Genomic DNA, 230,686 nt, shown 5'->3' with positions numbered 1-230,686 from the left:
GCGCCTGGGCGAAGAAGCGGGCGCGCCACGTGGGGGTGCCCGCTTCGATATGGGTTTCGACGGTCGGCAGGATGAGGCAGCGGTAGTGCTCCTCCAGGGACACGGCGTCCTGCCCGCGCAGCGCCTCCACCATGGCGATGCGGTGCTTCTCCACGAGCGCGGTGTGGTTCGACAGAATCGTCTTGATGAGGTTGTCACGGCTGTCGAAGTGGTACTGCACCGCGGAGTTGTTCCGCTGGCCGGCTGCCTCGCTGATCTGCCTGACCGAGACGTTCGCGAAGCCGCGCTCGGCGTAGAGCCGCTCGGCGGTGCGCATCAGTTTGTCCCGCGCGAGCACCGAGCGGGGAGAGGGCGGGGCAGCCGGACGGGGGAGAGTCATTCCGCTGGGAGGGTCATTCCGTCAGCCGGATGGCACCGGTCGGGCACACCGAGGCGGCCTCACGGACGGCGTCGAAGTGCTCCGGAGGCGGAGCGTCGTCCAGCACGACCACGATCCCGTCCTCCTCACGCTGGTCGAAGACCTGGTCGGCCCTGAGCACGCACATCCCGCTGCCGCAGCAGACTCCCTGGTCAGCAGTGATCTTCATGGTACCTTCCTCGCCGGCCCTCACCAGGTGACCCACAGGTCCTCGAAACCGCCCGCCGCGACTCCCTCGCGGGCGCGGAGGTTCTCCGCGGACTCCCGCAGCCGCAGCTCCGGCAGCATCCTGACGAACGTGCCGAGCACCACCTGGAGTTCCACCCGCGCGAGGGTCTGCCCGACGCAGAAGTGCGGTCCCGCGCCGAAGGCGAGGTGCTGGGCGTTGTTCTCGCGGCGCGGATCGAACCGGTCGGGTTCGGGGAACTTGCGCCCGTCCCGGTTGGCGGCGTGCAGATTGACGAACAGCGTGCTCCCGGCGGCGACCGGCACCCCGCCGACCTCCGTGTCCTCGGTGATGAACCGGGGGATGCCCACGCCGCCGTTCGTGTCCATCCGCAGCGCTTCCTCCACCACACCGGGGACCAGCCCGGGGGCGGCGACCACGGCTTCGTAGCGCTCCCGCTCGGACAGCAGCATCGCCGTCATCTTCAGGATCATGTTGGAGGTGGTCTCGTGCCCCGCCAGCAGGAGGCCGACCGCGGTGGAGATCAGCTCGTCGTGGCTGAGCCGCCCGTCCTCGCTGTCGGAGATCTGGGTCAGCTCACTGAGCAGGTCCTCGCCCGGACGCGCCCGCTTGCGCTCGACGAGATCCGACGCGTAGGCGTGGAAATCCCGCTGTGCCTCGTCCACTTCGGCCTGGGTGTAGCGCGTCAGCGTCAGCAGTACCTCCGACCAGTGCGCGAACCTGTCCTGGTCCTCGCTCGGCGCACCGAGCAGCGCGCAGATGACCTGCACCGGAAGGGGGAGCGCCAGCGCCGCGCGGAGATCCGCGGGCGACCCCTTGGCGATCATGTCGTCCACCAGCGCGTCGGCCATCTCCTGGACGCGAGGCCGCCACGCCTCCATCTTCTTCACCGTGAACGCGCGGCTGATCAGCCGCCGCCACCGCCGGTGCCCCGGCCCCTCCTTGTTGTCCACCTCTCCCGGGGACGGCCGGCTGAACATCCCCCCGTCGTCGGTGGTCGCCATGCGCGCGGCGCCCTTGCGGTCGAGGTTGCGGCTGAACCGCGGGTCGGTCAGCAGCCCGCGGATCTCCTCGTACCCGGTCAGCAGACCGACCACATCCCCACTGGGCATCCGCACGTGTGCCACGGGGCACGCGGCCCGCGTCTCGGCCCACTCGCGCGGGGGCTCCAGGAGGTTCGGCTGCTCGAACGGGTAGTCGGGGACGGCTTCCGTCATGGGGGGACTCCTCCGGTGTCGGGGACCTGCGATCACCGTAAGTCGACTGACTTATTAAGGCAATCGCTTTAGAAGGGATGGCCGACATTCGTCCCGGGCGTTCACCTTCACCTCCTCCTGCACCGCGGCCGAGGCCGCCCAGCACCTTCAGGCCGTGCCGCCGGCACAGCCCGAACGGCCCGCCCGGGCAACGCGGCCGACCGGGGACACGGCGGCGGTGCAGGGCAGGGAAGCCCGGGCCGGCAGGGGGAGGGCGAAACCCGGGGCCGCGAGTGCCATCAGGCCGGTCCCACCGCCGCGCCGCGCAGCACCGCCTCCGCGTATTCCGCGCCCGTGTCGCGCAGCCGGTCGTGGAGCGCCGCGAAGACCGTGGCGGCGCGGGCGCCGGGCCAGTCGGCGGGGAGGAGCGATGGGGGGAGGCCGGGGTCGGCGTAGGGGAGGTGGCGCCAGGAGTCGAGGGCCAGGAGGTAGTCGCGGTAGGCGGCTTCGGGGGTGGGGGTGTGGTGCGTCCAGTGGGTGAGCACCGGCTCGTGGGCGGTGCGGAACGCGTGGTGGAGGGCGGCGAGTTCGTCCAGGTCCCACCAGCGGCGGACCGCCTCGGCGGTGGGGGTGAAGCCCGCGTGGTCGCCCCGGAAGAGGTCGACGTAGGAGGCGAGGCCGAGGCGCTGAAGGGTGTGGCGGGTCTCGTCGTAGAGGCGGTCCGGGGCGATCCAGACGCCGGGGGCGGCGGTGCCGAAGCCGAGGCGGGAGAGGCGGGAGCGGAGCAGGTGGCGCTTGTTGCGCTCCTGTTCGGGGACGGAGAAGACGGCGAGGAGCCAGCGGTCGGGCCCGGGGGCGGGGCGGGGGTAGATGCGGTGGTCGCCGTCGTCGAGGAGCTGGCGGGCGTCGGCGGACAGGGCGTACCCGGCGGACCCGGCCGCGGTGCGGTCGGCGACCAGCAGGCCGCGCCGCTTGAGGCGGGAGACGGCGGAGCGCACCGAGGGCGGGTCGACGCCGACGGCGCCCAGCAGCCGGATGAGGGCGGCGACGGGCACCGGCCCGGCGGGGCGGTCGGCGGTGCCGCGCCCGTACGCGCCGTAGTGGGTGACGATCAGGGAGCGGGGGGTGTGCTGGCCGTTCACGGGGTCACTGTAGAGCGCTGTCGCGGAGGCGGTAGCGCTGGAGCTTGCCGGTGGCGGTGCGGGGGAGCGCGTCGAGGAAGACGAAGCGGCGCGGGCATTTGTAGGGGGTGAGTTCGGCGGTGGTGAAGGCTTTGAGTGCGGCCACGGTCTCCTCGGTCCGCGGAACGCCCGCGCGCAGCACCACATGGGCGACGACGATCGTGCCGCGTTCGGTGTCCGGCGCTCCGGTGACCGCGGCTTCGGCCACGTCGGGGTGGCGCTGCAGGGCGTCCTCGACCTCGGGGCCCGCGATGTTGTACCCGGAGGAGATGATCATGTCGTCGGCGCGGGCCACGTAGCGGAAGTAGCCGTCCGGGTCGCGGATGTAGGTGTCGCCGGTGAGGTTCCAGCCGTCGCGTACGTAAGAGCGCTGGCGCTCGTCCGCCAGGTAGCGGCAGCCGGTCGGGCCGCGCACGGCGAGCAGGCCCGGTTCGCCGTCGGGGACGGGGCGCAGGCCTGCGTCTACGACGCAGGCCTCGAAGCCGGGGACCGGGACGCCCGTCGTCCCCGGGCGGATCGCGTCGTCGGCGGCGGACAGGAAGATGTGGAGCAGTTCGGTGGCGCCGATGCCGTTGATGATGCGCAGCCCGGTGGTCCGGTGCCAGTCGTGCCAGATGGCGGCGGGCAGGTTCTCCCCGGCGGAGACGCAGCGGCGCAGCGAGGAGAGGTCGTACGCCGCGGGCTCGGTGCGCAGCCGGTTCAGCATCGCCCGGTAGGCGGTCGGCGCGGTGAACAGCACGGACACCCGGTGCCGGGCGATGTCGGCGAGCAGCCGGTCCGGCCCGCCCCGGTCGGTCAGCAGCGTCGACGCCCCGGCGCGCAGCGGGAAGACGACGAGGCCGCCGAGGCCGAAGGTGAAGCCGAGCGGCGGGCTGCCCGCGAACACGTCGTCGGGGGTGGGCCGCAGTACCTGGGCCGAGAAGGTGTCGGCGATGGCGAGGACATCGCGGTGGAAGTGCATGCAGCCCTTGGGCCGCCCGGTGGTTCCCGAGGTGAAGGCGATGAGGGCGACGTCGTCGGCGGAGGTCGGCACGGCCTCGTACGACGCGGGCGCGCGGGCCGCGAACCGCAGCAGGTCGTCGGGCGCGGTACCGCCGAAGGTGAGGGTGCGCAGCCCCGGCACCCCGGCCCTGACCAGGTCGTCCGCGCACCGCGCGTCGCACAGCGCGTGCCCGACCCGGGCGATGTCGCAGATGGTGGCCAGTTCGCGGGACCGCTGGGCGGCCAGCACGGTCACCGCGACCGCGCCCGCCTTCATGACGGCCAGCCAGCAGGCGGCCAGCCAGGGGGAGGTGGGGCCGCGCAGCAGTACCCGGTTGCCGGGGACGACGCCGAGGGTAGTGGTGAGGGTGTGCGCGATGCGGTCGACGTGTGCGAGGAGGTGCCCGTACGTCCACACCGTGCCGGAGCCGTCGTGCACGGCGGTCCGCTCCGGGCCGTACCGCTCGACGGTGCGATCCAGTAACTCGGCACCGCAGTTGAGCCGGTCGGGGCGGCGTGGCCCCGGCAGGTCGAGGAGGAGCCCGGGCCATTGGTCGGCGGGCGGGAGGTGGTCGCGGGCGAAGGTGTCGAGGTGTGCCGAAGGCCTGAGCTCCATCGAGGATGCGCCCCCTGCCTGCCCGATGTGCCTGCCGGATGGCTGTCTGAAGCCGCTTCGTCAGCGTAACGTGATGGTGACGACAGTCAATATCCCGCGACAGTCGCGAAAAGGGTCGCGCCGAGGGAGGGCCCCGATGCCGTCATTCGCACTGGATCCGGAGCAGCGGCGCTGGTGCGCGCGGCTGCGCGCGCTGGCCCGCGAGCACCTGCGCCCCCTCGCGGACGCCGGTACGCCGGGACGGATCAACCGTCCGTTGACCGCCTGCTTGGGCGAACTGGGCCTGCTGGAGCGGCTGTTCCCGGAGGACGGGCCGGTCCGGGCGCTCGACCTGTGCCTGCTGCGCGAGTCGCTGGCCATGGAGTGCACGGAGGCCGAGACCGCGCTCGCCCTCCAGGGGCTCGGCGCGTACCCGATCGTGCTGTCCGGCGGCGAGAAGACGTACGAGCGCTGGATGCCCGGGATCCGGGCCGGACGCACCGTCACCGCCTTCGCGCTGAGCGAGCCGGACGCCGGATCGGACGCGGCCGCGCTCACCCTGCGGGCCGACCGGGACGGGGCCGGGGGCTGGCGGCTGACCGGTGAGAAGTGCTGGATCTCCAACGCGCCCGAGGCCGACGTCACCACCGTCTTCGCCCGCACCACACCGGGCGCGGGCTCACGCGGCGTCACCGCCTTCCTGGTGCCCGCAGACCGCCCCGGACTCGGCGGCGAGCCCCTGGAGATGCTCAGCCCGCACCCCATCGGCCGCCTCGTCTTCGACGGCGTCCCGGTCACCGGCGAGGACGTGCTGGGCGTGCCGGACGCGGGCTTCCGCGTCGCCATGCGCACCCTCAACCTGCTGCGGCCGAGCGTGGGCGCGTTCGCCGTCGGCATGGCGCAGGCGGCGCTGGACGCCTCGCTGGCGCACGCCGGAAGCCGCACCGCCTTCGGCGGGCCCCTGAAGGACCTGCAGTCCGTCGCGCACCAGCTCGCCGAGATGGCCACCCGCACCGAGGCCGCCCGGCTGCTCGTCTACGCGGCGGCCGCCGCCTACGACGACGGCGAGCCCGGCATCGCCCGGCGCTCGGCCATGGCCAAGCTGCTGGCCACCGAGACCGCGCAGTACGTCGTGGACGCGGCCGTCCAGATCCACGGCGCCCGCGCACTGCGCCGTGGCCATCCGCTGGAACACCTCTACCGTGAGGTGCGCGCGCCCCGGATCTACGAGGGCGCCACCGAGGTTCAGCGCACGATCATCGCGAAGGAGCTGTACCGATGACCGAACCGTTCCTAGTGACTGAGCGGGAGTGAGTCCTGGTGCCAGGACTCGTGCTCAGCCGGGTGCCCCGAACGGTTGTGGGCACCCTGGTCGCCCGCTTTCGCTCCGCGTTCGGCGCCGGCGGATCGTGTCCATGGTCCGGGAATGCGGGGACGGGTTTCCTCACGCCCCGGAGCCACCGATGTGGCCTGGACGGTCCGATGCCCCGCACGATCTCTCTGGTCGTGCGGGGGCGGTGCCGTCCGTCGCCGGATCGGGTGCCCCAGGGCGCGCCTTGCGATCGCCACCGCTGCCGCGTGATGGCGTGTGGTTTTCCTGTTTTTGCTGGTGAGGGGTTTTTGCCAGTGCTGGGCGCCCCAGCGGCTGGTGTAGGCGGGATCCACGGCGACGACAAGGATGCCGAACTCGGCGGCCATCGACACGAGCCGTGCCCGCAGTTTGGCGGTGGGCATGCCGGAGATCAGCTTGCGGAACCGCTTCCTGCGGCCGTGCTTCTCGCGAGTCTTCTCCGATGCGAAATCCAGGTCCTCGATCGCGATCGCCAGCCTGTGGCGTTTGGCCCAGTGCAGGAGGCGGATCAGGGCGTGCCGCACCTGCGCGTCCCGGTGCGATGCACAGCCGGACAGGTCGTAGTCGAACCTGCGAGGCTCGCCGACCGGATTGCCATGGACATCCAGCCGCCAGGCCGCCAGATGGTCGGCGTTCATGTCGACGCCGATCAGCCCGCCGGACCGGACCGCCTCCAACGGCACCGTCGTGACCGCCGGGAGCTGCCAGGATGCGGTCAGGTACCAGCGGTCCCGATCCACGTCGAAGTGGATGCGATAGGCCACGGGGCGGTGGGCTGTGATGCGGTCGGCCCACTGCTCGCCCCGGTGCCGGAAGCCGACCCGGCACGCCAGCACATACCGGCCGTGGGATGCGTTCGCCAGCCCGGCCAGCGGCTCGGGAAGCTTGATGCTCACCTCACCGCCGAGGCTGACCCGGATGGTTTCGTTCCCGTACCGTTTGCCGGACTCGCCGTCGGCCTGGAGGAACCAGCGCTCGGCCTCCCACCGCACCCGCCACTTGGCCTCGGTCAGTTGGGCGGCTTGGAGGTGGTGCCGGTTGCGCAGCAGCTTCTTGCCGCCGCGCACCACGCGTACGCGCCCGGTCTCACGGTCGGCCCGCTCCCGCTCCAGCCGGTCTTGGAGCAGGTGCAGACGCCGGGACTTGGCGAACCACTCCTGCCGGGAGCGGTAACCACCCGGCAAGCCCCGGGACCCCTTCGCCGCGACCGGCAGCGACAGCCGACGAGCGATCGTATGGACACCAGCCTCAAGGGACTGGATAAACGCGAGCTGACCGCGACGGGCCAACGCCCACTGATCATGCGTGGCCTTGGTGATACTGCCCGCCCACCGAGAGGAGGACTGTCCGGTCAAAGCCCGCTTACGCTGCGCCCACTGGTCACTGTCATGGTCCAGCCCGGCCGCACAGCGGGCCTTCCAGTCCCGGGAGACCAGGGAGCCCAGCCAGTCACCGACCAGGCGCAGGACCTTTTCGTCCTGTCCGGTCAGACCCTTGAGGCCGGCGCGGATGGCCACTCCGGCGGGGCCTGGTGCCACGAACGGCGCAGCCATCTCCCGCAGCCCGCCCACTTTCCACCCCCTACGCCCCCCGGAAATTCTCCGTTACTGCACCCAACGAGCACCGCCCCGAAGAGGTCACGCATACGATGCAAGAACTCCCGTTCCCTTCCAGCTCTTCGCACGGTCTTTCAACCGGCGGCAACTCCCAACCCCTGCACCGGATCAACCCCATCGAGCTGTCCCCGCCCGCCGGATTCAGCCACGCCGTCACCGCGACCGGCGGACAACTGGTCTTCCTGGCCGGTCAGACGGCGCTGGACCAGGACGGCAAGGTCGTCGGGGACACCCTCCCCGCCCAGTTCCGCCGGGCGCTCACCAATCTGCTCACCGCGCTGCAGGCCGCCGGCGGCAGCCCCGCCGACCTCGCCCGGCTGACCGTCTACGCCACCGACGTCGCCGCCTACCGTGAGTACGCCGCCGAACTCGGCCGGATCTGGCAGGAGATGGCCGGCCGCGACTATCCGGCGATGGCGGTCATCGGCGTCGTCCGGCTGTGGGACGAGGAGGCGATGGTCGAACTCGACGGGATCGCGGTGCTGCCCTGACAACCCCTGGCTCCGTTATTCCGGAATAACGTAATCTCTCGCGCATGGCCGACGAGTCCCTGCACGAGCGGGTCGCCGCACTCGAAGAACGGGTGTCGCGGCTGGAGTCCGAAGCACCGGACTCCCCCCGGAGCGAGGTGTTCTGGGCGCTGGAGGGGCTGCGCCGGCGGATCACGGGACAGGGGCAGGTGCTGTTCACCGGCGCGGTCGAGCTGCCCACCGGCCGGCGCTACGAATGGCAGCAGGGCGCCACGACGGACGGCCTGCTGGGCGCGGACTGGTCCGAACACGCCGCGTCCTACGCCGCGTTGGGCCACCCGGTGCGGCTCACCCTGCTGCGCGCCGTCCTGGGTGGCACCCGCTCCGCGGCCGAACTGCAGGAGACCGCCGGGCTGAACACCACCGGCCAGCTCTACCACCACCTCAAACAGCTCACGGCGGCCGGCTGGCTCCAGGCCGAGGGGCGCGGCCACTACCAGGTGCCCGCGGGCCGGGTCGTACCGCTGCTCGTGCTGCTGTCCGCGGTGGTGCCACCTGGCAATCCGACAACGGGGGAATGACTCATGAACCGACGCACGCTTCTCACCACGGCGGCCGCCGCGGGCGCCGCACTGCTGCCCGGCACCGCCGCCGCGGCCGACAACACCCTGCCCGCACGGGTGCGGCGCACCCTGGACCAGGTGCTGGCCGCCGGGGCTCCGAGCGCGGTGTGCGGCGTCATCCGGGGCGGACGGACGTACGTGGCGGGCGCGGCCGCAAAGGGCAGGCGGACGCCGGACGGCCGGACCGTCTTCCAGCTCGGCTCGATCGGCAAGACGCTCACCGCGACCGCCCTCGCCCTCGCCGTCACCGCGGGCGAGACGCGCCTCGGCGCACCCCTCACCCTGCCCGCCCGGTTCCCCATACCCCGCGAGGGCTCCCACCGCATCACCCTCGCCGATCTGGCGACCCACACCTCCGGCCTGCCCAAGCTGCCGCCGAACCTCCTCGACGGAGCCAACCCGTACGACCCGTACGCGCACTACACCCTGGACGACCTGGCCGAGGGCCTCGGCAAGACCACCCTCGCCACCGAACCGGGCACCGAGTACGCCTACTCCAACCTCGGCTTCGGACTCCTCGGCCAGGCACTCGCCTTCGACCGCGTGGACGAGATGCTGCGGCACCGGGTGGCCGCTCCGCTGCGGCTGACCGACACCACGACGACACTGCGGCCGGACATGCTGCTCCGCAAGGCGGTCGGCCACCTCGAGGGCACGCCGGTGCCCGACTGGCACGATCGCGTGCTCAGCGGAGCGGGCACCTCGATCTACAGCACGGCCGACGACATGCTGCGCTACCTGGCCGCCCAACTCCGCCCCGGCCGCTCCCCGTTGCGGGACGCCATCGAACTGACCCAGCGGCCCCACTTCACCGCCGGCCGCGACCTGCGGCTCGGGCTCGCCTGGCACCTCAGCCCGCTGCCCAGCGGCCGCACCATGACCTGGCACAACGGCAGCACCGGCGGCTTCGGCAGCTACGCGGCGTTCAGCCGGGAGAGCGGGGTGGCGGTGGTGATGATGACGAACAACGTCAGCCAGGTGCCCCCGGGCGAGGAGCGCCCGATGGACACGTTCACCTACGGGCTGCTCCGGGACCTCGACGCGGGGGCCTGAGCCCGTCGGGCCGGACCATGGCGGGCAGGGGGCGCGCGGTGCCGCGGCGCCCCCCGCGGCTCGCCTCAGATGTCGCGGAAGGAACCAGCCAACGCCGTGACCTGCGATGTCTGGCCGTCGCAGGTCGTTGACCTGCATGAATAACCTTTCGGTTGTTTCACGCTCGTACTGGCTGATGCGGCCGGAAGTCCCAGGAAAGGTCCCAGAGAACTTCCACGGGCAGGAGCCACTCTTTCGGCTCTGTACAGGGCATGCGAGTGCGCTGTGGGCTGGTGATCGTGGATCGACGGTCTGACCCGAATGGACGGCAACGCGCACTGTTCGAACGGCTCGCAGTTGGTGAGGAGTATCCCCCAGCCTGGGTGCCGGGGGATTGGCGGTCGGCTTACGCCTTGCTTGATCGAGGGGTGTCAGGGGGCAGTCGGAGTGGTAGGGAAGCGCCCGTGGAGGTCACCGAGGACGGCCGCTACTACCTTCGACACAGTCATCGTCCTTGAGGGGCTGACGCCGGCTGAAGGGGGCGACGACTTGCCCCAGATTGCGGTCAGGCCGCCTCCGCCTCGCATGCCGCCGGGCGCGTTCGGCGGCGACGAGACGCGATCGACTCCATCCGGACACGGGCACTTGACGGCTCGTAGGGTGAGGAGCCGGGTGAGGCGTGCACCACGGCACGTGGACGATCTTTCCCCGAACCGTTGGCAGTCCGCCAGGGTGTGGCCGTCGCCGCGGCGCCTATTCTTTCTGCGCTGTGGGAGAGAGCCGTCAGGGGCCCGGTCTTATCAAGGTGGAGGAGGGCGGACAGACTTTGAGAGGGGCGCTGCTCACGGCACCGGTGGGCAGCGCGGTGTAGGAGTAGCACTGAACCCAGTCTGACGCGCCGATCTCTACCACCAGGACGGTGCGTGTTTTTTCCCGCCGGAGGGAACGGACGGCCGGTCTGTGGTTCAGGACCATGTCGATTTCGTGCCTGGTGAGTGCGCCGTCGGAGTTGGCGTCGAGGAGCCGCATCCTGAGCTTCTCAGCCGTGGTGACGACGGCGGCGTGTGCGTTGCGTTCACGGTTCCGCGTGACATGGTGCAAGTGGGCGAAAAGCCAGACCACCAGAATCGCGGCGAGGAGGACGCAGACCAGTACGGCGGCGCCGACGCAGCCGACCGCCCGGGCGAGAAGCCCGGTCGGCCGGCCGTTGCGCTGTTGTGCGGTGGGAATCATCCCGTCATGATCCCGTGTAACCGATATCGGTCAGGCGCTTTTCCACCACGCTTGCGTATCCGGTGGTGCCCGCCTGTTTCGGGTGGAAGGCCTCGCGGCTCAAGCACTTCTGGCCGACGCCGGAGACGGAGATGCAAAAGGAGTTTGGGTCGCCTTCGTGGAAGTCGCCGTCCCCGTTGGGACCGAGCACGATCTTGTTCATCCACTCGTCGCTGTCGCATCCTCCGTGGCCGACGAAGGCGTCGACGGGGTTGGCGTACGACACGTGGAGTCCCGTGGCCTTCAGCTCGTCCACCTTAGCTTTCTGCGCGTCATTCATGTAGTTGGCCAGGGTGGCCAGCGCGTCGGCTTCGCCGCCGTCGATGAACCAGGATCCGGTGCACTTGACCGTCCGGCTGAGGATTTCCGGGTATCCCACCAGCAGGATCTTGGCGTTGGGGGCGCGCTCGGCGATGGCCTGCAGAGTGCCGCCCACGTCCTCCTTCGTCTGGTCGATGAGTGCTTCGTACTTGTGGATGAAGCCGTCGTTGGCACAGTCCGTGGGGTACGCACAGTCGGTGACGGCGTTGACGAAGGCGCCGTAGTTGTTGCCACCGATGGTGAGCGTCACCAAGGTGGTGTCCTTGGTGAGGACGCCGGAGTCGACCTGGGGGATCTCCCGGAACTCGCCGTCTCCGGTACCGATGTCCCCGCCCTGCGGGTAACTCGCGGGGACGCTTCCGTCAAGCTGCCTGGTGTGGGCCCCGGAACAAGCGACGAAACCGAGTTCCGCGTTCGGGCTGAAGCCGTCGGACAGCAGCGACAGGCGTGCCGACATTCCCGGCAGCACGAGCTTGCGCGGCCACGCGTTGGCGCTGCGTCGGCAGGCGTTCCAGTCGATGGTGCCGTGCTTCTGGTTGCTGGATTCGTCGTAGTCGTTCGCGCCCTCACCGGAGGAGTAGGAGTCGCCGAGCGCGGCCACGATGTGCTTCGGCTTGGCCGAAAGCCACTGGAAGCCCACCGCGTCCCAGGCGATGTCGTTGTCCGCCTGCCCCTCGGGTGTGTAGTTGGAAAGCGAGACGCCTTGGAAGTCGGAGCCGGCGGCGAAGTGGTAGATGCCCAGGCTCACCCACTGGTTCTTATGGGAGATCGCGTTGATGATCCGGGTGTGCGTGGTCCCGTCACCTAGGTGGATGGTGTAGACGGCCTGCTGGCTCCCCGAGCCCGTGTTCGGCAGGTGCACCAGTACCCGTGTCCACGAGGTGCGCTGGGTGTTCAGTTTCCAGGTGCCGGTGACGGCCATGACACCGGCGGCGGGACCCGGATCCTGCTCCGGATCGTAGACGCTCGCGGACGCGCCGTGATCTTCGTCGCGGGCGTGGGCGTACCAGAAGTGATCACCGAAGCCGCCGCCGATCTGATGGAGATCGCCCTTTGCTTCGTAGTGGTTCTGCGCGTCGGCGTTGAAACGGAAGCTGAGGGTGCCGGAGTTGGTCCAGCCCGTCTTGCCGCATCCGTCGGTGTATACGGGAACGCTGCTGGCCACGTCGTCCACGATGGTGAAGCCGGCGGCGGAGTTGTTGCACATGGTGCCTGCGCCGTTGTTGCCGTTGCCGATTTCGGTCCTGAGGGTCTTGTAGGTCAGGTACTCGTGCCCGCAGCTGTTGGGGCAGGCGACCTTCCAGGTCGTCTGGGGGGTGTGGTACCAGTGCGGCGGGTCGCAGGACTCACCGAGGTGATCGACCTCGCAGCGCGGCGGGTTGGCCGGATTGCAGGCGTTGATCTGTGGGCTGCAGAAGGTGTCCATCTCCGGCTTGACGCTGGAGCGGTGGATGTCGGAGTCCCACCAGGCCGCCGAGTATCCCGCCGTATTGCTGTGGTTGGCGGTGCCGTCGTCCGCGTACGAGCGTCCGGTGTCGATCGGCCAGGCGGCCCAACCCAGCACCTTCTCCGCGTACGACCACTGCTGCGGATGCGCGGCGTCGGCGTAGCTGTTGTGGTCGAGGAAGGCGTGCCGGTCCGGCGGGTAGAGGGGGTTGGACGGATTGTTCAGGTAGCCCAGGCCCCAGTACTCGGTCGGGCTGGCCGGGACGTAGTAGTTGAGGCCGGAGTTGTAGTCCCACAGCGCCGCGAACCAGTTCTCCGGGGCCGAGGGGTCGTCAGTGTTGAGCCTGATACCGCCCGGCGTGATGGCATTGTCGTGCAGCTCGTTCCACTTGGTGGAGAGAGTGCGTGCGGCGACCGCGATGTTGGAGGTGTAGTCGAGCGCGATGGCCTTCTGCTGCGCGGTCGGCAACTCGCCGATCTCACCGCTCTTCATGCCGTCGGTCTGCTGACCGATGCCGTAGCCGCAGTCCGCCTTCGACCAGTCGATCCGCCAGTGGTCCTCGGGCGTCGCCGGGTCGCTGGGATGCCCGTAGAAGCCGTTGGTGCTCGCGAGGGTCGAGCTGGTCTGGCCGGGCAGGGCCCCGCCCTCGGCCTGCCACAGGTTGGACTCCTGGGTCAGCACACCGAGGAGGACCTGAGCGGGGATGCGTCCTCCGCTGGTTCCCTCCAAACTCGGCAGCGGGAACATCCCCTGCGGGTTGACCGTGCCGAGCCCGGCGGCGGTGCGCCATCCGCCCTGGCGTACGTAGGCGCTGGTCAGATTGCCGCGGATGGCCATGTCAACAGCCCACTCGACCTGGTTGGGGGTCGGCTGGTACGCCTGCTGTTTGGGGTCGTTGCGGGGCTGCGAACAGGTGCGGTCGTTGTCGATGGTGGAGGTCGGGTCACCGGCCGTAGTGACCGCCCGTGTCTTCGCGGTGCTCCCCGTCCTGGCTGTGGACGCCGGAGTGGTGGCGGCCGAGTCGGTCAGGGCGGGAGAAGCGGCCTTGCCCGACGCCTTCTGGCCGCTGTCGGCGGTACCGATCGTGAACGAGACCTTCTTGCCGGTCGCCGGGACCTCGGTCTTGAGCTGTATCGGTGCCGCTGTGTTCCACGCGGTCGCGGCCAGCGGACGGCTGACGTGGCTGCGCAGGCTATCGGACACTGCCTGGTCCACCGCGAGCGCGCCGGTGGACGACACCGTCGCGTCCGCCGCCACCTTCAGCCGCCGGACGGCGGATGGCATCGACGAAGTGGACGTCGGTGTGCCGGTGAGGAAGACTCGTCCGGACGTGCCGGCCTGAAGGCTCAGGGAGCCCGAGGTGCCCTGTGCGAACGTGCGGGTCGCGCCGTTGGCGGTGCGGCGGGCCTGGGTCTTGCCGTCCCGCTGATCCAGGAAGTTGACGCCGCCCTGGCCGTCCACGCGGAGGTCGAAGGCGGGGCCCGAGGTCGTGGTGAGCTGGCTGGCGTGATTGTTGTGGTCGAAGCGGATCAGGCGTCCCACCGCCGCTCCGACGATCGTGTTGCCGGTGGGGACCGCTGAGGTGACCTGGACCTTCTCGGTCTGTCGGTGGACGACGGTGGCCGTGGTGGTGTCCACGGTCAGCAGCCGGGTCTGGTTGCTCTTTTCGTCGCCGATCTGCGTGAGCACGGCGGTCTCCCCGGTGCCGCAGCCTGGGTTGAAGTACGCCAGACTCACGGTGTCCGCGAGCTTCGTGACCTTACTGTTGGTCAGGTCCACGATAGCCGCGAAGCCGCCACGCTCCATGAGTTCGGGCTTGTTGGTGAAGCCCCGGGGCGCGTAGACCACGACCGCCCGTTTCCCCGACCCGGTTACGCAGGCGTTACCGATCCACAGGTCGGTTCCGAACCCGGGTTCGGAGAGGGTGGCGACCGTGCGCCACTGGTAGGCGTCCTGGCTGGCGGCCGCGAGGACGTGCAGGCCGGAGCCGTCACCGGCCACGGTCACCGCGCGATCGGCGGACTCCTCCCAGTCGTCGGGCAGCACATCGTTCGGCTTCAGTACTTTGGACGACTCGTCCTGGCGCGGAGCATCCGACTTCGCTTCCGCCCCACTCGCGGGGGCCGGCGAAGAGGACGTAGCCGTGGCCGGCGGCGTCGCCCAGGCGGATCCGGTCTGTGTCAGGCCGGTGACCGCCAGGGCTGCGGCCATAAAGGTGATGGGCATTCGTGCTCTACGTCTCAGCCTCAAGACTTCTCCAGGGTCTGGGAGAGCAGCTGTCTGTACGGACTCCGCGACCGTGCCGACGCAGAACGTCGACTCAGGGGCGGAGGGCTTCGGCGGGCTGGACACCGGCAGCACGCCAGGCCGGATAGAGGCCGGCGAGCAGGCCGGTGGCCAGACCGATCACGGGAGCGAGGACAACGGTGAGAGGCGGGATGACGGGGTCCACTGGCGGGTGACGACAACGCCCAGGACGGTGAGTGTGTCCAATCAGACCGCCCAGAGTGCCGAGGACCGCGGACTCGGTGAGGAACTGGGCGGTGATGGGCTGCCCTGTGAACCGAGCGCCCGGCGCAGGCCGATCTCACCGGTGCGTTGCAGCACCGCGACCAGGGTCGTGTTGGCGATGCCGACGGCGCCGATGACCAGGCAAATCGCAGCCAGCAGCAGGAAAAGCTGGTCAGGTCCGGGATGACGGAGGCGCGCAGCGTCCTGGGGTCGGGCGGCGGCACGGCCTTGAAGTACTCGGGACGGCCGGGGGCAGTGCGAGAGGGGCTTCAGCGGCTACTTGCCCAGTGGGCTCGTCGCACAGCGCGCGCTGGCGCTCTCCTCCCGACAACCGAGAGAGCGTGGCGCCGATCCGGTGTCCCAGACCGACACCTGTCAGGGCTTCGCGAGCCCGCCTGCCGTGTTCGGTGCGTGGGACGCCAGATCAGCTAGCCCGGTACCTCAACAGGCTTTCCAGCTTGCCGGTCACCGCGTCGACCCGCACCAGCCGAGGCGCCGCACTGTCCTCACCGCCGGACTGCGTGAGCACCGCGGTCTCCCCTGTCCCACACCCGGGATCGCAGTAGCAGAGAGACGCCTGCAGGCCGAGCTTGGAGACTTTTCCGCCTCCAGGCCGACGAGCGCGGTGAAGCCGCCGCGGGCCATGAGTTGCGCCTTGTCGGTGAAGGCGCGGGGCGCGCATTCCACGACGACACGCCTGGCCGAGGCGGTCACACACGCGTTTCCGATCCATGCGTCAGCGTCGAACCCCGGCTCGGCCAGGGCCGCGGTCGTCCGCCACGCGTAGCGGTACTTCTTCTCGGCCGTCACGATGTGGAAACCATCAGCGTCACCGCTGGTGGTCCAGGTCCGGTCCGCGGACTTCTGCCAGCCGTTGCCGAGATGCGTGTACGGCCTTCGGGAAAGACAGACGCAGAATCACTCTTCTCTGCTGCGGCTCGCGGCGGGCACGAAGGGTCCTTGGCACTGGATGCCCCTCCTTGTGCCCAGGCCGCCTGAGTCTGTGAGAGCGACGTGCCCATGGCGACGGCCGTCGATCTTAATCGTCTTCGCACATCAACTCCACGGTGATGGCTTTACCGGATGGCATTGATGGACTTCGCTTTGGTTACGGCAGACTTGATGGTCTTCTTTGCTTCATCCAGCTCCGCCTGGTTTTTGGCGATGGCGGTCTGCTGAAGAGCGGCCTCCGCGTCGAACCAGACCTTCTCGACGCTGTATTTACTCCTGCAGGACACGTCCGCCTTCGCTGTGGCGATCTCCTCATCCGTGACGTTGTACGGATCGGAGAAACGCGAGTCGTCGTTGGCGTCCATCGGCTTCGCGTACGAGTAGCCCTGCGCCTTCATGCACGACGACCATTTGGCGAACGCTTCGATCACGCTCGGTGCGTTCATCGACTCAAGGTAGGAGTCATTGCTGATCTGCTGGGCAAGAGCGTCCGGCTGGGCCGAGGGGGCCTTCCCGTCGGTCTGCGTGACGCACTCCTTAAGCGCCGTGTCGTCTGTGCCGGACTCATCGACTGCGCCAGCCTCCTGCGCCTCGTCGTATGCTCGCTGTTCCGCTGCATCTGGGTGGTATCCGCGCTTGGCCGCCAACCCGGCATCGTGAATCCCATACCGCCAGTCGGTGAGCGTCTTTCCGCCTATTTCGGGAAGGTCGGGGGCCGGCGTCCACTGGTCGTAGCCCGCGGCTTTCATGCACTCGTCGATCAGACTGTCCCGGGTGGCCGTGATGAACCGGGTGTCTGCCTTAGCTGGCAGGTATGCCTCGATCGGTAGCCGCCAGGTTGCCGGATTTCCCGGGTCACTCACCTCCGCCTTCGATGCGTGGGCGCTGTCCGCCGCACTGGCCGATGACGTGCTGTCATGCATCGATGGAGTGCTTGCCATGTTTCCTGCATATGCCACAGCTCCCACCGTTACAGCTGCCACGACGGGAACTGCGACCTTCGCGATGGTCCTCTTGGGCCTGCTCATCTTCTTTTGTCCCCCCTCTGCTTCCGCCACCTCAGGAGGTCCAGCGGAATGAAGCGTTGTTATTTTTTACGTGCGGAAACTGATCGATGTGTTGCTGGGGCCCCATAGCATCCTGGGCGCCCTTGTAGCCGCTGTTGAAGTACACCCGGGCCATGTACTTGTAGTGCTCGTTCTCGCCGGATGCAGCATTGTTCTTGAGTCGTTGCCCAGAGCCGGGCCATGGGCTGCTGACGCCGAGCTTGCAGAACTTCATGACGTGGACCGTGGGGTCACTGCCGCCGATCTTTACAGCGCTGAAGTCGTATACGCTGTATCCGATGTTTCTGTAGGACCCGTTCTGTCCCGAATTGTAGAAGAGGTGGAGCTTGAATTTGGAGACATAGGGATCCTTGCAGATCTCCATGCTCATAATGTTTTCCTCGTCTCCGTTCGCCTGGGCGCTCGGCGCGACTGCCAGCGAGACGAGAAGCGTGGCGACCACGCTACTCAGCACTCCAATTGTTTTATGCATGCTCCTCCAATCGTGAGGATCGATTGCATCCCTGCATCGCGTTCGTGATTTCGAACACATGTGTGCTGTGACGGGATGACTATAGATGGATTTCTGGCTTGGCGAGAGGTTGCCTGAATCGGGGTGGCGGGATCTCTATCGCGACCCAGAAGCTTGTTCGGGTGCTCTACTGGATTGATCTGCGTTGATGGCTGCGAGCACCGTGTGGGGCGCTAAGTGAGGCAGGCGTGGAATGGCCGGTTCCCTGTTCAATGGTGGCTCGATGGTCGGGATTTCAACCATTTTGCTGGATGCGGATTTGTGATCTTCTGGCGTTTGTCCGAATGGTGGCAAGGGTGACGGTGACGGTAAACCCCTCGTCTCAGATCGAAGTCCAAGCTCGGGAGTGGCGTCACCGCTACGGTGGTGATGCGCGGCGTAGGGTTTTTGTAACCCTGCTCCATAATCTGCGCGTTTCATCTGCCGTGGCGTCCGGATCTTGATCGGAAAAACGAAAGTGCCTTCTGAGCTGGGAATATGAGGCTTGTCGAAGGTGTTTGTCATCGCACCAGGAAGGCACTTCCTGCGTTGCGCACCACCGGGTCGCGCTCCAAGCTCGTCGTCTCGGCCGACGGCCACGGGGTGGGCAGCCCCCGGGTCCCGCCTGATGGCCGATTTCGCCGACGCCACACCCTGCCCCGGCCTTCACTGACGCGCTGCGCCACCTGCGGCCGCGTGGCACCGGACACGATCCCCGGCGGATCGTTCTGACCCTGCTACGTGACCAGGCCGAGGTCTTCGGCCCGGTAGCTTCCGTGCCCGGTCATGCTCGTGTTACGAGCTCTTCGGTGGGAGCGAATCCCCGGTTGTCAGGGTTGTCAGTGCTCGGCGCCACGTTCTGCCGCGAGATTTGCGAGTTCGATGGCGAGTATTGGTGCGAGACCTGCCAAGAAGCGTTTGGAGAAGCTCGCGCAGTGGTCCGTTGACCACGGCGATCATGCCTACTTCATGAGCTGGGTCTGGCTCGGCGCGGGCGGCGTCTACGTCGGCATCTTCCTGCCCGACGGCTCCGCCGCCCTGACGGGTTTCAAGACAGGATGGATCGACGTGCCAGGAGACGCGAAGCCCTGGCAATTCCGTGTTCCCCGGCCCGATCCCCGCCGCGTGGTGGCCACGGCCCCGGCAGGGGGCCTCATGGCCGACCTTCAGCGCCCGGAGTTCAGCGGTCAGGGGGTTGCCAGCCGGGCGGCGATCAGCCGGGTGGGACCGGAGGCCGAGGAGGCGATGGACCGGGCCTTCTGCCGCGAGGAGTACACCCCCGGCACGCTCGCCGATGTACCGGTCCGGGGGGCGATGGATCCGCGGCGACGTCCTCGGCGAGGCGCGTCATGAGGTACTGCTCGGAGTTCTGGGCGAGCGGGTAGAGGTGAATCGCCGTGATCAGCGCGAGCGGCTGGCCACCCTGACGGGCGATCGGCTCGATGCGTTCCTCGACGGCCGTCGGCTCACAGTCGTACGCTCGGTCGACGGCCCCCGACCGAGCTGGGGCCGGATCAGTGCGGAACTGCTGGAGCGGACCTGAGGCCCGTATCTCGCACGTCGGCGGGCGGGCCAGTCACATGAATTTGATTTCGGCGACTGGTCTGTTGCCCGTAGCGCTTCGCTGGCCTGCAGCGGTTAGTGCACCCTCCCTGTTGGCTGGGGATCCCTACCAGCTGCATGTGCGCAACACCGACGCACTCGACGAAGCCCCGCCAGGTCGACACCTTGGAACGGTGGGACGCCATCCCTCAGTGATGGCGAACGCGCCGATGACGCCGAAGGCGTCGAGAACCTTAAGGTAGAGGACCATGAAGAGGCGGCCTGGCCGCCCAAGGCGACCGCGGAGCGAGGCTTGCCGCCGCGGGGCTTGAGCTCCTCCTGCTCTTCGAGTCTGTTCGCGAAGTGGCGGGACAGCCCGTCGGCGATCATGTAGGTGATTAGGCCGGTGATGCCGGACAGTAGGACCGTCTCGGTCTCGTCGACGTGCGCGCCGTCGTGCCTGTGGGCGTGGGTGGCGAAGGTCAATGCGGTGAGTTCGGCTCTGGCCCGTAGCTGCCGGGACGCCGGGAACGGGCCCGTCGGCGCATCCCGTCGTCAGCACACGCGCCTGCGGGCCGCCCCTGAATGCACTCAACGCCAGCCTGGCCGTCAACCGCTTCAAGCAAGAGCAGGCGGTGGCCGTGCGTTTGCTGGCGAGGCAGCTTCAGGCAGCGGAGGGGTGGTGCGCGATCAGTGCCCGCGCGAGATGGTCGGCGACTTCATCGGCTCCGGCCTGCAGGGCTGCCAGGGTGACGGACTCGTCGGGTTCGGTACGCAGGGCGAATGACCTGCCGAAGCCGGCGAGACTGGCTGTGTGTCGTGACTGACGTAGGTCGAAGGTATCGATGCTGGTCATGGCGGGCTCCGACACGCCAGCAGCTAGCACGATGCGGTCCTGCGTGATGATATTCAACGCGCCGGTGAACTTGAGCAGTTCGGCGATCTGCATGGGCAGGGCGTTGGGATCGAGGATCGGCCCCATACTGTCCTGGGGAAGCATGGCCCGGGTGGAGAGCTGGCCCGTCTTGTACAGGCGGACCTCTACGAGCTGGCCCGGACGGGGCGTGCCCCACGAACGGGGACGTCTGGCCGGGACGGAGACGGCCATATGGCCCTGCGACCGGGAAGAGCTTAGGGGGATATCGTCCTCGACCATACCGGTCACGCGCACACGGCCCGGCAGCGAGTGGCCGAGCGTCTCTAATTCCCTGGCCGAGTAGCCAGCAGAGTCCAGCGGTAGGACGTGCAGCTCCAAAAGGGTGGTCACACCGTCGGTCTGCAGGCCGCCTGTGCCCTCCTCGAGGGTCCAGTGTAGGGCGGGTGGTTGGGCCAGCTTGGCGAAGGCCAGGGGAGACGGGCCTGACTCCAGCTCCCGGATCTTCCCGGCGACCTTAGGCAGCAGGTCCGCGGCCGTGCGGAAGCTGTCGCGGAATACGCCGGTGGCGTAAGCCTCCACTACGCGTGCGAACTCGTGCTGACTGGGCTCGAAGGTTACGCCCAGCTTGCGATAGACGAGGCGGGGCGTACCTGCTTGCTGGGCTGCTACCCACTCGTCATGGGTTGCTGACTGCCCCGTCTCGGGAAACACGTGGCCGTAGTTTGGGCCTAGGAGGAAGAGGCACGCGTCGGCGGTCGACAGAGCTTTCAGGCAGGCTTCCCGGCTCGGCGTGGTCTGAGCGGAGAAGTCCTAGAACCGGACCGGGGTGTGCCCGAGAGCGCGGATCAGCCCGTCAAGGGTGTCACGCTCCTCTTCCAGACCTTTGCGGGCACTGCTGATGAAGATCCTCACGCTACGGTGTCTCCACTGCTGAGGGTTGTGCTGTGAGGCGAACCGTGTGGCTGGTGCAGGCAATCAACTGGGGGTTTGATGGCCGGGATGTCGGAAGAGGCGATACGCGCCTATTGGAAGGAGCACCGCGAGCAACTGCGGCAGTGTGAGACCCAGCGCTCCACATTGACGAACCTCTTGCTCATCGTCACGGCAGCCCTGAGCGGTCTGATCGTCCAGCAGAAGTTCACGCTGAACGTCATGCCCTTGTGCCTCTTCGTCGCGACGACTGGAGTCTACGGAGCTGTGGCGGTGGCCAAGTACTACGAGCGGGCCTCCTACCACCTCACCCAGGCACGGGCGTTGACCCGAGACCTGGCGGACCGGGGCGTGCTGGGGTCCGATGAAGGGCTCGCCCGGGCGCGCGCGGCGCACTACCGCGAGTTTCCCCGGCTGCACCGCATTCGGCTTCACCGCCTGTGGGTAGGGCTACACCTCGCCATTGCCCTGTACGGGCTCTCCCTCCTTCTCGTCTGTGTGATTGTCGCCTGACAACTCAGGGAGAAAGAGCACAACACACGTGCGGCGCTCTGGTGCTCAATTGCCGCTTGAGTAGAGGCTGCCACGCGGCCGTACCCTGCATGCCGGAATCGAGCACGACATGCCGGGGGCCGAGTCCCCCGCCGACTGACTCGCGGTGGATCCACTCCAGAGGACCAGTCTCAGTCCTACTGGGATTCCTCGGAACCGTCTTCGCTCGCTCCAGCGATCTTGCCGCCGACGAATACCACGCCCAGCCCGAGGGCGGCTGCACCGGCGGCTGCCACCACCTTCATCCCTGCCCCCAGAAACTGCTTGCTCTCGCTGTCCTTCTCGCCTACCCGCTGTACGTTTTGGTCGAGGCGGTCGTGGAGGGCCTCCCGTTGCGCCCAGCTGAGGTCGTCCCGACCGAGGTCGGCCTGCAGAGCGTCCCGCTGGTCCTGCGAAGCCTTGTAGAAGTGGTTCTGACTGTTCTCGTTGGCTGCGAGAGTGGACTTGTGGGCCTCTGTGACCGCATCGATGTCGGTCTTGCCCAGGTCCTTGAAGGCGGGGAACTGCTCGATGAGCTTGAGCCGCACCTCGGTGGCCATCTCGGGCATCGTTGCCGCGAACTTGAGCACCTTGGCCTTGGACAGGTTCCGCCAGTTCGGGATACCCAACTTCCGCTTGAGCGCTGCTTCGTTCACGTAGCCCATTCCCTGACTCCGTTCGTCGTCCCGTGAGGCATCCTGGATAGTAGCGGTGCCCACCGACAAGCCTCTCTTCGACGTCCTCGGCCTGTTCGCCATGTCTCTGTGAGCCGTATTCGGGGGCAGGTGCACCCACTGCGTCAGTCAACGGCACGACCTGACTGACGGTCGCATGGTCGGGACGGCACGACCGCAGGAATCAGCTCATCTCCGATGGCCGGTCAAGGTTGAGCACCGGGGGACCTAGGCGGCGCCCGTTGCGCGGCCAGCTCCTCCATGACCGTCCACGGGCGACGCCTTGCGCCCCGTCGCCCGGATGGTCTTGAGCAGGTCGACGCTGGCGTTGTCAGGGGAGACACCCACAGCATGTTCGTGTCCAGGGTGATCAAAATAGGCGGCTCCGTCCCCGGGCGGCGTGCAACAGGCGGGACAAGCCTCCCTGGCCCGGAGCGGCCCCGTCAGCGAATTTCGATCACACTGCCCCCTCGACGGCGGGCCTCTCGTACGCACTGGGCGCGCCGACGCGACTCCAACGGCGTGAGGCTCCGTACCGGTGGAGTCGCTGCGTACTACGGGAAGCCATGATGTGCCAGAGTTCCGGTGCCGAACCGACGTAGGGCCGTGACGCTCATTTGACGCTCCGGGCGCCCGGCGGCTCTCATCCGGGACCGAAAAGCATCTCTGACCTGCTGCTTTCCTGCCTGCGTCCAGGCCGACATCTTTCCGGTGACGCAGCATGTCGAGTGCGCAGCGACCGGAAGCTTTCGGTCCCGGCTAAAAGTCCCAGAGGCGCCGCCACACCCCTCTCGCCCTCGGATTTGTGCAGGTCATAGGGGGTTTGGCGGCGCTGCTTCTGGGAGCTTTCAGATGTCGCGGAAGGTCTCGATCTGCGCGCCGATCGAGTTCAGCCGCTCGGCCAGGTCCTCGTAACCCCGGTTGATCACGTACACGTTGCGCAGCACGGAGGTGCCGGGCGCGGCCATCATCGCCAGCAGGACGACCACGGCGGGGCGCAGGGCGGGCGGGCACATCATCTCGGCGGAGCGCCAGCGGGTGGGGCCCTCGACCAGGACGCGGTGCGGGTCGAGGAGTTTGACGTGGGCGCCGAGCCGGTTCAGCTCCGTCAGATAGATGGCGCGGTTGTCGTAGACCCAGTCGTGGATCAGCGTCGAGCCCTGGGCGGCGGCCGCGATGGCGGCGAAGAAGGGGACGTTGTCGATGTTGACGCCGGGGAACGGCATCGGGTGGATCTTGTCGATGGGCGCCTGGAGCTTCGACGGCCGGACCGTGAGGTCGATCAGCCGGGTACGGCCGTTGTCCGCCGCGTACTCCGCGGTGCGCTCGTGGTCGAGCCCCATCTCCTCCAGGATGGCCAGTTCGATCTCCAGGAACTCCACCGGCACCCGGCGGATCGTCAGCTCCGACTCGGTGACGACGGCGGCGGCGAGCAGGCTCATCGCCTCCACCGGGTCCTCGGACGGCGCGTAGTCGACGTCACGGTCGATGTGGGTGACGCCGTGGACGGTCAGCGTCGTGGTGCCCACGCCCTCGACCTTGACGCCCAGCTCCTCCAGGAAGAAGCACAGGTCCTGGACCATGTAGTTGGAGGAGGCGTTGCGGATCACCGTGACGCCGTCGTGGCGGGCGGCCGCCAGCAGCGCGTTCTCGGTGACCGTGTCGCCCCGCTCGGTCAGTACGATCGCGCGGCCGGGGGAGACCGAGCGGTCGACCCGGGCGTGGTACATCCCGTCGGTGGCGGTCACTTCGAGGCCGAACGGGCGCAGCGCCGTCATATGCGGCTGCACGGTGCGGGTGCCGAGGTCGCAGCCGCCCGCGTAGGGGATCCGGAAGCGGTCCATCCGGTGCAGGAGCGGACCGAGGAACATGATCACGCTGCGGGTGCGGCGCGCGGCCTCGGTGTCCATGGAGTCGAGGTCCAGTTCGGCGGGCGGCACGATCTCCAGGTCGGCCCCGTCGTTGATCCAGCGGGTGCGGACGCCGATGCTGCCCAGCACCTCCAGGATGCGGTACACCTCCTCGATCCTGGCGACTCTCCGCAGCGTCGTGCGCCCCGAGTTGAGGAGCGTGGCGCACAACAGCGCGACGCACGCGTTCTTGCTCGTCTTCACATCGATGGCGCCGGACAGTTGCCGTCCGCCGACCACGCGCAGATGCATCGGACCCGCGTACCCGAGGGAGACGATTTCACTGTCCAGCGCCTCACCGATGCGGGCGATCATCTCAAGGCTGATGTTCTGATTCCCGCGCTCGATGCGGTTGACGGCGCTCTGGCTGGTGCCGAGCGCCTCCGCGAGCTGTGACTGGGTCCAACCCCGGTGCTGCCGGGCGTCACGGATGAGCTTGCCGATGCGGGAGAGGTAGTCGTCAGTCATACAGAAGAGGCTATCTCAGATATGAGATGCGCATGCGGTCAGGGGAAGGGGAGGTATGGCGGCTGTCCAGCCGGGCATTGTTCTCGTAGTACGCGAACAAGGGAGGTTGTGGTGGACCGCTCCTGGCGGCGCGCGGCCATCGTCGCGCTGCCCTTTGTGCTGGCCTGGGCCGCTGTTCTGGCGGCCTTCGCCGTGCTGCGCGACCGGCTGCCGGATCCGCTCGCCAGCCATGTCGGCCCCGGCGGGCAGGCGGACGGATTCACCGGTCTGGGTGCCTTCCTCCCGGTGGTCACCACCCTTCTGCTCCTGTCCGGCCTCCTCGCGGCGGCCGCCGCCCACCGCTCGTGGCGTACGGGACTCGGCGCGTGGCGGATGCTGCTCGCCACGGGGTACGGGACGGCCGCGATGCTCGCGTACGACTTCGTCGCGCTGCTGGGCGCCAACGCCGACGCCGCCCGTGCCGCCGACGTGACCTTCCCCCTGTGGCACCTGGCCGTCTCGCTCGCCGTCGCCGGGGCCGTCGGCTGGGCGGGATGGCTGCTGGCGGGCCGGGGCCCCGCCCCCGCCGGCGAGCCCGACGCGGCGGCCGGTTCCCGGCTGCCGCTCGCCGAGGGCGAGGCCGCCGTCTGGACGCACAGCGTCGGATCGCCCGTGCTGGCCGTCGTGGGGGCGGGCTGCACTCTGCTGGGCGTGGTGCTCGCCGCGGTCACGGCGGCCGCGGCGGTGACGGCGGAAGCCGTGCTGATCGCCGCCGGGGTGATCTCGGTGGCGCTGTGCCGCTGCCGGGTCATCGCCGACCGTCGGGGCCTGTCCGTCGCGCCGTGGTTCGCGCCGCGCCCGCGGCTGCGGATACCGCTGGAGCGGATCGAGAAGGCCACCAGCCGCGAGGCCCATGCCCTCGGCCTCGGCGGCTGGGGCTACCGCATCCAGCCGGGGCGCAGGGCCCTGGTGCTGCGCTCGGGCGACGCGCTGTTCCTGCGGCTGGTCACCGGCAAGGAGTTCGTGGTGACGGTGGACGACGCCGCCACCGCGGCGGCCCTGCTCAACACCCTGATCGAGCGCGGCCGGCCCGCTCCTGGAACGTAAGGCTGATCATGCTCTTCCGTGTCGACCTCGGCTCCCCGGTCCCGCTGGGGGACCAGATCGCCGCCGCCGTCCGCGGCGCCATCGCCGACGGCACCCTCCGCCCCGGCGAACGCCTCCCCGCCGCCCGCACCCTCGCCGACTCCCTCGGCGTCAACGTCCACACGGTGCTCCGCGGCTACCAGCGCCTCCGCGAGGAGGACCTGATCGACCTCCGCCGAGGCCGCGGCGCCGTGGTCACCGGCGAACAGCCCACCGCCCGCGCCCGGCTCCTGGAGGGCGTCCAGAGCCTGGTGGAGCAGGCCCGGTCGCTCGGCCTGTCGGACGAGGAGGTGCTGTCCCTGGTGCGCACCCGGCTGGCGGGCGGCTGAGCCGGGCCGGAACTCTGCCGCGACCGGCTCGGGCATATCCGCCCGAGATCACCCGTACCGGTGACCGTCTCCTGTCAGGACCGCCGCCAGGGTGCGGGCCGGGCCGTCCACGGCGGGGCCGTGGAGGAGTTCGGTGCGGTGGATCAGGCGGGGTGCGGTCAGGGGGATCGCGGCGAGGCCGGGGGCGTGCTTGGCGGCCGCGTGCGGGAGCAGCGCCAGGCCGTGGCCGGCCGCGGCCACGGCGAGGAGGGCGCTGACGTCCGTGCCCTCGTACGTCAGCGAGGGGCGGAAGCCGCCGGTGCCGCTCGCGGCGCGCAGGGCGCCGAGCGGCACCGCGGCCTCCGGGGCGTCCAGCCAGGGGGCGTCGGCGAGGTCGGCCAGTCGCAGGCCGAGTCGACGGGCCAGCGGGTGGCCGAGCGGCAGGGCCACGACCAGCGGTGTCTCCGCGACCGCGACCGTGGTGAGCGGCCCGGCGTCGGGCAGCGGCAGGGGCTCGCCGGGGGCGGCCGGGCCGTCGAGCAGTCCCAGGTCCAGCGCGCCGGAAGCGACGGCCGCCGGCAGCTCCCGGCGGCCGAGGATCCGTACGGAGGTGGCCGCGTCGGGGCAGGCGCGGCGCGTCTCGTCCAGTGCGGTGGCGACCGCGGGCGTCATGGCCAGCGGTGAGGCGCCGAGGGCCAGCCGTGTGGCGGCGGGTCCGGCCAGCCGCTCGACGTCCGCCCGGGCCGCGTCCAGCCGCCGCAGCAGCGGACCCGCGTGCTCCAGCAGCCGCGCCCCGGCGGTGGTGAGCGTCACCGGTCGCCGGGTCAGCAGCGGGGTGCGCAGATCGGCTTCGAGGGTCGCGATCTGCTGGGAGACGGCCGCCTGCGTGGCGCCGAGCTTGTGGGCGGCGTCGGAGAAGGAGCCGCAGCGGGCCACGGAGACGAAGGTGCGGAGCAGACGCGGATCCATGGGGCCAAGTATCGCGGCTCGGCAGGGCCGTTCGCGGGTCCGTCGGATAGCGGGGCCGAGGCCGGGTACCGCGATCCGCACGGCATGACGCCGCCGGGTGGCAGGGCTGAGCTGACCCGCGCGAGGGCCATGTATTAGAGTTATCTCGACATCGAGATATCTGTCGGCGGGCGCTACCGTCGCGCCGCACCGGTAAGGGTTACCTAACTTAGCCTTACCTTAGCGGATCGGCGCGGGCATGTCGCGGCAGCATTGCGGTGGTACGCGCGTAATTCATGCATGAAGGAGACTGTCGTGTCGGCGAACAGCTTCGATGCCCGCAGCACCCTGCAGGTGGGCGACGAGTCGTACGAGATCTTCAGGCTGGACAAGGTGGAGGGGGCCGCCCGCCTCCCCTACAGCCTGAAGGTTCTGCTGGAGAACCTGCTCCGCACGGAGGACGGCGCCAACATCACCGCCGACCACATCCGAGCGCTCGGCGGCTGGGACTCCCAGGCCCAGCCGAGCCAGGAGATTCAGTTCACGCCGGCCCGCGTGATCATGCAGGACTTCACCGGTGTGCCCTGCGTGGTCGACCTCGCCACCATGCGCGAGGCCGTCAAGGAGCTGGGCGGCGACCCGGCGAAGATCAACCCGCTGGCCCCGGCCGAGCTGGTCATCGACCACTCCGTGATCGCCGACAAGTTCGGTACCAAGGAAGCCTTCGGCCAGAACGTCGAGCTGGAGTACGGCCGCAACAAGGAGCGCTACCAGTTCCTGCGCTGGGGCCAGACCGCGTTCGACGAGTTCAAGGTCGTCCCGCCCGGCACCGGCATCGTCCACCAGGTGAACATCGAGCACCTGGCCCGCACCGTCATGGTCCGGGGTGGCCAGGCGTACCCGGACACCCTCGTCGGCACCGACTCGCACACCACCATGGTCAACGGCCTCGGCGTGCTCGGCTGGGGCGTCGGCGGCATCGAGGCCGAGGCCGCGATGCTCGGCCAGCCGGTATCGATGCTCATCCCGCGCGTCGTCGGCTTCAAGCTGACCGGTGAGCTGAAGCCCGGCACCACCGCCACCGACCTCGTGCTGACGATCACCGAGATGCTGCGCAAGCACGGTGTCGTCGGCAAGTTCGTCGAGTTCTACGGCGAGGGCGTGGCGGCCACGAGCCTCGCCAACCGCGCCACCATCGGCAACATGTCGCCGGAGTTCGGCTCCACCGCCGCGATCTTCCCGATCGACGACGAGACCCTGAACTACCTCCGGCTCACCGGCCGTTCCGACCAGCAGGTCGCGCTCGTCGAGGCGTACGCCAAGGAGCAGGGCCTGTGGCTGGACCCGGCCGCCGAGCCGGACTTCTCCGAGAAGCTGGAGCTGGACCTGTCGACGGTCGTCCCGTCGATCGCCGGCCCCAAGCGGCCGCAGGACCGCATCGTGCTCGCCGAGGCGGCGCAGCAGTTCGCCCAGGACGTCCGTAACTACGTCGCCGACGCGGAGGAGGACGAGGCGGGCAAGGAGTCCTTCCCGGCCTCCGACGCCCCGGCCGTCTCCAACGGCGTACCGAGCAAGCCGACTCAGGTCACCGCCCCCGACGGTTCGACGTACGAGATCGACCACGGCGCCGTCACCGTCGCCGCGATCACCTCCTGCACCAACACCTCGAACCCGTACGTCATGGTCGCCGCCGCCCTGGTGGCCAAGAAGGCGGTCGAGAAGGGCCTGACCCGCAAGCCGTGGGTCAAGACCACCCTGGCCCCGGGCTCGAAGGTCGTCACCGACTACTTCGACAAGGCGGGCCTGACCCCCTACCTCGACAAGGTCGGCTTCAACCTCGTCGGCTACGGCTGCACCACCTGCATCGGCAACTCCGGCCCGCTGCCGGACGAGGTCTCCAAGGCCGTCAACGAGGCCGACCTCGCCGTCACCTCGGTGCTCTCCGGCAACCGGAACTTCGAGGGCCGGATCAACCCCGACGTCAAGATGAACTACCTGGCGTCCCCGCCGCTGGTCGTCGCGTACGCCCTCGCCGGTTCGATGAAGGTGAACATCACCACGGAAGCGCTGGGCACCGACCAGGACGGCAACCCGGTCTTCCTCAAGGACATCTGGCCGACCGAGGCCGAGGTCAACGACGTGGTGGCCAACGCCATCGGCGAGGACATGTTCAACAAGTCCTACCAGGACGTCTTCGCCGGTGACGCCCAGTGGCAGGCGCTGTCGATCCCGACCGGCAACACCTTCGAGTGGGACGCGGAGTCCACCTACGTCCGCAAGCCCCCGTACTTCGAGGGCCTGACCATGGACCCGGCCCCGGTCGAGGACGTCACCGGCGCCCGCGTCCTGGCCAAGCTGGGCGACTCGGTCACCACCGACCACATCTCCCCGGCCGGTGCGATCAAGGCCGACACCCCGGCGGGCAAGTACCTCACCGAGCACGGTGTCGAGCGTCGTGACTTCAACTCCTACGGCTCCCGCCGAGGCAACCACGAGGTCATGATCCGCGGCACCTTCGCCAACATCCGGCTGCGCAACCAGATCGCGCCCGGCACCGAGGGCGGCTACACCCGCGACTTCACCCAGGACGGCGGGCCGGTCTCCTTCATCTACGACGCCTCGCAGAACTACCAGGCGGCCGGCACCCCGCTGGTCATCCTGGCGGGCAAGGAGTACGGCTCCGGCTCGTCCCGCGACTGGGCCGCCAAGGGCACCGCGCTGCTCGGCGTCAAGGCCGTCATCGCCGAGTCGTACGAGCGCATCCACCGCTCGAACCTCATCGGCATGGGCGTCCTCCCGCTCCAGTTCCCCGAGGGCGCCTCGGCGCAGTCGCTGGGCCTGACCGGCGAGGAGACTTATCACATCACCGGCGTCACCGCGCTCAACGACGGCGGCATCCCGGAGACGGTGAAGGTCAAGGCCGCCCGCGGCGGAGCCGCTGATGGGGAGAGTGTGGAGTTCGACGCCAAGGTGCGCATCGACACCCCCGGCGAGGCGGACTACTACCGCAACGGCGGCATCATGCAGTACGTGCTGCGCTCGCTGATCCGCAAGTAAGGCGCTGTCACGCCACGGACGGGCCGCACCCCCGCACACGGGGTGCGGCCCGTCCGCGCGTCATCACAGGAACGCGCCGGAGGGGATGTACGGCGACGGGGGCCGCATGCCGCGCAGGCACACATAGCCCGCGTTGGACAGCTCAAGCCCCGCCGCGATGCCGATGTCCACCGCCCACTCCTGCTCGGCCGTCAGGTTCTCCACCGCCACCTCCGTGCCCTCCGGGAGGCTGAGCAGGGCGGCGGTCAGCAGTCGGCCCGCCAGCCGGCGGGAGGTCGCGGCGAGCAGTTCGACGTCTCCGTCGGCGCCGACGTAGCAGTAGCCGCTCCCGGCCAGGTCGTCGACGACCAGCAGCCGCGAGTGCCGCAGCATCTCCTCGTGGTCGGGGCCGTGGGCCCCGCCGCGGGTGCGGCGGTCGACGGAGTCCATCAGGTCCCGGTGCCGCTCCGTGCCCTCGTGGACCGCCCCGTCCAGCGGGGGCAGCCGCGTCTTCAGCTCCTTGTCGACCGTGCCGCGCAGCCGCATCGCCGGGTGCAGGGTGAACCCCGCCCGACGGTAGGTGGCCGCCGCGCGCGGATCCCGCGATCCGCAGATGATCCCGCGCAGACAGGCCCGCCCGTACAGCAGCGCCGCGGCCAGCAGCTCCCGGCCGATCCCGCGCCGCTGGGCCCGGGGCAGTACGGCGAACAGCGCGAGCCCCCAGGTGCCTTCGCGGCGCGTGGACAGCACCGTGCCGACCGGCATCCCCACATCGTCCACGGCGAGCCAGCAGCCGCCCGGATCGGTCCGCGCCAGATGGCGGTTGCGGCTGTCGATACGGGCGAGCCGGTCGGGCGGCCAGTCGGCCGCCGGTTCGCCCCGCAGGGCCCGCGAGGTGTCGAAGGCGGCAGAGGCCACGGTCCTCACGGCCTCGGCGTCCGCCTCGGTGTCACGTAGCTGGCGGAGGATCATGCGGACCATCATGGCGATCTGCTGAGGGCTAATCCACCGGGCGCGCGTCGCGCCGAGCGGGCAGAGTCCCGTCATGAGACTTCTGATGCTGGGCGGAACGGAATTCGTGGGACGCGCCGTCGTCCAGGCGGCCCTGGCACGCGGCTGGCAGGTCACGGTGTTCCATCGCGGACGCCACGCCCCGCCGCCGGGCGTCACGGTGCTGCGCGGCGACCGCACCGCGCGCGGTGGGCTCACCGCGCTCGAAACCGGCGTATGGGACGCCGTCGTCGACACCTGGTCCGGTGCCCCCTCGGCCGTACGCGACACGGCCCGTCTCCTCGCCGGCCGCGTCCGCCACTACGCCTACGTCTCCACCCGCTCCGTCTACACCCACCCGGCCCGCGCCGGACTCGCCGAGGACGGCCCGGTGGTGGAGGCGTCCCCCGACGACGGCGACGACACGGACTACGCCCGCGCCAAGCGGGGCGGTGAACTCGCCGCGCTCTCCGCCTTCGGCGACCGCGCGCTGCTGGCCCGGCCCGGGCTGATCCTCGGCCCGTACGAGAACATCGGCCGACTGCCCTGGTGGCTGACCCGCATCGCCCGCGGCGGCCCGGTCCTCGCCCCCGGCCCGCGCGACCTCCCGTTGCAGTACATCGACGCCCGCGACCTGGCCACCTGGCTCCTGGACGCCGCCGAGCGCGGCCTCGGCGGCCCGTACAACACGGTCAGCCCGCCCGGCCACACCACGATGGGCGAACTCCTGGAGACCTGCGTACGCGTCACCGGCTCGCCCGCCGACCTTCGCTGGACCGACCCGGACAGCGTCCTCGCCGCCGACATCGCCCCCTGGACCGACCTCCCGATCTGGCTCCCCCCGGGCGAGCTGCACGACACGCTGCACGCCGCCGACGTCTCAAAGGCGGTGGAGGCAGGCCTGCGGTGCCGTCCGGTCGGGGAGACGGTGACCGATACGTGGGCCTGGCTGCGCAGCTTGGGCGGCCAGGCGCCGCAGCGTGCGGACCGGCCCACGGTGGGCCTTGCACCGGAGAAGGAGGCGGAGGTGCTGGCCGCCCAGCGTCAACGTGAATAGATACTGCATTCGTTCGAGTGACGTGAGGGCAAATGCCGTTGGCACTTGCCCTCACGTCTTTAGCGTTCAACGCATGGTCAGTTCCTCACACGAAGCCCTCCACCGGATTTTCCAGGAGGACACCGGGGCCATCGTCCGAGCACTCCGAAAACTGCTCGGCGTTCCGTTTCCGGATACGAGCAAGACGTTCGTCGTCAGCCCCGACCTCACCGAGATCGCACCCGTCGAGAGACGCGTGAACACCCTGCTCCAGGTCGAGACCGAGAAGCACGGCACGTACCTGTTCGCGATCGAGTCGCAGAGCAGACGGGACAAGGACAAACCGGCGGCCTGGGCGTACTACCTCTCCTACATGTACGCGAAGTTCGGGCACCAACCGGTGCTGATCGTGCTCTGCCCCGACGACGCCACAGCTCGTTGGGCCGCCCGGCCCATCACGCTGGGCTTACCGAGTCACCCTTCCCTGACGGTCCGCCCGCTGGTCCTGGGCCCCGGCAACACTCCCGTCGTCACGGATGCGAAAGAGGTGGCCAGGGATATCCCGATCGCTGCCTTCTCCGCGATTACGCACAGCAGAAGCGAAGGCATCGATGAGATACTGAAGGCACTCGCGACCGCCCTCAGCAAACTTGACCCCGTTCAGGAAAATATCTACGCCGAACTCGTTGAAGCCGGTCTTGGAAACACCCCGGCACGAGAGATCTGGAGAGACCTGATGCCCGTGCTGATGAACTACTTCCGTTCCCAGCATGCCCAGCACGCCTTCGCAGAGGTGCGCGCCGGCGATCTCCTGCGGTTCCTCAAGGCCCGAGGGCTTGAGGTCACCGACGAGACACGTGAGCGCATCGAGGCGTGCAAGGACATGGATGTTCTCGGTACCTGGGTGGACCGGGCCGCCACCGCCTCCCGTGTGGAGGATCTGTTCGACTGATGTCCGCGCTGCTCAACTTCTTCCGCTCCGAGCACTCCCAGGTAGCCTTCGCCAAGGTTCGGGCCGAGAGCCGCGCCGAAACCATTGTGCGGGTCCTCAACCGGCGGGGCTTTGAGATCGTCGGCATGGCTCGTGAGCGCATCCAGTTGTGTACCGACTTGGAACTGCTCGGAGGCTGGCTGGATGGTGCTCTGACGGTGTCTTCCACGACGGATCTGTGCCACATGCTCGACGTAGAGCCCAACATCTTCTTCCGCTCCAACCTTGGCCAGCGGGCCTTCACCGATGTTCGGATCGAGAGCCGCGCCGAGGACATCTTGCGGGTCATTGGCCAACGGGAGCTCAACGTCACCGCCGAGACACGTAAGCGTATTGAGGAGTGCAGGGATCTCGACGTCCTTGGTGTTTGGCTGGACCGGGCCGTGACCGCTTCGCGCACTGAGGAACTGTTCGCTGACGTCTAAGGCTGTGACGGCCTGACGGGGGAGACGTCGATGTACCACTCGCGGCCCAGCAGCAGACCGAAGAGCGGGGCCGGGAGGCGGATCATCTTGCGGAAGATGGCGCTTGAGCGACCCGTGCCGTTGATCTGGGAGCGGTGGGCCGCCAGAGCCGCCTGCTTCTGGCGGGCGTAGCGGCGGACGTCGAGGCTGTGGGTGATGGCCGACCGGGGGCTGAAGCGGGTGCTCAGCTCCTCGGCGGTGAAGCGGAGGGGGATCCGCAGCCGGTGGGCCAGGCGGACCAGGCGTTCGGCGGTGTCGCGGGGGAGCGTGGCCTCCAGCACCCTCGGCGTCTTGGCCAGTTCGGCGGCGCGGCGGCCGACCTGGTGGACCTTGATGTGGTCGCGGTGGCCGTAGCCGCCGTGCGGGTCGTAGTGGAGCAGCATCGACGCGTCCTCGTCGCGGAGGATCGCGGCCAGCCGTTCGGCGGCCTCCTCCGTGTTCGCGCGGACGAAGCGCGCACGGTCCGGCGGGTCGGGGTAGAGGAGCGGGCCGTGGCCGCTGTCCGCGTAGCCGAGGTGGACGACGCGGCTGACGCCCAGCAACGCGGCGCTGGTGCGCAGTTCGTGCAGGCGGGGTGATTCGGCCTGCGTTGGCGCGGCGTCCATCAACCCGTCCGTGGCGACCACGACCACCACCCGGTGTCCCTCGTCCGCGAGCCGGGCGAGCGTGCCGCCGGTCAGCAGGGCTTCGTCATCGGGGTGAGCGTGGAATGCCAGGACGGTAGCCATGCGGTCCATCCTGGCATTCACGGGCGGCGCGGCGCGCCCTACCGGTCGTGGGTGAGCCTGTCGAACGTGCCGGCCTTCGCCGCGCGTATGAAGGTGCCGAGGGTGGCGGGCGTGGTGGTGAGGATGACGTCCGGTTCTTCGCTCTCCCGGAGTGCGATGGTGTGGGGTGCGGGGGCGGCGACGTAGACGCAGTTGGCGCCTTCGTGGCTGTACGAGGACTTTTGCCAGTCGGCGGGCACCCTCGCGACGTAGATGCAGCTGGAGCCTTGGGCGCTGTACGAGGACTTTCGCCAGGCGGACACGTTGGTTTCCTTTCAGATGCTCTGCGCGATGCGATGGATGAGGTCGCGTGACGCGGTCGGTGTGAGGGCGTAGCTCTCCATACGGTCCAGCACGCTCCGGTAGTTGACGAGATGCGCCTCTGCGTCGAGCAACTGATTGCCATGGTCTGAATCGAGCTGGACAGTATCAAGCTGTCGTACTGAGCCACCGAGGTAGTCGACCGACTGGCCGGAGCCGGGTAGCGGCCCAGCGCCGAACGGAATCACCACGATTGTGATGTTCTCCCGCTCTCCCATGTCGATCAGGTGCTGAAGCTGCCCACGGACCACGGTGGAGCTGCCGTACCCCATGTGGAGTGCGGCCTCGTGAATGATCGCCGTCAGCCGAGTCGGGGTGTCCCCGTGGAGGATCGCCTGCCGCTTGATGCGATGCGAGACGCGGTGCTCCACCTCGTAGGGTGCGAGTTGCGGGATGCCTGCGCTGAAGACCACGCGTGCGTGTTCGGCGGTCTGGAGTAACCCTGGGATGGGGACCATGTTGGCGACGCGTACGTAGGTGGCGTGGTGTTCCACCTCGGCCAGGTCGAGCAGCCCGACCGGCAGAAGCTCGCGGTACTCCTCCCACCATCCTCGCGTGCGCGCGCCCGTCATGGCGACGAGCGCGTCGATGTAGTCCTGGTCTCCGCACGAGTACAGGCGAGCCAGGGTCCGGACTCGGTCGGCGCTCACTCCGTGGCGGCCCGCCTCGATGTTGCTGATCTGGGTCTGGTTGCCGCCCAAGCGACCTGCTGCCGTCGCAGCCGACATTCCCGCGCGCCCACGGCGCCTGCTTTCGAGCCGGCCGAAGCGGCCTGAGACCGTCCGTCCGGCGCGGGTATCGTCTCGCGCCTTCGCCGCATGGAGCATGCGGCGGCGTCCGGGAGCGGTGACCGCGCCGTTGCTGTCCGGCGGGCTGTCGTGGCGTTGAGGCGGATGGCGGACACCAGCTCGTGGTGCGTACAGAGTCTCGGTGTCTTCCATCCACCTCAACTGGGCGACGGACCCGACGGACGGCGACGGCGCGGACCGGGCCCCCGGGGCCGCCGCATGCTCCAGGCGCCGTAGGCGCGAGACGGCGGGGGAGGGCCGGGCCGCGCCGTCCGACGGTGCGTCGTCGCCGGCCACCTGCCCGCACCGGGACTGAGCCCGGCCCGGCCCACCCCACAGCTCAGCCGAGCAGTTCGACCTCGGCCAGGGTGGCCTTCCCCTCCGGCACCAGGCGGTAGTGCTCGTACGTACCCGGCGTCCGCACTGAGAAGACGCGGGTCTGTTTGTCCCAGGACCACGACTCATCCGTCCGGCGGTCCAGGGTCTGCCACTTGTCGCCATCCTGGGAGCCTTCGAGGACCCACCCGGCGGGGGCCTTCGTACGCTCGGCGGAGGTCAGGGTGTATTGGATCGCGCGGGACGCTGACCTCACCGGCAGGTCCACCGACTCGAACGTCGTCTCCGTCCCCGACGTGTCGTCCAGCAGTGCCGTACCGCCGCTCGGCACCGTCAGATCGCGGCGCGGGGTGGGCACCTTGTCGTCCTGGGTGATGGAGGACGGGGCGGCATCGGCGCCCGTGCCCCACTTCGACGGCTTGGCGCCCATCGTGAACTCCAGCGTGCCGCCACGCGCGAGCACCGAATGCGGCAGGGCGGTGGAGTTCCACGACTTGCCGTTGACCTTCAGGGCCTGGACGTAGACGTTGGACCGGCTGTTGCGCGGGGCCTTGATGACCAGGTCGCGGCCGTTCTCCAGGTGCACCGTGGCCTTGGTGAACAGCGGCGAGCCGATCGCGTATTCGGAGCCGCCCATCACCAGGGGGTAGAAGCCGAGCGCGCTGAAGAGGTACCAGGCGGACTGCTCGCCGTTGTCCTCGTCGCCGTGGTAGCCCTGCCCTATCTCGCTGCCGGTGTAGAGGCGGGCCAGCACCTCGCGGACCTTCTCCTGGGTCTTCCACGGCTGTCCGGCCGCGTCGTACATGTACGTCACATGGTGCGCGACCTGGTTGCTGTGGCCGTACATGCCCATCCGGACGTCGCGCGCCTCCGTCATCTCGTGGATGACGCCGCTGTACGAGCCCTTGAAGTCGGGGGAGGCGGTCTCCGGGGTGGAGAAGTAGCTGTCGAGCTTCTTGGCCAGCCCGGCGCGCCCGCCGTAGAGGTTGGCCAGGCCCCGGCTGTCCTGCGGGGCGGTGAAGGCGTAGCCCCAGCCGTTGGTCTCGGTGTAGTCGTAGCCCCAGATCCGCGGGTCGTACTTCTCGGACGGCACGCGCCACTTCCCGGCCGCGTCCCGGCCCTGGAAGAAGCCCGCCTTGTCGTCGAAGAGCGTGACGTAGTTCTGGGCGCGGTGCAGGAAGTAGTCGGATTCTTCCTTGTAGCGGGGCTTCTTGGTCTTCTCGTACAGGGCGCGGCCCATCTTCGCGAGGCCGAAGTCGTTGAGGTAGCCCTCCAGCGCCCAGGACAGGCCCTCATGGGTCTCGGTGCTGGTGTAGCCGAGGAAGGGGGAGGTGGACATGCCCTTCCTCCCGACACCCGGCGAGGGCGGCAGGGCGGTGGCGTTCTTCAGTGCCGCCTCGTACGCCGCCTCGGCGTCGAAGCGGACGCCCTTGAGGTACGCGTCCGCGAAGGCCACGTCCGAGCTGGTGCCGGTCATGAGGTCGGCGTAGCCGGGGGAGGACCAGCGGGAGATCCAGCCCCCGTCCTTGTACTGCTGGACGAAGCCGTCGACCATCGTGCCCGCGCGCTTCGGGGTCAGCAGCGAATAGGCGGGCCAGGTGGTGCGGTAGGTGTCCCAGAAGCCGTTGTTGACGTAGACCTTGCCGTCGACGATCTTCGCGCCGGTGCGGGTCGGGGTGTTCTCCCCGGCGGCGGGCGAGAAGGGGCTCGCGTACTGGTAGCGCGGCTTCCGCGTGGTCCCGGTGTTCTCGTAACCGGAATTGGGATAGAGGTACAGCCGGTAGAGGCTGGAGTAGAGCGTGGTGAGCTGGTCGCGGCTCGCTCCCTCGACCTCGATACGGCCCAGGATGTCGTCCCAGGCGCTCTGGGCGCTCCGCTTGACCTGCTCCAACGAGGCGGAGGCGGGGATTTCGCGCGCCAGGTTGGTCTTCGCCTGGTCGACGCCGATGAGGGAGGTGGCGATGCGGAGGGTGACGGTACGGTCCGCACCCGGACGGAAGCGGAAGTAGCCGGTGACGTCCTGCCCGCCCCCTCCGGGCAGCTTGCCGCTCGCGCTGACGGGTGCGTCGAAGACGCCGTAGACGAACATCCGGGTGGCGCCGGCGGACCCTCCGCTCTTGACGTCGGAGTATCCGGTGACGATGCCGTGCTCAGGATCGAGGGTGAGCCCGCCGTCGTTCTTGACGTTGTCGAAGATGACGCTCGCGTCCTCACCCGGATAGGTGAAGCGCATGACCGCCGCGTGGTCGGTGGGCGCGATCTCGGCCTTGAGTCCGTTCTCGAACGTCACGCCGTAGCCGTACGGCCGGGCCGTCTCCTTCTCGTGCCGGAAGGGGAGGGCGCGGGCGGTGCGGGAGGCGTCCGGGGTGCCGGAGGCGGCGGACGGCATCACCTGGAACGTCTGTCGGTCGCCCATCCAGGGGCTCGGCTCATGGCTCGCGCCGAACGCCTGGACGGTGGGGAGGTTGTCGTCGTTGTTGGCGCGGGCGTAATGGTAGATCCAGTCGGTGGAGCCCGCGTTGGTCACCGGCGTCCAGAAGTTGAAGCCGCCCGGGACGGCGGTCGCGGGGAAGTTGTTGCCGCGCGAGAAGCTGCCGCTGGAGTTCGTGCCGCGGGTGGTCACCGCGTAGTCGGAGAGGTGCTTCAGCGGCTTCTCGGGCGCCTCGGGGGCGAGGGAGATGTCGTCCACCCAGCCGCGGAACTTCGCCGGGCCGCCGGGGGAGTCGTACGCGACGAGGATCCGGTCGACCGTCTTGCCCGCCGCGACGGCCCCGATCCGGGACTCCTTGTGGTTCCACTGGTTGACGTACAGCGTCTTGGACGCCCCCTGGCCCTGGGGGTTCATCCGGGCGCCGTGCTGGTCCACCGCGCGGGGCAGCTCACTCAAGTAGGTGCCGTCGGTGAAGGCGAGGTCGACCGACACATGGGTGGCGGGATAGCTCAGATCGGTTTCGGTCATCGACGGGAAGATCCGGTACGAGAGCAGGGTGTCGCGGGTGACGGCCGTGTTCACGTCGAAGACCTTGTTGTACGAGTACCCCCGGCCCTCCGGGGTGTGGGTGCCCGCGTAGCGCAGGGCGTGGGTGCCGGTGAAGCCCGCGTTCCCCTTGGCGGTGGGGGACCCGGCCGGGCCCCGGTCGACCAGGCTGCGCATGTCGGCGGGGACGGGCGGGCTGGTGTCGCCGCCTCCGAACTGCACCTCGGCGAGCTGGGTCGCGTCCGCGCCCTTGTTACGGGTGATCTCCAGGCGGAAGTGGCGGTAGGCGGCGGCGCCCTCGACGGAGAACTCCCGGGTCTGGTGGGGCTTGTCGAACACCTGGCCCGTGCGGGTGTCCAGGGTGGTCCAGCCGGAGCCGTCGGCGGAGCCCTTGAGCGTCCAGTCGGCCGGGTCGCGCTCCGGGGCGTCGTTGGCGGAGGTGAGGGCGTAGCGGACGACGGCGACGGGCTCGGAGAGGTCGAATTCGAGCCAGGGCGTCCGGTCGAACGCGAGCCACTTGGTGGTGACGTCGCCGTCGACCAGGTTCTCCTTGGTCTCGCCGGCGTCGGTGTACTCGCCGCTCGCCCGGACGCCGGTGACCTTGTCGGTCACGTTCCCCGGGATGCCGGTGGTGTAGCCGCCGTCGACGCCGTCGGCCTTCTTCGCGCCGTCCGGGGTGGTCTCGACGGTGTTGCGCCAGTCGGGCTGCGGATCGTCCGCTTCGAAGGACGAGGCGAACGCCGTCCCGGCCCGGTCCGCGGCCGCTCCGGAGCTTCGCGGAACGGCGGTCGCCACGCCCTGGGCGGTGACCGCCAGCAGAGCGGCCGCCACCAGGGCGGCCGCTCGGCGTAACGGGGGTCTGCGTCTGAGCCGTCTCTGTCGCATACTCGGCCTCTCAACGAGTCTGACAACGTTGTCGATCGGGTGGGGCAAGGATAAGTAGGGCGTTGCGGGGAGGGTGGTGTCAAGGTGACAGCGGTGCACAACCCGTGCGGGTGAGCATTCCGCCGAGCACTCCATGCGAGTGATCTTGGGGTGGCGACCGCGCGACGCGGGCCGCACCCGCGCGGCGGATGCGGCCCCTGTCCATGAGGGCCGGTCAATAATCCATCAGCGATCCATCAGCCGGGAGAGTCGGACTTGGTGGCCATCGACAGACGGCACTTCTTCGCCTTCTTGGAGGAGTCCGCCTGGAGGCCGGAGACCTTGATGGTCTTGTCGGAGTTCCCCGCCACCGAGGCGTCGGACTCGGTGCCCGTGGTCACGACCTCGTCGGAGCTGTCCACGAACCCGACGAGGAGGAAGTAGTAGGCCGTGGAGGAACTGGAGTTGCTGATCTTCACATTGGCGTACGGCTTGCCGTCCGGGCTCCAGCCGCACGTGCCCATCTTGGCGTCCGCCGATATCAGCCCCGAGCCGCCGGTGGGCTCGTCCGAGGGGTCATCGGTGGGGTCCTCGGTGGGTTCCTCGGTCGGCTCCTGCGTCGGCTCCACCGGGAGCCGGGCCATGCCCTTGCCGATCGCCGCACCGCCCTTGGCGTCCCCGGCCGGTGAGCCGCCTCTGTCCGAGCCGCAGCCCGCGGAGAACGCGAGTGTCGCGGCCACGACAACACTGGTGGCGAGGGGGAGCTGCTTGCGGGACACGGGGACCGCCTTTCGAGGATCGCGCGCACGGCTGAGTGCCGTACGGGCTGGGCCCCCCACGGTATGTCGGACAGGTCTCAACTCGGGAAAGATGCCCACCCGATGACCATTCGATCTTGCCCTCTCGATGCCCAGTGGACTATACCTGTCGCCCCAGGGGGAGGCCGTGCCGCGGCCATACCGAGCCGGCCTCGGCGGTTCTGAGCTCTCCCGGCGCACACCCAGCAATTCCGCTTCACGCTTCAACTGACCCGCGGTGTCGGGCCCCTCGCCCGGAGGCGAGCATGTACGGGAAACCGTTACACCGCCTGAGTCCTGACGAAGGCGAGGACTTGAGCATGGGATCCATCCCAGATTTCGGACGGCGTGATCTGATCAAGAGGTCGGCGGCCCTCGGGCTGATCACCGTGCCGGCGATGAGCGTGCTCTCCGCCTGTGCCAGTGGTGGCGACGACAGTGAGAAGAAGGTCGACAAGGGCAAGAAGAGCGCCAAGAACCCGCTCGCCGTCAACGAGAGCGCCGCCCTCGACGTCGTCATCTTCGACGGCGGCTTCGGCCAGCAGTACGCCAAGGACGCCGAGGCCGAGTACGCCACGGCGTACCCGAAGACCAAGGGCAAGATCAAGCACTCCGCGACCCAGAAGATCCAGACGGTGCTCCAGCCGCGGTTCAACGGCGGCACCCCGCCGGACCTGGTCGACAACTCCGGTGCCGAGCAGATGGACTTCGGCACCCTGGTCGCCAAGAACCAGCTGACCGACCTCACCCCGCTGCTCGACTCGCCCTCCCTCGACGACCCGAACAAGACGGTGCGCGAGACGCTGCGCCCCGGCGTCGTCGAGATGGGCCAGTTCGACGGCAAGCCGGTGTGGATCCTCTACTACGCCTACACCGTCTACGGCGTCTGGTACTCCAAGAGCAACCTGGCGAAGCTCGACGTGGAATACCCCGAGACCTGGGACGACATGCTGGGGGTCTGCGAGAAGGCGAAGAAGAAGGGCATCGCGGGCTGGACCTACCCGGGCAAGTACCCGTACTACCTGCCGTTCAGCCTCTACCCCTTCATCGCCAAGATCGGCGGCAGGAAGGTCCTGGACTCGATCGACAACCTGGAGCCGAACGCCTGGAAGCACCCGGCCGTGAAGGCCGCCTTCGAGGCGTACTACGAGCTGTACAAGAAGGGCTACATCCTCAAGGGCACCCCGGGTCTCACCCACATCGAGTCGCAGACCGCGTGGAACCAGGGCAAGGCGCTGTTCATCCCCAACGGCTCCTGGGTGGAGAACGAGGCGAAGAAGACCACGCCGAAGGACTTCCAGATGGCGGTGGGCGCGCCCTCCAGCCTCGACAAGAGCGACAAGATGCCGTTCGGCACGCTGTGGGCCTCCGGCGGTGAGCCCTTCATCGTGCCGAAGACGGCCAGGAACCCGCAGGGCGGCATGGAGCTGCTGCGGATCATGCTGGGCGAGAAGTCGACCAAGAACTTCGTCAAGCAGGTCTCCTCGCTCTCCTCGCTCAACGGCGGTACCGACGGGCTCTCCCTGCCGTCGGGCCTGTCGTCCGCGCAGGAGGCGCTGGAGAAGGCGGGCAAGAACGTCGTCAACCCGCGGCTGCAGGACTGGTACGTGACGCTCCAGAAGCAGCAGATCGGCGTGGGCGTGCTGGGCGAGATGATGGCGGGCCGCATGACTCCGGCCGAGGCGGTCAAGAAGTGCCAGAAGTTCGCCGACGCCACGGCGAAGGACGATGCCGTCAAGAAGTACAAGCACGTCTGATCGAGGCGCATCTGATGGAGTTCGACGCGTCACCGGCGGCATTATCCGCGAGAGAAGTCCGAGGTCGGTAGAAATGCAGCATGGTAAATACCGGTTCATCGCGGGGTTCCTGGCCCTGCCAGTGATCCTTTACGCGGTCTTCGTGATCTCGCCGTTCGTCCAGGCCATCTACTATTCGTTCACGGACTGGACGGGCTTGAGCTCCGACTTCAAGATGGTCGGGTTCAGGAACTACAACTGGCTGTTGCATGACGACCTCTTCTGGAAAGCGGTCGGTCACAATGTTCTGCTGCTGCTGGTCGTGCCGCTGGTGACGCTCGGGCTCGGACTCTTCTTCGCCTTCATGCTCAACGTCGGCGGCCGCGGCAGGAAGAACGCGGCCATCACGGGCGTGCGCGGGTCGAGCGTCTACAAGGTGATCTATTTCTTTCCGCAGGTGCTGTCGATCGCGATCGTCGCCCTGCTGTTCCAGTTCACCTACAACCCGCGCAACGGCGCGCTCAACGCCTTCCTCGGCGGAGTCGGCCTGGACTCGCTGCAGCAGGAGTGGCTGGCCGATCCGAAGCTGGCGCTGTGGTGCCTCATGGCCGTGATGGTCTGGAGTAACGTCGGCTTCTACGTCGTCCTCTTCTCCGCCGGGATGAGCTCCATCCCGAAGGACTTCTACGAGGCCGCGCTGCTCGACGGCGCCGACCGTGTGCACACCTTCTTCCGGATCACCCTGCCGCTGCTGTGGGACACCGTCCAGACCGGCTGGATCTACATGGGCATCATCGCCCTCGACGCGTTCGCCGTCGTGCAGATCATGACGGTGGGCCCGGGCGGGCCCGCCGACTCCACCCAGGTCCTGGGCTACTACGTGTACACCAAGACCTTCCACGACGGGCAGGCCGGACGCGCGACCACGATCGGCGTCGCGATGCTGATCGTCACCCTGATCTTCGCGGTCGTCGTGGGCAGGCTCGGCCGGCGCGAACGGCTGGAGTACTGATGCCGGGGCCCGTGACCGCACCCGCGAACCACCGCTCGACCGCCGACCTGGGGGGACCACAGTGACCTCGCAAGCAGAGCCCTCGGAACTCCCCGGCGTCACCAAGGCCGGCGTCACCAAGGACGACGAGCCGCCGCTCGCCGCCCCCGTCGCCGAGCAGCCGCCGCGCTTCACCCCCGAGGGGCGGATCGGCAGCGAGGGCAAGGTCCTCAACGTCTTCTCGCACGGCATCCTGGTGATCTGGGGGCTGCTCGTCACCATGCCGCTGCTGTGGGCGGTGATGAGTTCCCTCAAGACCGACAAGGCGATCTTCACCTCGCCCTGGGGGCTGCCCTCCGCGCTGCACTTCGACAACTGGTCGCGCGCCTGGAGCAAGTCCAACATCGGCGACTTCTTCGTCAACACCGTTCTGGTGGTGGGCTGTTCGCTGATCGGCACGATGCTGCTGGGGGCGATGGCGGCGTATGTGCTGGCCCGGTTCGAATTCCCCGGGAAGCGCGTCATCTACTTCATGTTCGTCGGCGGGATGAGCTTTCCCATCATCCTGGCGCTGGTGCCGCTGTTCTTCGTCATGAAGAACATGAGCCTGCTCAACACCTTCCACGGGCTGATCCTGGTCTACATCGCCTATTCGCTGCCGTTCACCGTCTTCTTCCTCACCTCCTTCTTCAAGACCCTGCCCACCTCGGTGGCGGAGGCGTCACTGATCGACGGCGCGTCCCACACCCGGACGTTCTTCCAGGTCATGCTGCCGATGGCGAAGCCGGGGCTGATCAGCGTGGGCATCTTCAATTTCCTCGGCCAGTGGAACCAGTACATGCTGCCCACGGTGCTCAACACGGACGAGGACAAGCGGGTGCTCACCCAGGGCCTGGTGCAGCTCGCGGCCAGCCAGCAGTACAAGGGCGACTGGTCGGCGCTGTTCGCCGGGCTGGTGCTGGCGATGCTTCCGGTGCTCGCGGCTTACATCGTCTTCCAGCGCCAGGTCCAGACCGGGCTGACCGCCGGGGCGCTGAAGTAGAACCCGCGGAGTATGTGATATGTGAACGAAACGGATGCAATCGCTCCGTCGTACGCTGGCGGAATATCGCGATTGTGCGAGGAAGCGCGGGGAAACCTCCTGCCACACCCTCGCTCGAAGGCCGCCTCACCATGTCAAGGGCTTGACGTGGAACAAGCGGGGCGGCTCAGCTTAGAGTTCACATGTTGGAGACAAAGCCGGGCCTCACTGCTGCGGCCCGGCCGGCGGAGCGGCCGGCGTGCCGCCCGTGAAGGCGGGAGTGGATGGGCGTGGAGACTCCGGGATCGCAGTCGTCGCTGCACCGGGCCAACCTGGAGCGGGTGGTCCGGGCGGTGCGTATGGCGGGCTCGCTGACCCAGGCGGAGATCGCCCGGTCCACCGGGCTGTCCGCGGCCACCGTCTCCAACATCGTGCGCGAGCTGAAGGACGGCGGAACGGTCGAGGTCACGCCCACCTCGGCGGGTGGCCGCCGGGCGCGCAGCGTCTCGCTCAGCGGGGACGCGGGCATCGTCGTGGGCGTGGACTTCGGCCATACGCACCTCAGGGTCGCGGTCGGCAACCTCGCCCACCAGGTGCTGGCCGAGGAGGCGGAGCCGCTGGATGTGGACGCCTCCTCCGCGCAGGGCCTGGACCGGGCGGAGCAGCTGGTGAGCAGGCTGATCGCCGGCACAGGGCTGAGCCAGGACAAGGTCGTCGGCGTCGGCCTGGGCGTCCCGGCCCCGATCGACGTGGAGACCGGCACGCTCGGCTCGACCGCGATCCTGCCGGGCTGGGCGGGCACCAATCCGCGCGACGACCTGGCCCAGCGGCTCGGGGTGCCGGTGCACGTGGACAACGACGCCAACCTGGGCGCGCTCGGCGAGCTGGTGTGGGGCTCCGGGCGCGGGGTCGCCGACCTGGCGTACATCAAGGTCGCCGACGGTGTCGGCGCGGGGCTGGTGATCAGCGGCCAGATCTACCGGGGCCCGGGCGGCACGGCGGGCGAGATCGGCCACATCACCCTCGACGAGTCGGGCCCGGTGTGCCGCTGCGGCAACCGCGGCTGCCTGGAGACGTTCGCCGCGGCCCGCTACATCCTGCCGCTGCTGCGTTCCAGCCATGGCGAGGACCTCACCATCGAGCGCATGGTGCAGCTCGCCCGGGACGGCGACCCCGGCTGCCGCCGGGTGATCGCGGACGTCGGCCGGCACATCGGCAGCGGCGTGGCGAACCTGTGCAACCTGATCAACCCCAGCCGCATGGTGCTCGGCGGCCACCTCGCCGAGGCGGGGGAGCTGGTGCTGGGCCCGATCCGCGAGTCGGTCGCGCGGTACGCCATTCCCAGCGCCGCCCGTCAGCTGGCCGTGATGCCCGGGGCGCTCGGCGGCCGGGCCGAGGTGCTGGGCGCGCTGGCGCTGGTGCTGAGCGAGATGGGCGACTCGACCCTGCTGGAGGGCGCCCTGTCGGCGGGTACCCCGGCACTCGCCTGAGCTGCTGGGCCGCCGCCCGAACGCGGCGCCTGACGCCCTGCCCGCCCCCCGAGGACCTTCCGGCGCCCTCGGGGCATGCGGCATGCCTTCGAGCATGTCCGGCTGCGTTCACTCAGATAACGAATGGCACCGTTGCCATCTCGTTAAGGATTTACTTCTTGACGCCATGACAGGGCCGGAGTTGACTTCACGCCAACCTCGGCCGCAATGACGCGGCCTCGTCAGGGAGGTCACCCCCGTTATGAACGCAACGATGCGCCGCGTCGCCATGGTCACCGCCGCCGTATCGATGGCCGCCTCGCTCGCCGCCTGCGGTTCGGCGAAGGAAGCGGACGACAAGGGCGATAAGAAGAAGAAGTCCGGGCCGTTGACCGTCGGTCTCCTTCTGCCCGAGGACCAGACGGCCAGATACGAGAACTTCGACCGGCCCTTGATCAAGAAGAAGATCCTGGCCGACTGCTCCGGCTGCAAGATTCAGTACGCCAACGCCAAGTCGGACCCGGCGGTACAGCAGCAGCAGGTCGACTCCATGATCACCAAGAAGGTCGATGTGATCATTCTGGATTCGGTGGACTCCAAGTCCATTGCCGGATCGGTCAAGAAGGCCGCCGAGGCGCACATCCCGGTCGTCGCCTACGACCGGCTGGCCGAGGGCCCGGTCTCCGGCTACACGTCCTTCGACAACGAGACGGTCGGCAAGGTCCAGGGCGAGGCGCTGCTGAAGGCGCTGGGGAAGAAGGCCAAGGACGGCAAGGTCATCATGCTCAACGGCTGGGAGGCCGACCCCAACGCCGCCATGTTCAAGAAGGGCGCGATGTCCGTCCTCAAGGGCAAGGTGGACATCGCCAAGTCCTACGACGTCGACCGCTGGCTGGCCGAAGAGGCCAACAAGGCCATGACGGGCGCCATTTCCTCCGTCGGCAAGGACAACATCGTCGGCGTCTACTCGGCCAACGACAGCATGGCGGGCGGCGCGATCACCGCGCTCAAGAGCGGTGGCGTCAAGCCGCTGCCCCCGGTCACCGGCCAGGACGCCGAACTCGCCGGGGTGCAGCGGGTGGTGAGCGGCGAGCAGTACATGAGCGTCTACAAGTCCTACGTGGCGGAGGCGACCGCGGCCGCGAAGATGGCCATCGCCCTCGGCCGTGGTGAGAAGGTCGCCGAGTCCAACACGGTCGACAGCCCGACCACCAAGGACATCCCGACCACCCTCATCCCCCCGATCTCGCTGACCAAGGACAAGATCAAGAGCACCGTCGTCAAGGACGGTCTGTACTCGGTCGGACAGATCTGCACGGCGAAGTTCAAGGCCGCCTGCGCCGCGGCCGGGCTCGAGTAGCCCCCGCCGTACCCGTACAGCCCGTACACCCCCGTACGGCGCACAGCGCGTCAGCGCGCGGCCGGGCCGCCGTGAACACACCGGCGGCCCGGCCGCTGCCCCACGAACAACCCCGTCCGAGGGGAGAGTCCTCTCCCCTCCGTCACACAGCAGGGGCCGCCCCCTGCCCGGAACGGAGATGGCCATCGTGCCGAACGAACCCGTGTTGGCGTTGCGCGGGATCTCCAAGCGGTTCGGCGCCGTCCAGGCGCTCACCGACATCCAACTGGAGGTCCGCGCCGGTGAAGTGGTCGCCCTGGTGGGCGACAACGGCGCCGGAAAGTCGACCCTCGTCAAGGCGATCGCCGGAGTCGGCCCCGCCGACGAGGGCGTCCTCGAATGGCAGGGCAGGCCCGTCGAGATCACCCGGCCGCACGATGCCCAGGACCTGGGCATCGCGACGGTGTACCAGGACCTCGCCCTGTGCGACAACATCGACGTCGTCGGCAACCTCTTCCTCGGCCGCGAGATCCTGCGCGCCGGGGTGCTGGACGAGGTCGAGATGGAGCGCCGTGCCCGTGAACTGCTGAGCACCCTGTCGATCCGCATCCCCAGTGTGCGGATCCCGATCGCCTCGCTCTCCGGCGGCCAGCGGCAGACCGTCGCCATCGCCCGTTCCATGCTGGGCGAGCCCAAGCTGGTCATCCTGGACGAGCCGACCGCCGCCCTCGGCGTGGAGCAGACCGCGCAGGTCCTCGACCTGGTCGAGCGGCTGCGCGAGCGCGGGCTCGCGGTGATCCTCATCAGCCACAACATGGTCGACGTCAAGGCGGTCGCGGACCGGGTCGCGGTGCTGCGGCTGGGCCGGAACAACGGCACGTTCGACGTCCGTACCACCTCTCAAGAAGAGATCATTTCCGCCATCACCGGCGCCACGGACAACGCCGTGACCCGCCGCAAGGCGCGCAGCGGGGAGGCCGCCAAGTGAGCACCCGTCTCGACAAGACCAATGACGCCCATGGCGAGGAGGGGGCCGGCGGGGACGGCGTCGGCAACAAGGCCCCGGCCGGACCGGCCGACGCCAGCCCGGTCGCCAAGGACGCGGTCACCGTGGTCGATCCGCGGCTGCTGGTGCGCCAGGAGGGCTTCAAGGGCTACCTCCACGAGTTCGCCCGCAAGATGCGCAGCGGCGACCTGGGCGCGGTCCCGGTGATCGTCGGCATCGCCGTCATCTGGGCGGTCTTCCAGTGGAAGGACAGCGCCTTCCTCTCACCCAAGAACCTCTCCGACCTGTCGATCCTCATCGGCGGCACCGGCATGATCTCGGTCGGGATCGTCTTCGTGCTGCTGCTCGGCGAGATCGACCTGTCCGTCGGCTCCCTCAGCGGCCTGGCCGCGGCCACCCTCGCGGTGCTCAACGTGCGCCACGGCGTGCCCGAGGGCATCGCGGTGGTCGCGGCGCTGGCCGCCGGAGCGGCGCTGGGCGCGCTGCACGGCTTCTTCTTCGCCAAGATCGGCGTCCCGGCGTTCGTCGTCACCCTCGCCGGTCTGCTGGCCTGGAACGGGCTGATGCTCCAGGTGCTCGGCACCACCGGCACCATCGGCATCGACGACGACAGCTTCGTGCGCATGCTCACCGATCACTACTTCAGCCAGCTGATCGCCGCCTATGGCGCGGCGACGGTCGCGGTGGCCGGATTCTTTCTCGCCCAGTTCCTGGACAGCCGGCGCCGCAAGGCGGTCGGCATACCCGCCCGGCCGCTGAGCGAGATCCTGGTGCGCACCGCCGTGCTCGCGGTGATCGCCTACGCGGCGGCCTGGCGGCTCAACGAGTACATGGGCCTGCCGCTCGCCCTGGTGATCTTCGTGGTGGTGCTGGTCGCGCTCGACTTCGTGGTGCGCCGTACCCCGTACGGACGCAAGGTGATCGCCCTGGGCGGCAGCGTCGAGGCCGCCCGCCGCGCGGGCATCAACGTGGTCGCCGTGCGGATCTCGGTGTTCGCCCTGTCCGGGCTGATGGCCGCGTTCGGCGGTCTCATGATCGCGTCCCGGATCGGGTCGGCGAGCCAGCAGGCCGGGACCGGCAACCTGCTCATGGAGGCCATCGCGGCCGCGGTCATCGGCGGCACCAGCCTCTTCGGCGGGCGCGGCTCGGTGTGGTCGGCGATGCTCGGCATGCTGGTCATCGGGTCGATCTCGTCGGGTATGAACCTGCTGGGCGTCGCGAACTCCGTGCAGTACATGATCACCGGCGCGGTGCTGCTGGCCGCCGTGGTCATCGACTCGGTGTCGCGGAGAACACAGCGCTCGGCCGGTCGCGGTTAGGAACCCCCTCCGCCCCGGGGGCGTCTCCAGGGCCGGGCGCGAACCGACACCGTGCCCCGGAGACCAACCGGGCCTGTCCGTAGGGCAGCATTAGACTCTCGGGGGCTACTGGCTCGATGGAGACGCTCGACAGCAAGGAGGCACGGGTGCTGCTGACCGGCATCAGGGGACCGCGCGATCTGGACCGGCTCTCCACGGAGCAGCTGAATCAGCTGGCCGCGGAGATCCGCACCTTTCTCGTCGACGCAGTGTCCAAGACCGGAGGGCATCTCGGGCCCAATCTGGGTGTGGTCGAGCTGACCATCGCCCTGCACCGGGTCTTCGAGTCGCCGAGGGACAAGGTGCTGCTGGACACCGGCCACCAGTCCTACGTCCACAAGCTGCTCACCGGGCGCCAGGACTTCACGCGGCTCAAGAAGAAGGGCGGGCTGTCGGGTTACCCGTCGCGCGCCGAGTCCGAGCACGACGTCATCGAGAACAGCCACGCCTCCGCCGTCCTCGGCTGGGCCGAGGGCATCGCCAAGGCGAACGAGCTGCGGGGCAAGGACGACCATGTGGTCGCGGTCATCGGGGACGGCGCGCTGACCGGCGGGATGGCCTGGGAGGCGCTGAACAACATCGCCGCCGCGAAGAACCGTCCGCTCGTGATCGTCGTGAACGACAACGAGTGGTCCTACTCGCCGACCATCGGCGGCCTCGCGAACCACCTCGCCACGCTGCGCACCACCGACGGCTACGAGCGTTTCCTGGCCCGCGGCAAGGACCTCCTGGAGCGCACCCCGGTCGTCGGCCGGCCGCTGTACGAGACGCTGCACGGCGCCAAGAAGGGGCTGAAGGACTTCATCGCCCCGCAGGGCATGTTCGAGGACCTGGGGCTGAAGTACGTCGGCCCGATCGACGGCCATGACATCGAGGCGCTGGAGTCCGCGCTGCAGCGGGCGAAGCGTTTCGGCGGCCCGGTCATCGTGCACTGCCTCACGGAGAAGGGCCGCGGCTACACCCCGGCCGAGCAGGACGAGACCGACCGTTTCCACGGCATCGGCCCGATCCACCCCGACACCGGTCTGCCGATCTCGGCGGGCGGCGCCGACTGGACCTCGGTCTTCGGCGAGGAGATGGTCAAGCTCGGCGAGGAGCGGGAGGACATCGTCGCGATCACGGCGGCGATGCTGCACCCGGTGGGCCTCACCGAGTTCGCGAAACGATTCCCCGAGCGGGTCTTCGACGTGGGCATCGCCGAGCAGCACGGCGCCGTGTCGGCGGCGGGCCTGGCCACCGGTGGGCTGCACCCGGTCTTCGCGGTCTACGCCACGTTCCTCAACCGCGCCTTCGACCAGGTGCTGATGGACGTGGCGCTGCACAAGTGCGGCGTCACCTTCGTCCTCGACCGCGCCGGGATCACCGGTTCGGACGGGGCCTCCCACAACGGCATGTGGGACATGTCGCTGCTCCAGGTCGTCCCCGGGCTGCGGATCGCCGCCCCGCGCGACGCGGGCCAGGTCCGCGCGCAGCTGCGGGAGGCCGTCGAGGTGGACGACGCGCCGACGGTGGTGCGGTACTCCAAGGGCGCGGTCGGCCCGGAGGTCGCCGCGGTCGGCCGGATCGGCGGCATGGACGTGCTGCGTGAGCCCGCCGAGGCCGCGGGGGACACCCCGGACGTGCTGCTGGTCTCGGTCGGGGCGCTCGCCCCGATGTGCCTGGAGATCGCCGACCTTCTGGACAAGCAGGGCATTTCGGCCACCGTGGTCGACCCGCGCTGGGTCAAGCCGGTGGACGAGGAGCTTCCCGCGCTCGCCGAGCGCCACCGCGTCGTCGTCACCGTCGAGGACAACAGCCGGGTCGGCGGTGTGGGCTCCGCCATCGCCCAGGCGCTGCGCGACTCCGGCGTCGACATGCCGGTGCGCGACTTCGGCATCCCGCCGCGCTTCCTGGAGCACGCCTCCCGCAAGGAGGTCATGGCCGAGATCGGTCTGACCGCCCCGGACGTCGCCCGCCAGATCACCGGCCTGGTGTCGCGGCTCGGCGGCGGCTACGAGGAGCCGTCCGGTACGGAGGGGCAGGGCGTGGCGACGCGCCCGGCGACCCCCGCCGAGCCGGTGCGCGACTAGTGCCGCGTCAGTCAGGGTTTGCCCGGTAGCGAGGCGTCCTGGCGCGGTCAGCTGCAAGGCGCCGGATCGGCCTCGTAGTGGGCCTACTCGGTCGATTCGGCAACGCCGCAGATGGCCGTGCCAGGGCGGCGAGCGGGGTGAACCTTGGCTGACGCGGCACTAGCTTCGTCACACAAGGGCCCCGGCCCGGACCGCGAAGGTCCGGGCCGGGGCCGTTTCATGCTCCGACCGGCCCAGTGCCTGTCCCGCTCGCCCGCCCCCATCGGGTGAATCGGCGAGGTCGCCGAGTGTGTGCGCTTCGCTCCGGGGCGGTTGGCAGAACCATGACGCGCGGGGGCAGGCGTGGAGGTGTCACCGGTGAGCGATGAGGAACCAGACGGCGACGGGGGCCGCGGCGGCCCCCGGGGCAAGGCCCGGCCGGCCTATCTGCGGACGAAGACGATCGAGCAGTCCATCCGGGACACCGAGGAGCCCGAGCACGCCCTCACCCGGTCGCTGTCCGCCCTGGATCTCACGGTCTTCGGCGTCGGCGTCATCATCGGCACCGGCATCTTCGTGCTCACCGGGTCCGTCGCCAAGCAGCAGGCGGGCCCCGCGACCGCGCTGGCCTTCGTGGTCGCGGGCGTGGTGTGCGCGCTGGCCGCGCTGTGCTACGCCGAGTTCGCCTCGACCGTGCCGGTGGCCGGGTCCGCGTACACCTTCTCGTACGCCTCGCTCGGCGAGCTGCCGGCCTGGATCATCGGCTGGGACCTGGTCCTGGAGTTCGCGCTCGGCACCGCCGTGGTCGCGGTCGGCTGGGCCGGGTACGTGCGCTCGCTCCTGGAGAACGCCGGGTGGCGGCTGCCCGCCGTGCTCTCCGGCCCCGACGAGGCGAGCGGCTTCACCTTCGACATCCTCGCCGCCCTGCTGGTGCTGGTGCTGACCGCGGTCCTGGTCCTCGGTATGAAGCTGTCCGCGCGCGTCACCTCCGTCGTGGTCGCGGTGAAGGTGACCGTCGTACTGCTCGTCATCATCGCGGGCTCCTTCTTCATCGACGGCGACAACTACCACCCCTTCATCCCCGAGCCCCGGAGCACGCCCGCCACCTCCGGGCTGAACGCGCCGCTGATCCAGCTGATGGCCGGTTACCAGCCGACGGCCTACGGCGTCGAGGGAATCTTCACCGCCGCCGCCGTGGTCTTCTTCGCGTTCATCGGCTTCGACGTCGTGGCCACCGCGGCGGAGGAGACCAAGCACCCGCAGCACGACATGCCGCGCGGCATCCTCGGCTCGCTCTTCATCTGCACCGCGCTCTACGTGGCGGTGTCCATCGTGGTCACCGGCATGGAGAAGTACTCCCGGCTGTCGGTCGACGCCCCGCTCGCCGACGCCTTCAAGGCGACCGGGCACCCCTTCTACGCGGGCCTCATCAGCTTCGGCGCGGCGGTCGGGCTCACCACCGTGTGCATGATCCTGCTGCTGGGCCAGAGCCGGGTCTTCTTCGCGATGAGCCGCGACGGACTGCTGCCGCGGGTCTTCTCCAAGGTGCATCCGCGGTACGGCACGCCGTACCGCTCGACGGTCCTGCTGGGCGGCCTCATCGCCGTGGTCGCCGGGTTCACCAGCATCAAGCAGCTGGCGGCCCTGGTGAACATCGGCACCCTCTTCGCGTTCGTCGTCGTGGCGCTCGGCGTCATCGTCCTCCGCCGCACCCGCCCCGACCTGCCCCGCGCCTTCCGGGCGCCATGGGTGCCGGTGCTGCCCGCCGTCTCCGTGGCGGCGTCGGTGTGGCTGATGCTCAATCTGCCCGCGGAGACCTGGCTGCGGTTCGTGGTGTGGATGGTGCTGGGCCTGGTCGTCTACGTCCTGTACGGGCGCGGCCACAGCCGGATGACCGAGTCCGGTACGGGCGGCTGACGCCCCGTCGGCCCCCTGACGGTGCGTCTAACCCCTGACGCTGCGCGGGCCCACGACCTCCGCGCCCAGCGCCGTCACCCGCTCCCGCAGCTCCCGGTCGGCGGTGACCACCAGGCAGGGCCGGTCCGCGTCGCGGCCGGCCACCACCTCCACGATCAGGTCGTCCGCGCTCCCCGGCGCGGCCTCCACCCGTACGCCCTCCACCGGCACCACTCCGCGCGCGGCGCCCTCCACCACCAGGACGATGTCCAGGGGCGGTTGACGGGCCCAGCCGGGGACGCCCGCGCGCTCCGGGACGCCGCTCACCGCGATCGCCCCGAGCCGGTCGCGCAGCCGCTCGGCCGCCCCGTGCCGGTCGCGCCACCAGCCGTCCGGCACCGAGCCGACCACGTTCGCCGCGTCCACGATCACGAGCCCGACAAGACCACTCATAGACCAGGCAAAATACTATGGGCGACGGGGGTCGGACACATCGACGCGGGAAGGTTGGTCGGCGGGCCATGGCGTTGCGGTTGTTCCGCGGCAAGGACGGCAGGCTCACGGCCTACGCACCGGTGGCGGACGGCGTCGCCCGCTGGACCGAGGACCGCCCCGGCGGACCGCACTGGACGGGCCCCTGGCTGATCCAGGCCCCCGGACTGTCCCGGGTGACGGCCGCTCAGGGGCCCGACGGCTACGTCCATCTCGTGGGGCTCCGGCACACGGAGGGCAAGGACGGGCCACAGACCGACATCGTCCACGCCACCCAGTTCCAGACCGGCCGTCCGCTCACCGCGTGGCACTCCCTGGGCACCCCGCACCCCAAGGACCGCGCCAAGGCGCGGCGGATCGGCGCACCGGCCGCGGCGGTGGACTCCACGGGCGCCCTGCGCGTCTTCGTCCGCAACGCCGGGGGCGGGGTGAGCGCGCGGCGGCAGAACCCCAAGGCCGGATGGGACCGCTGGACCGACTGGAAGGGCGCGCACGTGCTGGACGGCCTGTCGGCGGCGGTGACCGCCGACGGCCGCCTCGAACTGCTCGCACCGGCCGGGAAGGGCGCCGCGCTGCGCTGGTACCAGCCCGAGCCCGGCGCCGCCCCGAAGCGGGGCGAGGACGTCCCCGCCGACGCCCGGCCGGATTCGGCGTCCGCGGTGGAGACCAGCCCCGGCACCGTCACCCACTACTGGCGCGACGCCCGCAGCGGTGAGGTCATGGCCTGGCGGCCGGACGCCCCGGCCCCCGCGCCGCTCGGCGGGTCGACGGGCACCGGCCCGGTCGCGGTGCTGCGCGCCCCGGTGGACGGCCACGACTGCACCGTACTGGCGCACCGCGACGCCGCCGGCGGCCGGCTGGCCGTCGCCGCGCATCCGGCGGAGGACGAGGCGGCGGGCGTGTGGTGGACGCCGTCGGGCGACCCCGGCGCCCAGCACCCGGCGCTGGCCCGCGACGGGCGCGGGCTGGTGGTCCTGGCCGCGCTCGCGCCGGACGGCGGGCTGCTGGTGGCGCGTCAGAAGACGGACGAGCGGGGCCTCGCCCTGCGCGCCTGGTCCCGGGTGGGGGGCCCGGGACCGGCGGACAGGGCCTAGTCGAAGACCGCGGCCACTTCGGGGATGCGGTCGATGTAGCCGTCGAGCAGCTTGCGGCCGACCGTCACCGAGTCGACCAGGGGGTGGAGCGAGAACGCCTTCGCCGCGTCGGTGCGGGAGCCGGTGGTGGCGGCGCTGATGGTCAGGCGCTCGACCGCCTTGACCTGTTGCATCAGACCGCTCTGGTGCAGGTCGGGCTGGGTGATGGTGAGCGGGCGCACGCCACCGGCGTCGATGGTCACGGGCACCTCGACGACGGCGTCCTGGGGGAGGGCGGAGACGGTGGTTCCGTTGCGCACGTTGAGGATCATCGTGGCGCGTTCGTTGCGGCTGATCGCGGCCATCACCGCGAGGGCGACCCCGGCGTATCCCTGGTGGGCCGGGTCCGGCTGGAAGCTCTCGTCGGCCTGCGCCTCTCCCTGGACGGCGCCCTTGGCCTCGGCCATGTAGTTGGCGCTGCGGTCGGCGATGGTCTTCCGCCACAGCGAGACGGCCGAGCCGCCGGCCGCCTCGGTCACCCGCTGGTAGAACTCCTGCTGCTGGCGGGCGAGGAACTCGCCGCGGGTCTGCGGGGCGTCGAGGATGGAGCGTACGGCTTCCCGGTTGAAGTAGTAGTAGTACAGGTACTCGTTGGGGATCACGCCGAGGTCGCGCAGCCACTCGCGCCCGAAGACGACGCCTTCCTCCAGGTCGCCGAGGCGGTCGCTCTCGAGCAGGCGGGGCAGGACGTCCTCGCCGTCGTGCAGGACGCGGCGCATCCAGCCGAGGTGGTTGAGGCCGACGTAGTCGAACCGGGCCCGGGACGGGTCCAGGCCGAGGGTCGTGGCGATGCGGCGGCCCAGGCCCGACGGGGTGTCGCAGATGCCGAGGACGCGGTCGCCGAGGACGCTCTGCATCGCTTCGGTGATCATGCCGGCCGGGTTGGTGAAGTTGATGACGTAGGCGCGGGGTGCCAGGCGCCGTACCCGGTGCGCGATGTCGAGCATGACGGGAATGGTGCGCAGCCCGTAGGCCAGGCCGCCCGGGCCGGTGGTCTCCTGGCCGAGCACGTCGAGGTCGAGGGCGACCCGCTCGTCACACGTCCGCCCCGCCAGCCCGCCCACGCGGATGGCGGCGAACACGAAGTCGGCGCCCTCCAGGGCGTCGTCGAGCGACGTGCCGACCGTCACCCGGGGTGCGTCGGCGTGGCCCTCGGCGAACTGGGCGAGCACGGCGGCCATGGCCTTGAGGCGGGCCGGGTCGGTGTCGTGCAGCCACACGTCGTCGATGCGGGGGGAGCCCTCGTCGCGCAGCAGGGCCTGGTAGACGTACGGCACGCGGAATCCGCCGCCGCCGAGGATGGTCAACTTCATGCGAGTATCACCTTTCCGTCCGCTTCGCGGCAGAGCTGGAGCGTGTCGGGGTCGGCGCCACTGGTGGTGATCAGGACGTCGATGTCGGAGAGCGCGCACACGCGCAGTGATCCGGTGCCGGGGAACTTGGTCTCGGCGGCGACCAGGACGACCTTCCCGGCGGTCTCGATCATGGCCTGCTTCAGGGGCGCCTCGACGGCCATGTTGTCCACCACATGGCCGCTCGGCCGCACTCCGGTGCAGCTGAGGAAGAGCAGGTCGGCGCTGACCTGGCGGAGCGCCTGCTCGGTGAGGGATCCCACCAGCGACTGGTAGTTGCGGCGCAGCACGCCGCCGAGCATCACCAGCCGTACGGCGTCGTCGTCGCGGAGTTCGTCGAGCACCGCAAGACTGCTGGTGATCACGGTGACGGGGCGGCCCCGCAGCCGGCGGGCGATGGCCCGGGGCGTGGTGCCGATGTCCAGGACGATCACGCTGTCGTCCTCGACCAGCTTCACGGCTTCCTCGGCCATCGCGACCTTCAGCGCCTCGTCGCGCGAGGCGACCACGTCGAACGGGACCTCGGCCGCCGCCTCCTCACCGGCGGCCTCCGCGGACCCCCGCGGTGACATCGCCGCTCCGCCGTAGGTGCGGACCAGCTCGCCGTCGCGGTCGAGGAGTGTCAGGTCCCGGCGAATCGTCGATTCGCTGACCTGCAGGTTCTCGGCGAGCTCGCGGACCGAGGCCACTCCGGTCGACCGGAGCGATTCGACGATCTTCGCGTGGCGTTTGCGTGAAGTCACGCGTTGAAGATAGCACCGCATGACCGAAGTCAGTCATGTGTGCGTCGAGACATTGTTGTGACTGACCGACTCTTGTCATGCGGCATATGCGGTGCTCATAGTTGAGCACTTCACTGCGGTCGCACCGGAGAGAGGCGGTTCCCGTGCTCGATGTGCTCTTCGCCGGCGAGGTCTTCTGTGACCTCGTCTTCGGCGGCATCCCGCACCTGCCCACCCCGGGGACCGAGGTGTACGCCGACCGATTCGCCGTCTCCGCGGGCGGAACCGCCACCCGCGCCGTCGCCGCGGCCCGCCTGGGACTGCGCACCGGGCTCTTCGGCGTGATCGGCACCGACCCCTTCGGCGAGCACCTCGCCACCCGGCTCGCGACCGAGGAGAACCTGGACCTGACCTGGCTGCGCCGCGACCCCGCCGTGCACACCCCGGTCACGGTCGCGGTGCCCCAGCAGCACGACCGGGCCTTCCTCACCTACGAGGAGGCCGGGGCCCGGCGCCCCGAGGTGTGGGAGGGCGAGCTGCCCGGCGTCCGCTTCCTGCACCTCGGCATCGGACGGCCGCTGCCGGCCTGGGCGGCCGAACTCCGCTCCCGCGGCACCCGTGTGGTGGGCGGCGTCGGCTGGGACCCCACCGGCGACTGGTCACCGCGGCTGCTCACCCGGCTCGCCGAGGTCGACGTGTTCGTGTGCAACGCCGTCGAGGCGACGAGCTACACCCGCGCCGGCACCGTCGAGGAGGCCGTGAAGATCCTCGCCGACCACGTGCCCGACGTCGTGGTGACCGATGGCGGGCGCGGTGCGGTCGCGGTGGACGGCGGCACCGGCGAGCTGGTCCGGGCCTCCGCCCCCCGTGTGGAGGCCGTCGATCCCACCGGCGCCGGTGACGTCTTCACCGCGGGGCTGATCACCGGCCTGAGCCACGGCTGGTCCCTCCCCACCCGGCTCCGCTACGCCGGGCTGTGCGCCGCCCTGTCGGTGCGCGGCCTGGGCGGCGCCAGCAGCGCGCCGTACCGGAGGGAGATCAACGCCTTCCTCGAACACAACCCCCACAGCCCGGACGACGCCGCCCCCTGAGCGACCGCGCCACAGCACCAGAAGGAACCACCCCATGACCGAGAGAACCCCACGGCACCCCCGCCGTCGTCTCATAGCCGCAGCCGCGCTCGCCACCGGTGTCCTGACCGGCGTCGCGGCCTGTTCCCCCGGCCCGAGCGCCGACTCGTCCGCCGGCGGCACGAAGACCTCCGGCCCGGTCTCCAAAGACCCCGCCAAGGCCGGGAAGGTCACTCTCACCGAGTGGGACCAGAACACCGACCCCGGTACGAACGCCTCCACCGACGCGCTCAACAAGGCGTTCATGAAGAAGTACCCGAACGTCACGATCAAGCGCGTCTCCCGGTCCTTCTCCGACCTCAAGACCACCCTGAAGCTCGCGCTGTCCTCCACCAACCCGCCCGACGTCGTCCAGGCGAACCAGGGCTACCCGGACATGGGCGCGTTCGTGAAGGCCCGGCTGCTGCAGCCGGTGGACAGGTACGCCAAGGCCTACGGCTGGAACAGCGCCTACCCGTCCCAGCTGCTCGACCTCAACCGCTTCACCTCCGACGGCAAGACCTGGAAGACGGGCAACCTCTACGGCGTCTCCCAGACCGGTGAGATCGTCGGCGTCTACTACAACAAGGCCAAGCTGAAGTCGCTCGGCCTGTCCGTGCCCACCACCCTCGCCGACTTCGAGAAGGCCTTGGCCAAGGCCAAGGCGTCGGGCCTCCAGCCGCTGTCCTACGGCGACGCCGACAAGAGCCCCGGCATCCACATCTTCGGGGTCGTCCAGGCCGCCACCGCCGGGAAGGCGGCGGTGCGCAAGCTCGTCTTCGACGAGGGCGGCGCCAAGTGGACCGACCCCGGCACGCTCAAGGCCGCGACCACGCTGCGCGGCTGGGCCGACAAGGGCTATTTGGGCTCCGGCTTCAACGGCCAGAGCAAGGACCAGGCCGTCGCCTCCTTCGCCAAGGGCACGTCCCTCTTCCTCGTGGACGGCACCTGGCAGGCGGCCGTCCTCGCCCCCAAGATGCACAAGAACGTCGGCTTCACCGCGCTCAGCCCCGCCGCCGGGCAGCCCCCGCTCACCCAGGGCGGCGAGGGCCTCGCGTGGTCGGTGACCTCCAAGTCCAAGCACCCGGACGTCGCCGCCGCGTACATCAACTTCCTCGTCGACCGGGGCGGTATGAAGGCCGCCGCCGCCCACGGCAACCTGCCGGCGCTGCCACCGGCCGACTACAAGCCCACCCCCGGCACCGTCGACGCGGACGTCCTCACCCAGTGGAAGGGCGTGAGCGAGAAGGACGGGCTGCTTCCCTACCTCGACTACACGACCCCGACCTTCTACGACACCCTCACCGCCGCCGTGCAGGAACTGACCGCCGGGCACCTCAGCCCCAAGGCGTTCACCGACCGGCTCCAGTCCGACTACTCCTCCTTCCAGAGCAGCAAGTAGCCCGCCCCTATGGCCACCACCGCACCCCGCACCACGGCCGCCAAGCGCCCGGCCGGCGCCCCCACCCGGGGGCCGGCCCGGCGCCGCGGCCGCGTCATCCAGTGGAAGGGCTACCTCTACGCCCTTCCCGCCCTGGCCGTCCTCACCGTCTTCCTGCTGGTCCCGCTCGGTCAGCTGGTGCAGATCTCCCTCTACCACTGGGACGGAGTGTCCGCCTCCACCTGGGCGGGGCTCGCCAACTACACCGAGATCGCCCGCGACCCGCAGCTGCGCGTGAGCTTCCTCCACTCGTTCGTCCTGATCCTGTTCTTCTCCGTCATCCCGATCACGCTCGCCCTGATGCTCGCCGCGGTCACCACCCGCGCCGGCCGGCTGCGCGGGGTCTCGGTCTTCCGGGCGATGATCTTCCTGCCGCAGGTGGTCGCCATGGTCGTGACCGCCACCGCCTGGACGGCGATCTACGCCCCCGACGGCGTCCTCAACACCGCGCTGCGCGCCATCGGACTGGAGGCGGTCGCCCGCCCCTGGCTCGGTGACTTCTCCACCGCCCTGCCCGCCGTCGGCCTCATCGGCACCTGGCTGGAGATCGGCCTGTGCCTGGTGCTGTTCATCGCCGGTATCGGGCAGATCCCGGCGGATCTGTACGAGGCGGCGAAGCTGGACGGGGCGGGCCCGGTACGGGAGTTCTTCGCCGTCACCCTGCCCGGACTGCGCGGGCAGATCACCGTCGCGCTGACCCTCACCGTGATCGCCGCCCTGCGCACCTTCGACCTGGTGTACGTCGCCACCCACGGCGGCCCCGGCGACGCCACCAGCCTGCCCGCCTACGAGGTCTACAACCGGGCCTTCGGCACCAGCCAGGTGGGTTCGGCCTGCGCCATCGCCGTCGTGCTGACCGTGGTGATCCTCTTTCTCACCTTCCTGATCACCAAGCTCCAGCCACAGGAGGACGAGACGTGATCTCCGGACGCGAACGCCTGCTGAACTACGCCATCCTCACCGTCTTCGCCGCGCTGGCCCTGGTGCCGCTGATCGGCGTGGTGGCGTCCGCGCTGACCCCGGCCGCGCAGTCCTCGCCCTCCTTCACCTGGCCCCACCACCTGGACTTCGGCAACTTCGCCGCCGCCTGGCGCCAGGGCCACTTCGGCACCTATCTGTCCTCCAGCGTGCTGGTCGCGGTGGCGGTGGTGGTCCTGACGTCCGTCCTGGCGATCCTGGCGGGCTTCTCCTTCGCCCACTTCGACTACCCCGGCCGCTCGCTGCTGTTCTACGTCACCCTCATCGGGCTGATGATCCCGCCCGAGGCCTTCGTCATCCCGCTCTACTTCAACCTGCGCGACACCGGACTGACCAACTCCTACTGGTCGCTGATCCTCCCGCAGACCGCCCAGTCCCTCGCTTTCAGCGTCTTCTGGATGCGCAACTTCTTCCGCTCGGTGCCGACCAGCGTCATCGAGGCGGCACGCCTGGACGGGGCGTCCGACTGGCGGCTGCTGTGGCGGATCCTGGTGCCCACCAGCCGCCCGGCTCTGCTGACGATGGCGATGCTGGTGTTCATGTGGACCTGGAACGAGTTCCTGCTCCCGCTGGTCATGATCACCGACGAGAACAAGCGCACCGCACCGCTCGGCCTGGCCTTCTTCCAGAGCGAGCACACCACCCAGTACTCCCTGCTGGCGGCCGCCTCCATCATCGTGGCCCTGCCGGTCGTCGCCCTGTACGTCTTCCTCCAGCGGCACTTCATCTCCGGCATGCTCTCCGGCGCGGTGAAGGGCTGACGCCGCCCGCGGCCGCGACAACACCCGGGCGCCGGGCGGACCCTCGGCCCGCCCGGCGCCCGGGCACCTCACCCGCTCGCGGCTTTACGCGGGCACGCTCGCGACGCCCGGGGCCAGGAACCGCTTCCCGTTCACCCGCTCCGAGACGCCCTCACGGTCCAGGTACGGCGTGAGGCCGCCCAGGTGGAAGGGCCAGCCCGCGCCGGTGATCAGGCACAGGTCGATGTCCTGCGCCTCGGCGACGACGCCCTCGTCCAGCATCAGGCCGATCTCCTGCGCGACGGCGTCCAGCACCCGGGCGCGCACCTGCTCCTCCGTCAGGACCGTGTCGCCCTGCTGGAGCAGCGCGGCGACCTCCGGGTCCAGCACCGGCTTCGCTGAATTGCCGTCGGCATAAACGTAGAAGCCGCGCTTGCCCGCCTCGACCACGCGCTTGAGGTTGGGCGAGACCGTGAAGCGGTCCGGGAAGGCGCCGTGCAGCGTCTCGGAGACGTGCAGGCCGATGGCCGGGCCGACCAGCTCCAGCAGCACCAGCGGGGACATCGGCAGCCCGAGCGGCTCCACCGCGCGCTCCGCGACGTCGACCGGGGTGCCCTCGTCGATGACGTTCTGGATCTCGCCCATGAAGCGGGTCAGGATCCGGTTGACGACGAACGCCGGGGCGTCCTTGACCAGGACGGCGGTCTTCTTCAGCTTCTTGGCCACACCGAAGGCCGTCGCCAGCGACGCGTCATCGGTCTTCTCACCGCGGACGATCTCCAGCAGCGGCAGGATCGCCACCGGGTTGAAGAAATGGAAGCCCACGACCCGCTCGGGGTGCCGGAGCTTGGACGCCATCTCGCTGACCGACAGCGACGAGGTGTTGGTGGCGAGGATGGCGTGCTCCGGCACGACCGCCTCGACCTCGGCGAACACCTGCTGCTTGACGCCCATCTCCTCGAAGACGGCCTCGATGACGAAGTCGGCGTCCCCGAAGGCGGCGGCCTTGTCCAGCGAACCGGTCACCGCGGCCTTGAGCCGGTTGGCCTTGTCCTGGTTGATACGGCCCTTGAGCAGCAGTTTGTCGATCTCGCCGTGGACGTAGCCGACGCCCTTGTCGACGCGCTCCTGGTCGATGTCGGTCAGCACGACCGGCACCTCCAGACGGCGCGCGAACAGCAGCGCCAGCTGCGAGGCCATCAGCCCCGCGCCCACCACGCCGACCTTGGAGACCGGACGGGCGAGCGACTTGTCCGGGGCGCCGGCCGGGCGCTTGGCGCGCTTCTGCACCAGGTTGAAGGCGTAGATGCCGCTGCGCAGCTCGCCGCCCATGATGAGGTCGGCGAGCGCCTTCTCCTCGGCCTCGTAGCCGCGGGCCAGGTCGCCGTTGCGGGCCGCGTCGATGATCTCCAGCGCCCGGTACGCGGCCGGGGCCGCCCCGTGCACCTTGCCGTCGGCGATGGCGCGGCCGCGCACCACGGCCTCGTGCCAGGCGTCACCGCGGTCGATCTCGGGGCGGGCGATCTCGATCTCGCCCCTGAGGACGGCCGCGGTCCAGATCAGCGACTGCTCCAGGAAGTCCGCGCCCTCGAAGATCGCGTCGGCGATCCCCAGCTCGTAGACCTGCTTCCCCTTCAGTTGCTTGTTCTGGTTGAGCGAGTTCTCGATGATGACCGAGACCGCGCGGTCCGCGCCGATCAGGTTCGGCAGCAGGGTGCAGCCGCCCCAGCCGGGGACCAGGCCGAGGAACACCTCGGGCAGCGAGAACGCGGGCAGCGCGGCCGAGACGGTGCGGTAGGTGCAGTGCAGGCCGACCTCGACACCGCCGCCCATCGCCGCGCCGTTGTAGTAGGCGAAGGTGGGCACGGCGAGCGCGGACAGCCGCTTGAAGACGTCGTGGCCGCCCTTGCCGATGGCGAGCGCGTCCTCGTGGCGCTTCAGCAGCTCCACGCCCTTGAGGTCGGCGCCGACGGCGAAGATGAACGGCTTTCCGGTGATGCCGACGCCGGTGATCGCGCCGTCCGCGGCCTCCTTCTCCACCTGGTCGATCGCCGCGCCCAGGTTCGCCAGCGAGGCCGGGCCGAAGGTGGTGGGCTTGGTGTGGTCGAGCCCGTTGTCCAGGGTGATGAGCGCGAAGCGGCCCGCGTCCTGGGGGAGGTCGAGGTGGCGGACGTGCGCCTGCGTCACGACCTCGTCCGGGAACAGCTCGGCCGCTCCCTTGAGAAGCTCTGCGGTGGTAGTCACTTGTTCCCCTCGAAGTGCGGGTTCTCCCAGATCACGGTGCCCCCCATGCCGAAACCGATGCACATGGTGGTGATGCCGTAGCGGACCTCCGGCTGCTCCTCGAACTGCCGCGCCAGCTGCGTCATCAGGCGGACGCCGGAGGAGGCGAGCGGGTGGCCGAAGGCGATCGCGCCGCCGTACTGGTTGACGCGCGGGTCGTCGTCCGCGATGCCGTAGTGGTCCAGGAACGACAGCACCTGGACGGCGAACGCCTCGTTGATCTCGAACAGGCCGATGTCATCGATCGTCAGCCCGGCCTTGGACAGGGCTTTCTTGGTGGCCGGGACCGGGCCGTAGCCCATCACCTCGGGCTCGACGCCCGCGAAGGCGAACGACACCAGGCGCATCCGGACCGGCAGGTCCAGCTCCCGGGCGAAGTCCTCGGAGGCGATCAGGGAGGCGGTGGCGCCGTCGTTGAGCCCCGCCGAGTTGCCCGCGGTGACCCGGCCGTGCGGCCGGAACGGGGTCTTCAGCGTGGCCAGGTTCTCCAGCGTGGTGCCCGGGCGCATCGGCTCGTCGGCGGTCGCCAGGCCCCAGCCGGTCTCCCCGCCCTCGGGGGTGGTGCGGCGCACCGAGACCGGCACCAGGTCCTGCTGGATCTTGCCGTTGGCGTACGCCTTCGCGGCCTTCTCCTGGCTGCGCACCGCGAACTCGTCGGCGCGCTGCTTGGTGAGGTGCGGCAGCCGGTCGTGCAGGTTCTCCGCCGTCATGCCCATGAAGAGGGCCGACTCGTCGACCAGCTTCTCGGAGACGAACCGCGGGTTCGGGTCGACGCCCTCGCCCATCGGGTGGCGGCCCATGTGCTCCACGCCGCCCGCGACGACGGCGTCGTACGCGCCGAAGGCGATGGAGCCCGCGGTCGTGGTGACGGCGGTCATGGCACCGGCGCACATCCGGTCGATCGAGTAGCCGGGCACCGACTGCGGAAGCCCGGCCAGGATGCCCGCCGTGCGGCCGATGGTCAGGCCCTGGTCCCCGATCTGGGTGGTCGCGGCGACGGCCACCTCGTCGATGCGCTCCGGCGGCAGATCCGGGTTGCGTCGCAGCAGCTCCCGGATGCACTTGACGACCAGGTCGTCGGCGCGGGTCTCGTGGTAGATGCCCTTCGGGCCCGCCTTGCCGAACGGGGTACGGACGCCGTCGACGAAGACGACGTCCCTAGCGGTACGAGGCACGTTGGCTCTCCTCCAGGTGCGGGATGGCACTGCTGCGGGCGCGCCATCGGCGCGCCTCCACACCCTCATGCTACTTATGAGTAACCACGCTGCCCAGTCTTCGCCGCCGTAGCGTCGAAGGTCACAGGTCACAGCATGAAACGGACCGGCGGCCGAGGCCGCCGGTCCACGCGCGTCACATCACGCCGGACGCCGCTTCCGGGCTCACCCGGTCTCCGTCCGCAGGGCGCCGGTCAGGACCGTGGACACCTGGTCGATCTGCCAGGGGCGGGCGCCATGAGAGGCGAGAACGTCCGCCACCGCGTCCGTCGTCGGCTCCGCCGGCGGCTCCCAGCACAGCCGCCGGACCGTATCCGGGGCGATCAGGTTCTCCTGCGGCAGATTCAGCCGTTCGGCGAGCGCCGTCACCGCCGTGCGGGCCGCCGAGAGCCGGGCCGCCGCGGCCGGGTCCTTGTCCGCCCACGCGCGCGGCGGGGGCGGACCGGCCACCGGCTGGCCGGGCTGGGGGAGTTCGGCCTCCGGCAGGGCCCGGGCCCGGTCCACCGCGGCCTGCCACTGCTCCAGCTGGCGACGGCTCATCCGGTGGCCGAAGCCGCTGAGCGCGGACAGCGCCCGGGCGTTCACCGGCAGCGCGAGCGCGGCCTCCACGATCGCCGCGTCCCCCAGCACCTTGCCGGGCGAGACGTCGCGGCGCTGGGCGATCCGGTCCCGGGCCGTCCACAGCTCCCGCACCACGGCCATCTGCCGTCGTCGTCTCACCTTGTGCATCCCCGACGTACGCCGCCAGGGGTCCTTACGGGGCGGGGCGGGCGGGGCCGCGGCGATGGCCGCGAACTCCTGGTGGGCCCACTCCAGCTTCCCCTGCCGGGTCAGCTCCTCCTCCAGCGCGTCCCGCAGGTCGACCAGCAGCTCCACATCGAGCGCGGCGTAGTGCAGCCACGGCTCGGGGAGCGGGCGGGTCGACCAGTCGACGGCCGAATGGCCCTTCTCCAGCGCGTAGCCGAGGATGTTCTCGACCATGGCGCCGAGCCCCACCCGGGCGAACCCGGCCAGCCGGCCCGCGAGTTCGGTGTCGAAGAGCCGGTCCGGGACCATGCCTATGTCACGCAGACACGGCAGGTCCTGGGTCGCGGCATGCAGCACCCACTCGGCGTCGGCGATGGCGGCCCCCAGACCCGACAGGTCGGGGCAGCCGATGGGGTCGATCAGTGCGGTCCCCGCTCCGGCCCGGCGCAGCTGGACCAGATAGGCCCGCTGTCCGTAGCGGTAGCCGGAGGCGCGCTCGGCGTCGACGGCCACGGGGCCGTGGCCCGCGGCGAAGGCCGCGACGACGCCGGCGAGCGCGTCCGGGTCGGCGGTGACGGGCGGAATGCCCTCACGCGGCTCCAGCAAGGGGACCGGCGCCGGGGGGAGGTCGTCCGGAGGAGCGCCCCCGGTGGTTCGCAGTGTCGTCTCTGCTGCGGTCTCTTGGGCGTCGGTCACCTGTCAAGGGTAGCTGTGTACGGGGAGTACACAGGGCGCCCGTCGACGGAACGTTCCGTCGACGGGCGCGGGGATGGTGCGGGACGGGGCGATCCCGGCCGCAGGACTCAGTGGATGATGCCGGTACGCAGCGCGACCGCGACCATGCCGGCCCGGTCGCCGGTGCCGAGCTTGCGGGCGATGCGGGCGAGGTGGCTCTTGACGGTGAGTGCGGACAGGCCCATCGAGACGCCGATGGCCTTGTTGGACTGGCCCTCCGCAACCAGCCTCAGCACCTCGACCTCGCGTCCCGACAGCTCCCGGTAGCCACCCGGGTGACCGGGGGCGCCCGGCGGGCGGCGGTGCATCCGGGCGGCGGCGGCGCCGATGGGGGCGGCGCCGGGGCGCCCGGGGATGCCCAGGTTGGTACGGGTGCCGGTGACGACGTAGCCCTTGACGCCACCGGCCAGCGCGTTGCGCACCGCGCCGATGTCGTCGGCGGCGGAGAGGGCCAGCCCGTTCGGCCAGCCCGCGGCGCGGGTCTCGGACAGCAGGGTGAGGCCGGAGCCGTCGGGGAGGTGGACCTCGGCGACACAGATGTCGCGCGGGTTGCCGATACGGGGGCGGGCCTCCGCGACGGACGACGCCTCGATGACGTCGCGCACCCCGAGGGCCCACAGGTGACGGGTGACGGTGGAACGAACGCGGGGGTCGGCGACGACGACCATGGCCGTCGGCTTGTTCGGGCGGTAGGCGACCAGGCTGGACGGTTGCTCGAGGAGAACAGACACCAGGCCTCCTGGAAAGTGGTGGGACGGGTCACCACTCCTTCGGCACCGATACGGTCCAGCTTTAGGGAATGATCACGATTTGGTGAGTAACAATTCGGGCAATCTCGGTCAGGCGGGGTTGTCTGAGTGTCCGGAAGCGCACAGCGCGACCGGGCGGCGGGCGGATACGGAGGGTCAGCGGGGCTGGGGGCCGCGGCGCTGGGGGAGCGAGACCACACCCGCCTCCGTGGTCCCGGCCGGCGGCAGCCCGGCGATCTGGCACAGCAGATCGCACCAGGCCGCCAGGTGCGCCCCGGTGTCGGGGACGCCCAGCGGCTCCGCGGCCGCCTCGTCCGCCCGCTCCGGGCGGGCCGGCTCGGGGGAGGGGTGGCCCGACGGCGTCCAGGAGGCGCGGATCTCGATCCGGGTCGAGGGCTCCCGCTCCCCGATCCCGCCGAAGTAGTGGGAGCTGGCGCGCGTGACCGTGCCGCTGGGCTCCACGCAGCCGAGGCCGCGCGCGTCCAGCGCGCCGGTGAGCCATGACCAGCACACCTCGGGCAGCAGGGGATCCGCCGCGATCTCCGGCTCCAGGTCGGCGTGGATCAGCGTGACCAGCCGGAAGGTGCCGCGCCAGGCGTCGTGGCCCGCCGGGTCGTGCAACAGGATGAGCCGGCCCTCGGCCAGCTCGTCCTCGTCGCCGGCGGCGGTGGCGTCCGTGACCACCGCTTCGAGTGCGTAGGAGAACGGCGCCAGCCGGCGCGGCGGTGGGGTCGGATCGAGCTCCACCTCCGGCCGCACCCGTACCGCGCGCAGACCGGCGACCGCACGCCGGAAGGCGAGCGGGGTGCCCTCCCCGCCCGCGTCCGGGCCGTCAGCACCGTCAGCACCGTTCGAGAGGTGTCCTTGAACCGCTGCCATGCCCGGAAGACTAGGCGCACCGAGGGCTCCAACCGGGGAGGAACACCCGGGTTGGCGGGTCACTCGTTCGGCCCGTGCGAAGATTTGGTGCATGAGCGCCACAGAGCGGCCCTCGGGCCAGCAGCAGACCGGCCGTCCGGCGGCGAACCCGTGCGCCGATTCGGCCTTCCTCCGGGCCTGTCGACGCGAACCGGTGCCGCACACCCCGGTGTGGTTCATGCGGCAGGCGGGGCGCTCGCTGCCGGAGTACCACAAGGTCCGTAAGGGCATCGCCATGCTGGACTCCTGCACGCGCCCCGACCTGGTCACGGAGATCACGCTGCAGCCGGTGCGCCGTCACCGGGTGGACGCGGCGATCTACTACAGCGACATCGTGGTGCCGCTCAAGGCGATCGGGCTCGACCTCGACATCAAGCCCGGCGTCGGTCCGGTGGTGGAGCAGCCGATCCGCAGCCGCGCGGATCTGGAGCGGCTTCGTCCGCTCGACCCCGACGATGTGAAGTACGTCACCGAGGCCGTCGGGATGCTCGTCGGGGAACTGGGCGCCACCCCCCTCATCGGCTTCGCGGGCGCGCCCTTCACGCTCGCCAGCTATCTGGTCGAGGGCGGCCCGTCGCGCAACCACGAGCACACCAAGGCGCTCATGTACGGCGACCCGGAGCTGTGGGCCGATCTGCTGGACCGGCTCGCGGACATCACCGCCACCTTCCTGAAGGTGCAGATCGAGGCGGGCGCCTCGGCCGTGCAGCTCTTCGACTCCTGGGTCGGCGCCCTGGCCCCGTCCGACTACCGCCGCAGCGTGATGCCCGCCTCCGCGAAGGTCTTCGAGGCCGTCGCCGGGTACGGCGTGCCGCGCATCCACTTCGGCGCCGGCACCGGCGAGCTGCTCGGCCTGCTCGGCGAGGCCGGGGCGGACGTCGTCGGCGCCGACTGGCGGGTGCCGCTGGACGAGGCCGCCCGGCGGGTGGGCCCCGGCAAGGCGCTGCAGGGCAACCTCGACCCCGCCGTGCTGTTCGCTCCGCGCGAGGCCGTGGAGGCCAAGGCGGCCGAGGTGCTGGACGCGGCCCAGGGGCTTGAGGGGCACATCTTCAACCTCGGCCACGGCGTGCTGCCCACCACCGACCCGGACGCCCTGACCCGGCTCGTCGAGTACGTCCACACCCGCACCGAGCGCTGACGCGTCCGGCGGCGCCGGACCGCTACCGGCCGGTGGCCTCCCGTACGACGGCCGCCGCCTTGCGCGCCGCCACCTGCACCGGGTCCCACACCGGGGAGAACGGCGGGGCGTACCCCAGGTCCAGCGAGGCGACCTGCTCGACCGTCATCCCGGCGGTGAGCGCGACCGCCGCGATGTCCACGCGCTTGCCCGCGCCCTCCCGGCCGACGATCTGCACCCCGAGCAGCCGCCCCGTGCGGCGCTCGGCGAGCATCTTCACCGTCATCGGGCGGGCGCCGGGGTAGTATCCGGCGCGGCTGGTGGACTCGGCGGTGACGGTGTGGAAGCGCAGCCCCACCGACTCCGCCTGGGCCTCCAGCAGTCCGGTGCGGGCGATCTCCAGATCGCAGACCTTGCTGACCGCGGTGCCGACCACGCCGGGGAACGTCGCATAGCCGCCGCCGATGTTGGTGCCGATGACCTGGCCCTGCTTGTTGGCATGGGTGCCCAGCGGGATGTGCCGGGTGCGGCCGGACACCAGGTCCAGGACCTCGACGCAGTCGCCGCCCGCCCAGATGTTGCCATGGCCGCGCACCCGCATGGCCAGGTCGGTGAGCAGCCCGCCCGACTCGCCCAGCGGCAGCCCCGCCTCCCGGGCGAGCCGGGTCTCCGGGGCCACCCCGAGGCCCAGCACCACCAGCTCGGCGGGGTATTCGCCGCCTTTGGTGGCCACCCCGCGCACCCGGCCGTCCTCACCGGTCAGCACCTCGGCGACCTCCGCGCCGGTCACGGTGTCGATGCCGAGCCCGCTCATCGCGTCCCGCACCAGCCGCCCCATGTCGGGGTCGAGGGTGGCCATCGGCTGCTCGCCGCGCTCCAGGACGGTGACCCGGCAGCCGCGGCGGGTCAGCGCCTCGGCCATCTCCACCCCGATGTATCCGGCGCCGACCACGACGGCCCGCTCGACCGTCCGGCCCTCCAGGGTCTCCAGCAGCGCCCGCCCGTCGTCCAGGGTCTGCACCCCGTGCACCCCGGGCGCGTCGATGCCGGGCAGGCCGGGGCGGCGGGGGCGGGCGCCGGTGGCGATGACCAGGTCGTCGAAGCCGTGCCAGCGCTCGGCGCCGCCGGACGCGTCCAGCTCCCGGACCCGGACCCGCTGCCCGGCGACGTCGATCCCGGTCACCTCGCTGCGGAGGCGGACGTCGATACCGCGCGCGCGGTGCGCCTTTGGGGTGCGGGCGACGAGGTCGTCGGGGCCGTCCACCAGACCCCCGGCCCAGTAGGGGATGCCGCAGGCCGAGTACGACGTGAAGTGGCCGCGCTCGAAGGCGATGATCTCCAGCTCGCCCGGTTTGCCGAGCCTGCGCGCCTGGGACGCGGCGGACATCCCCGCCGCGTCGCCCCCGATGACCACCATCCGCCGTGCTGCCGCCATCGCGTCCGCCCCTTCGTCGCCGTATGCCGTGGTCCGTCGGGTACCACGCTACGAGCGCGCCATGGGTTCGCGGACCAGGACGTACAGAACGGCACTCGTGAGCATCAGCGCGCCGTCGATGTAGACGGCGGACGTCCAGCTGCCGGAGCGTGGTGCGGCCTACAAGGACGTGACGTGGAGACACCCCCGACAAGAGGCGGACCCAGGTCTTCCGTCAGCCGGAAGCCTCGGCGAGCGACTCGTGATCCCAGGCGGCCGCGAGAGTACGGGAGATGCCGTGGGCGGCGACCCGCACCGCGGGTATCAGCCCCGGTGCCCGCCCCTCCGCGGCCGGGACCACCACCGACAGCGAGGCCACCACCTCCCCGCGCGGCCCCCGCACCGGGGCGGCGATGGACAGCCCGTCCATGGTGATCTGACGGTCGCTGACCGCGATCCCGGTGCGCCGCACCTCGGCGAGGGTGGCCCGCAGCCGGGCCGGGTCCTGGATGGTCCGCTCGGTGAACCGGCGCATCGGCCGGGCGCACACCCGCTCGCCAAGACCCGGCGGCCCGTAGGCGAGCAGCACCAGGCCGACGCCGGTGGCGTGCAGCGGCCAGCGGCTGCCGACCCGGGTGCGCACATGGACCGCGGAGCGGCCGGAGATCAGCTCGACGAAGACCACTTCCAGGCCGTCGCGCACCGCCAGCTGGACGTTCTCATGGGTGGCCTCGTACAGGTCCTCCATGAACGGCAGCGCCGCCTCGCGCACCCCGACCCCGCGCGGCGACAGCGTCGCCACCTCCCACAGCCGCAGCCCGATGTGGTACGCCCCCGAGGTGTCGCGCTCCAGGGCGCCCCAGTGGGTGAGCGAGGCGACCAGCCGGTGCGCGGTGGCCAGCGGCAGCCCGGCGCGCCGGGCGAGGGCGGTGAGCGACAGCGAACGGTGCGAGGCGTCGAACGCGTCCAGCACGGCCAGCACCCGGCCCGCGACCGACCGCCCGGCGCCGGTGCGCTGACCCGCCGCGGGACGCACCGGGGGGCTCGCCGGGGCCGTCATGACAGCGGGAGGCCGACGTAGTTCTCGGCCAGCTCGGCGGAAGCGGTGTGGGAGGTGGCGATCCGGTCCAGCTGGGCGATCTGCAGCCGGTCCTCGAACGGGCTCTGCTCCGGGCGCCGGTGCAGGGTGTCCGTCATGGCATACGAGAAGCGCTCGGCCTGCCACACCCGGGCGAGGCAGGCCGCCGAATAGCCGTCCAGTAGCTCGGTCGAGCCCGTGGTGTGGTGATGGGCGAGCGCGCGGGCCAGGGTGACCACGTCGCCGACGGCGAGGTTGAGCCCTTTGGCCCCGGTCGGCGGCACGATATGCGCCGCGTCGCCCGCGAGGAAGAGCCTGCCGTGGCGCATCGGCTCCTGCACGAAACTGCGCATCGGGGTCACGGACTTGGCGGTGATCGGACCGCGCTCCAGTCTCCACCCGCCGGTGTCGAGGGCGAAGCGGGTGGACAGCTCGTCCCAGATCCGCTCGTCGGACCAGTCGGCGGGATCGGTGCCGTTCGGCACCTGGAGATAGAGCCGGGAGACCTGCGGGGAGCGCATGCTGTGCAGCGCGAAGCCGCGCTGATGGCGGGCGTAGATCAGCTCCTCGCAGGACGGCGGCACATCGGCCAGCACCCCCAGCCAGGAATAGGGATAGGTGCGCTCGAAGGTGCGGACCAGACCGGCCGGGACCGCGCGCCGGGCGATGCCGTGGAAGCCGTCGCAGCCCGCCACGAAACCGCAGCTCAGCGTCTGCTCACGGCCCTCGTGGCGGAAGCGGATGACCGGGGCCCCGGAATCCGCCTTCTCGATGGCCAGGGCCTCGGCCTCGAACAGCAGCGGAGGGCCCCCGGGGTCGGCGAGCTGGAGCCGGACCAGATCCTTGACGATCTCCGTCTGGGCGTAGACCGTCACCGACTTGCCGCCGGTGGCGGTGGGGAAGTCGACGCGGTGGCTTCGGCCCTCGAAGCGCAGCTCGATGCCCTGGTGCGGCAGCCCCTCGCGGTCCAGGCGCTCGGCGGCGCCGCACTCCCGCAGCACGTCCACGGTGCCCTGCTCCAGGATCCCGGCCCGCTGCCGCCGCTCGACATAGGCCCGGTCGCGGCTCTCCAGCACCACGCAGTCCACCCCGGCGCGGTGCAGCAGACGGGCGAGCAGCAGGCCGGCGGGTCCTCCACCGATGATCCCGACGGTCGTGCGCATCGAAAGGTCCCTTCGTCCGGGCCGGCCGTCCGGGCCGGGTGAGATGAGGATCCCGACTTGTTCGCGGAGTGAAACTTCGTTCATAATCTGAATCATGATGAGTCTCGGTCCGGAGTCCCCACCTGTCAATGGCCCCGTCGGCCCTCTCGAGCGCGGCCTCGCCGTGCTGTGCGAGCTGACCCGGCTGGCCGCGCACCAGGGCGATGCCACGGTCCGGCCCGGCGACCTCGTGCGCGGCACCGGGCTCGCCCGGTCCGTCGTCGACCGCGTCGTGGGCACGCTCGAACAGCTCGGATATGTGCGGCTCGACGGGCGCGACGTCAGCCTCGCGGCCCGGCTCATGGAGCTGGGAAACGCCTACCTCGCCGCCAGCGGCCTGCCGGACGCGCTCGGTCCGTTCGCCGAGCGGCTGGCCGACGGGCTCGACGAATCGGTCTCGGTCGCCGTGCCGGACGGTGACGGGGCGCGCTTCGTCGTCCAGGCCACCCGCCGCCGCACCATGTCCCTCGCCTTCCGCATCGGCGATCTGCTTCCCGCCGAGCGCTGCGCCCCGGGCGCGCTCTTCGCCGCCGAGTGGGACGAGCGGGCCTGGGCGGCCTGGCGCGCCCGCCGCGCCGCCGACCCCCTCGACCTCACCTTCCCCGCCGTTCCGCCGCGCCACCGGCCCGCCGCCGGCACCGGCTTCGAGGCGCGCGTGCGGGAGGCCGCCCGGACCGGCTGGGCGGCCGACGACCAGCTGATCGAGCCCGGCCTGGTGGCGGTGTCGGTCCCCGTCCGGGACCCCTCGGGCCGTATCGCGTGCGCGGTGAACGTGGTCAGTCACACCAGCCGCCATGACGTGGCCTCGCTGCGGGACGCCGTGCTGGGTCCGCTGTGTGCGGAGATCCCGGCGATGGAGGCGGCGTTGGCCGCCCCGCCCACGCGCCGCCCGCCCGAGACGCCCGTCGCTCCGGAAGCGTCGGCCGAGGATCCGGCGCGGGTGGCCAAGCGGGAGCTGGGGGCCGGGTATCTGCAGTCGCTCGCGCGCGGCCTCACCGTGCTGCGGGCGCTGGGCACGCCGGGGGAGGCGGCGGAGGGCGAGGGCGCGCGGCGCGGGCTCACGCTCACCGCCGTCGCCGAGGCCACCGGGCTGCCCCGGGCCACCGCGCGCCGCTCCCTGCTCACCCTCGTCGAGCTGGGATACGCCGAGTACGCGGCGGCCGACGGCCGGGCCTTCCGCCCGCTGCCGCGCGTGCTGGAGCTGGGCTACGCGCCGCTGGGCGACCTGTCGTTCACCGAGCTGGCCCAGCCCCATCTGCGCGAACTCGTCCGCACCGTCCACGAGTCGGCGTCCCTGGCGGTCCTCGACGGCGACGACATCCGGTATGTGGCGCGGGTCCCCACCGTGCGGATCATGAGCGTCAACATCACCATCGGCACCCGCTTCCCCGCCTACGCGACCTCCATGGGCCGGGTGCTGCTCGCCGGGCTCGACCCAAAGGCGCGCGCCGCCCATCTCGCCGGGCTCGCCCCGAAGCCGCTGACCCGGCACACCGTGACCGCCGTGCCCGAGCTGGCCCGCGTCCTGGAGCGCACCGCGAGGGACGGATACGCCCTGGTGGACGAGGAGTTGGAGGAGGGGCTGCGGTCCCTGGCCGTGCCCGTACGGGGCGTGGAGGGCCAGGTGGTGGCCGCGCTCAACATCGCCACCCACGCGGGCCGCGGCAGCGCGGAGGCCACCCGGGAGGAGCTGCTTCCGGCGCTGCGGGCCGCCGCCGCCCGCATCGAGGCCGACCTCGCCACGGCCCGCGCCCATCACCCCCTGGGGGCGGGTGAGAGAGTGGGGGCATGAGCGCAGCGACCTCCCCGCACCCCCGGCACACCGGCCACACCGTCGTCATCGGCGGCGGGATCTCGGGCCTCGCGGCCGCCCACCGGCTGCGGACCGGCGGGGCGCGGGTGACCGTGCTGGAGGCGTCGGGGCGGCTGGGCGGCAAGCTGCGCTCGGGCGAGATCGAGGGCGTGACCGTGGACCTGGGCGCCGAATCGATGCTCGCCCGGCGCCCGGAGGCGGTGGAGCTGGCGCGCGCCGTCGGCCTCGGCGAGCGGCTGCAGCCGCCCGCGACCGCGACCGCCGCCCTGTGGACGCGCGGCGCCCTGCGGCCGATGCCCAAGGGCCATGTGATGGGCGTGCCCGGCGACCTGGCGCCGCTCGCCGCGTCCGGGGTGATCTCGGACGAGGGGCTGGCCCGCATCGCCCGCGACGCGGAGCTGCCGCCCACCCCGGTCGGTGAGGACGTGGCGCTGGGCGGGTTCATCGCGGAGCGGCTCGGCCGGGAGGTCGTGGACCGGCTGGTCGAGCCACTGCTCGGCGGGGTGTACGCGGGCGATGTGTACCGCACCTCGATGCGGGCCGCGGTGCCGGCCCTCTTCGAACTGGCCAAGGCGGACCGCCCGCTGTCCGAGGGGGTCCGGGCGCTGGCCGAGCGGTCGGCCCAGCGGCAGGACGGGCCGGTGTTCATGGGCATCGACGGCGGTATCGGCCGCCTGCCGCTGGCCGTGGCCGACGCCGTACGGGCCGCGGGCGGCGAGATCCGCACCGACGCGCCCGTACGGGAGCTGCGGCGGGCCGCCGACGGCTGGACCGTCGTCACCGACGACGGGGCGCTGCGGGCCGACGCGGTCGTGCTGGCGGCCCCCGCGCCCGCCGCCGCCCGGCTCCTGGCGGCCGACTGCCCGGCCGCCTCCGCCGAGCTGGCCGCCGTGGACTACGCCTCCATGGCGCTGATCACCATGGCCTTCCGCCGCGAGGACGTGGCGTCGCTGGCCGGGGGCAGCGGCTTTCTGGTCCCGCCGGTCGACGGCCACACGATCAAGGCGGCCACGTTCTCCAGCCGCAAATGGGGCTGGCTCCGTGACTCCGCGCCCGATCTCTTCGTGCTGCGTACCTCGATCGGGCGGTTTGAGGACGAGGAGCATCTGAAGCGCGACGACGCCGATCTGGTAGGGATGTCGCTCGCCGATCTCGGCGCGGCCACCGGCCTGGCCGCCAAGCCGGTGGCGACCCGGGTGACCCGCTGGGACGGCGGGCTGCCCCAGTACCCGGTCGGCCATCTGGACCGGGTCGCCCGGATCCGCGCGGAGGTCGCCAAGCTGCCCGGGCTGCGGGTGTGCGGCGCGCTCTACGACGGCGTCGGCATCCCCGCGTGCGTCGCATCCGCCCGCACGGCCGCCGACGAGCTGCTGGGGGGCGCCGGGAGCCCGGCGTGATCGGCAGGACACCCCCTGAGCCGCTCACGGTGACCCTGGCGGCGGGCGGCGACGGCGGAGAGCGAGAATAGGAGCCATGACTGCTGCTGTTCCCGAGATCCCCGACACGCCCGAGACCGCTCCGTCCCCGAAGGCTCCCAACGCCGGGAAGAAGGCCAAGGACCTCAACGAGGTCATCCGCTACACCCTGTGGTCGGTGTTCCGGCTGCGCGATGTGCTGCCGGAGGACCGCACCGGCTACGCCGACGAGGTCGAGCAGCTGTTCGCGCAGCTCGCCGCCAAGGACGTCACCGTGCGCGGCACCTATGACCTCTCCGGGCTGCGGGCGGACGCGGACGTCATGATCTGGTGGCATTCGGAGACCTCCGACGCCCTGCAGGAGGCGTACAACCTGTTCCGCCGCACCCGGCTCGGCCGCGCCCTGGAGCCGGTCTGGTCGAACATGGCGCTGCACCGCCCGGCGGAGTTCAACAAGTCGCACATCCCCGCGTTCCTCGCGGACGAGCACGCGCGCGACTACGTCAGCGTCTACCCCTTCGTGCGGTCCTACGACTGGTATCTCCTCCCCGACGAGGAGCGCCGCACGATGCTCGCGGACCACGGCAAGATGGCGCGCGGCTTCCCGGATGTGCGCGCCAACACCGTCGCGTCGTTCTCCCTCGGTGACTACGAGTGGATCCTGGCCTTCGAGGCGGACGAGCTGCACCGGATCGTCGACCTGATGCGCCATCTGCGCGCCTCCGAGGCGCGCCGTCATGTGCGCGAGGAGGTGCCGTTCTACACCGGGCGCCGCAAGCCGGTCTCCGAGCTGGTCGCCGGCCTGGCCTGACGGTCACCTCATCCCGGGCGCCCCGGACCCTCCCGGGGCGCCGGGCAGCGCGGGCTGCTTGCCGGACTCGGGCATCGGCGCCGGGCGCGGCTCCGGCGCCGGGCGCGGCGCGCAGTAGGCCGTCCGGCCCGGTGTCCTCCCGGTCAGCAGGTATGTGTCGACCTTGCGGTTGACGCAGGCGTTCGGGCCGCCCCACAGGCCGTGCGTACCGGCCTTCCGCTCGGTCACCAGGGAGGCGGTGGGGAGCCTGCGCCACAGCTCCCTGGCGCCCGCGTACGGGGTGGCCGCGTCCCGTTCGGCCGCCAGCAGCAGCACCGGAGGCAGCCCCGGCCGGGCGGTCACGTCCATGGGGGTGTCGTGCCCCAGCGGCCAGTAGGCGCAGGGCAGGTTCATCGCCACGTTGTCCCAGGTCTCGAAGGGTGCGCGGCGCGCGAGGGCGGTGTTCTCCCGCCTCCAGCTCGCCCAGTCGCGCGGCCAGGGCGCGTCGTTGCACTCCACGGCGGTGTAGACGGCGTTGCCGTTCTCGTCGGCCACCGCGTCCCCGGACTCGGACGCGGCCAGCTCGATCAGCGGCCGGGAATCGCCGCGCAGATAGGCGGAGAGGGCCCGCGCGCTGGGATCCCAGTAGGCGTCGTTGTAGCCCGCCCGCACGAACGCGTCCTGCAGCTCGCCGGTGCCGACGCGGCCGCCCGCGGGTTTCCGCGCCAGGCGGTGCGCCGCCTTCCGGTACGCGGCGAGCACCCGGGCGGGGGTGGTGCCGAGGTGGTAGACGGCGTGGTGCCGGGCGGCCCAGCGGCGCCAGTCCCTCCAGCGCCGCTCGAAGGCCAGGGACTGGTCGAGGTTGTTGCGGTACCAGATCTGCCAGGGGCCGGGGTTGACCACGCTGTCGAACACCATGCGGCGCACATGGCGGGGGAAGAGCGTCGCGTAGACGGCGCCGTAGTACGTGCCGTACGAGGCGCCCACGAAGGTCAGCCGCTTCTCGCCGAGCGCGGCGCGCAGCACATCCAGGTCACGGGCGTTGTTGAGCGTGGTGATGTGCCGCAGGGCCGCCCCCGTACGGCGCGCACAGCCCCGGGCGTAGGCGCGCGCCCGCGTCACCATCGCCCGCAGATACGCCGCGGAGGGGTGCTGCGGTGAGCTGGTCGGCGTCTTGGCGAAGTCCGCCGGGCGTCGGCAGGACACCGGAGCGGAACGGCCGACTCCGCGGGGCGCGTAGCCGACGAAGTCGTAGACCGCGGCCGTCTTGTGGAAGGCGTCCTCGGCGGCGTACTCGGGGAACGTCATGCTGGACGCGCCCGGCCCGCCCGGGTTGTAGACCAGCGCGCCCTGCCGCCGGGCCGCGGGGCCGGAGGCGCGGATCCGGCTGACGGTGAGGCGGATGTGCTTGCCGTGCGGCCGCGCGTAGTCCAGCGGTACGGATACGGTGCCGCAGCGCACGCCGGACGACAGCTCCTCGCCACGCGGGCAGTGGCCGAAGGCGATGCCCCGGGCGGCCGCCTTCCGGGCCGCCACCGCCACCCCGCGGGCCTCGGCGGCGCCGCCCCGGGGCACGGCCAGCGCGGGGGAGGCCAGCACGGCGGAGGCGGGGGAGCCGAACGAGGGGGACCAGGCGGGCGCGGCCGCCGCGACGCCGCTCACCGCGGGGCCCCCGGCGGCGAACGCCGTGGTGGGGCGCGCGGGCGGCGCGGCGAGCGGTCTGCCGGTGGCGGGGGTGGCGAACAGCGCGGTCATGGCCAGGGACAGGGACAGCGGGCCGAGGACGCCGTACAGTGCTGCTGCTCTCACAAGCCGTCCCTCCGCACATCGCGCGATAAAGGGGATACTTGGTGCGGCGATCGGCCATGTAAAGCACCGGGCCTCGGTGTCGGGGTCAATGACCCCAATGCGCCCTCAGCGCCGCGCGCAGCGCCGGATCGGGCAGGGCGACGGTGCCGTGGACGGCGAGCGCGGTGAGTAACTCGCCGTCGTCGTGCTCCTCGTCGGCCCCGCCCCCGGCGCGCTGGGCGACGGGCCGCCGCGGCGGCACATCGATGCGGCCCAGCAGCCGCTGCCCGGTGGGGGAGGCCCAGGGCGAGTACGGGTGCACCTCGACCCGCGCGATGACCAGACAGCCCGTCGTGAGGAGCAGCGGCAGCGCGAACCACGCCAGGGCCGGCCCCGGGCCCGACGCGGGCGGCACCATCAGCAGCGCGACCACCCCGGTCAGCAGGACCACGACGCACGCCAGCCGCACCTGCCGCACCGCGGCCGCCACGTTCGCCCGCGCCCCCGCGGGCACCGCGAGGCCCGCCGCCACCAGCCGGTCGGCCAGCGCCCGCACCGGGTCGGCGTCGGCCAGCGCGGTGCGGACCGGCGGCACGGGGGACTGGCCCAGCGGGCCGATCGCGGCGATGGCCGCGCGTTCGACGTCGTCCCGGCCGTCCGGGTCCACGACGGTGACCCAGCCGGTGTGGGCGAGCAGCAGCCGGCGCTCACGGGACATCGACACCAGGGCGAGATCGGCGACCCGCCGCGGCCCTCCGGCCAGGAACGCCGCCTCGTACAGGGTCAGGGCCTGCCCCTCCGGCTCCGGACCGGCGTCCATCGGCTGGGCGGCCGCGACCGCGGCGAGGCACAGGCGGGCGCAGCCGGCCACCGCCGAGCACCATGCGACGAGCAGGAACAGGACCCACAACATGGCCGAGTTCTACTGGACCCGACCGGTTCCGCACCAGAGATTTCGCGAAATGCGCGATTCGGGGGCCTGTAGCGGCCATTACCTCACACCGCGCTCACCCTCCGCTCAGCACGAGCCGGGCCCGGCGGGCGAAGCGCGCCAGCGGGTGCGAGGGCAGCGGGGCGGGCCCGGAGCGCTCCTGCCACCACAGTGTCAGCCGTCGCCGCGTCGCGGTGTCCCGCACCTCGTCGGCCGCCAGCAGCCGCTCGACGAACGCCATCGCGTCGCGGCGGTAGCCGCCGGTCATGGGACGGCCGTCGGCGTACCGCTCGAACGCCCGGCGGTAGCCGTCGCCCAGGATCTCCGGCAGTTCGGGGGCGACCTTGGCGACCACCCCGGCCCGCTTGGCCGTCAGCGCCCGGCTCTGGACCCCGAGCCGCTGCCGGTCGAAGCCCTCCGGCGCCGGGGCGCCCGCGACGAGCGACGACAGCAGGGCGGTCTGGGCGCGCGCCAGCCGCTCCCGGGCTGCGCCGGTACCGGATATGCCCGGTCCGCCCGGGCTGTGCTCCGGCGCGGGCACGGCCCCGGTGGCCGCCGCCCCGGCGGCCGTCGTCGCGGTGGTCGTCGCCCCGGCCGCCGTCACCGCGCGGATCGCGTCCAGCTCGGCCGCCAGCTCCTCGGCCGCCGGGAAGTCCTCGTCCCGCTCCAGCAGCACCCCGGGCGGCGTCGTACGGGCGCACAGCTCGGCGAGCACGTCGAGCACCGGCCGCGTCACCGGGTGGGCGTGGCTGTCGTGCCACACCCCGTCCCGCTCGACGCCGCCCGCCACATGGACGTACGCGATCGCGGAGGTCGGCAGCCCGTCCAGCGCCTCGGCCGGGTCCTCGCCCCGGTTGACGTGGTTGGTGTGCAGATTGGCGACGTCGATGAGCAGCCGTACGCCGGTCCGCTCGACCAGTTCGGCCAGAAACCGCCCCTCGGTCATCTCCTCGCCGGGCCAGGAGATCAGCGCCGCGATGTTCTCCAGCGCGAGCGGCACCGGCAGCGCCTCCTGGGCGATCCTCACGTTCTCGCACAGCACGTCCAGCGCGTCCCGGGTGCGCGGCACGGGCAGCAGGTGGCCGGCCTCGATGGCGGGCGAGCCGGTGAGCGGCCCTCCGGCCCGTACGAACGCGATGTGCTCCGTGACCAGGGGCGATCCCAGCGCCTCCGCCCGCTCGGCGAGGGCCGACAGCCGCTCGGGGTCCGGCCGCTCGGCGCCGCCGAGGCCGAGGGAGACGCCGTGCGGAACCACCGTCGTGCCGCGCTCGCGCAGCCGCAGCAGCGCGTCCGGCACATGTCCGGGGCAGACGTTTTCGGCCACGACCTCCACCCAGTCGATGCCGGGCAGGCGCGCGATGTCCTCGGCGATTTCCGGTCGCCAGCCGATTCCGGTACCGAGGCGCGACATGGCTCCCCCTTCGTGTGCCGTCGTGCTGGTCATGACCCGCGGGAAGAAGGACGAATCCACGGCACTCGCGGTTCAGAGGTTCATTTGAGCTTCGGGGGATCACGTTACGCCCCTCCGCACGCCGCCTCCGCGTGCCGCTGGACCCCGCCCGCCATCCGCCGTCACCGGCTCCGACGGCCGTGGCCGCGCGCTGAGTTGCGGAATATCAGCACTGTTACAAAATTTTGGGGCCCTGTGGCGACAGATGTTCGGAAGGGAGAATAAGGTCGTGTGGTCTGGGGGGATGGAAGATCACACCTTTGTGCCGCGCCCGCGCGCGGAGCGAGCGTGGGGGAACACACGTGCTGGGCAGCAGCGACAATGCCATGGGGAAGCACCGCCGTAACGCACACCGTAAGCCGCCGCCGTCGTCGGTCGGCCGGGGGATGCAGTTGCGTCGCTGGGCGGCCCGTCATATCCGGCTCGACTACCCCCGGGCGGGGAGGCAGGGTGCGCGGAGGTGGCTGCCGTCGTGGCGTCAGGTGGGCCTCCTCTTCGTGTTCTGCCTCGGGAGTCTCACCGGTGTCCTGAGCTATCTCTACATGCAGACCGACATCCCCAAGAACCTCAACGATTTCGCCACCCAGCAGGACAACGTCTACTACTGGGCCGACGGTTCCGAGATGGCCCGCACGGGCCCGGTGAACCGTCAGGAGGTGCCGTTGTCCAAGGTGCCGGAAAAGGTCCAGTGGGCGATCCTCGCCGCCGAGAACGCGAGTTTCTACTCGGACAGCGGTGTCTCCCCGAGCGGTCTGATGCGCGCCGTGACCAGGATGGTGACGGGCGGTGAGACGCAGGGCGGCTCGACCATCACCCAGCAGTATGTGAAGAACGCCTATCTGAATCAGCGCCAGACGTTCTCCCGCAAGCTCACCGAGATGTTCATGGCCATCAAGCTCGACGACCGGATGAGCAAGCAGGAGATTCTCCAGCGCTATCTGAACACCAGCTGGTTCGGGCGTGGCACCTACGGCATTCAGCGGGCCTCCTACGCGTACTACGGCAAGGATGTCTCCCGGCTCGACGCGAGTGAGGGCGCGATGCTCGCCTCGCTGCTCAAGGGCGCCGGAACCTTCGACCCGACGCTCAGCGCGAAGAACCACAAACGGGCGGTCGAGCGCTGGAAATGGGTGCTGGACCGGATGGTCGACATCGGAAAGCTCTCCAAAGCCGAGCGGGCGAAGTACACCACGTTCCCCCAGCCCCAGCAGGCGCCCCGGCCGGCGGGGCTCACCGGACAGGTCGGCTATCTGGTGGAGACCGCGAAGGCGTATGTGAGTTCCCATACCGCCATCTCCGACGCCGACTTCGACCTGGGCGGCTATCAGATTCACACCACCTTCGAGAAGGCGAAGGTCAAGGCGCTCGCCGCTTCGGTGAAGAAGACCCGCGACGGTCTCGACCCCAAGAACCGCCAGGAGGACCGGTACGTGCGCATCGGCGCCGCCTCCGTGACGCCCAACGGGCGCATCGAGGCGCTGTACGGCGGCCCCGGCTATCTGGAACAGGGCTTCAACGACGCGAACGCCTCCACCGTTCCGGCGGGCACCGCCTTCACGCCCTTCGTCTACGCGGCGGCCCTGCGCGACGGCGTGCTCAAGGAGCGCGACAGCCCTCGCACGCCCGTCGCCCCCACCACGCTCTACGACGGCGACAACAAGGTCGCCGTGAGGACCCCCGAGGGGCCCTACTGGGACCGCGGCGGCAAGATCGTGCGGGGCGAGAACGACGGCGAGCGGTCCTATGGGCAGGTCAGCCTGCGCCAGGCGATCGTGCAGTCCATCAACACCCCGATGATGCAGCTCGGCATGGACGTCGGCCTCGACCGGGTCCGCCAGGCCGCCATCGACGCGGGGCTGTTGCCCAGCAGTTTCGGCGCCCGGGTGCCCATGTTCTCGCTCGGCACCGCGACCCCCAGCTCCATCCGCATGGCCAGCGCCTATGCGACGTTCACCGCGGACGGCACCCATGTGCCGCCGTACTCGGTGAGCGGACTGACCCGTAACGGCGAGAAGCTCGCCCTGCGCAAGGACCGCGCCAAGCAGGCGTTCACCGCCGAGGTCGCGGCGCAGGTGGACGACGCGCTGCACGGCGCGGTCCAGAGCGGCACCGGGCAGGAAGCGGCCGCGGTCGGGACCGATACGGCCGGTAAGACGGGCACGGCGCAGGACGGCACCTCGTCCTGGTTCGTGGGCTACACCGACGAGGTGTCCACGGCCGTGTCCCTGGCGCGGGTGGACCCCAAGACCCAGGAATTGCTGCCGCTCAAGGGAATGGGCGGAGACGCCACCGGAAAGGCGAGCGACACCTACCCCCTGGACATCTGGACGCGCTACATGGCGGGCGCCGGGAAGAAGTAGCCGGGATATGTAAAGGCCCGGCCCGGTCGCGTCGACGGAACGCGACCGGGCCGGGCCCGCTGTTATCTGCGAATACTTACTTCGTGTACGTCGACCAGTCCGGCGATTCCGCCGGGTCGAGCATCCGCAGCTTCTCCAGGACCTTCGGGTCCTGCGCGTCCAGCCAGTCGGCGAGCTGCTTGAACGATACGCACCGCACACCCTGGCGCGTGCACACGCTGCGCATCACGTCTTCGACGGCCTGCATATAGATGCCGCCGTTCCAGGTCTCGAAGTGGTTGCCGATGAACAGCGGTGCCCGGCTGCCGTTGTAGACGCGCTCGAAACCGTTCAGATAGCCCTCGCGGGTCAGCCGCTCCCATTCGGCGTACTTCGCCGGATCGCCCTCGGTGCTGTCGCCGGACTGGTTGTAGAGGAAGTTGAAGTCCATGGAGAGGACCTGCTTCTCGCTCTCCGGATACGGCACCAGCTGCAGCGGGAAGTTCCAGATTCCGTCGATTTTGGACGGCCAGATCTGGAAGTCGCCCGGAGAACTCGCGTCGTAGCGCCAGCCCAGCGCCTTGATGGCCGGGATCAGATTCTTCTGCCCTTCGAGACAGGGGGCGCGGCCGCCGACCAGTTCCTCGTCGTAGTCGAAGGGCAGCGGCTCGATCTCGGTGAAACCCGTATTGGTCTTCCAGTGCTCCACGAACGAGTACGCCTGCTCGGCCTCGCTCTTCCACTGCTCGGTGCTCCACTCGCCGCCGCCCTTGGGCCCGCAGAAGTGCCCGTTGAAGTGCGAGCCGATCTCATTGCCCTCCCGCCACGCCTCGCGCAGCTGCTCCAGCGTCTCGCGAATGTGCTCGTCGGTGGGGAAGGATATGGCGGCCGAGCCCGGCTTGTGCATCGGCGGCCGATAGAGGTCGCTCTTGTACTTGGGCAGCAGATACATGCCGCTGAGGAAGAACGTCATATTGGCGTCGGTTTCCTCGGCGACCTTGCGGAAGCGGGAGAACAGGTGGTCGTTGTTCTCCAGCGCGCCGTCCCAGGAGAAGACCACGAACTGCGGGGGCTTCTCCCCGGGCTTCAGTTTCTTGATCTTCGGCTGGTGGGGCTGGGGGCCGGTGTAGGCCGTGGAGCCGTCCCCGATCACCTTCACCACGCCGTCCCAGTCGGCGTACTTGTTCTTCTTCTTGGCGCCCTTGGGGATCTTGTCGGCTCGCGGTACGGGCGCGGCGGCCTGGACGCTGCCGTCCACCGCGCCGCTCGTATCGCCCGGCGAGGTCAGGGCGATGAGCAGCGCCACCACCACGGCCACGGCCGCGAGCGCTCCCAGGGGCGCGGCCACGCCATAGGCGTTCCGCGCCGATAATGCTTTCAACGCCTTCAAGGACTGCGATGCCTTCAAGGTCTTCAACGCCTTCAACGGGTCCCGCCCCCTGGCAACGGTTCAGTGGTGTGCCCCGCTCAGTATCACAGAAGTATCACCTGCTCTTCACATCGGCCACTCATCGACCGACAGTCACCAGCCGGTCAGCAGCAGATGGTTCACCAGCAGCGCCAGTCCCGCCTGCGCCGCCAGCCAACGGCGCAGGTCGCGGGCGGGCAGCAGCGCGGCGGAGGGCAGCAGCCAGAGCACGAACGGCAGCCAGATGCGCTCCGTCTCGGCCTTGCTCATCCCGGACAGATCCGCGACGGCCAGCGCGAGAGTTGCGGCGAGGACGAGCACCACGAGCGCGTCCGCGCCGCTGTGACCGCCGTGACCGCTGTGACCGCCCTGAGCGCCGTGGCGCAGCCGCCGTACCACCCCCGGCGCGGCCCCGACGGCCCGGCGGGCCCCGGCGACGGACGCGAGACCGGCCGCGACCGAGGTGACGGCGAGGTTGGCCCACACCCAGTAGCCGTACGGGCGGTCCGCCGCGACCCCTTGGTAGTAGCGCTCGACCAGCAGTTCGTACCCCTCCCACCAGGCGAAACCGGCCAGCGTGAAGCCGCCCGCCACCACCGCCGCGCCGGCCAGGGCGTACGGCAGCGGCCGCACCGTGCGGGCGAGGAGGAGCACGGCCGCGGCGGGCAGCGCCATGAGCGTGAGCCCGTACGAGACGTACCCGGTGAGGCCGAGCAGCAGCCCGGCGGCCAGCGCGACCGCGCCCGGCGCCCGGGCCGTACGGCTCGCCGCCAGCGCGAGCAGCGCGATCCCCCAGGCCGCGACCGCCGTGAAGTAGCCGTCCGCCGACGCCCCCACCCACACCGCCGCCGGGGCCAGGACGAGGAAGGGCGCGGCCGTGCGCGCCGCCTGCTCCTGGCCCAGCGCGCGCAGTGTGACCAGGACGGCGGCCACCGCCGAGCTGCCCACGGTGACGCAGAACGCCCCCGCCCATCCGCCGCCGCCGAGCCCCAGGCGGTCGAGCCCGACGAAGGTGAGCACGGCGCCCGGCGGATGCCCGGCGATGTGCGCGGGCCAGTGGTCGGGCTGGGTGAGCAGGATGTGACCGGTGAAGCCGCGCAGCGCGGCGCCGATGTCCTGGAAGCGATCGACGCCGCGCAGATACTCGTGCCGCTGCGTCAGCCGCCCGGCCACGCCCCGCCCCCAGCCGTCGACGAGCGCCAGCGCCCAGGTCCAGGCCATCGCCGCCGCCCAGCCCGCCCACAGCAGCCGGCGCCACGGCAGCGCCGCCGCGACCCGCGGGCCGTAGGCGACGACGGCCACGGCGAGGGCGACGGCGGCGGGCGTGCCGGGGCCCGCGTGGGGCAGCCAGTCGGCGTACAGCGGCGCCCAGTCGACGTACAGGGTGTGGTCGGTCCGCTGGATCACCGTGCCGACGGCGGCCGCGACGGCGAACAGGAGCGCGGCGGCAGCGGCGGCGAGCACATCCCGGCGGCGGCCGGTCCGCTCGTCGCCGTCCGGCGTACGAAGGGTCTGGTCATCGGTGCGCAAGGGGAGCTTCACGGCCTCACGCTAAGCCGGTGAACTGCCGGATCGGCGCTGTTGCGGCTCACGTCACCGAACCGTCAGATCCGGGCCGCGGGTGCGGCCGGCCGACCGATGTCAGCGTTTCGTCATGCGCCACAGCCCCTGATGACCCCTCCGGCGGCCCTACCGTCGTGCCATGAACCCCCGTCCATCCGCTTGGCGAAGCCCCTTGCGCGGCCCCTGGCTGACGTCCGTCTTCGGTCTGATCCTGCTGTTCGGGATTCCACTGCTGTTCGTCACCGGGCTGCTGTCGTACGCCGCGTACAACCCGGATCTGTCGCCGGTCAACGACAAGACCCCGGACAAGGGGCTGCTCGGCTTCTACCTCTTCTCCTGGCCGACCCACCCCGTCTGGCTGTACCGCGTCACCCAAGGGGTGCATGTCACGCTCGGCATCGTGCTGGTCCCGGTGCTGCTGGCCAAACTGTGGTCCGTCGCCCCCAAGCTGTTCGAGCGGCCGCCGGTGCGCTCCCTCGGGCACGGTCTCGAGCGGCTGTCGCTGCTCGCACTGGTCGGCGGCGGGCTCTTCGAGTTCGTGACCGGGGTGCTCAACGTCCAGTTGGAGTACGCCTTCCCCGGGTCCTTCTACCCGCTGCACTTCTACGGGGCGTGGATCTTCATGGGCGCGTTCGCCGTCCATGTGGCGCTCCGCCTCCCCCGCATGGTGCGCGCGCTGCGCGGCCGCGATCTGCGGGCGGAGCTGCGTACTCCCGTCTCCCGCACCCGGCCGGAACCGCCCGACGAGACCGGTCTGGTCAGCCCGGACCCCGCCCCGCCCACCATGTCGCGGCGGGGCGCGCTCGCGATGGTGGGCACCGGTTCGGCCGCGCTGCTGGCGGTGACGGCCGGGCAGAGCCTCGGCGGGCCGCTGCGGAACACCGCGCTGCTCGCCCCGCACGGCCGGGAGCCGGGCCGGGGGCCGAACGGCTTCCAGATCAACAAGACCGCCGCGGCCGTGGGTGTCGGCGCCCGTGACATCGGCCCCGGGTGGCGGCTGGTGGTGCGCGGCCCGGGGCGTGAGGTCGTCCTGACCCGTGAGCAGGTGCTGCGGCTGCCGCGGCACGGGGCGGCGCTGCCGATCGCCTGCGTCGAGGGGTGGTCCACCCCCGACCAGCGGTGGGAGGGGGTGCGGCTGGCCTACCTCGCCGGGCTCGTCGGCCTGGGCGACCGGCCGCCGGCCGTCTTCGTCGAATCGCTCCAGCGGCACGGCTCGTTCCGCTCGGTGGTGCTGCGCGACAACCAGGTCCGCGATCCGCGCTCCCTGCTCGCCCTGCGGGTCAACGGCGCGGACCTGTCGCCGGACCACGGCTACCCGGCGCGCGTCATCGTCCCGGGCGCCCCTGGCGTGCACAACACCAAGTGGGTCGCCCGGCTGAGCTTCGGGGAGACGATGTGAAGGCCCGCTCCGGATTCCGGCGGCGGTACGGCGACTCGCCGTCGCATCTGCTCCTGCTGCTGTGCTCGTTCGCGCTGACCGGCTACGCGGGGGTACGGCTGCTGCGCGGCGACTGGTTCGGGATCGTGCTCTGGTTCGTCGGCGCGGCCGTCCTGCACGACCTGGTGCTGCTGCCGCTGTACGGGCTAGCCGACCGGACGCTGCGGGCGGCCCTTCCCACGCCCGTCTCCCGGAACCACGTGCGGGTGCCCGCCTTCGTCTCGGCGCTGTTGCTGCTGGTGTGGTTCCCGCTGATCGCGGGGACGCAAGTGAGCCGCTACGAGCGTGCCACCGGGCTTTCCGCCGATGGCTTCCGGCTGCGCTGGCTGCTGATCACGGCCGGGCTGTTCGCCGCCTCCGCGCTGTGGCTGGGCGTCAGGGCGGCGGTGTCGCGAGCCCGGGCACGGCGGCGCGACGCAGGGTCATGAAGTCGCGGCCCCGGGCCGTCCAGCGCTCCGTGGCGGTCCAGCCCGCCGCCCGGGCGTGGCGCAGCAGCGCGGGGGCGCCCACCCGGGCCCAGGGGAACGCCGTACCGGCCCGGCCGCGTCCGTCGTCCACCCGCACCCGGACCCGTTCGTCGACGTCGGCCGCGGCCGCCTCGGCGATGAGCAGCCCCTCGGGGGCGAGGAGTTGCGCCACGCGCGCCAGCAGGGCCGGGGGATCGCCGCCGATGCCGATGTTGCCGTCGAGCAGCAGCGCCGTGCCCCAGCGCCCCTCGTCCGGCAGCGGTTCGAACACCGAGCGGCACAGGGCCGGGCCGCCGGTGCGGACGGTACGGGCGACCGCCGCCCGGCTCACGTCGATGCCCAGGCGGGGGTGGCCGTACGGGGCGAGCGCGGCCACCAGCCGCCCGGGGCCGCAGCCGATGTCGAGGACGGGCCCCCGGCACCGGCGCAGCACGGTGCGGTCCGCCGCGTCGGCGTCCGCGCACCAGCGCTCGACCTCCAGGGGGAGCAGCCAGCCGTCCGCGCGGCGCAGGAACAGCGGGCCCCGGCCTGTGGTCAGCGCCCGCGTATACGGGTCGGCGCGCCACGATCCGGACGTGGCGCCGCCCGCGTCCTCGCGTATCGCCGTGCTCATCGGGCGGCGGCCCGGGACAGTCCGGCGAGGGTGCGGGCGAACCTGCTGCCCGGTGCGAGGGCCGCCACCCACTCGGCGTCGTCCGCCGTGTCGACATCGCGCAGTACGGGCAGTTCGCGCACCCGCAGCCCGGCGTCGTCAAGGCGGCGCCGCTGTGCGGCACCCGTGGTGGGGGTGGACATCGGCACGCCGCGCAGCAGCTCCGGATCGGGCTCCGCCAGGCCCAGCGCCCAGAACCCGCCGTCGGTGGCCGGCCCGAACCAGGCGCCGCAGTCCCGCCAGCCGTCCCGGCCCAGGACGGGTGCCAGGAGGGCGGGGGTGACCTGCGGGGTGTCCATGCCGATGAGCAGCGTGGGCCCCTGGCATCCGGCGAAGGCCGCGGCCAGCCGCTCGTCCAGGCCGCCGCCGCCCTGCGGTACGACCTCGATGCCCGGCGGCAGCCATGGTCCGGCGCGCCCGTCGAGCGCCAGCACCCTGCGCCGGGCGGGCATCTCGAGCACGGCGTGCAGGGTGTCGCCGAGGGCGGCCTCGGCCAGCGCCGCGGCCTCCGCCGGGGTGTACGGGGGAGTGAGCCGGGTCTTCACGCGCCCGGGCACGGGTTCCTTGGCGATGACGATTACCGTGCTCTCCGTGCTCTCCGTGCTCTCCGGGCTCTCCGGGCTCACAGGGCGGCCCCCGCGCGGTCGCCGGCGGAGGTGGCAGCGGGCGGCGGCTGACGCAGGACCGCCCGCATGTCGCGCACCGCGTGCCAGGTGCCCCGCCAGGTGCCGGTGACCTTCGACCTTCCGGTCCGCGGCCGGTACGGCACGTCGCGCTCCTCGATCCGCCAGCCCGCGTCGGCGGCCCGCACGACCATCTGCAGCGGATAGCCGCTGCGGCGGTCGGTGAGGCCCAGCGCCAGCAGCGGTTCACGCCGGGCGGCGCGCAGGGGGCCGAGGTCGTGCAGCGCGGCTCCGGTGCGCCGGCGCACCATCCGGGACAGGGCGGCGTTGCCGAGCCGGGCGTGCACCGGCCAGGCGCCGCGCCCCTCGGGGCGGCGGCGCCCCAGGACGAGATCGGCGTCGCCCTCGGCGACGCCGCGTACGAAGCCCGCCAGCAGCCCGGGGTCGAGCGAGGCGTCGCAGTCGCAGAAGCAGACGAAGTCGGCGTCGGCGGCGAGCAGTCCGGCGTGGCAGGCGGCCCCGAAGCCCCGGCGGGGCTCATGGACGACGGTGGCGCCGAGGGAGCGGGCGAGCGCGGCCGAGCCGTCCGTCGAGCCGTTGTCGACGACGATGGCGCGCCAGCCGGCGGGGATGCGTTCCAGCACCCAGGGCAGGGCGGCGGCCTCGTCCAGACACGGCAGGACGACATCCGCACGGGGAGCGGTCGAGTTGGTCACCCGGCCCACCCTACGAACGAAAAAGCCGCATTCCGGACTTCGGGTCCTTACGAAACGCGGACATCACCCCCGTCCCCGGCCGGGGACGGGACGGTCCGCCCGGCCGGGTGCCAGGCTGGAGGGCATGCAGCAGACCCCACCCCCCGGCCGCGTGCTCGTCGTGGACGACGATCCGACCGTCGCCGAGGTCGTCGCCGGATATCTCACCCGCGCCGGCTTCGCCGTCGACCGGGCCGCCGACGGCCCCGGCGCGCTCGCCCGCGCCGACGCCCAATGGCCCGACCTGGTCGTCCTCGACCTCATGCTGCCTGGCATGGACGGCTTGGACGTATGCCGCGCGCTCCGCGGCAAGGGACCGGTGCCCGTGATCATGCTGACCGCCCGCGGCGACGAGGACGACCGGATCCTCGGTCTTGAGATCGGCGCGGACGACTACGTCACCAAGCCGTTCAGCCCGCGCGAGCTGGTGCTGCGGGTGGAGTCCGTGCTGCGCCGCGGCCGTACCGGACCGCGCGCCTCCGCCGCCCCCGCCGCTCGCCTCGCGACCGGCACCCTGCTCAGCCGCGCCGGGATCACCCTCGACCCGATGGCCCGCCGTGCCACCAAGAACGGCCGTGAACTCGCCCTGACCCTCCGCGAGTTCGATCTGCTGGCCTTCCTGCTGCGCCACCCCGGGCTCGCCTGCACCCGCGAGGAGCTGATGCGGGACGTCTGGGGCTGGGACTTCGGCGATCTGTCCACCGTCACCGTCCATGTGCGGCGGCTGCGCGGAAAGATCGAGGACGACCCGGCCGCGCCGCGCCTCATCCAGACCGTCTGGGGCGTGGGCTACCGCTTCGACGCGCCGGACGCCCCGGCCGGGGCCGACAGGGCGGGGGAGCCCGACCGCCGTGCGTGACGTCCTGCTGATGGCCCTGTTCGCGTTCCTCGGCGCCGCCGCGGCCGGGCTGCTCGGGGCGTTCGCCCTGCGGCTGCTGCGCGGCCGGTCCGTCGTGGTGTCCCTCGCCGTGGTGGCCGCCGTCGCGGTGACGGCCATGCTCGCCGGGACGCTCGCGGTCGCCTGGGCGATGTTCCTGTCCCCGCACGACCTCACGGTCGTCACCACCGTCTGCGCCATGGCCGCGGCGGTGTCCCTGGCCACCGCGCTGCTGCTGGGCCGCTGGGTGGTGGCCCGCAGCCATGAACTGACCCTCGCCGCCCGCTCCTTCGGGGACGGCGGCAGCTTCGCCGCCCCCGGCGGCGCGGCCACCGCCGAACTCGCCGAACTCGGCCGCGAACTGGCCGCGACCAGCGCCAAACTGGCCGAGTCCCGGGAGCGCGAACGGGCCCTGGAGTCCTCCCGGCGTGAGCTGGTCGCCTGGATCTCGCACGATCTGCGCACCCCGCTGGCCGGGCTGCGGGCGATGTCCGAGGCGCTGGAGGACGGCGTGGTGGAGGACCCGGCCCGCTACCACCGCCAGATCCGCACCGAGGTGGAGCGGCTCAACACGATGGTCGGCGACCTGTTCGAACTCTCCCGCATCCACGCCGGGGCGCTGTCCCTCGCTCCCACCCGGATCTCCGTCTACGACCTGATCGGCGACGCCCTTGCGGGCGCCGACCCCCTCGCCCGCCAGCTCGGCGTCCAGCTGATCGGCGACCGCGTGGACCCCATCCCGGTCGAGGTCGACGGCAAGGAGATGACCCGCGTCCTGGGCAACCTCCTCGTCAACGCCATCCGCCGCACCCCGGCCGACGGCACGGTCGCCGTGGCCGCCCGGCGCGAGGCGGACACCGTCGTACTGTCCGTCACCGACGGCTGCGGCGGCATACCGGAGGAGGATCTGCCGCGCGTGTTCGACACCGGCTGGCGCGGCAGCCACGCCCGTACGCCCCCGGCGGGCGCCGGTCTTGGCCTCGCCATCGTCCGCGGCATCGTCGAGGCCCACGCCGGACACGCGGCCGTGACGAACGTGGCCGGCGGCTGCCGCTTCGAGGTCCGCCTGCCCGCCGCCCGGGCGTAGGGGGGTGTGTTCCGGTTCGCCGGGGGCGGAAGGCGCCCGGGGCCGGGGCACGTGGCCCGAGTTCCCCGGGGCGCCCCGGCGGCCGTCGTGGTGCCCCGGGCGTGGCTACGCGCTCGCTGGTCGCCGTGCGGGAGCCGGGGGCGCGCCCGGGCCGGGCGAAGATCCCGGCAGCCCGTCGGCCGTGCCAGGCCGCGGGCTCGGCGCCGGGGCGGCTCCCGGGCGCTGGGCCGCGTGGGCGAACTCGGTCATGCCCTCGCTGAACGTCATCGCGGGCCGCCAGCCCAGCCGTTCGCGGAGCCGGCGCGACGAGGCCGTGATGTGCCGTACGTCGCCCAGCCGGTACGCCCCCGTGACCACCGGCGCGGGCCCGCCGCACGCCTCGGCCAGCGCCTCGGCCATCTCGCCCACGGTATGGGGGTCGTCGCTGCCCGTGTTGTACGCGGTGAGGCCGCCCGGGGCCGCCGTGGCGGCGGCCGCCTCCAGCGCGGCCACGTTGGCCGAGGCCACGTCCCGCACGTGGATGAAGTCGCGGCGCTGCCCGCCATCCTCGTAGACCGTGGGCGCCTCGCCGCGGGCGAGGGCCGAGCGGAAGAAGGAGGCGACGCCCGCGTAGGGGGTGTCGCGCGGCATGCCAGGGCCGTAGACGTTGTGGTAGCGCAGCGAGACCGCGCGGCCGTCCACGGCCCGCGCCCACGCCGCCGCGAGATGCTCCTGCGCCAGCTTCGTGGTGGCGTAGACGTTGCGCGGGTCGGCCGGTGCGTCCTCGTCGACCAGGCCCGGCCGCAGCGGGGTGCCGCAGTCCGGGCAGCCCGGTTCGAACCGCCCGGCCGCCAGGTCGGCCTCGGCGCGCGGGCCGGGGCGCACCCGGCCGTGCCGGGGGCAGTCGTAGCGCCCCTCCCCGTACACCACCATCGACCCGGCCAGCACCAGCGAACGCACCCCGCGCTCCGCCATGGCCGCCAGCAGGACGGCCGTGCCCAGGTCGTTGCAGCCGACGTAGTCCGGCGCGTCCGCGAAGTCCTTGCCGAGGCCGACCATCGCCGCCTGATGGCAGACGGCGTCCACCCCGCGCAGCGCCCGCTCCACCGCCGCCCGGTCCCGCACATCGGCGTGGACCCATTCGGCCCCGGACAGCCGCGGCGGCGATGGATGGGCGGCGGGCAGCAGGGCGTCGAGGACGACGGGCTCATGGCCGCGGTCGACGAGAGCGGTGACGATGTGCGAGCCGATGAAGCCCGCGCCTCCGGTGACCAGTACACGCATGGGCCCGACGCTAGGCGTTCAACCGGCCACGGGGCCCGTGTCCGCGCCGTGACGTCATCGGTCCGTAAGGCCCTATGCCCGGACGACTTCCGTCCGCTTACTTCCTGTGGCCGCCCGATCGCCCGGGGTTCCGGTCACATAAAACACACAACCGTGCCGTCCCGGCGTTGCCTGCCACTGCCAGCGTGGCCCGCGATCCACGTCTCTCCCGACCCCCGCCTCCGAGGAACAGAGAGCACCATGACGGCCACCACCGCCGAAGCAGCGCGGCGTCCCCGCAGCCTCAACGACGTCAAGGGGTGGTTCCCCAGCCTTGACCAAGTGCTGTTCGACTTCTTCCTCAGGCGTCAGGAGCGCCTCGGGGAGCACGGCGACCTCCTCGAGATGGGCGCCTACATGGGGAAGAGCGCCATCTTCACCGCCGCGTACCTGCGGGCCGGTGAACGCTTCACCGTCTGCGACCTCTTCGACGCCGAGGACGCGCCGGACGAGAACAACGCGGCGGAGGCCCGGAAGTCCTACTCCACCCTCACCCGCACCGCCTTCGAGCAGAACTACCTGGCGTTCCACGACACCCTGCCCCACATCCTCCAGGGAACGACCTCGATCGTGCCCGGCCACGTGGACGACGACACCTGCCGCTTCGTCCACGTCGACGCCTCGCACCTGTACGAGCACGTGGAGAGCGACATCATCGCCGCGCGCGACGTCCTGCTGCCCGGCGGCATCGTCGTGCTCGACGACTTCCGCTCCGAGCACACCCCCGGCGTGGCCGCCGCCGCGTGGGAGGCGGTCTTCAACCGCGGCCTGCGGCCCATCTGCCTGACCACGCAGAAGCTCTACGGCATGTGGGGCGACCCCGGCCCGATCCAGGAGGAGATGCTCGCGGACGACGAGTGGCGCCGCGGCATGCACACCAGCCGGCAGGAGATCGCGGGCAGCCGGGTGCTGCGGTTCTCCGGGAAGCCGAAGAACCCGGCGGCGCCGCGGTCCCGCTACGCCGACGACGCGCCCGCGTCCGCCCCCGCCCCGAAGGCGGGCCGGGCGCCCGCCGCCCCGGCGCCCGCGGGCGCGCCGCGGCGCCCCGGCCAGGTCCGCCGGCTGGCCGCCGATGTGCTGCCGCCGGTGGTGACGCGCGCGATCCGCAAGCGCCGCCGCGCCTGACCGTGCCTGATCGGGCCTGACCGTGCCTGATCGGGCCGCAGACCTTGGCCCGGGGCCCCGGGACCCGGCCCGGCCGCCCGGCCGGCCGCCGCGTCTGCCCGGGCTCCTCGCGCCCGGCGGGCGGCGTGCCGGTCGGGCCCGCCCCGCCGTGGCCGCCGCGCGGCCCGGCCGGACCAGCGGCCGGCGTCGGTGCTCGCGTGTGCGGGGGACCGGGGAGGCGGCGGTCGATCCGCGTGGTGCCCCAGGGCTGGCCGCCGCCCATGCCAGGTCAAGCGGCCGGCCGTCGAGGCGCTGCCGCCGGTGGTGACGCGGCGACCGCCAAGCGCGGCCGCGCATCCCGGCCGGGGCCGGGACCCGGCTGCCGTCGTGCCCGCGGCGGGCTCACGGCCGTCGCAGGGCCGGGTGGTCCGCCACCACCGTGCAGGAACCCGGGGCGATCTCGGTGAACCCCGCGTCCCGTACGACCGGCAGACCGCTCCGGGTGAGCGCGCCCCACCGCTCGGCCGAGGCCACCCGCACCGCCAGCGGGAAACCGGCCTCGCGCCACGCCGCCCGCCGCGCGTCGTCCAGCTCCCACCAGGCCAGCTGGGCGCCGTGTCCCGCCTGCGCCATGGCCTTGCCCGCCGACATCCCGACCTCCGGGTTCAGCCACAGCACCGGACCGGCCGGGTCCGGCGGGGGCGGGGGCGCGGGGTCGTCCAGGTCGGTGCCGGAGACCTGGAGCTTGGCCAGCTCCTTGGGCCAGCCGTCCAGCGGCACCGGCGGGAACACCCGCACCTCGGCCGCCGGGGCGCCCCCGGCTTCCGGCGCGGCCCTGTCTTCCGGCGCGTCCTCGGCCGCCGCGCGGCCCGTGAGCGTGATGCCCGGCAGCGTCTGGGCCCGCCGCCACTCCGCGCCGCGCGCCCGCCGCACGACCTTGCGGATGCGGGCGTCCTGCCAGTCCCGCACCGCCTCGGCCCACTCGCCGTCCTCCGCCGCCGCCCGCTCGTCCGACAGCAGCACCAGCACCGCCCGCGCCGCCGTCTCCAGGGCGTCCGTACGGGACGGGGGCGCGGTCTTCTCGATCCGCACCACCAGGGGCAGCACGAACTGCGGGGCAGCGTCCCGGTCCGTCTCCGCGTGCCGGAACGGGCTGCTGTGGGGGATGGCATCTGAGCTGGTCACCGCTCCAGTCTGCCAGCACCCGCCGACAGCGGCGGCGGACCGCCGCCCGACTGCCTATGCTCAACCAGCATGAGACTGCGAGGAGTCGGGCGCCGCTACGGGCCGGCCGGACCCTGGGTGCTGCGCGGCGTCGACCTCGATGTGCCGCCGGGCTCGCTGACCCGGGTCGAGGGGACGAACGGCAGCGGCAAATCCACCCTGCTGCGGTTGCTCGCCGGGATCGACGCCCCCACCTCGGGCCGGATCACCGGCCGCCCGCGCACCGCGTACGTCCCCGAGCGGTTCCCGGCCGAACTGCCCTTCTCCGTCCTCGGCTACCTCAGCCACCTGGGCCGTATCCACGGCCTGGGCCGGGCCGGGGCGGCGCGTGGCGCGGAGGAGTGGCTGGAGCGGTTCGGGGCGCGGGAGTACGCGGCCACCCCGCTCGCCGAGCTGTCCAAGGGCACCAGCCAGAAGGTCGCCGTCGCCCAGGCGCTGCTGGCCGCGCCCGGCCTGCTCGTCCTCGACGAGGCGTGGACCGGGCTGGACCGGACCGCGCGCGGTGTCCTGGACGAGGCGGTCGCCGAACGGGTCGCCGACGGTGCCGCCGTCGTCTTCGTCGACCACGACCCGCCCCGGCTGGGCCGTCCTCTCGACCGTGCTCGTCGCGCTGCTGGCGTCCGTGGTCGGCGCCTCGCCCGCGAACGCCGCCGTATCGGGGCTGGTCAACGGCTCGCGCAGCGGCACCGTGACCATGCCGCTGCTGCCCCTGGCCGGGACCGTCGCGATCGCCGCCGGGGCGACGGCGATCGCGTGCGCGCTCAGCTCGCGCCGACCGTGAGCGGGCGGTACGGCAGGGGCTCGGCGGGGCCCGTCAGTGCTGCCAGGGCCCGGTGATCGCGAAGGTGGTGCCCGGGGTGTAGCAGTTGACGTACATCGTGCGGCGGTCCGGGGCGAAGGTGACGCCCGCGAACTCACCCCACGCGGGCTCCGCCTCGGTGCCGCCCGCCGCGGTAGCGGCTGATGTCAGGGCCTGGCGGTTGCGTGCCATGGCGTAGACCTCGCCGCGCCGGGTCACCCCGAAGACGTGCTGCGCGCCGTCGCCGTCCTCGCAGACCATCAGCCCGCCGCTGGGCGCGAGCGTGATGTTGTCCGGTGACTCGCCGGGCAGCCGCACGTCCGTGTCCGGGCCGAAGACGATCACCAGGGTGAGCCGGTGCCGTTGCGGGTCGTAGCGCCAGATCTGCCCGACGTGGTCGGCGGCCGAGCCGTCCGCGCTCTTGGCGAAGCTGGAGACGAAGTAGACCGACGTCCCGCCCCAGTAGCAGCCCTCCAGCTTCTGGGCGTGGGTGATGCCGCCCGGGCCGAAGTCCTGGAAGCGGATGGGGGTTTCGGCCGCGAGCGGATCGGGGACGGTGACCCACTCGATGCCGCTGAAGGACGTCCCCGGCTCCTGGACGGTGGACAGGTCGGCCACCCCCGGTACCCGCAGGGCCTGGAGCTTTCCGCCCGCGCGCAGCGAGCCGGTCCCGCCGAGGGGTTTACGGGGCAGGAAGCGGTAGAAGAGTCCGAACGGCTTCTCGAAGGCGTCCTCGGTCTCGTAGACGACGCCGCTGCGCGGGTCGACGGCGATCGCCTCGTGCTGGAAGCGGCCCATGGCGGTGAGCGGCACGGCGCCGGTGCGGCGCGGATCGTACGGGTCGACCTCGAAGATGAACCCGTGGTCCTTGGTGTAGCCGTTCGTCCCCGCCTTGTCCTCGGTCTCCTCGCAGGTCAGCCAGGTGTGCCAGGGGGTGGGGCCGCCCGCGCAGTTGACGGCCGTACCGGCGATGGCGACTCGTTCGGACAGCACCCGGTTGGCGGAGTCGAGCGCGAGGGCGGTGCAGCCGCCCATGCCCATCGGGTCGTAGGTGAGGCCCTTGACGGCGGGGACGCGGATCGCGGCGTCCTTACGGTTCTCATGGTTGCGGACCAGGTGCGTACGGGCCTCCCGGCCGCTCGCGCGGTCCGGGAAGGCGGCCATGCCGTCGCAGTGGCTGGGGACCTTGCCCTCACCGGAGCGCAGCGCGTCGCCCTCGCGGGACAGCACGCGGTAGCGGAAGCCCTCGGGGAGGTCGAGCAGCCCGTCCGGATCGGGTACGAGCGGACCGTAGCCGCCGCGCCCGGCGGCACCGGGTCCGGTCGGGTCCGGTGTGTCGGCCGTGGCCGTACCGGCGAAGAGTTCCTGGACGCTGCCGGTGAAGGCGATGGACGCGCCCAGCGCGCCGGTGCGGCCCAGGATCTGACGTCGTGTCGCTGACATGCGGTAACTCCCTGCTGGCGGACAGGAAAGATGACCGCACGTGTGTATCACGCGCCCCCGGCGCCCGGGAACCATCTGATCGATACGGCGCGCGCCCGCGCCCCCGGCCCCCGGCCCGCGCCCCCGGCCTACGCCTCGGCCAGCTGCCGCGCGTCGCGGGCGAGCGCGGTGAGGCGGGAGATCGCCCGGAAGTACTTCTTGCGGTAGCCGCCGTTCAGCATCTCCTCGCTGAACAGCTGGTCGAACGGCACCCCGGAGGCCAGCACCGGCACCTCGCGGTCGTAGAGCCGGTCCGCGAGCACCACCAGCCGCAGCGCGGTCGACTGGTCGGGCACGGGCCCGACCCCGGTCAGGCAGACGGCCTGGACGCCGTCGCACATCGCGCCGTAACGGCTCGGGTGCACCCGGGACAGGTGCTCCAGCAGGGCGGGGAAGGCGTCCAGGGAGGCGCCGGGCGTGCGCTTGGCCGCGCGGGTGACCACCTCGTCGGAGTGCGGGGCGGGGGCCTCGGGCAGCCCGCGGTGGCGGTAGTCCTCGCCGTCGATGCGCACCGGCTGGAAGTGGGCGGACAGGCCCTGGATCTCGCGCAGGAAGTCGGCGGCGGCGAACCGGCCCTCGCCGAGTTTGCCGGGGAGGGTGTTGGACGTGGCGGCGAGCGCCACGCCCGCCTCGACCAGCTTGCCCAGCAGGGTCGAGACGAGGACGGTGTCGCCCGGGTCGTCCAGCTCGAACTCGTCGATGCACAGCAGCCGGTGGTCGCTCAGGGTCTTCACGGTCTGCTGGAAGCCGAGCGCGCCGACCAGGTTCGTCAGCTCCACGAAGGTGCCGAACGCCTTCCGCTCGGGCGCGGCCGGGGTGGCGTGCCACAGCGAGGCCAGCAGATGGGTCTTGCCGACGCCGTAGCCGCCGTCGAGGTACACCCCGCGCGGGCCGCTGGGGGCGGCGGGCTTGGCCGCCCGGCGGAACCAGTGTCTGCGGCCGCCCTTGCCCGTACCCGCACTGGAGCCCAGCCGTCCGGCGAAGCCGCGCAGCACGGTGACGGCCTCGGCCTGGCTGGGCTGGTCGCGGTCCGGGATGTAGTTGTCGAAGCTCACCGTGGCGAACCGTGGCGGCGGCACCATCTCGGCCACCAGGCGCTCGGCGGGCACCTGCGGCGCGCGGGCCGTGAGGGCGACGGGGGCTTCGGCGGCTATTGAGCCTGCCGAGCCGGACGTGGTGATTGGTGCGGACACGGGTGTCCAGGGTAGTCGCATTTTCCGAGTGGACCGTCCCGGAGGGAGCCATGTCACACTGCGGCCATGCGACGCCTGTTCCCCTTGCCCGCCTTGCCCACCGACCCGTCCACCCCGCCCCCGGCCGCCGGGGATCCCGTCCGGGACCGCGAGTGGGGGCTCGACGAGCTGGCCGACGCGTACGCCTATCCGGAGCGGCCGCACAGCGCGTCGGGGGCCTATCTGCGGGCCAACATGGTGTCCTCGCTGGACGGCGCGGCGCACCACGACGGCCGGTCGAAGCCGCTGTCGTCCGAGACCGACATGCGGATCTTCGGGATGCTGCGCGGCCTCGCCGACGCGGTGGTGGTCGGCGCCGGGACCGTGCGCAAGGAGGGTTACCGGCCCGCCCGCGCCCGGGAGGCGTTCTCGACGCGGCGGGCGGCGCTCGGCCAGCCCCCGGCGCCCGCGATCGCCGTGGTCAGCGCGAGCCTGGAGCTGGATTTCTCAGCTCCGCTGTTCACCGAGCCGCTGGTGCCGACCGTGGTGATCACCGGCGCGCGGGCCGCGGAGGACCGGGTCGCGGCGGCGAAGGCGGCCGGGGCCCAGGTGGTGCGCGCGGGGGCCGGGCCCTCGGGGCGGGTCGACGTGGCGGCGGTCCCGACGGCCCTCGCCGAGCTGGGCTACACCCGGCTGCTGACCGAGGGCGGCCCCAGGCTGCTGGCGCAGTTCGCGACCGCCGGGGTGCTGGACGAGCTGTGCCTGGCGGTGGCCCCGCTGATGGTCGCGGGCGACGCGGCACGGATCGCGAACGGACCCCTGGCCGCGGAACCGGAACGGTTCTCTCTCGCTTCCGTACTGGAGGACGCCGGTTTCCTTTTCACCCGCTACTGTCGGATTTACCCATAGATTTACGCTCAATGGACCCTGTTCCCCCTGTTTTCCACCGCTTCCTCGACGTAAACGAGAAGGGCGCACGTCGTGTTCACGAGCATTTTGATGATCGAAAAGCCGCTGACCGCCGCCGACGTGGAGTTCGTCACCACCCTGCACGGCGATGACCCGGTCTCGTTCGTCGTGCTGATGCAGCCCCGGGGCAGCAAGGACCGGCTGCTGCGCGCCATCGACGACATCGCCCTCGGCGAGCTGGAACAGGCCGCCCAGGAAGGCGAGGAGCCGGAGGGCAGCGAGGCGCTGGAGCCCGCCGAGCGCGCCCTGAGCCAATCGGTGGCGGCCCTGCGCGCGGCGGGCGGCGAGGCCCGCGGCCAGGTCGTGCAGCGGCGCCCCCTGGACGTCCTGCGCGGGGTGGTGGAGGAGACCGGCGCCGACGAGGTGATCGTCCTGACCGCGCCGCACTTCGTGGAGGAGTTCTTCCACCGCGACTGGGCCTCCCGGGCCCGCCACAAGGTCGGCGTCCCGGTGCTGAAGCTGTTCTCGCACACCGATGACGAGGTCGGCGAGGGGCGGACGCCCGCGGGCGGCTGAGCACCGCGGGGGAACCGTGGGGGCGGGGTCCGGCGGGGTGCGAGAATCGGGGCCGACAGAACCGAGAAGACCGCTCACCCAGGGGAGACCCGTACATGGCACCGGCCGGCATTGCCCCCGACGCGCTGGACCGTCCGCATTTCATCGGCATCGGCGGCGCCGGTATGTCGGGCGTCGCGAAGGTCCTCCTCCAGCGCGGCGCACGGGTCGCGGGCAGTGATTCCAAGGACTCCCCGATCGTGGCGGCGCTGCGCGAGCTGGGCGCGACCGTGCACCTCGGCCACGCCGCCGCGAACGTCGCGCCCGACGCCACCAGCGTCGTCGTCTCCAGCGCCATCCGCGCCGACAACCTCGAACTGGTCACCGCGCGCGAGCGCGGCATCCCCGTCGTGCACCGCTCCGACGCGCTGGCCGCCCTCATGGACGGCCACCGCCCGATCGCGGTCGCCGGTACGCACGGCAAGACGACCACGACCTCGATGCTCGCCGTCTCGCTGGGCACCCTCGGCCGCGACCCGTCGTACGTGATCGGCGGGGACCTGGACGTGCCGGGCTCCAGCGCCGAGCACGGCGGCGGCGAGATCTTCGTCGCGGAGGCCGATGAGAGCGACCGCAGCTTCCACAAGTACGCGCCCGAGGTCGCGATCATCCTCAACGTGGAGCTGGACCACCACGCCAACTACGCCTCCATGGACGAGATCTACGACTCGTTCGGGACCTTCGTGGAGCGTGTCCGCCCCGGCGGCACCCTGGTGATCTCCGCCGACCACCCCGGGGCGCGCGAGCTGACCGGCATGGTCGCCGGCCGCGAGGGCCTGCGGGTCCTCACCTACGGCGAGGCCGCCGACGCCGACGTACGGGTGCTGGACATCGTCCCGAACGGGCTGACCAGCGAGGTCACCGTCCAGTTCGCGAAGGGCCCGGGCGGTGGTGGCGATGACGGTGACGGAGACGGTGAGATCACCTTCACCGTCTCCGTGCCCGGCCGCCACTACGCGCTCAACGCCGTCGCCGCCCTCACCGCGGGCGCCGCCCTCGACGTGCCCGCCCGCGAACTCGCCCCCGCGATCGCCTCGTACACCGGCGTCAAGCGCCGCCTCCAGCTCAAGGGCACCGCCGCCGGGGTGCAGGTCATCGACTCGTACGCGCACCACCCCACCGAGATCGCCGCCGATCTGGAGGCCATCCGCGGCGGCGCCGGGGACGGCCGGGTCCTGGTGGTCTTCCAGCCGCATCTGTTCAGCCGTACGCAGGAGCTGGGCGCCGAGATGGGCGAGGCCCTGGCGCTGGCCGACGCCTCCGTCGTCCTCGACATCTACCCGGCCCGCGAGGACCCGGTCCCGGGCATCACCAGCGCCCTGGTGATCGACGCCGCCGTCCGCCACGGCGCCGAGGTGGCCGCCGAGCACGACCGGTCCGCGGTCCCCGGGCTCATCGCCGGAATGGCCGAGCCCGGTGACCTTGTTCTCACCATGGGCGCGGGCGATGTCACCGACCTCGGTCCGGAGATCCTCGCCCGTCTGCAGACGCGGCGAGCCCGGAGCGCCCTGAGGAGCCCGGCGAGCCGGGAGAGCTGAGGAGGGTCCTGCCATGGCGTACGAGATCGACAAGCCGGAGGAGCAGTGGCGCGCGGAGCTGAGCCCGCAGGAGTACCACGTCCTGCGCGAGGCGGGCACCGAGCGCGCCTTCACCGGTGAATACACCGACACCAAGACGACCGGCGTCTACTCGTGCCGGGCGTGCGGGGCGGAGCTGTTCCGCTCCGAGACGAAGTTCGAGAGCCACTGCGGCTGGCCGTCCTTCTACGACCCGGCGGACTCGTCCGCGGTCGAGCTGATCGACGACCGCTCGCACGGCATGGTCCGCACCGAGGTGCGGTGCGCCCGCTGCGGCTCGCACCTCGGCCATGTCTTCGCGGGCGAGGGCTATCCGACCCCGACCGACCAGCGGTACTGCATCAACTCCATCTCGCTGCGGCTCGCCCCCCAGGAGGGCTGACCGGCCCTCAGGCCGACCTGAGCACCACGGCCGTCTCCGGCGGCAGCCGCAGCGTGCCGTCCGGGCCCGGCGGCTCGACCGGCCGCCAGGCGGCGACCACCTCGGTGACCCCGGCGGGGCTCGGCTCCAGCCGGGCGTCCGCCGGGCGGCCGTGCGGGTTGAGGACGACGCACAGCGGGCCGCGCCGAAAGGCGAAGCAGCCGCCCCCGCCGGCCGGCGGCACGGCGCACGACCAGGCGGGGTCGGTCAGGGCGGGCTCGGCGCGGCGCAGCGCGATCAGCCGCCGGTGCCAGTCCAGCAGCGCGCGGTGCGGCTCCCGGTCCGGCTCCGTCCAGTCCAGGCAGGACCGCAGCCGGGTCGCCGGGGCCTGGGGGTCCGGGATGTCCGCCTCCGCCCAGCCGTGGGCGGCGAACTCCCGGCGGCGCCCGCGCCGTACGGCCTCGGCCAGCTCCGGGTCCCGGTGGTCGGTGAAGTACTGCCAGGGCGTACCCGCGCCCCACTCCTCGCCCATGAACAGCATCGGCGTGAACGGCGCGCACAGCACGACCGCCGCCGCGCAGGCCAGCAGCCCGGGGGAGAGCCGCCCGGACAGCCGGTCGCCGGTGGCCCGGTTGCCGATCTGGTCATGGGTCTGGGCGTAGCCGAGGAGCCGGTGCGCCGGGGTGGTGGGCGGGTGCAGCGGGCTGCCGTGGCGGCGGCCGCGGAAGGCCGAGTATGTACCGTCGTGGAAGAAGCCGCCGCTCAGCGTCTTCGCCAGGGCCCCGGGGCCCCCGGCGCCGAAGTCGGCGAAGTCGGCGTAGTAGCCCTGCCGTTCGCCGGTGAGGTACGTGTGCAGCGCGTGGTGGAAGTCGTCGTTCCACTGGGCGTGCAGACCGTGGCCGCCCGCCTCGCGCGGCGTCGTGGTGCGCGGGTCGTTCAGATCCGACTCGCCGATCAGGAACAGCGGCCGCCCGACCCGGGCCGCCAGCGCGTCCACCGCGGCGGACAGCTCGGCCAGGAAGTGCCGGGCCCGGGTGTCGTGCAGCGCGTGCACGGCGTCCAGCCGCAGCCCGTCCAGCCGGTAGTCGCGCAGCCAGGCGAGCGCGCTGCCGATGAAGTACGCGCGGACCTCGTCGGAGCCGGGCGCGTCCAGGTTGACCGCCGCGCCCCACGGGGTGTGGTGGGTGTCGGTGAAGTACGGCCCGAACTCCGGCAGCCGGTTGCCGGACGGCCCCAGGTGGTTGTGCACCACGTCCAGCACGACGCCGAGGCCCTGCCGGTGCGCGGCGGCCACGAACCGGGCCAGCCCCCCGGGCCCGCCGTACGGCTCGTGCACGGCCCACGGCGCCACCCCGTCGTACCCCCAGCCGTGCGTCCCCGGAAACGGGCACACCGGCATCAGCTCCACGTGCGTGACGCCGAGACCGGCCAGATGCGGCAGCCGCCTCGCGGCCGCGTCGAAGGTGCCCTCCGGGGTGAACGTCCCGATGTGCAGCTCGTACAGCACCGCGCCCGGCAGCGGCCGCCCGAACCACTCCCGCTCCCAGCCGAAGCGGGAGGGGTCCACCACCGCGCTCAGCCCCTCCGGCCCGTCCGGCTGGCGGCGGGAGCGCGGATCGGGCAGCGGCGGGCCGTCGTCGAGCGCGAAGCCGTAAGCCGTCCCGTGCCCCGCCTCGGCCTCGGCCCGCCACCATCCGTCCCGCGCGGGATCGCGCTCCATGGGACGCGTACGGCCCTGCCCGCTTCCGGCGACATGCAGCCCGACCCGCTCGGCATGCGGCGCCCACACCTCGAACAGCACTGCCCTCTCCTCACCTCGTCATGCGAACGGGTCCGGGACCATGCTGGGGGACGGAGCACCGATCGCGCAGCAGGGCGGTACCGGCCGGTGAAGGTGTCACACGAGGTCGATGCGCTCCTGGGTGACCGGATAGCCCGCCCTGGCGAAATGCGCGGCCATCGGCCGGTTGTCCCGGTCGGTCGCGGCGGCGATCCTGATCGCGCCGCGTTCCACCAGCTCGTGGGTGCACTCCACGAGCAGGTCGTACGCGTAGCCGTGGCCGCGCCGCCCGGCGACGACCCCGATGAAGCCGACGCACGGCCCGGCCGGATTGTGCGCGGGCCGAGCGCGCCAAGCGCGGCCTCGGCTGAGGCCGGCCGGCAGCGGGCTCCTCAGGACACCGGGCGGGAGTCCGACCAGACGCTCTCGAACTCCTCCCGGTAGGTGCCGAAGAGCCCGCCGTCGCCCTCATTCGGATCGCGCCCCTCGCGCACCACTTCGCGCCCCCGGCCGCCGCCGCGCAGCACCAGGACCGGGGCCTCCATGCCGCGTGCCTTGCGCAGGTACGACTGGACGACCGCGAGCCCGTCCGAGCCGTCGCCGTTGACCAGGTAGGCGGTGAAGCGGGGGGTCTCGTCGAAGACGTGGATCTCGAAGGCGCCCGGGTCGCGCAGGGCGGCGCGCACCCGGCGCATGTGGAGGATGTTCATCTCCACCGAGCGGCTCAGCTCGCCCTTCTTCAAACCCAGCTCGCGCTCCCGGCGCCGTACCGCGCTGCTGGCGGGGTTGAGGAACAGCAGCCGGGCCCGGCAGCCGGCCTCGGCGAGGCGGACCAGGCGGCGGCCGGAGTAGTTCTGGACCAGGAGGTTGAGCCCGATGCCGACCGCGTCCAGCCGCCGGGCGCCCCCGAACAGGTCCTCGACGGGCAGCTGCCGCTGGAGCCGCACCCGGTCGGGGTGGACGCCGACCACGTCCGCGTAGCGGTCGCCGACCAGGTCCTCGACCGCGTCGATGGGCAGCCGGTCGGTGACGGGGTCTCCGGTGCCGCTGCCGAGGATCTCCAGCAGCCGGGCCGAGGCCCGCTCGGCCTGGGCCAGCACGGTCCCGGACAGGGCGCGGTTGCGGGAGACGACGTTACGGGCCACCTCCAGCTCGTCCAGGGCCAGCTCCACCTCGCGCCGGTCGTCCAGGTAGGGCTCGAAGCACGGCCAGTGCTGGACGAGGAGTTCGCGCAGCTGGGGCAGGGTGAGGAAGCTGAGGGTGTTGTCGTCGGCCGGGTCGAGCAGATAGCCCTTGCGGCGGCTCACCTCCCGGACCGCCACGGCCCGCTGCACCCACTCCTGGCCGGCCGGTCCGGCGGCGGCGATGACCCAGTCGTCGCCGTGGACCGGTTCGTAGATCGGCCGGAGCACCGCGCCGACGACCGCGCGCAGCCGCTGTTCGACCAGATTCAGCCAGATGTAGGCCCGCCCGGCCCGGCGTGCGCGCGTCCGCACCTCGTCCCAGGCGTCCGCGCCCCAGTCCAGTTCCGCTCCGATCTCCATCGGACGCACCAGGGACACCGCACCGGGGGGTGCCTCGGTGGAGCCGTCACCCCCGGGACCTCCGTCACCAGGGGGCAGCTCCAGCCCGCCCGAGCTCACCTGCGCACCGCCTTCCGCCCCCGCACCAACGATCACCGCAGACTACTGCTCAGGCGGGGGCGGTGCGACACTCCGGTCGGCCCGAGGGCCAACCTTATTCTTCTGTGTGGCCGTTGTGGCCGGCGAGTGCGGGAGGCGTGAGCGGGTTCATCGCGGTCACGTCGCGGGGGGCGAGTTGGAAACCCTGCCAGTGCAGCGGCATCGGTTCCTGGTCCTCGTCACGGGCGATGTGGTGGAACCCGATGTTGACCCACACGACCGGGTGGGTGAGCGTCTGGCCGTTGACCCATGTGTCGACGCTCTTACCGGCCCGGGCGCCGCAGTTCGCCAGGTTGTTGCTCGCAAACTGTTCACATTTGTTGTACTGCGTGAAGTAGACGTCGTGCTTGGTGAAACTGCGTCCCTGGTACTTGGTGGTGTGGCCGGGCACGATCTCGTAGCTGCGCGGATGGCCGTCCTTGTTCTTGCCCGCCGTGCTCACCACCCGCCACCACCGGGACCCCACCGCGTCGCCCGCCAGCTCCTTGGTGACCTTGGTGCGGGTGGTCTTGGTCGTGGGGATCCGGCCGGCGGCGGCCGTGGTCTTGGAGTCGTACTGCTCGACCTTGGCTCCAGGGGAGCCGTCGAGGCCGAAGTTCAGCCGCCAGAAGACGTTGTGGGCGTGGCTGGTGGCGTAGTCCTTGGCGCCCTTGCCGATCGGCCAGCCGCGGCCGTCGCCCGCGTCGTAGTCCATCGGGGAGAGCGTGCCGGTGGCGCCGACCTGCATCGACATCATGCCGTCGCCCGCGAACCGCCACTCGGTGATGTACTCGTACCAGCCGACCTGGTTGACGGTGTAGACCAGCAGGTCCTTGCCCTGGGCCTGGTAGAGCTTCTGGCCGTCGTCCATGCGGTAGGCGTGGCCGCGGGACCGGGTGGTGGCGCACAGCCCCTTGACGTCCGGGTGGTCGGGGTCCCAGGCGTCCGGCACCCGCACGGTCTTGATGGTGCCGCCGGGGCACTCGGCCGGAGCCAGCTGCTGCAGCCCCTGGGCGAAGCCCTGCCCGGTGAGGTCGTCGTACTCGGCCTTGCCGTCGTCGTACGGGACGTGGATCTGGCCGATTTTCGCCGAGGTCAGCACCTTGATGGGACGTGCTTCGCCCTTGGGCTGGTACGAGATGTTGTCGAGCACCAGCCCGGCCTTGCTCTCGTAGTGCCAGCACATTCGCCAGACGGTGCCGCCGTCCAGGGTCTCCTGGATCTTGTACGCGGCGCTGCAGTCCGCGGCGGCCGCCGCGGACTTGGCCGGTGCCTGCGGCGCGGCCTGTGCCGGTCCGGCGGCGACCGCCACCGAGCCGATCAGCGCCGAGGCGCCGAGGGCCGCCGCGAACCGGGTGCGGGCCCGGCGCAGCCTTCTTTCACGCATGGAGGGGTGCTCCTGTCACAAAGGGGGGTGGAGGGGCGGACGCGGTGTCCTACGAGCCCAGCCGGGCGACGGACCGGACGCTCAGGTCGATGACCAGCTGCCGGGTGTCGATCCAGGGGCCGCCCGCCACCCTGGTGAACAGCCGCACGCAGCGGTGCTTGCCGCAGTCCCGGGTGGCGGCGGGGCCCGGGGCGTCCACACCCGTGCGGTAGACGAAGCCGGTGACGACCAGCTGGCCGGGGCTGGTCAGCGTCTTGCCGGTGGCGTCCTTGAAGTCCTTCTTCAGCCCCTCGCCGAGCTTGTCGGCGATCAGCAGCCGGGCCGCCTCGCGCGCCTCGTCCCGGTTGGGCGGCGGCTGGACGCCGCGCTGGGTGTCGGTGTGCTCGACCTTGCCCGAGCCCAGATCGACGGTCTTCGTCACATAGGTGTCGTCGCCGTAGTCGTAGTACGTGACGTCGGCCCGGCGGGGCGGGTCGGCCGCGCCGACCTCGTCGGGGGTCAGCTCGGCGAGGTCGGTGGAGAGCTGCTCCGGGCCCTTGCCGCCCTTGACGTCCTTGCCGCTGTCCCGGAAGCCACGGCCGAGCGCGAGCGTCCGGGCGCGCTTCAGCTCGGCGTCGGTGAGCGGGTCCCGGCCCGTGCCGGTCTTCCGCTGGAGGGGCGCGTCCTCGACGACGCCGGGCAGCTGCCGGGCGGCCTGGCCCTGCTCCGCGGCGGAGCCCTGCGGTCCGCCGCCGCGCCCCTCCTTGCCGGAGGCGCTGTCCGGCAGCGTCACCCCGACCATGACCGCCGTGGCCGTGGCGGCCACGGCCACACCCGCCATCACTCTTCCCAGATGGCGATGGTTCAACTTGCGCACGGCTCTTCCCCAATCCCCCCGGCGATCCCATCCAGCCGTATGCCCCGCCATAGCGGGATATCGCATACGTCAAGGTCACTCGGTAGGACGAACCGATATGGCCGTAGGTTGCCTCCCGTTTGAGGAAGTTCCGTCGAAACGGCCGTCTTCCCAGTGAAGTTGGGAAAGGATGCGTCGTCGGTCGGTTCGGTCCGGGGCGGGCGGTGCTCGCGGCCCCGGGAGGAGAAGTGGAAGAGTCGTCGTATGCAGGTCTGGCCGGGACACGCTTATCCCCTGGGCGCCACGTACGACGGCGCCGGAACCAACTTCGCGGTGTTCTCCGAGGCCGCCACGCGCATCGAGCTGTGTCTGCTGCACGACGACGGCTCGGAGACGGCCGTCGAACTGCGCGAGACGGACGGGTTCGTGCGCCACGCCTATCTGCCGGGCATCATGCCGGGCCAGCGCTACGGCTTCCGGGTCCACGGCCCGTACGCACCGGAGAACGGCGACCGATGCAATTCCGCCAAGCTGCTGCTGGACCCGTACGCCAGGGCCATCAGCGGGAAGATCAACTGGGGCGAGGAGGTCTACGGCTACCACTTCCACCGGCCGGACAAGCGCAATGACCTGGACTCGGCCCCCCACACGATGGCCTCGGTCGTGGTCAATCCGTACTTCGACTGGGGCGACGACCGGCCGCCGCGCACCGACTACCACCGCACGGTCATCTACGAGGCCCATGTGAAGGGCCTGACCATGCGCCATCCGCGGCTTCCGGAGGAGCTGCGCGGCACCTACGCGGCGCTGGCCCATCCGGCGATCATCGAGCATCTGACGGAGCTGGGCGTCACCACGCTGGAGCTGATGCCCGTACACCAGTTCGTCCACGACCACCGGCTGGTCGACGAGGGCCTCGCCAACTACTGGGGCTACAACACCATCGGCTTCTTCGCCCCGCACAACGCCTACGCGTCCTGGGGCGACCGGGGACAGCAGGTGCTGGAGTTCAAGTCGGCGGTGCGGGCGCTGCACCAGGCGGGCATCGAGGTCATCCTCGACGTCGTCTACAACCACACCGCCGAGGGCAACCACCTGGGGCCGACGCTCTCCTTCCGGGGGCTGGACAACGCCTCGTACTACCGGCTGACCGAGGACCGGCGGTACTACATGGACACCACCGGCACCGGAAACTCCCTGCTCATGCGCAGCCCCCACGTCCTCCAGCTGATCATGGACTCCCTGCGGTACTGGGTGACCGAGATGCGGGTGGACGGCTTCCGCTTCGATCTGGCGGCGACCCTGGCCCGTCAGTTCCACGAGGTGGACCGGCTGTCGTCGTTCTTCGACCTGGTGCAGCAGGACCCGGTGGTCAGCCAGGTGAAGCTGATCGCCGAGCCGTGGGACGTCGGCGAGGGCGGCTATCAGGTGGGGAACTTCCCGCCGCTGTGGACCGAGTGGAACGGAAAGTTCCGGGATACCGTGCGCGATCTGTGGCGCGGTGAACCCCGCACCCTGGCCGAATTCGCCTCCCGGCTCACCGGCTCCTCCGACCTCTACCAGAACGACGGCCGCCGCCCGCTCGCCTCCGTCAACTTCGTCACCTGCCACGACGGCTTCACCCTGCGCGACCTGGTGAGCTACGACGAGAAGCACAACGAGGCCAACGGGGAGTCCAACCAGGACGGCGAGAGCTACAACCGCTCCTGGAACTGCGGCGCCGAGGGCGAGACCGACGACCCCGGGGTCCGCGCCCTGCGCCGCCGTCAGATGCGCAACTTCATCGCCACCCTGATGCTCTCCCAGGGCGTGCCCATGCTCAGCCACGGCGACGAGTTCGCCCGCACCCAGGGCGGCAACAACAACGCGTACTGCCAGGACAACGAAACCTCCTGGGTGCGCTGGCCGCTGGTCGGCAAGGACGCGACCGACGAGGACCGGGAGGCCCAGGAGCTGCTGCGCTTCACCCGCTCCCTGATCTGGCTGCGCCGCGACCATCCCGTCTTCCGCCGCCGCCGCTTCTTCCACGGCCGCCCGGTGGAGGGCACCCACGACGAGCTGTCCGACATCGCGTGGTTCACCCACGAGGGCGAGGAGATGCGCCAGCGCGACTGGCAGGCCGCCCACGCCAAGTCCCTCGCGGTCTTCCTCAACGGCAGCGCGATCTCCGAGCCGGGCGTGCGGGGCGAGCGCATCACCGACGACTCGTTCCTGCTGCTCTTCAACGCCCACCACGAGCCCCTGGACTTCGTCGTGCCCGTCGACCACGGCAAGCAGTGGCAGGTCATCGTGGACACGGCGGTCCCCGAGGGCGTGGAGCCCGGCAGCGGCCAGAAGGTCGCCGCGGGTGACCGGCTGACCCTGGTGGACCGCGGCCTGATGGTCCTCCAGCGCCCGGCCTGAGGCCACCGGCCGTCCGGCCGGCGAGCCGCCGCACGGGCCCGGGCGGCCCGTCCTGCCGGCGAACGCGTGCACCCGGACGGGGGTCCGGCATCTCTTGAGCGGCCCCTTGTGGGTACGTACGTTCATATGACGGCTGACCGCACCGCGCCCACCGCCACCTACCGGCTGCAGCTCCAGCCCGGCTTCCCCTTCGCGGCCGCCGAGCGGGCCGTGCCGTATCTGGCCTCGCTCGGCGTCTCCCATCTGCATCTGTCCCCCGTGCTGGAGGCCCGCCCCGGGTCGACGCACGGCTACGACGTCGTGGACCACACCGCCGTACGGGCGGAGCTGGGCGGCGAGCGGGGGCTGCGCGCCCTCGCCCGCACGGCCCGGGCGCACGGCCTCGGGCTGATCGCCGACATCGTGCCGAACCATATGGCGGTACCCGTGCCGGAACGGCTCAACGGGCCGCTGTGGGAGGTGCTGCGGGACGGGCCCGAGTCGCCTTACGCGCGGTGGTTCGACATCGACTGGGCCGAGCACGGCCGCAAGGTGCTGCTGCCCGTGCTCGGCGGGCCGCTCGGCGACGAGTGGGAGCGGCTGCGGCCCGGGGACGACGGGGTGCTGCGCTACTACGACCACGAGTTCCCGCTGCGGCCCGGCACCGAGCGGCTGCCGCCGGCCGAACTGCTGGACGCCCAGTGGTACCGGCTCGGCTGGTGGCGGCTGGCCCGAACCGAGCTGAACTACCGCCGCTTCTTCACCATCTCCGAGCTGATCGCGGTGCGCGTCGAGGACCCGGAGGTCTTCGACGCCACCCACCGCACGCTGCTGGAGCTGGTGCGCGACGGGGTGCTCGACGGGCTGCGGGTGGACCACCCGGACGGCCTCGCCGACCCCGAGGGCTATCTGCGGAGGCTGGACGAGGCGGTGCGGGCCGCGACGGGCGGCGACGGCCGCTGGACCGTCGTGGAGAAGATCCTCGCCCGGGACGAACCGCTGCCCGCCCACTGGCCCGTCGCCGGAACGACCGGCTACGACGCGCTGCACCACATCGACGGCCTCTTCGTCGACCCGGACGGGCTGGAGAAGCTGACCGCCGCCTACCGCGCCTTCACCGCCGCCCCGCCGGACGAGGGCGGCGACTGGGCGGCCACGGTCCGCCGCGCCGCCCGGCACGTCGTCCACCACGAACTGGCCGCGGAGGTGGAGCGCCTGACCCGCACCGCCTCCCGGATCTGCGCCGCCTCGCCGCCGCTGCGCGACCACGCGCCCTGGGCGCTGCGCACGGCGATCCGCGCGCTGCTGGTACGGCTGCCGGTCTACCGCCCGTACGCCGCCGTCGGCGCCCCGGCGGCGGAGGCGGACGCGGCGATGCTGCACCGGGCCGCGCGGGACGCCCGTACGGCCTTCACCGCCGCGGCCCGCACGGTCGAGGCGGAGGCCCGGGCGGTGGACACCGTACGGGACGCGGCCCTCGGCAGGCTCGGCGACGGCCCGGACCACCGAGACTTCTGCGCCCGCTTCGCCCAGACCGCCGCCGCGCTGCGCGCCAAGTCCGTCGAGGACACCGCCTTCTACCGCTACACCCCGCTGCTCTCGGCGGCGGAGGTCGGCGGCGACCCCGGGCACCCGGCCGTCTGCCCCGAGGAGTTCCACGCCTTCGCCGCCCGCCTCTTACGGGACTGGCCCACGACCGGCACGGTGCTGTCCACCCACGACACCAAGCGCAGCGCGGACGTACGGGCCCGGATCGCCGCCCTCACCGAGTCCCCGGCCCGGTGGGGCCGGCTGCTGGCGGAATCGGCGGAATCGGCGGAATCGGCGGAATCGGCGGAACCGGCGGATCCGGCGCGGCCGGAGGCCCCCGGCCCGCAGCTCGTCTGGACGGCCTGGCAGACCGCGCTCGGCCTGGGCGCCCCGGACGCTCGGCGGCTCGTACCGGCGATGCTCAAGGCGGTCCGGGAGGCGGGGCTGCACACGACCTGGACCGAGCGGAACGCCGCGTACGAGGACGCCGTGACGGCCTGCGTGGAGGCCGCGCCGTGGGCGGCGCTGGACGCCTTCGCGTCCGACATCGCCGCCCCCGCCCGGGTCAACACCCTCGGCGCGGCCCTGCTGCACCTGACCATGCCGGGCGTGCCCGACCTGTACATGGACACCGAGCGCGTCTACCGGGCGCTCGTCGACCCGGACAACCGCCGCCCGCCCGCGCTGGACGGTCACGCCGCTGACGAGCTGTCCGCCGAGAAGCTGCTGCTCACCCGGGCCGCGCTGCGGCTGCGCCGGGACCACCCGTCGTGGTTCGGCCCCGGAAGCGGCTACACCCCCCTGATCGCCGCCGGGCCGGCGTCCACCCACTGCGTGGCCTTCCTCCGTGACGACGGCACGAGCGGCGGGGGCGGTGGCGCGATCACCGTCACCACCCGCCTCTCCCGGCGCCTGGCCGAGGCGGGCGGCTGGGACCCCCGCACCCGGCTGCCCCTGCCCCCGGGCCACTGGCGGGACCTGCTGACCGGCCGGGCGGCGGGCGGAGCGACCCCGCTCGCCGAACTGCTGGACCGGCTCCCGGTGGCCCTCCTGGTCCGTGACTGAGGGCGCTCCCGTCATCCCCAGTGGATCGGCGAGCGGCGTCGGACGCGGTCAATCGCAAGGCGGAGGGGCGCCCTCGTACCGGGTCGTACTCGGGCGATCCCGGCAACGCGGCGAGTGACCGTAGCCGGCGTCGGGAGCCCGCTGGGGATGACGGGCAGCTCTCAGAAGCCCGGGCGCGCGGGTTCGTGTCCTGAAGCATTTACAGTCACACTCCCGCGCGCTACGTTCACAAGGAAATTGGGAGCGCTCCCATGCCGACGGTTCCCCACCCGGTCACGTCGAAGGGAAGACCCGCGCAATGGCTCGACGATTACTGGCCCCCGTACGCCCCCCACGCCCGGCGGACAGCCCCCGCGCCCGCAGATCCGTCCTGCTGGTACTGCTCTCCGTACTGCCCGCCCTGGGCCTCGTCTTCTTCTCCGGAGGCAGCGCCTCCGCCCACGGCGCGCCCATGGTGCCGGGCAGCCGCACCTATCTGTGCTGGAAGTACAGCCTGTCCAGCAGCGGTGAGGTCAAGCCGACCAACCCGGCCTGCAAGGCCGCGTTCAACAAGAGTGGCGCGACCCCGTTCTACAACTGGTTCGCGGTCCTCCGCTCGGACGGCGCGGGCCGGACCAAGGGATTCATCCCCGACGGCAAGCTGTGCAGCGGCGCCGCCACCGTCTACGACTTCTCCGGCTTCGACCTGGGCAGCAATGACTGGCCGGTGACCCATCTGACCTCCGGCAAGACCATGCAGTTCTCGTACAACGCCTGGGCCGCGCACCCGGGTTCGTTCCGCAGCTACGTCACCAAGAACCCGATCGACCCGACGAAGCCGCTCACCTGGAACGACCTGGAGGACCAGCCGTTCGACACGGTGACCAACCCGCCGCAGTCCGGCCCGGTCGGCACCGTCGACGGCAAGTACACGTGGAACGCCACCCTGCCCTCGGGCAAGAGCGGACGCCACATCATCTACACCGTCTGGACCCGCTCGGACAGCCAGGAGACCTTCTACAGCTGCTCCGACGTCGTCTTCGACGGCGGCAACGGCGAAGTGACGGTCCCGGGCGCCACCTCCAGCGGCAGTGACCCCACCGACCCGCCGACTTCCAAGTGCACCGCGACCCAGAAGACCACCAGCAGCTGGAACGGCGGCTACCAGGCCGAGGTGACGGTGACCAACTCCGGCGCCACGCCGATCTCCTCGTGGATGGTCGACTGGACCCTTCCCGCCGGACAGCGGGTCGACAGCGCCTGGAACGGCAAGCTGACCACCAGCGATACGGCGGCCTCGGTCACCAACGCCGACTGGAACGGCTCCCTGTCCGCCGGGGCCTCGACCACCTTCGGCTACGCGGCCAGCGGATCCCCGGACACCTCGGCCACGCCGGTCTGCATGGTGCACTGACCCACCCCGAAGCACCGTCCGCGTGCCCCTGATCCGCTCGCAACCTGTCAGGTGCACCTCGCCAAGCCGGTCTGCCGCCCCGTCCCCTCCGGACGGCAGACCGGCCACGGCCTGCCCGGTGCCGCCGCACATCACCACGACGTCCCATCGGCACCGGCATCACCGAGGCGCTGGTGCCTCCCGCAACGGCCAGACCTCGACCACGCCCTGGGCGACCGCGCACGGGGTCTTCGACACGAGGTCGACGGCCTCCTCCAGGGTCGCGGCCTCGATGATCCCGAACCCCGCCACGGGGAGGGCCGAGGACATGAAGGAACCGCCCTCCACGGTCGTGCGGGCACCGTCGTGGTTGCGCACCTGCACGGGCGAGCCGGCGATGCCCATGACGGCCCCGGCCTCGGCCATGCGGGCGTCATGCGCGTGCGCCTCGTCCCGTACCGCCGCATCCGTACGGTCATAGCCGTCCCTGTCCCCGTATCCGATGGTCACGAATGTCGCCATGACAGGGCCTTCCTCTCGTCGCCTGCGGAGTGCTCACCCTTGTCGACTCCCGGCCGCGCCCGAACTCATCGGTGCGCTGCGGGGCCGCACGGTACGGGCCGTCCAGCGGCCGTCGGCGCGGGTGATGCGGACCGGGTGGCCGAAGCACGTGGTGATCGTGTCGGTGGTCACCACCTCGTCCACGTCGCCCGAGGCCAGGCACCGCCCGCCGCGCAGCAGCATCGCGTGCGTGGTGGACGCGGGCAGCTCCTCCAGATGGTGGGTCACCAGGACCGTGGCCAGTTCCGGGTGGGCGAGCCGCAGGGCGTCCAGGCTGTCCAGCAGCTGTTCGCGGGCGGCCAGGTCGAGGCCGGTGGCGGGTTCGTCGAGCAGCAGCAGCCGGGGGCGGGGCATCAGCGCCCGGGCGATCAGCACCCGGCCGCGCTGTCCCTGGGAGAGGGTCGGCCAGCGGGCGTCGAGCTTGCCGGCCATGCCCAGGGTGCACAGCAGCCGCTCGGCCCGCTCGCGCTGGGCGGGGCCGGGGTGGCGGCGGGGGACCGGTTCGACGGTGTTGGTGAGCCCGGTCAGCACGACGTCCCGCGCCCGCAGCGGGGAGCGCAGCGGATGCCGGGGGTCCACATGGCCCACGTACGCGCGCAGCTCCCGCAGGTCGACCCGGCCCAGGGTGCGGCCCAGGACCTCCACCGTGCCCCGGGTGGGATGGGCGTGCGCGCCCAGCAGGCCGAGCAGAGTTGATTTGCCCGCGCCGTTGGGGCCGAGCAGGGCCCAGTGCTCGCCCTGGCGGACGGTCAGCGAGATCGAGCGCAGCAGCGGGGTGCCGTCGCGGACCACATCGACGTCGTCGGCCCTCAGGACGGGGGCGCCGGTCGTCATCGTGCCTCCTCGGCGATGAGCGTCATGACGGACTCCAGGTTCTTCACGGTGGCGGCGATCGCGGCGTCGGGGTCGCCGTCCGCCAGGGCATCGAGCAGCGCCGTGTGGGCGCAGGTCAGATCGGGCAGCCCGGTCTCGTGGACGACCATCTCGACCAGCTCCTCGCGCAGCACCGGCAGGACGGAGGTGAACAGGCCGAGCAGCACGGCGTTGCCGGACAGCTCCACGACCGCGCGGTGGAAGTCCAGATCGGCGTCGACGAAGGCGGCGGGACCGGCCCCGGCGGCCTTCTGGCGGCGCTTCAGGTCCTCGGTGAGCCGGGTGATGTCCTCGGGGCGCCCCCGCCGCGCGGCCAGCCGGGCGGCCTCCACCTCCAGGGCCCGGCGGACCTCGTAGACCTCCAGCAGCCGGGCGCGGCGCAGCAGCTGCCGTACGTCGCGCGTTTCCCGAGGCTCCTCGGCGGCGAAGGTGCCCGAGCCGTGGCGTACGTCCAGCAGGCCGTCGTGGGCCAGCAGCCGGACGGCCTCGCGCACCGAGGAGCGGCCGACGCCCAGCTCGGCGGCGAGGCTCACCTCGCTGGGGAGGCGCCGGCCGGGGCGCCAGCGCCCCTCGGCGAGCATCGCGCGCAGGGCGCTTTCGACCTGCGGCACCACGCGCCCGTGCCGCAGCTGTGGGGCTTTCGCCATCTCGTCCCTCCCGGCGGGCTGTTGATCAGGTCCGATGGCGTCGTGGACTCTAACAGAAGTCCTCAGACGTCTGAGGAGCCGGGGCTCTCCCAGGGCGTCGCCGGAGGGCGCAAGAGGTGTGCAACCGCCCGCAAACCGGCGCCCAAGCGGCCGGGCCCAAGCTGCCCTCGGGGCGAACACCACAGGCCGGAACCGGGGGGAGTGGTCCCGTGCATCTGCTCGACCTGCTCGCGGCCCGTGCCGAACCGGCGGCCGCGGTCCTGCTGACCGTCACCCGGCGCTGCCCGCTCGCCTGCGCGCACTGCTCGACCGCCTCCACGATGGGCGGCGAGCAGATCGACGCCGCCGTGCTGAAGCGTTTCGTCGGGACGTTCACCCCGGGCGACCGCCCCGCGTACGTCCTGTTGACGGGCGGTGAACCGCTGTTGCGGCCGGAGTTGGTGCGGGAGATCGCGGAGCGGGTACGGGAGGTGGGGGGCCGGACGCAGCTGCTGTCCGGGATGTTCTTCGCGGCCCGGGGCCGGACGCCCGCACCGGTGCGGCGGGCCGTCGACGCGGTGGACCACTTCGCGGCCAGCGTCGACGCCTTCCACGAACGCCAGGTGCCGCGCGCCGCCGTGCTGCGCGTCCTGCGGCGGCTCCTGGACGAGGGCAAGGACGTCAGCGTCCAGCTCACCGGGCTCACGCCCGACGATCCGTATCTGCGGCGAGCCACCGAGGACATCCGCCGGGAGCTGGACGACCGGGTGCCGATCCTGGTCACCGTCGTACGGCGCGCCGGGCGCGCCCGTACCTGGCTGCCCGGCCCCGGGGCGGTTCCCGGGGCCGTCGCCCACCGCAGCGTGCCCGCCCCCTGTGCGCTGGCCGCGTGGCCGGTGGTGTGCTTCGACGGGACCGTGGCGGCCTGCTGCAACCAGGACGTGGTCGACGCCGCCGCCCTCGGCCGCCTCCCCGCCCATCTGCGGCTCGGGCACATCGCGCGCGACGACTGGGCGACGATCCGCGCACGCCAGCGCAGCCGCCCGCTGCTGCGCGGCATCCGGGCCTTCGGCCCGCGCCATCTGGCCTCGCTCGCGGGCGCCGGTTGCGACGGCTACTGCGCGGCGTGCGTGAGCGCGCTGGGCGACCCGGGGACCGCCGCCCGGGTGGGGGTGCTGCTGGAGCGGCCGGGGGTGCGGGCGGTGGAGCGGCGGCTCGACGAGGTGGTGCGCGCGGGCGGGGCGGAGGCGTTCCTGCGGCGCTACGGGACCGAGGGGTATCGGGAGCTTGCCGCTCTCGGGTACGAAGCGGGTGCGTCATGACCCCGGCGGGCGCCGCGCTCGACGCCAGGATCGGGCTGCTGCGGCCGGGGCTGCGGGCGACCCTGGCCCGGGTCTGGGCGGTGCCGGATCCGGCCGCCGTCTATCCCGAATACCTGCATCTGACGCACCAGATCATCCGCGCGACCGTCCCCGTGATGGAGGCCGCCGCCGCCCGCAGCCGCGAGCTGGCCGTCCGGGCGGCCGACCCGGTGGCCGCCGCGCTCGTGCCGTACTGGGCGCGCCACATCCCCGAGGAGCGGGGCCATGACCTCTGGGTGTGCGAGGACCTGGCCGCCCTCGGCCACGACCCCGGCGAGCCCTGGCGGCGGATTCCGCCCGCGCCGGTGGCGGCGCTGGCGGGCGCCCAGTACTTCTGGATCCGGCAGCTCCACCCGGTCTGTCTGCTCGGCTACATCGCCGTACTGGAGGGTGATCCTCCGCACCCCCGGGCGGCCGAGCACTTGACGGCGCGCACCGGGCATCCGCGCGCCGCGTTCCGCACCCTCGCGCGCCACGCCGAGGAGGACCCCGGCCACCGGGACGCCCTGCGCCGGCTGCTCGACACCCTGCCGCTCGACACCCGGCTGCGGCGCGCGGTGGCCGTGTCCGCCCTGAACACCGTCCAGCTGCTGGTGGCCGCCTTCGGCGCACTCGCCGACCGGTTCACGCCGCGAGAGACGGGGAGCGCGTGATGGACCGGCCCACGCTCACCGCCGCCCTGCGCCACCGCCCGTTCCGCCTGCTCTACGGCGGCCAGGCCATCTCCAGCGTCGGGGACTGGCTGGACTATCTCGCCCTCGTCGTCCTCCTCACCTACACCTGGGGCCACGGCGCGGGCGCGCTCGCCGCGCTCAGCGTGGCGGTGGCCGTTCCGATGGTGGCGCTCGCCCCGGTGGCCGGGGCGCTGGCCGACCGGATGAGCGACCGGATCCGGGTGCTGGTCGGCTGCGATGTGATCCGCGCGGGGCTGGCCCTCGGCTATCTCGCCGCCCCGAACCTGCCGGTGCTGCTGGTGCTCGTGGTGTGCAAGGTGTCCTTCGGGGCCCTGTTCAACCCCGTCCACCAGTCCACGCTGCGCTCCGTCGTCCCGGAGGCGGATCTGCTCTCCGCGATGTCGCTCACCGTCTTCACCAACCAGGCCGCCAAGGTGGCGGGGCCGGCGCTGAGCGGGCTGCTCATCGCGGGCTTCGGGGTGCGGGCGGCGTTCATCGTGGACGCGGCGACGTTCGTCGTCTCGGCGGCTCTGCTGTCCGCCGTACGGCTGCCACCCCGGCCGGATGCGAAGGCGGCCGCGCCGGACGGTGCGGAGGAGTCCACGGGGCGCTCGGGGCTGCGCGCCGACATCGCCGAGGGGATGCGGTTCATCGTCCGCACCCCCGCGCTGATCGCGCTGATCGGCAGCGTCGCGGCGACCCTCTTCCTCGTCCTCACCTTCGACACCCTCTCCCCGCTGGCCATGCGCGAACTGGGCGTCGGCGAAACGTCCCTGGGCTACGTGGTGGCCGCGGTGGGGCTCGGCGCGGCACTCGGCACCCTGGCGATCAGCGGGCGGGTCATGCGGGCGGGGCCGTTCGTGGTGCTGGGCGTGGCGCAGATCGTGGTCGGCGCGGCGGTCAGCGGCATCGGCACCGGGCTCGGCCTGGACGCCCACGGCATGGTCTGGCTGTGGATGCCGATCGCCGGGGTGCTCGGCTTCGCCGCCGCCGGGATCATGGTCGTCTTCCCGTACGTACTGCACCGCGAGACGCCCCCCGAGCTGACCGGCCGGGTCACCGCGATCGCCAACGCCTTCCCGGTGCTGCTGCAACTCGCCGCCCCGCCGCTGGGCGCGGCGCTCGCCGACCGGGCGGGCGTCGGCTTCGTGTTCCTGACTGCCGGACCCGCCCTCGCGGCGCTGGGAGCGCTGGTCTGGCTCTACGGGGCACGCGTACGGCGCCGGGGCGAGCACCCGAGCGAGCAACCGAACCCGCACCGGGACGACGACCGACCCCCACCACCCACCGGGAGGGCCGACACCATGCCGGACACACAGCGCCTGGACGCCCTGCGGGCCGCCGGGTTCCCCGTCGACGCACTCACCCCGGGGCAGCGGGACGCGCTCCACGGGCTCAGCGACGAGGAGGCCGACCTGCTGATCTCCGTACAGCTACGGCTCCACGCCACCGCCGACGAGGTGGAGGCGCACAGCGGGGAGCCCATCATCGGCGGGGTCCTCTTCTGAACCCGGCCCGCCGCGACCCGTCGGCCACCATCACGAAGGGGACGCCGTGCACGACATGAGCCGCAAGACCATCACCGTCGTCTTCTGCGACATGGTCGGCTCCACGGCGCTCAGCGAGCGGCTCGACGCGGAGGCGCTGCGCCATGTGATGCTGCGCTACTACGACCTGCTGCGCTCCTGCCTGGAGCGGCACGGCGGCACCGTGGAGAAGTTCATCGGCGACGCGGTCATGGCCGTCTTCGGCATCCCCGTCGTCCACGAGGACGACGCGCTGCGCGCCGCCCGCGCGGCCCTGGAGATGCTGGCCGCCGTCGAGGGGGCGGGGGAGGAGCTGGAGCGCGAGACCGGGGCCCGGATCGCGGTGCGCATCGGCATCCACACCGGCGAGGTGGTCACCTCGGGCGCCGCCGACGCGGGCCACGCCCTGGTCTCCGGGGAGGCGGTCAACGTCGCCGCCCGGCTCGAACAGCACGCCCCCGCCGGGCAGATCCTCATCGGCGCCGACACCCACGGCCTCATCGCGGCACACGCCGAGACCGCCGAAGTGGAGCCGCTGACCGTACGGGGCAAGTCCGAGCCGGTGCCCGCCTGGCGGCTGACCGGGATCCGGCCGCTGACGCGGACGCTCGGCGGGCCGCCGGGCGTCCCCATGGTCGACCGGAGCGACGAACTGGCCCAGCTGCGCATGGCGTTCGCCCGGGTGGCGCGCGACCGCTCCTGCCACCTGGTGACCCTGTTCGGCGACCCGGGCGTGGGCAAGAGCAGGCTGGCCCGCGCGTTCGCGGCCGAGGCGGAACGCGACGGCGCGCTCGTCGCGGGCGCCCACTGCCCGCCGTACGGCAGCGCCGGGCCGCTGGCCCCGCTCGCACCCCTGCTGACCCAGGCGCTGGGCGCGAACCCCCGGGCGCGGCTGGCCGAGGTGCTGGGCGGCGGGGTCGCCGAACGGGACGCGGCCACCGCGCTGGCGCGGCTCGCCCGCACCGGCGTCTCCGGCACCTCCTTCGACGAGACCCGCTGGGCGCTGCAACTGCTGTGCACCGCGCTGGCGGGCACACGTCCGCTGGTCGCCGTCGTGGACGATCTGCACTGGGCGCACGAGGACCTGCTCGGCGCGCTCGACCACCTCGCCGACTGGGTCCAGGGCGCGCCGGTGCTGCTGCTGTGCGTCGCCCGGCCCGAGCTGCTGGAGCGGAACCCCCAGTGGGGCAGCGGCAAGCTCAACGCCACCGCGCTGGTGGTGCCGCCGCTCGCCGCCGACGACTGCCGCGAACTGGTGCTGCGGCTGTACGAACCGGACGGCGCCCACGACCCCGAGGTCGTCCCCCACATGGCCGCCGCCGCACACGAGCGGATCGTGGAGCGGCTGGTGCACCGCTCCGAGGGCAACCCGCTGTTCGTCGAGCAGATCGTGGGCATGGTCAGCGAGAGCGACGACCCGCGCTTCGTACCCCCGTCGGTGCGGGCCGTCGTCGCCGCCCGGCTGGACCGGCTGGAGCCCGCGGAACGGGCGGTGCTGGAGTGCGCGGCCGTCACCGGCGCCGAGTTCACGGCCGCCGACCTCACCGCGCTGCTGCCCGCCGGGGACGGCCCGGTCGAGCACGCGGTCCGCACGCTGGTGCGCCGCCGCCTCCTGGAGGCCGCCGGAGCGCCCGCCCCGGCGGAGCCCGGCGCGGCCCGCTGGCGCTTCGTCAGCCAGCTGATCCGCGACGAGGTCTACAGCGGCATGTCCAAGCTGGTGCGGGCCCGGCAGCACGAGCGGTTCGCGGAACACCGCGCCGCACACGCCCCCGGGGAGCAGACCCAGGAGGAGACCCAGGAGCAGAACCAAGAGCGGACCGAAGAGACGGGGGAGCGGACCGGGGAGCATTCCGACCACCACACCATCGGCACCCACCTGGAGGAGGCGTTCCGGCTGCGGCTGGACCTGGGCCCCGCCGACGCCACCGCCCGGAGCACCGGCGCCCGCGCCGCCCGCCACCTCGCGGCGGCGGGCACCGCGGCGCTCGGCCGCGGCGACGTCCACTGGGCCGTCGGCCTGCTGCGCCGGGCGCTCGCCCTCACCGACGCCCTCCCCGAACCCCGGCCCCACACCGGTCTCGCCGTACGGACCGCCCTCGCCGAGGCGCGGCTGGCCGCCGGGGACGCGGCCGAGGCGGTCGGCGCGCTGCGGCGGCTGCTCACCGACGCCCGCGTCGCGGGCGACCGCGGCGTCGAGGCCCGGGTCCGGCTCCAGCTCGCCTATCTGGAGCCGGGCGCGGACGGCTTCGGCACCGTCCTCGACGCGGCCCGCGACGCGGTCGGCGTCTTCACCGCGTCGGACGACGCGCTCGGCCTGGCCCGCGCCTGGCTGGCCATCGGCCAGGAGCGGCAGAGCCGCAGCCGGCACGGCGAGGCCGCCCGCTATCTGACCCGCGCTCTGCACGAATCGGTCCGGGCCGGGGCAGGGCTGGAGCGCGCCGGGATCCTGGGCGCGCTCGCCGTGTCCCTGTGGCTCGGCCCGGAACCGGCACCCGTGGCGCTGCGCCGCTGCGCCGGGTCCCTGGACGATCTGCTCGCCGCGCGCCGCATGGCGCGGGCCACGGTGTCCTGCCCGATGGCCGCCCTGCTGGCGATGCGCGGCGAGCACACCGAGGCGCGGCGGCTGCTCGCCGACGCCGTACGCACCCTCGGCGACCTCGGCCACCTCTTCGCCGTACCGGCCGTGCACCTCTTCCAGGCCACGGTGGAGGAGTCGGCGGGGTGCTGGGACGAGGCGATACGGCTGCTGCGCGCCGCCCGCGCCGAGCTGGAGCGGCTGGGCGACGGGCAGTTGCACGCCACCGCGACCCGCGACCTGGCCCGGGTGCTGCTCTCCCGGGGCAGCGCCGAGGACGAGGTGGCGCGGCTGGTCGGCGGGCTGCTCGACACCGACCTGGACGCGCTGCCCGCGGCCGCCGCCGACGTGCACGGGATACGCGCCCGGCTGGCCGCGGCGGACGGCGACGCGGACACCACCGCCCACCACCTCGCGGCGGCCCTGGACGCGGCGCGCGGGACCGATTCGCCGGTGTGCCTGGCCGGTGCCGCGTTCGACCGGGCGCGGGCCGCCGCCGCGCTGGGCCGCGCGCCCGAGGCGGTGGCGGCGGCCGCTGAGGCGCGGCGTCACTTCACCGCCAAGGGCCATCTGGTCGGGGCGGAACGGGCCGCGGCGTTCGCCGCCGCGCTGGGAGGTGGCGCCGGATGACGGCCACCGGGACACGGCTGACCTGGAGCCTCCTCGGCCGCGACCGCGCCGGGATCGAGGTCCGCACCGACTGGGCGGGCGCGGGCGGGGCCGAGTGGGCCTGGGGCGGTGCCGACGGGCGGGGCGTGCGGGTGTGCGTCCTGGACAGCGGGGTCGAGACCGGCCACCCCTCGGTGGGCCCCGTCGCGTCCTCGCACACGGTCCGGGAGGCGGCCGGCGGCGGAAACGAGGTCGTGGCGGACACCGGGGGCGACTCCTGCGGACACGGCACCGCGTGCGCGTCGATCATCCGGATGATGGCCCCGGAGTGCGAACTGCACAGCGTCCAGGTGCTGCGCTCGGGCTACCGGGGCAGCGGGGGCGCGCTGATCGAGGGTGTGCGCTGGGCGGTCGACCAGGGCTATGACGTGATCAACATGAGCCTGTCCACGACCCGGCGGGAGTTCGCCCAGGCCCTGCACGAGATCGCCGACCGCGCCTACTTCGGCCGCAGCCTGCTCGTCGCCTCCGCGCACAACATGCCGGTGGAGAGCTTCCCGTGGCGGTTCTCCTCGGTGATCTCGGTGGGCAGCCACGAGGAGGACCGCTCCGAGCTGCTGCTCTACAACCCGGCCCCGCCGGTGGAGTTCTTCGCCCGCGGCGTCCGCGTCCCCGCCGCCTGGCCCGGCGGCACCACCCGCCGCTGCACCGGCAACAGCTTCGCGACCCCGCACGTGGCCGGGATGTGCGCCCGGATCCTCGGCAAGCACCCGGACATGACGCCGTTCCAGGTCAAGCAGGCGCTCTTCCTCGCCTCGGCCAACGTCAGGAGGGCCTAGATGACCGGGTACGAGCAGGGCGGGCAGCACGGGCCCGGCGCCGAACACCGGCTGCTGCTGCAGTCCGTGGTGGAGACCGCGCGGGCGATCTTCGAGGCCCAGGCCAGTTCCATCTTCCTGCTGGACGAGGCGGACGGCGCCCTGGTCTTCGAGGCCGTGTCCGGCAAGGGGGAAGGCGACCTCGTCGGCCGCCGCTTCCCGGCGGGGCGCGGGGTGGCAGGCTGGGTGCTGCAGTCCCGTCAGCCCATCGAGGTCGACGACGTGAACGAGGACGAGCGCTTCGCCCGCGACCTCGCCGAGTCCACCGACTACGTCCCACGGGCGCTGATGGCCGCGCCGCTGCTGCACGGGGACGAGGTGCTGGGCGTCCTCGAAGTCCTCGACCGCAGCCGGGAGATACGGACCACCCTGGCGGCCATGGACCTGCTGGCGCTCTTCAGCGCGCAGGCGTCGGTGGCGCTGCGGCTGGTACGGAACGGCCGCCGGACCCGCCCGGCGGAGGACGGACCCGGCGCACCGGGCGCGGACGGGCTGGACGGTCCGGGCGCGGACGGGCTGGGCCTCGACGGGCTGGGCCTCGATGGGCTGGCGCGGGCCCTGGCCGCGCTGCGCGGCGAACGGCGCGAGGCCGGCCGACGGCTGGTCAGGTCGCTCGAAGAGCTGCTGAGCGGGGAGGGGTGACCAGCCGCCGGGCCGGACTCCTACAGCCCCAGCAGCTCCACCTCGGCCCGCATCTGGTCGCGGGCCAGGTCGAGCACCAGACGGGGCAGCCGGAACCGGCAGTGGCCGTCCGGGCCGGGGTCGGGGGCGAAGCCGATCAGCTGGGCGTCCAGCAGCCTGCCCAGCACCCGCCGGGTCTCGGCGGGGCCCGCGCCGAGCCGGTGCAGCGCCTCCCGGAAGGAGAACTCCCCCTCGTGGGCGAGCAGCCGCACCGCCGACCAGTCGGCCTCCCCGGCGGCCGCGTAGCCGCGCATCAGACGCTTGCGCAGATCGACGTCCCCGACCGTGAACGCGTCCAGCCGGTCCGGTGACTCCAGGGCGTCCGCCAGCCCCTCCATGGGCCAGCGGCGGTGCGCGGCCAGCCGCCCGCCCGCGATGCGCAGCGCGAGCGGAAGCCCCTCGCACGCCTCCACGATGCGCCGGGCGGCCGCCGGTTCGGCCGCGACCCGCTGGGCGCCGACGATGTGCCGCAGCAGGGCCAGGGAGTCCTCCAGGGGCAGCGGGTCCAGCTCCACGACCCGGGCGCCGTCCAGCCCGGCCAGCGGGGTGCAGCTGGTGACGACGGTGGTGAAGACGGGCGAGTTGGGCAGCAGCGGCCGTACCTGGGAGGCGCTGGTGGCGTTGTCGAGCACCACCAGGGCCGGTTCCGCGTCGTCGGCGTGGGCGCGGTACCGCCACAGCAGTTCGCTCAGCTCGCACAGGGGAGGGGCGGCGTGGTCGAGTTCCTGGAGGAGTTCGGCCAGGGCCTGGGAGGCGTCCTTGGGGCGGCCTTGCGGATCCATCAGGTCCACGTAGTACCGGCCTCCCGGGAACGCCCCTTCGGCGGCGTGCGCGGCGGCCACCGCCAGCGAGGACTTGCCCACCCCCGGACGGCCGGTGATCAGGGTGATCTGCCAGGGCGCGGGCGCCTCGGCCGCATGGGCGCTCACCGCCGGGACCAGCTCGGCCAGTTCGCGCCGCCGGCCGGTGAAGTCCGCGAGGCCGGGCGGCAGCTGGACGGCGGCGGTGTCCCGCCCTGCGGGGGCGGCCGCGCCCGCCGGCGCCGCGCACAGCGAGTCGCGCGGCGCGGGGGTGGGGGAGGTGCCCGCGAGGATGTCCTGCTGCAGCCGGCGCAGGACCGTGCCCGGCTCCAGGCCGAGTTCGAGGGAGAACAGACGGCGCGCGTCGTCGAAGGCGATGAGCGCGTCGCTCTGCCGCCCCACCCCGTGCAGGGCCTGCATGTACTGGGCGCGCAGCTGCTCCCGGTAGGGGTGGGCCAGGATCAGCGGCTCGACCTCTTCCAGGACCTCGTGGTAGAGCCCGAGGCTCAGCCGCGCCGTGAACAGCATCTCCAGCGCGGACAGCCGTCGCTCCTCCAGGCGGGCGGCCTCGTCCTCCAGCAGGGCGGGCCCCTCCAGACCGGTGAAGGGGCGGCCGCGCCACAGCGCCATGGCGTCGCCCGTGAGCCGGTCGACGCGGGCCGGATCGCCCGCGGTGGCCGCGCGGCGCGCGAGGTCGACGGTGTGCTCGAAGCGGACCGTGTCGATCTTCTCGGGGTCGATGGCCAGCCGGTAGCCGGGGCGCTGGTGGACGACCCGGGCCGTCTCGTCGGCCGCCGCGAGCGTACGGCGCAGATGGTGCACGTACACCTGGATGTTCTTCCCCGCGCTCTTCGGCGGGTCCTCGTTCCACAGGGCGTCGACCAGGTGGTCCACGGGGACGACCTGGTCGGGCCGGCACAGGAGTGCGGCGAGCAGAAGCTGCTGTTTGTGCGGACCCAGGGTTACGGATCCCGTCGCTGTCGTGGCGGTGAGCGGGCCGAGCACACTGAACTGCATATCCCCGCGTTTCCTTCCCCGTCTTTTTGGTGCCCGTTACGTAGTGAATCGGTGGTATTGGACAATGGCCGCAGGGCCCAGGCGGTACACCGCCTGGGCCCTTTTCAACACGGTGTCCGGTCGATTACCAGACGAAGGCGCCGCTCAGCGGGGCGTCCACGCCGTGCGGGACGACGTCCTCGGCGGAGTCCAGGCGCTGCTTGATGGAGTTGAGCAGGGTCACTTCCTCCTGGCTGAGGGAGGAGACGGCCTCCAGCTGCTGCGGGTTGGCGCCCTTGAAGTTGTGCCCCGCGGCGGCCAGTTCCTTGAGCGCGTCGAACGACATGGTGAATCTCCTTCGTAGGGTGTGAGTGAGAGAAACTTTTCAGTCGCGCCGTTGCCTCTTTGTTCGGGCGGCGATCTGCCGCTCCCGTCCCCCATGTCCCTCCTCGGACCTAGGCGTTGGCGATCGTCATGGGAACCGTCGTGGCATCGAGGACCGCCGCGAGCGCGTTGTTGGCGGCGTCGATGGAGTGGAGTGCGCTGAGCCCGATCGCCGTGACCAGGTCCGGCGTGAGCGGCGCCTCGTCCAGGGTGCGCGTCAGCTCGTCGCGGTGCTTGATGTCGAGCGCGGCATGGCGCTCCAGGGTGCGGAAACCGGTCCGTGGGAATCCGGTGCGGCGCATCAGCTCGGGCACCAGTTCCGCGGACGGCGGATTTCCCTCCAGGACCGCGATGTGGCCGAGCAGACAGGCCGGGTGATAATGCTGGATCCAGTAGTACTGGGCGCCGACCAGATTGGCCACGGAAGCGGACGGAAGGCGGCGCAGCGGCTCGCCGGGATCGCATCCGATCGCCGCGAGGTCCTGCCGGAGCCATTCGTCGTGGCCCTGTTCCTCGCGGATATGCCGGGTGAAGTACGGTACGAGCGCGGCGGCGACCGGATCGTCGTCGGCCAGCTCCCCGCAGCGGGCCAGCGCGCATTCCATCAGCGGTACCGTCGAGCGAATGGAACTGTGCAGCATGCAGAGGTATTCAGGATACAGCTCGCCCAGTCGTGGAGAATTCCAGAATCTGCGGGTCGTCGCCATGAGCTGGGGGAGCAGAAGGCCGGTTTTGGCGCGCAGGGCCTGGCTGTGCCGTGTCATATGAGATCGTCTTTTCCGTGATGTTCCCGTGGATTAGGAATTCAGGGTGGCGATCGCCGCCAGCATCCGGTCGCTTTCTCCCTCGGGCCTGCGCTTCGTCATCGTCCAGCACAGTCCGCAGATGGACGAGAACTGCCGGTCGGCCAGGTCATGGAAGCCCGGGAGGGCGGTGAGCGGGCCCGGCCCGACGGACCCCAGCGCGGTGAAGAAGGAGTCGTTCGTGAAGCCGGTGACGGCGGCCGCCACTTCGGAGCCGTCCGCGCAGTCCCGGCGCAGCGCCGCCGGACCCGCGCCCATGATCACGGACTCGTTGCAGCACACGGTGACCCGGCCGTCGTAGCGCACCACCGCGGCGTCCACGACGTCACAGGGCCCGAAGGAGCGCCCCGGGTGCCGCACCGGCCGGTCGTACAGTCCGGCGCCCCTGCCGTGCGGAAGGCCGTGGGTGGGCACCAGCTCGGCGTGGTCGGACCAGTCCGGGCCCAGCGCCTCGGCCAGCGATTCGCGAGTGCGGTCCAGGGTGTCGCCCTCGTCGATGGCCTGGACCACGATCGGCACCCCGTGCCGGGCGATCACCCGCGCCGCGTTCCGGAACCGCTGGGGCCCCTGGCTCGCGACGTGGTGGGCGTCGGTGCTCAGGTAGACGGCCGCCGACCGCTCCAGGATCCGGTGGATCCACTGCGGGGCGTGGTCGCCGCGGGCCCAGAAACCGCTGGTGTAGAGCACCACATGCTTGCCCGCGGCGGCCAGCCGGGTGACCGCGAGGTCCAGGGCGCGCCGCTCGACGAAGGGTTCGCCCCCGGAGATGCCCACCATCCGCACCTCCGGCAGGGCGGCGAGCCGGTCGACGATGGAGGCGAAGAGCGCGTGGTCGGTGATCCTCGGGCTGTCCGGGCGGGAGTCCACCGAGCAGTGGGCGCAGCCCACCGGGCAGCGGTCGGTGATGAACAGCAGCACCGAGGCGCCCCGGGTGCGCCGGATGGTCAGCACCTCCCGGTGGCCGAGCCGGTTCACACCAGGCTCCCCGCGGGAGTTCTGCGGGACGGATCGTGGCCCAGGGACACCAGGTCGGCGTACTTGGCGATGCCGTAACTCCGGGCGAAGGCCAGCGGTCCGGCCTCCACCAGCAGCGATTCGGTCTGCCGCTCGATCAGCCGGGTGGCGGGCCGGTCGGCCAGCTCCCGGACCGCCCGGGGTACGGCGCCGTCCTTGGAGAGCACCCAGCAGGTCTCGCAGTATCCGGGGCTGCCGCAGCCGGGGCCGGGGCCGGGGTCGGGGTCGGGGTCGGGGCCGGGGTTGGTGATGCTGCCGCCGTTGCCACCGCTGCTGGCGTCGGCGCCGAGGCTGCCGTGGCGGTCCATCAGGTATTCGGGTCCGGTGGCGCGGATCGCCCGCACCATCGGATTCTCCAGCGCGCGCTCCTTGATGGCGGGCCAGTCGTCGCGGGCGATGTGGCCCAGGTAGAGGTGGGGCGGCAGCGGTACCTTGCCGTCCATCACGTCCTGGTTGCCGCACGCCGTCACCTGCCCGTTGAAGCCGATCACGGGCCAGGCGGAGACCGCGCAGGGCGCGGGGGCCACGGTGGACTTGGGCAGCGGCACGCGCTTGAGCAGCCAGGCGTCGGCGCGCCCGTGCGGGCTGATCGGCGCCACCAGCATCGGCACCCGGTCGTCGAAGACCCGCCGCACCTCCGCGGTGATGTCGGCGAGATACGGATCGTCCGGGCCGAGACCGGTCAGCTGGAGGCTGACGTCCTTGCCCTCCTCCAGCAGCTCCCGCAGGACCCGGAAGACCGAGGCCCGGGGCACCTCCTCCTCGTGGAAGCGGTCGAGGCTGGCCGAGAAGTGGTCGACCGCGTCGATGGCCCGCTTGAGCGGCCGTGGAATGCGGCCGCGGTCCGCGAAGTAGAGGCCGGACAGGACGTGGGAGCGGGACCCGGCGGCACGCGCCAGTTCGGCGATCTCCCGCACCAGGCGCGGCCGCAGCAGGGCCTCGCCCCCGGACATGAGCACGAACTCCGGGCGGTTTTCCGGGGTGAAGGATTCCGCGAATTTCCGGAACATCTCTTCCGGATATTCCTCACTGTCCAGCATGGAGCTGGTGGAGCAGTGCTTGCAGTGCAGCGGGCACCTTCGGGTGATACCGAAAAACACGGCCGAGGCCGGCACCGGTCGGTAACGCAAGATCTCCATGAGGTGCACCAGGAATCCCCCTCCTGTGACGGCTCATTGGGTGTTGCGCTTTCTATGATGCGGCGCCGGCCTTGAATCGAACTTTCGTGCCGGTTGCGAACTGGTTTTCTCGTTCGGCGGTAAAAAGCGTCAGGCCGCCGGAAGGGCACCGTCCGCTCGATTGCGCAGGGCGAGCGCGGCCGGAAGTGCCGTGGACACCAGGGCCAGTGCGGCCACTCCCGCGAGCACCAGGAGGTAGCCCCCGGGAGGAATGCTGAATTCCATGGACCCGGTGAGCGCCCCGTTGGCCCCCGCCAGGCCCGCACAGGCGATGGCCGTACCGACCGCGGCACCGATCAGGACCGCGATGAAGGTCTCCAGGTAGAGCATCCGGCTGATCTGTCCCCGGCTCGCGCCCAGCAGCCGCAGCAGCGCGAACTCCCGCGCCCGCTCGGCCGTTCCCATGAGAAGCCCGTTGACCACCGAAACCGCCGTGAACATCACCAGTACGGACAGCACGAGATAGGTGCCGGTGGTGTTCTGCGCGAGGGCGGTGCGGGCGGCGGAGGCGTATTCCCCGACATCCGTCGCTTTGGCCGTCGGATGGTCGCGCACCAGCGCGTCGGCCGCTTCCCGCAGCCGCTTCTCCTCACCGGATTTCGCCCGCACCAGCACCGAGTCGTCCAGTTTCTGGTGCATATGAGGGGCGAGATAGCGGTCGGAGAGCAGAATGTCGCCCAGCCCCAGCGGCCGGTCGAATACCGCGCCGACGGTCAGCGACACCTTCGTACCGTCACCGAGCCAGCCGCGCAGCCGGTCGCCCACGTGCAGCGAGCGCTCCTTGGCGTGGGTGCGGCTGACCGCCACCGTGCCGTCCTTCGCCAGGCTGGTCAGCGAGCCCTCCCGCAGCCCCAGGTCGAGCACCTTGGCCGCGGCCGCCGGGTCCAGCGCCTGCGCCCCCAGCACGTCCGGGGTGCCCAGCACGTACGAGACGAAGGTGGTCGAACGCGTCGCCGCCACCGCCTCCGCGCCCGGCAGCCGGCGCGCCGCCGCCACCACATCGGGCGGCAGCCCCGGCGCGTCCCGGGGCAGCAGCACCACATCGGCCCGGGTGCGGCGGTCGGTCTGCTCGGCGGTGATCCGGTTGAGCGACCCGGTGACCAGCAGCACCGTGCACGCCATCGTCGTGGTGAGCATCAGCGCGGAGGCCACCGAGGCCACCCGCCGCACCGAGGTACGGGAGTTGGCGTGCGCGAGCCGCCCGGTGGTACCGATCCAGGACACCAGGGCGCCCAGCGGCGGCTCCAGCACCCGGGTCAGCAGCGGCCCCAGCAGTACCGCGGCCCCCATCAGCAGCATCACCACCAGGTACTGGAACGCCACCCCGACCTCGCCGCCGATGTGCTGGGTGGCGAGGAACAGCGCGATCCCGCCGCCGAGCGCCACCAGCGCCGACAGCAGCCGGGTGACCGGCATGATCCGGCGCGGCGCGGCCGCCTCCTGGAGCGCGTCCGCGGCCCGGACGCGGGCGACCCGCCCGGCGGCGAAGACCCCGGCGAGCAGCGCGAGCAGCAGCGTCGCGGCCGCCGCGATCAGGAACGGCAGCGGCCCGATCACCAGTTGGTACGCGGACGGCACCGAGCCGCGGTCGCGCAGCGTCCCGAGGACCACTTTCGCCAGCGGCACCGCGAGCGCGAACCCGGGCACCAGCCCGATCACCGCGGCCAGCACGGTCTCCCAGGTGACGACGCGCCGCACCTGCCAGGGCGTCGCCCCGACCGCCCGCAGCAGCGCGATCTCATGGGTGCGCTGGAGGACGCCGAGGGCGATGGTGCCGCCGAGCACGAAGACGGCGAGGAAGCCGCCGAATCCGGCCATCGGACCGAACAGCAGCGTCGCGTCGTCCAGTTGCCGCGTGGTGTCCGGAGCCCCGGCCTCCGCCCGTGCGTCCCCCGTGAGCACGTCGGTACCCGGCTTGTCGAGCGCCTTCCTCAGCTTCCCGGCCAGCTCGTCCGCGTCCACGCCCCGCGCGGGGAAGACGCCCACGGCCGCGGCCTCGCCGCCGGACCGGGACAGCCGCTCGGCGGTGGCCGTGGAGAAGAACAGCGCCGACTGGTCGGGCAGTCCGTCCCGGCCGCGCGGCGCGGCGATTCCGCAGACCCGGAACCGCTCGGTGCCCGTGTCCGTGACCACGGTGACGGTGTCGCCCGTCCTTGAGTGCGCGCGGGCCGCGACCGAGGCGTCCACCACGACCTCGTCGTCCGCTCCCGGCGCCCGCCCCGAGCGCAAGCCGAACGGGGTCAGCGCGGCGGCCTCCCAGGCGTGGCCCTGGGCGGGCCCGTCCTCCGGCCCGGCCAGCGGCACCCCGCCCGGGCCGACAGCCTGGGCGTAGAACGGGGTGTCGGCGACCACCCGGCCCACGCCCCCGACCGCCCGCACCGCCTCGACGGCCTGACGGCTCATCCGCGGCGGCTGGTCCAGGGGGTAGTGCTCATGGTCGACGTTCTGCCCGGATCCGGTTCGTACGACGAGATCGGGGTCCATGCGGACGACGGCCGCCGTGGCGCCGAAGCGGTCCGTCCCCGGGACGGCCCGCAGTCCCGACTCGATCAGCACTCCGCACGCGGCGAGCAGCATCGCGGCCAGGGCCGAGGCGCACAGGGCGCCGATGAATCCGTACCGGTGGTGCCGGATTCCGCCGAGAGCGAGGCGCAGCACCGTCAGGCCCCCATCCGGGCCATGCGGTCGGCGACCCGCTGCGGCGTCGGGTTCTCCATCGCGTCGACGAGGGTGCCGTCGGCGAGGAACAGCACCCGGTCCGCGTACGCGGCGGCGCCCGGATCGTGGGTGACCATGATCAGGGTCTGGCCCGTACCGTCGACCACGTCGCGCAGCAGGCGCAGCACGTCCTGGCCCGACGACAGGTCCAGGGCGCCGGTCGGCTCGTCCGCGAAGACCACCTCGGGCCGGGTGACCAGGGCGCGGGCGACGGCCACCCGCTGCTGCTGGCCGCCGGACAGCTCGGCGGGCCGGTGGCCCAGCCGCTCGGTGAGCCCGGTGCGGTGCACCACGTCCCGCATCCAGTCGCGGTCCGGCCGCTTCCCGGCGAGCCGGAACGGCAGCAGGATGTTGTCCTTCGCGGTCAGGGACGGCACCAGGTTGAACGACTGGAAGACAAAGCCGATCCGTTCCCGGCGCAGCAGTGTCAGCTTGTGCTCGCGCAGCCTGCTGATCTCGGTGTCGCCCAGGAACACCCCGCCGGAGGTGGGGCGGTCGAGACCGGCGGCGCAGCGCAGGAAGGTGGACTTGCCCGAGCCGGACGGGCCCATGATGGAGGTGAACGACCCGGGCGGCAGCGCCACGGTGACGCCGCGCAGCGCGTGGACCGTGCCGTCCCCCCGGCCGTAGCGCCTGGTCACGTTCTCCAGCCGCATGGCGGGGAGCGCGCCCCGCGGGGTCATGCGCGCCGTCTGATCCGGCAGCGTCATCAGATGTCTTCCTCTCCGTGGTGGTTCATTCGCGTCCTCCGTAGGTGCTGGGGGCGGGTCATCCACCACCCGCCCCCTTCGCTCAGCGCGCGGGTCGCTCGCGCAGCATCCGCCAGGCCGGGACGAGGGCCGAGGTGAGCGCGAGGGCCACCGCGCCCGCGGCCGCGGCGAGGAGGAATCCGGGCGGGCCGCTGATGTGGACGCCGCCGGTCAGTGCCATGCTGGTGGCGGACAGCACGATCGCGGCGACCGCCGCGCCGAGCACCACCCCGCAGCCGGCGACGACCAGGCTCTCCCAGGCCACCAGGGCCAGGACGTTGCGCCGGGTGGCCCCGATCAGCCGGAGCATCGCGAACTCCCCGGTCCGCACGAGCGTCGCCATGACGACCGTGTTGGCCAGCGCGAGTGCCGTGAAGGCGGCGATGAGCGCGCTGAAGAGATAGACCGGCCAGGTCTCCTCCACCGCGCCCGCCGCCCCCGCCTCCCGCATCTGGGCGCGGTCGGCCGCCCGGGCCGAGGGCCAGCGCTGGGTCAGCCGCGCCAGGTCCCGGTCCAGGGACGGCCGGTGGTCCGGGCCGGTGATCAGGTAGACGGCGTCCAGCAGCGGGTCGGGGGTGTGCGGGCGCAGCACGGCGGCGGGCACGACGAGGTCGGCGAAGCCGAGGGAGCGGTCGAAGCGGGCGCCGATGGTCAGCTCCCGCCGGGTGCCGTCGGGCAGCCGCAGCCGGATCCGCTCGCCGGTCTTCCAGCCGTACTCCTTGGCCTGCTCCTCGCTGACCGCGACGGCCCGCCCGGCGGTCAGCCCGCGCAGATCGCCGTCCTTCAGGTGGATGTCCAGGGCGTGGGTCACGTGCGCGTCGGCGCCGAGCGCCCGCGCGGTGACGCTCTCCGCCTCGTCGGTGTGCACCGAGGTGCGCACCCAGGCGGTGCTGGTCGAGGAGACGGCGGTGACGCCCGGCAGCCGCGCCGCGTCCTCGGCGACGCCCGGCGGCAGCCCCTCCGCGTCGTGCGGCAGCAGCACATGACCGGCCGTCAGCCGCTGCCCCGCCCAGTCGGCCGCCACGCTCTGCTGGGTGGTCTGCATGAACAGCGCCGATACGGCGAAGCCGACCATCAGCACGATCGGCACCGCGGCGGACGCGACCTGGCGCGGCGCGGCCGAGGTGTTGGCCAGCGCCAGCTGCCCGGTGCGCCGCGAGAAGGCCCGTAGGAGCGCTCCCACGAACGGCGTGAGGGGGCGGACCAGGGCGGGTCCGAGCGCGCCCGCCGCGATCAGCAGCGTCAGGACGCCGCCGAACGCCAGCCCCGCGCCCGACACCCCGCCCATGGAGATGCCGAACGCCAGGAACAGCCCGGTGAAGACGAGGAAGGCCAGCCCGGTCAGCAGCCGCGACCGGGGCATCCGCCGCTCCGGCGCCGCCGCCTCGCGCAGCGCCTCGGCCGGGCGCACCCGGGCGGCGCGGCGGGCGGCCGACCAGACGGCGAGCCGGGTGATGACGAGCCCGGCGACGGCGGCCCCGGCCAGCGGCCACGGCCCGACCTCGACCCTCAGCTCCTGCGGCGCGATGCCGAGCGAGACCAGCGCACCGGCCAGCGGCCCGGCCAGCGCGGCGCCCGCCGGGATGGCGATCGCCGCGCCGACGATCGCGACCAGCAGCGTCTCCCAGCCCAGCATGCGCTTGATCTGACGGGGCGTGGCACCGATCACCCGCAGCAGCGCGATCTCCTGGTAGCGCTGGAGGATCGCGAAGGCGAAGCCGCCCGCCATGACGAACAGGGCGACGAACACCGCCAGCGACCCCATGGACACCACGAAGACCAGGGTGTCGATGAAGAGCACATCGCTGGAGGAGACCTCCGCCTCGCCGGTGTCGGTCAGCACCTCGACCGCCGGGCCCGCCCCGAGCGCCGCGCGCACCCGGCTCGCCACCGCGCCCGGATCGGCGCCCGCAGAGGTCGTCACCGCGATCGCGTGCACCCGGCTCCCCTCCGGGGCGAGCCGGGCCGCCGTCTCCGGCGCGAAGAACAGCGCCGACTGATCCTTCGTCAGCCCCGCGCGAGGCCCGGCGACGATGCCGCTCAGCCGGTACGTACGGCGGCCCTCGGCCCCGGTCAGCACGGTCACGGGACCGCCGGTCCGCAGGCCCCCGCGGCGCGCCGTGGCCGCGTCCACCACCACCTCGCCGTCCGCGCGCGGGGCCCGGCCCGCGCGCAGCGCGTACGGGGTGACGCGCGCGCTCGCCCAGGAGTGGCCGTAGGACCGGGTGCCCTGCTCGGGGGTGACCGGGCTGCCGTCCGAGCCGACCGCCTGCGCGTAGAAGGCCAGGTCGGGGACGGCCGAGCGGACGCCCTCGACGCCGCGCACCCGCTCCACCAGCCGGGCCGGCACCGGCGGGCGCGGCACCAGCGGCGCCTCCACGTCGCCGAACCCGGGCCGGTGCTCCTTCCCGTCCAGACCGACGTCGGAGTTGCCCACGACCACCAGGGACGCCCCGTGGAAGCGGTTGGGCTCGCCGTGGCCGCGCAGCGCGGACTCCAGCAGGATCCCGGCGGAAGTGAGCAGCATCAGGGCCAGCGTCACCGCCGCGAGTGACCCCGCGAACAGGGAACGCCGGGCGCGAAGCGTACTGAAGGCGAGCCGCAGCACGGCGCTCCTCATGTCGTGATTCGTGTCGACCCAGGGGTGTCCAAGGGCTGTCCCGTCATCCCCGGCGGGCTCCCGACGCCGGCTACGGTCACTCGCCGCATTGTCGGGATCGCCCGAGTACGACCCGGTACGAGGGCGCCCCTCCGTCCTGCGATTGACCGCATCCGACGCCGCTCGCTGTCCACTGGGGATGACGGGACAGCCCTTAGGCAGGATCCTCCGGCGGTCTGTCCGAATTCTGTCCACCGTCTGTCCAACTGGGCCGTTCGTGTCGGCTGGTCCGGACCGGTTCGCGGGACAGCCGTACCCGTCCCATGGTCCGATATCACCCATGGAGTTCGAATTACTCGGCGACCTCACGGTTCGTAACGGCTCCGGCCTGGCCCTCGCCATCGCCGGAGCCCGGCCGCGCGCCCTGCTGGCCCTGTTGCTGCTGCACGCCCCCTCGGCGGTCAGCACCGGCCGCATCCTGGACGAACTGTGGACGGGGGCACGGGCCAAGGACCCGATGGCGGCCCTCCACACGGCGGTGGCCAAGCTCCGCCGCGCCCTCCAGCCGCACGCCCCTGGCCTGGTCGTCACGGGTCCCGCGGGCTACCGGCTGGACCTGACCGGGCACACGGTCGACGTGCGGCTGCTGGAGGGGGAGCTGGCCCGGGCCCGCGCCGCCGAGGACCCCGGCCGCCGGGCGGCACTGCTGCGCGCCGCGCTCGACCGGTGGTCCGGGACCCCGCTCGCCGGGCTGCCCGCGCTGCCGTTCGTCCAGGCCGAGCGGGCCCGGCTGGAGGCCCTGCGGCTCACCGTCCTCGAAGAGCGCGCCGACGCCGAACTGGCCGCGCACGCCACGGCGGGCGGACTCGCGGGTGGAGCGGATCCGGCCGATCTCGTCGAGGCGCTGCGGGCCGCCGCCCGCGCCGACCCGGACCGGGAGCGGCTGCACGCCCTGCTCATCCGCACGCTCCAGGCGTGCGGCCGGCAGGCCGAGGCCCTGGGGGTGTACCGGGCGGCCCGCGCCGATCTGCGCGAGCGGCTGGGCATCGAGCCGGGCCCGGAGATGCGCGCCGCCCAGCAGGCCGTCCTGCGCGGCTTCTCCCCCACCGGAACCGCGGCGGGCCCCGGGAACGGCACCACGGCCGGGGCGGCGCACGGGAACGGCACCACGGCCGGGGCGGCGCACGGGAACGGCACCACGGCCGGGGCGGTACGCGCGCGGCGCGGCCCCGCGCCCGATCCCGCCGCCCACCCCAGCCTCCCGTCCGGCACCGGCTTCGTCGGGCGCGGCCCCGAACTCGCCGCCGTCGCCGCCCAGCTGGCCGAGGCCCGGCTGGTCACCGTGACCGGCACCGCGGGCATCGGCAAGACCAGGCTGTCCCTGGCCGCCGCGGCCCGCGAACAGGAGGCCGGTGCCACCGTCTGGCGGGTGGACCTGGTGCCCTGCTCACCCGCCGACGTACCCGGCGCCGTCGCCGCGGCACTGGGCATCGCGCCCGGCCCCGCCGAAACCCTCGCCGACCGGATGCGGCCGGCCATCGAGCGCAGCCCCCGATGCCTGCTGCTCCTCGACAACTGCGAACACCTCACCGACGCCGCCGCTGACCTCACCGCGCGGCTGCTGGACGACTGCCCCCGGCTGCGGGTGCTGGCCACCAGCCGCGAAGGGCTCGGCGTGGCCGGGGAATCCCGCCTCGCCCTGCGGCCCCTGACCGGCCAGGACGCCATCCGGCTCTTCCTCGACCGGCTCGCCGGGGTCTCCCCGGCCGCCGCTCGCGCCGCCGACTGGGACGAGGTCCGGGAGCTGTGCGAGGCCGTCGACCGGCTTCCGCTCGGCATCGAACTCGTCGCCCCCAAGGCCGCGTCCACCCCGCTGCCCGTCATCGTCCGCCAGCTCCGCACCCGGCGCGGGCTGCTGGAGGTGCCGCTGCGCTCCGCCGACGCCCGCCACGGCACCCTGCGTGCCGCCCTCGACTGGAGCTACCGCCTCATCACCGACGAGGAGCGGGAGGTGTGGCGGGCGGTGTCGGTGTTCGCCGCGCCCTTCACCGCCGACGCCGCCGACGCGGTCGCCGGGCCCGGCGCGGGCGACACCCTCGCCCTGCTCGCCGAGAAGTCGCTGCTGGTCTACGACCCCGGCCCCGGCAGTCCCCGCTACCGCATGCTCGTGTCCCTGCGCCAGTACGCCCGGCAGGCGCTCGCCGAGTGCGGCGAGGAGACCGGCTGCCTACGCCGCCACGCCGACTGGGTCGCCGCCCTCGCGCAGCGCACCGACGCCGCGCTGCGCACCGGCAGCGGCCCGGCCGCCTTCGCCGAGATGACCGCCGTGACCCCCGAAGTCGCCGGATGCCTGGACTGGCTGCAGGACAGCGCCGACCCCGCAGACCGGCTGCTCGGCTCCCGCATCGCCACCCATCTCTCCCTCTACTGGATGGCCGCCGGCCAGCGCCAGGAGGGCCACCGGCGGCTGCTGCGGGCCCTGGAATCCACCCCGCCCACCGTCGGCTGGTACGCCGAGATCCTGGCCTGGTGCGGCTGGCTGGGCGTCAACATCCGCCGCGTCGGGGACGACGACGAACTGCTGCGCCAGGCCCTCCCCGCCGCCGAGAAGCGCGGCGACCCGGCCCAGGTCACCCTGGTCGGAGCGCTCGCCCTCACCGTCCACGTCCGCCAGGAGCGGCTGGCCGAGGCGCGCGAGGTGGCCCGGCGCACCGCCGCCGCCCTCGACGAGCACGGCCACCGCTGGGAGACCGGGGTGTGGCAGCTGTTCCACAGCGAACTCCTGGTCGCCGAGGACCAGCGGCGCGCCGCCCTCACCTCCGCCATGACCGCCCGGGAGCTGCTGACCACCCTCGACCCGCACTCGGCCGCCACCGCGCAGATCATGACCGGCATGGCCTACGAGCGGCTGGGCGAGCGCGCCCTGTCCGTGCGCGCCTTCCGCGCCGCCCACGACGAACTGCGGCTCATCGGCGCCGAACACGAGGCCGCCTACGTCAAGGCCGTGCTCGCGTACGCGGCCGCCGGCGACGGCGCATGGGACGACGCCACCTCCTTCGCCGACGCCCTGGAGACCTACGCCCGCGAGAGCGCCGAGGGCTATCTGCTGGCCAAGGTGGAGACCGTACGGGCGCTGGCCGCCCGCGCCCGCGGCGACCTCGACCAGGCCGAGCGGCTGCATCTGCGCGCCTCCGAGCGCTACCGAGGCGGCAACCGCCCCGAATGCGCCGCCCACGACCTCACCATGCTCGGCGTGGTCGCGGCCGAGCGCGGCGAATCGGTGCTCGCCCAGGTCCGCTGGGAACACGCCCTGCGCACCGCCCGGCTGTCCGGTCGCCGCTACGCCGAGGCCCTGCCGCTGCGCGGCCTGATCGCCCTGCGCGAGGCCCAGGGCGACGAGCCGGCCGCCGCCGAGCTGCGCGACCGGCTGGAGCGCACGGTCCGCGAGGCCTCGCCCTCGCGCACCACCGAGTGCCCGTTCCATCTCGCGGTCTCCTCGGTCGCGTGTGACGCGACCGCCCGCGCCGTGCCCGGTCGTTGACGCCCCGGTCGCCGGGTCGCGGGGGTCCGCCCGCGGCCCGTTGTCAGTGGCGCGTGCGAAGGTGGCGACACCTGGGGGAAGCACAACAAAGGGAGGGCAACCGCCATGAGCTGGCACAGGGAGCTGCTGATCGGGTTCGATCTGGAGACGACGGGCACGGACCCGCGCGAGGCGCGGATCGTGACGGCGGCGGTGGTCGAGGTGCGGGACGGGGAGCCGATCGGCCGGCACGAGTGGCTGGCCGCGCCGGAAGTGCCCATTCCGGACGATGCGGTGGCCGTGCACGGGATCACCAACGAGCGGGCGGCGGCGGGTCGGCCCATACGCGAGGTGGCCGACGAGATCGCGGACGTGCTGGTGGCGCACTGGCGCACGGGCGCGCCGGTGGTGGCGTACAACGCGGCGTTCGATCTGAGCCTGCTCACCGCCGAGTTGGACCGCCATGGGCTGCGCTCGCTGAGCGAGCGGCTGGGCGGTGCGCCGACCGGCCCGGTCGTGGATCCGTACACGATAGACCGTGCCGTCGACCGCTACCGCAAGGGCAAGCGCACGCTGGAGGCGGTTTGCGGGGAGTACGGGGTGGCCCACGAGCGCGCCCACGAGGCCGGGGCGGACGCCCTCGCCGCGGTGCGGGTCGCCTGCGCGCTCGCCGAGCGGCACCGTCAGGTCGCCGGGCTGGAGCTGTGGGAGCTGCACCACAAGCAGGTGGGGTGGTATGCGCACTGGGCCGCCGACTTCCAGTCGTGGCTGCGCCGCAAGGGCACCCCGGACGCGGTCGTGGACGGCGGCTGGCCGCTGCGCGAGGCGGGGGCGGCGGTCGGGTAGCGCCGGGCACCACCGATGAGTTTCCGCCGCCCGGCCGGTCCGTACAGGTGAGGGGGAGCGGACCGGAGAACCGGAGAACCGGAGAACCGGAGAACCGGAGAAAGAGGAGAGCCACCGATGACCGACCGGACGGATCAGACGGATCAGACGGACCAGACGGGCCGCATTGATCTCGGCCCCGTGGCCCAGCGGGTGACGGCGCTGCTCAGCGGCGTCTCGGACGACCAGCTCGGGGCGCCCACCCCTTGCGGGGACTACTCCGTGGGAGAGCTGCTCGACCATTTCATGGGGTTCACGATCGGCATGCGCGACGCGGCGCGGAAGACCACCGGCGGGCCGGGCCCGCAGCCCCGGCCGGGACAGGGATCCGCCGAGGGGCTGGACCCCGGCTGGCGCCGGGAGCTGCCGCGCCGGCTGGACGATTTGGCCGCGGCCTGGCGCGACCCGGCCGCCTGGGAGGGCACCACCCAGGCCGGGGGCGTCACCATGGCCGCCGATGCCATCGGGCTCTTCGCGCTGGACGAGCTGGTGATCCACGGCTGGGATCTGGCCCGCGCCACCGGCCAGCCCTTCGACTGTGACCGGCGCAGCGCCGAGGCCGTCGTCGGGCTGCTGTCCGCGTTTCCGGAGGAGGCGCGGGGCGGCGGGTTCGGTCCCGTGGTGCCGGTGCCCGAGGACGCGTCCGTGCTGGACCGGGCGGTCGGGCTCAGCGGCCGCGACCCCGCGTGGCGCGCCGCCGGCTAGTGCCGCGTCAGTCAAGGTTTGCCCGGTAGCGAGGCGTCCTGGTGCGGTCAGATGCAAGGCGCCGGATCGGCCTCGTAGTGGGCCTACTCGGTCGATTCGGCAACGCCGCAGATGGCCGTGCCAGGGCGGCGAGCGGGGTGAACCTTGGCTGACGCGGCACTAGAACGGGTACCAGCGCACCGACGCGTCGCCCTCGCGCAGCGAGGCCACCCGACGGCGGAACTCGGCCAGTGCCGCCGGGTTCCCCGGCGCGTGCTGGGCCACCCATGCGCAGCTGGCCGTCTCCCGCGCGCCCCGCAGCACCGCGCAGCCGGACCACTCCCGCACATCCCAGCCGTACGCCGTGGTGAACTCGTCGTACGCCGCCGCGCCGAGCCCGTAGCGGTCCCGGGTCAGTGCCATCACGACGAGGTCGTGCTCGCGCAGATCGGTGGCGAACGTTTCCAGGTCGACCAGGACCGGACCGTCCGGCCCGATGTGCACGTTGCGCGGCAGCGCGTCGCCGTGGATCGGGCCGGGCGCCAGGTGCGGGGTCAGCTCCGCCGTGGCCGCCGTGATGTCGTCGCGGCGGGCGCGCAGATACGCGGCGTCCGCCGGATCGATCGCCTCCCCGGCCAGCCGCAGCCAGCGTTCGATCCCGCCCAGCAGATCACGGCGGGGCAGCGTCAGGTCCGGCGGAGGTTCCGGCAGGGCGTGCACCCGCCGCAGCAGCGCGGCGAGGTCGCGCGGCCCGGCGGGGCGCTCCGGCGGCGGGAGCCGCTGCCAGTAGGTGACCAGGTGGCCGTCGTGGGCGAGCGGCTGCTCCGCGCCGCCGAAACGGCGGTCCGGACGCACCGCGGGCACCCCCTCCCGGGCCAGCCAGTCGGCGACCCGCAGCTCCCGCGCGGCCCGTTCCCGTACGCCGAGGTCGCGGCTGATGCGGACCACCAGGGAGAGGCGGTCGAGGGCGAAGACGGCGTTCTCGCCGAGCGCCAGCAGCCGGGCCCCGGCGGCGTCGGCCGTGCCGTGCGGCAGCGCGGCGCCGAGCACCGCCCGCGCCCGTTCCTCCGTGAACCCCGCGTCCGCCACGCCGTACCTCTCCGCCGCCGAACCGGGTCCGGACCGCCCGGCCCCGGACGGCCCAGTCTCCCACCCGGCAGCGCAGGGCCCGGAGGCGTACCGAGCCCTTAGGAGGCGTACCGAGCCCTTAGAAAGAGGGTCTGAAGATCCGCACGCGGTCGCCCACGTCGGGGGCCTGGCGGCGGCGGGTCGGGCGGTCCGGGTCCACCGTGCCGATGTACAGCCAGCCCAGGACGCGTTCCGCCTGGTCCACGTCGAGCAGTTTGCGGACCGGTTCGGCGTCGAGCTGGGCGCCGGTCCGCCAGATACTGCCGAAGCCGCGGGCGTGGAGCAGCAGCATCAGGGAGGTGGTCATCGCGCTGACGGCCGCCATCTGCTCCCATTCCGGCACCGGGGAGACGGTGTCGGGGGAGAACACGAGCGTGGCCAGCAGGGGCGCCCGCCGGGTCTTGGCGCGCATCGCCTCGACGCTCTTGCCGTTGTCCTCGGCCAGGGCGGCGGCGAGCGCGTCGCGGGCGTCGCCGGATATCAGCAGCCAGCGCCAGGGCCGCAGCATGCCGTGGTCGGGGGCGCATGAGGCGGCCTTGAGCAGGTAGCGGAACTCCTCGGGGCTGGGGGCGGGACCGGCGAGCTTGTGCTCGCTGCGGCGGGTGAGGATGGCCGTCATCACGTCCATGCGGGTTCCCTTCTCTGGTGGGGCGTGCCGAGCAGCAACTGTTCGGGGCCGGCGGGCAAGGCGCGGCCGATCAGGGAGTGCAGAAGCGGGTAGGCGGTGGTGTCGCCCGCCAGGACGCCGCCGAGCAGGGTGCGGGAGTCGTCGGCGAGGACGAGCTTGGCGTAGCTGCCCGACCGGTGGTGGTGGCGGACGAATTCGAGGGCGCCGGGTGTCTCGGCGTGGCAGTCGCCGAAGCTGGCGACGTCGACGCCGAGCAGTTTGAGCCGGGTGGAGGTGTCGGCCCCTGCGAAGGGCCGGGCCGGGAGGCCGAGGAGTTGCGCGGCGACGGATTCGGCCATGCGGTAGCCGGGGGCGACGAGCCCGTAGCAGCGCCCCTGCACGGCGGCGCATTCGCCGATCGCCCAGATCCGGGGGTCGGTGGTGCGGCAGTGGTCGTCGACGAGGAAGCCGCCGCGGGGCCCGCGCGCCAGACCGGAGGGTTCGGCCAGGTCGTCGCGGGGGCGTACGCCGGTCGCGAAGATGACCAGGGCCGCGTCCAGGCGGGTGTGGTCGTCGAGGGTCACCGCGCACACCCGCCCGTCGGGTCCTGCGTCGACGGACCGGGTGATGGTTCCGCAGTGGGGCTGGACCCCGAGCTTGCCGACGAGGTCGGCGAGGACCTGCCCGGCTCCGGCGTCGATCTGGAGCGGCAGCAGATGCGAGGCGGTCTCCACCACATGCGGCCGCATGCCCAGCAGCCGCAGCGCGTTGGCCGCCTCCAGGCCGAGGAGCCCGCCGCCGACGACGACGCCCGCCCGGCCGGGGACGGACGCCGCCCGGATGGCCTCGATGTCCTCGACGGTCCGGTAGCGGAAGCAGCCCGGCAGGTCGCGTCCCGAGATCGGCGGGACGAAGGGCCGGGAGCCGGTGGCCAGGGCCAGCGCGTCGTAGCCCGTCACGGTGCCGTCCGCGCTGGTGACGGTGCGGGCGCGGCGGTCGACGGAGACGGCGGTGGTGTTGAGCCGGAGGTCGGCCATGGGGTCGTCGAGGAGGTCCGGGCCGGTCAGATCGAGCGCCCCGGCGTCCCCGTCCGCCCCGCCTTCGAGGTGTGACGAGAGCGAGACGCGGTCGTAGGCGGGCCGGGGTTCCTCGGCGAGGATGACGATGCGCCACCGTTCTTCCAGGTCCCGGTCCCGGACGCGCTCCACCAGCCAGTGGCCGACCATGCCGTGGCCGACGACGACGAGGGTGCGGGTCACCGGACCGCCTCCGCCACGGCGGGTTCGGGCCGGGGCTCGGCGGCGTGCAGGGCGGCGCACAGGTCGCGGACCGCGCCCGCGCAGCTGCCGCAGCCGGTGGTCGCGTGGGTGGCCGCGGCGAGTGCGGCCGCGTCCCGGGCGCCGCCGCGCCAGCTGTCGGCCAGGGCGCGTTTGGTGACGTTGTTGCAGTGGCAGAGGACCGCGTCGTCCGGCACCTCGACCGGTCCGTGGCGCTCGGCGGGGGTGCCGAGGAGGAACGCCAGCCGGTCCGTGGGCACCGGCAGCCCCTGGTCGCCCAGGGTGCTCAAGGAGGCGATGGCCTGGGGGTAGCCCACCAGGACGGCGCCGAGAAGCCGCTGGTCGCGCAGTTCCAGCCGGGCGTAGCGGCCGCGGGCGGGGTCCTGGAGCGTCACCGTCTCCTCGACGTCGGCGGCCGGGCCGGGCGGGCCGAACGCGGCGATGTCCAGTCCGGGCGCCTTCAGCCGGGTCACGGGCACGCTCGCGCGGGGCCGGGCCCGGCCGCCGCAGAGTCTCGCCGCGAGCCGTTCCGCCTGGTCCCAGGCGGTGGTGGCCAGCCCGGGGACCGTGCCGTGCTCCTCGGCGCAGTCGCCGATGGCGTGGATGTGCGGATCGTCGGTGGTCAGCGTGTCATCGACGACCACGCCGGTGCCGACGGCGAGTCCGGCGGCCCGGGCGATGCGGATGTCCGGCCGGACCCCGGCGCACACCACGACGCTGTCGGTGCCGATGGTCTGGCCCCGGTCGAGGGTGAGGGTGCCGGGGGCGTACGCGACCGCCTGCCGGGACGGCTCCAGCCGGATGCCGTGGTCGCGCAAGCACCGGGCGAGGATCGCCCCGGCCGTCGCGTCGAGCTGGCGGTTCATCGGGTACGGGCGCGGGTGCACCAGGGTGACGCGGGTGCCGCCGCGCCGCAGGGCGAGCGCCGTTTCCACCCCGAGCACCCCGGCGCCGACCACCGCCACCTGCCCGCCGGTGACGCGCCGGCAGTCGGCGACGGTACGCAGCGGGGTGACGCCGTCGGCGAGCCGTCCGGCTTCCGTCAGCAGGCCGGGGACCGCGGGTATCCGGGGCCGGGCGCCGGTCGCGAGCACCAGGTGGTCGTACGGGTGGCTGGTGCCGTCCGACGCGTGCGCCAGGCGGCGTTCCCGGTCGATGCCGGTGACCCGGGTGCCCAGCCGCACCACGGTGCCGTCCGGCGGACCGGGCAGGGCCAGGGCGCGGGCCGGGAGCGTGCCGTCCAGCACCGAGGGGAGCAGCACCCGGTTGTACGCGGCCACCGGCTCCGCCCCCAGGACGGTGACGGTGCCCCGGTGGCCGTGGTGGTGCAGCCGGTCCACGAGGCGGTGGGCGGCGATGCCGTTGCCCACGACGACGACGGCGCTCATGCCGGGTCCGTCCAGGGTGCGATGCGGACCGCGCAGACCTTGAACTCGGGCATGTGGCTCTCCGGGTCGAGGGCGGTACTGGTGATGAGGTTGGCCCGGCCGTCCGCGGTGAAGTGGAACGGCAGGAAGACGGTGTCGGCCCGCAGGGTCGGCACCAGCCGCACCCGGGCGACGGCCGTGCCCCGGGCCGAGCTGACCCGCGCCAGGTCGCCTTCGGCGAGCCCGGCCCGCTCGGCGGTGTCGGGATGCACTTCGAGATACGACTCCGGGTCGGCCGCCAGCAGTTCGGGGACCTCGCGGGTCTGGGCGCCGGACTGGTAGTGCGCCAGCACCCGGCCGGTCGTGGCGAACAGGGGGAAGCGGTCGTCGGGGAGTTCGGCGGCGTCCCGGTGGTCGACCGGGCGGAACCGGGCCCGGCCGTCCGGGTGGGCGAAGCGGTCGAGGAAGAGCCGGGGCGTGCCCGGGTGGGGCGGCTGCCCGGGCGGGGTGGCGGGGCAGGGCCAGTGCAGGGCCTCACCGGCGTCGAGCCGTTCGTAGCTGACGCCGGAGTAGTCGGCCCGGCCGCCCCGGGTGGCGCGGCGCAGCTCCTCGAACACCTCGCGCGGTACGGCGGGGAAACGTTCCGACGGCTGACCGAGCCGGATCGCGAGTCCGCGCAGCACGTCCAGGTCGCCGCGTACCCCCGGCGGGGGCCCGGAGAGCCGGCGGCGGCGCAGCACCCGGCCCTCCAGGTTGGTCATGGTGCCCTCCTCCTCGGCCCACTGCGTCACCGGCAGCACCACATCGGCCAGCAGCGCCGTCTCCGACGGCATGAAGTCGGCCACCACCAGCAGCTCCAGCGCGGCCAGCCGCTCGGTGATCCGCGCGGCGTGCGGTGCGGACACCACCGGGTTGGAGCCGAACACCAGCAGCGCGCGCGGTCCGCCGGGGCGGCCGAGGGAGTCCAGCAGCTGATAAGCGCTCGGCCCGGGGCCGGGCAGCTCCTGCGGCGGCACGCCCCAGACGGCGGCCACCTCGGCGCGCGCCCCGGGGTCGGCGATCGACCGGTAGCCGGGCAGCTGGTCGGCCTTCTGGCCCAGCTCCCGGCCGCCCTGCCCGTTGCCCTGTCCGGTGAGGCAGCCGTAGCCGCTGCCCGCCCGGCCGGGCAGGCCCAGGGCGAGCGCCAGGTTGATGAAGGCCGCGACGGTGTCGGTGCCCTTGCTGTGCTGTTCGGCGCCGCGCCCGGTGAGGACGTAGGCGCGCCGGGCCTCGCCGAGCATCCGTACCGCCGCGCGCTGGGCGGCCACCGGCACCCCGGTGACCCGTTCGACGCGCTCCGGCCACCAGGCCACGGCCCGCTGCCACGCGGCGTCGAACCCGACGGTGCGCCGGTGCAGATAGCCCTCGTCCATTCCGCCGTCGGTGACGACGAGATGGAGCAGGCCGAGGGCGAGCGCCAGGTCCGTACCGGGCTGCGGCTGGAGGTGGAGGGCGGCCGCCTCGGCGGTCCGGGTGCGGCGGGGATCGATGACGATGAGCCGGGCGCCCGCCAGGTGGCGCATCAGCGGCGGCATGGTCTCGGCCGGGTTCGCCCCGGCCAGCAGGATCACCTCGGCGTCGTCGAGGTCGGCCACCGGGAACGGCAGCCCGCGGTCGAGGCCGAAGGCGGCGTTCCCGGCGGCCGCCGCGGAGGACATGCAGAACCGGCCGTTGTAGTCGATGCGGCTGGTGCCCAGCGCCACCCGGGCGAACTTGCCCAGCAGGTACGCCTTCTCGTTGGTCAGCCCGCCGCCGCCGAACACCGCCACCGCGTCGGGGCCGTGCGCGTCCCGGATCCGGCGCAGCCGGTCCGCGACGGTGTCCAGCGCCCGGTGCCAGCCCGCCGGTTCCAGCGATCCGTGGGCGTCCCGGATCAGCGGGGCGTGGAGCCGCACCGGGGTGTCGAGGAGGGCGGGGGCGGTCCACCCCTTCTGGCACAGCCCGCCCCGGTTGACGGGGAAGTCGGAGGGCGTCACGACCACCGCGCCGTCCTCGTGGTCCAGCCGGGTGCCGCACTGCAGGGCGCAGTACGGGCAGTGGGTCGCCACGGCGGTCGCGGAAGACGAGCGCGCCGAGGGCCTGGAAAGGGCGGTGGAGGGCGGCGATGCGGACACCGGCGGTGATTCAGACATGGGAGACCTCCGCACGCGGCACGGAGCGGCCGCCTCCGGGCCCGCCGCCGGGCGCCCCGCGCAGATAGACCGCCCAGGTCACCACCGCGCACACCGCGTAGTAGCCGAGGAAGGCGGCGAACGCGGCGTCACCGGTGCCGCCGGGGCCGTCGTAGCAGGCGCGGAAGGCCAGGTTGACGGCGACGCCGCCGAGCGTGCCGACCGCGCCGGTGACGCCGATGACCGCGCCGGACAGCTCACGGGCCCGGGTGAAGGCGCGGGTGGCATCCTCGCCCGCGGTGACGGCCTTCTCCGCGTCCTGCGCGAAGACCGCCGGAATCATGGCGTACGCCGAGCCGTTGCCGATCCCCGACAGCACGAAGAGCACGCAGAAGGCGGCGACGAACAGGGCGAACGAGTGGGTCGCGGAGGCCAGCAGCAGCACCCCGGTTCCGGCGGCCATGGCGGCGAGGTCCACCAGCGTCACCCGCGCCCCGCCCCACCGGTCGGCAAGCCATCCGCCGAGCGGCCGGAACAGCGAGCCGAGCAGCGGGCCGAGGAAGGTGTACGAGACGGCCTCCAGCCCGGAGGCGCCGAACTCGTACTGCAGGACCAGGCCGAACGCGAAGCCGTATCCGATGAACGAGCCGAAGGTGCCGACGTACAGCAGCGACATCCACCAGGTGTGGCGGCTGGCCAGGGCCTCGCGCAGCGCCCCGGGCCGGGCCCGTACGGTCGCGAAGTTGTCCATCCGCCGGGCGGCCAGCACCGCCAGCACGGCGGCCGCGGGCAAATAGGCGGCGGCCAGGTACTCGGGGTGGCCCAGACCGGCGGTGGCCGCCACCAGCAGCCCGAGCAGCTGCACCACGGCCACGCCCAGATTGCCGCCGCCCGCGTTGAGCCCCAGCGCCCGGCCCTGGTGGCGGCGGGGGAAGATGCCGCTGATGTTGGTCATCGACGAGGCGAAGTTGCCGCCGCCGAGCCCGGCCGCCGCCCCGGCCACCAGGAACACCCACAGCGGGGCGTCCGGCCGCTGGATCACCCAGACCGCCAGCGCGAGGGGGAGCAGCAGGGAGACGGTGGCGCACACCGTCCAGTCGCGGCCGCCGAAGCGGGTCACGGCGTAGCGGTAGGGCAGCCGGAGCGCCGCCCCGGCCAGGGTGGGGACGACGACCAGAAGGAACTTCTGCCCGGCGTCGAAGGTGAATCCGGTCGCGGGGGACATGAAGAGGACCAGGACCGACCACAGGCTCCATACCGAGAAGCCGAGGTGTTCGGTCGCGACGGACAGCACCAGATTGCGCCGTGCGACGCGGCTGCCCTCACGTTTCCAGAACTCCCGGTTCTCGGGGTCCCAGTGATCTATCCAGCGGCCGGAACCGCCCCGAGCCTTGCCCATGAGTTGCCTCGGCCTCCACTCGCATCTGAACACGGTCACAGTCATCAGTGGTGGTGATGGTGATGGTGTTGAAGGTGGTGCTTGGTGTGGCACGAGAATGCTGATGCCGGATTCCTCCAGGGGGTGGGGAAGCTCCAGAGGCATATCCAGGGTGCCGGGATGCGGAAAGCGGGCTCAATTGAACCTTGGTACACACGACGGACCGGCCTCACGCAGGGCAGCAGAGGCCGGCCGGCTCTTGGAGGCGCCTATACCCCGTCACATGGTCGTGCGCAATGATTCAATCCAGGCATACGAGACCAGGCCCGCTTGCAGCCTGGACTCCACGCGCAGCTTGGTCAGGATCTGCGCCACATGGGCTTTGACCGTGCGTTCGGTGACGGCGAGCCGGGACGCTATGGATCGGTTGGACTCCCCGTCGCCGAGCAGGCGGAACACATCGAATTCGCGACTCGAAAGTGAGGGCACCCGGTCCAGCTCTTCCTGCCAGGTCCGGCGAGCGTTGGGTGCCAGTGGTGCTTTCCTGGCGGCTAAACCGATCAGGCTTCCCTGTGTGGCCATGTATCTCCCTCTCCCGAAAACGCGGGTCGCGGGGTCCGGGTAATAGGTGGATTCACGTCAGCCTTATGAGCCCGGGCAGTATACGGAGGCGCCGATGTCAGAGGCATGTGACGAGCTTCACTTCCCGTTCCCGCGGCCGGCTGGATGCCGCCGTCGACCTGCGGGTCTGTGGTGGCGGACGGTGCGGAATCGTCTTGCTCCCTGAGACGGCGTCATCGGCAGGCCGCAATGGCGCGTTCTCGCTCAAGGCATGGACGGGCGATCATGCTAGATTCACTCGATTTCCGGTCAATCGCCGGTCAATCGCGCCGCTCAGCGAAGCCGTTCACGGTCCTCCGCGTCCGCGACGGCCATCGTCCCGGCCGCCTCCTCGGGCTTCGGCCGCGCCCGGCCCTGGGTGACCGCCAGCACCGCGCCGGCCAGCAGCACCACCGCGCCGATCGCCTGGACCGCACCGAACGTCTCGCCCAGGAAGAGGTAGGAGCACAGGGTGCCGACCGCGGGCACCATGAACATCATGATCGAGGCCGAGGCCGGGCCCACCGCGCCGACGCCCCGGTAGTAGAAGAGGTTCGCCACGGCCGTCGGCCCGATCGCCACGAACACCGCGTTGACCCAGGTGGTGGCGGGCACCGCGCCCCAGTCCGCGTGCCAAGCGGAGGGCACGCTGTAGAGCCCCAGCAAAATGGCGCCGCAGCTCATCGCGTACGCCGTGGCCCGCAGCGGTTCGATCCCGGCCAGCACCCGGGGGCCGAGCAGGGTGAACGCCGCCCAGCAGCCCGCGCTCAGCAGGAACAGCACATCGCCGATGAACCGGTCGCCGCCCGCGCCCGCGTCGGTCCGCGCGCCGATCAGGAAGATCACGGCACCGGTCAGCCCCAGCGCCAGCCCCGCCACGCGCCCGGCCGACGCCCGCTCCTTGCGGGTGACCAGCAGGAACCCGGTGGTCAGCACGGGGCTCATGACCGGGATGATGGTGGTGCTGTCCATCGCCGGGGCCAGCGAAAGCCCCCAGAAGAACAGCAGGTTGTACAGGAAGACCCCGAGCACCCCCGCCCCGGCGGCCCGCCCCACGTCCCGCTTCGACGTGGCCTGCCGGGAGGGGACGAAGCGCAGCGCGATGAGCAGGACCACCGCCCCGCCGCCGAAGCGCAGCAGAGCCGCCACGGAGTGCGGCAGATGGTCGACAACGACCTTGGAACTGCTGAAGCCGCTGCCCCAGAGGACCATCGTGGTCGTCAGTAAGAGATAGGGGTTCGTGCCCCCTCCGGGCTTTGCCTGTTTCTGCGACATGCGCTTCCCCCTTGGTCTGCTGCGTGACTGCTGGTGCGACTGATGCTCATGTGGCAGGGCGCCCCGCCGCGTCGGAGCGGGGCCGTTCAGATGACGTCCCGTCACCTGCAGTGGTCGGCCACAGCGTAACGGGCCGGTGAAGGGCCCGTGCCCCCGCCTCGCCGACGGCGCCCGAACGCGCCTGTACGAAGGTTCAATTGAGGCCCCCGAGGCCCGGCGGTGATAGTCAATCGCATCCCGGCCCGGCGCCGGATCATCGCGAACACTCGCGGCGGGCACGGTCCTGCGCGGTGCGCCGCTCAATGTCTTCTGTTATTCCCGACGGCCGCAAGAAGGGTTCCCCGAAATGCTGCTGCAATCCATGACCTCGGACCCCATCGCGCGCAATTCCGATCTCGTGAGCCTCTTCCGCGAGGTCGCCGCGGCCACACCGGAGCGGACCGCGCTGTCCGCCGAGGACGACCGCCTCTCCTACCGGCGGCTCGACGCCTGGTCGGACGCGGTGGCCCGCACCCTGCTCGCCGAGGGGGTCAGGGCAGGGGACCGGGTGGCCCTGCGCATGTCGCCGGGAACCGAGGCCATCGTCGCGATCCTGGCCATCCTCAAGTGCGGCGCCGCGTACGTCCCGGTGGACCTGCGCAACCCGGTCTCCCGGAGCGACTTCATCCTCGCCGACAGCGGTGCGAGCGCACTGATCGGCGAGGTCTACGAGGGATGCGCGGTCACCAGGGTCGTCACCACCGCGGCCGTGACGGAACGCCGGGACGCCCGCCCCGAGCCCATGACGGGTGCCCAGGGGCCGGGCGCCGAGGACCTGGCGTACGTCATCTACACCTCCGGAACCACCGGGAACCCCAAGGGCGTGCCGGTACGCCACGCCAACGTACTGGCCCTCCTCACCGGCGCCCCCTCGGTGTTCGACTTCACCGCGGACGACCGGTGGCTGCTGTTCCACTCGCTGTCGTTCGACTTCTCGGTGTGGGAGATGTGGGGGGCGTTCTCAGGCGGCGCGGAGCTGGTGGTGCTGCCGCACTGGTCGGCCCGTACGCCCGAGCAGTATCTGACGGTCATCATCGACCGGGGCGTCACCGTCATCAACCAGACGCCCACCGCCTTCCTCGCGCTCACCGAGGCGGCGGTGCGCGGCGGCCGGGACGTCTCGGGGCTGCGCTACGTCATCTTCGGCGGCGAGAAGCTCACCGCCCCCATGCTGCGGCCCTGGGCCAAGGCGTTCGGGCTCGACCGGCCGCGGCTGGTCAACGGCTACGGGATCACCGAGACCACGGTGTTCACGACCTTCGAGGAGATCGGCGAGGCGTATCTGTCGCAGGACGCCTCGGTCATCGGGCGCGCGCTGCCGTCGTTCGCCACCCGGGTCGTCGGCGACGACGGCCGGGACGTGGCGCTCGGCGAGACCGGTGAACTGTGGCTGGCCGGCGCCCAGCTGGCCGAGGGCTATCTGCGCCGCCCGGAGCTGACCGCCGAGAAGTTCCCGGTGGTGACGGACGGGGAGACCGGCGCATCCGTCCGCTACTACCGCACCGGGGACCTGGTCAGCGAGCTGCCCGACGGCCGGTTCGCCTACGAGGGCCGCGCCGACCTCCAGATCAAACTGCGCGGCTACCGCATCGAGCTGAGCGACATCGAGACCGCCGTGCGCCGCCACGACGACGTCCTCGACGCCGTCGTCACGGTGCGCGAGTTCAAGCCCGGCGACCTCCGCCTGGTCTGCGCCTACGTGGCCCGCGAGGGGAGCGCGACCACCGCACGGGAGCTGCGGAACCACATCAAGACCCTGTTGCCGGCCTATATGCATCCGGCGCGCTATCTGCGGCTGCCGGGGCTGCCCCGCACCGTCAACGGAAAAGTCGACCGGGCGGCCGTCGTCCGGTCCTGGGAGGAAGAGGTGGCACGTTCATGACGCAACCGATCATCGACACGCAGTCGGCCAACCCCGACGACCTCGCCGTCGCTTGGGTGGGCGAGGTGCTGGAGGAGTCCGACCTGTCCGCCCAGGACAACTTCCTCGACCTCGGCGGCCACTCCGTCCTGGCCCTGGAGCTGAGCGAACGGGCCAAGAAGAACCTCGGTGTCGACCTGGACATGCAGATCCTGTTCGAGCGCAGCATCGGCGAGGCCCTCGCCGACGCCGTCGCCCGCGCCCGGACCACCAAGTAGCAAAAGGAGAGTTGCCATGACCACAGTGAGCGAGCAGGCCGACTTCACCTTCAGCCCCGAAGAGGTGGACCGGTTCGAGCGGGACGGCTACATCGGCCCGGTCAAGATCTTCGAGCCGGAGGAGATGACCCGCCGCTGGAACACCATCCGGCGCCAGCTCCTCGACCGCTCCCTGGCCATCTACCCGGACAGCAACGGCAAGGCCAACATCTCCAACTACGACCGCCACCTGGACATCGACCTGCTGTCCGAGCACATCATGCGGCCCGAGATCGTCGACCGTGTGGCGTCCCTCATCGGCCCCAACCTGCTGTGCTGGCGCAGCGAGTTCTTCCCCAAGTACCAGGGCGACGAGGGCACCGACTGGCACCAGGCCGCCACCTTCGCCCACGCCACCGGCAAGCCGCAGATCATCTGGCCGTCCGACGAGGGCCGCCCCGCCTTCATCGGCACCATCACGGTGTGGACCGCGTTCACCCACTCCACTGAAGCGAACGGCTGCCTGCAGCTGATGCCGGGCACCCACACGACGATGAACTACGACGAGTCCGGGGGAATGGAGTACGACGCGGACGCCATCAACCAGCGCGAGAAGGACGGCATCAAGCGCGGCTTCTTCGGCTACGACTACCGGACCCTGCAGAAGGACCCCAACTGGAAGCCGGACGAGTCCAAGGCCTTCCCGATGGTCCTCAAGCCGGGCGAGGCCGTCATCTTCTGGTCGAACACCATGCACGCCTCGCTGCCGCACACCGGCAGCAAGACGGACTACCGCATGGGCTTCGCCGCCCGCTACGTGCCCACCCAGGTGCAGGTCTACCCCGGCACCGAGGGCCTGACCGAGTACGGCGACGGCATCCACCTCGAAAAGTACGGCGCGGTCCTGGCCTCCGGGGTCGACGAGTACAAGCACAACCGGATGGCCCGCACCAGCCGGCGCGGCTACGAGTTCGTACCGCGCCAGGTCCCCGGCCTGCCGTCCGCCGGCTGACCTCGTCCGGCACCACGGCGGGGCGGCCCCGGGCCGCCCCGCCGTGCCCCTTCCCGCATCCGCGGTGCTCGCCGCGACGGTCCGCAGGAGGTACGTATGACGGTCCGCAGGAGGTACCCATGACGCCCCGCCCCCTCATCATGCTGCACCACGCGGGCGGCTCCGCCGCCGTCTTCGACCGGCTCGCCGAGGCCCTGCCGGACGGCATCCAGCCGCTGCCGCTGGAGCTGCCCGGGCGCGGCAAGCGGTGGCGCGAGGCGCCCGTCACCACCATCGAGGACGCGGTCGAGGACCTGCTGCGGGCGGTCTCCGGACACCGCGAGGACATCGCCGTCTTCGGCCACAGCGTGGGCGCCTACCTGGGCCTCTGTCTGACGGCCCGGCTCGCGGAGACCGGCGGGCCGCGCTGCTCCGCCCTCATCGTTTCCGCCAACGCGGGTCCGGTGAGCGCCGAACCGCCCTGCGAGGGCTCTCCGTTGCTCACCACCGACGAGGAGATCTTCGCCATCGCCGAGAGGTCCGGCGGCACGATCTCCCCGCAGATCCGCGACCACCCCGTGCTGCGGGAGCGCACCGCGGCCCTGCTGCGCGCCGACTTCTCGCTCGGCGACTCGTTTCTGCGCAAGCGCCGGGCCACCACCGTGGGCACCGATCTCGTGGTGTGCTGCGGAGCCGATGACGTCTTCACCGACGCCCAGCTGGACAGCTGGCGCCACAGCACGACCGGGCGGGCGGAGATCACGCCCCGCCTCCCCGGCGGCCACTTCTACCTCGAACAGCCCGCCCAGGCCGCCGCGTTGGCCGGGACCATCGCCCGTACGCTGCTGGGACCGGCCGACCGCACTCCTTGACGCGCGCCGCGCACCGTCCGCAGGATGACGGCGTGACACCCACGACCGCGACGGCGCGGTCCGACAAGCCTCCGGCCCGCGGGCCGGACGGCGGCGGCGCCCCCGCCGCGCGGCGGAGGCCGGGAGCCGGCCACGGCGCGTGGTTCCTGGTGCTGCCCGCGCTCCTGCCGATCCTGCTGCTGAGCGTCGGCCCGCTGCTGTACGGGATCGGGCTGGCCTTCACCGACGCCCAGTCCGGCCGGACCGAGCCGACCCAGTGGACCGGGCTGCTCAACTTCCAGGACCTCGCCCGCGACACGCTCTTCTGGGAGTCGTTCCGGATCGGCCTGGTGTGGGCGGTCGCGGTGACCGTGCCGCAGTTCGTGCTGGCCCTGGGGCTGGCGCTGCTGCTGGCGCAGAACCTCCGCTTCCGCTGGCTGGCGCGGGCCCTGGCGATCGTGCCGTGGGCGATGCCCGAGGTCGTCGTCGGCATCATGTGGCGGCTCGTCTACCACCCCGACGCGGGGCTGCTGAACGACACGCTGGGCACCGACCGGGACTGGCTCGGCAGCCTCACCACCGCCCTGCCCGCCGTGATCGTCGTCGGCGTCTGGGCTCGGCTGCCGCAGGTGGCGGTCACGCTGCTGGCCGCGCTGGGAGGCGTACCGCGGGAGCTGCACGAGGCCGCGGCGATGGACGGCGCGGGCGCCTGGCGGCGCTTCCGCACCGTCACCTGGCCCGCCATCCGGCCCGTGGCGCTCGCGATCAGCGCGCTCAGCCTCATCTGGAACGTCAACTCCTTCGCGCTGGTCTACGTCCTGACCGGCGGCGGGCCCGGTGGGCGCACCCGGCTGCCGATGCTCTTCGCGTACGAGGAGGCGTTCCGCTACGGGCAGTTCGGGTATGCGGCCGCCATGGGATGTGTGCTGGTCGCGGTCGTCTCCGTGCTCCTCGCGCTCTTCCTCGTCGGCCGGCTCAGGGGGGACGACGCGTGAACCGGGCCGCCGCGCCGCGCGGGCGCCGGGCCGCTCGCGCCGGGCAGTACCTCGCCCTGCTGGGCTATCTCGTCTTCCTCGCGTTCCCGCTGCTGTGGCTGCTGTCCACCGCGTTCAAGCCGCCGCGCGAGCTGATGAGCCCGGACCCCGGCTGGATCCCCGGCCATCCGACACTGGACAACTTCCGCCAGGCGTTCGACGAGCAGCCGCTGCTGCGGGCCGCCGCGAACAGCCTGACCGCCTCCGTCGCCGCCGCGGCCATCACCGTCGTCATCGCGACCCCGATGGCGTACGTCATGGCCCGGCACCACCGCTCCCCGCTGTCCCGGGCGGCCACCGGCTGGGTCGTGGTCAGCCAGGCGTTCCCCTTCGTCCTGGTGATCATCCCGCTGTTCCTCGTGCTGAAGAACCTGTACCTGATCAACTCCCTGTCCGGCCTGATCATGGTGTACGTGGTGTGGTCCTTGCCGTTCGCCCTGTGGATGCTCGCGGGATACGCCCGGGCCGTGCCCAGGGAGTTGGAGGAGGCCGCGGCCGTGGACGGGGCGGGACGGCTGCGCATCCTGGTGTCCGTCACCATGCCGCTGCTGGCGCCCGGCCTCGTGGCCACCGCCCTCTTCGCCTTCATCACCGCGTGGAACGAGTTCTTCTTCGCGCTGGTGCTGCTCAAGACGCCGCAGAAGCAGACCATGCCGGTCGTCCTCACCCACTTCATCGGCGCGGAAGGCGTCGCCGACCTCGGGCCGCTGGCCGCCGCCTCGCTGCTCGCCACCCTGCCCTCGCTGGTCCTGTTCGCCGTCATCCAGCGGCGGATCACCAGCGGGACCCTGGCCGGGGCGGTGAAGTCCTGATGCGCCGCCGCACGCTGCTGACCGGCGCCTCCGCCGCCTCCGCCGCCCTGCTGTCCGGATGCGCCCCCGCCCGGCGCCGCGCCCGCGGGGGAGAGGTGGTGCTCCGCTTCCAGTCGCTGGCCTGGCAGAAGGAGTCCGTCGAGGCCAACAAGCGCCTGGTGGCGGAGTGGAACGCGGCCCACCCCGGCATCAGGGTGGACTACGTCCAGGGCAGCTGGGACGGTGTCCACGACCAGCTCCTCACCTCCTTCGAGGGCGGCGAGGCACCCGACATCATCCACGACGCCGCCGACGACCTCGCCGACTTCGCGTACGGCGGCTACCTCGCCGATCTGCGGGGGCTCTTGCCGGACCGCCTGACGGCCGACATCCCGGCCCACAGCTGGGCCACCACCACCTTCGGCGACGGCGTCCACGGCGTGCCGTTCCTCCAGGAACCGCGCGTGATCATCGCCAACCGGAAGCTGCTGGAGCGGGCACGGGTGCGCATCCCGACCGTGCGCGACCCCTGGAGCTGGGCGGAGTTCGAGGACGCGGCGCGAGCGCTCACCCGGGACGGGACGTACGGTGTCGCCTGGCCGCTCAAGGAACCCGTCGCCGCGACCCTGGGCCTCGCCCTCTCCACCGGCGGCCGGATCTTCCACCGGGGCGCCGACGGCAAGGTCACGGTCCGCTTCGACGCCGCCGACCAGCGCGTCCCGCGCGCCATCGCCCGAACGGCGGCCAAGTCCACGCTCGGCATGGGCGGTTCGGACACCCTCCCCGGCTTCTTCGGCGGAAAGTACGCCATGGTGCCGCTCGGCTTCTCCTACCGCCAGCAGATCGTCCAGCAGGCCCCCGAGGGCTTCGCCTGGACGGTGCTGCCCGCGCCCGCCGGGCCCGGCGGCGACCAGCGCCAGGGCGTCAGCCCGCAGACCCTGTCCATCGCCGAGGACAGCCCGTACCGGCGGGAGGCGGTCCGCTTCCTCGACTTCTTCCTGCGCCCGCGCAACATGGCCCGGCTCGCGCTCGGCGACTGGATGCTGCCGACCGGCACCGGGGCGCTGCGCGACCGGGCGCTGCGCACACCCGAGCACGGCTGGGCGACCGGCACGGCGCTGGCCGGCCAACTGCGCCCGGCCCCCGCCCTGTCGGTGCGCGGCTATCCGGAGTGGAAGGACAAGGTGGCCACGCCCGCGCTGCAGGAGTACTACAGCGGAGCCATAGGAAGGGAAAGCCTGAGAAAAAGATTGATCAAGGACGGAGGGCTGGTGCTCGCTCGATACCAGCGCTAGGGCGTGTTTCGAAAGCCCCGCCTGCCCCGCGACGCCTGGCACGCACGTTCGCTGCGTTGTCGGGATCGTCCGAGTAGGCCCACTACGAGGACGACCCTCCGCCTTGCGATCGCACGCACCAGACGCCGCGGGGCCCGCCCTCCGGGCGGCCGGCGCTACTTTCGAAACACGCCCTAGGCGGGAAGGTCGCCGCGACCGGCGCCGAGCCCAGGACGTACGAGACGGTCCTCCTCCGCGACGAGATACCCGAAGGCGCCGAACTCATCGACTACGTCGAGCCGTTCCTGACCGAAGCCATCCAGGCGCTCCCGCAGCACCTGACGGCGCACGAGGGCGACGAGCCGGACCTGATCCTCCACGACCTCACGGCCTACCCGGCGCACATCCTCGCCCACCGCTGGGTGCCGCAGCCCAGTGTCCCGCGGCAGGCCGACGCCTTCGTCGCCCACGCGGGCGCGGGCGGCAGCCAGGAGGGAGCGCGCCCTGGTGAAGGGGCCATCAGACGGGCTCGACGCCCAGGCCGTGCCCAACCGGGCTGCGGGTGTGGGCCCACGCGGGCAGTGCGGTCAGCACAGCGACGGCGAGCAGGATGGCGAGCGCGGTGGCGAGCAGCCAGGTTCCCGGGGGCGTGACCTGGGTGCCGAAGAGCCAGTACAGGCCGAGACCGGCCGGGATGCCCACCGCGATCCCGGGTGCGGCGGGCAGGAGCCCGGCGACACAGAGCGCGGTGACGACCTGGCCGGGTGTGGCGCCGAGCGTGCGGGCGACGGACAGGGCGCGTCGGGCCTGTACGGCGGTGCTCAGACCGAGGAGCACGGTGTTGAGCGTGGACATCGCCACGAGCACGAGCGTGACGGCGAGCAGCACCCGGCCGGTCTGGTCGGCCCGTACTTCGATGGGGCCGAAGTGGGTGAAGTCGGGCCGCGCGGCGAGTTCGGTGTGCCAGGTGAGCAGGGCGGTGACCATGAGCGTGGTGGCGGCCGAGCCCGCACCGGCCAGGACGGCGCGGCCGGGCCGGCGTGCGAGCAGCCGGATACCGAGCAGGAGTGAGGCGGGCAGATACGCCGTTACGGCATTGAGGCGGGGGTGCCGCGTGGGCAGATGTGCCGGGTCGGTCAGGGCGTTGACGGTACTGGTGCGGGCCGCGCGCAGGGCGGGGCGGAGCGCGCCCGTCACCGCGACGATGACGGCGAGGAGGACCGCGGCGAAGACGGATCCGAAGTCCGGGGGGCCGACGGTGTTGAGCAGCCCGGCGCTGGGGTCGACCAGGTGGGGCGCGGCAAGCGTCCCGGCGGTCAGGCCGATCGCGGTGGCCAGGAGGGCGAGCAGGAGGTACTGCGCGAGCAGGGCGGCGGTGACGGTGGCGGGTCCGGCGCCGACGGCCTTGAGCAGTGCGGCCCGCCGGTTGTCCCGGGCGGCGCGTGCTGTCGCGAGTGCGGCGAGGGTGACGATCGCGGCGACGGCGAGGAGCCAGCCGCCGACGACCAGGGCGGGCTGGATGCTCCTGATCATGGCCTTGTCGGTCTGGAGGACGTCCTGCCAGTCGTGGGTGTTGACCCAGCCGTCGGTCTCGCTCCAGCCGGCGAACGTGGTGTTCATCCAGTGCTGCGTCGCGGTGGGATCGTCCAGCTTCAGATAGATCAGGTGGACTCCGGGGTCGTCGCCTGCCGCCTTGCGGGTGTCTGCGCTGGTGAGCCACATCCTGCCGCCGAAGTCGGACGTCCCGGGTCCCTGCGCGTCGTCGCTCCACGGATACACCGAGGTGGCCGTGCTGATCGCGGTTCCGACCACCGGATAGTCGCGTCCGCTGACGGTGACGTGGTCACCGACGCTCACGCCGAGTGCTTTCGCGAAGCCGCGTTCGAGCACCGCACCGCCGGGCCGTACCCAGGTGCCGGAGGTCACCAGCGGCTGGTCCACCGCGGCGTCCTGAGAGGTGTCGCGCCCTTCGACCGCGGTGTGCGCGCTCTTGCCGTAGGCCTTGAGGTACGTGTCGAACGCGAAGACGGGCTCGGCCTGTTCGGCCACGCCGGGAGCGTCCGCGAGGCGTGCGGCCACGCCGGATGGATCGGCGGCCGTCGTGGTGGCGATGATGTCGGGCCCCGCGGTGGCCGCGCGCGTCTTCTCGTACCCGTTGTCGACGGCGTTGCCGGTCGCAAGGCCGAGGATCAGGCTCGTGCTTGCGACGGTGACGGCGAGCAGGAAGACGAGGGCCTCGCCGGGGCGGCGGCGTAGGTCCCGCAGCACCAGGCGCCCTATCAACAGCAGGCGTCCCACGGTCAGTTCTCCCAGTTCAGCAGGGCGCCGAGCCGTGCGGTGCCGGTGTCGCTCCCCAGGGCTGTGTCGTCGGCCAGTGCGCCGTCGCGCAGGGAGACGACGCGGTCGGCGGTGGCGGCGACGCGTTCGTCGTGGGTGACCATGACCAGGGTCTGGCCCGCGGCGCGCAGGTCGTCGAAGAGCCGGAGGACATCCTGGGTCGCGGCGCTGTCGAGGTTTCCGGTGGGCTCGTCGGCGAGGACGATCAGCGGCTTGTTGACCAGGGCGCGTGCGATGGCGATCCGCTGCCGCTGCCCGCCGGACAGCTGTGAGGGCAGATGCCGGGCCCGGTCGGCGAGTCCGACCTGGTCGAGGAGTTCGGCGGCGCGGTGGCGGGCGGCGCGGGGCGAGGCTTTGGAAAGCAGCGCGGGCAGTTCGACGTTCTCCGCCGCGGTCAGCTCGTCGACCAGATGGTAGGCCTGGAAGACGAACCCGAGGGAGCGGCGCCGCAGCCGGGCGAGCGCCCGCTCGCCGAGGTCATCGATGCGCTGCCCGCCGAGCCACACCTCGCCCTCGGTCGGCCGGTCGAGGCCGCCGAGCAGCTGGAGCAGCGTGGACTTGCCGCAGCCGCTGGGCCCCATCACGGCGAGCAGCTGCCCGGCAGGGACATCGAGGCCGACCCCGTCGACGGCCCATATCGCGCTCTCGTCCTCGCCGTACACACGCGCCAGGCCGACCGCGCGCAGCACCGGCCCGGCCTCCGCACCGGGCCGGCCCGCTCCCGCGCTGTCGTCCGTACCGCGCCGTCGCGGCCGGCCCCGCTGACCGTTTCTCGTCATCCGTTTCCCCTGTCTTTCCCACGCGGCGTACGGCCGCACCAGGCCCGCTCGCACGCCTCCAACCAGCGCAGATCGGCCTGCAACCGGAGCGCGACGCCCTCCAGAAGCAGCCCGGCCTCCGAATCCGTGCCGTGAACCAGGGCGGCGCGCTGGGCCTCGGCGAGGCTGCTCATCAGTTCCCGCCGACGCGCGTTCACGAGCGCGAGCGGATCGGCCGTGCCGGATTCGCGGGCGGCCACCAGCTTCAGATGGACCTCCGTCACATCCGCCCGTGGACCGATGCTCTCGGCCATCCACGCGGCCACCCGCTCGTGCCCGGCCGCGGTCGGGGCGAACACCTTGCGTCTCGGGCCGCGCACCGCCGCTTCCTCGCGTACTTGGACGACCAGGCCCGCTTTTTCGAGCCGGGTGAGCGTGACATAGACCTGCCCCGCGTTCAGCGCCTCCCCGAGCGGCCCGAGTGCCGCCGTCAGGCGTCTGCGCAGGTCGTAACCGTGCGACGGCTCCTTGACCAACAGCGCCAGCACCACGTCCTGCACCGATTCCCCCTCCCCGACGACCCCAATAGATAGCGGTTAACTAAAACGGGCGTCAAACCACGCGCACCGGCCGCGGCCCCACCGCGCCCGGCACCAAGGATCTCGACGGCACGTTCCGTACCTCGACTGCTCACACCCGGAACACGCCGATGCCGCCGCACCGGGCGCCCGGGCCCTCGCCGGTCCAAGTCGCGCACCAGTAACGGGACTTGTCATGATCGTCCCGAGAAGACGTTGCATATGTCACACATGGGCCAGGATCTTGAATTGCCCGGTTCCATCCGTCAGGGTTTCGTCTCAGCCCGGAGTGATCCGAACACGCTCCGGCGCCGGCGCGCCCGCGTGAGCGATCACCGAGCGCGCGATCCCCCCACAACCGCACGAGGAGGATCCCTCGTCATGGCAGTACACAAGCAGCGCAACGCGCGTCGACTCACCCTGGCGATAGCCGCGGCGGGTGCCGTCACCGCCGGTGCCTTCGTGGCCGTCCCGGCCGGCGCCGCCACCGCGAAACCCGCCGAGGGCACCGTCTACGGCACCCAGGCCAAGAACGCCGTCGACGGCAGCTACATCGTCATGCTCAAGGGCGGAAAGACCGTCAAGGCCGCGGCCCAGGGCAAGGACCTGGCCCAGGAATACGGCGGCAGGCTCCGCCGCGCTTACGACTCCGCCGTCAACGGCTTCTCCGCGGACGGCCTCAGCGAGACCGAGGCCAAGCGGCTGGCCGCCGACCCGTCGGTGGCCAAGGTCGTCCAGAATCACCGCTACTCCATCAAGGCCACCCAGGAGAACCCGCCGTCCTGGGGCCTGGACCGGCTCGATCAGGAAGACACCAAGGGCGACAAGAAGTACACCTACCCGGACGGCGCGGGTGAGGGTGTCACCGCGTACGTCATCGACACCGGGGTCCGCGCCTCCCACAAGGACTTCGACGGCCGCGTCACCTCCGGCTTCGACGCCGTCGACAACGACGACGACGCCGACGACGGCAACGGCCACGGCACCCATGTCGCGGGCACCATCGCCGGTACCGAGCACGGCGTCGCCAAGAAGGCCGAGGTCGTGGCGGTGAGAGTCCTGGACGACCAGGGCTCGGGCACCACCGAACAGGTGGTGTCCGGCATCGACTGGGTCACCAAGAACCACAAGGGCCCGTCCGTGGCCAACATGAGCCTCGGCGGCACCGCCGACGAGGCCCTGGACGCGGCCGTGCAGAAGGCCATCGACTCCGGTGTCACCTTCGCCGTCGCGGCCGGCAACGAGTCCGCCGACGCCGGCCAGAGCTCGCCCGCCCGGGTCAAGGACGCGATCACCGTCGCCTCCAGCACCGACGCCGACGAGCAGTCCGACTTCTCCAACTTCGGCAAGGTCGTCGACCTCTACGCCCCCGGCTCGGACATCACCTCCGACTGGAACACCGGGGACGACGCCACCAACACCATCTCCGGTACGTCGATGGCCACCCCGCACGTCGTGGGCGCCGCCGCCGTCTACCTGAGCGGCCACCAGGACGCCAAACCGGCCGACGTGGCGAAGGCGCTCACCGAAGGCGCCACCGCCGACAAGATCTCCAACCCGAGCGAGGGCACCCCGAACAAGCTGCTGAAGATCGTCAAGTAGGACACACATTGACACCTGGCCGCCGCGCTCACCCCACTGGGCGCGGCGGCTGCTTCAGCGCGGTAGTGGGAGCAACTGGCGCAAGCCTTGAACCCGTTGTCCTGCGGTGCGAGTGTCGCGAGCGTGAACAGCACGGACGGATACGCGTGGGCGGCGGTCGAGGACGCGCCGGTGAGGGAACTTCTCCCGGGCATCCGGCTGCGCCGCCTGCGGACCGATGAGAACGGCGCGAAGACCCACGTCCTGGAAATGGACCCCGTCCCCGAAGGGTGACTCAGCCCTCAAGGCCACCGAGCAGCGCGGCAACATCCAGGTCGACGGTGAACTCCCCGGCGACCTGGACGGACTCCGTGCCGGTGACCGTGGTGACTTCGCGGTACGCATCGCCCTCCAGCTCATGCACGACCACACGCACATCGGGCTCCAGCTCCACTCGCCAGAAGGCGGGCACCTTGGCCTGGGCGTAGAGCGCCGGCTTGAGGATGCGGTCGGCGGAGCGGTTCCACGGAGACACGATCTCCACCAGCAGGAGTACCGCCTCCAGTGGCACGGCCAACGTTCCCCGCTGGACGGCGGAGCGGTCGACGACGGCGATGTCGGGGATGAACAGTCTGGATTCCCCCGTCACATTCACCGCCTCGGCGGCGAGGAACGGAGCACCGGACCGGTCCAAGGCTGCGGTGATCTGGTTGCTCAGCCTGAGGGACACGATCTGGTGGTCCCAGCTGGGAGCGGGGGACATCATGAGGGCACCGTCCACAAGTTCAAAGCGGGCGCGTGCCGGGTGTTCCGGAAACGCGAGGACATCCTCGACCGTCCAGGGGCCTTCGTGATCGTCGACGCGCATTTCAGGTGCGCTCATGACCGCCACCACCGCCTCCTCGTGTTTCCTTGGCTCCAGCATGGCACGCAGCTCGTACAAGTGCCGAGACTTCCAGCGTGAGCCGAGCGCCCAGCGGATCCGGCCGCCGAAGACACTGAAGAGGCTGACCCGGCGCGCTCAGGCCGTCAGCAGAACCCGCCGCGCCACCCGGGCCTCGTCGTAGCGGGCCAGCAGCAGCCGGGCCAGCTCGGGGGCCGGACCGAGGACGCCGGCCAGGACGTCCGCGCCCGCCGCCTCGGCGCCGTGGGCGATGCGGTCGGGGAGGCGGCCGGGGGCGATGACGTACGGGGCCACGGCCACCCGTTCGGCGCCCTCGGCGCGCAGGGCGCGCACCGCGTCCTCGGTGCGGGGGAGGGAGGCGGAGGCGAACGCGGGTCGCACGGCGCACCATCCGGTGTGCCGCCACTCCCGCGCGATTTCAGCGATCACCGCGATCGCCTCCGGGTCGGTGGAGCCCGCCGAGGCCAGGACGACGCCGGTCCGGTGCCGGTCGGCCGGGCGCAGCCCGGCCTCGTACAGACGGTGTTCCAGGGCCTCCACGAGCAGCGGGGAGGGTCCCAGGACACCGGCCTGGCGGACGGTCAGGCGGGGGTGGCGGGCCGTGGCCTCGCGCAGGACCGCCGGGATGTCGGCCTTCGCGTGGAAGGCGCGGGTGAGCAGGAGGGGGAGGGCGACCACCTCGTCGGTCCCCGCCGCGGCGAGCCGGTCCAGGACCTGGCCCACCCGGGGCGCGTTGAACTCCAGGAAGGACGCTTCGACGCGCAGCCCCGGCCGCAGCGACCGCACGCGCGCGCACAGCGCGCCGACGGTCGCCGCGTGGCGCGGATCGCGGCTGCCGTGGGCGACGACGAGGAGGGTCGGGGCAGACATGGTGGTTTCCGTGGTTTCCTTCAGCGGGCGTTCGGCGCCAGGCCGCGGCTGCGCAGGACGCGGCGCTCGATGGGGGCGAAGACCAGCAGTTCGATGGCGATGCCGACGACGAGGATCATGATGATGCCGAGCAGCACGCTCGCCATGTCGGAGTTGTTGCGCGCGTTCTCCAGGTACTGGCCCAGCCCCAGGCCCAGGTCGGGGGACTTGGCGATGATCTCGGCGGCCATCAGCGAGCGCCAGGAGAAGGCCCAGCCCTGCTTGAGCCCGGCGACGTAGCCGGGCAGCGACGCGGGCAGCAGGATGTGCCAGGCGCTGACCAGGCCGCGGGCGCCGAGGGTGCGGCCGGCGCGCAGGAACAGCGGGGGCACCCGGTCGATGCCCGCGACGAGGCCGTTGGCGATCGAGGGCACGGCGCCGAGCAGGATGACGGTGTACATCATCTGGTCGTTGAGGCCGAGCCAGATGACCGCGGGCGGCACCCAGGCGACCGAGGGCAGCGACTGCAGTCCGGAGAGGATCGGGCCGAAGGCGGCGCGGACGAAGTTCACCCGGGCGACGATCAGCCCCAGCGGGGTGGCGATCGCGAGCGCGATGAGGAAGCCGAAGAGGCCGCGCGAGACGCTGGTCCAGATGATGTCGAACAGCTCGCCCCGCAGCCACAGCAGGCGCAGCGAGTCCCACACCAGGCTGGGGTCGGGGAGTTTGTAGTCCTCGGTGACGTGTCCCCAGACGAGCACCTTCCACAGGGCCACCACCGCGATGACGGCCACGATGGGCGGCAGCACCTTCTGGATGAGCACCTGGGTCACCGGGACCCGCTTGATCTGGACCGTTTCCAGTGCGTCGAGCCCGGCCTCCAGGCCCTCCAGGTCCTCGGCGGACTTCTTCGCGCCGTCGGTATTCGGGGCCGTGTCGGCCGCGGCGGTCCTACTGCTGGCCATGGCGGCGGATCTCCCCACGCAGTTCTTCGGTGATCTCGATGGACAGGTCGGCGACGGCCGCGTCCTCGATGCGGCGCGGCTGCGGTATGTCGACCGACCAGTCGCGGACGACCCGGCCGGGGCGCGAGGACAGCAGCACCACGCGCTCGGCCAGCCGGACGGCCTCGCGGACGTTGTGGGTGACGAACAGGACCGAGACGCCGGTCTCGCTCCAGATCCGGGTCAGTTCGCCGTGCAGCACATCGCGGGTGATGGCGTCGAGCGCGGCGAACGGCTCGTCCATCAGCAGCACGCTGGAGTCCTGGGCCAGCGCGCGGGCCATCGCCACGCGCTGCCGCATACCACCGGACAGCTCGTGCACCCGCTTGCCGTGCGCGCCCTTCAGCCGCACCAGCTCCAGCAGCCGCTCGGCCTCCGGCCTGCGGTCGGCGCGGGGTACGCCGCGCAGCCGCAGCGCCAGTTCGATGTTCTTGCCCGCGGTCAGCCACGGGAACAGCGCGTGCTCCTGGAACATCAGGGCCGGGCGGCTGCCGGGCACCTCGATGGTTCCGCCGGTCGGGCGGTCCAGGCCGGCGATGAGGTTCAGCAGCGTCGACTTGCCGCAGCCGGAGGCCCCCAGGATGCAGACGAACTCGCCGGGCTTGATCTCCAGGTTGATGTCGTCGAGGACGGGCTGGGCGGCGCCGGGGCGGCCGAAGGACTTGTGGACGTGGCCGATCCGGACCGCTCCGGTGGAGTCGGCGGCGCCGGGCGCGGCCGGGCCCGCCAGGTCGGCCTTCTCGGTGGTCAGTGCCGGGGACATCCGGTCACCTCCTGATGGGGGCGTACGTGTGGTCACGTGCGTACGGGAGCGGGCGGCGGCTACTGGTCGCCGAGGCCCGCGGCCGAGACGGCCGGCCTGCCCTCGGACTTCAGGACCTTGTTGAGCGGGGTCAGGTCGTAGATGCCCTTGAGGTCGGGCTTTTCCAGCAGCCCGGCCTTGACCGCGTGCTCCGCCTCGGTGTTGAGGGTCGAGGCGAGCGGATCGTCGGTGACCTGGATGGACTTCCAGGCCGGGTCGATCACATGGGCGGGCAGCGGCTTGCCGGTCTCCTCCTTGAGAGCGGCGTTCGCCGCGGCCTTCGCCTTGTCGGGGTTGGCCTTGATCCAGGCGTTGGTCTTCACCGATCCGCGCAGCACGGCCTCGACCACCTTCGGGTGCTCCTTGAGGAACGACTGCTTGACGATCAGATTGGTGATGACGAACTTCTTGTCCGGCCACAGCGACGACTCGTCCAGCAGGGTCCTGCCGCCCTCGGCGACCAGCTTGGAGGCGGTCGGCTCGGGCACCCAGGCGCCGTCGATGGAACCGGACTTGTAGGCGTCGGGAGTCACCTTGTTGTCCGAGCGGACCACGGAGACATCGCCCTTGCCGCTCTGCGCGTCGACCTTCCAGCCCTTGGAGGCGATCCAGTTGAGGAACGCCACGTCCTGGGTGTTGCCCAGCTGCGGGGTGGCGATCTTCTTGCCCTTGACGTCGTCCAGCGTCTTGATCTTCTTCGGGTTGACGACGAGCTTGACCCCGCCGGAGGCCGAACCCGAGATGATCTTGAGGTTGGAGCCGTGCGACTTCACATAGCCGTTGATGGACGGCGACGGGCCGATCCAGCCCATGTCGATGGAGCCCGCGTTCAGCGCCTCGATCTCCGACGGCCCGGCGTTGAAGACATACGGCGACACCTTCGTGCCGTGCAGCGCCTGCTGGATCCGGCCGCCCTTGCGCAGCCCCACCAGGGCGGTGGCGTGGGTGAGGTTGGCGAAGTAGCCCACCTTCACCTTGTCCAGGCCGTCGACCTTCTTGCCACCGGCCGCGGGCAGCGCCGAGGACCCGGTGTCGTCGGTCTTCTTCTGCGAGCCGTAGCCGCAGCCGCCCAGCGCGCCGATCAGCAGCGGGAGGACGGCGGCGGCCGCCAGCAGACGGGGGGTGCGGCGGTGCGATGGCGTTATCGGGCGGCGAGCGGCAGACGACACGGGAGGTGTTCCTCTCGGCGGGCCGGGCGCCGCGTCAGGGGACGCCCGGCGGTTCACAAGGACTCGGGGGAAGGGGGTACGGCACAGCGGGGAGGACGCGATTCAGCGCACACATCGCCCGACTCCGCCCTGACCACTGCCCCGGGCGCCGCTGCCCACGCGGCCGCCCTCCTTCGCGAACGTCGAGAACACCTCACCGGCCATGGTCAGAAGTCCCAGCCCTCGCCGTCGGCGGCGTCGGCACGGTCAGAGCCCTCCGCGGCGGACGCCTGCGACGCCTGCTCGGCGAACGAGTCGCCCGCCATGCCCGCGGTCAGCGTCGTGCCGTCCGCCGGGTCGATCAGCAGGAAGGACCCGGTGCGCCGGGACGCGGCGTACGCGTCCAGCGCCAGCGGCTCCGACGTCCGCAGGACGACCCGGCCGATGTCGTTGGCGGCCAGCTCACCCGGCGCCGGGTGGTGCGAGAGGTCGGCGAGCGTGAGCCGGGACGGGATGTCCTTGACGATCGCCTTCACCGTGCGGGTGGTGTGCTTCAGCAGCACCCGGTCCCCGACCCGCAGCGGACGGTCGTGCAGATGGCACACCGTCGCCTCGACGTCCTGGGTGGGAGCGGGCGCGTACGCGCTCGGGGCGAGTACGTCGCCGCGCGAGATGTCGAGGTCGTCGGCGAGCCGGACCGTCACCGACTGCGGGGCCCAGGCCAGGTCGGCGGGCCGGCCCAGCACGTCGATCCCGGTGATGGTGCTCGTACGGCCCGACGGCAGCACCGTCACCTCGTCGCCGACGCGCAGCACACCGGAGGCCACCTGGCCCGCGTAGCCGCGGTAGTCGGGGTGCTCGGCGCTCTGCGGACGGATCACGATCTGCACGGGGAAGCGCGCCGGGTCCTGCGACGGGTCGGTGCCCACCGGCACCGTCTCCAGGTGCTCCAGGACGGTCGGGCCGCCGTACCAGTCCATGTTCGCGGACGCGGTCACCACATTGTCCCCGGCCAGCGCGGAGATCGGGATCGCGGTGATCTCCGGGACGCCCAGCGAGGCCGCGTACGAGGTGAACTCCTCGGCTATCGCGGCGAACACCGGTTCCGCGTAGTCCACCAGGTCCATCTTGTTGACGGCGAGGACCACATGCGGGACCCGCAGCAGCGCGGCGACCGCGGCATGCCGCCGGGTCTGCTCCACCACGCCGTTGCGCGCGTCCACCAGGACCACCGCCAGCTCCGCGGTGGAGGCGCCGGTGACCATGTTGCGGGTGTACTGCACGTGGCCCGGGGTGTCGGCGAGGATGAACCGCCGCCGCGGGGTGGCGAAGTAGCGGTAGGCGACATCGATGGTGATGCCCTGCTCGCGCTCCGCCCGCAGCCCGTCGGTCAGCAGCGCCAGATCCGGGGCCTCCTGGCCACGGCTGCGGGACGCGTGCTCGACCGCCTCCAACTGGTCGGCGAGCACCGACTTGGAGTCGTGCAGCAGCCGCCCGACCAGGGTCGACTTGCCGTCGTCCACCGAACCGGCGGTGGCGAAGCGCAGCTGGGAAGAGGCCGCGGATCGCTCCACCGCGGTCACCACGGCCTGCTCCTCGGCACTGAGATTGCTCGTCATGGCTAGAAGTACCCCTCGCGCTTACGGTCCTCCATCGCGGCCTCCGACAGCTTGTCGTCGGCGCGCGTCGCGCCCCGCTCGGTCAGCCGGGATGCCGCGATCTCATCGATGACCTGCTCGATCGTGACCGCGTCCGACTCGACGGCACCGGTGCAGGACATGTCGCCCACCGTGCGGTAGCGCACCTGGCGCCGCTCCACCGTCTCGTCGCCCCTGGGACCGCCCCACTCGCCGGGGGCCAGCCACATGCCGCCGCGCCGGAACACCTCGCGCTCGTGCGCGTAGTAGATCTGCGGAAGCTCGATCTTCTCGCGCTCGATGTACTGCCACACGTCCAGCTCGGTCCAGTTGGACAGCGGGAACACGCGCACGTGCTCACCGGGGGAGTGCCGGCCGTTGTACAGCTGCCACAGCTCGGGGCGCTGACGGCGCGGGTCCCAGCCGCCGAACTCGTCCCGCAGGGAGAACACCCGCTCCTTGGCGCGCGCCTTCTCCTCGTCCCGGCGGCCACCGCCGAACACCGCGTCGAAGCGGTTCCTCTCGATGGCGTCCAGCAGCGGCACCGTCTGCAGCGGGTTGCGGGTGCCGTCCGGACGCTCCCGCAGCCGCCCGTCGTCGATGAACTCCTGCACCGACGCCACATGCAGCCGCAAGGAGTGCTCGGCGACGGTGCGGTCGCGGTACTCGATGACCTCGGGGAAGTTGTGCCCGGTGTCCACGTGCAGCAGCGAGAACGGCACCGGCGCGGGCGCAAAGGCCTTCAGCGCCAGATGCAGCATGACGATGGAGTCCTTGCCGCCGGAGAACAGGATCACCGGCCGCTCGAACTCGCCCGCCACCTCGCGGAAGATGTGCACCGCCTCGGACTCCAGTGCGTCAAGGTGCGAGAGCGCGTAGAGGTCGCCCTCGTCCGAGCCGGACCCGGTTCCATTGATCGGAGCCACGGTCGTCATGCTGCGCCCCTTTCGTTCGCCCCGCCGCGGTAGCGGCTGCTCGTCACATCAGCGGCTCCGCCGCGGGCACCGCCGCCCGCGCGGCGCAGAGGTGTCGCCATCGTGATCGTCTGCGGCCCGGCGGCCGCGCGTGCGTCGCTCACAGGAGTCCCCTCTCGCTCAGTAGAGTCCGAAGCGCCGCCGCCGACTCCTGGACACCTTGCTCGTGCGCCGCGATCCGCAGATCCGGGTCGACCGGGGCCTCGTACGGGTCGTCCACCCCGGTCAGCCCCTTGATCTCGCCCGCCGCCTGCTTCGCGTACAGCCCCTTCACATCGCGCTCGGAGCACACCTCGACCGGCGTGGCGACATGCACCTCCAGATACGCGGTCCCCTCGGCCTGGTGACGCTTGCGCACCGCCTCCCGGCTGTCCGCGAACGGCGCGATCACCGGCACCAGCACCTTGACCCCGTTGGACGCCAGCAACTCCGCGACGAAGCCGATCCGCTGCACATTGGTGTGCCGGTCCTCGCGCGAGAAACCGAGCCCGGCGGAGAGGAACTCGCGTATCTCGTCCCCGTCCAGCACCTCCGCCCGGTGGCCCTCACCGCGCAGCCGCTCCGCGAGCGCGTACGCGATCGTCGTCTTCCCGGCGCTCGGCAGACCGGTCAGCCACACGGTGGCCCCGGTGTGTATCGGCGCGCTCATCTCGTTCTCCTGGTCGACAGCCATCAGCCGTGCAGTCCGCATTCCGTCTTGTTGCTCCCCGCCCAGCGGCCCGACCGGGCGTCCTCGCCCTCCAGCACCCGACGGGTGCAGGGCGCGCAGCCGACGGAAGGGTATCCATCCATGAGCAGGGGATTGGTCAGTACACCCTGTTCAGCGACGTAGGTGTCCACGTCCGCCTGCGTCCAGCGGGCTATCGGCGATATCTTCACCTTTCGCCGCCGGGCGTCCCAGCCGACGACCGGGGTGTTCGCACGGGTCGGGGACTCGTCGCGGCGCAGCCCGGTGGCCCACGCGTCGTACGCCTTCAGCCCCTCCTCCAGCGGCCGCACCTTGCGCAGCGCGCAGCACAGGTCGGGGTTGCGGTCGTGCAGCTTCGGTCCGTGCTCGGCGTCCTGCTCGGCCACCGTCTGGCGCGGGGTGAGGGTGATGACGTTGACGTCCATCACGGCCGCCACCGCGTCACGGGTGCCGATGGTCTCCGGGAAGTGGTATCCGGTGTCGAGGAACACCACGTCGACACCGGGGAACACCTGGGAGGCGAGGTGGGCCACCACCGCGTCCTCCATCGAGGAGGTGACGCAGAACCGGGGCCCGAAGGTGTCGGCCGCCCAGCGCAGGATGTCGAGCGCCGGGGCGTCCTCGAGGTCGCGGCCCGCCCGCGTGGCGAGCGCTTCGAGGTCGGTGTGCTGCTGAAGCTGGGTCATATCGCTGTGTCCCCTTCTCCGGCTCGGTCGCGCCGCAGGCCCTTGGCCAGCAGCCCGAGGAACGCCAGGCGGAACGCCCGATTGCAGGCCGCGCATTCCCAGGCCGCCCCTTGCCCGCGGGGCCCTTCCTCCTCGGAGGGCCGCAGGTCCTCATCCCCGCAGTAGGGGCAGTAGAACGGCGCCGCCCTCTCGCTCACTTGAGGGCATCCTCACCGGCACGCCCCGCCCAGGTGGCGAACCGCTCGCCGTCCTCGCGCTCCTCCTGGAAGCGGCGCAGCACGCGCTCGATGTAGTCCGGGAGTTCGGCGGCGGTGACCTTCAGGCCGCGCACCTTGCGGCCGAAGCCCGGGTCCAGGCCCAGCGCGCCGCCCAGGTGCACCTGGTAGCCCTCGACCTGCTCGCCGTCCGCGTCCATGACCAGCTGGCCCTTGAGGCCGATGTCCGCGACCTGGATGCGGGCGCAGGCGTTCGGGCAGCCGTTGAGGTTGATGGTGAGCGGCTCGTCGAACTCGGGCATCCGCCGCTCCAGCTCGTCGATGAGCCAGGAGCCGCGCGCCTTGGTCTCGACGATCGCGAGCTTGCAGAACTCGATGCCGGTGCAGGCCATCGTGCCGCGCCGGAACGGGGACGGCTTCACCTGGAGGTCCAGCGCCTCCAGACCGGAGACCAGCGACTCGACCCGGTCCTCGGCCACATCGAGCACGATCATCTTCTGCTCGACGGTGGTGGTCAGCCGCCCGGAGCCATGGGCCTCGGCCAGGCCGGCGATCTTGGTGAGGGTCGCCCCGTCCACCCGGCCGACGCGCGGCGAGAAGCCGACGTAGTAGCGGCCGTCCTGCTGGCGGTGCACGCCCATGTGGTCGCGCCACTGCCGGACGGGCCGCTCGGGCGCCGGGCCGTCGGCCAGCGGACGCTTCAGGTACTCGTCCTCCAGCACCTGGCGGAACTTTTCCGGGCCCCAGTCGGCGACCAGGAACTTCAGCCGGGCGCGGTTGCGCAGCCGCCGGTAGCCGTAGTCGCGGAAGATGGAGGTGACCCCGGCCCAGACCTCCGGGACGTCCTCCAGCGGCACCCAGGCGCCGAGCCGGACGCCGATCTTGGGGTTGGTGGACAGCCCGCCGCCGACCCACAGGTCGAAGCCGGGGCCGTGCTCGGGGTGGCGCACACCGACGAACGCGACGTCGTTGATCTCGTGCACGACGTCGAGCACCGGGGAGCCGGAGACCGCGGTCTTGAACTTGCGCGGCAGGTTGGAGAACTCCTTGCTGCCGATGTAGCGGCGGTGGATCTCCTCGATGGCGGAGGTGCCGTCGATGATCTCGTCCTCGGCGATCCCGGCCACCGGGGAGCCGACGATCACGCGGGGGGTGTCGCCGCACGCCTCGGTGGTGGACAGACCGACGGCTTCCAGCCGCTTCCAGATCTCGGGTACGTCCTCGATCCGGATCCAGTGGTACTGGATGTTCTGCCGGTCGGTGATGTCGGCCGTGCCGCGCGCGAACTCCTCCGAGATCTCGCCGATGACCCGCAGCTGCTCGGTGGTCAGCCGCCCGCCGTCGATCCGGACGCGCATCATGAAGTGCTCGTCGTCCAGCTCCTCCGGCTCCAGGATGGCGGTCTTGCCGCCGTCGATCCCGGGCTTGCGCTGGGTGTACAGGCCCCACCAGCGCATCCGGCCGCGCAGGTCGGCACCGTCGATGGCGTCGAAGCCACGGTGGGCGTAGATCGTCTCAATGCGTGTCCGCACATTGAGACCGTCGTCGTCCTTCTTGGTCTGCTCGTTGCCGTTGAGCGGGGTGAAGTGACCCGCGGCCCACTGGCCTTCGCCGCGATGGCGTCCGGCCTTACGGCGGGGCGTGGCTGCTGCGCGTTCCGGTGTGGCGGGCATGGCGGTGTGTGTCCTTCTGAGCGGCTCGGTGCGGCGGATGATCTCGCGCGCACGCTCTGACCTGCGCAGGAGCGCAGGCGGGCACGGCGCTGCGGCGGATACCGGTGCGGGTGGATACGACGGGGAGGTGTCGAGGCGTGCGCGCTCGCCCACGTCGTCGGGGGCGGGCGGGAAGTGCGGGGAGGCTGTCCGGGGGCCGGTACGGGCCCTGCTGAGTGCGTCAGCTCGCCGGACAGATCGCGCTGGACATGCGGCCGAGGTCGACGTGGCGTCGACTCACCAAGGCAATTCCAGCTCGAGACATGAGGGAAGCGTGGCACGCGCATCTTCGGCGAGTCCACCTTTGTCCAATATTCGGACGTCTCGGTCTCGGTCTGTGAGATGGTGTGGGCTTGGTCACCCCTCGGTCCCGGTCTTGACGTCGAACACCCGGAAGCCCCGGCGGCGGTAGTTGCCGAGCGCGTACGGCCCGTCCTTGCTGCACGTGTGCACCCACACCCGCTTGGTCGGCGGCAGCCCGGGCCAGCGGTCGGCCAGGTCCCAGGCGCGGCGGGCGCCCCAGGTCAGCAGGTGCCCGCCGATGCGCCGACCGCGGAATGCGGGCAGCAGCCCGAAGTACGTGATCTCCACGACGCCCGCGTCCTGCGGGTCCAGCTCGATGTACCCGGCCGGGGTGCCGCGCTCGTACGCGACCCACGTCTCCGCCCCGGGCCGGTCCAGAAACTCCAGCCACCGCTCGTGCGACCACTCCAGCCGGTCGGTCCAGTCGTTGTCCGAACCGACGGCCGTGTAGAGGAAGCGGCTGAACTCCGGGCTCGCCACCTCGGCGCGGACGATCCGCACCCCCGCCTCGGCCGCGGGCTCCCGCGCCGGTCCGAGGTCCGCGGGCGAGGTCTGCTCCAGCGACCAGGTGGTCACATCGATGGTCATGGGGGCAAGCCAACCATGGATGGTGCAACGCGACGCAACCTTTGCCGCCCGGCGCACCGGGCGCGGACAGTGTCCGCGGCGGGCGGAGGGCGGTGCCGAGTCGGCGCGGCGTCCCCTCCGCCGACGCATTCCGGCCGGGTGCGCGGGTGATCGTGTCGGTCACGCCGAAGTGCGCCGGATACGGTTGGGGCGTGCAGCCAGCAGAAGACATTCCGAAGCCGTCCGGGCGGCTGAACAAGGCCCGCGCCATGTACCGCAACGTGTCCAAGCGCAGGATGGCCTGGCTGCTGCTGAAGGACACCGTCAACTCCTGCATGGAGTACCGGGTCACCGGCCTCGCCGCCGAGGCCGCCTTCTTCACGCTGCTGTCGCTGCCACCGCTGCTGCTCGGCCTGATCGGGCTGCTCGGCTACTTCGACGCGTGGACCTCCACCGAGACCGTGGCCACCATCCGGCAGAACATCCTCGACGCGTCGGGCACCGTGCTCTCCGACAGGGGCGTCAAGGAGATCGCCCGGCCGCTCCTGGACGACGTCATAGAGGGCGGCCGCCCCGATGTCATCTCGCTCGGCTTCGGCATCGCGCTGTGGTCCGGCTCCCGCGCGGTCAACGTGTTCGTGGACACCATCACCATCATGTACGGGCTGGAGGGCCGCCGCGGGATCGTCCGGACCCGGCTGCTCGCCTTCCTCCTCTACCTGGTGGCCCTCGTCATCGGGGCGGTGGCGCTGCCGCTGATGGTCATCGGCCCGGAGACCCTGGTGGACTTCGTGCCGTCCAGCGCCACCCTCGTACGGGTCCTGTACTGGCCCACCGTGATCCTGCTGTCCGTCGCCTTCCTCACCACGCTCTACCACGTGTCGGTGCCGGCGCGCTCGGCGTGGCGCGAGGACATCCCGGGGGCGCTCGTGGCGCTCACCATGTGGGTGCTCGGCAGCTTCCTGCTGCGGATCTACCTCATCCACACCGTGGAGGGCCCGACGATCTACGGATCGCTCGCGGCGCCCGTCGCCGTCCTGCTGTGGATCGGCGTGTCCGCCTTCGCGGTGCTCGTCGGCGCCGCCGTCAACGCCGCCATCGACCGGGTGTGGCCCTCGGTGGCCACCGCCGCCGGCCGCGCCCAGCGGGCGGCCTGGACCCGGGAACAGGCGGCCCTGGAACGCGCCAGGGACCAGCGCACGGCCGACGACGGGTCGGCCGAGATCACCCCGCCGTCGGAGTTCCCCGAGCGCTGGGCCCAGTTCCTGCCCCACGCGGACATACGGAGCCGGCTGCACCACCACGGCAAGCGCGACCGCGAGCCGAAGCGGGACGAACCGAAGGGGACCGAGGCGGGGCCCACCGACCCCCGGCGGCCCGAGACGAAACGTCCCGAGGTCAGTGCCGCCGAGGACGGCGCCACACGGGACGGGGCGCCCCCGGCGTAAAACGCGTCGCGCTGCGCACCGGCACTCGCCGATACTGCGGCGCATGGTTTCCTTCTCCGACTTCGACACGCGCGGATACCGCACGGTGGACGTCGCCACCGGCTACGGACAGTGGGTCGAGACCTACGAGCAGACCGTCGAGGACGTGATGGACCTCGCCCTCCTCGACGAGCTCGCCGATCCCTCGTGGACCTCCGTCCGCCGCGCCGCCGACCTCGGCTGCGGCACCGGCCGCACCGGCGCCTGGCTGCGGCGGAGCGGGGTGGCCGCGATCGACGGCGTCGACCTCACCCCCGAGATGCTCGCCCGCGCCCGCGCCCGTGGCGTCCACGACCGCCTGTTCCAGGGCGATGTGCGCGCCACCGGCCTCGACGCGGGCGCGTACGACCTGGTCATCGCCTCGCTCATCGATGAACACCTGCCCGAGCTGCGCCCGTTCTACGACGAGGCGTGGCGGCTCGCGGAGCCCGGCGCGGCCTGTGTGGTGGTGGCCTTCCATCCGCACTTCATCATGACCACCGGCATGCCGACCCACTTCACCAGCGACACGGGCGAGTCGGTCGCCATCAGCACCCATGTCCATTTGCTCAGCGAACACATCACGGCGGGGCTGGGCGCGGGGTGGACGCTCACCGAGATGCGGGAGGGTGTGGTGGACGAGCGGTGGCTGGCGGTGAAGCCGAAGTGGGAGCGGTTCCGCCACCACCCGGTGTCGTGTGCGCTGGTGTGGCGCAAGAAAACCTGACGGTGCGTATGTAAAACGTTTCTTCGCTACTGCGATTGGGTGTACCTTGCGGATCACGCCTTTTGATCAAGGGGTCCTGACCCAGTAACTCCATTCCTCAATGGGAGTGTTGTGATCAACGCAAGGAGCGTTTTCGTCGCCGTGGCCACCACGGCCGTACTCGCCGTGGGTGCGACGACGATAATCGCCGGAACCGACCAGTGGATGTGGTTCGCACGGCAGTCGGCAGGTAGCCAGGTGAGCGCCTGACCGACAACCCGCGCCGCTCGCCGGGCGCTGACGCCGCGTCAGCGCCCGGCGAGCAGGCACCGCAGCCGCTCGGCCTCCGCTCCCGCGTCCAGGCGCTGGTACAGGTCGACCGCCTGAGCCCCGTAGTGGTGTGCGCTCTCCCGGTCGGCGGCGGACAGCGCCGTACGGGTAAGGCCCGCGAGGGCGTGGGCGCAGCCGAGCGGGAATCCGATGCCCTGGGCCAGGTCCAGCGCCTGCCGGTAGACCTCCGTGGCGGTGGCGAGATGGCCCGAGCGGTGGTGTGCGTCGGCCGTGCCGATGAGCGCCCGCTGCCGTTCGTACGCGTTGTCGATGCTGCGGGCCGCCCGGTCCGCCTGCGCGAAGTGGCGTAACGCCTCGTCCGTGCGGCCGCTTTCGGCGTACGCGGTCCCCATGCTGATCAGCACGTTCGCCTCGCCGAGAGTGTCCCCGGCCGCCCGGTGGCTGTCGAGGGCGCGCCGGAAACACCTCAGCGCCCGGGCGGTGTCCCCGGTGGCCTGGTGCACCCGGCCGAGGTTGGTGTCGAGGATGGCCAGCTCCTGACGGCCGCCGAACTGCCGCGCCAGGGTGCGGGACCGCTCGTAGTGGGCGCGGGCCTCGTCGTAGCGCGCCTGGATATAGGCGATTTCGCCCAGGTTGTTCAGGGCCTTGGCCTGCCCCCGCAGATTTCCGAGCGCCTCGTGGACGCTGAGCATGACCCGCACCCGCTCCAGCGCCTCGGCGTACCGGCCCGCGTAGTGCAGCGCCGCCGCCTGGATGTTGAGGCAGTCCGCCTCCCCGCCGCGGTCGCCGACCTGCTGGTAGCGCCCGATGGCCCGGTCCAGCACCCGCAGCGCCATCTCGCCGTGGCCCGCCGCGAGATGGGCGCGCCCGGACTGCAGGAGGGCGTCGGCGCAGCCGTGCGGATCGCGCAGGCCGCGGAAGAGGATCAGGGCCTCGGTGGCGCAGCGCTGGGCCTCGTCGTGGCGCTTCTGGGCCAGCACCTCCGCGCGTTCCACGAGCGTTCTGGCGAGGGCGGGCCGGTCGGCGCGGGCGCGCAGGACCGTCAGGGCGGCGCCGTACAGCTCGGCGGCGATGTCCCAGGTACCCCAGGTCTTCAGCGCGCCTGCCAGGACGTGCGGGAAGAGCGCCGCGTACGAGGGGGAGCGGCCGGGGGCGGTGCGGGCCGCGGCCAGCAGGTTGGCGCGCTCCAGGGTGAGCCACACCGACGCCTCGTCGGCGTCGGTGAACGCGGGCGCGTACGGGGACTCCTGGGGCGGTCCGGGCGGCCGTGGCCGTCGCTGCGGATGGACGAGGCGGTCGGCGCGGTGTGCGGCGGTGAGGTAGTAGCCGAGCAGCCGCTCGACGGCCTCGTGGCGGGCGGCCTCCGACTCCTCCCGGGCGCAGATCTGGAGGCCGAACGCGCGGCCGAGGTCGTGGAACCGGTAGCGGTCGCGTACGGGTTCGTCCAGCAGGTTGCTGTCCTGCAGCTCTTCGACCACCCGCCGGATGCGCGCGGCGTCCGGTCCGGCGAGCGCGGTGGCGGCGGCGAGGGTGATGTCGGGGCCGGGGTGCAGGGCGAGCCTGCGGAACAGGCGCTGTGCGGGGGCGCTGAGTCCGGCGTACGAGAGCTGGAAGGCCGACGCCACCGCGGGGTCGAACTCCTCCAGCGGGTCGGTGGCCTCCGCCAGCCGGTCGAGGAGGTCGTGCAGGCCCCAGGCGTCCCGGTGCCGGAAGCGGCTGGCGAGCAGCTGGACGGCGAGCGGGTGGCAGCCGCACGCGGCCACCACCCGCCGCAGCGCCTCGGCGTCGGCGGCGGACGGGGAGGGGGACAGCCGGGCGGGCCCCGCGATCCGGGCGAAGAGGGCGACGGCCTCCGCCTCGGAGAGGACGTCCAGATGGAGCGAGGCGGCGCCGTTCAGCCCGACCAGCCGGTTGCGGCTGGTGACGATCGCCCGGCAGCCGGGGGAGCCCGGCAGCAGCGGGCCGACCTGGGCGGCGTCCCGGGCGTTGTCGAGGATGACGAGCACCCGGTGGCGGGCGGTCCAGGCCCGCCACCGGGCCGCCCGTTCGTCGAGCGAGTGGGGGAGCGGACCGGGCGCGCCGGAGGCGTGCAGCAGGACCGCGAGCGCCTCGGCGGGGTCGCACGGCTGCTGCCCGCCGTAGGCGTGGAGGTCCACGTAGAACTGCCCGGCCGGATACGCCCCGCACAGCCCGTTCGCGGCGCGGATGGCGAGCGCGGTCTTGCCGACGCCGGGCATGCCGTGGATGACGGTGAGGGGGAGGGAGGTGGCGGGGGCGGCCGACGGGGTGAGCAGGATGCGCAGTTCGCTCGTCCGGCCGGTGAAGTCCCGGACGTCACGCGGAAGGGTGTTCCCGGGCTCCCGGACCGCGGGGGCCTCCGCCAGGGACGCGGCCGGGCGGTCGATGCCCATCAGGGCACGGTCCTGATCGAGGATGCGCTGATGCAGTTCGCGTAAGTCCGCCCCGGGTTCGATTCCCTGCCCTTCGCGGAGCCGCCGGCGGGTGTCCCGGTAGACGGTGAGCGCTTCGTCGTCCCGTCCGGAGCGGTAGAGCGCCAGCATCAGGGAGGCGATCGCCTTCTGGGCGTACGGGTTCTGCGCGGCCAGCTCGCGCAGCTCGCCGACGAGGTCCGCGTGCTGCCCCAACTCCAGCTGCAGCCGGATCCGTTCCTCCCGCACCCGCCGGTGGTCCTCGACCAGCCGGGCCCGCGCCGCCGCCGCCCAGGCGCCGGTGAACTCCGCCAGCGGCTCGCCCCGCCACAGCTCCTCGGCGGCCCGCAGCAGCCCGACGGCCCGCTCCCGCTCGCCGCGCGCGGCCGCCGCGCCCGCGTCGCCGCGCAGCCGCTGGAAGCGCAGCAGATCGGTGTCCTCCGGGTTCACCCGCAGCCGGTACAGCCGTGGCGACGGCCGCTCGACCCCCGCCCGGTCCCCGACGGCCTCGCTGAGCCGTCTGCGCAGCCGGGACAGATAGCTCTGCAGCGTGTCCAGGCCGGTCGGCGGCGGTTCGCCGTCCCAGACCCGCTCCATCAGCGTGTCCGCGGTGACCGGCTCGCCCCGGGCGTGCACCAGCACGGCGAGCACACAGCGCTCTTTGATCGAACCGAGCGCGCACCGCCGCTCGTGATGCCATAGTTCGAGGGGTCCCAGAGCAAGCAGTTTCACCGTCGGCCCCCGATGGGTGTGCTTCTCCCCGCCGATGGATCGGCGGCCCGCGCACGTTCGTACGGCACCCGTTCACTGTTGCCGCGCGGCCGGGGGTGGCGGACAGAGGCGCACGGATGCGTGGCGGGCGCACGTCCGCACCGCTGTGATCAGGCGTGATGGGGACGATCAGCGCCGCAGGACGGATGCAGGAATTCCGCAACCCCCGCGTCCAGTCCCCCGGGCACGCCCTCCACCGGCGGCCAACCGGGTCGCCGGCCGGAATCGGGCGCAGCGCCCGAAGGGAAGACCGGGGGAAGTCGAACCAATGAGCGTGACCATGCTGGAAGCCCATCCGCGCCATGTGCCGGTGCGCCCGGACGTCGAGTACTGGGCCACCCGGGAGATCCGCCGCAGGGTCCTGGCCGTGGTGCACACCGTGACCGCCGGACAGCGGCTGCTGGACGCCATCCGGCTGCTGGAGGGCGACGCGCGGGTGCAGGTGTTCTTCACCGCGGCGCCCGATGTGTTCAGCAACGGCGTCGCCGCGTTCCTCGAGGGGCTGCGGGGGCTGGTGCTGCCCTGGAGCCAGGCGGTGCAGACGCCGTTCGACCTCGCGCTGGCCGCGGGCCACGGCAGCCTGCACGAACTCCACGCGCCCGTCATCGTGCTGCCGCACGGCGCCGGACACAACAAGATCGTGCCCGGCCGCCGGCGGGGAGGCGCGGTGGCGCAGCGCAGCGTCTACGGGCTCAGCCGGCAGCGGCTGGTCCGGGACGGGGCCGTGGTGCCCGAGGCCATCGTCCTGGCGCACCAGGAGGAACTGGCCCGGCTGGGCCGGGAGTGCCCGGAGGCGCTGCCGGTCGCGGAGGTCGTCGGCGACCCGTGCTTCGACCGCATCACCGCGAGCCTGCCCGCCCGCGCCCTGTACCGGGAGGCGATGGGCGCCCGGGCCCGGCAGCGGCTCGTCCTCGCCTGCTCGACCTGGGGCCCGAACTCCCTGCTGGGGCACGGTTTCGAGGTGCTGGAGCGGCTGGTGGCGGAGCTGCCGAGGGAGGAGTTCCGGGTCGCCGCGCTGCTGCACCCGCACGTGTGGAACGCCCACGGCGAATGGCAGGTCCGCAGCTGGCTCGCCCGGCTGGGCCGCTCCGGGCTCACCGTGCTCAGCCACTACGCCGACTGGGTCGGGGCGCTCGTCGCGGCCGACTACATCGTCGGCGACCACGGCTCGGTCACGCTCTACGGCGCGATGACCGGGGTGCCCGTCCTGATGGCCACTCTGCCCGACGCCGATGTCGACCCCCGCTCGCCGCTGGCCGAACTGGGCTCGTTCGCGCCCCGGCTGCGCCAGGACCGCCCGCTGCGCGAGCAGTTCAAGCGCAGCTCGGCGACGTACCGGGCGCAGCGCCACCAGCGGGTGGCGGCCCGCATCACCTCGGAACCGGGCCGGTTCGCCCGCAAGATGCGCACGCTGCTCTACCGCAAGCTGCGGCTGCGGGCCCCCGCCTGGCGGCCGACCACCGAGCCCGCGCGGCTGCCGTTCACGGTGCCGTACGACGAGCCGGGCAGCGTGGCGCCGGGCGGCATGCCGCCGGGGGCCGTGTCATGACGCCGGTGACCGCTGTGGTGAGGGAGCCCGCCCGTGGTGTCCTGACCGGCCGCGTCCAGGTCGCGCTGCTGCGCCCGGGGCGCGGTGCGCGGCGGACGCGGGCCGCCCGGGCGGTGGACACCCGGGCGGTGGCCCCCGGGGGCATGGCTTGGACCGCCGCCTCCCGGACCGCCGCCTCCCGGACCGCCGCCTCCCGGACCGTCGACACCCGGGCCGTGGCCTCCCGGACCGTCGACACCGAGGCCTTGGCCTCCCGCACCGTGGCTTCCCGCACCGTGGACGAGCATCTGCGCGTCCTGCTGCCCACCCCGGTACCCTCGCTCGCCCCCCTCGCGGACGTGCTGCTGGCCGGGGCGGAGGCCGGGACCGAGCCGCGACGGCAGACCGCCGCGCTGGCCGCCCGCCACCCCGGCGCGCTGGTGGTGGCGGTGCACCGGGGGCTCGACCTGTGGATGCGGCTGGGGCCCGACGGGCGCGCGCTGACGCTGCGCGCGCGGTGCCCGGCGGCCGGGCCGCCGTGGGCGGTGTGGGCGGTCTGGGCCTCGGTGGCCCACGCCTGGCTGGTGGCCGGGCTCCCGGCCGGGGAACTGGGCGCGGCGCCGCTGCGGCTGATGTGGGTTCAGCCCGCGGTGCCGTCCGTGGCCTGGTCGTCCAGCCGTCCGAGCCGGGTGCGTACGGCCTCGGCATGGGCCGACTTCGAACGGCCCACCGCCGAGTAGAGGTCCAGGGCCTCCCGGTAGCGCTCCCGGGCCAGGTCCGTCCGGCCACGCCGCTCGGCGAGCGTGGCCAGGCTCTCCACGGCGCGCGCCGTCTCGTAGTGCGCGGCCATGCCGCGCAGGGTGGCCAGCGCCGTGGACAGCCGCTCCTCCGCCAGGTCGAGCCGGTCCCGGCCGAGGTGGGCGCGGCCCAGCAGGGTGGCCGCGCGGGCGGCGTTGTACGCGTCGCCCGCCTCGTCCAGCGTGGTGTGCGCGGCGTCGGCTTCGGCCTCCGCCTGCTCCCACAGCCCCCGCTCCAGGGCGATGTCGGCGAGGTTGAGCCGGGCCAGGCCGCCCGCCCGCCGGTCGCCGACCTCAAGCAACTCCGCGGCGGCCCGGGTGAACAGCTCGGCCGCCCGGTCCAGGCGGCCCAGCCGCTGATGGGCCAGGCCCTGGTAGTTGAGCGTACGGGCGTGGCCGAGCGCGTCGCCGCCCGCGCGGAACGTCCGCGCCGCGCGCTCGAACATCTCCAGGGCCCGCTCGTGGTCACCCATGCCCAGCTCACCCATCCCGCCGGAGGTCAGCATCCGGCACTCCGCGACCGCGTCCCCCAACTCCTCCGCCGCCAGCAGCCCTTCGCGGTCGGCGGCCCGCCAGTCCTCGTAGAACTTCCGGCGCAGGAACAGCGGCCACAACGCGTCGGCGAGCTGCCAGGCGACGGTGGGGAAACCGGCGGGGCGGGCGACGCGGATCACCGCCATCAGGTTGGGCAGCTCGCCCTCCAGCCAGTCGAGCGCGGCGTCGGTGCCCTCGCCGAAGCCGGCCGGTACGGGTTCGCCTTCTTCGCCGTAGCTCCGGTCCAGGGTCCGGTGCTGTGGATCGACGATCTCCTCGGCGCGGGTGGCGGTGGCGAGGTAGTGGTCGGCGATGCGGCGCAGGGCCGCCGCGCGCTCCCGCGCGGTCTCGTCCGCCTCCGCCTTCTCGGCGGCGTGCAGCCGTACGAGGTCGTGGAAGCGGTAGCGCTCGTCCCCGGCGTCGATGAGCAGGTTCGCGTCGTGCAGCAGATCCAGCGGCCCGGCCGCGTCCCGGCCGCCGCCCAGCGCCGCCCCCGCCACCGCGCCCCCGAACTCCGGGCCCGGATGCAGCCCCAGCCGCCGGTACAGCCGGGCGGCCTCGTCGGGCAGCCCCTGGTACGACAGGTCCAGAGCGGCCCGTACGTCGTGGTCCCCTTCGATGGCCAACGCCTCCAGCCGGCCGCGCTCCTCGGTCAGGGCGCGCACCATCGTCGTGAGGTGCCGTCGCGGCCGCGCCGCGAGCCGGGCCCCGGCCACCCGCACCGCGAGCGGCAGCCCGGCACACAACTCGACCAGCGCCCGCGCCTCTTGGGGCTGCGCGGCCACCCGGCCGTCGGCGAGCGTGACCTCCAGCAGCTCGATGGCCGCCTCCGTGGCCAGCGGGTCCAGATGCACCGCGTAACACCCGTCGACCGTCAGCCCCGGCATCCGCCACCGGCTGGTCACGGCCGTCACGTTCCGGCCGCCGGGCAGCAGCGGCCGCACCTGGGCGGCGGTCGCGGCGTCGTCGAGCAGCACGACCAGCCGACGGTCCGCGGTCAGCGACCGGTACAGCGCCAACCGCTCGGCGAGCGCCGTGGGGACCTGCCCGGTCGGCACGCCCAGCGCGCGCAGAAACCGCCCCATCACCTCGTCGGGCGCCGCGGGTCCGGCCGCGGACTGGGCGCCGAGGTGGGCGTAGAGCTGCCCGTCCGGAAACCGCTCGCGCAACCCGTGCAGCCACGCCAGCGCCACCGCCGTCTTGCCGACCCCGCCCAGCCCGCTGACCGCGGCCAGCGTCCCGTACCCCTCCGCCGCGGCCCGCTCCCGATGCCCCTCCAGCGCCTCCAGCTCCGCCGTCCGGTCGGTGATCCGCACCGACGGCGGCAGCTGCCACGGGACATGGGCCCGCCGCCCCTCGCCGGCGCCCTCGGCCTGGATGTGGATCCCCCCGTAGACCGTCCTCGCCTGCACGGCCCCGCCGTGCACGGTCCCGCTCAACTCGTTGTGGTCACCGCGCGCTTGCCCCTGCACCCGTCCCCCTCCGAAACGCATGAGTGACACGGCCCTTGGAGAGCATCATTTCCCTGGCCCGAACTGATATTCGTCGCACGGGGGTGATATGACTCTCTCTCCGCCGCCGGGTCACTTCCCGTGACGAGGTTAGTGCAATATGCCTGGGTCATATTCTGCTCACCTATTCGTTCGCAATTCGAAGAAAGGTGGGGGAAATCGCCGGCGGCCAGGTCGGGGACATTCTCCTCGCCGGCGGTCGCGGCGCCCTCGACCCGGTCGCCGCCGGGACTCTCAGGACGGGCCGGGGTCGTCGAGGAGCTTCAGATGGGCCGAGAGGTCGTCGACCATGCGGCCGAGCAGACGGCCGAGGTCCCGGCGGTCCTCGGCGGGCCAGTCGGCGAGGGCGCCGGTGAACCAGCCGAGGACCGTGCGCATGTAGCGGTCGGCGGTCGACGCGCCCTCAGGGGTCAGCTCGATCAGCCGGGCGCGCTGGTCGTCGGGGTCGGCGATGCGGCGCACCAGCCCCCGCTGTTCGAGACCTTGGATCTGGCGGGTGGCATGCGGGCCCGCGACCTGCATACGGTCGGCGATCTCGCCGATGCGCAGGGGCTCGCCGGAGAGCTTGAGCACGTTGAGCACCCCCATCGCGGGCCGCTCCAGCGTGATCCCGGCGGCCGAGATGGCCTGCTCGTACATGCGGCCGCGGTTCAGCACGTTGCTGAGCTGGGTCAGCCGGGGGAGCAGCTCCGCGAGCAGGTCGTCGTCATCCATGGGTTTGCTTACCTAACCTAGGTACATGGCCGGGGTGAAGCGTACCGCTCGCGCGAAAAACCGGTGGTGCCGCGTCCACGGAGGGGGATACGGTGTCGTCCGTTCGCGTCGAGAGCGAGGAAACGGGAGGTGAGGACATTGATGACGGTCACGGTTGCGGGCTGCGCCGCCCGCGTTCACAAGTGCATCAATCCCATCCCCGTGGCCTCCGGCTGACATTTCCGCAGATTCCGCTGCGCGCCGGGGACCGCCCTTCGAAGGGTTTTCCCTTGAGCTTGAGCAATGCTTTTTCCGCCGCCACTCTCGTTCCCTATGGCTGGGACGAGGGCTGGGAGGCCGAGTTCGCTCCGTACGCACGGCAGGGGCTGGTCCCCGGGCGCGTGGTGCGGGTGGACCGGGGCCAGTGCGATGTGGTGACGCCCGGGGGCACCGTCCGGGCGGACACCGAGTTCGTCGTTCCCCGTGACCCGATGAAGGTCGTCTGCACCGGCGACTGGGCCGCCGTGGACGCCGTGGGCGAGCCGCGCTACGTACGGACGCTGCTGCCGCGGCGTACCGCCTTCGTGCGCTCGACGTCGTCCAAGCGCTCCGACGGCCAGGTGCTGGCCGCCAACGTCGACCACGCCGTGATCGCCGTGTCGCTCGCCGCCGAGCTGGACCTCGGGCGGGTCGAGCGCTTCGTGGCGCTCGCCTGGGAGAGCGGGGCGCAGCCGGTGGTGGTGCTCACCAAGGCGGATCTGGTGGACGACCCGGGCACGCTCGCCCATCTCGTCACCGACGCCGAGACCTCCGCGCCCGGGGTGCGAGTGGTGGCGGTCAGCGCCACCACCGGGCAGGGGCTGGACGTCCTCGGCGCGCTGCTCGCGGCCGGGACCTCCGTACTCCTCGGCCAGTCGGGCGCGGGCAAGTCGACGCTGGCCAACGCCCTGGCCGGGGCGGACGTCCAGGACGTACGCGCGATCCGGGACAGCGACGGCAAGGGGCGGCACACCACGACCACCCGCAACCTGCTGCCGCTCCCCTCGGGCGGCGCGCTCATCGACACGCCCGGGCTGCGCGGGGTCGGGCTGTGGGACGCGGAGGGCGGGGTGGCGCGGGCGTTCGCCGAGATCGAGGCGTACGCCGAGGACTGCCGCTTCCACGACTGCGCGCACGAGACCGAGCCGGGGTGCGCGGTGCTCGCCGCGGTCGAGGACGGTGCGCTGCCGCCCCGGCGGCTGGACAGCTACCGCAAGCTGCTGCGCGAGAACGCCTACCTCGCGGCCCGCACCGACGCCCGGCTGCGGTCGGAGATGCGGCGGGAGTGGAAGCAGCGGCAGGCGCTCGGCCGGCACATGGTCGAGCGCAAGCGCGGGCCGCGGCGCAAGCCGTAGCGCCGCGCGGCCCGCGGGCGGTCGCCGGTGCTTCGCCGGTTCGGGTGGCCGACGGCGGTGACTCGACGCGAGGATGGGGGGAAGCGTCATCCCACGGTCGGGTATACCGCCGGCGGCCGGCACGGCCGGCTGCCGGCAGAGAGCGGGTCGCGATGCATTCCGGTACGGATGAGTACGACGTCGTCGTCCTGGGCGCGGGCCCGGTCGGGGAGAACCTCGCCGACCGGGCCCGCGCCGCCGGGCTCTCCACGGCGATCGTGGAGAGCGAACTGGTCGGCGGCGAGTGCTCGTACTGGGCCTGCGTCCCCAGCAAGGCGCTGCTGCGCCCGGTCATCGCCCGCGCCGAGGCGCGCCGTACGCCCGGGGCCCGGCAGGGCGCCGACGTGCCGCTGGACGTGGACGCCGTCTTCGCCCACCGGGACGCGTTCGTGTCGAACTGGAAGGACGACGGCCAGGTCGACTGGCTCGACTCGACGGGCATCGACCTGGTCCGCGGCCAGGGGCGGCTCGTCGAGCCGCGCCGTATCGCCGTCACCCAGCCGGACGGGCAGGAGCGCTTCCTGGCCGCCCGGCACGCCGTGGCCATCTGCACCGGAAGCCGGGCCGCACTGCCGGACCTGCCCGGTCTCGCGGAGGCCCGCCCGTGGACCAGCCGGGAGGCGACCAGCTCCTCCACGGTGCCGCGGCGGCTGGCCGTGGTGGGCGGCGGGGTGGTCGCCGTCGAGATGGCCACCGCGTACAGCGCCCTCGGGTCCGAGGTGACCATGCTGATCCGTGGCTCCGGGCTGCTGGAGCGCATGGAGGCGTTCGCGGGCGAGCTGGTGGCGGAGTCGCTGGCCGAGGCGGGGGTGAAGATCCGTACGGGGACGTCCGTGACGGCCGTACGGCGCGACGGCGCGGGCGGGCCGGTGACGCTCACGCTGGACGGCGGGGAGACCGTCGAGGCCGACGAGGTGCTGTTCGCCACCGGCCGCGCCCCGCGCACCGACGACCTCGGCCTGGAGACGGTGGGGCTCCCGCCCGGCGGCTGGCTGGACGTGGACGACACCTGCCGGGTGCGGAACGTGCCGGGCGGCTGGCTGTACGCGGCGGGCGACGTCAACCACCGCGCGCTCCTCACCCATCAGGGCAAATATCAGGCGCGGATCGCGGGCGCGGCCATCGGCGCCCGCGCCCAGGGCGTACCGCTGCTGGAGACCGACCGCTGGGGCGCCCACGCGGCGACCGCGGACCACGGGGCGGTGCCGCAGGTCGTCTTCACCGACCCGGAGGTGGGCGCGGTCGGGCTGACCGCGGAGCAGGCCGAGGCAGAGGGGCGCAGCATCCGGGTCGTCGACTACGACATCGGCCAGGTCTCCGGCGCCGCCCTGTACGCGGACGGCTACCGCGGCCGCGCCCGCATGATCGTCGACCTGGACCGGGGGCATCTGGTCGGTGTGACGTTCGTGGGGCCGGGCGTGGGGGAGCTGCTGCACTCGGCGACGGTGGCGGTGGCCGGTGAGGTGCCGATCGAGCGCCTGTGGCATGCGGTGCCGTCGTTCCCCACGGTGAGCGAGGTGTGGCTGCGGCTGCTGGAGGCGTACCGGGGCTAGTGCCGCGTCAGCCAAGGTTCACCCCGCTCGCCGCCCTGGCACGGCCATCTGCGGCGTTGCCGAATCGACCGAGTAGGCCCACTACGAGGCCGATCCGGCGCCTTGCATCTGACCGCACCAGGACGCCTCGCTACCGGGCAAACCTTGACTGACGCGGCACTAGTTCGTCCCACGGCGCCGGGGGCCAGCGCGTGGTGTTCCCGTGCGGCCCCCCTGGGGACAATATGGGGATGAGCCAGCAGGGGGACGACCGACGCCGTCACGAAAACGACTGGTGGGGGGAGTTGTACGACCCCGCGCGGGCCGACGCCGGGCCCGCCGCCGCGGCCGACTCGGTGGACGAGCGCTTCGATTCCGCGTCCCGCACCCTCGGCCGCGGACGGCCGGGCGGGGACCAGATGCCCTCCGCGGGGGCGCCTTGGGGCCCGGCGGAGAGTGAGCCCCCAGGGGGTGCGCCGGGTGCGGACGGCGGCGCGGGAGGTGGCCCGCGGGGGCGGCGGCCCGCCGAGGGCGGCGACGGCCCCGGCGTGGCACCGCCCCCGCCCGGCCCCGCGCCCCGGCGGCCCTGGCGGGCCGCCGCGTCCGGGTACGTCGGCGACGAGCCGCCCGTGTACGAGGCCGAGCCGACCACGCTGCCCGTCGCCGGCCCGGAGGAGCCGGGCGGCCCGGTGCCCGACACCGTGCTCGACGGCGCCCGCTACGGGACGTTCACCCTGCGGGCCGTGTCGCAGCGCGGTGACGCGGCGCGTTCCCGGGGCGAGCCCCGGCGGGACGCGCTGCTCACGGCCCGGTTCGGGACCGGGGACGGCGCCCTGGTCCTGGTGGCCGTGGCGGGCGGTGCCAAGGCGCCGGACGCCGCGCGGGAGCTGTGCGACTGGATCGGTACGGCCGTCGGCCGCAGCCACGCACGGCTCGCGGAGGACATCCGCGCCGCCCGGCGGGGCGCGCTCAAGTCCGGGCTGCACCGGCTCACCGACCGGGGCTACGGGCGGCTGCGCACCCGCGCGGCCGAACTCGGCGTCGAGCCGGCCGCGTACACCGCGCCGGTGCGCTGTCTGCTGCTGCCCGCCCATCCGGACTGCCGGGCCCGGGTGTTCTTCGGGGTCGGTGACGGCGGGCTGTTCCGGCTGCGGGATGGCGTCTGGCAGGACCTGGAACCGGACGCGGCGGAGGGCGACACCGTCGGCGGGCCGGTGCTCGCGTTCGGCGACGGGTGCGCGTCGGCCCCCGGCCTGCCCGCCGACTGGGAAGCCGCCCCGGGAGTCACTCCGCACGACGGCGCCCCGGCCCCCGCCGCCCCGTTCCGCTTCCGCGCCTCCGCCGCCCGGCCGGGTGACACCCTGCTGCTGTGCGGCACCGGCCTCGCCGAGCCGCTGCGCGCCGAGCGGGCGCTCGCCGCCCACTTGGCGCAACGTTGGGCGGTGGCCGAGCCGCCGGGGCTCGCCGGGTTCCTCGCCGACGCCCAGGTGCGGGTGAAGGGGTACGCCGACGACCGTACGGCGGCGGCCATCTGGGAGGCGTGAGCGTCCCGGCCGTCCCTCTTCTTCGGAAGGAATCCCCGCCCTTCTGCCCGTTTACGGGGTGGAGGGGGTCGCCCTCCCCTCGTGCGGCCCGCCGGGGGGCGTCAGCGCTCCGCGCGGCGGAAGAGGCGGGCGCCGGTGAGGAGGCAGACGGCGGCCAGGGCCAGGGTGACGGCGGCGCCGAGGGCGACGGTGGCGGTCGCGTAGTGGCCCAGGTAGGCCTGGCGTACGGCGTCGACCGTGTAGCGGAACGGTACGGCGCGCGAGGCGCCGTCCAGCCAGCCGGGGGCCAGGGACATCGGCAGGAGCAGGCCGGACAGCAGCATCAGCGGCATGCCGGCCGTGTTGGCGATGGCGGCGAACTCGGGTGTCGTCCTGACGTGCATGGCCAGGCCGTAGGAGAGGGCGGCCAGGGCCGCCGAGAGCACGGCCACGAACAGCAGGCCGAGCAGGATTCCGGCGAGCGGCGCGCGGAGCCCGAAGGCCAGTCCGAGGAGGACGAGCAGCACCGACTGGGCGACCAGTTGGGCGACGTCGCGCAGGACCCGGCCGAGCAGCAGGGCCAGGGGGCTCACCGGGGTGACCCGCATCCGGTCGATGACCCCGAGGTTGTGGTCCATCAGCAGGCCGAGGCCGACGTACGAGCCGCCGAGCAGGGCGAGCTGGATGAGGACGCCGGGGACCAGGGTCTGCCAGGACGAACCGCTCGCGCCCAGGGGGAGTTCGGTCAGCAGGGGGCCGAAGAGGGCCAGGAAGAGCAGCGGTTGGAGCATGCCGAAGAAGAGCTGGGTCTTGGAGCGGAGGGTGGCCCGGGCGTAACGGGTGAAGACGACGCCGGTGTCGGCGAGCAGGGGCATGGGAGTGCCTTACGTGGGTGTCAGATGGCGACGGGTTCGCCGGTCGGGGTGGAGCGGCCGGTGATGGCCAGGAAGGCGTCCTGGAGGCTGGCGGCGGGACCGCCGGCGTGGCGGGCCTTGAGGTCGGCAGGGGTGCCCTCGGCGACGATCACGCCGGAGTCCACGACCACGATCCGGTCGGCGAGCGCGTCGGCCTCGTCCAGGTAGTGCGTGGTCAGGAAGACCGTGGTGCCGTGCTCGGCGCGGATCCGCAGGATCAGGTCCCACAGTTCGGCACGGCTGCCGGGGTCGAGGCCGGTGGTCGGTTCGTCGAGGAAGACCACCTCGGGCCGGTTGACCAGGCCGAGGGCGATCTCCACCCGGCGGCGCTGACCGCCGGAGAGCGCGCCGGTGGGGCGGTCCAGCAGGGCCGTCAGGCCGAGGTCGTGGGCGAGTTCGGCGGCGCGGGCGGGCGCCTCGGTGCGGGAGAGCCGGTGCAGTCGTCCCTGGGTGACCAGTTCCTCGCGTACGGCGCAGGCGGGGTCCAGGCCGCCGGACTGGGCCACGTAGCCGATCCTGCGGCGCACGCCCGCGGAGTCGCCCCGCAGATCGTGCCCGGCGACCGTGGCCTCGCCCCCGCTGGGTGGCAGCAGGGTGGTGAGCATGCGCAGCGTCGTGGTCTTGCCCGCCCCGTTGGGACCGAGGAAGCCGAGGATCTCACCGCGGCCGACGGTCAGGTCGATGCCGCGGACGGCGTGCACCGGGCCCGTCGGGAGCGGATACGTCCGGGCGAGCCCCCGGGTCCGGATGACGGGCGTGGGGGTGTCTGGTGTGGGGGTGTCTGGTGTGGGCATGGCGCCGATAAAACCACAGTGCGTTGCAAAACTGCAATGCATTTCAAGTTTGCAGCGCGGTTAGACTTCAGGGCATGGCAGAAGGGCTACGGGAGCGCAAGAAGCGGGAGACGCGGCAGCGCGTCCACCGGGTCGCGATCGATCTGTTCGTGGAGCGTGGCTTCGACCACGTCACGATCGCCGAGGTCGCGGCCGCGGCGGAGGTGTCGGTCAACACCCTCTACAACTACTTCGAGGCGAAGGAGGACCTGGTCCTGCCGCCGGACCAGGCGTCCCCGCGGCGGCTCGCCGACATGGTGCGGGACCGCGCCCCGGGGGAGTCGGCGGCCGGCGCGGTGCTGGCACGGCTGCGGGAGGAGGTGGGGCGGCGGGACCGCTCGCTCGGGCTGACCGAGGGCTTCGGGCGGGTGTTCGCGATGATGCGGGCCGCCCCGACGCTCACGGCCCGGCTGGAGGGCCTCGGCCGGGCGATGACCGACGCGCTGGCCGCCGTGCTGGCCGAGGAGACCGGCGCCGGGCCGGACGACCCGCTGCCGCGGGTGGTGGCCACCCAGCTCGGGGCGTTCCACTCGCTGGTGTTCGCCGAGATCGGCAGGCGCACCGAGGCGGGGGAGGGCCCTGAGGCGATCGCCGCGGCCGTGGTCGGGCTGCTGGACGCGTATCAGGGGGTGCTGGGCGAGCCCTTGCGCGCGTACGCCACACGGTGAGCACCACCGAGAAGCGGGACGCCCGGCGGTGAGGGGGCCGCCGGGCGTCCCGCCCGGTTTCAGACGGCCACCGGCCGCAGCCGCAGGGTGAGGATCTGATGCGGCCGCAGGGCCAGGCTCAGCCCGGCCGGGCCGGTGGCCGCCGGGTGCAGCGGCCGCTCCAGCAGATCGGTGACGTCCGCCGAGAGGACCGGGAAACCGGCGACGAGCGTGCCCGCCGCGCGGCCGCCGTGCGACTCGTACAGCCGCACCACCACATCCCCGCTGCGGTCCTCGGCGAGCTTCACCGACTCCACCGTGATCGCCGGGTTGTCCACCGAGAGCAGCGGGGCGGGCCCGGTCGGGCCGGTGGGCAGGGTGCGCAGCGGCAGGTTCAGGGCGAGCCCGCCGGCGACCGCGTCGCCGACGGTCGCGCCCGGCAGCAGCGCGTAGCGGAAGCGGTGGGTGCCGAGGTCCGTCTCGGGGTCGGGGCTGTGCGGGGCGCGCAGCAGCGTCAGCCGTACGGTGGTGCCCAGCACCGCGCCGTCGTCCCCCTGGTGCGTCGTACGGGTCACATCGTGGCCGTACGTGGAGTCGTTGAGCAGCGCCGCCCCGTACCCGGGCTCGGCGACCCGCAGCCAGCGGTGGGCGCAGATCTCGAAACGGGCCGCGTCCCAGCTGGTGTTGGCGTGGGTGGGGCGCTCCACATGCCCGAACTGGATCTCCGCCGTGGACTGACGGGCGTGGATGTCCAGCGGGAACGCCGCCTTGAGGACCTTCTCCGACTCGTGCCAGTCCACCTCGGTCGCGATGTCGAGGCGGTCGCTGCCCGCGGCCAGGGTCAGCTCCTCCACGACACGCGAGGCGCCGAGGGCCCCGAAGACACGGACCACGCGGACGGTCGCGCGCAGCGGACCGGACTCGGTCAGCTCGACGGACTCGGCGGCGGTGAGGTCGGTGTGGCTGCGGCGGTAGTGGCGGTCGATGTCCCAGGCGTCCCAGTGGTTGGGGTGGTCGGGGTGGAGCTGGAGGAGGTTGCCGCGCGCGCCCGGGGCCAGCACCTCGCGGCCCGCCGTCAGGTCGAGGACGGAGGTGAGCAGCCCGTCGCCGTCGATGGTGACCCGCAGCAGATCGTTGTCGAGGACGATGGCGTGGCCGTCGCTCAGCGCGGTCACCGGCGGCGCGCTCCACGTCGTACCGGCGACGGCCGCCGTGCCCAGCGCCCCCACCCGCACCCCGGCGGCCGCGCGCCCGTCGCCCAGTGGCTGCACCGGGGTGCCGGCGGGCAGGGCCGCCGCCGTCCCGGCGTCCAGGACGGCGACCTCCTCGCGCTCGTACGGCGAGGCGTTGAGCACCGCCGGGGCGCCGGACCCCGCGGCGTTCAGGGCGCCCACCGCGTCCGTGACGATCCCCTCCAGCTCGGTGCGCACCCGCGCGTACGTCTCGCGCGCCTCGCGGTGCACCCAGGCGATCGAGGAGCCCGGCAGGATGTCGTGGAACTGGTGCAGCAGCACCGTCTTCCAGATCCGGTCCAGATCGTCGTACGGATACGCGTACCCGGGCGCGTGGAGTGCGGCGGCCGTGGCCCACAGCTCGGCCTCCCGCAGCAGGTGCTCGCTGCGCCGGTTGCCCTGCTTGGTGGCGGCCTGGGTGGTGTACGTGGCCCGGTGCAGCTCCAGATACAGCTCGCCCGACCACACCGGTGCCTTCGCCCCGTACTCCCGCTCCGCCGCGCCGAAGAACACCGACGGCTTGTGGATCTCCACGCGCGGCGAGCCCTCCAGGGAGCCCAGCCGCCGCGCCTTCTCCAGCATCTCGCGGGTGGGCCCGCCCCCGCCGTCGCCCCAGCCGAACGGGACGAGGGAGCGGGTGGCGAGGCCCTTGTCGGCGAAGTTCTTCTCGGCGTGGGCGAGTTCGGCCGCGCTGAACTGGGCGTTGTAGGTGTCCACCGGCGGGAAGTGGGTGAAGACGCGGGTGCCGTCGATGCCCTCCCACCAGAAGGTGTGGTGCGGCATCTTGTTGGACTGGTTCCACGACAGCTTCTGGGTGAGGAACCAGCGCACCCCCGCCAGCTTGGCCAGTTGCGGGAAGGCCGCGGTGTAGCCGAAGGAGTCCGGCAGCCAGATCTCCTCGGTGTCCACCCCCAGCTCCTCCAGGAAGAACCGCTTGCCGTGCACGATCTGCCGGGCCAGGGCCTCGCCGCCGGGCATGTTGGCGTCCGACTCGACCCACATCGAGCCGACCGGCGCCCAGGTGCCGTCCGCGACCGCCTTCTTGATCCGCTCCCAGATGTGCGGCTGGTGCTCCTTGACCCAGGCGTACTGCTGCGCCTGCGAGCACGCGAACACCAGCTCCGGATAGTCCTCCGCGAGCGCGGTGACATTGGCGAACGTACGGGACGCCTTGCGCACGGTCTCGCGCAGCGGCCACAGCCACGCCGAGTCGATGTGGGCGTGCCCGGCCGCCGAGACGCGGTGCGCGCTGGCGTGCGCGGGGCGCTGAAGCACCTCGGTCAGCTCGGCGCGGGCGGCGGCCGCGGTGGCGGGCACATCGTGCAGGTCGAGCGCGTCGAGCGCGTTCTCCAGGGCGCGCAGGATCTCGTGGCGGCGCGGCCGGTCCGCGGGCAGCTCCCGCATCAGCTCGGACAGCACCTCGATGTCCAGCACCAGATGCCATACGTTCTCGTCGAGGACGGCCACATCGGCGGAGACGAAGCGGTACAGCGGCCGGTCCCCCGCGGTGAGGACGTCGCCGAGCGGGGTCGGGGCGAAGCCGTCGCGCAGCACGGACGGATTGGCGGCCGCCTCCAGCAGCAGCCGCACGGGCTCGCCTCCGGCGGCCGGGGCCGCTACGGGGATGTGCCGGTTACGTGGATGGATGCCCTTGAGCGGTACGCCGTGCGCGTCGTACACCAGCCCCTCGGCCTGGAAGCCCGGGCCGTCGTCGGTGAAGCCGGGGTCGATGACCACCTCCACCCGCCGCCCCGCCCACTCCGCCGGTACCGCGCCCTCCAGCCGGAACCACCAGGTCGACCACGGCTCGCCCCACTCCGTGCCGGCCGTGAACGGCTCGTACGCACCGTCGAGCGCCTCGGCGACCGGGACCGGTTCGCCGGGGGCACGCCAGGCGTACAGGGAGAGGGGAACGCGCGCCGGGTACTGGGCGGGCCGGATGAACTGGTGCAGCGCCCGCTCCAGGCGCCCCTCCACCAACAGTCGGTCGTCGTGCATCGGGCGGCTCCTCGGCTCGGCTCAGCGGATCACCCCAGATGCTTTCCCCTGGTGTGTGGCACGGCAACAGGCGGGAATGCATTCCGTGAGCGTGTTCGACGGCATTCGACGTCGGCCGCGTCGAGCGGCCGGGGCGGGGGAGGATGAAGCGTCAGCCTGTACGGCGGGGCCGGATGACCAACCGGCCGGACTCTGGGGCGGTGGCCATCGAAGGGGAGCGGGGCCGGTCCCTCGGCAAGCGACTGAGGCATGACGACTACGAGGCGGTGGCGGACGTCCGCGCCGCGCTGCGCGAGCTGCTGCGGCACTGGGGCGGGCCCGGCCGGGCCGATCTCGCCGAGCTGCTGACGAGCGAGCTGGTGACGAACGCACTGGTGCACACCGACCGGGGCGCGCACATCACGGCCACCTTGGGCGGGGGGATCGCCGGGCCGGTGGCGGGCCGATTACGGGTCGAGGTGCGGGACTTCGTCTCCCGTCACCCGACGCTGCGCGGCCACCCCCCGGAGGACAGCACCTCCGGGAGGGGCCTGCTGCTGGTGCACACGCTCGCGGACGCGTGGGGCGTACGGGCCCACGGCGTGGGCAAAGCGGTCTGGTTCGAGCTGGACGCGGACGGCGCCTGACGCCACCGGCCGCCCGCTCCGGTCCGGAAGGCTCCGGTCCGGAAGGACCCGTCTCAGCCGAACTGCCGCTCGATCTGCGCGAGCTTCTCCTCCAGGGAGTCCAGCCGGGGAATGGTCAGGGTGTCGTCCTCGGCGGTGAGGTCGACGGTCCGCGCCTTGTCCCCGTCCTTGTCGTCCCTGGCGTCCTTGTCCTTCGCCCTGTCCCGGTCGGCTTCGGTGGCGCCGGCGTCACCGAAGCCGAAGCTGAAATCCAGCTCACGGTTCCAGTCCCGCTCCCGGTGTTCGCGGCGGCGGGCCTCAGCCCCGTCCGCGGACTGCAAGGCCGGCCGAGCTGAGGGCGCTGACAGCTCGGCCGCCTCGGCTTTTCCCAGCGCGTTCTCCTCCATGGCGGGCTCCGCGCCGAGCTGCGGCGGCTGTGCCGCGGGGGTGACGTCCACCTGGCGGCCACCGCCCCGGCCCCACGCCCGGTGCTGCCGGTTGAGCGCCCGGATCCTGGCCTTGTCCAGCTTCTCCTGGTCCCGGCGGCGGTTGCGGTTCTGCTCCTTCTCGCGCCGGTCCTCGCGGACCTCCTCGACCGCCTCGTCCAGCGTCCGTACGTTCTCCAGCAGCATCAGCGACCACGCGCCGAAGGTCTCGCGCGGGGCGCGCAGCCAGCGGACGATACGGATCTGCGGCAGCGGGCGGGGCACCAGGCCCTGCTCGCGCAGCGCCGCCCGGCGGGTCTGCTTGAGCGCGCGGTCGAAGAGGACCGCGGCCGACAACGACATGCCCGCGAAGAACTGCGGCGCGCCGTCGTGGCCCATGCCGCGCGGGGCGTGCACCCAGTTGAACCAGGCGGCGGCGCCCGCGAACAGCCACACCAGCAGCCGGGAGCCGAGCGCCGCGTCACCGTGGCTGGCCTCGCGCACCGCCAGCACCGAGCAGAACATCGCGGCGCCGTCCAGCCCGAACGGCACCAGGTACTCCCAGCCGCCCGACAGGTTCAGGTTCTGCTGCCCGAAGCCCACGAGGCCGTGGAAGGAGAGCGCGGCCGCGACCGCGGCACAGCAGAACAGCAGGACGTACGAGGCCATCCCGTAGATGGCCTCCTTGCGCCGGCGGCGCTCCTCGCTGCGCTCCCAGGAGTCGGTGATCCCGTTCTCGTCCTTCTTCCCGTTACGGCCGCGCGCGAGGACAACTCCCGCCCCCACGACTCCGACGAGCGCTATGACGACTGGCAGGGCCCAGCCCAGCGATATGTCAGTCAGTCTCATCCGGTGCCCCTTGCCTCGCTTCCGTGAAGTTCTGGCCGCAGTACGGCCCTACTCGCGCGACATCCTGGCGGAATCGTTCCGGGCCTCAAGCGGTTTCCGGACAAGAGGCCGCCAAGTGGGCGGGGGGACACGCGGATAGGTGCGATACGGTTCGAACGCTCGCTCGTTGCAAGCGGCTTGATTCTATTCACGGAACCCGAGTGCGGGTAAACCCGATCCGTCGGCTTGCCATTCGCCGTCCGAACCTCTTAGTGATCTTTCCCTGCCACTGTCCGGCAGCGGGCGCTTCGCGGGCGCCGCGTGCGTGGCCGAAAGGCGTCGCTCCCCGGTCCGGTCCGGATCGGAGGCGGGGAGCGGTGCGGGCCGGAGAATGTGGCAAGGGTCATGCCGGGCCCCGTCCGCTCGGAGCGACCGCTGCGCGTGGGCTTTGTCCTCGGGCGGCATCCGCATATCGTTTCGATGGGATGTCAGGAGGACCCGAGTGGAGCAGGCCGAAGCCGAGGCGGCGATGGAGCCGCGGAATCCCTCCGGCGTGCCCGTGGCGCGCCAGTCCCCGCGCCGCCACTCCGTGCGCGGACAGATCCTGGACGCCCTGCGGGACGCGCTGGTCGGGGGCGAGCTGACCCCGGGCGAGGTGTACTCCGCCCCGGCCCTCGCCGACCGTTTCGGCGTCTCGCCCACCCCCGTGCGCGAGGCCATGCAGCAGCTCGCCGGTGAGGGTGCCGTCGAGGTCGTACCGAACCGCGGCTTCCGGGTGGCCCGGCGCAGCGCGCGCGAGCTGGCCGAGCTGGCCGAGGTCCGCGCCCTGCTGGAGGTCCCGGTGATGCTCAGCCTGGCCCGGGCGGTCGCGCCCGAGCGCTGGGCGCGGCTGCGGCCGTTCGCGGAGGCGACGGCGACGGCCGCCGCGAAGGGCGACCGTGCCGCCTACCTGGAGTCGGACCGCACGTTCCACCAGTCGGTGCTGAGCCTGGCCGGGAACCAGCAGCTGGTCGTCGTCGCCGACGAACTCCACCGCCGTGCCCAGTGGCCGCTGGCCTGCGGTCGCGCGGTCCGCACCGCCGATCTGGTCGCCGACGCGGCCGAGCACATGGCGCTGCTGGACGCGCTCGCCGCGCGCGATCTGGATGTGGTGGAGTCGCTGGTCCGCGAGCACTTCACGTCCGGGGCCTGAGCCGGTGTGCGGGGGCGGAAGCCCCCGCACACCCGCCGGGGCCCCGCCCCCGCACCCCGCTCCTCAAGCGCCGGAGGGGCCGGGTGGTGGAGCGGCGCCGTCAGGGCGATTCGTCGGCGTCCGGGTTGGCCACTAATTGCTCGGCCAGCCAGACCGGGACGCCGCCCAGCAGCCGCACCAGTCGCCGCGCCTCGGCGCGCAGCCGGTGGGCCTCCGGCTCGTCCTCGACGTCCGCCAGGGACGCCAGGGCGGGGGCGATGCCTACCAGGTAGCCCAGCTCCTCGCGGATCCGCAGCGATTCGGCGAAGCCGCGGCGGGCCTCGGCGACGTTGCCCTCCTCCTCGGCCATCCCGGCCAGATGGCGCCAGGTGAACGAGCGCAGCAGCGTGTCGCCGTGTGCGGCGGCGCCCGCGTGGGCGCGCTGGAAGGCGGCCTGGGCGCCGGTGGGGTTGTGGGCGAGGTGCTGGGAGATCAGCCCGCGCCGGAAGTCCAGCAGTGGGCGGGTGGGCGAGCCGGGGCCGAGCAGCGCGGCCGCCCGGCCGAGGGCGGTGCGCGCCTCGTCGGCGCGGTCCCGGTTCCCGAGCAGGGTGGAGGCGTACGCCAGATAGCCGCGCTCGCACGCGATGGCGCCCCGCTCGTCGTCGGTCAGGGCCAGGGCCTCCGCCGCCCGCAGCGCGTCCTCGGCCGCGTCCCAGCCCTGGGAGGTGTACATGCACCGCTCGATCAGGATCGCGCTGCGCTTGAGGGCCACGGCCGCGTCGCCGGCGGCGTGCGGGGCGAGCAGTTCGGCGGCGTCCTTCCAGCACGCCCGTGAGCGCAGCCGCCACACCGCCGTGTCGAGCGGGTCGTCCGCCCGCCCGGGCCGTAGGCCGGTATCGGAGTTCGACGATCCAGGTGGTGACATGGCGGTGTCCGCCACATTGCCCTCCCCAAGCGCGCCATCGAGCCGGAAGCCGTTGCCGAATCTCAACACGGAAGCGCGGGCCCGGCCAAGGGGTTGGTGTGAATGAATTCACAAACCACCGGCGAGAGTGGTGGTCGCGGGGGACTTCCGGCGTCAGCTCATGCGCAGGGCGAGGAAGAAGTCCAGTTTGTCCTCCAGCCGGGACAGGTCGCGCCCGGTCAGCTGTTCGATCCGGCCCACCCGGTAGCGCAGCGTGTTGACGTGCAGATGCAGCCGTGCCGCGCACCGCGTCCAGGAGCCGTCGCACTCCAGGAACGCCTCCAGGGTCGGGATCAGCTCGGCCCGGTGGCGGCGGTCGTACGCGCGCAGCGGGTCCAGCAGCCGGGCGGTGAAGGCGCGGCGCACGTCGTCCGGGACGAAGGGGAGCAGCAGTACGTGCGAGGCCAGCTCCTGGTGCCCGGCCGCGCTGACCCGGCCCGGCCGCGCGGCGGCCACCCGGCGGGCGTGCCGGGCCTCCTCCAGCGCGCCGCGCAGCGCCTCGGCGGAGTGCACGGGGGCGCTGACGCCCAGGGTCAGCCGGGCGTCGTCGGCGAGCCCGCGGGCGAGCGGTTCGCCGACGGCGGCGAGCAGCGCGTCCGCGTGCAGCCCCGCCTCGGCGCCCTCCGCCTCGTCGGAACCGTCGTCGGCGGGGGCGGGCAGCGGGAGGAGCGCCACCGCCTCGTCGCCGGTGTGCGCCACCGCGATCCGGTCCGCGGGCCCGGCCCCGGTCGAACGCGGGTCCACCAGGATCTCTTCCAGCAGGGCCTGGGCCACCTCACCCTCGCCGCCGGGTGTCCCCTCCATCCGCGCCACCACGACCTGCCAGTGCGGTGCCGCGCCGCCGAGCCCCGGCAGCAGCACCGGCGCCGTGACCCGCAGCCGGGCCGCGACCTCGGCGGACGGCGCGCCCGCCTGGACCAGCTCCAGCACCTCCTGGGCGAGCTGCCGCCGCACCGTACCGGCCTCGTCCCGCCGCCCGCGCTCGACCGCGATCAGCTGGGTGACCCCGTACAGCAGGTCCAGCCGCTCCTCCGGCCAGTCACCGGCGTCCGCGGCGACCGCCAGCAGCCAGTCGGCGAGCGGCGTCGCGTGCGGGGCGCCGGTGCCGCCGCTCGTACCGCCGCGGATGGGGAAGAGGGAGTACGTCACGCCGTCGGCGGCGGTCAGCCGGTGCGGGCCCTGGCGCCCGGCGTGCCGGGCGGCCAGGTGCTCACCGGCCAGCTGGGCGCGGACCGGCCGCGGCAGCTCCGCGGCCGCGGGGCCGGTCGGGCCCGCGATCGGGCGGCCGGTGGGGGAGAGCACCCAGGCGGCCAGGTCGAGGTCCGAGCCGAGCAGGTCGAGCACCACCTCCGGCCCGCCGCCCGCGGCCCCCGGGGTCATCAGCCGCCGGTGCCGTTCCACCACGGCGGCCAGGTCCCCGGCCCGCTCGCCGGAGACCTGCCGTACGACGTGCTCGGTGACCGACGCGAACGCCACGTCCTCGACCACGGAGAACAGCGGCAGCCGGTGCCGCGCGCAGGCCAGCACCAGATCCTCGGGTACGGGACCCAGCTCGGCCTCGCCCGCCGCGAGCCCGGCGACCCCGGCGGCCGCCAGGATCTGGACGAACCGCTCGGAGTCGTCCGGCTCCCGCCGCCACGCCAGCCCCGTCAGCACCAGTTCGCCGCCCGACAGATAGCGGCTCGGATCGCGCAGATCGGTGGTCATCACGCCGCGTACGGTGCGGTCCAGCTCGTCCTCGCCGCCGAGCAGGCGCAGGCCCAGGGCGTCGGTTTCCAGCAGTGCGCGCAGCCGCATGGTGATGTCAGCCGATCTTGTCTTTGTCACCGGTCGAATACCGCGAGGTTTCCGCTCCCCGTCGTTCGTTCGAATCTACAAGACCGGGCCGCTGGCCAGCCAATTGCTTCATGCCTTCGGTGACTGCCCCGGGGCCCGCCGTGGGGGTCTACTGGACTGGGAGCCGCGTGCACGAGTTCCTTCAGGACTGGTGAGAAGAGAGGCCCATGGACTTCCTGCGCCCCGCCGACTGGCCGGCGGCGCTCGCCGCGAAGGCCGAGCACCCCGACGCCGTGCCCATCGCGGGTGGCACCGATGTGATGGTCGAGATCAACTTTGATCACCGGCGGCCCGAACGGCTGCTGGATCTGACCCGCATCGGCGAACTGGAGGCGTGGGAGACCGGTGAGCGGACGGTCCGGCTGGGCGCCGGGGTGCCGTACAGCCGGATCATCGAGCGGCTGCGCACCGAGCTGCCCGGTCTCGCGCTCGCCTCGCGCACCGTCGGTTCGCCGCAGATCCGCAACCGGGGCACGGTGGGCGGCAACCTCGGCGCGGCCTCGCCCGCCGGGGACGCGCATCCGGCGCTGCTGGCGGCCGGGGCCGAGGTGGAGGTGGCCTCGGTGCGCGGCACCCGGATGATCCCGGTCGAGGAGTTCTACACCGGGGTGAAGCGCAACGCGCTGGCGCCCGACGAGCTGATCAGGGCCGTCCACATCGACAAGGCCGACGGGCCGCAGCAGTTCTCCAAGGTCGGCACCCGCAACGCCATGGTCATCGCGGTGTGCGCGTTCGCCCTCGCGCTGCATCCGCGCACCCGCACCGTACGGACCGGCGTCGGCTCCGCCGCGCCCACCCCGGTGCGAGCCCGGGCGGCGGAGGACTTCCTGAACGCGGCGCTCGCGGAGGGCGCCTTCTGGGACAGCGGAGAAACGATTCCACCGGCGGTCGCCCGGGAGTTCGCCCAGCTGTGCGCGGGCGCGTGCGACCCCATCGACGACGTACGCGGCAGCGCCGCCTACCGCCGCCACGCGGTGACGGTCATGGCGCGCCGCACGCTCGGCTGGACCTGGCAGGCGTACCGCGAGGGCGAAGGGAGGGCGGCGGCATGCGCGTGAACATGACCGTCAACGGCCGGCCGCAGCAGGCCGACGACGTCTGGGAGGGCGAGTCCCTGCTGTACGTGCTGCGCGAACGGCTGGGCCTGCCGGGCTCGAAGAACGCCTGTGAGCAGGGCGAATGCGGATCGTGCACGGTCCGCCTCGACGGCGTTCCGGTGTGCGCGTGCCTGGTGGCGGCGGGGCAGGCCGAGGGGCGCGAGGTGGTGACCGTCGAAGGGCTCCCCCGATACGCGGAGGACCGCGCGGCGGGCGAGCCGGGCGCGGGCAAGCCCGGGGCGGCGGAGGCCCCGCTCGCCCCCGTCCAGCAGGCGTTCATCGACGCGGGCGCCGTGCAGTGCGGCTTCTGCACCCCGGGCCTGCTGGTCGCCGCCGACGAGCTGCTGGAACGGCACCCCGACCCGTCCGACGCCGACATCCGCGAGGCGCTGTCCGGCAACCTGTGCCGCTGCACCGGCTACGAGAAGATCCTCGACGCGGTGCGCCTCGCCGCCGCCCGCACCGCCGCCGCGGCCGAAGGGGAGGCGAGCTGACCATGCGACCCGACCGCACCCCCACCCGGATCACCCAGGCTCATCTGACCCAGGCCCATCTGACCGAGGGCCGGGGCAAGGGTCACATCGGCGAATCCACCCTCCGCCCCGACGGCACGCTCAAGGTGACCGGCGAGTTCGCGTACTCCTCCGACCTGTGGCACGAGGACATGCTGTGGGGCTTCACCCTGCGCAGCCCCCACGCCCACGCCCAGATCCGGTCCATCGACATCAGCGGGGCGCTGACCCTGCCCGGCGTCCATGCCGTCATGACCCACGACGACCTCCCGGCCGCCACCCACTACGGGCTGGAGATCCACGACCAGCCCGTCCTCGCCAAGGACCGGGTCCGCTACCACGGCGAGGCCGTCGCCATCGTCGCCGCCGACCACCCCGAGACCGCCCGCCGCGCCGCCGCCCGCATCAAGGTCGACTACGCCGAGCTGCCGCTCGTGGTCGACGAGGCCACCGCCACCGCGCCCGGCGCGCCGCTGCTCCACCCCGACCGCGCCGACCACCACGCCGCCCACGCCCCGCACCCCAACGTCGTCCACCGCCAGCCCGTGCGGCGCGGCGACGTGGCCGCCGCCAGGGCCCGCGCCGACGTCGTCGTCCGCCGGGACTACGAGGTCGGCATGCAGGACCAGGCCTTCCTGGGCCCGGAGTCCGGGCTCGCGGTGCCCGCCGAGGACGGTGGCATCGACCTCTACATCGCCACCCAGTGGCTGCACGTGGACCGCGACCAGCTCGCCCCGGTGCTCGGCCTGCCGCCCGACAAGGTGCGGCTGACGCTCTCCGGCGTGGGCGGGGCGTTCGGGGCGCGCGAGGACCTGTCCATGCAGGCGCACGCCAGTCTGCTGGCGCTCCGCACCGGCAAACCCGTGAAGATCGTCTACAACCGGTACGAGTCGTTTTTCGGCCACGTCCACCGGCACCCCGCCAAGCTCACCTACGAGCACGGCGCCACCCGCGACGGACGGTTGCTCTACGTCCAGGCCCGTATCGTCCTGGACGGCGGAGCGTACGCCTCCTCCTCCCCGGCGGTCGTCGGCAACGCCGCCTCCCTGGCGATCGGCCCCTACGTCGTCGAGCATGTGGACGTCGAAGCGCTCGCCCTCTACTCCAACAACCCGCCCTGCGGCGCCATGCGCGGCTTCGGCGCGGTCCAGGCGTGCTTCGCCTACGAGGCCCAGATGGACGCCGTCGCCCAGGAACTCGGCCTGCACCCCGTCGAGTTCCGGCAGCGCAACGCCATGGCGCAGGGCGCCACCATGCCCACCGGCCAGATCGTGGACTCCCCGGCCCCCGTCGCCGAGATCCTGCGCCGGGTCCGGGACCTCCCCCTCCCGCCGGAGCGCGCCTGGGAGACGGCGGACGGGGACGTCGACGTCCGCGCCCTGCCCGGCGGCCTGTCCAACACCACCCACGGCGAGAGCGTGGTGCGGGGAGTCGGGTACGCGGTCGGCATCAAGAACGTCGGCTTCTCCGAGGGCTTCGACGACTACTCCACGGCCCGGGTGCGGCTGGAGGTCATCGGCGGCGAACCCGTCGCCCTGGTCCACACCGCGATGGCCGAGGTCGGCCAGGGCGGCGTCACCGTCCACGCCCAGATCGCCCGTACCGAACTCGGCGTCAGCCAGGTCACCATCCACCCCGCCGACACCCGGGTCGGCTCCGCGGGCTCCACCTCCGCCTCCCGCCAGACGTACATGACCGGCGGCGCCGTCAAACACACCTGCGAGGCGGTGCGGCAGGAGGTCTTCCGCCGCTGCGGTGCCCCCGGCGGTGACACGGAGCTGCGCTTGCGGGACGGCAAGGTGGTCACGGCCACCGGCGAGGTCGTCGCCGACCTGACGGACCTCCTCGGCGACGACCCCATCGACATCGAGAAGGAGTTCCGGCACCGCCCCACCGAGCCCTTCGACCTCACGACCGGTCAGGGCTCCGGCCACGTCCAGTACTCCTTCTGCGCCCATCGCGCCGTCGTCGAGGTCGACACCGAACTCGGCCTGGTCAAGGTCATCGAACTGGCGGCCGCCCAGGACGTCGGCAAGGCACTCAACCCGCTTTCCGTCGTCGGCCAGATCCAGGGCGGCTCCACGCAGGGGCTGGGTCTCGCCGTGATGGAGGAGATCCTGGTCTCGGACGGCGCGCGCGTGCGCAACCCGTCCTTCACGGACTATCTGATCCCCACCATCCTCGACACCCCGACGATGCCCGTCGACATCCTCGAACTGGCCGACCACCACGCCCCCTACGGCCTGCGGGGCGTCGGCGAGGCCCCGACCCTCTCCTCCACCCCGGCGGTCGTCGCGGCCGTCCGCGCCGCCACGGGCCTCCGGCTGGGGCGGGTGCCGGTGCGCCCGGAGCACCTGACGGGTACGTAGCCCCCGGTGGCGTTCCGTCGGATTGTCCGACGGAACGCCACCCCTGGGCGGGAATCGGGTTGCGCCACCCGGCGGACGCTCGCGTTGCCGGGCCCCGGGTTCTGAGTGAGCCTCAGATCCGACCTACGCGACCCGCCCCCTTGGAGTACGCCTGTGCGCACGAGACGGAAAACCCTCGCCGTGTCGGTGGCCGTTCTGGCCGCAACGTCCCTTCCCGTACTGAGCGGTTCGACCGTTCAGGCCGCCGTACAGGAGCGCGCCGCCGCGCCCTCGCGTGGCCTGCCCCTCTACGTCCCCCCGGCCGACCGCGCCTCATACCGTCAGGTGACCCGGCTCGCCTGGCGGGGGGACTACCGCACGGCCGCCGGACTCCTCGCCATGGTGCGCACCCCGCAGGCGGTCTGGTACGGGGACGAGTCCCCGGCCCGGGTCGCGCGCCTGGTCCGGATGACCACGAGCGACGCGGCACGGCGGGGCAGACTGCCGGTGCTCGCCCTCTACAACGTGCCCGGCCGTGACTGCGGCAGCTACTCCGCAGGGGGAGCGCGGACCACCGAGGAGTACGAGGCGTGGATCGACGCCGTGGCCGAGGGCATCGGCGACCGCGAGGTGATGGTCGTCCTCGAACCCGACTCACTGGCGCTGCTGCCGTCCGACTGCGGTGAGCAGGCGAGCGAGGACACCCCCGCGGAGACCCCGGCCACGACCCCGACCCCGGCCACGACCCCGACCCCGGCCACGACCCCGACCACGACCACGGCCCCGGCCACGATCCCGGCCCCGGCCACGACCCCGGCCCCGGAGGCCGGCCCGTCCGCGGGCGCCGGTACGGAGACGGGCGCGGGCGCGGGCGCGTACGCGGGCACGGGCGCTGCCGCGGCCGGGCCCGCGCTCACCGAGCCCACCACCGCCCCCTCCCCGGAACCGCAGCCCGCCACCGTCCCCGCCCCCGGCGCGGCCGTCACCGCCGGAACCCCGGCCCCCTCCCAGGAACCGACCCCGTTCCTCCCCGCCGACCCCGCCGACCTCGACAAACAGCCCGAGGCCGGCGACCAGGCGCCGCCCGACGAGCCCGAACTCGAAGCCGAGCCGGAGACCGGCGAGGACAGGCTGACCGAGGCCCGCTACACCGAGATCAAGTACGCGGTCGACACCCTCATGGCGCTCGGCAACGCCAAGGTGTACCTCGACGCGGGCCACGCGGGCTGGCACACCGTCAGCAGCATCGTGCCGCGCCTCGTCCAGGCCGGTGTCGACGAGGCCACCGGCTTCGCCCTCAACGTCTCGCACTACCAGACGGACGAGGCCACCGCCCTGTACGGGCGGCTGATCTCCGCGTGCCTGGCCTACGTCGGCGACGGCGGCGACCCGGCCGCCTGCCCCGAGCGGGACTGGTCGCGGCGCCACCTCCGGGCGTGGCTGCGCGCCCACGAACCGCACGACCCGTCGGAGATGAAGCACTTCGTCACCGACACCAGCCGCAACGGCCGCGGCCCCTGGACACCCCCGAACAGCCGTCACGCGGACCCCCAGTCCTGGTGCAACCCGCCCCGCCGCGGCCTCGGCGCCCGCCCCACCACCGCCACCGGCGACCCGCTGCACGACGCCGCCCTGTGGGTGAAGACCCCCGGCCAGTCCGACGGCCGCTGCTTCCGTGGCACCCCCGGCCCCTCGGACCCGGTGCGCGGCACGGTGAACCCCGAGGCGGGCCGGTGGTTCCCCGACCAGGCCCAGGAACTCGTACGCTTCGCCCGTCCCTCGCTCACCCCCTGACCCCGCCCGCTGACACCCCCGCGATCCGTGGACCGGTACGGCCCGTGGACCGGTACGGCGGCGGCTCATCCACCACGAGCCGCCGCCGAGCCGCCGCCGAGCCGCCGTCAGCCGGCCGGGTTGTGCCTCACCAGGGCGTCGACCAGGCCCGAGGTGGTGTTCGGGAAGTCCATCGGAACGATGCCGAGCCCCGTCCAGCCCTGGTTGCCCGATGCCTCCAGCAGGGACTTGACCTGCGGGTTCAGCCGGTCCGCGTTGGAGCGGGGCGGGAGGAGCGCGGCGGTGCTGACGTAGTTCATGTAGAGCTTGCCGGGCTGGGCCACCGCCTTGCGGAACTGCGCCTCGATCTTGGGGTACTTGCCGAACGGCTCCGCCATGTAGTCGTCCTGGATGTCGAACAGCTGCGGGTCCGCGTACCGGACGCCCGGCATGTTGCCCGAGTCGGCGAGCAGCACGACCCGGCCCCGGGCCTGCCCCAGGGTCGGGAGGGTGGCGTCGAGGCGGAAGAGGGAGCGCCAGCCCTTGCCGTCGAGATAGGTGTCGAAGATCCGGCGGAACTCCGCCTCGCTCTCCTTCGAGTACTCCTGCTTGACGCGCATCAGCACGGTCTCGGACGGATGCGCGGAGAGGAACGCGCGGCACGCTCCGAGGACGTCGTCGAAGTTGAGGTGCTGGTAGGAGGCGCCGTGGTGGATCGGGAAGGCGTTCTCGAACGCCCGGCAGCGGATGTCCAGGAAGCGGATGCCGCTGCTGAGCTGGTCGGCGATGGTGGTGTTCTGGCACTCGGTCCACGGCCCGCCGTGACGGGCCCCGGAGTCGTGTGTTCCGGGAAGGGTCAGCCGCTGCACGGGCGTGGCGTCGGGGATGCCGGACAGCCAGTCCGTAGCGGCCAGGGGCCGGGTGGGCGCCGCGGCGGCGGCGACCCCGCCTAACGCGGTGACCACTCCGGCGGTGGACAGTGCGGCCGCGCCCTTGAGAAAACCTCGCCGATCCATACGCATACTCCCGTCGCTCACCCGTTCGTACCGTGCGCACGGCATCGAAGCACAAACGAGGGCCCGGGAGAACGGGGAAGCGGTGAAGAGGGGGTGATCCCTGGTGACAATGGCGTCGCCGGTCGCCGCGTTCTTGTGAGCATGGGCATGGCGCCCACTCCGCGCAGTGCCGCGCCGGCGGTGTCGCTGACCATGGCGATGGTGCTCACGGCCGCCTCCAGCCGGCCACCTCGCCACAGGTGAAGCGGCTCGTCGTCAACCCGCCCGCGCACCCCGGTAGTCACCCACACGAGAAGGCCCCGGGAGGTGATCCTCCCGGGCCCTTTCGCAACGCCCGCGGGAATCAGACCTTGCCCGCGGCGAAGGTGGCCGCCGCGTCGGCGTTCGCGGTGTAGCCGAGGTGCGCTCCCACGTCGAGCCCGCCGCTCTCACAGATCGGGTCGCCCTTGGCGCAGAAGTCGATGGTGCGGCTCTGGTAGGTGCCGGTGACGCTCCTGCCGAGGGCCCGGATCGGGTTGCCGAACAGCAGCACGGCGGCGACCTTGGGTTCGAGCGCCGCGGGAATCGTGGCCACGATCGGGCTGCCGACCACCGCGCCCGCGCTGCTGATGCCGATCGAGTTGTCCACGACGTTCGCGCCCTGCGAATAGCCGACCAGCACGAAACGCTGGTCCGGGCAGGCGGCCGCCTGGCTCTTGACGTGGTTCACCACGTCCGCGTTGCCCTGCGCGGCCGACGTGAAGGAGAGGTCGGCGGGGTAGTTCACCTTGTAGCTCGACAGGGTTTTGCCGGTGATTTTCTTCTGCAGCGCCGCATAGACGGGGTCGCCGACGATGAAGCCGAGCGATCCCGGCTCGAAGGTGCCACGGGCCGCGACGACGTCGATGTCCGCGCAGGCGGCGGCCGTTGCGGTGGGAGCGGAGAGGGAGACCAGTCCGGCCCCGCCGAGCAGCGAGAGCACGGCGAGGCCCAGGCGAATGCGCATGGGAATCCTTTGAGGGTGGGGCGCGAGGAGTGCGCCGCGAACAAGGACGTCCCCAAGGTATGCGCGTGATCCGACCGAGTGTTATGGCCGGGAATTCAAATATTCCTCGCCTTTTTGTGCGGACGTGAGCCCCGTGAGCCCGGGGCCGAGTGAAGGGGATTCGTTGCGGAGCGCTTCGGCACGCAGCGCCAGGATGAGATCCAGACGGCTGCCGGGGTCCTGCAGCGCGTCACCGAAGAGCTTGTCCAGCTGGCGCAGGCGATAGCGGACCGTCTGCGGGTGGATGTGGAGGCGCGCGGCGACATCAGGCACGTTGCTGCCGCTGAGCAGCCACGCCAGCAGCGTTTCGGCGAGCCGCCCGCGCTGGCCCTCCGAGACCTCGGCGAGGGGCGCGAGGGCGCGCGAGCGGATCTGGGCGAGCATCGGCTCGTCGCTGTGCAGCAGCAGCGTCGACAGATGGTCGGCGCAGCGCACCACGCCCTGCCGGGGCAGGATCCCGCGGCCCATCAGCCCGAGGGCCCGGGTGGCCCAGTGCAGTGACCGGGCGGCCTCGGCGAGCGGGACGGTGGGGCCGATCGCGGCGGGCCGCCCGCGCAGCGCGAGGCCGAACGCCCGGCCACCGAAACCGCCGGAACCCCCGGAGCCGGAACCGCCCGAGCCGGAGCCCCCAGAGCCCCCAGAGCCCCCAGAGCCCCCCGAGCCGGAGCCCCCAAAGCCCCCGGAGCCGGAGCCGCCGGAGTCCTCGGGCACCGGCACCAGCATCCGCGGCGGCCGGGACTCCATGTCCACCAGCGCCCCCGCCGCCGCCAACGGCCACTCCTCCTCCCGTTGATCCGGGGTGGCCGCGAGCGCCACGACCGCGACGTGCCCCGGCACCGGCCACCGGGCGGAGTGCGCCAGGTCCTGCACCGCCTCGGGGGCCGCCGGCCCCTCGCCCAGCAGCAGTTCCAGCAGCCGGCGGCGGCGCCGCTCCAATTCGTCGGGGCTCTGCACCCGGGCCTCCGCGTATCCGGCCGCGGCCGCCTCCGCGACCTCGTGCACGGTACGGAACGCCAGCTCGCCCAGGGCCGCCACCACCGCGGAGTCCAGGCCCAGTTCCTCCGCCGTACGGCCCATCAGCCGCCAGGCGCGCAGGCCGCCGACCCGTAGCGCGGACTGCAGCGCGTCCAGGCTGCGGCCCTCCAGCGCCTCACCGCGCCCGAGTGCGTAGTACGTCGTGGTGATCGCGGCACCCTGGCCGGGGGGCGGTTCGGCGATGTGGTCGACGAACAGGGTCAGCGCCTGGACGACGCCCGATCTGAGGTGCGCGCGGTACGTCCCGTCGGCCGGTCGCGCGTACTCCGGGACCTGCCGGCGCACCTCCTCCTCGACCTCGTCGGCGACGGCTTCCAGCTGGTCGCGCAGCACTGTGGCCAGTTCGGGAGGGACCGGCGGGCGTTCGGGGCCGTCCGGTGCGCTGTGTGGGGTGGGGGCAGCCACGGCGGGCCCTCCGTTCAACCGGAAGCGGCTCACCCGCGGGCCGTTGCCCGACGGGTGCGGGATACGTCCGAGGTTGGACGGACGTCCCCTGCGCTCCGTTCCGTGCCCCGACGGCACCGGCCTCACTCCGGTGCCCCCGGCGCACCGGCGAGCATCGGTTCGGCAGACGGCACCCGCGAGCGGTGGGCCGTCGACGGTTGAAGCGCGGCCGGGGGTGGGAACCGCCGTGCGTGGAAAGCATGTACGTTTGTGACGCGAAGAGGGGATTCCGGCGACGTCTTCGCCGGCGCGGAGGGCACATGAGCAGCAGGCCGCTGAGCAGCAGGCCGCGTTTCCATGGTCCGGGCGACAAGACGGGCACGTTCGCCGTCGACGCCGACTCCACCGGCACCGGCCGGGGAACGTGGGAGCCGTTCGTCGACGCCTGGAACGACCGCATGGGAGACCTGTACCCGCTGCCGGAATTCACCGCTTCCACGATCGACGGCTTCCGGGGAACGATGCGCTCGGTGACCCTGCAGGACACCGCCGTCAACGAACTCTGGGGCTCTTCACCCCTGAGCACCCGCGCGGTCGGGAGACACGAGCACGACGAGATCAGGCTGTACGTCGGGCTGCGCGGCGCGGTGGCCCTGCAGAACCCGCACGATCAGGACGGTGACGCGTGCGTCTCGGCCGGCACCTACTTCCTGCACCACGTCGTGACGGAGAACCATTTCCACACCACGCCCGAGATCGGCACCCGCATCTTCATCTTCCCCGGCGACGCCTTGCGGTCCCTGGTCGCCGGGAAACCGCGCACGGGCCACGTCGCCTCGCCCGCGGCGCAGATCCTCATGGCACACACCAGCATGGTGCAGCGGACCGTGAGCGACCTCGGTCCCGCGGGCGCGCACGCGTCCCGCAACGCCCTGCTCGAACTGGCCAAGGGACTGATCCTCGATCACTTCGACGACCGTGAGCCCGCGTTCACCCCGGCGCTGGCCCAAGCGGCCAGGGACCTGGCCGATGCCCGGCTCGCCGACGCCGATCTCTCTCCGGCCTCGATCGCCGCGCACCTGCACGTCTCCGTCCGCACCCTGCAGCGGGCCTTCGCGAGTCTGGACGAGTCGTTCAGTGCCTACATCCGCCGCCGACGCCTGGAGGAAGCGGCCACGGCGCTCACCGCCCCCGGATCACGCCTCACGGTCTCCGAGGTCGCCGCGCGCTGGCACTTCGCCGACAGCAGCCACTTCATCCGCGCTTTCAAGCAGCAATACCAGGCGACACCTGCCCAATTCGCCCGCCGGCAGGCTTGACGACCCGGCCTTCCCTCCGCGTCAGAGCCAGTCCCGCCGCTTGAAGATGACGTACAGGCTGACGCACACCACCGCCATCAGCAGCAGTGCGAAGGGATAGCCCAGCACCCAGTGCAGCTCAGGCATGTGGGTGAAGTTCATGCCGTAGATGGTGCCGACCAGGGTCGGGGCGAACAGGATGGCCGCCCACGCGGAGATCTTCTTGACCTCCTCGTTCTGCTCGAAGCCCGCCTCCGCCAGCGCCCTCATCTCGGCGTTCTGCTGCTGGGTGACGAGGGTGGCGTTGACCGCGAGGATGTCGGTGAGGGCCGAGCGGAAGCCGTCCACGCGTTCGCTGGTGTGGGTGACGTGGTCGGCGACGTCCCGCAGATAGCGCTGCAGCTCGTCGTCGGTGCCGTACTTGTCGAAACCGGCCATCAGCCCGCGCAGCATCCCCACCAGCGGGCGGGTGGCGCGCTGGAACTCCACCATTTCGCGGGAGAGTTCGTAGATGCGGCGCGACACCGCGGGGTCGCCGCGGAAGACCTCGGTCTCGATCTCGTCGATGTCGTTCTGCACGCCCGCCACGACCGGGGCGTAGCCGTCGACGACCGCGTCCAGGATGGCGTACAGCACCGCCTCCGGGCCGAGGGCCAGCAGCTCGGGGGCCGACTCCAGCCGGGTGCGCACCGCCGACAGGTCCGGGGCGGCGCCGTGCCGGACGGTGATGACGAAGTCGGGGCCGACGAAGACGTGCAGCTCGCCGAAGTCCACCTCCTCGACCGCGTCGAGGTAGCGGGCCGCGCGCAGCACGACGAACAGCGTCTCGCCGTAGCGCTCCAGCTTGGGCCGCTGGTGCGCCTCCATCGCGTCCTCGATGGACAGCTTGTGCAGATCGAATTCCTCCGCGAGCGACAGCAGCTCCGCCTCGGTCGGCCGGTACAACCCGATCCAGGCCATCGCGCCCGGCTCCTCGCGCAGCCGCCGGAAGGTGGCGGCCAGGCTGTCGGGCGTGCCGACCCGGCGGCCGTCGCGGTAGACGGCCGCGTCCACCACGCTCTGCTCGTCGGCGACCGCCGTGCCGTCGACCGCGGCGGGCGCGGACCCGGCGCCCGGCGGGCCCGACGCCCCGGTCCCGGTCCCGGTCCCGGTCCCGGTCCCGGTCCCGGTCCCGGTCCCGGCACCGGAGCGCGGGCCGTGGCCCGCCGCGCGCGTCACCGCGGGCCGCAGCCAGGGGTACTTCTTCAGCGGGCGCGGGGTGTGGGAACGGCGCTCGGACATGAGGGGTCCTTTACGGGTAGCTGGCGCCGGGCCGCGCTGAGCTGTGGTGCGCTGTGGTGCGCTGCCTTCAGCGCGGCCGGGACGGGGTGGCGGCTCGCGGCATGCGACTGGGAGGTTCGCCGGTCATCGCGTGCACCTCACCTCCTCGTCGCGGGTCCCCTGGGCACCGGGCGCGTGGGGGCCGTGGGCGCCCCGAGCGCGCACCACGGGCCTCAGAGCAGGATATCCCCCGATATGCCCAGGCGGCGGCCGGGGCGGCCGGATCCGGAATCACCCGCTCCAAAGCGGTCTCGGGGCGTCGACGTGGCGTCGATGTGCCGTCCAGGAGAGCGGGTACCCGCTCCTGGCGTGCCCACGACCGGTTGCCTACGATTGTTGGCGTGGACGATCCCGGGCCCGGCCCCTGCGGCGGCGAACCCCGCCTGACGGGCGCCCGGAGCGCCGACCGCACCCGCGCCACCATCCTCCGCACCGCCCGCGCGCGCTTCGCCCGGCACGGCTACGAGCGCACCACCATCCGCGCGATCGCCGCCGACGCGGCCATCGACGCCTCGATGGTCATGCGCTACTTCGGCAGCAAGGACCAGCTCTTCGACGCGGCCCTCACCATCGACCTGCGGCTGCCCGACCTGACCGCCGTGGCCCGCGACGACCTCGCGCGGGTCCTCGTGCGCCACTTCCTCGACCGCTGGGAGGGCGACCCCGCCGACGACGCCCTGCTGCTCCTGCTGCGCTCCGCCGTCACCCACGAGCGGGCCGCCGAGCGGCTGCGCGAGATCTTCGCCGCGCAGGTCGCACCCGCCCTCGGCGACGCCACAGACCCGCGCCGCGCCGCGCTGGTCTGCGCCCAGCTCCTCGGCCTCGCCCTCACCCGCCATCTGCTGCGCGCCCCGGGCGTGACCGCCCTGACGCCGGACGAGGTGGTCGAGCTGTACGCCCCGGCCCTCGCCGCGGTCCTGGCGTAGCCGCCGCCCAAACCCGTGGAACCGCCGGCGCGTGTCCCCGAAGGCCGCGCCGCGCCCACCCGCGGCGGCAAGGGGCGGACACCTGAGGACGTGCCCGGCAACGCGGCGAGCGGGGCTGCCTCCCGGCGGCGGCCGGGTACGCGCGCCAGGCGTCGTGGACAGGGCGGGCCGGGGCCGGTACGCCCTACGGCAGCAGCCCCGCGCGGCGGGCCTCGACCACCGCGTGCAGGCGGGTGTTCGCCCCCAACTTGCGCATGCACGACCGCAGATAGCTCTTCACCGTCTCCGGCCGCAGCCCCAGCCGGTCGGCCGCCGCCGAGTTCGTCGCGCCCGAGGCCACACAGGCCAGGACGTCCACCTCGCGCGGGGACAGCTGCACACGTCCGCCGGACGCCCGGTCGCGGCCGTCACCCGACGAGGCGCGGGCCAGCCGGCCGCAGGCGGTCAGAATCTCCGCCCGCAGCTGCGGATCGGCCACCCGCTGGGCCAGGGTCCGCAGGTCGACATGGGCCGCGCGGACCTCCTCCCAGGCCGCCGGGTCGGCCTCCGCCTCCGGCACCGGCTGCTCCGCGACCGCCATCAGCCGCCGCGCCTCGTCCTGCGCGGCGAGGGTCCGCTCCAGCTCGCGGGCGGCCTCCACCGCCGCGCTCAGGGCGCGGTCGCCGAGGATCAGCGGCTGCCGCAGCGCCCCGTACAGCAGGCCGCGCACCCGGCCGCGGACGACCACCGGGACGGCCATGATCGAGCGCAGCCCCTCGGCGCCGACCGCGCCGTCGTACTCGTGGCTGATCGCCCGCGAGAGGAGATAGTCGATCACGGATATCGGCCGGGACAGGGTCAGGACCTTGCCGCCGAGCCCGTTGCCCGCGGTGATGGCGAGGCCGTGCAAGGAGTCCGTGGTGGTCCCGGTGAGTTCGGAGATACGGAACTGCTGGGCGCCGGAGAACAGTCCGCCGAAGGCGACGGGCAGCCCGCCGCGCCGGCGCATCCGCAGCAGCGCTGTCCGTACGTCGACGGCACGCTCCGATTCCGCCACGGTTGCCTCCCCGAAACGTCACCACCCCCGTCCGGGGGTGGTGAGACCCAGATCACCCGTCGCACGATGCTAGCGAGCGGCACCGCAATTCAGGAGGAAGAAGTGACAGCAATGAGTCCCTCTCACGATTTCCGCGTGGCACGGGACTTCCTTCTCGACCGCCGCGAGGATTACGCGGCGGCGTACGAAGGGTTCAGCTGGCCCCGCCCGGACCGTTTCAACTGGGCCCTGGACTGGTTCGACCAGATCGCGGAAGGAAACGGACGCACCGCTTTGCGCATCGTGGAGGAGGACGGCCGGGAGACCCGGCTGAGCTTCGACGCGATGCGCCGCCGCTCCGACCGGGCCGCGAACTGGCTGCGCGCGAGGGGCGTGCGGCCGGGGGACCGGATCGTGGTCATGCTCGGCAACCAGCGGGAGCTGTGGGAGACGGCGCTGGCGGCGATGAAGCTGCGCGCCGTCGTCATCCCCGCGACCCCGCTGCTCGGCCCGCTGGACCTGGCGGACCGCATCGTCCGCGGCCGGGCCAGGCACGTGATCGTGCGGACGGCGGACACCGGCAAGTTCACGCAGGTGGCGGGCGACTACACCCGCATCGCGGTCGGCGGCGCGCCGGACGGCTGGCTGGCGTACGAGGACGCCGGGACGGACGCGGTGCCGGAGGAGACCCCGGACGGGGTGGCGGCCCTGGCGGACCGCTTCGTACCGGACGGGCCGACCCGCGCGGACGACCCGCTGATGCTCTACTTCACCTCCGGCACCACCGCCCGGCCCAAGCTCGTCGAGCACACCCACATCTCGTACCCCATCGGCCATCTGTCGACGATGTACTGGATCGGTCTCAGGCCCGGCGACGTCCACCTCAACATCTCCTCCCCGGGCTGGGCCAAGCACGCCTGGTCCAACCTCTTCGCGCCCTGGAACGCCGAGGCGACCGTCTTCATCCACAACTACGCCCGCTTCGACGCCACCCGTCTCATGGCCGAGATGGACCGCTGCGGCGTCACCACCTTCTGCGCCCCGCCCACCGTCTGGCGCATGCTCATCCAGGCCGATCTGACCCAGCTGCGGCGCCCCCCGCGCGAGGCCGTGGCCGCCGGTGAGCCGCTGAACCCCGAGGTCATCGAGCACGTCCGGCGCGCCTGGGGGGTGACGATCCGGGACGGCTTCGGCCAGACCGAGACCGCCGTCCAGGTCGCCAACACCCCCGGTCAGCCGCTCAAGACCGGCTCGATGGGCCGCCCGACCCCCGGTTTCAGCGTCGTCCTCCTCGACCCGGTCACCGGCGAACCCGGCGACGAGGGCGAGATCTGCCTCGACCTGACCGGACGCCACGGCCGCCCCGTCGGCCTGATGACGGGGTACGAGGGCGACGAGGAGCGCACCGCCGAGGCCACCGCGGGCGGCTACTACCGCACCGGCGACATCGGTTCGCGTGACGCGGACGGCTATGTCACGTATGTCGGGCGCGCGGACGATGTCTTCAAAAGCTCGGACTACAAGATTTCGCCCTTCGAGCTGGAGAGCGCCCTGCTGGAGCACGAGGCGGTCGCCGAGGCCGCCGTCGTCCCGGCGCCCGATCCGGTGCGGCTGTCCGTGCCGAAGGCGTACATCGTGCTGGCCGAGGGCTGGGAGCCGGGGCCCGAGACGGCCAAGGTGCTGTTCGCGCACTCCAGGGCGGTGCTGGCGCCGTACAAGCGGGTGCGGCGGCTGGAGTTCGCGGAGCTGCCCAAGACGGTGTCCGGCAAGATTCGCCGGATCGAACTACGGGAGCGCACGGCGATCGGCGACGGCGTCGAGTTTCATGAGGGAACCTCATGAACAGCAGCTCCCCCTCATATGACCGAAACGGCATGTGACCGCAAGGAGACACCATGATCGAACCGATCTCCGACGACCCGCCACCGGCTCCAGCCGTCCCCGCCGCCCTCTCCTACGCCAGCGGCACCGGGGACCTGCCGCTGCTCGGCGACACCATCGGTGCCAACCTCGCCCGGGCCATCGAGGCGTACGGCGACCGCGAGGCGCTGGTCGACGTCCCCTCCGGCCGCCGCTGGACGTACGCCGAATTCGGCCGGGCGGTCGAGGCGGTCGCGCTCGGGCTGATGGCCAAGGGCGTCGGCAAGGGCGACCGGGTCGGCATCTGGGCGATCAACTGCCCCGAATGGGTGCTGACGCAGTACGCCACCGCCCGCATCGGCGCCGTCATGGTCAACGTCAACCCCGCCTACCGCGTCCATGAGCTGCGGTACGTCCTGCGGCAGGCCGGGGTGTCGGTCCTGGTCTCGTCCACCGTGCACAAGGACAGCGACTACCGCCGCATGGTCGAGCAGGTGCGCGCCGAATGCCCCGCCCTGCGCGATGTCGTCTACATCGGCGACCGCACCTGGGACGGGCTGGTGCGCGCGGGGGAGGGGGTGCCGAAGGAGAAGCTGGCCGAGCGCGAGGCCCGGCTGTCCTGCGACGACCCGGTCAACATCCAGTACACCTCGGGCACCACCGGCTTCCCCAAGGGCGCCACCCTCTCCCACCACAACATCCTCAACAACGGCTACTTCGTGGGGGAGACGGTCGGCTACACCGAGCACGACCGGATCTGTCTGCCGGTGCCCTTCTACCACTGCTTCGGCATGGTGATGGGCAACCTGGGCGCCACCACCCACGGCGCCTGCGTCGTCATCCCGGCCCCCACCTTCGAACCGGCCGCCACGCTCTCCGCCGTCGAACGGGAGCGCTGCACCTCGCTGTACGGCGTCCCCACCATGTTCATCGCCGAGCTGGCCCTGCCCGACTTCGCCACCTTCGACCTCTCCTCGCTGCGCACCGGGATCATGGCCGGATCGCCCTGCCCGGTGGAGGTGATGCGGCGGGTGGTCGCCGAGATGCACATGGCGGAGGTGTCCATCTGCTACGGCATGACCGAGACCTCCCCGGTCTCCACCCAGACCCGGCGCGACGACGACCTCGCGCGCCGCACCGGCACGGTCGGCCGGGTGCTGCCGTACGTCGAGGTCAAGGTCATGGACCCGGTCACCGGTCTGACCGTCCCCCGCGGCACCCGGGGCGAGCTGTGCACCCGCGGCTACTCGGTGATGCTCGGCTACTGGGAGGAGCCGGAGCTGACGGCCGAGGCCATCGACCCGGCGGGCTGGATGCACACCGGGGACCTGGCGGTGATGGACGACGACGGCTACGTCCAGATCGTCGGCCGGATCAAGGACATGATCATCCGCGGCGGGGAGAACGTGTACCCGCGGGAGATCGAGGAGTTCCTGCACACCCACCCCAAGATCGCCGATGTGCAGGTGGTGGGCGTCCCCGACGAGAAGTACGGCGAGGAGATCCTGGCCTGCGTGATCCTGCGCGAGGGCGCGGGCTCCCTCACCCGCGACGAACTGGCCCGCTTCTGCCGCGGCCGGCTGGCCGCCTTCAAGGTGCCGCGCCATCTGCGCGTCATGGACGCCTTCCCGATGACGGTCAGCGGCAAGGTCCGCAAGGTCGAGCTGCGGGAGGCGGGCGCCCGCGAAGCGGCCGGGGTGCCGGAGACCCGCACCGACCCGGACCGCAGCCCCCGGCCCCAGCCCGCCCGGTGACCGCTACCGCACCGCGTCCGGGAGGCAGCCCCTCACCCCGGACTCGGCGCCCCGGCTGAACGCCGACACGCGCTGCGAGGCGTCGCCGTGGTCGGAGGTGTTCGTCCACGGCGTCGCGTCGGCGAGCGCCGACAGCGCGTCGGCCAGCTCGTCCGTATCGCCGTCCTCGAAGGTCAGGGTGCGGTCCCGGGCCGCGCCGAAGAGGACGGCACCGGCCAGGCAGTCGGCCTGGAGTTCGCGGGCCAGGTCGACCAGGCCCGCGTCCAGCCGGTTCTGGACGGCGTGCCCCCACTCATGGGCGATCACCAGGTAGACCCAGGCATCCCCCCGCCGATGGCCCGCCCGCATCAGGTCCATGTCCCACGCCACGTAGTCGCCGCCCGGGCAGTAGACGGCGTTGTCGTCGGGGAGCGGGGTGCCCCCGCAGGAGGGCCCGCCGGCGGCGGCGCCGTCGTACGCCCCCAGCACCCGGGGCGGGCGGTAGGCGCCGGTGAAGAACTCGCTCCAGTGGGTGGACCAGTAGGTGGTGGTGATGGACACCGCCGCGTCGATGTCCTCCTCCACGCTGTCCCCCGCCCCCGGATCGGGGACGCTCGCGCTCGGGCTCGTCCCCGCGGGCCGCGGCAGCCCACTCCCGCCGCAGCCGGAGACGGTCAGCAGGGCCAGGACGGTCAGAACGGTCAGGACCGCCGCCGCGGTCCTCGGGCACCACGGGACAACCATCGAATGCGGCCTCCGGCCGGTCGTGAACGGTGCGGCTCATCCGCGGGGCGGGCCGCAGCGGATCAGCGTGTCCGCGGGGTCGTTGACGGGCTGTGGGGTGCCCGTCAGGTCCATGATGAAGAGCGGAATGTGCAGCGCGTCCGCGCGCGCCCGCGCCTCCCTGGCGTAGCCCGCCAGCGAGAAGAAGACGCTCAGCGCCGATTCGTTGAGACCGTTCAGCCACAGGCACTCGACCTCGCGCAGCCCGGTGGGGCGGGTCGTCGGATCGACCTGGGCGACGACGCCCTTCCCGTACAGGTCCACCCCGGCGGCCCCCGGGTCGTCCAGGCGCCGCAGACAGCCGAAGCCGAGCCACCGCAGATACTGGGCGGCGGCGGTGACCGCGTCCCGCGCGGTACGGATCGTCACCGGCCGGAACGCCGGACGCGCCGCGGGCTCACCCTCCTGATCGTCGCCCGGGGCTTCCGACACCCCCGCGACCGGCACCCGGATGACCGCCCCGCAGCCGCAGCCGAACTCCGGCTGCGGCCAGTGCCCCTGACGCCCGCAGGCCGGGCAGTCCACCGCCACCCATATGTCCTGCCAGGTGCGGTGCTCGATCTCCTCCGGCGTGCCGTCGCGCGGCACCGAGAGGGTGAGCGGCGCGCCGCACGGGCACGGGAAGGTGGGCGGAGTGAACGACTGCTCGCGGCGGCACGCCGGACAGCGCACCGGCACGCTCTCTGTCATCTGACGCTCCGTAGCGGATGCCTGCGGTAACGGGGCCATGCTCCAGCACGCGGGGCGGTGACGGGAGGGATTCGGGTGTTTGCCCACCTCCAGTGGGACGCCCGTGTGAGGCCGGGCTGGACACCTGGCGGATGGCGGCCGGAGCCCGCGGCGCGCGCGGGTCGAGGGCTGCCGGAGCCGCGGGCGGGCGCAGTAGGTTGGCCGCGTGAGATTGAGGGTTGAGTTCACCACCGAGCCGTTCGACCTCGACGACGTGCCGCCGCATGCCGTGGCCGCCCGCGAGGCGGTTCGGGCCGCGCCGCTGGACACCGTCGACATCGGCCCGTTCGGCAACACCGCGGAGGGCCGGGCGGACGCCGTGCTGGCCGCCGTGGACGACCTGTTGCGCAAGTCCCTGGACGCGGGCGCCACCCGGGTGTCGCTCCAGGTCAACGTCGTCGCGGAGCCCGACGCGTGACCGGCCCGGCGGACCATCCCTTCGTCTCGGCCGTCCGGCCGCTGGTCGACGCGATGGGCGGCGAGCTGATCGCCCCGGACCGGGCCCGGGACGACGATGTGGTGCTGTCCTGGGAGGGCCGCGCGGTCGTGGCCGTACGTCTGCCCGACATCTCGGCGTCCCTGGACCACATCCTCGCCGACCTCGGGCGCCGCCACGGCGTGCCGCTGTCGGCCCTGGACCGCAAGACCAAGCAGGGGATCGTCCGCGCCCTGGAACAGCGCGGCGCCTTCACGGTGCGCCACGGCGTCGAAACGGTCGCGAGCGCGCTCGGGGTGAGCCGCTTCACCGTCTACAACTACCTCAACCGGGAGAAGGACGCCGAGCGCCCGGAGCCGCGACGACCCGCCTGACGCCGATCAGGGGCCAGACGGCGGAGCGTCCGGCCTCGGCGCAGTGGAGGAAACGGCGTTTCCAGCCCTGTCTTCAACAAAGTGTTGACGGGCGCCGGGGAAGCTCCTAGCTTTCGGGTGTGACTACCAGCGCTCCACCGGGCCTGGCCCGGTTCAACGCGGCGGACCGGCCGGACGCGGCCGCGCTGCTGTACGAGGTGTGCGCCAGCCGGGCCTGGGGCGCGGCGGTGGCCGCCGGGCGGCCGTACCGCCACGTGGACGCCCTGCTCGGCGCGTCCGACGCGGCCATGGCCGGGCTGACCGACGGCGACCTCGCCGAGGCCATGGCCGGGCACCCGCCCATCGGGCGGCCGAAACCGGGCGACGCCACCTCGGCGCGCGAGCAGAGCGGGGTGGGCGAGGAGTCGCGGGCGGAGCTGCTGGAGCTGAATCTCGCGTACCAGGAGCGCCACGGCCAGGTGTTCCTGATCTGCGCCACCGGCCGCACCGGCGAGGAGATGCTCACCGCGCTGCGCGAGCGGATCGGCAACGACACGGCCACCGAACGCGAGATCGTCCGCGCCGAACTGGGGAAGATCAACCGTATCCGGCTGACCCGCCTGGTCACCGCGGAAGCGGCGGAAGGAGAACGGTGATGGCGAACGGCACCTCCGTGTCCACGCACATCCTGGACACCAGCCTCGGCCGCCCGGCCACCGGCGTCCCCGTCGAGCTGTCGGTGCGCCCGGCGAGCGGCGCCGACTGGGCGGCGCACGCCGCCTCCCGCACCGACGCCGACGGCCGCTGCACGGATCTGCCCGCCCTGCCGGAGGGCACCACCCAGGTACGGCTGCGTTTCGAGACCGAGTCGCGCGGGCCCTTCTTCCCGGAGGTGACGGTCGTCTTCGCCGTCGAGCCCGGCGAGCACTACCACGTGCCGCTGCTGCTCACCCCGTTCGGCTACTCCGTATACCGAGGGAGTTGAGCCCGATGCCCCTGCTCGGCCAGAACCAGTACGGCAAGGCGGAGACCCGCGTGGTCCGGATGGTGCGCGACGGCGCCGTGCACCACATCAAGGACCTGAACGTCTCCGTCGCGCTCTCCGGCGACATGGCGGACGTCCACCGCCACGGCGACAACACCGGCGTGCTGCCCACCGACACCATGAAGAACACGGTGTACGCCTTCGCCAAGAAGCACGGCATCGCCACCGCCGAACACTTCGGCGTGGAGCTGGCCCGCCACTTCGTCGGCAGCCAGGACACGATCCGCAGCGCCCGCGTCCGGATCGAGGAGTACGCCTGGGAGCGGATCGAGACCGGCGGCGAGGCCCGGCACTCCTTCGTCCGCGCCGGTCAGGAGACCCGTACCGCCCAGATCCGCTACGACGGGCGGGACTGGGAGGTGCTGTCCGGGCTTCAGGGCCTCACGGTCATGAACTCCACCGACTCCGAGTTCCACGGCTACGTCAAGGACGCGTACACCACCCTGCCGGAGGCGCGCGACCGTATCCTCGCCACCGATGTGCACGCCCGCTGGCGGCACGGCTGGAGCGACGGCGCGCACCCGGAGCCGGACTGGGACGCCGCGTACGACGGGGCGCGCGCCGATCTGCTGGCCGCCTTCGCCGAGACGTACTCCCTCTCGCTGCAGCAGACGCTGTACGCGATGGGCGCGCGCGTCATCGAGCGGCACCCAGGGATCGAGGAGATACGGCTCTCCCTCCCCAACAAGCACCACTTCCTGGTCGACCTGGCGCCCTTCGGCCTCACCAACGACAACGAGGTCTACTTCGCCGCCGACCGGCCGTACGGGCTCATCGAGGCCACCGTCCTGCGGGACGGCGCCGAGCCCAGGATTCCCACCGACTGACCCCCACCTGAAGGGCCCGCCCCGTGCACCGCATCGTCATCGAGAACTGCGCCGTCGCGACCGTGGACGCACAGGACACCGAATACGCCTCGGGCCATGTCGTCGTCGCGGGCAACCGCATCGAGTCGGTGGGCCCGGGCCCCGCGCCCGAGGGCCTGGAGGGGGTGGTCCGCAGGGTCGACGGCACCGGCCATCTCCTCACCCCGGGCCTGGTCAACACCCACCACCACTTCTACCAGTGGCTCACCCGCGGTCTCGCCCAGGACCACAACCTCTTCGACTGGCTGGTCGCGCTCTACCCCACGTGGGCCCGGATCGACGAGCCGATGGTGTACGCCGCCGCCCGCGGCTCGCTCGCGATGATGGTGCGCGGCGGCGTCACCACCGCCATGGACCACCACTACGTCTTCCCGCGCGGCTCCGGCGATCTGCTGGGCGCCGAGATCCGCGCGGCACGCGAGCTGGGCGTGCGGTTCACCGCCGCGCGCGGCTCCATGGACCTCGGCAGCTCGGACGGCGGGCTGCCGCCGGACTTCGCCGTCGAGACCACCGAGGACGCCCTCGCGGCCACCGAGGAGGCCATCGACACCCACCACGACGCCTCGCCGGACGCGATGCTGCGGATCGTGGTCGCGCCCTGCTCGCCGTTCTCCGTCACCACCGACCTCATGCGGGAGAGCGCCGAGCTGGCCCGCCGCAAGGGCGTCCGGCTGCATACCCACGGCTCGGAGACGGTCGAGGAGGAGAAGTTCTGCCACGAGCGGTTCGGCACGGGGCCGACCGACTACTTCGACCGCACCGGCTGGCTGGGCGAGGACGTGTGGATGGCGCACTGCGTCCACATGAACGACGACGACATCGCCGCCTTCGCCCGCACCGGCACCGGCGTCGCCCACTGCCCGTCGTCCAACGCCCGGCTCGCCGCCGGGATCGCGCGGGTGCCGGATCTGCTCGCCGCGGGCGTGCCGGTCGGGCTCGGCGTGGACGGCACCGCCTCGAACGAGTCCGGCGAGCTGCACACCGAGCTGCGCAACGCCCTGCTGATCAACCGGCTCGGCGATCACCGCGAGAAGGCGCTGACGGTCCGCCAGGCGCTGCGGCTCGGCACCCACGGCGGGGCCAGGGTGCTGGGCCGTCAGGACGAGATCGGGTCGCTGGAGCCGGGGAAGCTGGCCGATCTGGTGCTGTGGAGGCTGGACGGCCTCGGCCACTCGACGATCGCCGACCCGGTCGCGGCGCTGGTGCTGGGCGCGGCGGCGCCGGTGACCCTGTCACTGGTGAACGGCGAGCCGGTGGTGGAGGCGGGGCGGCTGCTCACCGCCGACGAGGACGCCGTCGCGCGCGACGCGCGGGACGAGGCGCGGCGGCTGGCCCGTATCGCGGCGGAGGAGTGATACGTCGGAGGGGGCCGTGCCGTGTACGGCGCGGGGAACGCCGGGCTGATGGCCGAACCCGGGCGCGGATCGACGGCCGGCTGTTCATCGACAGCGCCACCCCGCACGGGGCACAGGTCGACAAGGCGACCGTGGATCTGCGGGCCGGACAGCGCCATTCGATCGAGATCGAGTACACCGAGCGGACCGGTGAGGCGCATATGAGGCTGCTGTGGTCCAGCCCCGGCCGGCCGCAGCAGATCGTGCCGCGCGGTCGGCTCGGGCGTGTTTCGAAAGTCCCGCCTGCCCCGCGACGCCTGGCACGCACGCTCGCTGCGTTGTCGGGATCGTCCGAGTAGGCCCGCTACGAGGACGACCCTCCGCCTTGCGATCGCACGCACCAGACGCCGCGGGGCCCGCCCTCCGGGCGGACGGCGCTACTTTCGAAACACGCCCTACCCGTCGTCACGCGACACGAGGGGCCCCGGGATGTCCCCCGGGGCCCCTCGCCGCGTCCGCGCTCAGTCCAGCAGCTCGTACGCGGGCAGCGTCAGGAACGCCGCGTAGTCCTCGTCCAGCGCGACCTTCAGCAGCAGATCGTGGGCCTGGCTCCACCGCCCGGCCGCGAAGGCCTCCGGCCCGACCTCCTCGCGGATCGCGGCCAGCTCCTCGGCGGCGACCCTGCGCACCAGGTCGGCGGTGGCCTTCTCGCCGTTCTCGAAGACCACTCCGGCGTTGGTCCACTGCCAGATCTGGGAGCGGGAGATCTCCGCGGTGGCGGCGTCCTCCATCAGGTTGAAGATGCCGACGGCGCCCAGGCCCCGCAGCCACGCCTCGATGTAGCGGGTGCCGACCTGCACGGCGTTGCGCAGGCCGTCGAAGGTGGGCTTGGCGTCCAGCGAGGCGATGTCGATCAGCTCGGCCGCCGTGACCCGCACGTCCTCGCGCAGCCGGTCCTTCTGGTGCGGACGGTCGCCGAGGACGGCGTCGAACGATTCACGGGCGACCGGCACCAGATCGGGGTGGGCGACCCACGAGCCGTCGAAGCCGTCGTTCGCCTCACGGTCCTTGTCGGCCCGCACCTTGTCGAACGCGACCGCGTTGACCTCGGCGTCCCGGCGCGAGGGGATGAACGCCGCCATGCCGCCGATCGCGTGGGCGCCCCGCTTGTGGCAGGTGCGGACCAGCAGCTCGGTGTAGGCGCGCATGAACGGGGCGGTCATCGTCACCGCGTTGCGGTCGGGGAGGACGAAGCCGGGGCCCGCGTCGCGGAAGTTCTTGACGATGGAGAACAGGTAGTCCCAGCGGCCCGCGTTGAGCCCGGAGGCGTGGTCGCGCAGCTCGTACAGGATCTCGTCCATCTCGTACGCCGCCGTGATCGTCTCGATGAGCACGGTGGCGCGGATGCTCCCTTGCGGAACGCCCACGTAGTCCTGCGCGAAGACGAAGACGTCGTTCCAGAGGCGGGCCTCCAGGTGCGACTCGGTCTTCGGCAGGTAGAAGTACGGGCCCTTGCCCTGGTCGAGCAGGTGGCGCGCGTTGTGGAAGAAGTACAGGCCGAAGTCGACCAGCCCGCCGGGCACCGCGCGGCCCTCGGCGTCCCGCAGGTGGCGCTCGTCGAGGTGCCAGCCGCGCGGGCGGGCGACGACGGTGGCCAGCTCCTCGGCGGGGCGCAGCGCGTAGCTCTTGCCCTCGGGGGAGGTGAAGTCGATCCGGCCCCGATACGCGTCGGCCAGGTTCAGCTGGCCGCCGATCACGTTCGCCCAGGTGGGCGCGGAGGCGTCCTCGAAGTCGGCGAGCCAGACCTTGGCGCCCGAGTTGAGCGCGTTGATCGTCATCTTGCGGTCGGTGGGACCGGTGATCTCCACCCGGCGGTCCTGGAGGGCGGGCGGGGCCTCCGCCACGCGCCAGTCCGGGTCCTCGCGAATGTGCGCGGTCTCCGGCAGGAAGTCCAGTGTGCTCGTACGGGCGATCTCGGCCCGTCGCTCGGCGCGGCGGGCGAGCAGCTCGTCGCGCCGAGGGGTGAAGCGGTGGTGCAGCTCGGCCAGGAAGGCCAGGGCCGCGTCGGTCAGCACCTCTCCCTGACGCTCCAGCGGCTCGGCGTCGACGATGGCCAGCGGGGGTGGCGCTGTGGCGGACATGGGCGTTCACTCCTCAGTCGATAACGATTCTGGATATTAATTTCCTCATCGTGGAAGTTCAATCGGCTGGCGATGTGAGACTCACTGCACGCCACCGCGTGCGGGGCATGAGGCTCACCGCAGCAGCGCCAAGTCCTCCGGGGTGTCGATGTCGTCCACCCGGGCGATGTCCGCGCAGTCGACCCGGATGATCTCGGCCTGATGTTCCCTCAGATACGCGCGTGCCCCACGATCCCCCTCCGCACTCGCCGCCACATCCGCCCACCGGTCGGCGCCGAACAGCACCGGATGCCCGCGCCCGGTGCCGTACTCCGCCGTCACCAGGCTCCCCGCGTCACGGCAGGCTTCCCGTACGCGCTCCACCGCCGGCGCCCCGATCCCGGGCTGGTCCACCAGCGTGACCAGCACCGCGCGCGCCCCCGTACCGCGCAGCGAGGCCAGCCCGGCCCGCAGCGAGGTGCCCATGCCCCCCTCCCAGTCGGGGTTGTCGACCAGGACGCACCCCGGCAGCCCGGCCCGCTCCCGCACCGCCCCGGCGGCGGCGCCCAGCACGATGTGCACCGGTGCGCAGCCACCCTCCCGCAGCGCGCGCGCCGCGTGCTCCACCAGCGGCCTGCCCCGGTACTCCAGCAGGGCCTTCGGCCGCCCGCCCAGCCGCCGTCCCCCGCCCGCCGCCAGCAGCAACCCGGCGACCTGCGCGTTGTCATCAGAGGTGCGATCCATGGCCCCTGCTTACCGCACCGGGGCGCCGCGTGGACGGTTCATCCCAGCCGGTCTGATTTTCGCTCTCCATATGGCGCACCGCGCACACGGTGGCGTTAACTGATCCGCAGCCCCTTGTGTCCGATTCGACGCCTGGGGAGGGGCAGGGGAGAGGGGGCGGGCTCGTGCAGCCGCGCGCGAGGGGGAGTAGGGCCGTGTTGTCCGACGTGGAGGGCGCCGCAGTGGCGTGCACCGAGGAAGACCCGAGGGTGGCGGAACTGCGCCTGGCCGTGGCCCGGCTCAGGCGCGACCTGGCCGCCCATCCGGCGGAATTACCGGACCGGGCGATAGCGGACGACGAACTGGCCGCACTCGACGCCATGGCCCGCACCGGCACCCCCGAGCTGCACCGCCTCCGCCGCTCCCTGCTCCTGGTGGCCGGCGCCCTGGGCTCGGTCAGCGCCCTGAACCCGGCCCTCCGAGCGGTCCGCGCGGCCATCGACCTCTTCGGCACGGTGCCCCGCTGATTTCGAGGCTCGGTTCGCCTCCGGGGCGCACAAGCCCGCCCCCGGCTAGCGCTGGGAGGTGCCCCTGCCGGTAAGACGGGGTTGCCCGAGCCCCGGGGGCGCCCAGCCGGAAAGACCGGGCGCTTCGAGGCGAGAAGGCCCCGTCAGGTGGCGTCCGTGCTGGCCAGGGCCGCCGAGAGGTCGGCGGCGACCTCCTTCAGGACCGGCACGATCTCCTTCGTGGCCTCGTCCGTCACCCGCCCCGCCGGGCCCGAGATCGAGATGGCGGCGGCCGTCGGGGAGTCCGGCACCGGCACCGCCAGGCAGCGCACGCCCATCTCCTGCTCGTTGTCGTCCACCGCGTACCCCAGCTCGCGCACATGCCGCAGCGCGTCCAGGAACGCGTCCGGCGTGGTGATCGTCTTCGCCGTCGCGGCGGGCATGCCGGTCCGGCTCAGCAGGGCGCGCACCTCGTCCGGGGGCGTGCTGGCCAGCAGCGCCTTGCCGACGCCGGTGCTGTGCGGCAGGACCCGCCGCCCGACCTCGGTGAACATGCGCATGGAGTGACGGGAGGGCACCTGAGCGACGTACACCACCTCGTCCCCGTCCAGCAGCGCCATGTTCGCGGTCTCGCCGGTCTCCTCCACCAGGCGCGCCAGATACGGCCGCGCCCAGGTGCCCAGCAGCCGGGCCGAGCTTTCGCCGAGCCGGATCAGCCGGGGGCCGAGGGCGTAGCGGCGGTTGGGCTGCTGGCGTACGTAACCGCAGGCCACCAGGGTGCGCATCAGGCGGTGGATGGTGGGCAGCGGAAGGCCGCTGCTGCCGGACAGCTCGCTCAGTCCGACCTCGCCCCCGGCGTCGGCCATCCGCTCCAGAAGGTCGAAGGCGCGCTCCAGGGACTGGACGCCACCGTTGGTGGCGGCGGTCTTGGACTCGGCGGACGGCACGTCGGCGTTTCCTTTCGCAGCGGGCGGCACCGGTCTCGTGCCCGCGTCGGAATACCGCGGCCGACCGGCCATCGGCAGCCTACCGGTCCCTCCCGGCGTCACGTTCTACGTATTGAAAATCATCTTTCATGCTACGGAATCGAACGGGGGTGCCTGGGAAGTCTTGACCAGATCGGACGCGAAGGGAAGACTTCGAACGGAAAACTTATTCCGAGCTGCGGAAGTATCGAGGGGAGCAGGGGTGCCCGAGCTGGACCCGGAGCTGGAGCCGGACCTGGTGCTGCGGTCGACGCGTGTGATCACCCCCGACGGGCAGCGCGCCGCGTCCGTCGCCGTCTCCGCCGCGGAGGGCCGCATCCTCGCCGTGCTGCCGTACGACACCGGCACCCACCTGCGTGGGGTACGGACCGAGGACTTCGGCGACGACGTCCTCCTCCCCGGCCTCGTCGACACCCATGTCCACGTCAACGACCCCGGCCGCACCGACTGGGAGGGCTTCGCCACCGCCACCCGCGCCGCCGCGGCGGGCGGCGTCACCACGCTGGTCGACATGCCCCTCAACAGCGTCCCGCCCACCACCAGCGTCGAGGCGCTGGAGATCAAGCGGAACGTCGCCCGCCCGGCGGCCCACATCGACATCGGCTTCTGGGGTGGCGCGATCCCCGGCAACACGGCCGACCTGCGGCCGCTGCACGACGCCGGGGTGCTCGGCTTCAAGTGCTTCCTGCTGCACTCCGGCGTGGACGAGTTCCCGCACCTGGACCCCGCCGGGCTCAAGGCCGCCCTGCGCGAGATCGCGGGCTTCGGCGGGCTGCTCATCGTGCACGCCGAGGACCCGCAGCTGATCGACGGCGCCCCGCCGCCCAGCGGCCCGCGCTACGCCGACTTCCTCGCCTCCCGCCCGCGCGCCGCCGAGAACCGGGCCGTCGAGGGCCTCATCGACCTCGCCCGCGAACTGGGCGCCCGGGTCCACATCCTGCACCTGTCCTCCGCGGAGTCCCTGCCCCGCATCGCCGCCGCGCGCCGCGAAGGCGTGGCGATCACCGTCGAGACCTGCCCGCACTTCCTCACCCTCACCGCCGAGGAAGTCCCGGACGGCGCCACCGAGTTCAAGTGCTGCCCGCCGATACGCGAGGCGGCCAACCAGGACGCGCTGTGGCGGGGCCTGGCCGATGGCACCATCGACTGCGTCGTCTCCGACCACTCGCCCTGCACCGCGGACCTCAAGACCGACGACTTCGGACAGGCCTGGGGCGGCATCTCCTCGCTCCAGCTCGGCCTGCCCGCCGTCTGGACCGAGGCCCGCCGCCGCGGCCACACCGTCGAGGATGTCGTGCGGTGGATGTCCACGGCCCCGGCGGCCCTGGTCGGCCTGCGCCGGAAGGGCGCCATCGAGGCGGGCCGGGACGCCGACTTCGCGGTCCTGGCGCCCGAGGAGACCTTCACCGTCGACCCCGCCGCGCTCCACCACCGCAACCAGGTCACCGCGTACGCCGGGAAGACGCTGCACGGCGTCGTACGGTCCACCTGGCTGCGCGGCCACAAGATCGCCGACCACGGCGCACCGGCCGGCCCCACCGGCCGGCCCCTGACCGGCCGACTCCTCGAAAGGCAGCCCCGCGCATGACCGCGCCGACCCCCCGCTTCACCGGCGACGCCCAGCCCTACGGCGGCGGCGACCCGTACGCCGACTACCGCACCGCCGACTTCCCCATCGCCCACCTCCCCGACCTCGCCGACCGGCGGCTCGGCGGCAGCGTGACCGCCGCCAACGACGAGTTCTTCGCCGAACGAGAGAACCTGCTGCGCCCCGAGACGCCGCACTTCGACCCCGCGGACTTCGGCCACAAGGGCAAGGTCATGGACGGCTGGGAGACCAGGCGCCGCCG

The 230,686-nt window shown here is 72.4% G+C and carries 189 protein-coding genes and 5 pseudogenes (2 of these 194 only partly in view); 91 read left to right on the top strand and 103 right to left on the bottom strand.

From position 1 onward, the window contains the following. The 5 genes from ASC60_RS11780 to ASC60_RS11760 all read right to left on the bottom strand — a co-directional run. On the bottom strand, positions 1 to 379 hold the 5' portion of the coding sequence (locus tag ASC60_RS11780) for a TetR/AcrR family transcriptional regulator (protein WP_055549680.1). It extends 293 nt beyond the left edge of the window; the window shows 379 of its 672 coding nt (coding positions 1-379); it begins with the start codon at positions 377 to 379; its stop codon lies off the left edge, out of view. Between the two features lie 13 nt (positions 380 to 392). Beyond that, on the bottom strand, positions 393 to 587 hold the full coding sequence (locus ASC60_RS11775) for a ferredoxin (protein ID WP_055549678.1): 195 nt from the start codon (positions 585 to 587) through the stop codon (positions 393 to 395). Between the two features lie 20 nt (positions 588 to 607). Then, positions 608 to 1,822 carry a cytochrome P450 gene (locus ASC60_RS11770; RefSeq protein ID WP_055549676.1) on the bottom strand — a complete coding sequence of 405 codons (1,215 nt, stop codon included), beginning with the start codon at positions 1,820 to 1,822 and terminating at the stop codon, positions 608 to 610. A gap of 278 nt (positions 1,823 to 2,100) precedes the next feature. Further along, a complete protein-coding gene (locus tag ASC60_RS11765) occupies positions 2,101 to 2,943 on the bottom strand; it encodes a PaaX family transcriptional regulator C-terminal domain-containing protein (RefSeq protein ID WP_055549674.1) in 843 nt (280 codons plus the stop codon). Positions 2,944 to 2,947: 4 nt separating this feature from the next. After that, a complete protein-coding gene (locus tag ASC60_RS11760) occupies positions 2,948 to 4,579 on the bottom strand; it encodes an AMP-binding protein (protein ID WP_055549672.1) in 1,632 nt (543 codons plus the stop codon). A 136-nt stretch (positions 4,580 to 4,715) separates the two neighbouring features. On the opposite strand from ASC60_RS11760, the gene ASC60_RS11755 reads away from it, so the two are divergent. Then, on the top strand, positions 4,716 to 5,840 hold the full coding sequence (locus ASC60_RS11755; RefSeq protein ID WP_055549670.1) for an acyl-CoA dehydrogenase family protein: 1,125 nt from the start codon (positions 4,716 to 4,718) through the stop codon (positions 5,838 to 5,840). Positions 5,841 to 5,851: 11 nt separating this feature from the next. Here ASC60_RS11755 and ASC60_RS11750 read toward each other — a convergent pair whose 3' ends face one another. Further along, the gene (locus ASC60_RS11750; RefSeq protein ID WP_055549668.1) at positions 5,852 to 7,480 is read right to left on the bottom strand and encodes an IS200/IS605 family accessory protein TnpB-related protein; all 1,629 of its coding nucleotides are present in this window, start codon (positions 7,478 to 7,480) and stop codon (positions 5,852 to 5,854) included. A gap of 77 nt (positions 7,481 to 7,557) precedes the next feature. On the opposite strand from ASC60_RS11750, the gene ASC60_RS11745 reads away from it, so the two are divergent. From ASC60_RS11745 to ASC60_RS11735, 3 genes are read left to right on the top strand one after another with little or no spacing between them, the layout of a single operon-like run. Beyond that, positions 7,558 to 8,016 carry a RidA family protein gene (locus ASC60_RS11745; protein ID WP_234356899.1) on the top strand — a complete coding sequence of 153 codons (459 nt, stop codon included), beginning with the start codon at positions 7,558 to 7,560 and terminating at the stop codon, positions 8,014 to 8,016. Between the two features lie 44 nt (positions 8,017 to 8,060). Then, entirely contained in the window at positions 8,061 to 8,576 is a 516-nt protein-coding gene (locus tag ASC60_RS11740) for a helix-turn-helix transcriptional regulator (protein ID WP_055549666.1), read from the top strand. A 3-nt stretch (positions 8,577 to 8,579) separates the two neighbouring features. After that, the gene (locus tag ASC60_RS11735; protein WP_055549662.1) at positions 8,580 to 9,671 is read left to right on the top strand and encodes a serine hydrolase; all 1,092 of its coding nucleotides are present in this window, start codon (positions 8,580 to 8,582) and stop codon (positions 9,669 to 9,671) included. Between the two features lie 762 nt (positions 9,672 to 10,433). Here ASC60_RS11735 and ASC60_RS11730 read toward each other — a convergent pair. From ASC60_RS11730 to ASC60_RS11710, 5 genes and pseudogenes are all read right to left on the bottom strand, one after another. Then, a complete protein-coding gene (locus ASC60_RS11730; protein ID WP_055549658.1) occupies positions 10,434 to 10,883 on the bottom strand; it encodes a hypothetical protein in 450 nt (149 codons plus the stop codon). Positions 10,884 to 10,887: 4 nt separating this feature from the next. Next, positions 10,888 to 14,736, bottom strand: a complete 3,849-nt coding sequence (locus ASC60_RS11725; RefSeq protein ID WP_055549656.1) for a GDSL-type esterase/lipase family protein — start codon at positions 14,734 to 14,736, stop codon at positions 10,888 to 10,890. Positions 14,737 to 15,010: 274 nt separating this feature from the next. Next, positions 15,011 to 15,484: pseudogene (locus ASC60_RS42770) on the bottom strand (ABC transporter permease); the annotation flags it as partial. A gap of 793 nt (positions 15,485 to 16,277) precedes the next feature. Beyond that, on the bottom strand, positions 16,278 to 17,180 hold the full coding sequence (locus ASC60_RS11715) for a hypothetical protein (protein WP_159043239.1): 903 nt from the start codon (positions 17,178 to 17,180) through the stop codon (positions 16,278 to 16,280). Positions 17,181 to 17,211: 31 nt separating this feature from the next. Continuing rightward, positions 17,212 to 17,673, bottom strand: a complete 462-nt coding sequence (locus ASC60_RS11710) for a hypothetical protein (RefSeq protein WP_055549650.1) — start codon at positions 17,671 to 17,673, stop codon at positions 17,212 to 17,214. A gap of 954 nt (positions 17,674 to 18,627) precedes the next feature. On the opposite strand from ASC60_RS11710, the gene ASC60_RS11705 reads away from it, so the two are divergent. Then, entirely contained in the window at positions 18,628 to 19,062 is a 435-nt protein-coding gene (locus ASC60_RS11705; RefSeq protein ID WP_055549648.1) for a hypothetical protein, read from the top strand. A gap of 400 nt (positions 19,063 to 19,462) precedes the next feature. Here ASC60_RS11705 and ASC60_RS42760 read toward each other — a convergent pair. Together ASC60_RS42760 and ASC60_RS11700 are read right to left on the bottom strand one after the other, a co-directional pair. Then, positions 19,463 to 19,746: pseudogene (locus ASC60_RS42760) on the bottom strand (DUF475 domain-containing protein); the annotation flags it as partial. Positions 19,747 to 19,915: 169 nt separating this feature from the next. After that, positions 19,916 to 21,040 (bottom strand): annotated as a pseudogene (locus tag ASC60_RS11700) (DUF4062 domain-containing protein). 87 nt (positions 21,041 to 21,127) lie between these two features. On the opposite strand from ASC60_RS11700, the gene ASC60_RS11695 reads away from it, so the two are divergent. Then, positions 21,128 to 21,571, top strand: a complete 444-nt coding sequence (locus tag ASC60_RS11695; protein WP_234356897.1) for a hypothetical protein — start codon at positions 21,128 to 21,130, stop codon at positions 21,569 to 21,571. A gap of 176 nt (positions 21,572 to 21,747) precedes the next feature. Here ASC60_RS11695 and ASC60_RS11690 read toward each other — a convergent pair whose 3' ends face one another. Both ASC60_RS11690 and ASC60_RS11685 read right to left on the bottom strand, forming a co-directional pair. Beyond that, complete coding sequence (locus ASC60_RS11690; protein ID WP_159043238.1) at positions 21,748 to 22,245, bottom strand: hypothetical protein; 498 nt, start codon at positions 22,243 to 22,245, stop codon at positions 21,748 to 21,750. Between the two features lie 866 nt (positions 22,246 to 23,111). Then, the gene (locus tag ASC60_RS11685; RefSeq protein ID WP_055549643.1) at positions 23,112 to 24,641 is read right to left on the bottom strand and encodes a UDP-N-acetylglucosamine 1-carboxyvinyltransferase; all 1,530 of its coding nucleotides are present in this window, start codon (positions 24,639 to 24,641) and stop codon (positions 23,112 to 23,114) included. Positions 24,642 to 24,752: 111 nt separating this feature from the next. On the opposite strand from ASC60_RS11685, the gene ASC60_RS11680 reads away from it, so the two are divergent. Further along, positions 24,753 to 25,727, top strand: coding sequence for a hypothetical protein (locus ASC60_RS11680; protein ID WP_055549641.1), 975 nt, complete (start codon positions 24,753 to 24,755; stop codon positions 25,725 to 25,727). Positions 25,728 to 25,735: 8 nt separating this feature from the next. After that, positions 25,736 to 26,095 (top strand): GntR family transcriptional regulator, encoded by a 360-nt coding sequence (locus ASC60_RS11675; protein ID WP_055549639.1) that lies wholly within the window; start codon positions 25,736 to 25,738, stop codon positions 26,093 to 26,095. 48 nt (positions 26,096 to 26,143) lie between these two features. On the opposite strand, the gene ASC60_RS11670 is transcribed toward ASC60_RS11675, so the two are convergent. Next, positions 26,144 to 27,043, bottom strand: a complete 900-nt coding sequence (locus tag ASC60_RS11670) for a LysR family transcriptional regulator (protein ID WP_055549637.1) — start codon at positions 27,041 to 27,043, stop codon at positions 26,144 to 26,146. Positions 27,044 to 27,337: 294 nt separating this feature from the next. Between ASC60_RS11670 and acnA the strand changes: the two genes are divergently transcribed. Next, positions 27,338 to 30,079 carry an aconitate hydratase AcnA gene (gene acnA, locus ASC60_RS11665; RefSeq protein ID WP_055549635.1) on the top strand — a complete coding sequence of 914 codons (2,742 nt, stop codon included), beginning with the start codon at positions 27,338 to 27,340 and terminating at the stop codon, positions 30,077 to 30,079. Between the two features lie 63 nt (positions 30,080 to 30,142). Here the strand turns inward: acnA and ASC60_RS11660 are convergent, their stop codons facing one another. Further along, on the bottom strand, positions 30,143 to 31,030 hold the full coding sequence (locus ASC60_RS11660; protein WP_055550067.1) for a GNAT family N-acetyltransferase: 888 nt from the start codon (positions 31,028 to 31,030) through the stop codon (positions 30,143 to 30,145). 73 nt (positions 31,031 to 31,103) lie between these two features. Between ASC60_RS11660 and ASC60_RS11655 the strand changes: the two genes are divergently transcribed. The 3 genes from ASC60_RS11655 to ASC60_RS11645 all read left to right on the top strand — a co-directional run bounded on the left by ASC60_RS11655 (position 31,104) and on the right by ASC60_RS11645 (position 33,500). Continuing rightward, positions 31,104 to 32,105, top strand: coding sequence for an NAD-dependent epimerase/dehydratase family protein (locus tag ASC60_RS11655; protein WP_079038328.1), 1,002 nt, complete (start codon positions 31,104 to 31,106; stop codon positions 32,103 to 32,105). A gap of 73 nt (positions 32,106 to 32,178) precedes the next feature. Next, entirely contained in the window at positions 32,179 to 33,036 is an 858-nt protein-coding gene (locus ASC60_RS11650; protein ID WP_055549631.1) for a hypothetical protein, read from the top strand. Further along, on the top strand, positions 33,036 to 33,500 hold the full coding sequence (locus ASC60_RS11645; RefSeq protein WP_055549629.1) for a hypothetical protein: 465 nt from the start codon (positions 33,036 to 33,038) through the stop codon (positions 33,498 to 33,500). Before ASC60_RS11650 ends, ASC60_RS11645 begins: the two co-directional genes overlap by 1 nt. Here the strand turns inward: ASC60_RS11645 and ASC60_RS11640 are convergent. The 5 genes from ASC60_RS11640 to ASC60_RS11620 all read right to left on the bottom strand — a co-directional run bounded on the left by ASC60_RS11640 (position 33,497) and on the right by ASC60_RS11620 (position 40,371). Continuing rightward, positions 33,497 to 34,267: a PIG-L deacetylase family protein gene (locus ASC60_RS11640; RefSeq protein WP_055549627.1), complete on the bottom strand. Its 771-nt coding sequence runs from the start codon at positions 34,265 to 34,267 to the stop codon at positions 33,497 to 33,499. The genes ASC60_RS11645 and ASC60_RS11640 overlap by 4 nt on opposite strands. Positions 34,268 to 34,305: 38 nt before the next feature. Beyond that, positions 34,306 to 34,569 (bottom strand): DUF397 domain-containing protein, encoded by a 264-nt coding sequence (locus ASC60_RS11635; RefSeq protein WP_079038327.1) that lies wholly within the window; start codon positions 34,567 to 34,569, stop codon positions 34,306 to 34,308. A gap of 12 nt (positions 34,570 to 34,581) precedes the next feature. Continuing rightward, entirely contained in the window at positions 34,582 to 35,568 is a 987-nt protein-coding gene (locus tag ASC60_RS11630; RefSeq protein WP_267892789.1) for a helix-turn-helix transcriptional regulator, read from the bottom strand. Positions 35,569 to 35,755: 187 nt separating this feature from the next. Next, positions 35,756 to 39,613, bottom strand: a complete 3,858-nt coding sequence (locus ASC60_RS11625) for a GH92 family glycosyl hydrolase (RefSeq protein ID WP_055549623.1) — start codon at positions 39,611 to 39,613, stop codon at positions 35,756 to 35,758. 236 nt (positions 39,614 to 39,849) lie between these two features. Beyond that, entirely contained in the window at positions 39,850 to 40,371 is a 522-nt protein-coding gene (locus tag ASC60_RS11620; protein ID WP_055549621.1) for a hypothetical protein, read from the bottom strand. A gap of 338 nt (positions 40,372 to 40,709) precedes the next feature. Here ASC60_RS11620 and ngcE point away from each other — a divergent pair, with 338 nt between their 5' ends. From ngcE to ASC60_RS11575, 9 genes are all read left to right on the top strand, one after another. Next, positions 40,710 to 42,146, top strand: a complete 1,437-nt coding sequence (gene ngcE, locus ASC60_RS11615; protein WP_055549619.1) for an N-acetylglucosamine/diacetylchitobiose ABC transporter substrate-binding protein — start codon at positions 40,710 to 40,712, stop codon at positions 42,144 to 42,146. Between the two features lie 73 nt (positions 42,147 to 42,219). After that, positions 42,220 to 43,137, top strand: coding sequence for a carbohydrate ABC transporter permease (locus tag ASC60_RS11610; protein WP_055549617.1), 918 nt, complete (start codon positions 42,220 to 42,222; stop codon positions 43,135 to 43,137). 61 nt (positions 43,138 to 43,198) lie between these two features. Further along, positions 43,199 to 44,158, top strand: coding sequence for a carbohydrate ABC transporter permease (locus ASC60_RS11605; RefSeq protein WP_055549615.1), 960 nt, complete (start codon positions 43,199 to 43,201; stop codon positions 44,156 to 44,158). 269 nt (positions 44,159 to 44,427) lie between these two features. After that, positions 44,428 to 45,627 carry an ROK family transcriptional regulator gene (locus tag ASC60_RS11600; RefSeq protein WP_055550062.1) on the top strand — a complete coding sequence of 400 codons (1,200 nt, stop codon included), beginning with the start codon at positions 44,428 to 44,430 and terminating at the stop codon, positions 45,625 to 45,627. A 241-nt stretch (positions 45,628 to 45,868) separates the two neighbouring features. Then, on the top strand, positions 45,869 to 46,966 hold the full coding sequence (locus ASC60_RS11595; RefSeq protein ID WP_055549613.1) for a substrate-binding domain-containing protein: 1,098 nt from the start codon (positions 45,869 to 45,871) through the stop codon (positions 46,964 to 46,966). 178 nt (positions 46,967 to 47,144) lie between these two features. Then, complete coding sequence (locus ASC60_RS11590; RefSeq protein ID WP_055549611.1) at positions 47,145 to 47,933, top strand: ATP-binding cassette domain-containing protein; 789 nt, start codon at positions 47,145 to 47,147, stop codon at positions 47,931 to 47,933. Beyond that, positions 47,930 to 49,270, top strand: a complete 1,341-nt coding sequence (locus ASC60_RS11585) for a sugar ABC transporter permease (RefSeq protein ID WP_055549609.1) — start codon at positions 47,930 to 47,932, stop codon at positions 49,268 to 49,270. The genes ASC60_RS11590 and ASC60_RS11585 overlap by 4 nt, the downstream gene beginning before the upstream one ends. 116 nt (positions 49,271 to 49,386) lie before the next feature. Further along, positions 49,387 to 51,378, top strand: coding sequence for a 1-deoxy-D-xylulose-5-phosphate synthase (dxs, locus tag ASC60_RS11580; protein ID WP_055549607.1), 1,992 nt, complete (start codon positions 49,387 to 49,389; stop codon positions 51,376 to 51,378). A 426-nt stretch (positions 51,379 to 51,804) separates the two neighbouring features. Further along, the gene (locus ASC60_RS11575) at positions 51,805 to 53,274 is read left to right on the top strand and encodes an amino acid permease (RefSeq protein ID WP_055550060.1); all 1,470 of its coding nucleotides are present in this window, start codon (positions 51,805 to 51,807) and stop codon (positions 53,272 to 53,274) included. A 27-nt stretch (positions 53,275 to 53,301) separates the two neighbouring features. Here the strand turns inward: ASC60_RS11575 and ASC60_RS11570 are convergent, their stop codons facing one another. Beyond that, a complete protein-coding gene (locus ASC60_RS11570; RefSeq protein WP_055549605.1) occupies positions 53,302 to 53,706 on the bottom strand; it encodes a hypothetical protein in 405 nt (134 codons plus the stop codon). Positions 53,707 to 53,774: 68 nt separating this feature from the next. On the opposite strand from ASC60_RS11570, the gene ASC60_RS11565 reads away from it, so the two are divergent. After that, a complete protein-coding gene (locus ASC60_RS11565) occupies positions 53,775 to 54,839 on the top strand; it encodes a hypothetical protein (RefSeq protein WP_055549603.1) in 1,065 nt (354 codons plus the stop codon). Here the strand turns inward: ASC60_RS11565 and ASC60_RS11560 are convergent. Next, positions 54,836 to 56,191, bottom strand: a complete 1,356-nt coding sequence (locus ASC60_RS11560; RefSeq protein ID WP_055549601.1) for a 6-phospho-beta-glucosidase — start codon at positions 56,189 to 56,191, stop codon at positions 54,836 to 54,838. The genes ASC60_RS11565 and ASC60_RS11560 overlap by 4 nt on opposite strands. Continuing rightward, the gene (locus ASC60_RS11555) at positions 56,188 to 56,973 is read right to left on the bottom strand and encodes a DeoR/GlpR family DNA-binding transcription regulator (protein WP_107097047.1); all 786 of its coding nucleotides are present in this window, start codon (positions 56,971 to 56,973) and stop codon (positions 56,188 to 56,190) included. Before ASC60_RS11555 ends, ASC60_RS11560 begins: the two co-directional genes overlap by 4 nt. Before the next feature lie 143 nt (positions 56,974 to 57,116). Here ASC60_RS11555 and ASC60_RS11550 point away from each other — a divergent pair, with 143 nt between their 5' ends. From ASC60_RS11550 to ASC60_RS11535, 4 genes are read left to right on the top strand one after another with little or no spacing between them, the layout of a single operon-like run. Continuing rightward, complete coding sequence (locus ASC60_RS11550; RefSeq protein ID WP_055549597.1) at positions 57,117 to 58,043, top strand: carbohydrate kinase family protein; 927 nt, start codon at positions 57,117 to 57,119, stop codon at positions 58,041 to 58,043. 34 nt (positions 58,044 to 58,077) lie between these two features. Next, positions 58,078 to 59,463, top strand: coding sequence for an extracellular solute-binding protein (locus tag ASC60_RS11545; RefSeq protein ID WP_055549595.1), 1,386 nt, complete (start codon positions 58,078 to 58,080; stop codon positions 59,461 to 59,463). A 9-nt stretch (positions 59,464 to 59,472) separates the two neighbouring features. Beyond that, entirely contained in the window at positions 59,473 to 60,423 is a 951-nt protein-coding gene (locus ASC60_RS11540; protein ID WP_079038324.1) for a carbohydrate ABC transporter permease, read from the top strand. Continuing rightward, a complete protein-coding gene (locus ASC60_RS11535) occupies positions 60,420 to 61,241 on the top strand; it encodes a carbohydrate ABC transporter permease (protein WP_055549593.1) in 822 nt (273 codons plus the stop codon). The genes ASC60_RS11540 and ASC60_RS11535 overlap by 4 nt, the downstream gene beginning before the upstream one ends. A gap of 84 nt (positions 61,242 to 61,325) precedes the next feature. On the opposite strand, the gene ASC60_RS11530 is transcribed toward ASC60_RS11535, so the two are convergent. From ASC60_RS11530 to ASC60_RS11510, 5 genes are all read right to left on the bottom strand, one after another. After that, on the bottom strand, positions 61,326 to 63,464 hold the full coding sequence (locus tag ASC60_RS11530) for a 3-hydroxyacyl-CoA dehydrogenase NAD-binding domain-containing protein (protein ID WP_055549591.1): 2,139 nt from the start codon (positions 63,462 to 63,464) through the stop codon (positions 61,326 to 61,328). Beyond that, a complete protein-coding gene (locus ASC60_RS11525) occupies positions 63,461 to 64,678 on the bottom strand; it encodes an acetyl-CoA C-acyltransferase (protein WP_055549589.1) in 1,218 nt (405 codons plus the stop codon). The genes ASC60_RS11530 and ASC60_RS11525 overlap by 4 nt, the downstream gene beginning before the upstream one ends. A 204-nt stretch (positions 64,679 to 64,882) precedes the next feature. Then, positions 64,883 to 66,160 (bottom strand): ribonuclease D, encoded by a 1,278-nt coding sequence (locus ASC60_RS11520; protein WP_055549588.1) that lies wholly within the window; start codon positions 66,158 to 66,160, stop codon positions 64,883 to 64,885. Between the two features lie 107 nt (positions 66,161 to 66,267). Further along, positions 66,268 to 66,930, bottom strand: a complete 663-nt coding sequence (locus ASC60_RS11515) for a LuxR C-terminal-related transcriptional regulator (RefSeq protein ID WP_055549586.1) — start codon at positions 66,928 to 66,930, stop codon at positions 66,268 to 66,270. A gap of 174 nt (positions 66,931 to 67,104) precedes the next feature. Next, a complete protein-coding gene (locus tag ASC60_RS11510) occupies positions 67,105 to 67,827 on the bottom strand; it encodes a DUF3000 domain-containing protein (RefSeq protein WP_055549584.1) in 723 nt (240 codons plus the stop codon). A gap of 91 nt (positions 67,828 to 67,918) precedes the next feature. Between ASC60_RS11510 and hemE the strand changes: the two genes are divergently transcribed. Next, complete coding sequence (gene hemE, locus ASC60_RS11505; protein WP_055549582.1) at positions 67,919 to 69,004, top strand: uroporphyrinogen decarboxylase; 1,086 nt, start codon at positions 67,919 to 67,921, stop codon at positions 69,002 to 69,004. Positions 69,005 to 69,026: 22 nt separating this feature from the next. Here hemE and ASC60_RS11500 read toward each other — a convergent pair whose 3' ends face one another. From ASC60_RS11500 to ASC60_RS11490, 3 genes are all read right to left on the bottom strand, one after another. Beyond that, complete coding sequence (locus ASC60_RS11500) at positions 69,027 to 70,418, bottom strand: FAD-dependent oxidoreductase (RefSeq protein ID WP_055549581.1); 1,392 nt, start codon at positions 70,416 to 70,418, stop codon at positions 69,027 to 69,029. A 214-nt stretch (positions 70,419 to 70,632) separates the two neighbouring features. Then, entirely contained in the window at positions 70,633 to 71,457 is an 825-nt protein-coding gene (locus ASC60_RS11495) for an IclR family transcriptional regulator (protein WP_055549579.1), read from the bottom strand. After that, entirely contained in the window at positions 71,454 to 72,638 is a 1,185-nt protein-coding gene (locus tag ASC60_RS11490) for a 4-hydroxybenzoate 3-monooxygenase (RefSeq protein ID WP_055549577.1), read from the bottom strand. The genes ASC60_RS11495 and ASC60_RS11490 overlap by 4 nt, the downstream gene beginning before the upstream one ends. Before the next feature lie 97 nt (positions 72,639 to 72,735). On the opposite strand from ASC60_RS11490, the gene ASC60_RS11485 reads away from it, so the two are divergent. The 3 genes from ASC60_RS11485 to hemQ all read left to right on the top strand — a co-directional run bounded on the left by ASC60_RS11485 (position 72,736) and on the right by hemQ (position 76,716). Then, the gene (locus ASC60_RS11485) at positions 72,736 to 74,469 is read left to right on the top strand and encodes an IclR family transcriptional regulator C-terminal domain-containing protein (protein ID WP_055550057.1); all 1,734 of its coding nucleotides are present in this window, start codon (positions 72,736 to 72,738) and stop codon (positions 74,467 to 74,469) included. Further along, the gene (gene hemG / locus ASC60_RS11480) at positions 74,466 to 75,887 is read left to right on the top strand and encodes a protoporphyrinogen oxidase (RefSeq protein ID WP_055549575.1); all 1,422 of its coding nucleotides are present in this window, start codon (positions 74,466 to 74,468) and stop codon (positions 75,885 to 75,887) included. Before ASC60_RS11485 ends, hemG begins: the two co-directional genes overlap by 4 nt. 76 nt (positions 75,888 to 75,963) lie before the next feature. Then, a complete protein-coding gene (gene hemQ / locus ASC60_RS11475) occupies positions 75,964 to 76,716 on the top strand; it encodes a hydrogen peroxide-dependent heme synthase (RefSeq protein WP_055549573.1) in 753 nt (250 codons plus the stop codon). A gap of 3 nt (positions 76,717 to 76,719) precedes the next feature. Here the strand turns inward: hemQ and ASC60_RS11470 are convergent, their stop codons facing one another. The 3 genes from ASC60_RS11470 to ASC60_RS11460 all read right to left on the bottom strand — a co-directional run bounded on the left by ASC60_RS11470 (position 76,720) and on the right by ASC60_RS11460 (position 80,825). Beyond that, positions 76,720 to 78,504, bottom strand: coding sequence for an alpha/beta hydrolase (locus tag ASC60_RS11470; protein ID WP_055549572.1), 1,785 nt, complete (start codon positions 78,502 to 78,504; stop codon positions 76,720 to 76,722). A gap of 85 nt (positions 78,505 to 78,589) precedes the next feature. After that, positions 78,590 to 79,396 carry a TIGR04222 domain-containing membrane protein gene (locus ASC60_RS11465; RefSeq protein ID WP_055549570.1) on the bottom strand — a complete coding sequence of 269 codons (807 nt, stop codon included), beginning with the start codon at positions 79,394 to 79,396 and terminating at the stop codon, positions 78,590 to 78,592. Positions 79,397 to 79,490: 94 nt separating this feature from the next. Next, a complete protein-coding gene (locus tag ASC60_RS11460) occupies positions 79,491 to 80,825 on the bottom strand; it encodes a DUF692 domain-containing protein (protein ID WP_055549568.1) in 1,335 nt (444 codons plus the stop codon). 425 nt (positions 80,826 to 81,250) lie between these two features. Here ASC60_RS11460 and ASC60_RS11455 point away from each other — a divergent pair, with 425 nt between their 5' ends. After that, on the top strand, positions 81,251 to 83,224 hold the full coding sequence (locus tag ASC60_RS11455) for a transglycosylase domain-containing protein (protein WP_055550055.1): 1,974 nt from the start codon (positions 81,251 to 81,253) through the stop codon (positions 83,222 to 83,224). A 76-nt stretch (positions 83,225 to 83,300) separates the two neighbouring features. Here ASC60_RS11455 and ASC60_RS11450 read toward each other — a convergent pair whose 3' ends face one another. Both ASC60_RS11450 and ASC60_RS11445 read right to left on the bottom strand, forming a co-directional pair. Continuing rightward, a complete protein-coding gene (locus ASC60_RS11450; protein ID WP_234356896.1) occupies positions 83,301 to 84,551 on the bottom strand; it encodes a hypothetical protein in 1,251 nt (416 codons plus the stop codon). 174 nt (positions 84,552 to 84,725) lie between these two features. Beyond that, on the bottom strand, positions 84,726 to 86,153 hold the full coding sequence (locus tag ASC60_RS11445; RefSeq protein WP_107097046.1) for a hypothetical protein: 1,428 nt from the start codon (positions 86,151 to 86,153) through the stop codon (positions 84,726 to 84,728). Positions 86,154 to 86,313: 160 nt separating this feature from the next. Between ASC60_RS11445 and ASC60_RS11440 the strand changes: the two genes are divergently transcribed. Beyond that, positions 86,314 to 87,573, top strand: coding sequence for a molybdopterin-dependent oxidoreductase (locus ASC60_RS11440; protein ID WP_055549564.1), 1,260 nt, complete (start codon positions 86,314 to 86,316; stop codon positions 87,571 to 87,573). Further along, positions 87,570 to 88,040 carry a hypothetical protein gene (locus ASC60_RS11435; protein WP_055549562.1) on the top strand — a complete coding sequence of 157 codons (471 nt, stop codon included), beginning with the start codon at positions 87,570 to 87,572 and terminating at the stop codon, positions 88,038 to 88,040. Before ASC60_RS11440 ends, ASC60_RS11435 begins: the two co-directional genes overlap by 4 nt. Here ASC60_RS11435 and ASC60_RS11430 read toward each other — a convergent pair. From ASC60_RS11430 to ASC60_RS11420, 3 genes are read right to left on the bottom strand one after another with little or no spacing between them, the layout of a single operon-like run. After that, positions 87,988 to 88,692 carry a class I SAM-dependent methyltransferase gene (locus ASC60_RS11430; RefSeq protein WP_079038321.1) on the bottom strand — a complete coding sequence of 235 codons (705 nt, stop codon included), beginning with the start codon at positions 88,690 to 88,692 and terminating at the stop codon, positions 87,988 to 87,990. The genes ASC60_RS11435 and ASC60_RS11430 overlap by 53 nt on opposite strands. Then, complete coding sequence (locus ASC60_RS11425; RefSeq protein WP_055549560.1) at positions 88,689 to 89,357, bottom strand: DUF2064 domain-containing protein; 669 nt, start codon at positions 89,355 to 89,357, stop codon at positions 88,689 to 88,691. The genes ASC60_RS11430 and ASC60_RS11425 overlap by 4 nt, the downstream gene beginning before the upstream one ends. After that, complete coding sequence (locus ASC60_RS11420; RefSeq protein ID WP_055549558.1) at positions 89,354 to 90,079, bottom strand: glycosyltransferase family 2 protein; 726 nt, start codon at positions 90,077 to 90,079, stop codon at positions 89,354 to 89,356. The genes ASC60_RS11425 and ASC60_RS11420 overlap by 4 nt, the downstream gene beginning before the upstream one ends. A 115-nt stretch (positions 90,080 to 90,194) precedes the next feature. On the opposite strand from ASC60_RS11420, the gene ASC60_RS11415 reads away from it, so the two are divergent. Together ASC60_RS11415 and ASC60_RS11410 are read left to right on the top strand one after the other, a co-directional pair. Then, a complete protein-coding gene (locus tag ASC60_RS11415) occupies positions 90,195 to 90,968 on the top strand; it encodes a response regulator transcription factor (protein ID WP_055549556.1) in 774 nt (257 codons plus the stop codon). Then, a complete protein-coding gene (locus ASC60_RS11410; protein ID WP_055549555.1) occupies positions 90,961 to 92,073 on the top strand; it encodes a sensor histidine kinase KdpD in 1,113 nt (370 codons plus the stop codon). Before ASC60_RS11415 ends, ASC60_RS11410 begins: the two co-directional genes overlap by 8 nt. 105 nt (positions 92,074 to 92,178) lie before the next feature. Here the strand turns inward: ASC60_RS11410 and ASC60_RS11405 are convergent, their stop codons facing one another. Next, the gene (locus tag ASC60_RS11405; protein WP_055549553.1) at positions 92,179 to 93,336 is read right to left on the bottom strand and encodes an NAD(P)-dependent oxidoreductase; all 1,158 of its coding nucleotides are present in this window, start codon (positions 93,334 to 93,336) and stop codon (positions 92,179 to 92,181) included. Positions 93,337 to 93,576: 240 nt separating this feature from the next. Here ASC60_RS11405 and ASC60_RS11400 point away from each other — a divergent pair, with 240 nt between their 5' ends. Further along, positions 93,577 to 94,500 (top strand): class I SAM-dependent methyltransferase, encoded by a 924-nt coding sequence (locus ASC60_RS11400; RefSeq protein WP_055549551.1) that lies wholly within the window; start codon positions 93,577 to 93,579, stop codon positions 94,498 to 94,500. A 381-nt stretch (positions 94,501 to 94,881) separates the two neighbouring features. On the opposite strand, the gene ASC60_RS11395 is transcribed toward ASC60_RS11400, so the two are convergent. After that, the gene (locus ASC60_RS11395) at positions 94,882 to 95,664 is read right to left on the bottom strand and encodes a peptidyl-tRNA hydrolase (protein ID WP_055549548.1); all 783 of its coding nucleotides are present in this window, start codon (positions 95,662 to 95,664) and stop codon (positions 94,882 to 94,884) included. A gap of 69 nt (positions 95,665 to 95,733) precedes the next feature. On the opposite strand from ASC60_RS11395, the gene ASC60_RS11390 reads away from it, so the two are divergent. Beyond that, positions 95,734 to 96,540, top strand: coding sequence for an ATP-binding cassette domain-containing protein (locus tag ASC60_RS11390; RefSeq protein ID WP_234356895.1), 807 nt, complete (start codon positions 95,734 to 95,736; stop codon positions 96,538 to 96,540). Here ASC60_RS11390 and ASC60_RS11385 read toward each other — a convergent pair. Together ASC60_RS11385 and zapE are read right to left on the bottom strand one after the other, a co-directional pair. Then, positions 96,518 to 97,945 carry an alkaline phosphatase PhoX gene (locus ASC60_RS11385; protein WP_055549546.1) on the bottom strand — a complete coding sequence of 476 codons (1,428 nt, stop codon included), beginning with the start codon at positions 97,943 to 97,945 and terminating at the stop codon, positions 96,518 to 96,520. The genes ASC60_RS11390 and ASC60_RS11385 overlap by 23 nt on opposite strands. Positions 97,946 to 98,073: 128 nt before the next feature. Next, entirely contained in the window at positions 98,074 to 99,198 is a 1,125-nt protein-coding gene (gene zapE, locus ASC60_RS11380) for a cell division protein ZapE (protein ID WP_079038320.1), read from the bottom strand. 45 nt (positions 99,199 to 99,243) lie between these two features. On the opposite strand from zapE, the gene ASC60_RS11375 reads away from it, so the two are divergent. From ASC60_RS11375 to msrB, 4 genes are all read left to right on the top strand, one after another. Beyond that, positions 99,244 to 100,065: a pyrimidine reductase family protein gene (locus ASC60_RS11375; RefSeq protein ID WP_055549544.1), complete on the top strand. Its 822-nt coding sequence runs from the start codon at positions 99,244 to 99,246 to the stop codon at positions 100,063 to 100,065. A gap of 90 nt (positions 100,066 to 100,155) precedes the next feature. After that, positions 100,156 to 100,641, top strand: coding sequence for a hypothetical protein (locus tag ASC60_RS11370; RefSeq protein WP_063787107.1), 486 nt, complete (start codon positions 100,156 to 100,158; stop codon positions 100,639 to 100,641). Between the two features lie 95 nt (positions 100,642 to 100,736). After that, complete coding sequence (gene murC, locus ASC60_RS11365) at positions 100,737 to 102,218, top strand: UDP-N-acetylmuramate--L-alanine ligase (protein ID WP_055549540.1); 1,482 nt, start codon at positions 100,737 to 100,739, stop codon at positions 102,216 to 102,218. Between the two features lie 13 nt (positions 102,219 to 102,231). Further along, positions 102,232 to 102,639 (top strand): peptide-methionine (R)-S-oxide reductase MsrB, encoded by a 408-nt coding sequence (gene msrB / locus ASC60_RS11360; RefSeq protein WP_055549538.1) that lies wholly within the window; start codon positions 102,232 to 102,234, stop codon positions 102,637 to 102,639. Positions 102,640 to 102,646: 7 nt separating this feature from the next. Here the strand turns inward: msrB and treZ are convergent, their stop codons facing one another. The 5 genes and pseudogenes from treZ to ASC60_RS11340 form a co-directional block, all read right to left on the bottom strand. Continuing rightward, positions 102,647 to 104,419 (bottom strand): malto-oligosyltrehalose trehalohydrolase, encoded by a 1,773-nt coding sequence (gene treZ / locus ASC60_RS11355; protein ID WP_055549536.1) that lies wholly within the window; start codon positions 104,417 to 104,419, stop codon positions 102,647 to 102,649. Positions 104,420 to 104,515: 96 nt separating this feature from the next. Then, positions 104,516 to 104,740 (bottom strand): annotated as a pseudogene (locus tag ASC60_RS39010) (GNAT family N-acetyltransferase); the annotation flags it as partial. 50 nt (positions 104,741 to 104,790) lie between these two features. Then, the gene (locus tag ASC60_RS11350; protein WP_055549535.1) at positions 104,791 to 106,041 is read right to left on the bottom strand and encodes an SAV2148 family HEPN domain-containing protein; all 1,251 of its coding nucleotides are present in this window, start codon (positions 106,039 to 106,041) and stop codon (positions 104,791 to 104,793) included. Between the two features lie 94 nt (positions 106,042 to 106,135). Further along, positions 106,136 to 107,446, bottom strand: a complete 1,311-nt coding sequence (locus ASC60_RS11345; protein WP_055549533.1) for a copper amine oxidase — start codon at positions 107,444 to 107,446, stop codon at positions 106,136 to 106,138. 49 nt (positions 107,447 to 107,495) lie between these two features. Beyond that, on the bottom strand, positions 107,496 to 108,302 hold the full coding sequence (locus ASC60_RS11340; protein WP_234356893.1) for a Tat pathway signal sequence domain protein: 807 nt from the start codon (positions 108,300 to 108,302) through the stop codon (positions 107,496 to 107,498). 243 nt (positions 108,303 to 108,545) lie between these two features. Between ASC60_RS11340 and glgX the strand changes: the two genes are divergently transcribed. The 3 genes from glgX to ASC60_RS11325 all read left to right on the top strand — a co-directional run bounded on the left by glgX (position 108,546) and on the right by ASC60_RS11325 (position 114,651). Continuing rightward, positions 108,546 to 110,684, top strand: a complete 2,139-nt coding sequence (glgX, locus tag ASC60_RS11335) for a glycogen debranching protein GlgX (protein WP_055549529.1) — start codon at positions 108,546 to 108,548, stop codon at positions 110,682 to 110,684. Between the two features lie 126 nt (positions 110,685 to 110,810). Beyond that, positions 110,811 to 113,258, top strand: a complete 2,448-nt coding sequence (gene treY / locus ASC60_RS11330) for a malto-oligosyltrehalose synthase (RefSeq protein ID WP_055549527.1) — start codon at positions 110,811 to 110,813, stop codon at positions 113,256 to 113,258. A 298-nt stretch (positions 113,259 to 113,556) separates the two neighbouring features. Further along, the gene (locus ASC60_RS11325) at positions 113,557 to 114,651 is read left to right on the top strand and encodes a lytic polysaccharide monooxygenase (RefSeq protein ID WP_055549525.1); all 1,095 of its coding nucleotides are present in this window, start codon (positions 113,557 to 113,559) and stop codon (positions 114,649 to 114,651) included. A gap of 159 nt (positions 114,652 to 114,810) precedes the next feature. Here ASC60_RS11325 and ASC60_RS11320 read toward each other — a convergent pair whose 3' ends face one another. From ASC60_RS11320 to ASC60_RS11310, 3 genes are read right to left on the bottom strand one after another with little or no spacing between them, the layout of a single operon-like run. Continuing rightward, entirely contained in the window at positions 114,811 to 115,152 is a 342-nt protein-coding gene (locus ASC60_RS11320; protein WP_055549523.1) for a YciI family protein, read from the bottom strand. A gap of 33 nt (positions 115,153 to 115,185) precedes the next feature. Beyond that, on the bottom strand, positions 115,186 to 116,025 hold the full coding sequence (locus ASC60_RS11315; protein WP_055549521.1) for an ABC transporter ATP-binding protein: 840 nt from the start codon (positions 116,023 to 116,025) through the stop codon (positions 115,186 to 115,188). Beyond that, positions 116,022 to 116,711 (bottom strand): FadR/GntR family transcriptional regulator, encoded by a 690-nt coding sequence (locus ASC60_RS11310; RefSeq protein WP_055549519.1) that lies wholly within the window; start codon positions 116,709 to 116,711, stop codon positions 116,022 to 116,024. Before ASC60_RS11310 ends, ASC60_RS11315 begins: the two co-directional genes overlap by 4 nt. 209 nt (positions 116,712 to 116,920) lie before the next feature. Between ASC60_RS11310 and ASC60_RS11305 the strand changes: the two genes are divergently transcribed. From ASC60_RS11305 to ASC60_RS11280, 6 genes are read left to right on the top strand one after another with little or no spacing between them, the layout of a single operon-like run. Then, entirely contained in the window at positions 116,921 to 118,012 is a 1,092-nt protein-coding gene (locus ASC60_RS11305; RefSeq protein ID WP_055549517.1) for a radical SAM protein, read from the top strand. Continuing rightward, positions 118,009 to 118,704, top strand: coding sequence for an iron-containing redox enzyme family protein (locus ASC60_RS11300; protein ID WP_055549515.1), 696 nt, complete (start codon positions 118,009 to 118,011; stop codon positions 118,702 to 118,704). Before ASC60_RS11305 ends, ASC60_RS11300 begins: the two co-directional genes overlap by 4 nt. Further along, on the top strand, positions 118,704 to 120,233 hold the full coding sequence (locus tag ASC60_RS11295; protein WP_055549513.1) for an MFS transporter: 1,530 nt from the start codon (positions 118,704 to 118,706) through the stop codon (positions 120,231 to 120,233). Before ASC60_RS11300 ends, ASC60_RS11295 begins: the two co-directional genes overlap by 1 nt. Positions 120,234 to 120,288: 55 nt before the next feature. Next, positions 120,289 to 123,456 carry an adenylate/guanylate cyclase domain-containing protein gene (locus tag ASC60_RS11290; protein ID WP_234356913.1) on the top strand — a complete coding sequence of 1,056 codons (3,168 nt, stop codon included), beginning with the start codon at positions 120,289 to 120,291 and terminating at the stop codon, positions 123,454 to 123,456. Next, on the top strand, positions 123,453 to 124,274 hold the full coding sequence (locus ASC60_RS11285) for a S8 family serine peptidase (RefSeq protein ID WP_055549509.1): 822 nt from the start codon (positions 123,453 to 123,455) through the stop codon (positions 124,272 to 124,274). The genes ASC60_RS11290 and ASC60_RS11285 overlap by 4 nt, the downstream gene beginning before the upstream one ends. Further along, positions 124,275 to 124,955, top strand: coding sequence for a GAF domain-containing protein (locus ASC60_RS11280; protein ID WP_055549508.1), 681 nt, complete (start codon positions 124,275 to 124,277; stop codon positions 124,953 to 124,955). Between the two features lie 20 nt (positions 124,956 to 124,975). Here ASC60_RS11280 and ASC60_RS11275 read toward each other — a convergent pair whose 3' ends face one another. The 8 genes from ASC60_RS11275 to ASC60_RS41595 all read right to left on the bottom strand — a co-directional run bounded on the left by ASC60_RS11275 (position 124,976) and on the right by ASC60_RS41595 (position 136,256). After that, the gene (locus tag ASC60_RS11275) at positions 124,976 to 126,811 is read right to left on the bottom strand and encodes a BTAD domain-containing putative transcriptional regulator (protein WP_055549506.1); all 1,836 of its coding nucleotides are present in this window, start codon (positions 126,809 to 126,811) and stop codon (positions 124,976 to 124,978) included. 124 nt (positions 126,812 to 126,935) lie between these two features. After that, the gene (locus ASC60_RS11270; protein WP_055549504.1) at positions 126,936 to 127,136 is read right to left on the bottom strand and encodes an aroma-sacti cluster domain-containing protein; all 201 of its coding nucleotides are present in this window, start codon (positions 127,134 to 127,136) and stop codon (positions 126,936 to 126,938) included. 109 nt (positions 127,137 to 127,245) lie between these two features. Further along, complete coding sequence (locus tag ASC60_RS11265) at positions 127,246 to 127,815, bottom strand: iron-containing redox enzyme family protein (RefSeq protein ID WP_234356892.1); 570 nt, start codon at positions 127,813 to 127,815, stop codon at positions 127,246 to 127,248. A gap of 156 nt (positions 127,816 to 127,971) precedes the next feature. Beyond that, on the bottom strand, positions 127,972 to 128,952 hold the full coding sequence (locus ASC60_RS11260) for a radical SAM protein (protein ID WP_055549500.1): 981 nt from the start codon (positions 128,950 to 128,952) through the stop codon (positions 127,972 to 127,974). Beyond that, positions 128,949 to 130,130: a radical SAM protein gene (locus tag ASC60_RS11255; protein ID WP_159043237.1), complete on the bottom strand. Its 1,182-nt coding sequence runs from the start codon at positions 130,128 to 130,130 to the stop codon at positions 128,949 to 128,951. The genes ASC60_RS11260 and ASC60_RS11255 overlap by 4 nt, the downstream gene beginning before the upstream one ends. Positions 130,131 to 130,259: 129 nt before the next feature. Then, on the bottom strand, positions 130,260 to 132,827 hold the full coding sequence (locus tag ASC60_RS11250; protein WP_055549497.1) for an FtsX-like permease family protein: 2,568 nt from the start codon (positions 132,825 to 132,827) through the stop codon (positions 130,260 to 130,262). Between the two features lie 2 nt (positions 132,828 to 132,829). After that, positions 132,830 to 133,597: an ABC transporter ATP-binding protein gene (locus tag ASC60_RS11245; RefSeq protein WP_234356890.1), complete on the bottom strand. Its 768-nt coding sequence runs from the start codon at positions 133,595 to 133,597 to the stop codon at positions 132,830 to 132,832. Between the two features lie 82 nt (positions 133,598 to 133,679). Next, positions 133,680 to 136,256, bottom strand: a complete 2,577-nt coding sequence (locus tag ASC60_RS41595) for an FtsX-like permease family protein (RefSeq protein ID WP_159043236.1) — start codon at positions 136,254 to 136,256, stop codon at positions 133,680 to 133,682. Between the two features lie 319 nt (positions 136,257 to 136,575). Here ASC60_RS41595 and ASC60_RS11235 point away from each other — a divergent pair, with 319 nt between their 5' ends. The 3 genes from ASC60_RS11235 (at position 136,576) to ASC60_RS11225 (ending at position 141,345) form a co-directional block, all read left to right on the top strand. Next, complete coding sequence (locus ASC60_RS11235; protein WP_055549495.1) at positions 136,576 to 139,776, top strand: BTAD domain-containing putative transcriptional regulator; 3,201 nt, start codon at positions 136,576 to 136,578, stop codon at positions 139,774 to 139,776. 105 nt (positions 139,777 to 139,881) lie between these two features. Further along, a complete protein-coding gene (locus tag ASC60_RS11230; RefSeq protein WP_055549493.1) occupies positions 139,882 to 140,601 on the top strand; it encodes a 3'-5' exonuclease in 720 nt (239 codons plus the stop codon). 117 nt (positions 140,602 to 140,718) lie between these two features. Beyond that, the gene (locus ASC60_RS11225; protein ID WP_055549491.1) at positions 140,719 to 141,345 is read left to right on the top strand and encodes a TIGR03086 family metal-binding protein; all 627 of its coding nucleotides are present in this window, start codon (positions 140,719 to 140,721) and stop codon (positions 141,343 to 141,345) included. A 159-nt stretch (positions 141,346 to 141,504) separates the two neighbouring features. Here ASC60_RS11225 and ASC60_RS11220 read toward each other — a convergent pair whose 3' ends face one another. The 8 genes from ASC60_RS11220 to ASC60_RS11185 form a co-directional block, all read right to left on the bottom strand. Continuing rightward, on the bottom strand, positions 141,505 to 142,413 hold the full coding sequence (locus ASC60_RS11220) for a phosphotransferase enzyme family protein (protein ID WP_055549490.1): 909 nt from the start codon (positions 142,411 to 142,413) through the stop codon (positions 141,505 to 141,507). Between the two features lie 118 nt (positions 142,414 to 142,531). After that, positions 142,532 to 143,080: a nitroreductase gene (locus ASC60_RS11215; protein ID WP_055549488.1), complete on the bottom strand. Its 549-nt coding sequence runs from the start codon at positions 143,078 to 143,080 to the stop codon at positions 142,532 to 142,534. Then, positions 143,071 to 144,318: an NAD(P)/FAD-dependent oxidoreductase gene (locus ASC60_RS11210; protein ID WP_055549486.1), complete on the bottom strand. Its 1,248-nt coding sequence runs from the start codon at positions 144,316 to 144,318 to the stop codon at positions 143,071 to 143,073. The genes ASC60_RS11215 and ASC60_RS11210 overlap by 10 nt, the downstream gene beginning before the upstream one ends. Then, entirely contained in the window at positions 144,315 to 145,724 is a 1,410-nt protein-coding gene (locus ASC60_RS11205; RefSeq protein WP_055549484.1) for an NAD(P)/FAD-dependent oxidoreductase, read from the bottom strand. The genes ASC60_RS11210 and ASC60_RS11205 overlap by 4 nt, the downstream gene beginning before the upstream one ends. Then, a complete protein-coding gene (locus ASC60_RS11200) occupies positions 145,721 to 147,874 on the bottom strand; it encodes a molybdopterin oxidoreductase family protein (protein WP_055549482.1) in 2,154 nt (717 codons plus the stop codon). The genes ASC60_RS11205 and ASC60_RS11200 overlap by 4 nt, the downstream gene beginning before the upstream one ends. After that, on the bottom strand, positions 147,867 to 149,252 hold the full coding sequence (locus tag ASC60_RS11195) for an MFS transporter (protein ID WP_055549480.1): 1,386 nt from the start codon (positions 149,250 to 149,252) through the stop codon (positions 147,867 to 147,869). The genes ASC60_RS11200 and ASC60_RS11195 overlap by 8 nt, the downstream gene beginning before the upstream one ends. 258 nt (positions 149,253 to 149,510) lie before the next feature. Further along, on the bottom strand, positions 149,511 to 149,813 hold the full coding sequence (locus tag ASC60_RS11190; RefSeq protein WP_079038317.1) for a response regulator transcription factor: 303 nt from the start codon (positions 149,811 to 149,813) through the stop codon (positions 149,511 to 149,513). Positions 149,814 to 150,125: 312 nt separating this feature from the next. Further along, entirely contained in the window at positions 150,126 to 151,106 is a 981-nt protein-coding gene (locus ASC60_RS11185) for a DMT family transporter (protein WP_055549478.1), read from the bottom strand. Between the two features lie 346 nt (positions 151,107 to 151,452). Between ASC60_RS11185 and ASC60_RS11180 the strand changes: the two genes are divergently transcribed. The 8 genes and pseudogenes from ASC60_RS11180 to ASC60_RS42745 form a co-directional block, all read left to right on the top strand. Beyond that, entirely contained in the window at positions 151,453 to 153,027 is a 1,575-nt protein-coding gene (locus ASC60_RS11180; RefSeq protein ID WP_234356889.1) for an amino acid adenylation domain-containing protein, read from the top strand. Next, positions 153,024 to 153,284: a phosphopantetheine-binding protein gene (locus ASC60_RS11175; RefSeq protein ID WP_055549474.1), complete on the top strand. Its 261-nt coding sequence runs from the start codon at positions 153,024 to 153,026 to the stop codon at positions 153,282 to 153,284. The genes ASC60_RS11180 and ASC60_RS11175 overlap by 4 nt, the downstream gene beginning before the upstream one ends. Positions 153,285 to 153,300: 16 nt before the next feature. Then, positions 153,301 to 154,275 carry a chlorinating enzyme gene (locus ASC60_RS11170; protein ID WP_055549472.1) on the top strand — a complete coding sequence of 325 codons (975 nt, stop codon included), beginning with the start codon at positions 153,301 to 153,303 and terminating at the stop codon, positions 154,273 to 154,275. Positions 154,276 to 154,394: 119 nt separating this feature from the next. Beyond that, on the top strand, positions 154,395 to 155,126 hold the full coding sequence (locus ASC60_RS11165) for a thioesterase II family protein (protein WP_055549470.1): 732 nt from the start codon (positions 154,395 to 154,397) through the stop codon (positions 155,124 to 155,126). 32 nt (positions 155,127 to 155,158) lie between these two features. Further along, a complete protein-coding gene (locus tag ASC60_RS11160; RefSeq protein WP_055549468.1) occupies positions 155,159 to 156,100 on the top strand; it encodes a carbohydrate ABC transporter permease in 942 nt (313 codons plus the stop codon). After that, positions 156,097 to 156,951, top strand: coding sequence for a carbohydrate ABC transporter permease (locus tag ASC60_RS11155; RefSeq protein WP_055549466.1), 855 nt, complete (start codon positions 156,097 to 156,099; stop codon positions 156,949 to 156,951). Before ASC60_RS11160 ends, ASC60_RS11155 begins: the two co-directional genes overlap by 4 nt. Next, the gene (locus ASC60_RS11150; RefSeq protein WP_079038316.1) at positions 156,951 to 158,225 is read left to right on the top strand and encodes an ABC transporter substrate-binding protein; all 1,275 of its coding nucleotides are present in this window, start codon (positions 156,951 to 156,953) and stop codon (positions 158,223 to 158,225) included. Before ASC60_RS11155 ends, ASC60_RS11150 begins: the two co-directional genes overlap by 1 nt. Before the next feature lie 182 nt (positions 158,226 to 158,407). After that, positions 158,408 to 158,644 (top strand): annotated as a pseudogene (locus ASC60_RS42745) (glycosyl transferase); the annotation flags it as partial. A 79-nt stretch (positions 158,645 to 158,723) separates the two neighbouring features. Here the strand turns inward: ASC60_RS42745 and ASC60_RS11140 are convergent. The 3 genes from ASC60_RS11140 to ASC60_RS11130 are packed head-to-tail and all read right to left on the bottom strand — an operon-like array spanning position 158,724 to position 161,859. After that, positions 158,724 to 160,502: an FtsX-like permease family protein gene (locus tag ASC60_RS11140; RefSeq protein WP_055549463.1), complete on the bottom strand. Its 1,779-nt coding sequence runs from the start codon at positions 160,500 to 160,502 to the stop codon at positions 158,724 to 158,726. 2 nt (positions 160,503 to 160,504) lie between these two features. Beyond that, the gene (locus ASC60_RS11135) at positions 160,505 to 161,320 is read right to left on the bottom strand and encodes an ABC transporter ATP-binding protein (RefSeq protein ID WP_055549461.1); all 816 of its coding nucleotides are present in this window, start codon (positions 161,318 to 161,320) and stop codon (positions 160,505 to 160,507) included. Beyond that, positions 161,317 to 161,859, bottom strand: coding sequence for a PadR family transcriptional regulator (locus tag ASC60_RS11130; protein WP_055549459.1), 543 nt, complete (start codon positions 161,857 to 161,859; stop codon positions 161,317 to 161,319). Before ASC60_RS11130 ends, ASC60_RS11135 begins: the two co-directional genes overlap by 4 nt. Positions 161,860 to 162,258: 399 nt before the next feature. On the opposite strand from ASC60_RS11130, the gene ASC60_RS11125 reads away from it, so the two are divergent. Together ASC60_RS11125 and ASC60_RS11120 are read left to right on the top strand one after the other, a co-directional pair. After that, the gene (locus ASC60_RS11125) at positions 162,259 to 163,479 is read left to right on the top strand and encodes a S8 family peptidase (protein WP_055549457.1); all 1,221 of its coding nucleotides are present in this window, start codon (positions 162,259 to 162,261) and stop codon (positions 163,477 to 163,479) included. 123 nt (positions 163,480 to 163,602) lie between these two features. Further along, positions 163,603 to 163,752 (top strand): hypothetical protein, encoded by a 150-nt coding sequence (locus tag ASC60_RS11120; RefSeq protein WP_199830923.1) that lies wholly within the window; start codon positions 163,603 to 163,605, stop codon positions 163,750 to 163,752. A gap of 1 nt (position 163,753) precedes the next feature. Here ASC60_RS11120 and ASC60_RS11115 read toward each other — a convergent pair whose 3' ends face one another. From ASC60_RS11115 to ASC60_RS11060, 12 genes are all read right to left on the bottom strand, one after another. After that, a complete protein-coding gene (locus tag ASC60_RS11115) occupies positions 163,754 to 164,353 on the bottom strand; it encodes a Uma2 family endonuclease (RefSeq protein ID WP_159043235.1) in 600 nt (199 codons plus the stop codon). A 126-nt stretch (positions 164,354 to 164,479) separates the two neighbouring features. Beyond that, the gene (locus ASC60_RS11110; RefSeq protein ID WP_055549453.1) at positions 164,480 to 165,232 is read right to left on the bottom strand and encodes a sirohydrochlorin chelatase; all 753 of its coding nucleotides are present in this window, start codon (positions 165,230 to 165,232) and stop codon (positions 164,480 to 164,482) included. Between the two features lie 20 nt (positions 165,233 to 165,252). After that, positions 165,253 to 166,176: an ABC transporter permease gene (locus tag ASC60_RS11105; protein WP_055549451.1), complete on the bottom strand. Its 924-nt coding sequence runs from the start codon at positions 166,174 to 166,176 to the stop codon at positions 165,253 to 165,255. Further along, entirely contained in the window at positions 166,163 to 166,978 is an 816-nt protein-coding gene (locus tag ASC60_RS11100) for an ABC transporter ATP-binding protein (protein WP_055549449.1), read from the bottom strand. Before ASC60_RS11100 ends, ASC60_RS11105 begins: the two co-directional genes overlap by 14 nt. 59 nt (positions 166,979 to 167,037) lie before the next feature. After that, on the bottom strand, positions 167,038 to 168,186 hold the full coding sequence (locus tag ASC60_RS11095; RefSeq protein ID WP_234356888.1) for an ABC transporter substrate-binding protein: 1,149 nt from the start codon (positions 168,184 to 168,186) through the stop codon (positions 167,038 to 167,040). Positions 168,187 to 168,392: 206 nt separating this feature from the next. Then, a complete protein-coding gene (locus ASC60_RS11090; RefSeq protein WP_055549447.1) occupies positions 168,393 to 169,784 on the bottom strand; it encodes a sulfate adenylyltransferase subunit 1 in 1,392 nt (463 codons plus the stop codon). 2 nt (positions 169,785 to 169,786) lie between these two features. Then, entirely contained in the window at positions 169,787 to 170,737 is a 951-nt protein-coding gene (gene cysD, locus ASC60_RS11085) for a sulfate adenylyltransferase subunit CysD (RefSeq protein WP_055549445.1), read from the bottom strand. 139 nt (positions 170,738 to 170,876) lie between these two features. Next, positions 170,877 to 171,449 carry an adenylyl-sulfate kinase gene (cysC, locus tag ASC60_RS11080; protein ID WP_055549442.1) on the bottom strand — a complete coding sequence of 191 codons (573 nt, stop codon included), beginning with the start codon at positions 171,447 to 171,449 and terminating at the stop codon, positions 170,877 to 170,879. Then, positions 171,449 to 172,150, bottom strand: a complete 702-nt coding sequence (locus ASC60_RS11075) for a phosphoadenylyl-sulfate reductase (protein ID WP_055549440.1) — start codon at positions 172,148 to 172,150, stop codon at positions 171,449 to 171,451. The genes cysC and ASC60_RS11075 overlap by 1 nt, the downstream gene beginning before the upstream one ends. After that, complete coding sequence (locus ASC60_RS11070) at positions 172,147 to 172,347, bottom strand: hypothetical protein (RefSeq protein WP_055549438.1); 201 nt, start codon at positions 172,345 to 172,347, stop codon at positions 172,147 to 172,149. The genes ASC60_RS11075 and ASC60_RS11070 overlap by 4 nt, the downstream gene beginning before the upstream one ends. Then, positions 172,344 to 174,038 (bottom strand): nitrite/sulfite reductase, encoded by a 1,695-nt coding sequence (locus ASC60_RS11065; RefSeq protein ID WP_055549436.1) that lies wholly within the window; start codon positions 174,036 to 174,038, stop codon positions 172,344 to 172,346. Before ASC60_RS11065 ends, ASC60_RS11070 begins: the two co-directional genes overlap by 4 nt. 396 nt (positions 174,039 to 174,434) lie before the next feature. Beyond that, complete coding sequence (locus tag ASC60_RS11060) at positions 174,435 to 174,968, bottom strand: GNAT family N-acetyltransferase (protein WP_055549434.1); 534 nt, start codon at positions 174,966 to 174,968, stop codon at positions 174,435 to 174,437. Between the two features lie 191 nt (positions 174,969 to 175,159). On the opposite strand from ASC60_RS11060, the gene ASC60_RS11055 reads away from it, so the two are divergent. Both ASC60_RS11055 and ASC60_RS11050 read left to right on the top strand, forming a co-directional pair. Beyond that, positions 175,160 to 176,395, top strand: coding sequence for a YihY/virulence factor BrkB family protein (locus ASC60_RS11055; protein ID WP_079038354.1), 1,236 nt, complete (start codon positions 175,160 to 175,162; stop codon positions 176,393 to 176,395). A gap of 43 nt (positions 176,396 to 176,438) precedes the next feature. Then, positions 176,439 to 177,140 carry a class I SAM-dependent methyltransferase gene (locus ASC60_RS11050; protein ID WP_055549432.1) on the top strand — a complete coding sequence of 234 codons (702 nt, stop codon included), beginning with the start codon at positions 176,439 to 176,441 and terminating at the stop codon, positions 177,138 to 177,140. 287 nt (positions 177,141 to 177,427) lie between these two features. On the opposite strand, the gene ASC60_RS11045 is transcribed toward ASC60_RS11050, so the two are convergent. Beyond that, positions 177,428 to 180,571, bottom strand: coding sequence for a BTAD domain-containing putative transcriptional regulator (locus tag ASC60_RS11045; protein WP_055549431.1), 3,144 nt, complete (start codon positions 180,569 to 180,571; stop codon positions 177,428 to 177,430). Between the two features lie 307 nt (positions 180,572 to 180,878). Between ASC60_RS11045 and ASC60_RS11040 the strand changes: the two genes are divergently transcribed. Together ASC60_RS11040 and ASC60_RS43700 are read left to right on the top strand one after the other, a co-directional pair. Further along, positions 180,879 to 182,159, top strand: coding sequence for a hypothetical protein (locus tag ASC60_RS11040; protein ID WP_055549429.1), 1,281 nt, complete (start codon positions 180,879 to 180,881; stop codon positions 182,157 to 182,159). Positions 182,160 to 182,164: 5 nt separating this feature from the next. After that, positions 182,165 to 182,878 (top strand): hypothetical protein, encoded by a 714-nt coding sequence (locus ASC60_RS43700; protein WP_159043234.1) that lies wholly within the window; start codon positions 182,165 to 182,167, stop codon positions 182,876 to 182,878. On the opposite strand, the gene ASC60_RS11035 is transcribed toward ASC60_RS43700, so the two are convergent. Together ASC60_RS11035 and ASC60_RS11030 are read right to left on the bottom strand one after the other, a co-directional pair. Further along, on the bottom strand, positions 182,779 to 184,941 hold the full coding sequence (locus tag ASC60_RS11035) for a tetratricopeptide repeat protein (protein ID WP_370592906.1): 2,163 nt from the start codon (positions 184,939 to 184,941) through the stop codon (positions 182,779 to 182,781). The genes ASC60_RS43700 and ASC60_RS11035 overlap by 100 nt on opposite strands. A 273-nt stretch (positions 184,942 to 185,214) precedes the next feature. After that, on the bottom strand, positions 185,215 to 185,694 hold the full coding sequence (locus tag ASC60_RS11030; RefSeq protein WP_055549426.1) for a MarR family winged helix-turn-helix transcriptional regulator: 480 nt from the start codon (positions 185,692 to 185,694) through the stop codon (positions 185,215 to 185,217). Positions 185,695 to 185,963: 269 nt separating this feature from the next. Here ASC60_RS11030 and rsgA point away from each other — a divergent pair, with 269 nt between their 5' ends. The 3 genes from rsgA to ASC60_RS11015 all read left to right on the top strand — a co-directional run bounded on the left by rsgA (position 185,964) and on the right by ASC60_RS11015 (position 190,182). Next, the gene (rsgA, locus tag ASC60_RS11025; RefSeq protein ID WP_055549424.1) at positions 185,964 to 187,067 is read left to right on the top strand and encodes a ribosome small subunit-dependent GTPase A; all 1,104 of its coding nucleotides are present in this window, start codon (positions 185,964 to 185,966) and stop codon (positions 187,065 to 187,067) included. A 152-nt stretch (positions 187,068 to 187,219) separates the two neighbouring features. Next, on the top strand, positions 187,220 to 188,659 hold the full coding sequence (locus ASC60_RS11020) for an NAD(P)/FAD-dependent oxidoreductase (protein ID WP_055549422.1): 1,440 nt from the start codon (positions 187,220 to 187,222) through the stop codon (positions 188,657 to 188,659). Positions 188,660 to 188,889: 230 nt separating this feature from the next. After that, positions 188,890 to 190,182, top strand: coding sequence for a protein phosphatase 2C domain-containing protein (locus ASC60_RS11015; protein ID WP_055549420.1), 1,293 nt, complete (start codon positions 188,890 to 188,892; stop codon positions 190,180 to 190,182). Between the two features lie 101 nt (positions 190,183 to 190,283). On the opposite strand, the gene ASC60_RS11010 is transcribed toward ASC60_RS11015, so the two are convergent. Together ASC60_RS11010 and ASC60_RS11005 are read right to left on the bottom strand one after the other, a co-directional pair. Next, positions 190,284 to 191,036, bottom strand: a complete 753-nt coding sequence (locus tag ASC60_RS11010) for an ABC transporter permease (protein ID WP_055549418.1) — start codon at positions 191,034 to 191,036, stop codon at positions 190,284 to 190,286. Positions 191,037 to 191,056: 20 nt separating this feature from the next. After that, a complete protein-coding gene (locus ASC60_RS11005; RefSeq protein WP_055549416.1) occupies positions 191,057 to 191,869 on the bottom strand; it encodes an ABC transporter ATP-binding protein in 813 nt (270 codons plus the stop codon). 74 nt (positions 191,870 to 191,943) lie between these two features. Between ASC60_RS11005 and ASC60_RS11000 the strand changes: the two genes are divergently transcribed. Beyond that, complete coding sequence (locus tag ASC60_RS11000; protein ID WP_055549414.1) at positions 191,944 to 192,576, top strand: TetR/AcrR family transcriptional regulator; 633 nt, start codon at positions 191,944 to 191,946, stop codon at positions 192,574 to 192,576. A gap of 59 nt (positions 192,577 to 192,635) precedes the next feature. Here the strand turns inward: ASC60_RS11000 and ASC60_RS10995 are convergent, their stop codons facing one another. Beyond that, positions 192,636 to 195,785 (bottom strand): glycoside hydrolase family 38 C-terminal domain-containing protein, encoded by a 3,150-nt coding sequence (locus ASC60_RS10995; protein WP_055549412.1) that lies wholly within the window; start codon positions 195,783 to 195,785, stop codon positions 192,636 to 192,638. Positions 195,786 to 195,958: 173 nt separating this feature from the next. On the opposite strand from ASC60_RS10995, the gene ASC60_RS10990 reads away from it, so the two are divergent. Further along, positions 195,959 to 196,411, top strand: coding sequence for an ATP-binding protein (locus ASC60_RS10990; protein ID WP_055549410.1), 453 nt, complete (start codon positions 195,959 to 195,961; stop codon positions 196,409 to 196,411). 53 nt (positions 196,412 to 196,464) lie between these two features. Here the strand turns inward: ASC60_RS10990 and ASC60_RS10985 are convergent, their stop codons facing one another. Then, entirely contained in the window at positions 196,465 to 197,664 is a 1,200-nt protein-coding gene (locus ASC60_RS10985; RefSeq protein WP_055549408.1) for a DUF2637 domain-containing protein, read from the bottom strand. Between the two features lie 508 nt (positions 197,665 to 198,172). Here ASC60_RS10985 and ASC60_RS10980 point away from each other — a divergent pair. Further along, entirely contained in the window at positions 198,173 to 198,835 is a 663-nt protein-coding gene (locus tag ASC60_RS10980; protein WP_234356911.1) for a GntR family transcriptional regulator, read from the top strand. A gap of 100 nt (positions 198,836 to 198,935) precedes the next feature. Here ASC60_RS10980 and ASC60_RS10975 read toward each other — a convergent pair whose 3' ends face one another. Together ASC60_RS10975 and ASC60_RS10970 are read right to left on the bottom strand one after the other, a co-directional pair. Next, on the bottom strand, positions 198,936 to 199,739 hold the full coding sequence (locus ASC60_RS10975; RefSeq protein WP_063787118.1) for a hypothetical protein: 804 nt from the start codon (positions 199,737 to 199,739) through the stop codon (positions 198,936 to 198,938). 153 nt (positions 199,740 to 199,892) lie between these two features. After that, the gene (locus ASC60_RS10970; RefSeq protein WP_055549401.1) at positions 199,893 to 201,575 is read right to left on the bottom strand and encodes a PucR family transcriptional regulator; all 1,683 of its coding nucleotides are present in this window, start codon (positions 201,573 to 201,575) and stop codon (positions 199,893 to 199,895) included. A 206-nt stretch (positions 201,576 to 201,781) separates the two neighbouring features. On the opposite strand from ASC60_RS10970, the gene ASC60_RS10965 reads away from it, so the two are divergent. From ASC60_RS10965 to ASC60_RS10950, 4 genes are all read left to right on the top strand, one after another. Then, entirely contained in the window at positions 201,782 to 202,672 is an 891-nt protein-coding gene (locus tag ASC60_RS10965) for a xanthine dehydrogenase family protein subunit M (protein ID WP_055549399.1), read from the top strand. Continuing rightward, on the top strand, positions 202,663 to 203,205 hold the full coding sequence (locus ASC60_RS10960; protein WP_055549397.1) for a (2Fe-2S)-binding protein: 543 nt from the start codon (positions 202,663 to 202,665) through the stop codon (positions 203,203 to 203,205). The genes ASC60_RS10965 and ASC60_RS10960 overlap by 10 nt, the downstream gene beginning before the upstream one ends. A 2-nt stretch (positions 203,206 to 203,207) precedes the next feature. Continuing rightward, complete coding sequence (gene pucD, locus ASC60_RS10955; protein WP_055549395.1) at positions 203,208 to 205,592, top strand: xanthine dehydrogenase subunit D; 2,385 nt, start codon at positions 203,208 to 203,210, stop codon at positions 205,590 to 205,592. A gap of 153 nt (positions 205,593 to 205,745) precedes the next feature. After that, on the top strand, positions 205,746 to 207,365 hold the full coding sequence (locus ASC60_RS10950; RefSeq protein WP_234356887.1) for a glycoside hydrolase family 6 protein: 1,620 nt from the start codon (positions 205,746 to 205,748) through the stop codon (positions 207,363 to 207,365). A 107-nt stretch (positions 207,366 to 207,472) separates the two neighbouring features. Here ASC60_RS10950 and ASC60_RS10945 read toward each other — a convergent pair whose 3' ends face one another. The 3 genes from ASC60_RS10945 to ASC60_RS39000 all read right to left on the bottom strand — a co-directional run bounded on the left by ASC60_RS10945 (position 207,473) and on the right by ASC60_RS39000 (position 210,824). Then, entirely contained in the window at positions 207,473 to 208,360 is an 888-nt protein-coding gene (locus ASC60_RS10945; protein WP_055549390.1) for a phosphatidylinositol-specific phospholipase C, read from the bottom strand. 343 nt (positions 208,361 to 208,703) lie between these two features. Beyond that, complete coding sequence (locus ASC60_RS10940) at positions 208,704 to 209,345, bottom strand: cutinase family protein (RefSeq protein ID WP_055549389.1); 642 nt, start codon at positions 209,343 to 209,345, stop codon at positions 208,704 to 208,706. An 81-nt stretch (positions 209,346 to 209,426) separates the two neighbouring features. Further along, positions 209,427 to 210,824, bottom strand: coding sequence for a helix-turn-helix domain-containing protein (locus ASC60_RS39000; protein WP_079038314.1), 1,398 nt, complete (start codon positions 210,822 to 210,824; stop codon positions 209,427 to 209,429). A 299-nt stretch (positions 210,825 to 211,123) separates the two neighbouring features. Between ASC60_RS39000 and ASC60_RS10930 the strand changes: the two genes are divergently transcribed. Further along, positions 211,124 to 212,122: an AraC family transcriptional regulator gene (locus ASC60_RS10930; protein ID WP_055549387.1), complete on the top strand. Its 999-nt coding sequence runs from the start codon at positions 211,124 to 211,126 to the stop codon at positions 212,120 to 212,122. Positions 212,123 to 212,143: 21 nt separating this feature from the next. On the opposite strand, the gene ASC60_RS10925 is transcribed toward ASC60_RS10930, so the two are convergent. Beyond that, positions 212,144 to 213,382, bottom strand: a complete 1,239-nt coding sequence (locus ASC60_RS10925; RefSeq protein WP_055549385.1) for a magnesium and cobalt transport protein CorA — start codon at positions 213,380 to 213,382, stop codon at positions 212,144 to 212,146. A gap of 380 nt (positions 213,383 to 213,762) precedes the next feature. Between ASC60_RS10925 and ASC60_RS40705 the strand changes: the two genes are divergently transcribed. Continuing rightward, complete coding sequence (locus ASC60_RS40705; RefSeq protein WP_234356886.1) at positions 213,763 to 214,347, top strand: TetR family transcriptional regulator; 585 nt, start codon at positions 213,763 to 213,765, stop codon at positions 214,345 to 214,347. Between the two features lie 184 nt (positions 214,348 to 214,531). On the opposite strand, the gene ASC60_RS10915 is transcribed toward ASC60_RS40705, so the two are convergent. Beyond that, positions 214,532 to 215,383: a helix-turn-helix transcriptional regulator gene (locus tag ASC60_RS10915; protein ID WP_055549382.1), complete on the bottom strand. Its 852-nt coding sequence runs from the start codon at positions 215,381 to 215,383 to the stop codon at positions 214,532 to 214,534. A gap of 111 nt (positions 215,384 to 215,494) precedes the next feature. Between ASC60_RS10915 and ASC60_RS10910 the strand changes: the two genes are divergently transcribed. After that, positions 215,495 to 217,204 (top strand): AMP-binding protein, encoded by a 1,710-nt coding sequence (locus ASC60_RS10910; protein WP_055549380.1) that lies wholly within the window; start codon positions 215,495 to 215,497, stop codon positions 217,202 to 217,204. Between the two features lie 53 nt (positions 217,205 to 217,257). Continuing rightward, positions 217,258 to 218,976, top strand: coding sequence for an AMP-binding protein (locus ASC60_RS10905; protein WP_055549378.1), 1,719 nt, complete (start codon positions 217,258 to 217,260; stop codon positions 218,974 to 218,976). A 3-nt stretch (positions 218,977 to 218,979) separates the two neighbouring features. On the opposite strand, the gene ASC60_RS10900 is transcribed toward ASC60_RS10905, so the two are convergent. Next, positions 218,980 to 219,699 (bottom strand): hypothetical protein, encoded by a 720-nt coding sequence (locus tag ASC60_RS10900; RefSeq protein WP_055549376.1) that lies wholly within the window; start codon positions 219,697 to 219,699, stop codon positions 218,980 to 218,982. Between the two features lie 36 nt (positions 219,700 to 219,735). Beyond that, positions 219,736 to 220,428, bottom strand: coding sequence for a hypothetical protein (locus tag ASC60_RS10895; RefSeq protein ID WP_055549374.1), 693 nt, complete (start codon positions 220,426 to 220,428; stop codon positions 219,736 to 219,738). Positions 220,429 to 220,633: 205 nt separating this feature from the next. Here ASC60_RS10895 and ASC60_RS10890 point away from each other — a divergent pair, with 205 nt between their 5' ends. From ASC60_RS10890 to ASC60_RS38995, 7 genes are all read left to right on the top strand, one after another. After that, complete coding sequence (locus ASC60_RS10890; RefSeq protein WP_055549372.1) at positions 220,634 to 220,885, top strand: hypothetical protein; 252 nt, start codon at positions 220,634 to 220,636, stop codon at positions 220,883 to 220,885. Beyond that, positions 220,882 to 221,277: a helix-turn-helix domain-containing protein gene (locus tag ASC60_RS10885; protein WP_055549370.1), complete on the top strand. Its 396-nt coding sequence runs from the start codon at positions 220,882 to 220,884 to the stop codon at positions 221,275 to 221,277. Before ASC60_RS10890 ends, ASC60_RS10885 begins: the two co-directional genes overlap by 4 nt. A 119-nt stretch (positions 221,278 to 221,396) precedes the next feature. After that, positions 221,397 to 221,912: a 2-oxo-4-hydroxy-4-carboxy-5-ureidoimidazoline decarboxylase gene (gene uraD, locus ASC60_RS10880; protein ID WP_055549368.1), complete on the top strand. Its 516-nt coding sequence runs from the start codon at positions 221,397 to 221,399 to the stop codon at positions 221,910 to 221,912. Further along, positions 221,912 to 222,241: a hydroxyisourate hydrolase gene (uraH, locus tag ASC60_RS10875; RefSeq protein WP_055549366.1), complete on the top strand. Its 330-nt coding sequence runs from the start codon at positions 221,912 to 221,914 to the stop codon at positions 222,239 to 222,241. Before uraD ends, uraH begins: the two co-directional genes overlap by 1 nt. Positions 222,242 to 222,246: 5 nt before the next feature. Next, a complete protein-coding gene (gene pucL, locus ASC60_RS10870; protein ID WP_055549364.1) occupies positions 222,247 to 223,128 on the top strand; it encodes a factor-independent urate hydroxylase in 882 nt (293 codons plus the stop codon). Between the two features lie 23 nt (positions 223,129 to 223,151). Then, a complete protein-coding gene (locus ASC60_RS10865) occupies positions 223,152 to 224,522 on the top strand; it encodes an 8-oxoguanine deaminase (RefSeq protein ID WP_055549362.1) in 1,371 nt (456 codons plus the stop codon). Beyond that, the gene (locus tag ASC60_RS38995) at positions 224,519 to 224,860 is read left to right on the top strand and encodes a PA14 domain-containing protein (protein WP_370592905.1); all 342 of its coding nucleotides are present in this window, start codon (positions 224,519 to 224,521) and stop codon (positions 224,858 to 224,860) included. The genes ASC60_RS10865 and ASC60_RS38995 overlap by 4 nt, the downstream gene beginning before the upstream one ends. A gap of 162 nt (positions 224,861 to 225,022) precedes the next feature. On the opposite strand, the gene aceB is transcribed toward ASC60_RS38995, so the two are convergent. Both aceB and ASC60_RS10855 read right to left on the bottom strand, forming a co-directional pair. Beyond that, the gene (aceB, locus tag ASC60_RS10860) at positions 225,023 to 226,642 is read right to left on the bottom strand and encodes a malate synthase A (RefSeq protein ID WP_055549360.1); all 1,620 of its coding nucleotides are present in this window, start codon (positions 226,640 to 226,642) and stop codon (positions 225,023 to 225,025) included. Positions 226,643 to 226,756: 114 nt separating this feature from the next. Continuing rightward, complete coding sequence (locus ASC60_RS10855) at positions 226,757 to 227,365, bottom strand: NTP transferase domain-containing protein (RefSeq protein ID WP_055549358.1); 609 nt, start codon at positions 227,363 to 227,365, stop codon at positions 226,757 to 226,759. A 194-nt stretch (positions 227,366 to 227,559) separates the two neighbouring features. On the opposite strand from ASC60_RS10855, the gene ASC60_RS10850 reads away from it, so the two are divergent. After that, positions 227,560 to 227,871 (top strand): DUF5955 family protein, encoded by a 312-nt coding sequence (locus ASC60_RS10850; protein ID WP_079038313.1) that lies wholly within the window; start codon positions 227,560 to 227,562, stop codon positions 227,869 to 227,871. A gap of 143 nt (positions 227,872 to 228,014) precedes the next feature. Here ASC60_RS10850 and ASC60_RS10845 read toward each other — a convergent pair whose 3' ends face one another. Next, complete coding sequence (locus ASC60_RS10845; RefSeq protein ID WP_107097040.1) at positions 228,015 to 228,797, bottom strand: IclR family transcriptional regulator; 783 nt, start codon at positions 228,795 to 228,797, stop codon at positions 228,015 to 228,017. A 241-nt stretch (positions 228,798 to 229,038) separates the two neighbouring features. On the opposite strand from ASC60_RS10845, the gene allB reads away from it, so the two are divergent. Further along, positions 229,039 to 230,424 (top strand): allantoinase AllB, encoded by a 1,386-nt coding sequence (allB, locus tag ASC60_RS10840; protein ID WP_234356885.1) that lies wholly within the window; start codon positions 229,039 to 229,041, stop codon positions 230,422 to 230,424. After that, positions 230,421 to 230,686, top strand: partial view of an allantoicase gene (alc, locus tag ASC60_RS10835; RefSeq protein WP_055549355.1) — the start only. The gene runs 865 nt beyond the window's last position; 266 of the gene's 1,131 nt are visible here — the first part of the coding sequence; its start codon is at positions 230,421 to 230,423; the stop codon falls past the right edge of the window. Before allB ends, alc begins: the two co-directional genes overlap by 4 nt.

It is taken from the genome of Streptomyces sp. NBRC 110028 (assembly GCF_001417735.1).
Classification (GTDB): Bacteria; Actinomycetota; Actinomycetes; order Streptomycetales; family Streptomycetaceae; genus Streptomyces.
Note: the sequence above shows the minus strand (reverse complement) of the source record. Positions and strands in the feature narration are given on the sequence as shown.

Bases quoted from the DNA above. Each gene is read 5' to 3' on its own strand.
- ASC60_RS11775 (WP_055549678.1), bottom strand. From the start codon at position 587: ATGAAGATCACTGCTGACCAGGGAGTCTGCTGCGGCAGCGGGATGTGC.
- ASC60_RS11770 (WP_055549676.1), bottom strand. From the start codon at position 1,822: ATGACGGAAGCCGTCCCCGACTACCCGTTCGAGCAGCCGAACCTCCTG.
- ASC60_RS11760 (WP_055549672.1), bottom strand. From the start codon at position 4,579: ATGGAGCTCAGGCCTTCGGCACACCTCGACACCTTCGCCCGCGACCAC.
- ASC60_RS11755 (WP_055549670.1), top strand. From the start codon at position 4,716: ATGCCGTCATTCGCACTGGATCCGGAGCAGCGGCGCTGGTGCGCGCGG.
- ASC60_RS11745 (WP_234356899.1), top strand. From the start codon at position 7,558: ATGCAAGAACTCCCGTTCCCTTCCAGCTCTTCGCACGGTCTTTCAACC.
- ASC60_RS11740 (WP_055549666.1), top strand. From the start codon at position 8,061: ATGGCCGACGAGTCCCTGCACGAGCGGGTCGCCGCACTCGAAGAACGG.
- ASC60_RS11735 (WP_055549662.1), top strand. From the start codon at position 8,580: ATGAACCGACGCACGCTTCTCACCACGGCGGCCGCCGCGGGCGCCGCA.
- ASC60_RS11730 (WP_055549658.1), bottom strand. From the start codon at position 10,883: ATGATTCCCACCGCACAACAGCGCAACGGCCGGCCGACCGGGCTTCTC.
- ASC60_RS11715 (WP_159043239.1), bottom strand. From the start codon at position 17,180: ATGAGCAGGCCCAAGAGGACCATCGCGAAGGTCGCAGTTCCCGTCGTG.
- ASC60_RS11695 (WP_234356897.1), top strand. From the start codon at position 21,128: ATGTCGGAAGAGGCGATACGCGCCTATTGGAAGGAGCACCGCGAGCAA.
- ASC60_RS11685 (WP_055549643.1), bottom strand. From the start codon at position 24,641: ATGACTGACGACTACCTCTCCCGCATCGGCAAGCTCATCCGTGACGCC.
- ASC60_RS11675 (WP_055549639.1), top strand. From the start codon at position 25,736: ATGCTCTTCCGTGTCGACCTCGGCTCCCCGGTCCCGCTGGGGGACCAG.
- ASC60_RS11670 (WP_055549637.1), bottom strand. From the start codon at position 27,043: ATGGATCCGCGTCTGCTCCGCACCTTCGTCTCCGTGGCCCGCTGCGGC.
- ASC60_RS11660 (WP_055550067.1), bottom strand. From the start codon at position 31,030: ATGATCCTCCGCCAGCTACGTGACACCGAGGCGGACGCCGAGGCCGTG.
- ASC60_RS11655 (WP_079038328.1), top strand. From the start codon at position 31,104: ATGAGACTTCTGATGCTGGGCGGAACGGAATTCGTGGGACGCGCCGTC.
- ASC60_RS11650 (WP_055549631.1), top strand. From the start codon at position 32,179: ATGGTCAGTTCCTCACACGAAGCCCTCCACCGGATTTTCCAGGAGGAC.
- ASC60_RS11645 (WP_055549629.1), top strand. From the start codon at position 33,036: ATGTCCGCGCTGCTCAACTTCTTCCGCTCCGAGCACTCCCAGGTAGCC.
- ASC60_RS11640 (WP_055549627.1), bottom strand. From the start codon at position 34,267: ATGGCTACCGTCCTGGCATTCCACGCTCACCCCGATGACGAAGCCCTG.
- ASC60_RS11630 (WP_267892789.1), bottom strand. From the start codon at position 35,568: ATGGAAGACACCGAGACTCTGTACGCACCACGAGCTGGTGTCCGCCAT.
- ASC60_RS11625 (WP_055549623.1), bottom strand. From the start codon at position 39,613: ATGCGACAGAGACGGCTCAGACGCAGACCCCCGTTACGCCGAGCGGCC.
- ngcE (WP_055549619.1), top strand. From the start codon at position 40,710: ATGGGATCCATCCCAGATTTCGGACGGCGTGATCTGATCAAGAGGTCG.
- ASC60_RS11610 (WP_055549617.1), top strand. From the start codon at position 42,220: ATGCAGCATGGTAAATACCGGTTCATCGCGGGGTTCCTGGCCCTGCCA.
- ASC60_RS11595 (WP_055549613.1), top strand. From the start codon at position 45,869: ATGAACGCAACGATGCGCCGCGTCGCCATGGTCACCGCCGCCGTATCG.
- ASC60_RS11590 (WP_055549611.1), top strand. From the start codon at position 47,145: ATGGCCATCGTGCCGAACGAACCCGTGTTGGCGTTGCGCGGGATCTCC.
- dxs (WP_055549607.1), top strand. From the start codon at position 49,387: ATGGAGACGCTCGACAGCAAGGAGGCACGGGTGCTGCTGACCGGCATC.
- ASC60_RS11570 (WP_055549605.1), bottom strand. From the start codon at position 53,706: ATGAGTGGTCTTGTCGGGCTCGTGATCGTGGACGCGGCGAACGTGGTC.
- ASC60_RS11565 (WP_055549603.1), top strand. From the start codon at position 53,775: ATGGCGTTGCGGTTGTTCCGCGGCAAGGACGGCAGGCTCACGGCCTAC.
- ASC60_RS11560 (WP_055549601.1), bottom strand. From the start codon at position 56,191: ATGAAGTTGACCATCCTCGGCGGCGGCGGATTCCGCGTGCCGTACGTC.
- ASC60_RS11545 (WP_055549595.1), top strand. From the start codon at position 58,078: ATGACCGAGAGAACCCCACGGCACCCCCGCCGTCGTCTCATAGCCGCA.
- ASC60_RS11540 (WP_079038324.1), top strand. From the start codon at position 59,473: ATGGCCACCACCGCACCCCGCACCACGGCCGCCAAGCGCCCGGCCGGC.
- ASC60_RS11510 (WP_055549584.1), bottom strand. From the start codon at position 67,827: ATGGCAGCGGTTCAAGGACACCTCTCGAACGGTGCTGACGGTGCTGAC.
- hemE (WP_055549582.1), top strand. From the start codon at position 67,919: ATGAGCGCCACAGAGCGGCCCTCGGGCCAGCAGCAGACCGGCCGTCCG.
- ASC60_RS11500 (WP_055549581.1), bottom strand. From the start codon at position 70,418: ATGGCGGCAGCACGGCGGATGGTGGTCATCGGGGGCGACGCGGCGGGG.
- ASC60_RS11495 (WP_055549579.1), bottom strand. From the start codon at position 71,457: ATGACGGCCCCGGCGAGCCCCCCGGTGCGTCCCGCGGCGGGTCAGCGC.
- ASC60_RS11490 (WP_055549577.1), bottom strand. From the start codon at position 72,638: ATGCGCACGACCGTCGGGATCATCGGTGGAGGACCCGCCGGCCTGCTG.
- ASC60_RS11485 (WP_055550057.1), top strand. From the start codon at position 72,736: ATGAGTCTCGGTCCGGAGTCCCCACCTGTCAATGGCCCCGTCGGCCCT.
- hemG (WP_055549575.1), top strand. From the start codon at position 74,466: ATGAGCGCAGCGACCTCCCCGCACCCCCGGCACACCGGCCACACCGTC.
- hemQ (WP_055549573.1), top strand. From the start codon at position 75,964: ATGACTGCTGCTGTTCCCGAGATCCCCGACACGCCCGAGACCGCTCCG.
- ASC60_RS11465 (WP_055549570.1), bottom strand. From the start codon at position 79,396: ATGTTGTGGGTCCTGTTCCTGCTCGTCGCATGGTGCTCGGCGGTGGCC.
- ASC60_RS11460 (WP_055549568.1), bottom strand. From the start codon at position 80,825: ATGTCGCGCCTCGGTACCGGAATCGGCTGGCGACCGGAAATCGCCGAG.
- ASC60_RS11455 (WP_055550055.1), top strand. From the start codon at position 81,251: ATGCAGTTGCGTCGCTGGGCGGCCCGTCATATCCGGCTCGACTACCCC.
- ASC60_RS11440 (WP_055549564.1), top strand. From the start codon at position 86,314: ATGAACCCCCGTCCATCCGCTTGGCGAAGCCCCTTGCGCGGCCCCTGG.
- ASC60_RS11430 (WP_079038321.1), bottom strand. From the start codon at position 88,692: ATGAGCACGGCGATACGCGAGGACGCGGGCGGCGCCACGTCCGGATCG.
- ASC60_RS11415 (WP_055549556.1), top strand. From the start codon at position 90,195: ATGCAGCAGACCCCACCCCCCGGCCGCGTGCTCGTCGTGGACGACGAT.
- ASC60_RS11405 (WP_055549553.1), bottom strand. From the start codon at position 93,336: ATGCGTGTACTGGTCACCGGAGGCGCGGGCTTCATCGGCTCGCACATC.
- ASC60_RS11400 (WP_055549551.1), top strand. From the start codon at position 93,577: ATGACGGCCACCACCGCCGAAGCAGCGCGGCGTCCCCGCAGCCTCAAC.
- ASC60_RS11390 (WP_234356895.1), top strand. From the start codon at position 95,734: ATGAGACTGCGAGGAGTCGGGCGCCGCTACGGGCCGGCCGGACCCTGG.
- ASC60_RS11385 (WP_055549546.1), bottom strand. From the start codon at position 97,945: ATGTCAGCGACACGACGTCAGATCCTGGGCCGCACCGGCGCGCTGGGC.
- zapE (WP_079038320.1), bottom strand. From the start codon at position 99,198: ATGCGACTACCCTGGACACCCGTGTCCGCACCAATCACCACGTCCGGC.
- ASC60_RS11375 (WP_055549544.1), top strand. From the start codon at position 99,244: ATGCGACGCCTGTTCCCCTTGCCCGCCTTGCCCACCGACCCGTCCACC.
- ASC60_RS11370 (WP_063787107.1), top strand. From the start codon at position 100,156: ATGATCGAAAAGCCGCTGACCGCCGCCGACGTGGAGTTCGTCACCACC.
- murC (WP_055549540.1), top strand. From the start codon at position 100,737: ATGGCACCGGCCGGCATTGCCCCCGACGCGCTGGACCGTCCGCATTTC.
- msrB (WP_055549538.1), top strand. From the start codon at position 102,232: ATGGCGTACGAGATCGACAAGCCGGAGGAGCAGTGGCGCGCGGAGCTG.
- ASC60_RS11345 (WP_055549533.1), bottom strand. From the start codon at position 107,446: ATGCGTGAAAGAAGGCTGCGCCGGGCCCGCACCCGGTTCGCGGCGGCC.
- glgX (WP_055549529.1), top strand. From the start codon at position 108,546: ATGCAGGTCTGGCCGGGACACGCTTATCCCCTGGGCGCCACGTACGAC.
- treY (WP_055549527.1), top strand. From the start codon at position 110,811: ATGACGGCTGACCGCACCGCGCCCACCGCCACCTACCGGCTGCAGCTC.
- ASC60_RS11325 (WP_055549525.1), top strand. From the start codon at position 113,557: ATGGCTCGACGATTACTGGCCCCCGTACGCCCCCCACGCCCGGCGGAC.
- ASC60_RS11320 (WP_055549523.1), bottom strand. From the start codon at position 115,152: ATGGCGACATTCGTGACCATCGGATACGGGGACAGGGACGGCTATGAC.
- ASC60_RS11315 (WP_055549521.1), bottom strand. From the start codon at position 116,025: ATGACGACCGGCGCCCCCGTCCTGAGGGCCGACGACGTCGATGTGGTC.
- ASC60_RS11310 (WP_055549519.1), bottom strand. From the start codon at position 116,711: ATGGCGAAAGCCCCACAGCTGCGGCACGGGCGCGTGGTGCCGCAGGTC.
- ASC60_RS11300 (WP_055549515.1), top strand. From the start codon at position 118,009: ATGACCCCGGCGGGCGCCGCGCTCGACGCCAGGATCGGGCTGCTGCGG.
- ASC60_RS11295 (WP_055549513.1), top strand. From the start codon at position 118,704: ATGGACCGGCCCACGCTCACCGCCGCCCTGCGCCACCGCCCGTTCCGC.
- ASC60_RS11290 (WP_234356913.1), top strand. From the start codon at position 120,289: ATGAGCCGCAAGACCATCACCGTCGTCTTCTGCGACATGGTCGGCTCC.
- ASC60_RS11285 (WP_055549509.1), top strand. From the start codon at position 123,453: ATGACGGCCACCGGGACACGGCTGACCTGGAGCCTCCTCGGCCGCGAC.
- ASC60_RS11280 (WP_055549508.1), top strand. From the start codon at position 124,275: ATGACCGGGTACGAGCAGGGCGGGCAGCACGGGCCCGGCGCCGAACAC.
- ASC60_RS11275 (WP_055549506.1), bottom strand. From the start codon at position 126,811: ATGCAGTTCAGTGTGCTCGGCCCGCTCACCGCCACGACAGCGACGGGA.
- ASC60_RS11270 (WP_055549504.1), bottom strand. From the start codon at position 127,136: ATGTCGTTCGACGCGCTCAAGGAACTGGCCGCCGCGGGGCACAACTTC.
- ASC60_RS11265 (WP_234356892.1), bottom strand. From the start codon at position 127,815: ATGCTGCACAGTTCCATTCGCTCGACGGTACCGCTGATGGAATGCGCG.
- ASC60_RS11255 (WP_159043237.1), bottom strand. From the start codon at position 130,130: ATGGAGATCTTGCGTTACCGACCGGTGCCGGCCTCGGCCGTGTTTTTC.
- ASC60_RS11245 (WP_234356890.1), bottom strand. From the start codon at position 133,597: ATGACGCTGCCGGATCAGACGGCGCGCATGACCCCGCGGGGCGCGCTC.
- ASC60_RS41595 (WP_159043236.1), bottom strand. From the start codon at position 136,256: ATGAGGAGCGCCGTGCTGCGGCTCGCCTTCAGTACGCTTCGCGCCCGG.
- ASC60_RS11235 (WP_055549495.1), top strand. From the start codon at position 136,576: ATGGAGTTCGAATTACTCGGCGACCTCACGGTTCGTAACGGCTCCGGC.
- ASC60_RS11230 (WP_055549493.1), top strand. From the start codon at position 139,882: ATGAGCTGGCACAGGGAGCTGCTGATCGGGTTCGATCTGGAGACGACG.
- ASC60_RS11225 (WP_055549491.1), top strand. From the start codon at position 140,719: ATGACCGACCGGACGGATCAGACGGATCAGACGGACCAGACGGGCCGC.
- ASC60_RS11215 (WP_055549488.1), bottom strand. From the start codon at position 143,080: ATGGACGTGATGACGGCCATCCTCACCCGCCGCAGCGAGCACAAGCTC.
- ASC60_RS11205 (WP_055549484.1), bottom strand. From the start codon at position 145,724: ATGAGCGCCGTCGTCGTCGTGGGCAACGGCATCGCCGCCCACCGCCTC.
- ASC60_RS11200 (WP_055549482.1), bottom strand. From the start codon at position 147,874: ATGTCTGAATCACCGCCGGTGTCCGCATCGCCGCCCTCCACCGCCCTT.
- ASC60_RS11195 (WP_055549480.1), bottom strand. From the start codon at position 149,252: ATGGGCAAGGCTCGGGGCGGTTCCGGCCGCTGGATAGATCACTGGGAC.
- ASC60_RS11190 (WP_079038317.1), bottom strand. From the start codon at position 149,813: ATGGCCACACAGGGAAGCCTGATCGGTTTAGCCGCCAGGAAAGCACCA.
- ASC60_RS11185 (WP_055549478.1), bottom strand. From the start codon at position 151,106: ATGTCGCAGAAACAGGCAAAGCCCGGAGGGGGCACGAACCCCTATCTC.
- ASC60_RS11180 (WP_234356889.1), top strand. From the start codon at position 151,453: ATGCTGCTGCAATCCATGACCTCGGACCCCATCGCGCGCAATTCCGAT.
- ASC60_RS11175 (WP_055549474.1), top strand. From the start codon at position 153,024: ATGACGCAACCGATCATCGACACGCAGTCGGCCAACCCCGACGACCTC.
- ASC60_RS11170 (WP_055549472.1), top strand. From the start codon at position 153,301: ATGACCACAGTGAGCGAGCAGGCCGACTTCACCTTCAGCCCCGAAGAG.
- ASC60_RS11165 (WP_055549470.1), top strand. From the start codon at position 154,395: ATGACGCCCCGCCCCCTCATCATGCTGCACCACGCGGGCGGCTCCGCC.
- ASC60_RS11150 (WP_079038316.1), top strand. From the start codon at position 156,951: ATGCGCCGCCGCACGCTGCTGACCGGCGCCTCCGCCGCCTCCGCCGCC.
- ASC60_RS11135 (WP_055549461.1), bottom strand. From the start codon at position 161,320: ATGACGAGAAACGGTCAGCGGGGCCGGCCGCGACGGCGCGGTACGGAC.
- ASC60_RS11125 (WP_055549457.1), top strand. From the start codon at position 162,259: ATGGCAGTACACAAGCAGCGCAACGCGCGTCGACTCACCCTGGCGATA.
- ASC60_RS11110 (WP_055549453.1), bottom strand. From the start codon at position 165,232: ATGTCTGCCCCGACCCTCCTCGTCGTCGCCCACGGCAGCCGCGATCCG.
- ASC60_RS11105 (WP_055549451.1), bottom strand. From the start codon at position 166,176: ATGGCCAGCAGTAGGACCGCCGCGGCCGACACGGCCCCGAATACCGAC.
- ASC60_RS11100 (WP_055549449.1), bottom strand. From the start codon at position 166,978: ATGTCCCCGGCACTGACCACCGAGAAGGCCGACCTGGCGGGCCCGGCC.
- ASC60_RS11090 (WP_055549447.1), bottom strand. From the start codon at position 169,784: ATGACGAGCAATCTCAGTGCCGAGGAGCAGGCCGTGGTGACCGCGGTG.
- cysD (WP_055549445.1), bottom strand. From the start codon at position 170,737: ATGACGACCGTGGCTCCGATCAATGGAACCGGGTCCGGCTCGGACGAG.
- cysC (WP_055549442.1), bottom strand. From the start codon at position 171,449: ATGGCTGTCGACCAGGAGAACGAGATGAGCGCGCCGATACACACCGGG.
- ASC60_RS11075 (WP_055549440.1), bottom strand. From the start codon at position 172,150: ATGACCCAGCTTCAGCAGCACACCGACCTCGAAGCGCTCGCCACGCGG.
- ASC60_RS11065 (WP_055549436.1), bottom strand. From the start codon at position 174,038: ATGCCCGCCACACCGGAACGCGCAGCAGCCACGCCCCGCCGTAAGGCC.
- ASC60_RS11060 (WP_055549434.1), bottom strand. From the start codon at position 174,968: ATGACCATCGATGTGACCACCTGGTCGCTGGAGCAGACCTCGCCCGCG.
- ASC60_RS11050 (WP_055549432.1), top strand. From the start codon at position 176,439: ATGGTTTCCTTCTCCGACTTCGACACGCGCGGATACCGCACGGTGGAC.
- ASC60_RS11040 (WP_055549429.1), top strand. From the start codon at position 180,879: ATGAGCGTGACCATGCTGGAAGCCCATCCGCGCCATGTGCCGGTGCGC.
- ASC60_RS11030 (WP_055549426.1), bottom strand. From the start codon at position 185,694: ATGGATGACGACGACCTGCTCGCGGAGCTGCTCCCCCGGCTGACCCAG.
- ASC60_RS11020 (WP_055549422.1), top strand. From the start codon at position 187,220: ATGCATTCCGGTACGGATGAGTACGACGTCGTCGTCCTGGGCGCGGGC.
- ASC60_RS11015 (WP_055549420.1), top strand. From the start codon at position 188,890: ATGAGCCAGCAGGGGGACGACCGACGCCGTCACGAAAACGACTGGTGG.
- ASC60_RS11010 (WP_055549418.1), bottom strand. From the start codon at position 191,036: ATGCCCCTGCTCGCCGACACCGGCGTCGTCTTCACCCGTTACGCCCGG.
- ASC60_RS11005 (WP_055549416.1), bottom strand. From the start codon at position 191,869: ATGCCCACACCAGACACCCCCACACCAGACACCCCCACGCCCGTCATC.
- ASC60_RS11000 (WP_055549414.1), top strand. From the start codon at position 191,944: ATGGCAGAAGGGCTACGGGAGCGCAAGAAGCGGGAGACGCGGCAGCGC.
- ASC60_RS10995 (WP_055549412.1), bottom strand. From the start codon at position 195,785: ATGCACGACGACCGACTGTTGGTGGAGGGGCGCCTGGAGCGGGCGCTG.
- ASC60_RS10990 (WP_055549410.1), top strand. From the start codon at position 195,959: ATGACCAACCGGCCGGACTCTGGGGCGGTGGCCATCGAAGGGGAGCGG.
- ASC60_RS10985 (WP_055549408.1), bottom strand. From the start codon at position 197,664: ATGAGACTGACTGACATATCGCTGGGCTGGGCCCTGCCAGTCGTCATA.
- ASC60_RS10980 (WP_234356911.1), top strand. From the start codon at position 198,173: ATGGAGCCGCGGAATCCCTCCGGCGTGCCCGTGGCGCGCCAGTCCCCG.
- ASC60_RS10975 (WP_063787118.1), bottom strand. From the start codon at position 199,739: ATGTCACCACCTGGATCGTCGAACTCCGATACCGGCCTACGGCCCGGG.
- ASC60_RS10970 (WP_055549401.1), bottom strand. From the start codon at position 201,575: ATGCGGCTGCGCGCACTGCTGGAAACCGACGCCCTGGGCCTGCGCCTG.
- ASC60_RS10965 (WP_055549399.1), top strand. From the start codon at position 201,782: ATGGACTTCCTGCGCCCCGCCGACTGGCCGGCGGCGCTCGCCGCGAAG.
- ASC60_RS10960 (WP_055549397.1), top strand. From the start codon at position 202,663: ATGCGCGTGAACATGACCGTCAACGGCCGGCCGCAGCAGGCCGACGAC.
- pucD (WP_055549395.1), top strand. From the start codon at position 203,208: ATGCGACCCGACCGCACCCCCACCCGGATCACCCAGGCTCATCTGACC.
- ASC60_RS10945 (WP_055549390.1), bottom strand. From the start codon at position 208,360: ATGGATCGGCGAGGTTTTCTCAAGGGCGCGGCCGCACTGTCCACCGCC.
- ASC60_RS10940 (WP_055549389.1), bottom strand. From the start codon at position 209,345: ATGCGCATTCGCCTGGGCCTCGCCGTGCTCTCGCTGCTCGGCGGGGCC.
- ASC60_RS10930 (WP_055549387.1), top strand. From the start codon at position 211,124: ATGAGCAGCAGGCCGCTGAGCAGCAGGCCGCGTTTCCATGGTCCGGGC.
- ASC60_RS10925 (WP_055549385.1), bottom strand. From the start codon at position 213,382: ATGTCCGAGCGCCGTTCCCACACCCCGCGCCCGCTGAAGAAGTACCCC.
- ASC60_RS10910 (WP_055549380.1), top strand. From the start codon at position 215,495: ATGAGTCCCTCTCACGATTTCCGCGTGGCACGGGACTTCCTTCTCGAC.
- ASC60_RS10905 (WP_055549378.1), top strand. From the start codon at position 217,258: ATGATCGAACCGATCTCCGACGACCCGCCACCGGCTCCAGCCGTCCCC.
- ASC60_RS10900 (WP_055549376.1), bottom strand. From the start codon at position 219,699: ATGGTTGTCCCGTGGTGCCCGAGGACCGCGGCGGCGGTCCTGACCGTT.
- ASC60_RS10895 (WP_055549374.1), bottom strand. From the start codon at position 220,428: ATGACAGAGAGCGTGCCGGTGCGCTGTCCGGCGTGCCGCCGCGAGCAG.
- uraH (WP_055549366.1), top strand. From the start codon at position 221,912: ATGGCGAACGGCACCTCCGTGTCCACGCACATCCTGGACACCAGCCTC.
- pucL (WP_055549364.1), top strand. From the start codon at position 222,247: ATGCCCCTGCTCGGCCAGAACCAGTACGGCAAGGCGGAGACCCGCGTG.
- aceB (WP_055549360.1), bottom strand. From the start codon at position 226,642: ATGTCCGCCACAGCGCCACCCCCGCTGGCCATCGTCGACGCCGAGCCG.
- ASC60_RS10855 (WP_055549358.1), bottom strand. From the start codon at position 227,365: ATGGATCGCACCTCTGATGACAACGCGCAGGTCGCCGGGTTGCTGCTG.